Annotated in this window: 219 protein-coding genes, 5 pseudogenes and 4 riboswitches (2 of these 228 cut by a window edge); of the genes and pseudogenes, 49 read left to right on the top strand and 175 right to left on the bottom strand. The window is 37.3% G+C overall.

Going from position 1 to position 230,686, the window contains the following annotated elements; genetic code table 11:
- The 8 genes from JFU24_RS27895 to JFU24_RS27860 all read right to left on the bottom strand — a co-directional run.
- Window positions 1-174: the beginning of a dihydroxy-acid dehydratase domain-containing protein gene (locus JFU24_RS27895; protein ID WP_201224119.1), read on the bottom strand. The gene continues 2,031 nt to the left of window position 1, outside the view; only the first 174 of its 2,205 coding nucleotides appear in the window; its start codon is at window positions 172-174; the stop codon falls past the left edge of the window.
- A 64-nt stretch (window positions 175-238) separates the two neighbouring features.
- Entirely contained in the window at window positions 239-1,489 is a 1,251-nt protein-coding gene (locus tag JFU24_RS27890; RefSeq protein ID WP_201224117.1) for a lactate racemase domain-containing protein, read from the bottom strand.
- A 27-nt stretch (window positions 1,490-1,516) separates the two neighbouring features.
- On the bottom strand, window positions 1,517-2,557 hold the full coding sequence (locus tag JFU24_RS27885) for a TRAP transporter substrate-binding protein (protein ID WP_242485406.1): 1,041 nt from the start codon (window positions 2,555-2,557) through the stop codon (window positions 1,517-1,519).
- 62 nt (window positions 2,558-2,619) lie between these two features.
- Window positions 2,620-3,897 carry a TRAP transporter large permease subunit gene (locus tag JFU24_RS27880; RefSeq protein WP_201224113.1) on the bottom strand — a complete coding sequence of 426 codons (1,278 nt, stop codon included), beginning with the start codon at window positions 3,895-3,897 and terminating at the stop codon, window positions 2,620-2,622.
- Window positions 3,894-4,469: a TRAP transporter small permease gene (locus JFU24_RS27875; RefSeq protein ID WP_201250790.1), complete on the bottom strand. Its 576-nt coding sequence runs from the start codon at window positions 4,467-4,469 to the stop codon at window positions 3,894-3,896. Before JFU24_RS27875 ends, JFU24_RS27880 begins: the two co-directional genes overlap by 4 nt.
- A 31-nt stretch (window positions 4,470-4,500) precedes the next feature.
- Window positions 4,501-5,523: a TRAP transporter substrate-binding protein gene (locus JFU24_RS27870; protein ID WP_201250789.1), complete on the bottom strand. Its 1,023-nt coding sequence runs from the start codon at window positions 5,521-5,523 to the stop codon at window positions 4,501-4,503.
- 1,470 nt (window positions 5,524-6,993) lie between these two features.
- A complete protein-coding gene (locus JFU24_RS27865) occupies window positions 6,994-7,212 on the bottom strand; it encodes a hypothetical protein (RefSeq protein WP_201185275.1) in 219 nt (72 codons plus the stop codon).
- Window positions 7,213-7,383: 171 nt separating this feature from the next.
- Window positions 7,384-9,099, bottom strand: coding sequence for an ABC transporter ATP-binding protein (locus tag JFU24_RS27860; RefSeq protein ID WP_053346454.1), 1,716 nt, complete (start codon window positions 9,097-9,099; stop codon window positions 7,384-7,386).
- Between the two features lie 221 nt (window positions 9,100-9,320).
- On the opposite strand from JFU24_RS27860, the gene JFU24_RS27855 reads away from it, so the two are divergent.
- Window positions 9,321-10,523 (top strand): MFS transporter, encoded by a 1,203-nt coding sequence (locus tag JFU24_RS27855; RefSeq protein ID WP_201250788.1) that lies wholly within the window; start codon window positions 9,321-9,323, stop codon window positions 10,521-10,523.
- 259 nt (window positions 10,524-10,782) lie between these two features.
- Here JFU24_RS27855 and JFU24_RS27850 read toward each other — a convergent pair whose 3' ends face one another.
- The 5 genes from JFU24_RS27850 to JFU24_RS27830 all read right to left on the bottom strand — a co-directional run bounded on the left by JFU24_RS27850 (window position 10,783) and on the right by JFU24_RS27830 (window position 15,960).
- Window positions 10,783-12,045: a glycosyl hydrolase family 18 protein gene (locus JFU24_RS27850; RefSeq protein ID WP_201185278.1), complete on the bottom strand. Its 1,263-nt coding sequence runs from the start codon at window positions 12,043-12,045 to the stop codon at window positions 10,783-10,785.
- 485 nt (window positions 12,046-12,530) lie between these two features.
- On the bottom strand, window positions 12,531-13,280 hold the full coding sequence (locus JFU24_RS27845; RefSeq protein WP_201250787.1) for a (S)-benzoin forming benzil reductase: 750 nt from the start codon (window positions 13,278-13,280) through the stop codon (window positions 12,531-12,533).
- A gap of 82 nt (window positions 13,281-13,362) precedes the next feature.
- On the bottom strand, window positions 13,363-14,820 hold the full coding sequence (gene cls, locus JFU24_RS27840; protein ID WP_056520642.1) for a cardiolipin synthase: 1,458 nt from the start codon (window positions 14,818-14,820) through the stop codon (window positions 13,363-13,365).
- A 248-nt stretch (window positions 14,821-15,068) separates the two neighbouring features.
- Window positions 15,069-15,332 (bottom strand): metal-sensitive transcriptional regulator, encoded by a 264-nt coding sequence (locus JFU24_RS27835; RefSeq protein ID WP_053346459.1) that lies wholly within the window; start codon window positions 15,330-15,332, stop codon window positions 15,069-15,071.
- Between the two features lie 184 nt (window positions 15,333-15,516).
- Window positions 15,517-15,960: a CoxG family protein gene (locus JFU24_RS27830; RefSeq protein ID WP_053346460.1), complete on the bottom strand. Its 444-nt coding sequence runs from the start codon at window positions 15,958-15,960 to the stop codon at window positions 15,517-15,519.
- A 672-nt stretch (window positions 15,961-16,632) separates the two neighbouring features.
- On the opposite strand from JFU24_RS27830, the gene JFU24_RS27825 reads away from it, so the two are divergent.
- Window positions 16,633-17,991: an IS1182 family transposase gene (locus JFU24_RS27825; RefSeq protein ID WP_201180978.1), complete on the top strand. Its 1,359-nt coding sequence runs from the start codon at window positions 16,633-16,635 to the stop codon at window positions 17,989-17,991.
- Window positions 17,992-18,153: 162 nt separating this feature from the next.
- On the opposite strand, the gene JFU24_RS27820 is transcribed toward JFU24_RS27825, so the two are convergent.
- From JFU24_RS27820 to JFU24_RS27805, 4 genes are read right to left on the bottom strand one after another with little or no spacing between them, the layout of a single operon-like run.
- A complete protein-coding gene (locus JFU24_RS27820) occupies window positions 18,154-18,762 on the bottom strand; it encodes a flavin reductase family protein (protein ID WP_053348102.1) in 609 nt (202 codons plus the stop codon).
- A gap of 14 nt (window positions 18,763-18,776) precedes the next feature.
- Window positions 18,777-19,391 carry an alpha/beta hydrolase gene (locus JFU24_RS27815; RefSeq protein ID WP_201225151.1) on the bottom strand — a complete coding sequence of 205 codons (615 nt, stop codon included), beginning with the start codon at window positions 19,389-19,391 and terminating at the stop codon, window positions 18,777-18,779.
- A gap of 5 nt (window positions 19,392-19,396) precedes the next feature.
- A complete protein-coding gene (locus JFU24_RS27810) occupies window positions 19,397-20,344 on the bottom strand; it encodes a ring-cleaving dioxygenase (protein ID WP_201185281.1) in 948 nt (315 codons plus the stop codon).
- Window positions 20,345-20,368: 24 nt separating this feature from the next.
- Window positions 20,369-21,346, bottom strand: coding sequence for a ring-cleaving dioxygenase (locus tag JFU24_RS27805; protein WP_201224106.1), 978 nt, complete (start codon window positions 21,344-21,346; stop codon window positions 20,369-20,371).
- Window positions 21,347-21,799: 453 nt separating this feature from the next.
- Between JFU24_RS27805 and JFU24_RS30890 the strand changes: the two genes are divergently transcribed.
- Complete coding sequence (locus JFU24_RS30890) at window positions 21,800-21,922, top strand: hypothetical protein (RefSeq protein WP_274608152.1); 123 nt, start codon at window positions 21,800-21,802, stop codon at window positions 21,920-21,922.
- A gap of 189 nt (window positions 21,923-22,111) precedes the next feature.
- Here the strand turns inward: JFU24_RS30890 and JFU24_RS27800 are convergent, their stop codons facing one another.
- The 3 genes from JFU24_RS27800 to JFU24_RS27790 are packed head-to-tail and all read right to left on the bottom strand — an operon-like array spanning window position 22,112 to window position 24,473.
- Window positions 22,112-23,167 (bottom strand): alpha/beta fold hydrolase, encoded by a 1,056-nt coding sequence (locus JFU24_RS27800; RefSeq protein ID WP_242485405.1) that lies wholly within the window; start codon window positions 23,165-23,167, stop codon window positions 22,112-22,114.
- Window positions 23,160-23,687 (bottom strand): hypothetical protein, encoded by a 528-nt coding sequence (locus JFU24_RS27795; RefSeq protein WP_201250786.1) that lies wholly within the window; start codon window positions 23,685-23,687, stop codon window positions 23,160-23,162. The genes JFU24_RS27800 and JFU24_RS27795 overlap by 8 nt, the downstream gene beginning before the upstream one ends.
- 24 nt (window positions 23,688-23,711) lie before the next feature.
- Window positions 23,712-24,473: an SDR family oxidoreductase gene (locus tag JFU24_RS27790; RefSeq protein WP_201250982.1), complete on the bottom strand. Its 762-nt coding sequence runs from the start codon at window positions 24,471-24,473 to the stop codon at window positions 23,712-23,714.
- 266 nt (window positions 24,474-24,739) lie between these two features.
- Between JFU24_RS27790 and JFU24_RS27785 the strand changes: the two genes are divergently transcribed.
- Complete coding sequence (locus tag JFU24_RS27785; protein ID WP_201224104.1) at window positions 24,740-25,192, top strand: OsmC family protein; 453 nt, start codon at window positions 24,740-24,742, stop codon at window positions 25,190-25,192.
- 45 nt (window positions 25,193-25,237) lie between these two features.
- On the opposite strand, the gene JFU24_RS27780 is transcribed toward JFU24_RS27785, so the two are convergent.
- Window positions 25,238-25,489, bottom strand: coding sequence for a YkuS family protein (locus JFU24_RS27780; protein WP_056520657.1), 252 nt, complete (start codon window positions 25,487-25,489; stop codon window positions 25,238-25,240).
- A 98-nt stretch (window positions 25,490-25,587) separates the two neighbouring features.
- On the opposite strand from JFU24_RS27780, the gene JFU24_RS27775 reads away from it, so the two are divergent.
- Window positions 25,588-25,722 (top strand): YuzL family protein, encoded by a 135-nt coding sequence (locus tag JFU24_RS27775; protein ID WP_098176396.1) that lies wholly within the window; start codon window positions 25,588-25,590, stop codon window positions 25,720-25,722.
- A gap of 36 nt (window positions 25,723-25,758) precedes the next feature.
- Here the strand turns inward: JFU24_RS27775 and JFU24_RS27770 are convergent, their stop codons facing one another.
- Window positions 25,759-25,920, bottom strand: a complete 162-nt coding sequence (locus JFU24_RS27770) for a hypothetical protein (protein ID WP_162878628.1) — start codon at window positions 25,918-25,920, stop codon at window positions 25,759-25,761.
- 100 nt (window positions 25,921-26,020) lie between these two features.
- On the opposite strand from JFU24_RS27770, the gene JFU24_RS27765 reads away from it, so the two are divergent.
- Window positions 26,021-26,215 carry a hypothetical protein gene (locus JFU24_RS27765; protein WP_201224103.1) on the top strand — a complete coding sequence of 65 codons (195 nt, stop codon included), beginning with the start codon at window positions 26,021-26,023 and terminating at the stop codon, window positions 26,213-26,215.
- A gap of 31 nt (window positions 26,216-26,246) precedes the next feature.
- On the opposite strand, the gene JFU24_RS27760 is transcribed toward JFU24_RS27765, so the two are convergent.
- From JFU24_RS27760 to JFU24_RS27750, 3 genes are all read right to left on the bottom strand, one after another.
- Entirely contained in the window at window positions 26,247-27,185 is a 939-nt protein-coding gene (locus JFU24_RS27760; RefSeq protein WP_201250785.1) for a magnesium transporter CorA family protein, read from the bottom strand.
- A gap of 346 nt (window positions 27,186-27,531) precedes the next feature.
- Window positions 27,532-27,804, bottom strand: a complete 273-nt coding sequence (locus tag JFU24_RS27755; protein ID WP_201185293.1) for a hypothetical protein — start codon at window positions 27,802-27,804, stop codon at window positions 27,532-27,534.
- A gap of 59 nt (window positions 27,805-27,863) precedes the next feature.
- Entirely contained in the window at window positions 27,864-28,943 is a 1,080-nt protein-coding gene (locus tag JFU24_RS27750; RefSeq protein WP_201250784.1) for a nitric oxide synthase oxygenase, read from the bottom strand.
- 273 nt (window positions 28,944-29,216) lie between these two features.
- On the opposite strand from JFU24_RS27750, the gene JFU24_RS27745 reads away from it, so the two are divergent.
- Together JFU24_RS27745 and JFU24_RS27740 are read left to right on the top strand one after the other, a co-directional pair.
- The gene (locus JFU24_RS27745) at window positions 29,217-29,540 is read left to right on the top strand and encodes a winged helix-turn-helix transcriptional regulator (protein WP_053346472.1); all 324 of its coding nucleotides are present in this window, start codon (window positions 29,217-29,219) and stop codon (window positions 29,538-29,540) included.
- Window positions 29,541-29,685: 145 nt separating this feature from the next.
- Window positions 29,686-30,606 carry an NAD(P)/FAD-dependent oxidoreductase gene (locus JFU24_RS27740; RefSeq protein ID WP_201224099.1) on the top strand — a complete coding sequence of 307 codons (921 nt, stop codon included), beginning with the start codon at window positions 29,686-29,688 and terminating at the stop codon, window positions 30,604-30,606.
- A gap of 110 nt (window positions 30,607-30,716) precedes the next feature.
- Here the strand turns inward: JFU24_RS27740 and JFU24_RS27735 are convergent, their stop codons facing one another.
- Window positions 30,717-30,863 carry a lmo0937 family membrane protein gene (locus tag JFU24_RS27735; RefSeq protein WP_116820598.1) on the bottom strand — a complete coding sequence of 49 codons (147 nt, stop codon included), beginning with the start codon at window positions 30,861-30,863 and terminating at the stop codon, window positions 30,717-30,719.
- A 298-nt stretch (window positions 30,864-31,161) separates the two neighbouring features.
- Here JFU24_RS27735 and JFU24_RS27730 point away from each other — a divergent pair, with 298 nt between their 5' ends.
- The gene (locus JFU24_RS27730; RefSeq protein ID WP_201224097.1) at window positions 31,162-31,491 is read left to right on the top strand and encodes a YckD family protein; all 330 of its coding nucleotides are present in this window, start codon (window positions 31,162-31,164) and stop codon (window positions 31,489-31,491) included.
- Between the two features lie 191 nt (window positions 31,492-31,682).
- On the top strand, window positions 31,683-33,659 hold the full coding sequence (locus JFU24_RS27725; protein WP_201250783.1) for a S9 family peptidase: 1,977 nt from the start codon (window positions 31,683-31,685) through the stop codon (window positions 33,657-33,659).
- Window positions 33,660-33,699: 40 nt separating this feature from the next.
- Here JFU24_RS27725 and JFU24_RS27720 read toward each other — a convergent pair whose 3' ends face one another.
- From JFU24_RS27720 to JFU24_RS27695, 7 genes and pseudogenes are all read right to left on the bottom strand, one after another.
- On the bottom strand, window positions 33,700-34,131 hold the full coding sequence (locus tag JFU24_RS27720; protein ID WP_201185302.1) for a CBS domain-containing protein: 432 nt from the start codon (window positions 34,129-34,131) through the stop codon (window positions 33,700-33,702).
- Window positions 34,132-34,457: 326 nt separating this feature from the next.
- Window positions 34,458-35,438: an ABC transporter permease gene (locus JFU24_RS27715; RefSeq protein WP_201185303.1), complete on the bottom strand. Its 981-nt coding sequence runs from the start codon at window positions 35,436-35,438 to the stop codon at window positions 34,458-34,460.
- Window positions 35,431-36,345 carry an ABC transporter ATP-binding protein gene (locus JFU24_RS27710; RefSeq protein WP_201185305.1) on the bottom strand — a complete coding sequence of 305 codons (915 nt, stop codon included), beginning with the start codon at window positions 36,343-36,345 and terminating at the stop codon, window positions 35,431-35,433. Before JFU24_RS27710 ends, JFU24_RS27715 begins: the two co-directional genes overlap by 8 nt.
- On the bottom strand, window positions 36,345-37,133 hold the full coding sequence (locus JFU24_RS27705; protein WP_201224091.1) for a GDSL-type esterase/lipase family protein: 789 nt from the start codon (window positions 37,131-37,133) through the stop codon (window positions 36,345-36,347). The genes JFU24_RS27710 and JFU24_RS27705 overlap by 1 nt, the downstream gene beginning before the upstream one ends.
- A gap of 45 nt (window positions 37,134-37,178) precedes the next feature.
- Window positions 37,179-37,369, bottom strand: a pseudogene (locus JFU24_RS30460) (hypothetical protein); the annotation flags it as partial.
- Window positions 37,370-37,647: 278 nt separating this feature from the next.
- A complete protein-coding gene (locus tag JFU24_RS27700) occupies window positions 37,648-38,835 on the bottom strand; it encodes an MFS transporter (RefSeq protein ID WP_242485404.1) in 1,188 nt (395 codons plus the stop codon).
- Window positions 38,836-38,900: 65 nt separating this feature from the next.
- Window positions 38,901-41,084, bottom strand: coding sequence for a PAS domain S-box protein (locus tag JFU24_RS27695; RefSeq protein WP_201250782.1), 2,184 nt, complete (start codon window positions 41,082-41,084; stop codon window positions 38,901-38,903).
- A gap of 387 nt (window positions 41,085-41,471) precedes the next feature.
- Here JFU24_RS27695 and JFU24_RS27690 point away from each other — a divergent pair, with 387 nt between their 5' ends.
- On the top strand, window positions 41,472-42,380 hold the full coding sequence (locus tag JFU24_RS27690; protein ID WP_053346480.1) for a YitT family protein: 909 nt from the start codon (window positions 41,472-41,474) through the stop codon (window positions 42,378-42,380).
- A gap of 106 nt (window positions 42,381-42,486) precedes the next feature.
- Here the strand turns inward: JFU24_RS27690 and JFU24_RS27685 are convergent, their stop codons facing one another.
- The 4 genes from JFU24_RS27685 to JFU24_RS27670 all read right to left on the bottom strand — a co-directional run bounded on the left by JFU24_RS27685 (window position 42,487) and on the right by JFU24_RS27670 (window position 47,069).
- On the bottom strand, window positions 42,487-42,681 hold the full coding sequence (locus tag JFU24_RS27685; RefSeq protein ID WP_053346481.1) for a cold-shock protein: 195 nt from the start codon (window positions 42,679-42,681) through the stop codon (window positions 42,487-42,489).
- A gap of 887 nt (window positions 42,682-43,568) precedes the next feature.
- Window positions 43,569-43,775 carry a cold-inducible protein YdjO-related protein gene (locus tag JFU24_RS27680; RefSeq protein WP_053346482.1) on the bottom strand — a complete coding sequence of 69 codons (207 nt, stop codon included), beginning with the start codon at window positions 43,773-43,775 and terminating at the stop codon, window positions 43,569-43,571.
- A 134-nt stretch (window positions 43,776-43,909) separates the two neighbouring features.
- Window positions 43,910-46,030 carry a DNA helicase RecQ gene (gene recQ, locus JFU24_RS27675; protein WP_201224087.1) on the bottom strand — a complete coding sequence of 707 codons (2,121 nt, stop codon included), beginning with the start codon at window positions 46,028-46,030 and terminating at the stop codon, window positions 43,910-43,912.
- 145 nt (window positions 46,031-46,175) lie between these two features.
- Window positions 46,176-47,069, bottom strand: a complete 894-nt coding sequence (locus JFU24_RS27670) for a 3D domain-containing protein (protein WP_201250781.1) — start codon at window positions 47,067-47,069, stop codon at window positions 46,176-46,178.
- Between the two features lie 254 nt (window positions 47,070-47,323).
- Between JFU24_RS27670 and JFU24_RS27665 the strand changes: the two genes are divergently transcribed.
- From JFU24_RS27665 to JFU24_RS27655, 3 genes are read left to right on the top strand one after another with little or no spacing between them, the layout of a single operon-like run.
- Window positions 47,324-47,557: a spore coat associated protein CotJA gene (locus JFU24_RS27665; protein WP_053346484.1), complete on the top strand. Its 234-nt coding sequence runs from the start codon at window positions 47,324-47,326 to the stop codon at window positions 47,555-47,557.
- Entirely contained in the window at window positions 47,558-47,824 is a 267-nt protein-coding gene (locus tag JFU24_RS27660; protein WP_053346485.1) for a spore coat protein CotJB, read from the top strand.
- 12 nt (window positions 47,825-47,836) lie between these two features.
- Window positions 47,837-48,406 (top strand): manganese catalase family protein, encoded by a 570-nt coding sequence (locus JFU24_RS27655; protein ID WP_053346486.1) that lies wholly within the window; start codon window positions 47,837-47,839, stop codon window positions 48,404-48,406.
- 47 nt (window positions 48,407-48,453) lie between these two features.
- Here JFU24_RS27655 and JFU24_RS27650 read toward each other — a convergent pair whose 3' ends face one another.
- A complete protein-coding gene (locus tag JFU24_RS27650; RefSeq protein ID WP_201250780.1) occupies window positions 48,454-49,326 on the bottom strand; it encodes a CvfB family protein in 873 nt (290 codons plus the stop codon).
- Between the two features lie 401 nt (window positions 49,327-49,727).
- Here JFU24_RS27650 and JFU24_RS27645 point away from each other — a divergent pair, with 401 nt between their 5' ends.
- A complete protein-coding gene (locus tag JFU24_RS27645; protein ID WP_201224084.1) occupies window positions 49,728-50,921 on the top strand; it encodes an alanyl-tRNA editing protein in 1,194 nt (397 codons plus the stop codon).
- 119 nt (window positions 50,922-51,040) lie between these two features.
- Here JFU24_RS27645 and JFU24_RS27640 read toward each other — a convergent pair whose 3' ends face one another.
- Both JFU24_RS27640 and JFU24_RS27635 read right to left on the bottom strand, forming a co-directional pair.
- A complete protein-coding gene (locus JFU24_RS27640; RefSeq protein WP_201185316.1) occupies window positions 51,041-51,454 on the bottom strand; it encodes a hypothetical protein in 414 nt (137 codons plus the stop codon).
- Window positions 51,455-51,531: 77 nt separating this feature from the next.
- Window positions 51,532-51,723: a hypothetical protein gene (locus JFU24_RS27635; protein WP_056520676.1), complete on the bottom strand. Its 192-nt coding sequence runs from the start codon at window positions 51,721-51,723 to the stop codon at window positions 51,532-51,534.
- A gap of 141 nt (window positions 51,724-51,864) precedes the next feature.
- On the opposite strand from JFU24_RS27635, the gene JFU24_RS27630 reads away from it, so the two are divergent.
- Window positions 51,865-52,386, top strand: coding sequence for a GNAT family N-acetyltransferase (locus JFU24_RS27630; protein WP_201224082.1), 522 nt, complete (start codon window positions 51,865-51,867; stop codon window positions 52,384-52,386).
- A gap of 48 nt (window positions 52,387-52,434) precedes the next feature.
- Here the strand turns inward: JFU24_RS27630 and JFU24_RS27625 are convergent, their stop codons facing one another.
- Entirely contained in the window at window positions 52,435-54,693 is a 2,259-nt protein-coding gene (locus JFU24_RS27625) for a HelD family protein (RefSeq protein WP_201250981.1), read from the bottom strand.
- Between the two features lie 1,573 nt (window positions 54,694-56,266).
- On the opposite strand from JFU24_RS27625, the gene JFU24_RS27620 reads away from it, so the two are divergent.
- Window positions 56,267-57,886 carry an ABC-F family ATP-binding cassette domain-containing protein gene (locus JFU24_RS27620; protein ID WP_056520681.1) on the top strand — a complete coding sequence of 540 codons (1,620 nt, stop codon included), beginning with the start codon at window positions 56,267-56,269 and terminating at the stop codon, window positions 57,884-57,886.
- Between the two features lie 207 nt (window positions 57,887-58,093).
- On the top strand, window positions 58,094-58,366 hold the full coding sequence (locus JFU24_RS27615; RefSeq protein ID WP_201224080.1) for a hypothetical protein: 273 nt from the start codon (window positions 58,094-58,096) through the stop codon (window positions 58,364-58,366).
- An 80-nt stretch (window positions 58,367-58,446) separates the two neighbouring features.
- Here JFU24_RS27615 and JFU24_RS27610 read toward each other — a convergent pair whose 3' ends face one another.
- The 3 genes from JFU24_RS27610 to JFU24_RS27600 all read right to left on the bottom strand — a co-directional run bounded on the left by JFU24_RS27610 (window position 58,447) and on the right by JFU24_RS27600 (window position 61,605).
- Window positions 58,447-58,584 (bottom strand): hypothetical protein, encoded by a 138-nt coding sequence (locus JFU24_RS27610; protein WP_201250779.1) that lies wholly within the window; start codon window positions 58,582-58,584, stop codon window positions 58,447-58,449.
- Between the two features lie 29 nt (window positions 58,585-58,613).
- The gene (locus JFU24_RS27605) at window positions 58,614-59,921 is read right to left on the bottom strand and encodes an MFS transporter (RefSeq protein ID WP_201250778.1); all 1,308 of its coding nucleotides are present in this window, start codon (window positions 59,919-59,921) and stop codon (window positions 58,614-58,616) included.
- A 109-nt stretch (window positions 59,922-60,030) separates the two neighbouring features.
- Entirely contained in the window at window positions 60,031-61,605 is a 1,575-nt protein-coding gene (locus JFU24_RS27600) for an AMP-binding protein (RefSeq protein ID WP_201250777.1), read from the bottom strand.
- A gap of 444 nt (window positions 61,606-62,049) precedes the next feature.
- On the opposite strand from JFU24_RS27600, the gene JFU24_RS27595 reads away from it, so the two are divergent.
- Complete coding sequence (locus JFU24_RS27595; protein ID WP_201250776.1) at window positions 62,050-62,655, top strand: TetR/AcrR family transcriptional regulator; 606 nt, start codon at window positions 62,050-62,052, stop codon at window positions 62,653-62,655.
- Between the two features lie 163 nt (window positions 62,656-62,818).
- Here the strand turns inward: JFU24_RS27595 and JFU24_RS27590 are convergent, their stop codons facing one another.
- On the bottom strand, window positions 62,819-64,360 hold the full coding sequence (locus tag JFU24_RS27590; RefSeq protein ID WP_201250775.1) for a flotillin family protein: 1,542 nt from the start codon (window positions 64,358-64,360) through the stop codon (window positions 62,819-62,821).
- Window positions 64,361-64,381: 21 nt separating this feature from the next.
- The gene (locus JFU24_RS27585; RefSeq protein WP_053346546.1) at window positions 64,382-64,900 is read right to left on the bottom strand and encodes an NfeD family protein; all 519 of its coding nucleotides are present in this window, start codon (window positions 64,898-64,900) and stop codon (window positions 64,382-64,384) included.
- A 360-nt stretch (window positions 64,901-65,260) separates the two neighbouring features.
- Here JFU24_RS27585 and JFU24_RS27580 point away from each other — a divergent pair, with 360 nt between their 5' ends.
- Window positions 65,261-65,827 (top strand): biotin transporter BioY, encoded by a 567-nt coding sequence (locus JFU24_RS27580; protein WP_201250774.1) that lies wholly within the window; start codon window positions 65,261-65,263, stop codon window positions 65,825-65,827.
- Between the two features lie 413 nt (window positions 65,828-66,240).
- Here the strand turns inward: JFU24_RS27580 and JFU24_RS27575 are convergent, their stop codons facing one another.
- From JFU24_RS27575 to JFU24_RS27555, 5 genes are all read right to left on the bottom strand, one after another.
- The gene (locus JFU24_RS27575) at window positions 66,241-66,726 is read right to left on the bottom strand and encodes a YusW family protein (RefSeq protein ID WP_201224025.1); all 486 of its coding nucleotides are present in this window, start codon (window positions 66,724-66,726) and stop codon (window positions 66,241-66,243) included.
- Between the two features lie 114 nt (window positions 66,727-66,840).
- Window positions 66,841-67,485: a PAQR family membrane homeostasis protein TrhA gene (gene trhA / locus JFU24_RS27570; RefSeq protein ID WP_056520697.1), complete on the bottom strand. Its 645-nt coding sequence runs from the start codon at window positions 67,483-67,485 to the stop codon at window positions 66,841-66,843.
- A 234-nt stretch (window positions 67,486-67,719) separates the two neighbouring features.
- The gene (locus JFU24_RS27565; protein WP_201185341.1) at window positions 67,720-68,319 is read right to left on the bottom strand and encodes a cell wall hydrolase; all 600 of its coding nucleotides are present in this window, start codon (window positions 68,317-68,319) and stop codon (window positions 67,720-67,722) included.
- Window positions 68,320-68,452: 133 nt separating this feature from the next.
- Window positions 68,453-69,031, bottom strand: a complete 579-nt coding sequence (locus tag JFU24_RS27560; RefSeq protein ID WP_201185342.1) for a GNAT family N-acetyltransferase — start codon at window positions 69,029-69,031, stop codon at window positions 68,453-68,455.
- A gap of 42 nt (window positions 69,032-69,073) precedes the next feature.
- Window positions 69,074-69,472 carry a secondary thiamine-phosphate synthase enzyme YjbQ gene (locus tag JFU24_RS27555; protein WP_201185343.1) on the bottom strand — a complete coding sequence of 133 codons (399 nt, stop codon included), beginning with the start codon at window positions 69,470-69,472 and terminating at the stop codon, window positions 69,074-69,076.
- A gap of 196 nt (window positions 69,473-69,668) precedes the next feature.
- Between JFU24_RS27555 and JFU24_RS27550 the strand changes: the two genes are divergently transcribed.
- The gene (locus JFU24_RS27550; protein ID WP_201250773.1) at window positions 69,669-70,031 is read left to right on the top strand and encodes a glyoxalase; all 363 of its coding nucleotides are present in this window, start codon (window positions 69,669-69,671) and stop codon (window positions 70,029-70,031) included.
- A 50-nt stretch (window positions 70,032-70,081) separates the two neighbouring features.
- On the opposite strand, the gene JFU24_RS27545 is transcribed toward JFU24_RS27550, so the two are convergent.
- From JFU24_RS27545 to ku, 11 genes are all read right to left on the bottom strand, one after another.
- Window positions 70,082-71,980, bottom strand: a complete 1,899-nt coding sequence (locus JFU24_RS27545) for a PTS fructose transporter subunit IIABC (protein WP_201185345.1) — start codon at window positions 71,978-71,980, stop codon at window positions 70,082-70,084.
- 4 nt (window positions 71,981-71,984) lie between these two features.
- Window positions 71,985-72,905, bottom strand: coding sequence for a 1-phosphofructokinase (gene pfkB / locus JFU24_RS27540; protein ID WP_056520708.1), 921 nt, complete (start codon window positions 72,903-72,905; stop codon window positions 71,985-71,987).
- Window positions 72,905-73,717, bottom strand: coding sequence for a DeoR/GlpR family DNA-binding transcription regulator (locus JFU24_RS27535; protein ID WP_201224022.1), 813 nt, complete (start codon window positions 73,715-73,717; stop codon window positions 72,905-72,907). Before JFU24_RS27535 ends, pfkB begins: the two co-directional genes overlap by 1 nt.
- Window positions 73,718-73,964: 247 nt before the next feature.
- Entirely contained in the window at window positions 73,965-75,236 is a 1,272-nt protein-coding gene (gene odhB / locus JFU24_RS27530; protein WP_201224021.1) for a 2-oxoglutarate dehydrogenase complex dihydrolipoyllysine-residue succinyltransferase, read from the bottom strand.
- Between the two features lies 1 nt (window position 75,237).
- Window positions 75,238-78,090: a 2-oxoglutarate dehydrogenase E1 component gene (locus JFU24_RS27525; protein WP_201250772.1), complete on the bottom strand. Its 2,853-nt coding sequence runs from the start codon at window positions 78,088-78,090 to the stop codon at window positions 75,238-75,240.
- Between the two features lie 362 nt (window positions 78,091-78,452).
- Window positions 78,453-79,223 carry a dioxygenase family protein gene (locus tag JFU24_RS27520; RefSeq protein ID WP_201250771.1) on the bottom strand — a complete coding sequence of 257 codons (771 nt, stop codon included), beginning with the start codon at window positions 79,221-79,223 and terminating at the stop codon, window positions 78,453-78,455.
- 74 nt (window positions 79,224-79,297) lie between these two features.
- Window positions 79,298-80,062, bottom strand: coding sequence for a polysaccharide deacetylase family protein (locus tag JFU24_RS27515; RefSeq protein ID WP_201185349.1), 765 nt, complete (start codon window positions 80,060-80,062; stop codon window positions 79,298-79,300).
- A gap of 99 nt (window positions 80,063-80,161) precedes the next feature.
- Complete coding sequence (gene metH, locus JFU24_RS27510) at window positions 80,162-83,611, bottom strand: methionine synthase (protein ID WP_201250770.1); 3,450 nt, start codon at window positions 83,609-83,611, stop codon at window positions 80,162-80,164.
- Complete coding sequence (locus tag JFU24_RS27505) at window positions 83,604-85,451, bottom strand: bifunctional homocysteine S-methyltransferase/methylenetetrahydrofolate reductase (RefSeq protein WP_201185353.1); 1,848 nt, start codon at window positions 85,449-85,451, stop codon at window positions 83,604-83,606. The genes metH and JFU24_RS27505 overlap by 8 nt, the downstream gene beginning before the upstream one ends.
- 103 nt (window positions 85,452-85,554) lie before the next feature.
- A riboswitch (SAM riboswitch) is annotated at window positions 85,555-85,653 on the bottom strand.
- 125 nt (window positions 85,654-85,778) lie between these two features.
- Window positions 85,779-86,414: an MOSC domain-containing protein gene (locus JFU24_RS27500; RefSeq protein ID WP_082527396.1), complete on the bottom strand. Its 636-nt coding sequence runs from the start codon at window positions 86,412-86,414 to the stop codon at window positions 85,779-85,781.
- 752 nt (window positions 86,415-87,166) lie between these two features.
- A complete protein-coding gene (ku, locus tag JFU24_RS27495) occupies window positions 87,167-88,012 on the bottom strand; it encodes a non-homologous end joining protein Ku (protein WP_201250769.1) in 846 nt (281 codons plus the stop codon).
- A gap of 149 nt (window positions 88,013-88,161) precedes the next feature.
- Between ku and JFU24_RS27490 the strand changes: the two genes are divergently transcribed.
- Window positions 88,162-90,009 carry a DNA ligase D gene (locus JFU24_RS27490; RefSeq protein ID WP_201185359.1) on the top strand — a complete coding sequence of 616 codons (1,848 nt, stop codon included), beginning with the start codon at window positions 88,162-88,164 and terminating at the stop codon, window positions 90,007-90,009.
- A gap of 13 nt (window positions 90,010-90,022) precedes the next feature.
- Here JFU24_RS27490 and dapF read toward each other — a convergent pair whose 3' ends face one another.
- The 5 genes from dapF to JFU24_RS27465 all read right to left on the bottom strand — a co-directional run bounded on the left by dapF (window position 90,023) and on the right by JFU24_RS27465 (window position 94,758).
- Window positions 90,023-91,009: a diaminopimelate epimerase gene (dapF, locus tag JFU24_RS27485; RefSeq protein WP_201250768.1), complete on the bottom strand. Its 987-nt coding sequence runs from the start codon at window positions 91,007-91,009 to the stop codon at window positions 90,023-90,025.
- Window positions 91,010-91,258: 249 nt separating this feature from the next.
- Window positions 91,259-92,560, bottom strand: a complete 1,302-nt coding sequence (locus tag JFU24_RS27480) for an NCS2 family permease (protein ID WP_057219073.1) — start codon at window positions 92,558-92,560, stop codon at window positions 91,259-91,261.
- Between the two features lie 163 nt (window positions 92,561-92,723).
- Window positions 92,724-93,299: a beta-class carbonic anhydrase gene (locus JFU24_RS27475; RefSeq protein ID WP_053346567.1), complete on the bottom strand. Its 576-nt coding sequence runs from the start codon at window positions 93,297-93,299 to the stop codon at window positions 92,724-92,726.
- Between the two features lie 77 nt (window positions 93,300-93,376).
- Window positions 93,377-94,171, bottom strand: a complete 795-nt coding sequence (locus JFU24_RS27470) for a hypothetical protein (protein WP_201224013.1) — start codon at window positions 94,169-94,171, stop codon at window positions 93,377-93,379.
- 266 nt (window positions 94,172-94,437) lie between these two features.
- A complete protein-coding gene (locus JFU24_RS27465) occupies window positions 94,438-94,758 on the bottom strand; it encodes a DUF4870 domain-containing protein (protein WP_056520737.1) in 321 nt (106 codons plus the stop codon).
- A gap of 222 nt (window positions 94,759-94,980) precedes the next feature.
- Here JFU24_RS27465 and JFU24_RS27460 point away from each other — a divergent pair, with 222 nt between their 5' ends.
- The 4 genes from JFU24_RS27460 to JFU24_RS27445 all read left to right on the top strand — a co-directional run bounded on the left by JFU24_RS27460 (window position 94,981) and on the right by JFU24_RS27445 (window position 97,937).
- Window positions 94,981-95,763 carry an undecaprenyl-diphosphate phosphatase gene (locus tag JFU24_RS27460; protein WP_201250767.1) on the top strand — a complete coding sequence of 261 codons (783 nt, stop codon included), beginning with the start codon at window positions 94,981-94,983 and terminating at the stop codon, window positions 95,761-95,763.
- Between the two features lie 352 nt (window positions 95,764-96,115).
- Window positions 96,116-96,670, top strand: a complete 555-nt coding sequence (locus JFU24_RS27455) for a GNAT family N-acetyltransferase (protein ID WP_201224009.1) — start codon at window positions 96,116-96,118, stop codon at window positions 96,668-96,670.
- Window positions 96,671-96,886: 216 nt separating this feature from the next.
- Complete coding sequence (locus tag JFU24_RS27450; RefSeq protein ID WP_053346572.1) at window positions 96,887-97,279, top strand: CidA/LrgA family protein; 393 nt, start codon at window positions 96,887-96,889, stop codon at window positions 97,277-97,279.
- Complete coding sequence (locus tag JFU24_RS27445) at window positions 97,254-97,937, top strand: LrgB family protein (RefSeq protein WP_201250766.1); 684 nt, start codon at window positions 97,254-97,256, stop codon at window positions 97,935-97,937. The genes JFU24_RS27450 and JFU24_RS27445 overlap by 26 nt, the downstream gene beginning before the upstream one ends.
- A gap of 75 nt (window positions 97,938-98,012) precedes the next feature.
- Here JFU24_RS27445 and JFU24_RS27440 read toward each other — a convergent pair whose 3' ends face one another.
- The 5 genes from JFU24_RS27440 to JFU24_RS27420 form a co-directional block, all read right to left on the bottom strand.
- Entirely contained in the window at window positions 98,013-99,182 is a 1,170-nt protein-coding gene (locus JFU24_RS27440) for a Ger(x)C family spore germination protein (RefSeq protein ID WP_201224004.1), read from the bottom strand.
- A 2-nt stretch (window positions 99,183-99,184) separates the two neighbouring features.
- Window positions 99,185-100,657, bottom strand: a complete 1,473-nt coding sequence (locus JFU24_RS27435) for a spore germination protein (RefSeq protein ID WP_201250765.1) — start codon at window positions 100,655-100,657, stop codon at window positions 99,185-99,187.
- On the bottom strand, window positions 100,638-101,741 hold the full coding sequence (locus JFU24_RS27430; protein ID WP_201224000.1) for a GerAB/ArcD/ProY family transporter: 1,104 nt from the start codon (window positions 101,739-101,741) through the stop codon (window positions 100,638-100,640). Before JFU24_RS27430 ends, JFU24_RS27435 begins: the two co-directional genes overlap by 20 nt.
- 304 nt (window positions 101,742-102,045) lie before the next feature.
- Window positions 102,046-102,195, bottom strand: a complete 150-nt coding sequence (locus tag JFU24_RS27425; RefSeq protein ID WP_082527397.1) for a DUF2639 domain-containing protein — start codon at window positions 102,193-102,195, stop codon at window positions 102,046-102,048.
- A 52-nt stretch (window positions 102,196-102,247) separates the two neighbouring features.
- Window positions 102,248-103,336 (bottom strand): undecaprenyldiphospho-muramoylpentapeptide beta-N-acetylglucosaminyltransferase, encoded by a 1,089-nt coding sequence (locus JFU24_RS27420; RefSeq protein WP_446728147.1) that lies wholly within the window; start codon window positions 103,334-103,336, stop codon window positions 102,248-102,250.
- Window positions 103,337-103,528: 192 nt separating this feature from the next.
- Here JFU24_RS27420 and JFU24_RS27415 point away from each other — a divergent pair, with 192 nt between their 5' ends.
- A complete protein-coding gene (locus JFU24_RS27415; protein WP_207196109.1) occupies window positions 103,529-104,638 on the top strand; it encodes a mechanosensitive ion channel family protein in 1,110 nt (369 codons plus the stop codon).
- Between the two features lie 129 nt (window positions 104,639-104,767).
- The gene (locus JFU24_RS27410) at window positions 104,768-106,123 is read left to right on the top strand and encodes an MATE family efflux transporter (RefSeq protein ID WP_201185381.1); all 1,356 of its coding nucleotides are present in this window, start codon (window positions 104,768-104,770) and stop codon (window positions 106,121-106,123) included.
- A 62-nt stretch (window positions 106,124-106,185) separates the two neighbouring features.
- On the opposite strand, the gene JFU24_RS27405 is transcribed toward JFU24_RS27410, so the two are convergent.
- A complete protein-coding gene (locus JFU24_RS27405; RefSeq protein ID WP_053346579.1) occupies window positions 106,186-106,959 on the bottom strand; it encodes an SDR family oxidoreductase in 774 nt (257 codons plus the stop codon).
- 158 nt (window positions 106,960-107,117) lie between these two features.
- On the opposite strand from JFU24_RS27405, the gene JFU24_RS27400 reads away from it, so the two are divergent.
- Window positions 107,118-107,585: an Hsp20/alpha crystallin family protein gene (locus JFU24_RS27400; protein ID WP_201185383.1), complete on the top strand. Its 468-nt coding sequence runs from the start codon at window positions 107,118-107,120 to the stop codon at window positions 107,583-107,585.
- A gap of 243 nt (window positions 107,586-107,828) precedes the next feature.
- On the opposite strand, the gene JFU24_RS27395 is transcribed toward JFU24_RS27400, so the two are convergent.
- The 7 genes from JFU24_RS27395 to JFU24_RS27365 all read right to left on the bottom strand — a co-directional run bounded on the left by JFU24_RS27395 (window position 107,829) and on the right by JFU24_RS27365 (window position 114,738).
- Entirely contained in the window at window positions 107,829-108,557 is a 729-nt protein-coding gene (locus JFU24_RS27395) for a CAP domain-containing protein (protein WP_201223994.1), read from the bottom strand.
- Window positions 108,558-109,136: 579 nt separating this feature from the next.
- Window positions 109,137-110,495 carry an IS1182 family transposase gene (locus JFU24_RS27390; protein ID WP_201185073.1) on the bottom strand — a complete coding sequence of 453 codons (1,359 nt, stop codon included), beginning with the start codon at window positions 110,493-110,495 and terminating at the stop codon, window positions 109,137-109,139.
- 331 nt (window positions 110,496-110,826) lie between these two features.
- A complete protein-coding gene (locus tag JFU24_RS27385; RefSeq protein WP_201185385.1) occupies window positions 110,827-111,267 on the bottom strand; it encodes a FixH family protein in 441 nt (146 codons plus the stop codon).
- 17 nt (window positions 111,268-111,284) lie between these two features.
- The gene (locus tag JFU24_RS27380) at window positions 111,285-112,700 is read right to left on the bottom strand and encodes a sensor histidine kinase (protein WP_201250764.1); all 1,416 of its coding nucleotides are present in this window, start codon (window positions 112,698-112,700) and stop codon (window positions 111,285-111,287) included.
- On the bottom strand, window positions 112,693-113,382 hold the full coding sequence (locus JFU24_RS27375; RefSeq protein ID WP_201185389.1) for a response regulator transcription factor: 690 nt from the start codon (window positions 113,380-113,382) through the stop codon (window positions 112,693-112,695). Before JFU24_RS27375 ends, JFU24_RS27380 begins: the two co-directional genes overlap by 8 nt.
- 5 nt (window positions 113,383-113,387) lie before the next feature.
- Window positions 113,388-114,350, bottom strand: coding sequence for a YncE family protein (locus JFU24_RS27370; protein WP_201250763.1), 963 nt, complete (start codon window positions 114,348-114,350; stop codon window positions 113,388-113,390).
- 109 nt (window positions 114,351-114,459) lie between these two features.
- Window positions 114,460-114,738, bottom strand: a complete 279-nt coding sequence (locus JFU24_RS27365; protein WP_235565980.1) for a hypothetical protein — start codon at window positions 114,736-114,738, stop codon at window positions 114,460-114,462.
- A 112-nt stretch (window positions 114,739-114,850) separates the two neighbouring features.
- Between JFU24_RS27365 and JFU24_RS27360 the strand changes: the two genes are divergently transcribed.
- Window positions 114,851-115,096 carry a hypothetical protein gene (locus JFU24_RS27360; protein WP_056520764.1) on the top strand — a complete coding sequence of 82 codons (246 nt, stop codon included), beginning with the start codon at window positions 114,851-114,853 and terminating at the stop codon, window positions 115,094-115,096.
- A gap of 37 nt (window positions 115,097-115,133) precedes the next feature.
- Here JFU24_RS27360 and JFU24_RS27355 read toward each other — a convergent pair whose 3' ends face one another.
- The 7 genes from JFU24_RS27355 to JFU24_RS27325 all read right to left on the bottom strand — a co-directional run bounded on the left by JFU24_RS27355 (window position 115,134) and on the right by JFU24_RS27325 (window position 121,134).
- A complete protein-coding gene (locus tag JFU24_RS27355; protein ID WP_201188176.1) occupies window positions 115,134-115,301 on the bottom strand; it encodes a hypothetical protein in 168 nt (55 codons plus the stop codon).
- A gap of 63 nt (window positions 115,302-115,364) precedes the next feature.
- The gene (locus tag JFU24_RS27350) at window positions 115,365-116,294 is read right to left on the bottom strand and encodes a CobW family GTP-binding protein (protein WP_201250762.1); all 930 of its coding nucleotides are present in this window, start codon (window positions 116,292-116,294) and stop codon (window positions 115,365-115,367) included.
- A gap of 124 nt (window positions 116,295-116,418) precedes the next feature.
- On the bottom strand, window positions 116,419-116,952 hold the full coding sequence (locus tag JFU24_RS27345) for a cupin domain-containing protein (protein ID WP_201223986.1): 534 nt from the start codon (window positions 116,950-116,952) through the stop codon (window positions 116,419-116,421).
- A 24-nt stretch (window positions 116,953-116,976) separates the two neighbouring features.
- Window positions 116,977-117,606 (bottom strand): methylthioribulose 1-phosphate dehydratase, encoded by a 630-nt coding sequence (locus JFU24_RS27340; RefSeq protein WP_201185395.1) that lies wholly within the window; start codon window positions 117,604-117,606, stop codon window positions 116,977-116,979.
- Complete coding sequence (locus JFU24_RS27335; protein ID WP_201223984.1) at window positions 117,603-118,262, bottom strand: 2-hydroxy-3-keto-5-methylthiopentenyl-1-phosphate phosphatase; 660 nt, start codon at window positions 118,260-118,262, stop codon at window positions 117,603-117,605. The genes JFU24_RS27340 and JFU24_RS27335 overlap by 4 nt, the downstream gene beginning before the upstream one ends.
- A 6-nt stretch (window positions 118,263-118,268) precedes the next feature.
- Complete coding sequence (gene mtnW, locus JFU24_RS27330) at window positions 118,269-119,501, bottom strand: 2,3-diketo-5-methylthiopentyl-1-phosphate enolase (RefSeq protein ID WP_201223982.1); 1,233 nt, start codon at window positions 119,499-119,501, stop codon at window positions 118,269-118,271.
- A 177-nt stretch (window positions 119,502-119,678) separates the two neighbouring features.
- Window positions 119,679-119,831, bottom strand: a riboswitch (SAM riboswitch).
- A gap of 124 nt (window positions 119,832-119,955) precedes the next feature.
- Complete coding sequence (locus tag JFU24_RS27325) at window positions 119,956-121,134, bottom strand: pyridoxal phosphate-dependent aminotransferase (RefSeq protein ID WP_274607024.1); 1,179 nt, start codon at window positions 121,132-121,134, stop codon at window positions 119,956-119,958.
- Between the two features lie 726 nt (window positions 121,135-121,860).
- A riboswitch (SAM riboswitch) is annotated at window positions 121,861-122,015 on the top strand.
- An 80-nt stretch (window positions 122,016-122,095) separates the two neighbouring features.
- Between JFU24_RS27325 and mtnK the strand changes: the two genes are divergently transcribed.
- Both mtnK and mtnA read left to right on the top strand, forming a co-directional pair.
- Window positions 122,096-123,298, top strand: a complete 1,203-nt coding sequence (mtnK, locus tag JFU24_RS27320) for an S-methyl-5-thioribose kinase (RefSeq protein ID WP_201223979.1) — start codon at window positions 122,096-122,098, stop codon at window positions 123,296-123,298.
- 14 nt (window positions 123,299-123,312) lie between these two features.
- Window positions 123,313-124,359: an S-methyl-5-thioribose-1-phosphate isomerase gene (gene mtnA / locus JFU24_RS27315; protein ID WP_201250761.1), complete on the top strand. Its 1,047-nt coding sequence runs from the start codon at window positions 123,313-123,315 to the stop codon at window positions 124,357-124,359.
- A 195-nt stretch (window positions 124,360-124,554) separates the two neighbouring features.
- On the opposite strand, the gene JFU24_RS27310 is transcribed toward mtnA, so the two are convergent.
- From JFU24_RS27310 to qoxA, 11 genes are all read right to left on the bottom strand, one after another.
- Window positions 124,555-125,442: an LCP family protein gene (locus JFU24_RS27310; RefSeq protein ID WP_201185407.1), complete on the bottom strand. Its 888-nt coding sequence runs from the start codon at window positions 125,440-125,442 to the stop codon at window positions 124,555-124,557.
- A 114-nt stretch (window positions 125,443-125,556) separates the two neighbouring features.
- Entirely contained in the window at window positions 125,557-127,041 is a 1,485-nt protein-coding gene (locus tag JFU24_RS27305; RefSeq protein ID WP_201223976.1) for a lmo1851 family serine protease, read from the bottom strand.
- A gap of 280 nt (window positions 127,042-127,321) precedes the next feature.
- Window positions 127,322-128,026 (bottom strand): purine-nucleoside phosphorylase, encoded by a 705-nt coding sequence (gene deoD / locus JFU24_RS27300; protein ID WP_053346597.1) that lies wholly within the window; start codon window positions 128,024-128,026, stop codon window positions 127,322-127,324.
- A 247-nt stretch (window positions 128,027-128,273) separates the two neighbouring features.
- On the bottom strand, window positions 128,274-128,444 hold the full coding sequence (locus JFU24_RS27295) for a YozD family protein (protein WP_064505166.1): 171 nt from the start codon (window positions 128,442-128,444) through the stop codon (window positions 128,274-128,276).
- 201 nt (window positions 128,445-128,645) lie between these two features.
- Complete coding sequence (locus JFU24_RS27290; RefSeq protein WP_053346598.1) at window positions 128,646-129,353, bottom strand: hypothetical protein; 708 nt, start codon at window positions 129,351-129,353, stop codon at window positions 128,646-128,648.
- A gap of 188 nt (window positions 129,354-129,541) precedes the next feature.
- On the bottom strand, window positions 129,542-131,308 hold the full coding sequence (locus JFU24_RS27285) for a sensor histidine kinase (protein WP_201223975.1): 1,767 nt from the start codon (window positions 131,306-131,308) through the stop codon (window positions 129,542-129,544).
- Window positions 131,309-131,336: 28 nt separating this feature from the next.
- Window positions 131,337-131,564, bottom strand: a complete 228-nt coding sequence (locus tag JFU24_RS27280) for a YozE family protein (RefSeq protein WP_053346600.1) — start codon at window positions 131,562-131,564, stop codon at window positions 131,337-131,339.
- A gap of 662 nt (window positions 131,565-132,226) precedes the next feature.
- Complete coding sequence (gene qoxD, locus JFU24_RS27275; RefSeq protein ID WP_056520796.1) at window positions 132,227-132,514, bottom strand: cytochrome aa3 quinol oxidase subunit IV; 288 nt, start codon at window positions 132,512-132,514, stop codon at window positions 132,227-132,229.
- A gap of 2 nt (window positions 132,515-132,516) precedes the next feature.
- Window positions 132,517-133,113 carry a cytochrome aa3 quinol oxidase subunit III gene (qoxC, locus tag JFU24_RS27270; protein ID WP_056520798.1) on the bottom strand — a complete coding sequence of 199 codons (597 nt, stop codon included), beginning with the start codon at window positions 133,111-133,113 and terminating at the stop codon, window positions 132,517-132,519.
- Window positions 133,104-135,059, bottom strand: a complete 1,956-nt coding sequence (gene qoxB / locus JFU24_RS27265) for a cytochrome aa3 quinol oxidase subunit I (RefSeq protein WP_201250760.1) — start codon at window positions 135,057-135,059, stop codon at window positions 133,104-133,106. Before qoxB ends, qoxC begins: the two co-directional genes overlap by 10 nt.
- Window positions 135,060-135,109: 50 nt before the next feature.
- The gene (gene qoxA / locus JFU24_RS27260; protein ID WP_201250759.1) at window positions 135,110-136,051 is read right to left on the bottom strand and encodes a cytochrome aa3 quinol oxidase subunit II; all 942 of its coding nucleotides are present in this window, start codon (window positions 136,049-136,051) and stop codon (window positions 135,110-135,112) included.
- A gap of 104 nt (window positions 136,052-136,155) precedes the next feature.
- On the opposite strand from qoxA, the gene JFU24_RS27255 reads away from it, so the two are divergent.
- On the top strand, window positions 136,156-136,305 hold the full coding sequence (locus JFU24_RS27255) for a hypothetical protein (protein ID WP_201223972.1): 150 nt from the start codon (window positions 136,156-136,158) through the stop codon (window positions 136,303-136,305).
- A 112-nt stretch (window positions 136,306-136,417) separates the two neighbouring features.
- On the opposite strand, the gene JFU24_RS27250 is transcribed toward JFU24_RS27255, so the two are convergent.
- The 11 genes from JFU24_RS27250 to JFU24_RS27200 form a co-directional block, all read right to left on the bottom strand.
- The gene (locus tag JFU24_RS27250) at window positions 136,418-136,699 is read right to left on the bottom strand and encodes a YokU family protein (RefSeq protein ID WP_201223970.1); all 282 of its coding nucleotides are present in this window, start codon (window positions 136,697-136,699) and stop codon (window positions 136,418-136,420) included.
- Between the two features lies 1 nt (window position 136,700).
- The gene (gene kamA / locus JFU24_RS27245; RefSeq protein ID WP_201250758.1) at window positions 136,701-138,104 is read right to left on the bottom strand and encodes a lysine 2,3-aminomutase; all 1,404 of its coding nucleotides are present in this window, start codon (window positions 138,102-138,104) and stop codon (window positions 136,701-136,703) included.
- Between the two features lie 119 nt (window positions 138,105-138,223).
- Window positions 138,224-139,606 (bottom strand): sigma-54 interaction domain-containing protein, encoded by a 1,383-nt coding sequence (locus JFU24_RS27240; protein WP_201250757.1) that lies wholly within the window; start codon window positions 139,604-139,606, stop codon window positions 138,224-138,226.
- Window positions 139,607-139,690: 84 nt separating this feature from the next.
- Complete coding sequence (gene ablB, locus JFU24_RS27235) at window positions 139,691-140,539, bottom strand: putative beta-lysine N-acetyltransferase (RefSeq protein WP_201250756.1); 849 nt, start codon at window positions 140,537-140,539, stop codon at window positions 139,691-139,693.
- An 80-nt stretch (window positions 140,540-140,619) separates the two neighbouring features.
- Window positions 140,620-141,885, bottom strand: a complete 1,266-nt coding sequence (locus JFU24_RS27230) for a peptidase (protein ID WP_057216796.1) — start codon at window positions 141,883-141,885, stop codon at window positions 140,620-140,622.
- 17 nt (window positions 141,886-141,902) lie between these two features.
- Complete coding sequence (locus JFU24_RS27225) at window positions 141,903-142,568, bottom strand: 3-oxoacid CoA-transferase subunit B (protein ID WP_201250755.1); 666 nt, start codon at window positions 142,566-142,568, stop codon at window positions 141,903-141,905.
- On the bottom strand, window positions 142,535-143,248 hold the full coding sequence (locus JFU24_RS27220) for a CoA transferase subunit A (protein WP_201223959.1): 714 nt from the start codon (window positions 143,246-143,248) through the stop codon (window positions 142,535-142,537). Before JFU24_RS27220 ends, JFU24_RS27225 begins: the two co-directional genes overlap by 34 nt.
- A 17-nt stretch (window positions 143,249-143,265) precedes the next feature.
- Window positions 143,266-144,618 (bottom strand): aspartate aminotransferase family protein, encoded by a 1,353-nt coding sequence (locus JFU24_RS27215; protein ID WP_201250754.1) that lies wholly within the window; start codon window positions 144,616-144,618, stop codon window positions 143,266-143,268.
- Between the two features lie 199 nt (window positions 144,619-144,817).
- Window positions 144,818-145,147 (bottom strand): hypothetical protein, encoded by a 330-nt coding sequence (locus JFU24_RS27210; protein WP_057216807.1) that lies wholly within the window; start codon window positions 145,145-145,147, stop codon window positions 144,818-144,820.
- A gap of 261 nt (window positions 145,148-145,408) precedes the next feature.
- A complete protein-coding gene (locus tag JFU24_RS27205; protein ID WP_201185426.1) occupies window positions 145,409-146,383 on the bottom strand; it encodes a S66 family peptidase in 975 nt (324 codons plus the stop codon).
- 329 nt (window positions 146,384-146,712) lie between these two features.
- Window positions 146,713-146,853 (bottom strand): YjcZ family sporulation protein, encoded by a 141-nt coding sequence (locus tag JFU24_RS27200; protein ID WP_082527402.1) that lies wholly within the window; start codon window positions 146,851-146,853, stop codon window positions 146,713-146,715.
- 314 nt (window positions 146,854-147,167) lie between these two features.
- Between JFU24_RS27200 and JFU24_RS27195 the strand changes: the two genes are divergently transcribed.
- A complete protein-coding gene (locus JFU24_RS27195; protein ID WP_201250753.1) occupies window positions 147,168-148,268 on the top strand; it encodes an SGNH/GDSL hydrolase family protein in 1,101 nt (366 codons plus the stop codon).
- A gap of 46 nt (window positions 148,269-148,314) precedes the next feature.
- Here the strand turns inward: JFU24_RS27195 and msrB are convergent, their stop codons facing one another.
- Together msrB and msrA are read right to left on the bottom strand one after the other, a co-directional pair.
- On the bottom strand, window positions 148,315-148,743 hold the full coding sequence (msrB, locus tag JFU24_RS27190; RefSeq protein ID WP_201185431.1) for a peptide-methionine (R)-S-oxide reductase MsrB: 429 nt from the start codon (window positions 148,741-148,743) through the stop codon (window positions 148,315-148,317).
- Window positions 148,733-149,224: a peptide-methionine (S)-S-oxide reductase MsrA gene (gene msrA, locus JFU24_RS27185; RefSeq protein WP_397443435.1), complete on the bottom strand. Its 492-nt coding sequence runs from the start codon at window positions 149,222-149,224 to the stop codon at window positions 148,733-148,735. Before msrA ends, msrB begins: the two co-directional genes overlap by 11 nt.
- A 242-nt stretch (window positions 149,225-149,466) precedes the next feature.
- Here msrA and JFU24_RS27180 point away from each other — a divergent pair, with 242 nt between their 5' ends.
- The gene (locus JFU24_RS27180) at window positions 149,467-150,210 is read left to right on the top strand and encodes a DUF4397 domain-containing protein (RefSeq protein WP_201185434.1); all 744 of its coding nucleotides are present in this window, start codon (window positions 149,467-149,469) and stop codon (window positions 150,208-150,210) included.
- 55 nt (window positions 150,211-150,265) lie between these two features.
- On the opposite strand, the gene JFU24_RS27175 is transcribed toward JFU24_RS27180, so the two are convergent.
- The 11 genes from JFU24_RS27175 to JFU24_RS27125 all read right to left on the bottom strand — a co-directional run bounded on the left by JFU24_RS27175 (window position 150,266) and on the right by JFU24_RS27125 (window position 158,897).
- The gene (locus JFU24_RS27175; RefSeq protein WP_053346618.1) at window positions 150,266-150,850 is read right to left on the bottom strand and encodes a YpmS family protein; all 585 of its coding nucleotides are present in this window, start codon (window positions 150,848-150,850) and stop codon (window positions 150,266-150,268) included.
- On the bottom strand, window positions 150,847-151,689 hold the full coding sequence (locus JFU24_RS27170; protein WP_201185436.1) for an SGNH/GDSL hydrolase family protein: 843 nt from the start codon (window positions 151,687-151,689) through the stop codon (window positions 150,847-150,849). Before JFU24_RS27170 ends, JFU24_RS27175 begins: the two co-directional genes overlap by 4 nt.
- Before the next feature lie 298 nt (window positions 151,690-151,987).
- Complete coding sequence (locus JFU24_RS27165; RefSeq protein WP_116820621.1) at window positions 151,988-152,578, bottom strand: SCO family protein; 591 nt, start codon at window positions 152,576-152,578, stop codon at window positions 151,988-151,990.
- Between the two features lie 165 nt (window positions 152,579-152,743).
- Window positions 152,744-153,586 (bottom strand): DegV family protein, encoded by an 843-nt coding sequence (locus JFU24_RS27160; RefSeq protein ID WP_056520834.1) that lies wholly within the window; start codon window positions 153,584-153,586, stop codon window positions 152,744-152,746.
- Window positions 153,587-153,811: 225 nt separating this feature from the next.
- Window positions 153,812-154,207 carry a DUF2535 family protein gene (locus JFU24_RS30455; protein ID WP_242485403.1) on the bottom strand — a complete coding sequence of 132 codons (396 nt, stop codon included), beginning with the start codon at window positions 154,205-154,207 and terminating at the stop codon, window positions 153,812-153,814.
- Between the two features lie 4 nt (window positions 154,208-154,211).
- Window positions 154,212-154,964 (bottom strand): twin-arginine translocase subunit TatC, encoded by a 753-nt coding sequence (tatC, locus tag JFU24_RS27150; protein WP_201185438.1) that lies wholly within the window; start codon window positions 154,962-154,964, stop codon window positions 154,212-154,214.
- An 85-nt stretch (window positions 154,965-155,049) separates the two neighbouring features.
- Window positions 155,050-155,241, bottom strand: coding sequence for a twin-arginine translocase TatA/TatE family subunit (locus JFU24_RS27145; RefSeq protein ID WP_053346624.1), 192 nt, complete (start codon window positions 155,239-155,241; stop codon window positions 155,050-155,052).
- A gap of 193 nt (window positions 155,242-155,434) precedes the next feature.
- On the bottom strand, window positions 155,435-156,703 hold the full coding sequence (gene ilvA, locus JFU24_RS27140; protein WP_201185439.1) for a threonine ammonia-lyase IlvA: 1,269 nt from the start codon (window positions 156,701-156,703) through the stop codon (window positions 155,435-155,437).
- 149 nt (window positions 156,704-156,852) lie between these two features.
- The gene (locus tag JFU24_RS27135) at window positions 156,853-157,338 is read right to left on the bottom strand and encodes a dihydrofolate reductase (protein ID WP_201185440.1); all 486 of its coding nucleotides are present in this window, start codon (window positions 157,336-157,338) and stop codon (window positions 156,853-156,855) included.
- Window positions 157,335-158,129: a thymidylate synthase gene (locus JFU24_RS27130; RefSeq protein ID WP_201223946.1), complete on the bottom strand. Its 795-nt coding sequence runs from the start codon at window positions 158,127-158,129 to the stop codon at window positions 157,335-157,337. Before JFU24_RS27130 ends, JFU24_RS27135 begins: the two co-directional genes overlap by 4 nt.
- Window positions 158,130-158,186: 57 nt before the next feature.
- On the bottom strand, window positions 158,187-158,897 hold the full coding sequence (locus tag JFU24_RS27125) for an anthrax toxin lethal factor-related metalloendopeptidase (protein ID WP_342214728.1): 711 nt from the start codon (window positions 158,895-158,897) through the stop codon (window positions 158,187-158,189).
- 225 nt (window positions 158,898-159,122) lie between these two features.
- On the opposite strand from JFU24_RS27125, the gene JFU24_RS27120 reads away from it, so the two are divergent.
- Together JFU24_RS27120 and JFU24_RS27115 are read left to right on the top strand one after the other, a co-directional pair.
- Window positions 159,123-159,365 carry a hypothetical protein gene (locus tag JFU24_RS27120; RefSeq protein WP_053346628.1) on the top strand — a complete coding sequence of 81 codons (243 nt, stop codon included), beginning with the start codon at window positions 159,123-159,125 and terminating at the stop codon, window positions 159,363-159,365.
- Window positions 159,366-159,669: 304 nt separating this feature from the next.
- Window positions 159,670-161,032: pseudogene (locus tag JFU24_RS27115) on the top strand (IS1182 family transposase).
- A 149-nt stretch (window positions 161,033-161,181) separates the two neighbouring features.
- On the opposite strand, the gene JFU24_RS27110 reads toward JFU24_RS27115, so the two are convergent.
- Complete coding sequence (locus JFU24_RS27110) at window positions 161,182-161,952, bottom strand: TerC family protein (RefSeq protein WP_201250752.1); 771 nt, start codon at window positions 161,950-161,952, stop codon at window positions 161,182-161,184.
- A 200-nt stretch (window positions 161,953-162,152) separates the two neighbouring features.
- Window positions 162,153-162,770, bottom strand: coding sequence for a YpjP family protein (locus tag JFU24_RS27105; RefSeq protein WP_201223944.1), 618 nt, complete (start codon window positions 162,768-162,770; stop codon window positions 162,153-162,155).
- A 438-nt stretch (window positions 162,771-163,208) separates the two neighbouring features.
- Here JFU24_RS27105 and ggt point away from each other — a divergent pair, with 438 nt between their 5' ends.
- Window positions 163,209-164,897 carry a gamma-glutamyltransferase gene (ggt, locus tag JFU24_RS27100; RefSeq protein WP_242485402.1) on the top strand — a complete coding sequence of 563 codons (1,689 nt, stop codon included), beginning with the start codon at window positions 163,209-163,211 and terminating at the stop codon, window positions 164,895-164,897.
- On the opposite strand, the gene JFU24_RS27095 is transcribed toward ggt, so the two are convergent.
- The 9 genes from JFU24_RS27095 to JFU24_RS27055 all read right to left on the bottom strand — a co-directional run bounded on the left by JFU24_RS27095 (window position 164,898) and on the right by JFU24_RS27055 (window position 174,587).
- Window positions 164,898-165,677, bottom strand: a complete 780-nt coding sequence (locus tag JFU24_RS27095) for a class I SAM-dependent methyltransferase (protein WP_201185445.1) — start codon at window positions 165,675-165,677, stop codon at window positions 164,898-164,900.
- Window positions 165,678-165,748: 71 nt separating this feature from the next.
- Complete coding sequence (locus JFU24_RS27090; protein WP_201250750.1) at window positions 165,749-166,183, bottom strand: BrxA/BrxB family bacilliredoxin; 435 nt, start codon at window positions 166,181-166,183, stop codon at window positions 165,749-165,751.
- Between the two features lie 231 nt (window positions 166,184-166,414).
- Window positions 166,415-168,085 carry a dihydroxy-acid dehydratase gene (gene ilvD / locus JFU24_RS27085; RefSeq protein WP_201250978.1) on the bottom strand — a complete coding sequence of 557 codons (1,671 nt, stop codon included), beginning with the start codon at window positions 168,083-168,085 and terminating at the stop codon, window positions 166,415-166,417.
- Window positions 168,086-168,634: 549 nt separating this feature from the next.
- On the bottom strand, window positions 168,635-169,771 hold the full coding sequence (locus JFU24_RS27080) for a conserved virulence factor C family protein (RefSeq protein WP_201250749.1): 1,137 nt from the start codon (window positions 169,769-169,771) through the stop codon (window positions 168,635-168,637).
- 129 nt (window positions 169,772-169,900) lie between these two features.
- Window positions 169,901-171,778 carry an ABC-F family ATP-binding cassette domain-containing protein gene (locus JFU24_RS27075; RefSeq protein WP_201250748.1) on the bottom strand — a complete coding sequence of 626 codons (1,878 nt, stop codon included), beginning with the start codon at window positions 171,776-171,778 and terminating at the stop codon, window positions 169,901-169,903.
- On the bottom strand, window positions 171,775-172,419 hold the full coding sequence (locus tag JFU24_RS27070) for an HD domain-containing protein (RefSeq protein ID WP_201250747.1): 645 nt from the start codon (window positions 172,417-172,419) through the stop codon (window positions 171,775-171,777). The genes JFU24_RS27075 and JFU24_RS27070 overlap by 4 nt, the downstream gene beginning before the upstream one ends.
- A gap of 50 nt (window positions 172,420-172,469) precedes the next feature.
- Window positions 172,470-173,315, bottom strand: coding sequence for a DegV family protein (locus tag JFU24_RS27065; protein ID WP_057216836.1), 846 nt, complete (start codon window positions 173,313-173,315; stop codon window positions 172,470-172,472).
- A gap of 175 nt (window positions 173,316-173,490) precedes the next feature.
- Window positions 173,491-173,967, bottom strand: coding sequence for a glutathione peroxidase (locus tag JFU24_RS27060; protein ID WP_053346638.1), 477 nt, complete (start codon window positions 173,965-173,967; stop codon window positions 173,491-173,493).
- An 80-nt stretch (window positions 173,968-174,047) separates the two neighbouring features.
- Window positions 174,048-174,587 carry a hypothetical protein gene (locus JFU24_RS27055; RefSeq protein ID WP_201250746.1) on the bottom strand — a complete coding sequence of 180 codons (540 nt, stop codon included), beginning with the start codon at window positions 174,585-174,587 and terminating at the stop codon, window positions 174,048-174,050.
- Between the two features lie 181 nt (window positions 174,588-174,768).
- Between JFU24_RS27055 and metA the strand changes: the two genes are divergently transcribed.
- Window positions 174,769-175,677: a homoserine O-acetyltransferase MetA gene (gene metA / locus JFU24_RS27050; RefSeq protein ID WP_201185454.1), complete on the top strand. Its 909-nt coding sequence runs from the start codon at window positions 174,769-174,771 to the stop codon at window positions 175,675-175,677.
- Between the two features lie 175 nt (window positions 175,678-175,852).
- Here the strand turns inward: metA and JFU24_RS27045 are convergent, their stop codons facing one another.
- The 5 genes from JFU24_RS27045 to JFU24_RS30885 form a co-directional block, all read right to left on the bottom strand.
- Window positions 175,853-176,548: an AIM24 family protein gene (locus JFU24_RS27045; RefSeq protein ID WP_056520866.1), complete on the bottom strand. Its 696-nt coding sequence runs from the start codon at window positions 176,546-176,548 to the stop codon at window positions 175,853-175,855.
- Window positions 176,548-177,243 (bottom strand): class I SAM-dependent methyltransferase, encoded by a 696-nt coding sequence (locus JFU24_RS27040; RefSeq protein WP_201250745.1) that lies wholly within the window; start codon window positions 177,241-177,243, stop codon window positions 176,548-176,550. The genes JFU24_RS27045 and JFU24_RS27040 overlap by 1 nt, the downstream gene beginning before the upstream one ends.
- A 332-nt stretch (window positions 177,244-177,575) precedes the next feature.
- Window positions 177,576-178,004 (bottom strand): transcriptional regulator MntR, encoded by a 429-nt coding sequence (mntR, locus tag JFU24_RS27035; protein WP_053346643.1) that lies wholly within the window; start codon window positions 178,002-178,004, stop codon window positions 177,576-177,578.
- A 102-nt stretch (window positions 178,005-178,106) separates the two neighbouring features.
- Complete coding sequence (locus JFU24_RS27030) at window positions 178,107-180,281, bottom strand: DNA topoisomerase III (protein WP_201250744.1); 2,175 nt, start codon at window positions 180,279-180,281, stop codon at window positions 178,107-178,109.
- 379 nt (window positions 180,282-180,660) lie between these two features.
- Window positions 180,661-180,795, bottom strand: coding sequence for a hypothetical protein (locus tag JFU24_RS30885; protein WP_274608151.1), 135 nt, complete (start codon window positions 180,793-180,795; stop codon window positions 180,661-180,663).
- Window positions 180,796-180,907: 112 nt separating this feature from the next.
- On the opposite strand from JFU24_RS30885, the gene JFU24_RS27025 reads away from it, so the two are divergent.
- Entirely contained in the window at window positions 180,908-181,057 is a 150-nt protein-coding gene (locus JFU24_RS27025; protein WP_201223939.1) for a hypothetical protein, read from the top strand.
- 733 nt (window positions 181,058-181,790) lie between these two features.
- On the opposite strand, the gene JFU24_RS27020 is transcribed toward JFU24_RS27025, so the two are convergent.
- The 6 genes and pseudogenes from JFU24_RS27020 to JFU24_RS26995 all read right to left on the bottom strand — a co-directional run bounded on the left by JFU24_RS27020 (window position 181,791) and on the right by JFU24_RS26995 (window position 188,810).
- Complete coding sequence (locus JFU24_RS27020; RefSeq protein ID WP_201250977.1) at window positions 181,791-182,237, bottom strand: MaoC/PaaZ C-terminal domain-containing protein; 447 nt, start codon at window positions 182,235-182,237, stop codon at window positions 181,791-181,793.
- Between the two features lie 200 nt (window positions 182,238-182,437).
- Window positions 182,438-183,904 carry a GntP family permease gene (locus tag JFU24_RS27015; protein WP_201250743.1) on the bottom strand — a complete coding sequence of 489 codons (1,467 nt, stop codon included), beginning with the start codon at window positions 183,902-183,904 and terminating at the stop codon, window positions 182,438-182,440.
- 147 nt (window positions 183,905-184,051) lie between these two features.
- Window positions 184,052-184,439, bottom strand: a pseudogene (locus tag JFU24_RS27010) (CoA-transferase); the annotation flags it as partial.
- Between the two features lie 61 nt (window positions 184,440-184,500).
- Window positions 184,501-185,295: an enoyl-CoA hydratase/isomerase family protein gene (locus JFU24_RS27005; protein ID WP_201223937.1), complete on the bottom strand. Its 795-nt coding sequence runs from the start codon at window positions 185,293-185,295 to the stop codon at window positions 184,501-184,503.
- 197 nt (window positions 185,296-185,492) lie between these two features.
- Window positions 185,493-187,046: an acyl-CoA synthetase gene (locus JFU24_RS27000; protein ID WP_201250742.1), complete on the bottom strand. Its 1,554-nt coding sequence runs from the start codon at window positions 187,044-187,046 to the stop codon at window positions 185,493-185,495.
- A 396-nt stretch (window positions 187,047-187,442) separates the two neighbouring features.
- Complete coding sequence (locus JFU24_RS26995; protein ID WP_201250741.1) at window positions 187,443-188,810, bottom strand: sigma-54 interaction domain-containing protein; 1,368 nt, start codon at window positions 188,808-188,810, stop codon at window positions 187,443-187,445.
- Between the two features lie 1,528 nt (window positions 188,811-190,338).
- Window positions 190,339-190,486: riboswitch (cyclic di-AMP (ydaO/yuaA leader) on the top strand.
- Window positions 190,487-190,653: 167 nt separating this feature from the next.
- Here JFU24_RS26995 and JFU24_RS26990 point away from each other — a divergent pair.
- Complete coding sequence (locus JFU24_RS26990) at window positions 190,654-191,916, top strand: cation:dicarboxylate symporter family transporter (protein WP_201185466.1); 1,263 nt, start codon at window positions 190,654-190,656, stop codon at window positions 191,914-191,916.
- A gap of 594 nt (window positions 191,917-192,510) precedes the next feature.
- On the opposite strand, the pseudogene JFU24_RS26985 reads toward JFU24_RS26990, so the two are convergent.
- From JFU24_RS26985 to JFU24_RS26945, 9 genes and pseudogenes are all read right to left on the bottom strand, one after another.
- Window positions 192,511-192,864: pseudogene (locus JFU24_RS26985) on the bottom strand (GyrI-like domain-containing protein); the annotation flags it as partial.
- Window positions 192,865-192,959: 95 nt separating this feature from the next.
- Window positions 192,960-193,967, bottom strand: a complete 1,008-nt coding sequence (locus JFU24_RS26980; protein ID WP_201250740.1) for a histidinol phosphate phosphatase domain-containing protein — start codon at window positions 193,965-193,967, stop codon at window positions 192,960-192,962.
- A complete protein-coding gene (locus JFU24_RS26975) occupies window positions 193,961-194,749 on the bottom strand; it encodes a DeoR/GlpR family DNA-binding transcription regulator (protein WP_201185471.1) in 789 nt (262 codons plus the stop codon). Before JFU24_RS26975 ends, JFU24_RS26980 begins: the two co-directional genes overlap by 7 nt.
- On the bottom strand, window positions 194,746-195,750 hold the full coding sequence (locus tag JFU24_RS26970; RefSeq protein WP_201223931.1) for an ABC transporter ATP-binding protein: 1,005 nt from the start codon (window positions 195,748-195,750) through the stop codon (window positions 194,746-194,748). Before JFU24_RS26970 ends, JFU24_RS26975 begins: the two co-directional genes overlap by 4 nt.
- A complete protein-coding gene (locus JFU24_RS26965; RefSeq protein ID WP_201223930.1) occupies window positions 195,747-196,526 on the bottom strand; it encodes an ABC transporter permease in 780 nt (259 codons plus the stop codon). Before JFU24_RS26965 ends, JFU24_RS26970 begins: the two co-directional genes overlap by 4 nt.
- On the bottom strand, window positions 196,523-197,359 hold the full coding sequence (locus tag JFU24_RS26960; protein WP_201250739.1) for an ABC transporter permease: 837 nt from the start codon (window positions 197,357-197,359) through the stop codon (window positions 196,523-196,525). The genes JFU24_RS26965 and JFU24_RS26960 overlap by 4 nt, the downstream gene beginning before the upstream one ends.
- A 29-nt stretch (window positions 197,360-197,388) precedes the next feature.
- Window positions 197,389-198,207: an alkaline phosphatase family protein gene (locus JFU24_RS26955; protein ID WP_201223928.1), complete on the bottom strand. Its 819-nt coding sequence runs from the start codon at window positions 198,205-198,207 to the stop codon at window positions 197,389-197,391.
- Window positions 198,197-199,306, bottom strand: coding sequence for an ABC transporter substrate-binding protein (locus tag JFU24_RS26950; RefSeq protein WP_201185480.1), 1,110 nt, complete (start codon window positions 199,304-199,306; stop codon window positions 198,197-198,199). Before JFU24_RS26950 ends, JFU24_RS26955 begins: the two co-directional genes overlap by 11 nt.
- A gap of 554 nt (window positions 199,307-199,860) precedes the next feature.
- Window positions 199,861-201,267, bottom strand: coding sequence for a catalase (locus tag JFU24_RS26945; RefSeq protein ID WP_201250738.1), 1,407 nt, complete (start codon window positions 201,265-201,267; stop codon window positions 199,861-199,863).
- 603 nt (window positions 201,268-201,870) lie between these two features.
- Here JFU24_RS26945 and JFU24_RS26940 point away from each other — a divergent pair.
- Window positions 201,871-202,041, top strand: coding sequence for a hypothetical protein (locus JFU24_RS26940; RefSeq protein WP_201250737.1), 171 nt, complete (start codon window positions 201,871-201,873; stop codon window positions 202,039-202,041).
- A 427-nt stretch (window positions 202,042-202,468) separates the two neighbouring features.
- Here the strand turns inward: JFU24_RS26940 and JFU24_RS26935 are convergent, their stop codons facing one another.
- A complete protein-coding gene (locus JFU24_RS26935; protein WP_201250736.1) occupies window positions 202,469-202,798 on the bottom strand; it encodes a hypothetical protein in 330 nt (109 codons plus the stop codon).
- 207 nt (window positions 202,799-203,005) lie between these two features.
- On the opposite strand from JFU24_RS26935, the gene JFU24_RS26930 reads away from it, so the two are divergent.
- Window positions 203,006-204,280, top strand: coding sequence for an IS110 family transposase (locus tag JFU24_RS26930; protein ID WP_201250735.1), 1,275 nt, complete (start codon window positions 203,006-203,008; stop codon window positions 204,278-204,280).
- Between the two features lie 477 nt (window positions 204,281-204,757).
- Here the strand turns inward: JFU24_RS26930 and JFU24_RS26925 are convergent, their stop codons facing one another.
- From JFU24_RS26925 to JFU24_RS26895, 7 genes are all read right to left on the bottom strand, one after another.
- Window positions 204,758-205,201 carry a carboxymuconolactone decarboxylase family protein gene (locus JFU24_RS26925; protein WP_201223916.1) on the bottom strand — a complete coding sequence of 148 codons (444 nt, stop codon included), beginning with the start codon at window positions 205,199-205,201 and terminating at the stop codon, window positions 204,758-204,760.
- 396 nt (window positions 205,202-205,597) lie between these two features.
- Entirely contained in the window at window positions 205,598-206,389 is a 792-nt protein-coding gene (locus JFU24_RS26920; RefSeq protein WP_201187922.1) for a DUF817 domain-containing protein, read from the bottom strand.
- Window positions 206,390-206,458: 69 nt separating this feature from the next.
- Window positions 206,459-206,680, bottom strand: coding sequence for a helix-turn-helix domain-containing protein (locus JFU24_RS26915; RefSeq protein ID WP_201185490.1), 222 nt, complete (start codon window positions 206,678-206,680; stop codon window positions 206,459-206,461).
- A 10-nt stretch (window positions 206,681-206,690) separates the two neighbouring features.
- Window positions 206,691-207,173, bottom strand: a complete 483-nt coding sequence (locus JFU24_RS26910; protein WP_201185492.1) for a DUF2975 domain-containing protein — start codon at window positions 207,171-207,173, stop codon at window positions 206,691-206,693.
- 494 nt (window positions 207,174-207,667) lie between these two features.
- Window positions 207,668-207,949 (bottom strand): hypothetical protein, encoded by a 282-nt coding sequence (locus JFU24_RS26905; RefSeq protein WP_201223914.1) that lies wholly within the window; start codon window positions 207,947-207,949, stop codon window positions 207,668-207,670.
- A 10-nt stretch (window positions 207,950-207,959) separates the two neighbouring features.
- Window positions 207,960-208,349 carry an SHOCT-like domain-containing protein gene (locus tag JFU24_RS26900; RefSeq protein WP_201250734.1) on the bottom strand — a complete coding sequence of 130 codons (390 nt, stop codon included), beginning with the start codon at window positions 208,347-208,349 and terminating at the stop codon, window positions 207,960-207,962.
- A 15-nt stretch (window positions 208,350-208,364) separates the two neighbouring features.
- Window positions 208,365-208,730 carry a DUF2089 domain-containing protein gene (locus JFU24_RS26895; protein ID WP_018393054.1) on the bottom strand — a complete coding sequence of 122 codons (366 nt, stop codon included), beginning with the start codon at window positions 208,728-208,730 and terminating at the stop codon, window positions 208,365-208,367.
- Between the two features lie 961 nt (window positions 208,731-209,691).
- Between JFU24_RS26895 and JFU24_RS26890 the strand changes: the two genes are divergently transcribed.
- A complete protein-coding gene (locus JFU24_RS26890; protein ID WP_201250733.1) occupies window positions 209,692-210,909 on the top strand; it encodes an IS110 family transposase in 1,218 nt (405 codons plus the stop codon).
- Between the two features lie 194 nt (window positions 210,910-211,103).
- Here the strand turns inward: JFU24_RS26890 and JFU24_RS26885 are convergent, their stop codons facing one another.
- The 9 genes from JFU24_RS26885 to JFU24_RS26845 form a co-directional block, all read right to left on the bottom strand.
- Window positions 211,104-211,478, bottom strand: coding sequence for an STAS/SEC14 domain-containing protein (locus JFU24_RS26885; RefSeq protein WP_201223872.1), 375 nt, complete (start codon window positions 211,476-211,478; stop codon window positions 211,104-211,106).
- A 320-nt stretch (window positions 211,479-211,798) separates the two neighbouring features.
- On the bottom strand, window positions 211,799-213,214 hold the full coding sequence (locus JFU24_RS26880) for a DUF4179 domain-containing protein (RefSeq protein ID WP_201250732.1): 1,416 nt from the start codon (window positions 213,212-213,214) through the stop codon (window positions 211,799-211,801).
- Entirely contained in the window at window positions 213,207-213,749 is a 543-nt protein-coding gene (locus JFU24_RS26875; protein ID WP_207196119.1) for a sigma-70 family RNA polymerase sigma factor, read from the bottom strand. Before JFU24_RS26875 ends, JFU24_RS26880 begins: the two co-directional genes overlap by 8 nt.
- A gap of 387 nt (window positions 213,750-214,136) precedes the next feature.
- Window positions 214,137-214,523 (bottom strand): DUF192 domain-containing protein, encoded by a 387-nt coding sequence (locus tag JFU24_RS26870; RefSeq protein ID WP_201223868.1) that lies wholly within the window; start codon window positions 214,521-214,523, stop codon window positions 214,137-214,139.
- 383 nt (window positions 214,524-214,906) lie between these two features.
- The gene (locus JFU24_RS26865) at window positions 214,907-215,542 is read right to left on the bottom strand and encodes a CPBP family intramembrane glutamic endopeptidase (protein WP_201250731.1); all 636 of its coding nucleotides are present in this window, start codon (window positions 215,540-215,542) and stop codon (window positions 214,907-214,909) included.
- Between the two features lie 883 nt (window positions 215,543-216,425).
- Window positions 216,426-216,974 carry a signal peptidase I gene (gene lepB / locus JFU24_RS26860; RefSeq protein ID WP_201223864.1) on the bottom strand — a complete coding sequence of 183 codons (549 nt, stop codon included), beginning with the start codon at window positions 216,972-216,974 and terminating at the stop codon, window positions 216,426-216,428.
- A 176-nt stretch (window positions 216,975-217,150) separates the two neighbouring features.
- Window positions 217,151-217,339 carry a hypothetical protein gene (locus tag JFU24_RS26855; protein WP_201223862.1) on the bottom strand — a complete coding sequence of 63 codons (189 nt, stop codon included), beginning with the start codon at window positions 217,337-217,339 and terminating at the stop codon, window positions 217,151-217,153.
- A gap of 616 nt (window positions 217,340-217,955) precedes the next feature.
- Entirely contained in the window at window positions 217,956-218,537 is a 582-nt protein-coding gene (locus tag JFU24_RS26850; RefSeq protein WP_201223861.1) for a TetR/AcrR family transcriptional regulator, read from the bottom strand.
- A 44-nt stretch (window positions 218,538-218,581) separates the two neighbouring features.
- On the bottom strand, window positions 218,582-219,124 hold the full coding sequence (locus JFU24_RS26845) for an ester cyclase (protein ID WP_201223860.1): 543 nt from the start codon (window positions 219,122-219,124) through the stop codon (window positions 218,582-218,584).
- Window positions 219,125-219,339: 215 nt separating this feature from the next.
- Between JFU24_RS26845 and JFU24_RS26840 the strand changes: the two genes are divergently transcribed.
- Together JFU24_RS26840 and JFU24_RS26835 are read left to right on the top strand one after the other, a co-directional pair.
- Window positions 219,340-220,599, top strand: coding sequence for an MFS transporter (locus tag JFU24_RS26840; protein WP_201223859.1), 1,260 nt, complete (start codon window positions 219,340-219,342; stop codon window positions 220,597-220,599).
- 507 nt (window positions 220,600-221,106) lie between these two features.
- Window positions 221,107-222,036 carry a PhzF family phenazine biosynthesis protein gene (locus tag JFU24_RS26835; protein WP_201250730.1) on the top strand — a complete coding sequence of 310 codons (930 nt, stop codon included), beginning with the start codon at window positions 221,107-221,109 and terminating at the stop codon, window positions 222,034-222,036.
- Between the two features lie 311 nt (window positions 222,037-222,347).
- Here the strand turns inward: JFU24_RS26835 and JFU24_RS26830 are convergent, their stop codons facing one another.
- Window positions 222,348-222,788 (bottom strand): hypothetical protein, encoded by a 441-nt coding sequence (locus JFU24_RS26830; RefSeq protein ID WP_201223857.1) that lies wholly within the window; start codon window positions 222,786-222,788, stop codon window positions 222,348-222,350.
- A 103-nt stretch (window positions 222,789-222,891) separates the two neighbouring features.
- A complete protein-coding gene (locus tag JFU24_RS26825) occupies window positions 222,892-223,350 on the bottom strand; it encodes a hypothetical protein (RefSeq protein WP_201250729.1) in 459 nt (152 codons plus the stop codon).
- Window positions 223,351-223,861: 511 nt separating this feature from the next.
- On the opposite strand from JFU24_RS26825, the pseudogene JFU24_RS26820 reads away from it, so the two are divergent.
- Window positions 223,862-224,392, top strand: a pseudogene (locus JFU24_RS26820) (NAD(P)H-dependent oxidoreductase).
- 72 nt (window positions 224,393-224,464) lie between these two features.
- Here JFU24_RS26820 and JFU24_RS26815 read toward each other — a convergent pair.
- Window positions 224,465-224,824: a winged helix-turn-helix transcriptional regulator gene (locus tag JFU24_RS26815; protein ID WP_201185523.1), complete on the bottom strand. Its 360-nt coding sequence runs from the start codon at window positions 224,822-224,824 to the stop codon at window positions 224,465-224,467.
- A gap of 430 nt (window positions 224,825-225,254) precedes the next feature.
- Here JFU24_RS26815 and JFU24_RS31425 point away from each other — a divergent pair, with 430 nt between their 5' ends.
- A complete protein-coding gene (locus JFU24_RS31425; protein WP_201225136.1) occupies window positions 225,255-225,344 on the top strand; it encodes a DUF2599 domain-containing protein in 90 nt (29 codons plus the stop codon).
- A 42-nt stretch (window positions 225,345-225,386) separates the two neighbouring features.
- Here the strand turns inward: JFU24_RS31425 and cdiI are convergent, their stop codons facing one another.
- Window positions 225,387-225,749, bottom strand: a complete 363-nt coding sequence (gene cdiI, locus JFU24_RS26805) for a ribonuclease toxin immunity protein CdiI (protein ID WP_201223853.1) — start codon at window positions 225,747-225,749, stop codon at window positions 225,387-225,389.
- A 22-nt stretch (window positions 225,750-225,771) separates the two neighbouring features.
- On the bottom strand, window positions 225,772-227,754 hold the full coding sequence (locus JFU24_RS26800; protein WP_201250728.1) for a PrsW family glutamic-type intramembrane protease: 1,983 nt from the start codon (window positions 227,752-227,754) through the stop codon (window positions 225,772-225,774).
- A gap of 1,821 nt (window positions 227,755-229,575) precedes the next feature.
- Here JFU24_RS26800 and JFU24_RS26795 point away from each other — a divergent pair.
- Window positions 229,576-230,686, top strand: partial view of a cytochrome P450 gene (locus JFU24_RS26795; RefSeq protein WP_201223849.1) — the 5' portion only. 278 nt of this gene lie beyond the right edge of the window; the window shows 1,111 of its 1,389 coding nt (coding positions 1-1,111); it begins with the start codon at window positions 229,576-229,578; the stop codon falls past the right edge of the window.

The following is a 230,686-nucleotide window of genomic DNA, read 5'->3' as shown; positions in this document are numbered from 1 at the left end:
CATATAAATTTCTTCCAGCGTCCAGTCCGGCTTGCCACCTTCATAGGTAGAACCAAGTGTCAATTTGGAGCGGTCAAGCAGACCCGCGACCGTAATCGGTTCATTTGCTTTTCCCTGTACGTTATCTCGGTAAGGGTTAACTTCGTTATCAATGAGCGGATATAGGTGAGTCATTTAAAGCACTCCTTTTCACTATTTTCAAATGAAATCTATTAAAAGAAATAAAGAAGGGTATCTATTAGTCTAAAACCAAGTCTTCTAATTCTGACAAGATTTCTAACTTGCTATTTCTTTCAGCCTCTTCCATCATGCTTTCAGAAATCCAAATTTCACCGATCTCAAGTGTATTTTTTATTCTTACGACTCTTACTTGATTTAAATCGAAGGCATTGCACGTTTTAATTGCAGCTTTTACAGCCAATTCCTGAGTATCTAAAAACATAGGGAGCTTTACAACATCTGTCACGGTGCTGGTGAGTGCATTGGCATACCCTTTTTCCCATTCAATTTCATTCATGACCGCTTTCGTCGTCATATCAGCCATACCGATGCCGTTTGCATTCCCATGAGTTTTCTCGGTAAGTCCAAGGACAACGGTCCGTTTAACTTCTGGACCGCCAGAAGCATAAGGAGTGGCGAAGTTGCCCGTTATGTTTGGATCCATTCCATCTCCGGAAATGTCTTTTCCTAGTTCATTTACAATAAGTACATCCATCTTATCGAAATGAATCTTTGGCATTAACGATTTCGCTTCTATCAACAGTCCCGGCTCAACCTTTTCTAAATCCTCCGCCGGTACAGCTACGATTTTCGCAGGTTTATCGTAGGCATTCTCAATAGTCGCAATGCCGAATATAATCGGAGCTTTCGATAAGGAAATTTTCGCCATCTCAGGTACATGCTCAGCCATATACTTAAAACTATATGCATGAGCTGCTTCGGCTCCTTTTTGTTTACCTAAACCAATTGTGATCATTTTCATTAGACCACTTTCAACCGGCCCACGAAATGCAGTGTGTGGTTTTATCCGATTAATGACTATAATTTTGTCCGATTCATAGGCAAATTTATCGATATATATAGGGAGCCCATTAGGCAACTCATCCAGTTTCACCACTTCCATTGAAGACCTTATTGGCGCTCCAACCACTTCTTCTGTCACACCCAGCTGATGCAACACGTCAATTTGCCCTTCCGCTGTTGCTCCGCCATGGCTCCCCATTGCAGGTACAATAAATGGATTGCCTCCTGCATTCTTAACTGCAGCTGCTGTTTCTCTTACCAATATAGGGAGATCTGCTAGCCCCCTGCTTCCTACAGCAATAGCCACATTGTCATTTTCAATTATTCTTGATAAGACCCCAGCTTCTTTTATCGCCTTTTGCACCTCACCCGCTACATCAGCGAGTTGAGGTGCATGAAATACCTGCCGCACTTTGACCATTTTCGGTAATTGAATTTCTCGTAAAAGCTCAGAGATAATATTCATTATCATTCCTCCATACTGCAGTGCTGTTTAATTACCGCGCACTTTTTCAACTTCGGTCATCATTTCTTCAACAAGATCCGGGCCGAATTTTTGGGCAAACTTGTCCGTCACTGGTTGAATAACTTCCTTCATTTTTGCCATTTCTTCCGGCTTTACTTCGTTGATTTTCATTCCTTCTTCTTCTAGATATTTAAGTGCTTTCTCATTTTCCTTTCTATTAAGTGACCGTTGGTACTCTCCAGCCTCTTGTGCAGCCTCACTCATGATTTTTTGTTCTTCTTCCGATAAGTCATCCCAGAACTTTTTGCTGACAAGGAATACAAATGGTGTATAAACATGCTTTGTAAGGCTTAAGTAGTCTTGTACTTCATTGTATTTTTGCGTTTGAATTGTCGCGAGAGGATTCTCTTGACCATCAACAGTGCCTGTTTCTAATGCGGTGAATACTTCAGAGAAAGCCATGGGAGATGGATTAGCCCCTAACTTTGAAAATGCATCTAAGTGCACTTCATTTTGCATAGTACGTATCTTAAGGCCCTTGAAATCATCAGCTGTTACAACTGGGTGTTTGCTGTTTGTTAAGTTTCGGAAGCCGTTTTCCCAATATCCCAGACCTACTAAATCATGTTCCGGTAATTTATCCAAAAGCTTTTTACCTATAGCACCATCAAGTACTGAATAGGCTTCTTCTTCATTATTAAAGACAAATGGAAAGTCATAGATTCCAAATTCCTTTATCATCCCCACAAGTGGAGAAGTTGAAGGAACTGTTACTTCCTGTAAGCCTCCTTGAAGAGCTTCTGTCATTTTTTGATCATCTCCAAGGGTGGCATCAAAGAAGTTTTGGACTTTCATTTTCCCTCCACTTTTTTCTTCAAGCAGTTCTTTAAATTTGACCATCCCCTGCCCTTGTGGGTGCATTTTACTATTTCCGATACCTGCTTTGATTGTTCTTTCCTGGATACCGTCTGTTGTAGCGCTTTCATTTTGTGCACTTCCACAAGCACTTAAAAGTAATATTCCCGGCAAAATCACACCAGCTGCCAAACGCTTAAGCCAATTATTCATCATATTTCCTCCTAAAATGTTATAACTCTGAGCATACAAATCCAATTACTGGTTTCATTCCATTAGGATGTAAACCATCCTAGGGGGACTAACACTAAGGATGGGAACAAGATTAACAAAATCAAAACAATTACTTCAACGAGCAAGAAAGGCCATATCCCTTTCATGATGTCTTCCATACTGATTTTACTTATCCCACACATGACATTTAAAACGGTTCCAACCGGTGGTGTAAGCAAACCAATGGCATTATTCAGGATAAACAGGACACCAAAGTATACTGGGTCAATTCCTGCTGCTTCAACTAGCGGCATCAAAACAGGTGTGAGAATTAGGATCGTCGGCGTCATATCCATCGCTGTTCCAACTACAATAACTAGCAAGTTAATCATTATTAATAGAAGGAGTGGATGATCCAAAAATGGTTCCAACAAGCCAATTACCTGACCAGGTAAATCAGCTACAGTAATCAGCCAAGATGACACGAGTGCTGCTGCGACCAGAAACATGACCACACTTGTCATTTTTCCGGCATGAACAAAGACATCGTACAAATCTGTCACTTTCATTTCACGATAGATTACTAGACCGACAAATATTGCGTACACTGCAGCCACGACTGCAGCTTCAGTCGGTGTAAATAATCCGAATTTCAATCCCCCAATGATAATGACGGGTAGGAATAGAGCCCATATCCCTTGACGAAGTGAAATAAGTATTTCTTTAATTGAGGCACGAGGTTTAACGGCTACATTATCTTTGCGTGCTATAATGGCCCAGGTAATAGTAAGTCCGACCGCAAGTAGAATCCCCGGAACGATCCCTGCCATAAATAGCTTTGTAATGGACACACCACTGGCTACACCGAAAATAATAAAACCAATACTCGGTGGGATGATTGGGGCAATAATTCCACCAGATGCTATCAACCCGCTTGAACGGTTCACATTATAGCCAGCTTTTGTCATCATTGGTATTAAGATAGCCCCAAGAGCTGCTGTATCAGCAACGGCTGAACCTGATAAACTTGCAAATAATACACTCGCAATTATTGCAACATAGCCAAGTCCTCCTTTGATATGCCCAACCATAGACATTGCCATCTCAACGATACGCCGTGACAATCCACCCCGATTCATTGCCTCCCCCGCCAACATAAAGAACGGAATCGCCATGAGTGGGAAATTATCAGCACCACTGATTAAGTTTTGCGCGATGATTTGACTGTCAAAAATACCAAGAGCGTACATTAACACTACGCTACTTACGAGTAAGGCAAAAGCAATAGGCATTCCCAAAGACATTGCTCCTAGTAAAGATCCGACAAATACACCTATCATCCTTGTTTCTCCTCCTTCCCTTCTATAATTCCTTCTGTTATAAATTCATCACCATGGAGAGAGATTAGCTCTTCAGACTCACTAATACTGACTAATTCTTCGTCCTTAATCTTATTGAAAAAGATCCTATATAAATTGTTAATGATCAATAAACCCATGGAAACACTAACAAGGATACCTGTCCCATATACAAATGCTAATGGCATACCAGTAGCAGGCGCTGTACTATCAATGTTAATCAAAGTCATTTTCCAGCTACCATCCAGGACAAGGAGAAGGACAAACAATATCATCAAATCACTAATAACGAGCACCACTTTTTTCATCTTATTTGGAAGCCTTTTAATGACCATGTCAACACCCAAGTGTTCTTTGTTTTTATAAGCACCAATGGCACCGAGGAACGTCAGCCAGATAAAAAGGTACCTTGACATTTCTTCTGACCAAGTGATACCTGAATTAAAGAAATATCGAAGAACTACATTGCCAAAGACGAGAACAACCATGATCGCTAATGCAGCAGCCATAACAATGTTCAAAGTATTTTCTAATATTCTGGATATTTTACTCATCTTTACATCTCCCCCTTCCTATGACCTTGCTTTATTCTGCTTTAATTTTTCCAACTAGCTCTTTTGCCCAATCATTTTCTGCAAAGACTTCATCATATACGGGTTGAGACGCCTCTACCATTTCTTGGGTAAATCTTTCGTCAGGCGTAGTAAATTTGATTCCATTATCCTGGAGGAATTTTTTATCATCTTCATAGCTTTGTTCCAGTAATTCAAACTCATATGCTGCTGCTTCTTTTGCTGCTGTTTCAATAATCTTTTGTTGTTCCTTAGTCAAACCGTTAAAGAATTTGCTATTAATAATGTAAATATTAGGGCTAAACATATGCTTTGATTCTAGTACATCACTTTGTACTTCATTCCATCCTGAGGATCTAAGAGTAGCAATAGGGTTTTCTTGAGCATCTACTACCTTTTGTTCAAGAGCAGTAAATACTTCAGAAATAGGCAGTGGACTAACGTTTGTTCCGAGCGATTCACCTAGTTTTATGTAGTTTGGAATGTTGGGCATTCTAAGTCGAAGACCATCAAAGTCATCCATACTTTCTATCGTACGATTGCTCGAAAACATTCTAAATCCATTTGCACTCCATGCTAGTGGTGTTACTCCATGTTTTGGATTTAGGTCAGCTGTCAATTCTTCACCGATCGGGCCATTCAGTACCGATTTTACATGTTCGAAATCTCTAAATAGGAATGGCCATTCAGGAACCCCCATTTTAGGAATGTCAGCCTGCATTATTAGACCTGGGATACCCATTTCGATTGTTCCGTTTCTGACACCATCATAAAATTCTTTTTCCGCTCCTAATGTACTGTTAGCATAAATTTGGACCTCTAATTCTCCATTGCTTTCCTTTTCAACCTGTGTTTTGAATTTTTCTTTTAATGCAATATTTTGAGGATGATCTTCAGCAAAATAATGTGCAACTTTAATGGTTTTCTTTTCAATCCCACCGCTAGTCTTTTCTCCCTCACTTCCACATCCTGAAACAAGTAATACCCCAGCAAGAGTTACGCTTGTGGCAAATCCATAAAACTTTCTTTTTTTCATTTAAAACACCCCCTATAGTTTTTGTAAGCGTTATCATTATAGACTGATATTAAGAACTTCCCCTTACTATTTCTTGTTAGTTTCACAGAATCTTGTTTTATAATATAAAACTCCGTTTTGTTTTAACCGGAGCAAGGAAGATTGTTTATCAATAAATATCTGTTTACCCATTATTTATACAATTTTTAGACCTAAGTTTTTCTTCAGTATTAAAATATAGATTAAATTTGTTCTATAATGTAAAACTCAGTTTTCAAAATTAGAACTTACGTTGATTATAAGCTTCTGTTTTTATCCTTGTCAAACCATTTTTTGAATTTTTTAACAACTTAACAAAATACAATAGATACTCTTCTTTCCAGTCTATATTTAAACATCTCCTCCCGATGTCCTCAAGGAAACAAAAGCATAATTCTGTTGCCCTATCTGTCATTTTCGGTTCGGTGGAGGAAGTTATTTCAACTGAGCCCAAGCACAAAGATTTTTACTCACAAGTGGAATAACAACATTCTGGAAATTTCACTAAATTAATTAAACAATAAATATTTAAACCATTTGAAGAATGAATAGAAGTTTCATTTTTTCTATATTAGGATATTTTTAAGATTTCTTAAGACATTGATTAGTCGACATTAAAGTCGCTCTTTCCTACTCTCTTTAACAGAAACCTTCTTGATGTTATTTTTGTTGTCCATAGCATCAATCAATTCTCTAGCAGAATCACATGTTTCTAAAAAGATAAAGTTTTGGTACCTTCAGAATGTAGGCTGGGGAACATCCAGAACACATGTTTCGACAATCGTTTAAACCTCTTTCGACCTAAACGTCTTGGAGAGGTAATGGGTTACTATAGGGTATGTCTGGTAATTATTCTCGCATTCGGACCTCCCCCCGAGTTAATTTTGGCGGAGATTGACATTATGATAATTTTTCATAATATATAGAGCTATCGGGGATTATCGGCATCCTCCTAGCCTTATCGATTCTATAAAAAAGTATTCCTATACCTGTTAGCAAGTTACGATTTATCAATCCATTCTTTTATTTTTCATTATGGTGACATTCGGAGGTACTTAACTTCACCTTCCTTCGCACTATTCCAATGAATCTGACATGGACGGAGTTTTCTTGAACTTTTTATATTTTACGATAGCTCTCATGCTTAATCGCCGGATTTTTGATGGAGCCATTTTAATAGTTAATCTTGCCTTCTGAATTCAGGGTTCCGGTTACTTAACGCATGATACGTTCCGTTTTTAAGCACTAATATCGAAAAGTCAGTTTCTCTTTCAGGTATGCAATAATGCTCAGCAACTTGATGAAGTTTCCGTCACTTTCGATATGGCCTTAATCTTAGGCCTATAAAGCAAATCAAAAAGCATCAGTAACCCCTTTTATTCAAAGAGATTACTGATGCTTTTTTTACTTGCGGGAGATTCTTCTTTAAATAAATCTTGATACTTGAGCAAGCTATCCTTCCAATTGTTTCTGCACATGATTCTTCCATTTTTCAATTTCGATTTGCTCTTGCATAAAAAGTGAGTCCTTAAGGGTGTATAAAGTTGTTTGGAACCTTTTTGAGATATCCTCCTGAAATTGTACTTTATCAAACTCTTTATCCATTGCCCCCCATTTTCCCTCCATTTCATTCATGAAATCTTCCATTCTTTTAATGATATCCGTAACCAATTAACGCACCCCTACATGTTTATATAGTAAAAATTTATAATTCCCTTGCAAACTTTTTTCCCGCAACTTTGTTATCATTAATTAAAATTACTTCAATAACTGAGGAATAATTCAAATAAATTAAAAAAGCTACATATCCTCAATGAATGGACATGTAGCTTTAGATCACTATTATTTTTGAAATTGTAATTTATGCAGATTAGCAAAGATACCACCTTGCTTAAGTAAGTCTTCATGGCGGCCCTCTTCAGCAATTCCTTCTTCTGTAACAACAATAATTTTGTCGGCGTTTCGAATCGTTGCTAATCGGTGGGCGATAATGAGTGTAGTTCTATTTTCAGCAAGTTCGGTAAGTGCCTGCTGGATGATTCTTTCGGTTTCAGTATCAAGCGCAGATGTTGCCTCATCGAGAATTAATATCGGCGGATTTTTTAAGAACATCCTGGCGATTGCAATTCTTTGTTTCTGTCCTCCCGATAACTTTAAACCTCGCTCACCTATTTGAGTTTCATATCCTTCTGGTAATCCTTCAATGAAAGCCTCTAGATGGGCTTTTCTTGCTGCTTCTTGAATTTGTTCATGCGTTGCATTAAGCAATCCGTATGAGATATTCTCTTTTAATGTTCCTGTAAAAAGAAACACATCTTGCTGGACTATGCCTATTTGTGACCGTAGTGATTTTTTTGTCATCTCTCGAATATCAATTCCATCAATAGAAATTGAACCGGAAATAACATCATAGAATCTAGGGATTAACGAACAGATAGTCGTTTTTCCAGCTCCGGATGGACCTACAAAAGCAATGGTTTCACCAGCTTTGATATTCAAATCAATGCCTTTTAAAACAGTTTTTTTGTCTTCATAATTAAAAGTGACATCATTAAAAGAAATATCACCTAAAAGAGCATTAACGGCAAATGCATTCTTTTTATCCTCGACATCTGGCTCTATATCCAGAAGTTCAGTAAAACGCTTAAATCCAGCCATCCCTTTCGGATATAGTTCCATCAACGCACTGATTTTATCGATTGGCTTAAATAAAACGTTCACATATAAGACAAACGCGACTAGTTCCCCATATGAGAGCTGTCCATGAAAAGTAAGCCAAGCACCCATTACTAACACTGCGAGTGTCATAAACCTTGTCATCATGTAAATGCCTGATAAGCTGAAGGACATTACCTTATATCCAAGTAACTTCGCCTTACGGAATCTGCGATTATTCGTCGAAAATCGTTCCATTTCATATGTTTCATTAGTAAAAGACTGAACGACCCTAACACCTGAGACGCTGTCTTCCACACGTGCATTAACATCTGCAACTTCTTTGTACATTTGCTTCCATGCTTTATTCATCTTTAAATTACTTATAACAATTAGCAAAACAAGGAATGGCAATATACAAACGGATATGAGCGCCAACTTCACATTGATCGTCAACATAATCCAAAAAGCTCCAATAAAGGTCATAATAGCAATGAATAAATCTTCGGGACCATGGTGTGCTAGTTCTCCGATATCAAACAAATCATTCGTGATTCGGCTCATGATATGGCCAGTTTTTGTGTTATCGAAAAATCTAAAAGACTGTTTTTGAACATGTTCAAATAGCTCTTCGCGCATATCAGTTTCGATATTAATCCCCAGTTTATGCCCCCAGTAACCTACGATAAACTGCAAGAATGTACTAATTATATAGAGAAGTAATAAGCCCGCACTCACAGAAACAATTGCCGACCAATCGTCACCCGGCAACAGTGTATCTATAAACCATTGAACAGCTAGCGGAAAAGCAAGTTCAAGCACAGCAACAACCACTGCACTGAAGAAATCAATAATGAATAACCGCTTATGTGGCAGGTAATATGAAGCAAAACGTCGAATCATCAAATTATTCTCCTTTTAAACATATATAAAGGAGTATAATTCCATATTCATTAATATTCAAGTATTTCGGATTACGAAGCTAAAATTATGGTAAAATTATCTATATTAAACAGCCACTAACCCGGCTCATAAACCTATTATTTTTAAGGAGTGAATCCAGTGTAATTTTAAAAATCCATTCTAATACCATATAACATTATTCATTCAAAAGGATGGTAATCATGAAGAACAAATCGTTTCGCCACCTTTGGATTGGTCAGGCGTTTGCTAATCTTGGAGATATATTTTATGTAGTCGGGTTGATTTCACTTATATATGCCTTAACAGGATCGGCTCTTTATTTGAGCTTGCTTCCGTTCACAACAACGATTTTTCGGTTTATCAGCAGTTTACTTGCACCTCTCATTATTGACAGATTTACTTTAAAACGAATCCTTGTACTATCTCAATTGTGGAAAACTATCTTACTCATTATACTAGGAATCTATATAACTAATTTTAATCAAGCTTTTGCTGTGGTAGCTCTAATCTTTATCGCCATGATTTCATTATTAGATGGAGTAGCTGCCCCGGTAAGTGCAGCTTTGACTCCTCAATTAGTTCCAAAAGAAGAATTGATAAGGGCAAATGGTTTTTTGAATGTAATCACCCAGACAATCTTTGTCTCAGGGTGGCCACTTGGTTCTGTTTTATTAATATCCACCAGCAGTAGCTTTATTATTTGGATGACAGTTATACTTTATGCCGTTTCAACAATCTGTACCATAAAAATTGAAATCACTGAACAAACAGCAGAAACCATTCTTTCATCAAGTCGGGATTCGATTAAATCCGGATGGGTGGCGATCCGAAAAAAACCAACTATCCGTACACTCATCTCCCTTGATTTTATAACAACTTTAGCATCTAGCGTCTGGATCGCTGCTATTATATATGTATATGTCGAACAGAACTTAAAACTAGGAGAGCAATGGTGGGGGTATATTAACACAAGCTACTTTATCGGCATGATTGTTAGTGGATTGCTTGTCATCCGTTTTGCAAAGTTACTAGAAAGATATATCTGCTTTTTCATTGTTTTCGGACTATTTCTCAGTGCCCTACTGACACTGCTATTCGGTGCCAACACTAATCCAGCAATTGCTTTGCTGCTAGCATGTCTGTACGGCCTCCCAGAACAAATTCGGGATGTATTTTACACCAAGCTTATCCAAGATCAAGCATCGGAAAAAACATTAGCAAAAATATATGCGGTTTGGGGAGCTGTTATCAATCTTACCTTTGCAAGTTCCGTTCTGCTTCTAGGCTATATAACGGAAACATACGGTGTCAAAACAACTTTCCAATTCTCTTCAATTTTAATATTCATTGCCTTTCTTTATGCGATTTGGAAAAGGAAGGACTTTCAAGGGAAAGAAATATAAAATCCTCACTGCAAGCCTTCTTGTCTGTGTAACTGTACCTCCATTTGTTTCTGTATTTGAAAGGAGCTTTCATTTCGTAGCTCCTTTCCCTTTTTATGACACCCAAGGCTGTGTTGATCATGATTGGCTGTCCTGTCCTCATATTTTTCCTCGGTAGGAACTTGCTTGGACCCGTTAACAGCATGCCTACAGAACGATCCAAAATTGCACGGTTGATCGATATTCTCTTTTTAATGCTCATTACTTACACCAAAACATTCTATTTTATAATTATAATATTCTGTTCCATATACGCCCAATTCTGCGGAAATTCCAAACCAATCTGCCAATAGGTGGCACCTATCAGTTCATAGGAATCAATCACTTCATATTTTGCGCTTATCGAACGGATATCTTCAAACCAAACGACATGATCCAAGTTTTCTTTTCTATAAGAATAGGTAGGTGATGCCGCTGACGTGTCGAAAGAGATTTCCGAGCCAGTCGCAATGGCAAGATTTTGTGCATTTTGCGCTGATAATGCCTTCGTCTCATTGCTTGGTACAATCCAATCGTATCCATACATAGGAAATGCCGACTGCAATTTATACGCAGGGATATTCGTTAAAGCGTAACGAAGAACCTCGACCATCCACCAAAGTGGAGAAATTGGTTCGGGTGGGCCCGTTGGATACCCAAAATCAATTGTCATCACGGCAACAAGGTCGGCTACCTCTCCAATTCCCCGATAATCATGACCGCCTACAATTCGATTGTCAGGATTATCTGAAGTTTTTGCATGTACGTTAACATGAAGAATTAGTTCGTTCAACCCCTCTTTTAATTCTTTTAAAAAAAGCACATAATCAGACCGTCTTGCAGGAGGGATGAATTCGATGTCCATACTGACCCCCCCATAGCCTTTCTCCCTTACGATATTCAGCATACTATTAATCAAATTCCCTCTGTAAATCGAACTAGTGAGAACTTCACCCGCCAAGTCAGCATCAAAATCACCGTCTTGAAAATTCCGGATCATCAATAGTGGCGTCACCCCGGTCTGTTCGCATTTCGCGATAAGAGGGAGATCATCACCATCAACGAATGCATAGCCTTCCTTGGTAAAGGAATAAGCTACAATTGCTAAATAGGATAACTTATCACCATTCTCCTCAAGCGTTTTAAACACTACTCCACCTGAAGTTGGGAAGGCAAACCCAAGCGTGATCAATTGATTTTTATAAGGAGACGGAATCAAAATTTCCGTGTCGACCTTAAGTGAGCTTGCAACAAGCCCTGGATTTGCTTTCATGATGGCCGCTATACTTGTTCCAAAACGTCGGGCAATTTCAGAGAGCGTATCACCATTTTTTATAAGATACGTTCGATTCACCACTTTGTCATCCGGGATATACAACGCCAGACCCGGAACCAGTGCTGTTGATTCCAATCCGTTAACTTCGACTATCCTCGATGGGTCAACCTTATTCATTTTAGCAATTTCCCATAGGCTAGCACCTTTTTTCACAATAACGATCGTCATTCAAAACCCTCCCACTCCCTCGAAAAAGTGTATGTTATTCGGGTATTTATATAGAACGAATTATCAAATTTTCATCGTGTTGCATATTCTGAATATATTGACACTCAGAGTCCGCCATGTTATTAATCTATACTGATTGATCTGTAAATAAAACTTACAATATTCCAGTCTCCCAGCACTTTTATACATGACGCAAAAAAACAGTCATAGGAGGCTAATTTAAAGGAATTATCAAAATGTCAACAAAACCATTTCTATTGATCTGGCTGCAAACTACTTACGCTCTTTATGAAATGTACTTCGAAAAGCATATGAAGCAAAGAAAATTGGTTTACATAGATAGAACCTTGTCAAAATGAGAGAAGTGTACAAAGAGAAAAATATATTATCATCACTGTTTAAAATGAAAAGAGGCTGTCCAAAAGGACAACCTCTTACCTTTAATACTATTTGCTAAGTTTCCATCCCAGCTTTTCTTCTATACCTCAAAGTAAACTTTTAATATCGTAAAACTTTCCATTTTCCAACTCATCCACTTCGAGTAGCTCCAATAGTTTTTCCGCAACGAATTCTGGGCTTCTTAGAGTGCCTTTTTCTTTATAGTTATGAAATTTTTCCCTGTCGGAAAAGTCCTGTTCATTAGCTGAACGAATTGTTTCTTGCATCCCTGTGTCCATTACACCTGGTGAAAAAGATATGAGAGTCATAGGGAAAGGCGCCTTATCCTGTTCCAATCCTGCAACACGGGTGAACATTTCAAGTCCCGCCTTTGTACTACAGTAGGCAGCCCAGCCATGATAGGGATTTTTCGCTGCTCCTGAAGAAATGTTGACCATAACCTTCTTTCGGTCCCAATGCTTTGTTCGTTTAACGAATGCATCTGCTAATACTACTGGTGCCATAAAATTTACTCGCATGCTGGTTTCCAAACTTTCCTGTCCCAGATTTCCTACCGGCTTGATTGGTTCAATTACACCAGCATTATTAACAAAGTAAATCTCGCTTTTTTCATCGACCTCTTCAAGAATCTTATTGACTAACGAAGTAAGCTGCTCAATTTCAATTAAATCAACGGAAATAAAAGTAAGTTTTGTTCCGGATTGAGCAGCTATTTCCACCATTTCAGGATGAGCTGTACGGGATAATAAAATACAATGGTCACTCTTCTTCAAGCATTGCTTAGCAATAGCTGCACCTAATCCTCTCGAAGCTCCTGTGATTATAAAAGTCTTCACCACAATTCCTCCCTTTCATTGATTATTATTTATTGTACCAAAAGAAGCAGCCCGTATAATGTTTGGCTGCTCCGAATAAAAATTATAAAATGGGTGATAACAGCCTTGCTATGGACTCTTTAAAACGAATCCACTTTGAACGTTTTTCAAACTCTTCAATTGTTAGTTGTCTACAAACTTCTACATCATTATAAAAATTTTTCGTCAGCGTTTCGGCCATTCCTTCATCATAAATAAAGGCATTGACTTCAAAATTCAATTTAAAACTCCGGACATCAATGTTAGCAGTACCGACCGAAGAGACCTCTTCGTCCACAACAATCATTTTCGCATGTATAAAACCGTTATCATAGATGTATACCTTAGCCCCCGCTCTTAATAACTGCCCTGCATTAAAGGTTGTTGCCCAATAAACGAAAAGATGATCAGGTTTATTTGGAATCATGATTTTCACATCCAGCCCTGACAAGCTGGCAATCCGGAGTGCATCCAATAAACTAGCATCCGGTATAAAGTAAGGTGTTTGAATCAGAATCGATTTCTTTGCTGAAGAAATTAATTTAATATAGCCATTTTTTATTTGTTCCCATTCAGAATCAGGACCACTTGTCACAATTTGCAAATCAATATTACCCTGAGGCTTCAAATTAGGAAAATAATGTGGCTGATAAATAATATCATGATTTTTTGAAGCCTGATTCCAATCAAGAATAAAACGAGTTTGAATGGCTTTGACCGCCGATCCCTTTATTCTAAGGTGTGTATCACGCCAATAACCGAACTTTGGATTAAGCCCCAAATATTCATCTCCGACATTAAAGCCCCCAACATACCCTACTTTTCCATCTATGATGACGAGCTTTCGATGATTACGGAAATTCAAACGTAAATTAATAAATTTTAACTTGGATGGAAAAAATGCTTCCACTCTGCCGCCTGCCTGCCTAAAGTCCTTGAAAAAACTTTTTGTCATTCCCCTTGACCCTAATTCATCATAAAGCAGGCGGACTTTGACACCTTCATTTGCTTTTTTCGTCAAAGCCTCAATGAACCGTTTTCCGAGACCGTCTCTTTGAATAATATAATATTGTATATGTATATGGTTTTCTGCCTCTTCGATATCTTTAAAAAGCTGTTCAAACTTCTTTCTTCCATCCGAAAAAATATCGACATGATTATCTTCCGTCAGAACTGCATCATTATTTCGAAGGTGCATATAAATCAAATCACGGTAATTGCTCGAAGAGGTATTTCGAAAAGGAAAGTGATCCGTAGAAAGCTCTTCCATCTGTTTATCAAGGATTTCTTCAATCCCAATTTTTTTCTTATCCTCCCATTGGAATAAGTGAGCGTGCCTCAAACTTGTTCCAAAAAGAAGATATAAAATAAAACCGACTACAGGTAAAAAATATAACACCAATAACCAAGCCCAGGTCGTGCTGGCTTCTCTTCTTTCAAAAAATATAACAATCGTTGCAAATAGAATATTAAGAATAATAACGAGGCCTAACAAAACCGATGTAACATGCGTAAATTCCATAGCATACCCTCACTCAATTTTTATCCCTTTAAGGATAACATGCAAATTCTTTATATCAAAGGATTTGCCTATTAGAAAAAAGAAAACAAAAATTCGCAAAAATAGGCCCCTTCCTGTAGGGGCCTATCTCTATTTAAGTATTTTCGAACCAACCCTTAAAACATCCATAACTGCCAGGGTGACTTTTAATCTTCTTATACAAACTTTCATTGCAATATACAGGATACATTGTATTTAACTCATTTATTTTATCGGCTTTTCACTAATAAATTAACTGCCTCTTTAACAAGTTCTTCAGGGTTCTTTTCACCTGTCTCATTAGCTTCCCGGACACATTCTACAAGATTGGAGCTCACAATTACACCAATTGTACGGTCGATTGCAGATCGAGTGGCAGATAACTGTGTTACGACATCTCTACAGTCTTTATTTTCTTCCATCATTTTCAAAATCCCACGAAGCTGTCCTTCAATTCGTTTAACTCTATTTTTCATTTGCTTTTCATATTCCATGTGTGAGGTTGACCTCCTATCCCTTGTAACTTATTATTCTTATCAGGCATATCATCCACGTTTAGTCCCATATGGAATGAATGTAAAAAAATAATCTTATCGCCTTACAATTCATAATACATACCTCTCAGGTATACTTGTCAAGTATTTATCTCAAATAACCCTTATTCGATAGGTAAATACTCTATTTTTGTACAAGGAGATTTTGTGCAATAGCCTCTGAAAATTCAACAGTCATTTGGGGAACGTAGGATTTTAACAACGCATTTACAATCGGCGCTTTAGCTCCTTTAGCCATTATCGCAAGACAACCAGTCATCTTAGTCTGTCCTTTCCCGATCTGTTCAGCAAAAAAGTAACCATATCCATCAAATTTTTCATTTAATCCCCGAAGGTTAAATGTTACCTTATTAGGTTCGTTCCATTCTAATATATCAACTTCAAGTTTAATTTTCTTTTTCATTAATCCCAAATCGCTTTTAAACTCCCATACGAGTGTCTCATCATTTATTATCTCATGACTAATATATCCTGGGACCAGAGGCGCCCATAGATCAATGACACTGACAAACCCCCATACATTTTCAATTGAAACGGGTAAGATGATACTATGTAATCCTTCTGACAACTGAGTTCCCCCTTAATCATTTTACTTACATCTTTTTAATGTATTCATTGCAGCTTTTAGGTTAGACCTGATATTAGAAAAGAGTCCGAAACAAATTTCTCAATATCGCTTGCAATTTTGACCATTTAAAAAGAAGGACTGCAATGACAGATGATACGTCAAAAGATACATGGAACCTAAAATAAAAATGTTGATTTAACAGGGTTACTTGCTATACCAAAAGATAAATGCACTTGCATTCAGCATACTCCTGTCGGCATTAGGCATTAAGGGTCTACTTACCCCACTAAGGGACAAACAAAAAATACATGTAACTACATGAATAAAGTCTTTATCTTAAAAAATAACAGTAAGAACAATGGCGACATCTAAAAAAGATGTCGCCATTTCAGACTGTAGACAAACTCGATGAAAATCGAGTTTGTCTACAGTTTTTTTGAGGGGTGTAAAAATTCGACGTTGATTTCCACTCCAGGCACTCGCTTTCCGCGGGCGGTCAGGGAGCCTCCTCGGCGCCTTTGCGCCTGTGGGGTCTCCCTTGGACACGCATTTCCCGCAGGAGTCTCGCACCTTCCGTTCCAATCAACTTTGTTTTAACAATTAGATATAACCACTTTTGCCTACAGTCCTTTTTGTTTTAATATAGAAGTATTAAAACTTGAGGTGATGACGATGCTTTCGAAACATAATTCTATTCAGCGAGATCAACTTGAAATGATCACTTTGGATCAACTGGTGCCAGCGAACCATTTGGTTCGTAAAATTGAGGGAGCCATTGACTTCACTTTCATTTATGACTTGGTGAAAGATATGTATTCAGAGATAGGGCGCCCAAGTATTGATCCAGTTATTTTAGTTAAATTGACATTCATTCAATATACCTTCGGTATTCGTTCGATGCGTAAAACGATTGAAGAAGTTGAAACGAATATGGCTTACCGTTGGTTTTTAGGTTACGGTTTCCATGATAAAGTACCTCACTTCTCAACGTTCGGGAAAAATTATGAGCGTCGCTTTAAAGATACAGACCTGTTTGAACGGATTTTTTATCGTATCTTAATGACAGCTTCAGAAAGAAAGTTAATAAGTGCAGAGCACGTATTCGTTGATTCAACACATGTGAAAGCCAGTGCGAATAAGCGAAAATTCGAAAAGAAAATCGTTCGTAAGGAAACACGAGCATATCAAGGACGCCTTCAAGAAGAAATAAATCAAGATCGTGAAAACAATGGAAAGAAGCCTTTTCCACCGGATAAATTTGATAAAGAAGAAACCAAAGAAATTAAAGAAAGTACAACTGACCCTGAGAGTGGCTACTATGTAAAAGATGAACGAACAAAACAGTTTGCCTATTCATTTCATGCGGCTGCGGACCGCAACGGTTTTGTGCTGGGGACGATTGTAACACCGGGAAATACGCATGATAGTCATATCTTAGAGCCTCTTGTTGAACAAGTGATTGAGAAAGTTGGAAAACCTGAAGCTGTTGCCGCAGATGCAGCTTACAAAACACCAGCCATTACAAGCTACCTTTTTGGGAAAGAAATCACACCAGCTTTACCCTATACACGTCCACGAACAAAAGAAGGGTTCTTTCGCAAGCATGACTATGTTTACGATGAACATTTTGATTGTTATCTCTGCCCATCGGGCGAGATTTTAAAGTACTCAACAACAAATAAAGAGGGCTATCGCGAGTACAAATCACCCAAACACACTTGTGCGACATGCTCATTTTTATCACAGTGTACAGTAAGCAAAGACCATCAAAAAGTGGTGACACGCCATATCTGGCAAAATTATATGGAAGAAGCAGATCATCTGCGTCATCACAAGGATGTAAAACCTATATATGCGAAACGTAAAGAAACAATAGAGCGTGTATTCGCAGATGCAAAAGAAAAGCATGGTATGCGTTGGACTACTTTAAGGGGACTTAAAAAATTGTCGATGCAGGCGATGCTTACTTTCGCTGCCATGAATTTAAAGAAGATAGCCAATTGGACATGGCAAGGTCCAAGAATGGCTTAATAAAGTGGGCTCGTAGAGGCCCAATCTCTTAATCTTGAGCAAAATTCAAAGGGAATTTCAAAAGGGGTTCGGAATGTTTTAATTCCGGACCCCTTTTGTCTACAAACTGCAATGGCGACATCTAAAAAAGATGTCGCCATTTGTTTTATCCAAATGTGATTTTTAAGGACGTTCAAGATCAAATAACTCGCCTAGTTTAGTATACGTATGACCAGCTAACCGGGCTACCGGTTTGAGTCCATTTTGGTCAATTCGACCATTGTGATAGATGTCTTGCTTGATATGGTAGCACACTACTTTCCCTATCAACAAATCACAACCTGGTTTATCTGATGAACCTGCTAATGGTATAGCCCGTTCAAGTTTGCATTCAAGGCGTACCTTCGCTTCTCGTAACCCAGGAACCGCAACCTTATCACTAGCCGTCGTCGTGAAATTAGTTAGCCTTAATTCACTTTCCTCAGCTGGGAGTTCTGCTGCAGTTTGATTTGCATCTACAACATTGTCTTCATCAGTGATGTGAACAACAAATTCACCGGTTTCAATCGCATTTCGTGCAGTATCTTTTGACACTCCTTTTTTCCTTTGAACGGATACTGAAATCATTGGAGGATTAGAACTGACTATATTAAAAAAACTAAACGGCGCTATATTGAATACTCCAGTTTCAGATTGTGTGGTAACAAGGGCTACGGGTCTTGGAATAATACTTCCAGTCAAAAATTTATAATTTTCCCGTTCACTTAGACCTTCAGGATTTACTGAAATCATCTTCTCTCCCTCTTTCAATCTTTAAATAAATGTTTTTGAAACCATGAACTAGCTGCTTCGACCTCTGATCGTGTTAACTGATGTCCGTGATTTTCCCAGTGAATGTCGACTGTCGCACCTGCTTGCTGTAAGAGTTGCAAAAGTTCACCCGTTTCTTGAGCCGGGCAAATCGGATCGTTTTTCCCAGCGGCAATAAAGATAGGTACATCGGAAAGTGACGGCAAAGTCATCCCTCGTCTAGGAACCATTGGATGGTGAAGAATTGCCCCTTTTAATGCCCCTTCAAAATGAAACATCAAACTTGCAGCGATATTAGCACCATTAGAATAACCTAATGCTACCACATTCTCACGGTCAAAATCGTACTTTTCGGCTGCTATATCCAAGAAGTCATTAAGCTCTTTTGTACGAAAAATCAAATCCTCTTCATCAAAAATACCCTCAGCCAACCTTCGAAAAAAACGTGGCATACCGTTTTCAAGAACATTTCCGCGCACACTCAATACGGATGAACCTGGTGAAACCATTTCTACTAATGGTAAAAGGTCTGTTTCCGTTCCCCCTGTACCATGCAAAAGCAAAAGTAACGGAGCTCCTGGATTACTTCCTTTTTCAAAAATATGTTTCATTAACATTATATATCCTCCTTAAGAACCCTTGGTACAGCCGGAAGTAACGTTTTTTCCATAATTTCTCGCTTTTCTTCCAACCATTGTGGCAGCATTAATTTACTTCCCATTGTTTCCTTCGATTCATCGTGAGCAAATCCGGGTGGATCTGTGGCAACTTCAAAAAGAATGCCGCCTTCTTCACGGAAATAAATGGCATCGAAATATTGACGGTCCGTAAAAGGTGTCACTCCATAGCCAAAGCTTCCGATATGCTCTCTCCAATCCTTATGATCATCAAAATCATTCGCACGCCATGCGAGATGATGTACTGTCCCTACTCCTATTTTCCCAATTGGCATAATAGTTTTTTTGATATCAATCAAATTCCCGATGTCTGAATTGGATTTGAAGCGAATAAAGTCCCCTTCTTCTGCAATTCTCTTCAATCCCATCACTTCTTCTAATAATTTCATCGTTTTGTCCGGTTTTGCCGTCAATAATATCGCGCCACCGAACCCTTTGACCGCCTTATCAGCAGGCACACCGCCAAATGACCACTCGCTATTTTTACCCTCTTTACGAGCGACAAGTTCAAGGTGCAAACCATGAGGATCGTTAAATTCGAGATATTCCTCTCCGAAACGGGTGGCTTTCTCGAATTCAATATTAAATTTGGATAAACGTAGTTCCCAGAATTCAATAGATCCTTCTGGAACGACATATGTCGTAATCCCTACTTGTCCGGAACCAATTCTTCCTTGGTATGCATCAGGCCACGGAAAGAAAGTGATGATGGAGCCAGGTGAACCTGATTCATCTCCGAAATATAAATGATAGGTACCTGGATCATCAAAATTCACAGTTTTTTTCACCATTCGCATTCCCAATACCCCTGCATAGAAATCCACATTCTCTTGCGGATTACCTACTATGGCGGTTATATGATGAATTCCTTTTGTCTGCTTTCGCATGGTGTCAACCACCTTTCAATTCAATTAAAATGTAGATTTTGTATTTAGTGGTTTTAAATTCGCCTCTATATCCGCTCTTTTTGATTCTAAAAAGGGTGGCAAGGCCAAAGACTCTCCTAGGTATTGCTCTTCTTCATCCGTTGCAAAACCAGGTCCGTCTGTTGCTAGTTCAAACAATATACCATTTGGTTCCCTAAAATAGAGGGAACGAAAGTAAAAACGGTCAATAAACCCAGAGTTTATTAAACTTGATTCATTTAATTTTGCTATCCATTTTCTCAGTTCTTCTTCGTTATCGACACGAAAGGCAACATGGTGTACGCCTCCCCTTCCTAGTCGTTCACGCGGCAAGTCATTCCGCTCTTCAATATGAATTTCTGCACCAGTTCCACCTTTGCCTGTCTCATAAACGATAATCTTGCTTTGACCCCTTATAGATGATGAATAAGCGCCTGATTTCCTGAACCCCAACACCTCAGTAAGTACTCTTTCAGTCGGTTCAATATTAGGAACTGTAAGCTTAACTGGTCCTAATCCAAGGATAGAAAATTCCTTCGGTACCGGGCTCTTATCCCATGGCACTCCTCCGTGAACGCCTTTATTATCCTGATCGGAAACCAGTAGTAGTCTCTGCCCTTCTGGATCTTTAAATGCAAGTACCTGTCGTTGAAAACGAGTCGTTACTTCGCCGTGCTCAACATTATATTCTACAAACCGTTTTTTCCAAAAATCCAGCGCTTTATTATCTTTCACTCTTAGAGCAATTTCTGAAATACTATTGTTCCCCTCATGTGTACGGGCAGCTTGAGGTATTTCAAAAAACGTTAGTTCTGTCCCCGGAGAACCTGCCTCGTCTCCGTAAAATAAGTGATACACACGAATATCATCCTGATTCACCGTTTTTTTGATTAATCGAAACCCTAACGTTTTCGTGTAGAAATCAAAATTCCCACCCGCTCTAGCCGTAATCGCCGAAACGTGATGCAATCCTTTTAATTCCATCTACACCACTCCTTTCTATATATATCTCCCCTTTAGAGAGATAAATTAACCTGTGATTAATATCTCGACTTCGAGGTATCAGCATAAAGAACAATACTTTTAATCCAAATATCTTGATTTAAAGATAAACTAGAGTGATATTTTTGTCAACCATTCTTGCCTTTCACTTATAGAAAATACTATGAAAAAAATACGACCATTTATTTCTACTTATTATAAAAAAAATTTCAGACAATCAGTAGAGAAAATGAAAATGGATATGGTAAGTTTTTATTTGTTGATTATCAGGCTTTTATTAAAGGTCTTCAAGAGCCATTTAAATTGTATGCTGAAAACTTCCCGATTTGGTCCAACTAATCGTCAGGTATTTTTCAGTTTGTCGTTTGGACAGCCTTAGAAATTAAAGGGTTCAGAGCAGACCTTCAGCACTATAATCCCTAAATTGGTGTCGAAATGAGCAAGACATTGAACATTCATCAGAATTGGAAGCTGACTGCACCGATGCCATTTGGAAAACCCACTGCCTATCCAGGTGATAAAACCTTCTCCCCACTTGAAGATCGAGTAAAAATATAACTCATAAAGTAGTAGGGCTGGCTCAACTTCCGAGCCAGCCCTACTATTTTCAACCGATATAATCTGGAATTGTTCCAAAAAATCTTGTGAATACTACAGGTGCAAACCCTAAATAACCTATAATTGGCATAATTTTAAAATTTTCATATTCATTTACCACGTACATCATACATCTCCCTTCAAAAACTGTTAATTATTTATTGGAGAGGATCGCTTCGGAAGCCATTCCTTAAGGTAAAGTGGGAGTCCACTCACATACTCCTTGGAAGCATGTCCACTTGGTAGGAGAATGTACGTCTTATCCTTACAAGTCAAATGCTTCATAACCGGATTAATCATTTCCTGCGGTACCAGACGGTCATTTTCATTTGCTGATACTAATACACTAGCGTCAATATTGGATAGCCTAGCTTTTTTTCCTCTGATTCTTAAACTCCCCTTAACCAAACGATTGTTTATCACAAGATCTTGACCTATCTGTTTTGCAGTCGCTCCAGCTAAAGGCACGTGTCCATTTGTCCACGCATTGAATCGACGCCAATGTTGAACATATTCTTCATCATCAGCTTGATTTAATAAAGACAGATAGGGTGATATATAGATAGGTGATGTGATCAAGCGGATTCCATATTTAACCTCACTAGCTGGGATCGTTTTAAAAATGTCAATCGTCTCGTCAAAATCTGCGGTACCATCTTTTATTGCAGCTTGCCATTGATCAAAAGATTGGGAGGCACTAAAATCTATAGGTGTAACGGAGAGAATTAAATTCTTAACAGGCTCGTCTGCAATAGCCGCATACATAGCAGCTATTGTACCTCCAAGACAAAAACCCATCACAGTTATCTCTGACGCTCCGGAGTGTCGCAATGCGCGCTGGACTCCTTTTTGAATGTAATCGACGATATAATCATCAATCGAGATGTCCCCATCTTCATAGCCTGGACTTCCAAAATCAAGCAAATACACTTCAAACCCTTCATTTACAAAAGCTTCTATTAAACTATTACCTGGAGCTAAATCGAGAATTAACGGGGTATTGATGAGTGAATAAATTAGAAAAACCGGCACGTTATATTTTTTTTTTACCGCCGGATAATACCAAAGTGTAGATTTATTTTTTTTCCACACCGAAATTTTTGGTGTTAATCCCATTTCCGGCATAGGCTGATTGGGAATATCCGAAAAATGTTTCCATTTAGAAATCGATTCAGGTTGATTTTTTGGCACTTTTCGTTTAGACATTTCTATTCCCCTGTCCAACAAACTTTAAATCTTGTAATTGGTTTATTAAATCTAAAATCCTTTTTCTATTCTCTTCCTTTTTGTTAGATTCCCCTCTTGAGTTCATTTTTTTACTAACTTCCTTTTTATTAGATTCCTCTCTTGAGTTCATTTTTTTACTACCTAATGAATAAACGACCCCTAAATCACTCAAAGAAGGTTGACTTCTAAGAAACCCATCCCTTTGTGGAATTACAGTGGAAAGTAGCTCTTCTAATTTGTCAATTTTTTCTTCGAGCTGGAGGACTAATTTCGCAATATTGGCTACATCTTTTTTTGTGGGATAATTCATGATAATGGACCTTCTTTCTGAGGCCTCCTGCATCTTTATTATCTCTGGAACCTGCATTTGTGAACTTCTACTAACTGATTCTATTAACTCCCTATTATTTATTAACTCCTGAATTTTACTATTCAACTGTTGCTCTTTTTGTTTGCCAAACACTTTTAGCTCTTTATATAAATCTGATTTTTCTGCCATATATATCGTTCCTCTCTTCTCGGATTATGCTAATGCTGCTATACCTCCGTCAACGATTAAAACATGTCCAACCAAATAATCGGACGCTTTCGAGGCTAAAAAAACGGCGGCTCCTTTTAAATCCTCTTCATTACCAAACCGGCCAGCCGGAGTTTGACCTACGATGTCAAAGTTGGATTCTTCAAGGATTTTTTTTGTGATTTTAGTCGGGAAAAAGCCTGGTGCTATCGCGTTGACTTGAATCCCGTGTCTAGCAAGTTTAACCCCTAGATCCTTAGTCATTGTTATCACAGCGCCCTTACTTGTGTTATAAGCAATGGTATCCAATACTTCAGGTATCGAACCGCCAAGACCCGACACAGATGCAATATTAATGATTTTACCGGCCTTTTGCTGTAACATGACCTTTGCTACAGCTTGCGAAAACAAGAACGTACCCGTAACATTTACCTTCAACACTTTCTCCCATTTATCCTCAGGAACATCCAATAGCGGGCCTGACCAAGATGTACCGCTATTATTGACAAGAATATCAATGGCACCGAATTGAGAAACAGTTTCTTTTACAACATGTTCGATGTCACTCTTATTGGTAATATCACATTCAAAGGCGATCGCTTTAATTCCTAATGATTGTAGGTGATCACAAACCTCTTTACATACAGAAAGATTGCGTGAGGCAATAACAATATTAGCTCCTGCCTCTGCCAGCGCCAAAGCTATCTGTTTGCCTAGCCCTCTACCGCCTCCGGTAATAATAGCCGTTTTATTCGTTAAATCGAACATATTACTTAATGTTGTCAACTTATCAACCCTCCCGTAATGAAATATCTATCTTTTTATAAAGCGATTTATATTATTATAGAAAAGCCTATCCATTATGGTGCTTAAAATAGCCTAATGCCTCTGCCTTTTTGTTTCACTAGCTTTATTAATTTTTGCTTTCCATATGAATTCAATATGTATGAGATTACTTCCTGATTTACGAGCAAAATCGAATACATACCCTGTTTATTCGTTTACACTAAAAGAATATTAAGGAGGTTTTAGATATGACGATGCATCACTTTCATTTAAGCGCGGAATGGCCAGGCGGAAGAAATGATATCGGCACGATTCAATCGGGGAATCTTCAGACCCAAATAAGCGTGCCAACCGAAATGGAAGGACCTGGGATTGGAACTAATCCGGATGAAATGCTGCTCGGAGCAGCTTCGACTTGCTATATCATTACCTTTGCTGCCATGTTAGAGCGAAGTAAAATTGAAAAGGTCAGTTTGACTATGCAATCAGAAGCCTTAGTGGATGTTACGAATGGTGTATTCACTTACAAGAAAATCATTCATCGGCCAACTCTCGTATTAGCATCCATTACATCGGAAAAGGAGGCAGAAAAAGCCCGGAAACTTGCAGTAAAAGCGGAATCAAGTTGTATGATTTCCCGAGCCATCAAAGGCAATGTAGAAGTTGAATTAATCGCTACTATTTCCATAGCTCAGCCCTGAACAGAAGAAGTGCCTAACCCTATAGAGGGTTAGGCACTTTTTGTACTATTGAATAGAGTTAATTTTATTTTCAACCTCGCGGCACACTTCATCAGCCGATAAACCATTTGCCTCTATGATAGAAGCTTTAGATGAAGTATCGATTATTCCCATCACATTAGTTTCCAAACCTGTTACCACACAACAGTCCAAGTTTTTTGCGTCAGCTTCTTGTTTAATCTCTACAACATCAAAACCTTTTTCACGAAGTGCTTCCTGAATATTCGTTAATGATTCTTCAACACCGATTTTTGACATCAACACACACCTCCTCTACTTGCTAAGCTGTCCTTTTTACCTTCAATATATGTATAGGATGCAAAGGAAATAGGAAAAGTAATGTCGAGGTGATAAATATGAATGGAAAAAATAAAAAAGACGCATCGCAAACTCGTTTAGGTTCTTCACAAATAGAGGGACAAGGTACAACAACGAAAGAAACTGGTTCCTTTACCCAATCCTCATCACAAAAAAAGCAGAAACGTTCATAATAACAAAATGGGCCTAAAACTAGGCCCATTTTGTTATTATATATTCTGTTTCATGATTTCCTGTTGAATTTTCACATCATTCAATTGATCTTCATCAATGATCATTGTTTTCGATTTTGCTTTTACAGCTCTTTCTGGTTTTATATCAGTTGCCTTTAAATTATTATCAGGAGCTGCCTGCTCATTCCATGTAGTCATCATAATCTCCTCCTCTTGTTCTTTTATGATTTCCATCAACGAGCATATTCATGAATACATTGCATCATTTTTTCCAAAGATACAAGTGGAGGTGATTTTTTTGGAACCAAACAATCCCGGCAATAAGGAGTTACCAGATTTTAAGGATTTAAATGACCGTATCATTGCGCAATCATCACAAAGCCCCAGACTAGTCATTAAAACAAATTTAGATACAAAGAATGTAACGGATAAGAACCCCTATACCGATAGAATAAGCAGTGAAGGCTTTGAAGAATATTTTGAGGAATCATAACAAAACCGGCTTACTTGTAAGCCGGTTAACCTTAAAAATATTTCTTTTTCCAAAAAATAAATGCTGTTGTACCCGCTAAAGTAATAGCAATTAATAAAGTAAAGATAAATGCAAACGAACTATGTTCAAACGGGAGTTCTACATTCATTCCGTAAAAACTCGCCACCATGGTTGGGAGTGTTAATATAATCGTAACTGATGTTAGGAACTTCATAGCATTATTAACATTATTGGATATAATGGAAGCGAACGCATCCATCATCCCGCTAAGAATCGATAGATACACTTCTGCCATTTCAATAGCTTGTGCATTTTCGATAATTACGTCCTCTAGTAAATCTTTATCTTCCTCATACATTTTCAAATAATTAAAACGGAGAATTTTATCAAGAACAACCCTATTAGATTTCAATGATGTCGTAAAATAAACCAGGCTTTTTTCCAATGCTAAGAATGTATATAGTTCTTTGTTTTTCATTGACTGGTGCAATTCACGTTCCGCTTCATTAGTCATCTTGTTAATTTGTTTTAAATAACGTAAATAATAAGATGAAATTTCAAATAATAATTGCAAGGCAAACCTTGTCTTCTTGTTTGTAAAAAACCCTTTGATTTTATTGTTTTTAAAGTTTGTTAATATAGGAGTCTCTTTTAATGATACTGTAATAAAACAGTCTTTGGTAAAGATCATCCCAATGGGAATCGTTTCATAGATAGGCAGGTTCGCTTCGTCTTGAGTCAAATAAGGAAAATCGACGATAATTAACACATTATCATCTTCTTTTTCGATTCGTGGCCGTTCCTCATCATCTAGCGGATCTTTCATGAAATTAATCGGTAATTGCAAAGTCGTACATATATATTCAATTTCGGCTTCTGTCGGTGTAACAATGTTCACCCAAGAACCTTTTGTCATTTCCCCGGTTTTATTCAGAATACGGTTTTCATTCGTCTTGTAGATTTCAATCATTTAGTTGACCTCCTCTTCTATAGAGAAAGCACTATTTACCTTCTTCGAGCAGATACTCAGGAAGAATAACAGTCTCGACGTCTAGCATCATATTGGCTTCCTCTTGCTTTCTGGGTTCAGGATCATAAGAACTGCTGCTCACTTGTATCCACTTCCTTTCGATTCTTTTATCTTAATCCTTATTCCAATAAAGCACAATAACGAATTTCCCACCTTGAAACTACCTAATATAAATTTAGAATTTTCTGATTATTAACTTTTAAAAGCAAGAAATTTTATAAATATGCCAAAGAATAATATCATAAAAAAATCGCTTGGGGACATCCCCAAGCGATTCTTCACTTAATTATCCATGCTTCGCATTATTATAGTAGTTCACACTGTACATAGCGCCTTCGTCAACCATTTTATTATCTTCATGATCATATGGATCCGGGTGACCTGCCTTTTCAATTAAAGGATCCAAATCTGAATGTTTTTTTTGCCATAAGCTCATAGTCTTATCTTTTGCATTGGACCATATATCCTTCACTTTTCCTCTGTTCGTTTTTGTTGATAAAAACGAGACTCCGGCAACTCCGACTCCTAGCAATACTACGTTTCTTCCTAATGCCATCATTACCTTCCTCCTTACGTTGGATTAATATAAATATACCCAGTGTAAGTTAACGTAAACCTCTAATTATATGGAGGCTTTTGATAAAAGAAATTCGGCTTTATTATTTCATTGTTATACGGTTTATGAAAAACGTGTGTCGTAGCTGGTGATACTGGGGGAATTAACCATGTCCAATCCCCCGTTACTTTTCGGTTACAAGAGGATTCTCTTTCCTCAAATTTCTTGAACTGTTTAGCGGCTGTATGGTGATCCACAATGCTAACGCCATATTTTTTAAAGGAATAAAGGACCGCTTCATTTAATTCAATCAAGGCTCGATCTTTCCATAGATTAGATTCTCGTTTAATATTCAAACCCATCTTCTCGCCTATTTTGGGAAGCATATTGTAGCGATCCTCATCTGCAAGGTTTCTCGCACCAATCTCCGTCCCCATATACCAGCCATTAAATGGTGCAGCAGTATATGTAATACCGCCGATTTCAAGTCTCATGCCTGAAATGATTGGAACTGCATACCATTTAATCTCAAGATCTGTGAACCAGGAAAATTCAGGATGGCTGATTGGAACTTCTTTAACTAGCTCTTTAGGAATTTCATAAAGTTTCGGTTCTTCTCCGTCCAACTGGACTACAAGTGGTAAAACATCGAAAGATCCAAATTTCCCTTCCCACCCTAATGCTTGGCATTGCTTCGTAAATTCTACTGAACTTGGATCTCCAATAACACCATGTTCTGTTTCATACCCTGCGTAGCGGATAAGCTGGTGATTCCAAATATCCACCTTTTTTTCATCATCTTTTTGTTTGAAAATCGTAATCACAGGTCTGATGTTTCCATTATTCGTAGCGTAACCAATATGTTCAAAAAGAGCGGATGAAATAACTTCTTCGCTTTGAAGCATCCTTTTATCAATCACTCTCAACGACTCCCAAAAAAAGCGACCAATGCAGCGATTGCTATTACGCCATGCTAATTTAGCACCATGTTCTAATTCTTCTAATGTATGTTCATATCTACCTGTATCTATAATTTCCTTTTTAATATGTTCAATTCTACTATTCGTTTCTTCTTCTGTTTTTACTAATTCTGAATAGCATTTCCTGATAAAGGATACGGCCTCTTGCAGTAAATCACTCATCTATCCCACGAATCCTTCCATTTACACAAACTTTTAGTTCACTAATAAAGTACCACATTTCTCATTTTATCTCTAAAGGAACTTCTTTTTGAATGATCATTTCTTTTAAAATGTGGCATTTTCGAGGCGAAAATTTTTCTAACATCTTATATTATACCTTAAGTAAGCTAATATATTTTTTATACTAAAACGTCTCTAGTAACTAAATAATATTCGGTAAAGTTGTTACAGAAGCGGTAAATGCATTATAATATATAATAATGGGGTGATATGATGAATAATACGACACTTTGTCCGCGATTTGAAAAAGGCATGCAAATCTTGAGTAAACGTTGGACTGGATTGATTGTCAATCAATTGCTTACTGGCCCTCAACGGTTTTGTAATATTGAATCTGCCTTCCCAATCAGTGGCAGGATTCTTTCTGAACGTTTAAAGGACTTGGAATTTGAAGGTATTGTAAAAAGAGACGTTTATCCAGAGACACCTGTCAGGATTGAATATTCTTTAACAGAAAAAGGCAAAGCTCTTGCGCCCGTAATGACTGAAATTCAACACTGGGCACAAGAATGGCTCGAACCAATACAGAATCAATAGCATATGCAAGAAAAAGAGGAAGGTCGCAAATGGCGATCATCCTCTTTTTATGTCTTCCAATAGTTTACCGATCTATGTCTGGTGGTATATTTTTTACAGAAAGAATAAAACTAGGTTTATTCCTAAAATTATGGGCGGTGAATTTATGAAGCAAGCAGACTGCATTATTATTGGCGGGGGAATCGCCGGTATCCAAGCAGCCATTCAGCTCGGTAGATATAAACATGATATTATCGTAATTGATTCTGCACACGGCCGATCTACAATAGCTAAGGCTTACCATAATATACTTGGATGGCCAGACGGAGTGAGCGGCAGCCGATTAAGACGTCTCGGCAGACAGCACGCAGAAAAATTCGGTGTCGAATTCTTTAATGATTCTGTGACATTACTGGAAAAAAGACAGGACAAGTTTTTCATTCGTACAGCGAATAGCCTGGAATACCAAGCAAAAACAATTTTTCTCGGAACAGGCATTACCGATAACATCCCTCCGATTAAAAACCTCTATCCCACTCTTGGAACATCCACCTATATTTGCCCCGACTGCGATGGTTATGAAATTATGAATAAGCAAACGGTGGTTCTCGGCGGGGGAAATGCGGGTGCAGGTATGGCCCTTACTCTATTATATTGGTCAAAAGATATCGTTTACGTAAATCACTTAAAATCAAAAATTGATGATAAGTATAGAAAAAAGCTGGAGGAAAATAAGATTCCTGTATACGAAGAAGAAGTACAAGAAGCAATTATTGATGCTAAACAACAGTTGACAGCGATTCAATTAGTAAATGGGAAAATAATTGAAACTGAAAAGGCATTCACCGCTTTTAAAGGTAACAAACTGAATAATAATCTTGCCTTGCAATTAGGTGTGAAGGTAAATGATAGTAATCACGTCGTTATCCATCCACGTACAAAAGAAACTAATATTAACGGTGTCTGGGCTGGTGGCGACCTTGTTGCCCATTCCGAACAAGTCACCATTTCCATGGGAGACGGGACTCAGGCAGCAATATGGATACACAAAAGACTGATGGGTGAGCCACCTCCTTATATGGATTAAAGCAAGTTAACTTATAGAAAACTCAAAAATGCGCCCTATATGCGAGGGCGCTCTTTGTATTTGTACACTTATAAATGCTATTGCGTATGACCATCGAATCGCAAGTAAATCTACACTCGTCTTCTCCCTTGAAAAACCTTAACAAGTATAAGAATGACCGCTATGATAAGCAATATATGAATAAAGCCCGCGGCCACTTTAAACACTAAACCAAGTACCCATATTAATATTAATGCCCCTATTATCGTCCAAAACATTATAATCTTCCTTTCTTCTCAGTCATATTCATCATCTGACTCCATAAATTTCACTTCCGTGATGATGAGTTCCTGCAAAAGTTTCAACCTTAAATTTACATTACCCATTTCTGCCACTTACAAACCATCTAGCGAATGAACAGAAAAATATTACATATATCTGTTAATGCTGTAAAAGATAAAAAGGTATAAAGTAATTCTTCCTGCAGCTGAGAAACCTACTAGAAGGCACAATAGTAAGTTTTTTAAATAGGTTCCACAGCTTTAATAAGACAAATAACAAAGGAGACGTTTATTCATGAAAAAGTTTTTAGTCATTTGTTTTGCCGTTTGTTCTCTATTCTTGTTAAGTTTGAATCACCCGGCTTCAGCAATGGATACTCAAAAATCTGATAAACCAGAAAGCGTACAATTCACCGATGCCCAAAAGGCAGAACTCGCAAAAATCCAACAGCAGATTCTGGCGGACAAAAAGAAATTAATTGAAAAATACGTAGAGTTCGGGGCACTTTCCAAGGAAGAAGCCGATAAAATGTTTTCACACTTTGAAAAGCATTATAAAATGATGGAAGAACACAATTTCCAAATTCCGCCTCACCGTCCACATACACAACACAAGTCTAATTAATCAAGGAAACAACCTATTAACAATTTATTTATCCATATATCTTGATCAATCCGTCCATTATAAAAAGGTCGGATTTTTTCAAATCCTTCGTTTCTCAATAAATAATACTTAAGAGTTAAATATTTACTAAAGGGTTTATATTTCTCTTTAGCGAAATACATAACTATGAGAAACATGAAAGGGTGAAAAGCATGAACAAAATAGGAATAGCAGCAAAAGACTTATTCCACTTGAAATCAGCGACCGATCCAAAGTTATCACCTGATGGTAGCATGGCGGTTTATGTTCAAACAAGAATTGATGAAAAAACAGAAAAATACGTTTCCAACTTGTATATGTTCAGCTTGATTACGAATGAAACACAGCAATGGACATTTGGAGAAAACCGAGACACATCTCCATGCTGGTCCCCAGATGGAAAGAATATAGCCTTTATATCAGACCGGTCAGGAAAAAAACAAGTCCATTTAATCTCTACCGTTGGCGGGGAATCTCAACAAATAACCCATTTTATCAACGGAGCAACAAATCCGATTTGGTCCCCGTGCTCTACAAAGCTGTTACTTTCAACCGGGTTAAAGGAGGGTGAAGCCCTTTTTACTGTGGAAGAAGAAAAGGACCTGTCCAAAGAAGTTCAGCGCTATGACCAACTTAAGTATAAATGGGATGGCAGAGGCTATTTTGATCAGCTATATCAACAGCTTGTTATAGTAGATATAGAAAAAGACGAAACCATCTTGCTAACAAAAAATAACATCGATTATCGCCCAAATGCCTGGTCTCCTGACGGGAAGAAGATTGCTTACATATGCGGAGAAGCTGAAAAAAGCGATGACGATCTTTTCAGCGATATTTTTATCATGGATCTTGAAACAAAATCTTCAAAGAAAATAACGGGCAGTTCTGGTTTTTTTAAAGATCCGAAGTGGTCTCCAAATGGTCAGTATCTCTCCTTCATTGGTCATAACAAAGAGTTTGCCGGGGCTACCTTTTCAAAAATTTGGCTATACTCTATGTTTGATCAAACCATACAGTGCCTGACGGAAGGATGGGACGTTCAAATAGGAGATTCTGCAATCGGCGATTTCCAAATTGGGGCAGTAGACCCAGGAATTTTATGGACAAACGATAGCCAAGGCTTTTATTTTTTAATAAGCGATTATGGAAATACCGGAGTTTATTATGGATCGATTGAAGGAGCCATGTATCCATCAATCCTTGACCCACAGCATATATACGGTCTAACCATAGATCCTGAAAGTCACCGTGCCATTGTCGCCATCAGTACACCTGTTCATCCCGGTGACCTTTTTGTTTATAACCTTACGAATGGAGAAAAAGCACAAATCAGTTTTGTAAATGATGAATTTTTACAGCATAAATATTTATCACAACCTGAACCTATTTCTTTTCCATCTGTTGATGGGCTTACCATCCACGGCTGGATTATGAGACCGACCGAATTTAAAGACAACCAAAAGTATCCACTCATTTTAGAAATCCATGGCGGGCCACATATGATGTATGCTAATAGTTACGTTCACGAATTCCAGACATTGGCTAATGAAGGTTATACTGTCTTATTCACCAACCCACGTGGGAGTGTGGGATACGGTCAGGACTTTGTTAATGCATGTCGAGGAGATTATGGAGGAATGGATTATAAGGACTTAATGGCCGCTGTAGACTATACTTTAGCGACCTATGATTTTATAGACCATGAAAAATTAGGAGTATCCGGCGGCAGTTACGGAGGGTTCATGACAAACTGGATTGTCGGTCATACGAATCGTTTCAAGGCAGCTGTGACTCAGCGCTGCATCAGTAATTGGCTAAGCTTTTATGGCGTAAGCGACATTGGCTATTATTTTACGGAGTGGGAAATTGAGGGTGATATTTTTGACTCGGCGGATAAATTGTGGCAACACTCGCCCTTAAAGTATGTCTCTAATGTGAATACCCCTTTGCTTTTACTGCATGGCGAAAAGGATCATCGATGCCCAATTGAACAGAGCGAACAATTTTTTGTTGCTTTAAAACGACAAAAGAAAGAAGCTCAACTCGTTTCATTTCCAGGAGAAACCCATGAAGTATCGCGAAGCGGTTCTCCAAAGATGCGTCTTCAACATGTTGAAGAAATCAAAGGTTGGTTCAATAAATATTTTTAAAAACAAAACTCTGTTAGCAAAAGCTAACAGAGTTTTGTTTTTAGTGTTGAATTTGATCTCTGTCCTCGGAAATTGAACTTAAAGCATTTCCCGCAATTGAATTTGTCTGATGGTGTACAGCAAGATCACCTAATGCTACAACTCCGACCAGCTTGTCATTTTCAACTATAGGGAGCCTTCTGATTTGTTCATTCCCCATTAAATCCTCTGCTTCTTCTACGGACATATCAGGGGTGCCTGTTACAAGATCCGTGGAAATAACATCGGTTATTCTAGTTGAATTCGGCTTTTTCTCGGCAACACAACGGATAACGATATCCCTGTCTGTAATGACACCAATTAAATGGTTATTCTCCAATACAGGAATGACTCCAACATCAGCATCCTTCATTTTGACTGCTGCTTCATATATATTATCTTCCACAGTGCAACAGTCCACGTCTGTTGTCATAATTTCTCTTAGTGTAGTCATAGAAACCCCTCCATTTAGCAATAGTTGCTTGATTATTGTTGACAATTTAAAAGATATTATTCAAAACCCCAATAGCATTCAATTCACATACTTACCATAATCCGGTCTAGCTATTTTCATCTTTTGGGGAGCCTACAAAAATAATATTAACAATTTGAATCGGAGACAATAAATATCATCTTTAACAATTTTAACTTCTCACTGGAAACTGAAGTCATTGGAAGGAATTTTTCATTCAAATGAAGATCATCCATTTTATCTACTTAAAAGGATACCCTGTAAAAAAAAATAAAAGACAGCCTTGATTTTTACAAAGCTGTCCTTACTTAATAAACATCCCTTCTGGTAAATACTGCAAAAGAAACAATCAAAGCAAGCGCCCACCAGACTAAAAGAGTAATGACGGAGGATAATAAGGTCATTCCCTCAATAGGTGGTGCTGTTCCGCTAACATAAGTGGTTAATTTTAAATTTACCATAAAGAAGTACTTCGCCGATTCCCATGACGACACCATATTGTTCAAAATAGCCCCTGATATGAGTGCCGCAAGCATTATGCCCATACCCGCAGGTGTACTTCGAACTAAAACCGATAACATGAAAGAGAGAGTCCCTACAACTACTGCTACCAGCCAGACAAGCCCCATATCCATTAATAGAAATCTCCATTGCTCAACTATTCTAACCTGACTGACATCCACATCGCTGCCATTCAATCCAAAACCGGTTATTACAGGGGCTTCCCATCCATGATACCCAAAAACAAGTCCCGATAAAAAATATGACAATAACGCTGTCATAGCCACGATAATAGAAACGGACAATAATAATGTCACATATTTGCTCATTAGTATTTTCCAGCGATTCACTGGTCTTGTAAGCAGTAGTTTAATCGTGCCCTGACTGTTTTCGAAAGAAACCATATCGCTTGCTACAATCATGACCAGCAGTGGGATGAACAAATCAATAGCATTTTCTAAAAACATACGCGTAAATGTCGTGGCCCCTGGTTCTGAAGGGTTAATGTCATGATCTAGGTAATATTGCTGCTGTTTTAAACTTACCTGGAGCTGTTCACGCCACTCATCTAGCATCCTGTTTGATCCTAACCGATTTTGGGTATCAATGATTTGCTGCTGAAGAGCTGCACGCCAATCATCCGTACCTAACTTCTCCTGTTGCTCTTTCACTTGTTTGTATTGCGCATATGTAAACATCAGCACTAAAACACCCACAATGATACCAATGATGACTAACCGTTTCTTTGCCAGAAGCTTCATCATTTCATTTTGGATCAGGTTATTCAATACCAGCACCTCCGCCACCAGTTATTTGTAAAAATAACTCTTCCAATCCCGGAAGCTTACGATTCATTTCATACACCTTTACACCAGCTTCGTTAAGTGCAGCATTCCACTTAGGCGTTTCATGTTCATTAAAAGCTGTAATGATATTGTCCTGATCTACGGTAATTTCCGTAAAACTGCTAAGAATTTCTTTTCCCTTTTCTAAAGGCCACACCCGCCAAATTAACCGCTCTTGAGTGGTTAATAAACTTTCCACCGTATCGGTTTGAATAATCTCTCCACTTTTAATGATGGCCACCCGGTCACATAGGAGCTGGATTTCACTTAATAAGTGGGAAGAAACCAGAACACTCATCCCTTCTTCTTCCGCAAGCTTTCTAATGAATTGGCGCATTTCACGAATTCCAGCAGGATCTAGGCCGTTAGTTGGTTCATCCAAGACCAATACCTTTGGACGGTTCAGCATTGCCTGAGCTATCCCTAGACGCTGCCTCATACCTAAGGAATAGGTTTTCACTTTATCGTAAATTCTCGATTGTAGACCGACGAGTTCCACTACCTCATTGATCCTTGACTCTTCAACATCAGGTAGCATTCGTGCAAAATGAAGCAAGTTATCCCAGCCGTTCAAAAAAGGATATAGCTCTGGATTTTCAACTATACATCCCAGATGTTGCATCGCTTTCGTGAAGTCCTGGCGCACATCATACCCACATATTTGAATGGATCCTGAAGTTGGCTTTATCAAACCGACCAACATGCGAATCGTCGTCGTTTTTCCAGCTCCATTCGGTCCAAGAAAACCAAAAACCTCTCCTTCATTTAACTCAAAATCTATTCCCTTAATAATTTCCCGTTTACCAATCCTTTTTTTCAGGCCCTTAACAGACAATGTCACATTACTCATTATTTCTCATCCTCCCATTGTATTAAAGGAGCAACCCTATCAGCAATTAAACGATATCCTGCCTTGTTTGGATGAAATTTGTCTGAATACAAATAGTCATTGACCGACAATTGAAACAAATCAAATGTAGGAACAAAAATAGCATTTTTATAAAGAGCCACCACTTCAGCGGTTTCATTATTCCAGTCCCGGACAATTCGGTTTGTATCAAAATCTTCATCCAACTCTATGAATGGATTATATAAGCCAATCAATAAAATGGCTGCCTTATCATTGACATTATTGATTTCTTTAAAAATGGTATTCAAGTTTTCCAGATAATTCTCTTGTAACTCAGAAGTCGCAGTAAGATCATAATCAAACAGGGTTTGGCCTTGTTGAAATAAATCGTTCCCGCCAATAGTAATTAAAATAACATCAGCTGTATGCAATTGGCGTTTCACTTCCGTTTGTTTCACCTGCTGCACCAATTCTTGAGACACTTGTCCATTAATCCCAAGATTATGAATAAGCGGTTTGCTATTATATTTACTTTCCAAATCTTCCACGACAAGGCCGACATAGCCCTTCCCTGTTTCATCACCAGTTCCGCGCGTCAACGAATCCCCTAATGCAACTACTGTAAAGTCTTCGGGGAGGTTCTTTTCAATGGGGTTTGTTTCATTTAAACCTATATCAGAAGCCTTTTTTCCATAATAATCAATTATCGCCCATCCAAGACAAAATAAAAAAAACAGTCCGATAACTACTGATACAACGGTAACAGCGAGCACTTTGGTTTGGCTCAATAACACTCATCCTTCCATACATTCTCTTCCTTCCATTAAAACATATTATTTCCAAAAATAAAAAACTGAATGGGTCTCATTACAAAAACAGAGGAAATCACCACACCGTAATTCTGCTCTTTTTGACAAATACGTTGTAAGCAAGTGTTCGAAAATATTATGCCAGGCACTGAAGTTAGCCCTATAGGAACTGCAGCAAGAGGTGAAAAATGAGCAGTGGCCAACGCAACACCTAACTTCTTTTGTCCCCAGATTTACTTTTTCTTTAAAAATAAAATTAACGATAAGAACTAATTTCTTTATCTTTTTAATACTTTTTTTATTTTTCTTAGCTACATCAGACGCTGAATCAAATACACAATTATACATTAATAATCTCTATGGGATTTTCAGTAAAATACTAAACCTTTTTGCAATAAAATATTTCCACTGAAAATAGACCTATTCGCTATAACGAATAGGTCTATTTAATAAACAAAACAATATATAAAATACACCTTCATGCTGAACAAAATTATTTCCAAAAAATAGTTTTCATTCTTCCAGGTACTTTCTCAAGCCTCATGAGCCACACTGTTAGAAGCATCCCCATAAGTGTGAGCAAACTGTAAAATAAGTACACCATATAAATCCCTGATTTATCCAAGATTATTCCGCCGCTAAAGGTACTGAACCAGTTACCTAACCCATTACCTATTGCAGAATAAAGCGTTACTGCAGTAACTGTTATATGAGGTGGGACGACTTCTCTAATATATTGTAAAGCTGCAGGAATGAATAACCCCAGTGAAAAACCTTGGATCATGGAAGTCACATATACTATTGCCAAACTTGGTTCCGTAAAATAAAACAACCAACGAACCAACGAAGCAATTCCAGCTAATAATGTGATTGGCAGCAGGCCTAATTTATTTATCCAGCTGCCTGCCATTCTCATAAATGGTATTTCCGACAATACAGCTAGCAGGAATGCAATACCAATTCCTGTATATGTCCCGCCCCTTGCCTCAACAAATAGGCCATAATAGACATTATTAGCAAGGTTAGGGCCGAAGATTAGAAATGTTACAGCAAGAAAGATTAGGAAACGTTTCATTGTTAACAGTTCTTTCATCCCACTGAAAAGTTTTGCCTTTACTTGAGGAGGCTCTTCAGGCAAGCGTAAAGCTAGAAGTGCCGCAATTAATAGGCCGATAAAAAAGGCGTAAAATATAACAGAAGGACCAATAAATGATTCCGATAACTTTCCCATTACAAAAACAGCCACACCAAAACCAAGCGAACCGAATAAACGTATTTTTCCATAATTCGATTTGATTCTTGTTGTATATTGAAGGGTAATACTATCTGAAACCGGTATAATGGCACTTTGAAAGATTGCCAATACAACTGCGACTGATACTAAAAGTAAATAGGGTTCGAAGAGCAAGTATCCTAAGCCAAACAAACCAGCGAGCAACGATGTCATTGCAAGAATTTTAGCAGGTTTTCCGCTCCAATCACAGACAATACCCCAAATTGGCTGAAAAACGATCATTACTATCGGCCCGACAGACATAATAGTACCTATTTCAATTCCATTTAACCCTGCCTCATTTGCTAAATAAACACTTAAGAGCGGTGTTAAACTTCCCACAGCAAAAAACGAAAAAAGATAAAAAATCTTCAAACTTAAGATATTAGCTTGTTTTTGTTTTTCCAAATCCAGTATCCCCCATGCGGTCATCTTCTTCAAAATTATCATATACATGCATCAAATACCAGATATTATACAAGCCCCACTTTTTCGATTCCATCATTGGAAAAATCCTTTACTATTTCCATAGGAAGGACAATATTAAAAACTGTACCTTTGTTAACTTCGCTTTCTACAAATACTCGCCCTAGGTGGCTTTCAATGATTTTAAAGCTAATCATAAGTCCTAACCCATTACCGGATTTTTTCGTCGTGAAAAATGGTTCTCCAATCCTCCTGAGCTGATCGGGTGGCATACCAACTCCCGTGTCGATTATGGAGATATGTACTTTCTCTTCTTTAAGTTCTGTAACGACTTTTATTTCTCCCCCGTCAGGCATTGCTTCTATCCCATTTATAACAAAGTTCAATAAGACTTGTTTTAAACGATTCTCATCACATCGAATTAGGATTTCCTCGTGATAACAATCAAAGAAGAGAATAACATTCTTCTTCCGTGCATCAAACTCTGTTAGAGATAAAACATTTTGAATAATTGGTACTATATTCTTCGTTTCCAAAATCAGGGACTGCGGTTTGGATAGTTCTAAGAATTCTTCAACTATCTCATTTACACGGTTAATCTCATCCATAATAATTCCCAAATACTCAAGTCTATTTTCATCTTTTTCATCTAATTGTAAGTATTCAGTATACCCTTTCATCGAGGTAAGTGGATTCCGAATTTCATGTGCGACACCAGCAGCAAGCTGGCCGACTGCAGCTAGTTTATCCTGTCGATGAAGCATCTCTTCTGTTTGTTTACGCTCCGTTATATCATACCTAAGCGCCAAAAACTGAAATGGTTTACCTTCCACAGTGTAAAATGGAACGATTGTTGTATCGACCCAATAATAACTGCCATCTTTCGCTCTGTTTCTAATTTCACCATTCCATACTTTACGATTTTGAATGGTCTTCCACATATCATCGAAGAATTCCTTTGAGTGATATCCGGAATTAACCAATTGGTGAGTATGACCAATTAACTCACTTCTCTTGTACCCGGAAACTTCTGAGAATTTATCGTTTACATCGACAATGATCCCTTTCTCATCGGTAATCGCCACTATGGATGATTGGTTAATAGCATAATACATATCCTCTAATTCCTTAATTGAGACCCTTAGGTCGCTTTCCGCTCTTTTTCGACGGGAAATATCCGAACGAATTGAAATATATTGATATGGTTTTCCCTTTTTCATAAATGGTACGATTGTAGTATCCACCCAATAAATCTCGCCATCTTTTGCCCGATTACAGATTTCCCCATTCCACGTTTTTCCTTGTTTGATTGTGCACCAAAGGTCAGCGAAAAACTCTTGAGGATGATAACCCGAATTAATGATAGAATGACTTTTTCCAATCAGTTCATGTTCTTCATATTGTGAGATTTCTATAAATTTTTCGTTAACATATGTAATGATTCCTTCTGCATCAGTTATAGCTACAATAGAAGATTGATCCAAAGCATAACGGATATCACTCACTGTGCTATCACTCTTTGCCAAACGCCTTCCAACAATCGTGCTAGAACCAATTAAACTGGCAAGGATAAATAACGAAACAAAACTGACTAGATATAAAATAAACGGGCTAAGTTGAACAAATTCATTTTTCTCCTTTTCTCCAGTAACCGGAAACACTCTCAAAAAAAGAAAATACCCTTCGATGATTGCCGCACTCATAATCAGTGTACTGACTGGCTTAAGGGAAGATTGACTTACTTTATTTATATAAAATAAGACTAACAGTGAGATTAAAAATAAGCTAAAAATAATGAGTAGTGTAATAACAAGTAACAAAGGGTTAAATTGCACAGAGTTGTTTAAAACAAACATGCCCATTATATAATTCGACAAAATCGCCATGGTAAACATAAAACTGCAAAAAATCATTTGTAGTAACTGTTGTTTATAAGAAATAGCTAATAATCCTACCCCTGCAAGAACAACCCCTATTGCTAATGAAAGCATTATCGAAGCAAAATTGTACGATGCCATTCCCGTATTCTCAAAAGTAAAAATGACCACAAAATTAAGCGTCCAGATAGCTACTCCCATAGAGCAAATGCTCCCTACATACAAAAGACGTTTGTATTTTACTATTGTAATTAATGTTGTCAGTAAATCTAACGCTGTATAACACGCCATAAATACCAACAGTACGGCAATCATAAAAAGGATAGGATTAAATGATACTATTGATTGTTCCATTGTTTACATTGTCACCTCTGTCATTCTATTCTCCTATATTGTAATGGAAATATGTTGTACCTTAAAGACTTTTATTTCCTAATACCTATCTATTTACATATACTATCTTCCTGCTCATCATTTTTCTAAAGAAAAAGAGAAGTTTTTTTAATAAATGCAGTAAAATGAGAAATACTATTCTTCTGTATAGAGTAAAATAGAAAGGGCTTGTGAATTGACAAGCATTCATATACGGTTTTTTATTGCATGAAACACTTAAATGTACAATTACACTGGTTATTATTTAAAAAGTATATTAATTAAGAATGTTAATTTCTTTATTTAATTATACCTATAGGTTTATAATTAAATAGTACATATATAGAGAGAAGGAGTGGGGGCATGATTATGTCAGACTTGGCAAATACAAATACAACAGAAATTATGCAAAAGAAGACCCAGCATAAAAAATTAACACTAAGGCAAATATTACAAAGAGGTCTTTTAATTACAATCGGTGCTGTTTTAATGGCTGTCGGCCTCGAGATTTTTTTAGTACCAAATAATGTAATAGATGGTGGTATAACAGGTATATCTATTATGCTATCTTATATCACGGGCTGGAAGCTCGGTATCTTTCTTTTTGTTTTGAATCTCCCTTTCTTTTTTATCGGTTATAAACAAATTGGAAAAACCTTCGCATTATCTACTCTATATGGGATTTTAGTCCTTTCCATAACCACTACATTGCTTCACCACGTACCAGCTTTCACTCAAGATATCCTCCTTGCGTCCGCTTTTGGCGGAATGATTCTTGGAATTGGTGTTGGAATGGTTATTCGATATGGCGGTTCTCTAGATGGAACAGAAATTCTAGCTATTCTAGCTAGCAAGAAGCTTCCTTTTTCTGTTGGAGAGATTGTCATGTTCTTTAATTTATTCATCCTTGGCAGTGCTGGCTTTGTTTTTTCATGGGACCGTGCCATGTATTCGATTATAGCGTATTTCGTAGCTTATAAAACGATGGATATTGTTATCGCTGGTTTGGATGAATCTAAATTTGTTTGGATTATCAGCGATGAGTTTGGAGATATCGGTGATGCAATTATGAGTCGGCTTGGTCGAGGTGTGACCTTTTTAGCTGGCGAAGGTGCTTATTCGGGAGACGATAAAAAGGTTATCTTTTGTGTAATAAATCGCCTTGAGGAAGCAAAGCTTAAAGATATAGTCAAAAGCTTTGATCCATCTGCCTTCCTTGCAGTCGGAGATATTGCTGAAGTTCGTGGGGGCCGGTTCAAGAAAAAGGATATTCACTAATCTTCCTTATCTTTAATTTTTCTGGCTTTTTGCTACATCTACTTAAATAAGCAAAAAGATAAAAAAAGCTGAAGGGGAATCCCCCTTCAGCTTTTTTTATAAAGACTTAATAGTTTCTTGGATTGTTGATTGCTTGAAGCATTCTAGTGCCGGGTTTCATTTCGCTGCCACATAGTGGACAAACGTGCTCATCATTACTTGTAAAGTTATCGCGGATCCAGCCTTTACAATCTTCTGATGTACATTCCCACACCTTTGTTTCTTCAGGAATGATTTCTTCCGTATTATTTCTTCTATACATGTATCTCACTCCTTAGAATTGAATTGACTCCGTCCTGCATAACAGATCCCAAGCCATAAAGATAAAAGAAGAATAGATGGCGATTAATCTAAATAATTGTGAGTAAACACTCATTCACTTATCTAAGATTTGTTGTTATTCTATACACTCAAACTCATTGAGTGGAAAGAACTTGAGATCACAACCATGAATTTTTAGTATCCCAGAAACCATTATATCATATATATGCATATTATAATTGAGTAAAACTTCTTATGAAGAAATGAAAGCCATTATTCTTTATATCCTCGTATCCATAGATCAGATAATCATGAAACACAGTCTCTGATTTCCCTAAGGCAATCAAGACTGCTTTATTGAAGAATCAATTTCACATGATTCTTCCTGCTCATTCGAATGAATAGAATGCGAATCAAGCATGAGAGTAATTTTAGTGCCAAAACCTAAAACAATGAAAGCCCTGCCTCTCTCCCATCCATACGGTTCCTAGACCGTGCCTGATAGAATCAGATAAAAGCTTGTAAGTACATGTTTATTAATTAAAACCGTCCGTAATTCCAATTGGGAAACTTAAATTCCAAAAGATAAATGGTACATAGAAGTAAGTTAATGAAGAACAAAAATGGATCGAGGAAAATACTTGGTGATTAGACGTATTTCTTTTTCTAGATGTGTTTAACTTGATTCTACTCCATCATAAAGATGATGAAAAATATTTTATTAATAAAAATGTTACTTTAAATTACCCTCCAGTGTTTACTCTTAATAACACTGAATCTCTATCATACCACATATGATTTTATATGTAAAGGATGCGACTAAAACAGAACACCGCGTGATACTCATACTATAAAATAAAAAATAAAAGAGGCAATAATTCACCTCTTTTATTTAAACGCATTATATTCATTTTCAATTTTTGGCAGTTCCCTTACTTCTTCAACTAATTGACTGCCGCACATTGGACAATCATAGTTTTCAGAGGCAAAATCTTTCCTCATCCATCCATTACAATCTGCTGATCCGCATGCATATACAATTGTATCTTCCATAATGATTTCTGGTTCCTCTGAATTCTTTTTACCAAAATACATGAGCAACCTCCTCTTTTTTATATAAAGATTCTGATTAAAGGCACTGAGTTTTTTACCTTTTTTCATTCCTAGTATACGCATCAAATCAAATTCTTATTTATCCAATGAAAAAATTATCCAAAAACCTTATTCTATTAGTTTTTTAATCCTGCTTTTACCATGATTGCTTTTATCATAAAGTATGAAAAATGGTCAGGAAGGGCCTCTTTCAATGGTTTTAGTTTCTCAGAATCCAATTGTTTGGCTGTTTCCAGTACAAGGTCATACTCCTCATCTAAGAAAAACTCTTCCCACTTGATCTCCAAACGTTCTTCTGCACACTTTAATAGATGATTTTCAATGGAGATCGAAGACAGTCCTCTTAATGTCGCAATTTCTTTGAGGGATTTGCCTTCCTGATAGAAACGGTAGCTTTCTAGATGAGATGGTACCGTGGTTCGCTTTGTTGTTTCTTTTTTAACCATTGTATTCACTTCTATTTCAGGATGTGCTTGTAAATAATGAGAAATCACTTCTAAGAACACTGCTCCAAAGCGGTCGTATTTCTGAGTGCCTACACCCTTAACATCAAGGAATTCCTGTTCTGTTCTCGGCAGTTTTGCTGCCATATCTTTCAAGGATGCATCGGAAAAAATAATGAAAGGCGGTACATTTTCCTTGCTTGCGATTTCTTTTCTTAAATGTCTCAATTCTTCGAACAATCCATGATCGATACTAATGCTGCTTACTTGTTTTATTTCTTTTCGCAGGACTTTTTTCTGTCCTAAAAGCACTTCTCGTCCAGCATTGGTTACTTTAAGAACTGGATATTGCCCGCCTGTCATTTCGATATACTGTTTAGCAGTCAGGAAATCAATGAAGTCAGCAACATCCTTTGCCGATTGATTTTTGATAATTCCATAAGTTGAAATCTTTTGAAAGCCAAACTCTTCAATTTTCTTATTCCGGGAACCAGTGAGTACCTGACTAATCATCGTTTTGCCAAATCTTTCACCCATTCGTAACATACACGAAAGAACCATCTGTGCCTGAGTCGTTACTTCAACTGAGTCACGTTTATCTGTACAGTTTTCACAGTGGCCGCAATCTTCAGGATTCTCTTCTCCAAAGTATTGAAGAATATAGGCTTGTAAACAACCTTCAGTAAAGCAATAATCCTTCATTCTATTCAATTTCTTCAGTTCTTGTGCCTGCCACTCTTGCGAAGGGTTCGATTGATCGATTAGGAAGCGTTGTATCTGTATATCTTGAGGGGAGTATAAAAGAATACATTCGCTATCCAAACCATCTCGACCTGCACGACCTGCTTCTTGATAATAGCTCTCCATATTCTTAGGGGTTTGATAATGAATGACGTAACGAACATTCGACTTATCGATACCCATTCCAAAAGCTGATGTCGCTACTATCAAAGGAACATCATCACGAATAAATTGCTCCTGCTGTTCCGAACGGTCTTGTTCATTCATACCAGCGTGATATCTGCCTGTTTTGAAGCCAGCTTTATTAAGCTTGGCGTACAATGAATCGACTTCTTTCCTTGTTGCTGCATATATGATACCCGACTCATTTTTGTTTTTTTCAATATAGCGCATTAAAAACCGTCCGCGGTTCTCTTCCTTGACGACGGAAAAAAACAAATTATCTCTTGCAAATCCTGTTGATATTGTATGTTGTTCAGATATTCCAAGTGACTGACAAATGTCCTTCGTCACATGTGGTGTGGCTGTCGCCGTTAATGCTAGAACGGTCGGAGCTGAGGGCATTTCTTTCAACAAGTTTTTGATTTTTAAATAGCTTGGTCTGAAATCATGACCCCATTGCGAGATACAGTGAGCTTCATCAATGGCCACCAATGAAATATCAACATTAGCCAGTTCCCTCTGAAAAGCAGGGTTTTCCAATCGTTCAGGTGCCACATAAACAAGCTTGTACCTTCCCTGCTTAATATCGTTCATTCTATTGGAAGCTTCTATCCCTGAAATAGAGCTGTTAAGTAATGTGGCATCTATACCATTTTGTTCGAGGGCATCTACTTGGTCCTTCATCAAGGAAATAAGTGGGGATATGACGAGGGTGACACCAGGCAATAGAAGAGCTGGAATCTGATAGCATATTGATTTGCCTCCGCCAGTCGGCATGATTCCTGCTGTATTTATTCCTCCTAAAACTTGTTCAATTATCTGTTCCTGACCGGTACGGAATGACTCATATCCAAAATACTTTTGTAAATAATCACGTGCTTTTTCTATCAATGTACTACTCCTCCTATTTAACTTGTAAGGATTTATTACTTTCATTGTACCTGCTTTTTCCGTGAACCAAAAGGACAAAAAAAGTAGACACCTGAAAACTCTGTGCCTACTTTTTCTATATATAAACATGTTTTACATGACTAAATTAGTTTAAGATTTGTAATTTAACGTTTTTAACGCCCCAATTAATAGCATCCTGCTCATTTGGAATAAAGATGTCTACTTTATTTCCCTTTATGGCACTGCCTGTATCAGCCGCTGTTGCGTAGCCATAACCCTCCACATAAACTTTTGAACCAAGTGGGATAACTGATGGGTCTACTGATATAACTTTTGTATCCGGATTTGCTTTTAAGTCGATTCCAGTAGCTGTAGTACCGCTACAACCTTGACAATCAGCAGTATATGCAGTTGCTCTTACAGTAATCTCTTTTTCTATGCCTGATTGATTCGTAGATTCACTGTTAGATACTGTTTTTTCTTTTTCTGCTTTTTCAGCTGGTGCTGCTGGCTTTGCTTGCTCAGCTGGTGCTGCTGGCTTTGCTTGCTCAGCTGGTGCTGCTGGTTTCGTTTGCTCAGCTGGTACTGCTGGTTTCGCTTGCTTAGTTGGCGCTGATGGTTTCGCTTGCTCAGCTGGCGCTGATGGCTGTTCAGGCTTAACGCTCGCTGCCTCATCTTTGTACGTCGCAGGTTTAATAACTAGTTCCTGCTTTGGATGGATTGTATCTGAATTTAAACCGTTCCAAGATTTAAGGTCATTTACTGATACATGATATTTGCCTGCAATTTCCCATAACGTGTCCCCGGACTTGACCTTATAATGCTTTTCTTGAGAAATATGTAATGTTTCTCCTGAATAAATCGTATCTGAAGACAAATGGTTCCAATCCTTAATATCTTCTATTGATACTTTATATGTTTGAGATATCCCCCATAATGTGTCTCCATCTTTCACATTGACATCTTCTGCTTGTACCGGAATAGTGAATGCACCGGATATTGCAGCCGCTGCCGCTAACGATAAGATTGATTTTTTCATATGTTGTTACCTCCTTGTGAGCTTTTTCATAAGCTAACGTTTTCAATATTACCATAGTTATTTCCTATACAAAGAACAAACAGATAAAGAATAGATGACAAACATCACAGTAAGATAACGAGCCGATAACAAATAGTCTGAATATTACAATGAATAATGGCTTGTATTTAACTGATCCCCCCCTTTTTGGGTCATATTTTTTTTATCCAAGCATAATTATTTAAGGATGTACCTTTTAAAAAGGAGGTTTCAACTTGACACGAGCAAAGACTTTCACCCTAATCAAGTCTTATAAACCGTTCCATAGCAAATTCGATCCCTGCCCACCGATTGGAAGAAAGTATTTCAGTACACCTCCCCAATTGTATATAAATTTCCAGCCACCAAATCTAGAACAGTTCACACCAGAAGAGGCACTCAAATACGGTACCCTTTGGAAATTCTTTTACGATTTTTATGATAATCCTTATCGCGAAAGGGAGACGTAAATGAATAAGAAACTGGATGATGAATATTATCAGTTGCTTGAGCAAATACAGGCTGCAGATTTCGTACTTGTCGAACTAACCCATTATTTAGATACACATCCCACTGACCAGCAGGCACTGCAGCAATTCAATCAATTCCAACTGTACTCCAAACAATTGAAAGCAGTATTCGAGCCTAAATATGGGCCATTACTTGGATTCGGAAATAGTCCTGGAGGGGAAAATAAATGGGAATGGGGCCAAGGCCCTTGGCCATGGCAAGTATAAGGAGAGATATCTATGTGGGTTTATGAAAAAAAGCTACAATACCCAGTAAGGGTTAGCAACTGTAACCCCAGACTGGCAAAATATTTAATAGAACAATATGGGGGAGCTGATGGTGAGTTGGCTGCCGCACTCCGATATTTAAATCAACGCTATACAATACCTGATAAAGTCATCGGATTACTTACGGATATCGGAACAGAAGAATTCGCTCACTTAGAAATGATTGCCACAATGGTTTATAAGCTTACAAAGGACGCCACACCACAGCAGATGGTTGCAGCTGGTCTTGGCGAACATTATGCGAATCATGATGGTGCCCTTTTCTATCAAAATGCAGCAGGTGATCCATGGACAGCCACATACATCCAAGCTAAAGGCGATCCTATTGCTGATTTATATGAAGATATTGCCGCTGAAGAGAAAGCCCGTGCAACCTATCAATGGTTGATTGACATCTCGGATGACCCGGATATTAATGATTCACTAAGATTTTTAAGGGAAAGAGAGATTGTACATTCCATGAGGTTCAGAGAAGCTGTAGAAATTCTAAAAGAGGACAAAGGGAAAAAAAAGTTTTTTTAATAAAATCCATATAAAAAAGGCAACGGAAATTTCCCGCTGCCTTTTTGTCATTTTCGGTCTGAAGAATAGGTCCATCCATCTTCCTGATAAATCTTTTCTTCTTTCATCAGTTTGCCCAGAGCACGTTTGAATGCTCCCTTACTTAATCCGAAGTGGAACTGGATATCATCAGGTGGAGTCTTATCGCCATAAGGCATCGCGCCACCACGGTTCAATAAATAAGTGAAGATGACATCTGCATCTTCTTCCATTAAATCTTGCTTAAACGGAAATAAAGAAACATTGAGGGTACCATCTTCTTTACTATCAATGACACGCCCTTCAACTAATTCTCCTAGGCGGGGCTCCTGTTTGCGTTCACTTTCGTGAATAAAGCAGCGATACCCTTCTTGTGAAACAAAGAAAGAACCAACCATTAGCAAACGATAGACATTCCCTTTCAAGGTCGTGTTACGGACTCCTTTTAAAGGAGCTTTAACAGCAATCTCTTGAATTACATCTTCTGTTGCAAGTTTACCGAACAACCGTTCATTACGATCGGTTTTCAGGGAAACATATAGTCGATCACCAACTTCAGGCCATAAATGGTCAATGTTTGGCAGATCATCCAGTGATACCAGAATATCTTTGGAAAGGCCGATGTTGACAAAGACCCCTAGTTTCTTTTTCACATTGACTACTTCTGCCCAGCCATACTGATCGATCTGAATTTCAGGAATTTTCATTGTTGCTGTCAACCTGGCTTGTTTATCATGATAGATAAATACCGTTACTTCATCACCAATTTCAAGCTCAGTTTCTTCATTCATTTCATTATGATGAAGTAAGACATCTTCCGAACCATCCGTCAAGAACCAACCGAAATCTGCCTTACGTTCTACTTCTAACTCTACAGCCAAACCGGCCTGAATTTTTTGCATGTATAAAAATCCTCCTGTAACTTACCTTTACCTACAATTGTACCCAATTATTTATTTTTCCAACATATTTGAATTTATCATTTTTTTGTTGTTCTGTATACCTATTACGGTTTTTTATTTTTTGCTCCTTGTCAACTTCCATGGTTGTTTGAGGAACTAAAATTTGAACTCGTTTTCCATTACCACAAAGTTTGCATAATGAATTTTGAAAAGTGACTGGGTTTGTATGGTTTAACTAGTGTTCCGAAATACCTTTTACGTCGTAATAGTCTTGGATTCGTCCAACTCTAACACACCTACTAACCATAAAAACCTTTGCCAATCTACAAACCTTGCTTTTTCATAAAAATGACTTGCGATGTTATAATTTAATGACCAACTGAAAGGGAAAGGAATTATTCATGACTAGAAAATTGTATTACACGTCATCAAAGACATCTCAATGGGATACAAAAATCCAGCAGATTTTCGAAGAAAATGGCTTTTATTACATCACTCTTGAAGAAACTGCTTTTTATCCAGAAGGAGGTGGTCAACCTTCCGATACAGGCAGTATAGAAGGAATCACTGTCCTTGACGTTACAAAAAGCGAGGATGGAAATATCCTTCACAAGCTTGAATGTAGGCCAGGTTCTGAATTTGTTCATTGTGAACTCAATTGGGAACGCCGCTTCGATCATATGCAACAGCATAGCGGTCAGCATCTACTCTCGGCTGTCTGCCGGGAACTGTTTGATGCGAATACTGTCAGTTTTCATCTTGGAACGGAAAATATAACTATTGATATAATCGCGCCCCAATGGACCGAGGAACATACGATAGCTACTGAAAAGCAGGTTAATCAATATATCTATGAGAATCGCAAGCTTCTCACATATTTTGTGACAAAAGAGCAAATACAGGCACTTCCTGTCGTCAAAATGCCAAAGGTGTCAGAGAATATCCGTATTGTTGAAATTAAAGGGATTGAGTATAATCCTTGTGGCGGAACGCATGTAGAACAAACCGGGGAGATTGGCCTAATTAAAATCCTCAAAACGGAGAAACAAAAAGAACATACACGTCTATATTTCAAATGCGGATTAAGGGCATTGAACGATTTTTCTGATAGTCTTAATGTTCTTTCAGCATTATCAACTAAATTTAATACCGGACGAAAAGAAATAATCAACAGGGTGGAAAAACTAGAAGATGACTACAAACAACTAGCAGCAACACATGAAAAACTCAAACTTGAAAATGCAAAGTTCCTTGCTGATTCCCTGCTTGAAAATAATGGGGATGGGTTCATATCTCATATTTTCGAAGACAGCTCATTGAAAGAACTCCAATTTCTTACAGCTACAATGGTTCAAAAAGAAAAAGTGCTCGTGTTATTTGCATCATATAAGGAACAAAAGATCCTGCTCGCGCACAATGGGTCCTCCTCCATTCATTGCGGACAATATTTTAAAGAAACACTCAGCTCGTATAATGGTAAAGGCGGGGGTAATGAAAAGTCTGCTCAAGCGGGGTTTGCTTCACAAAAAGATTTAATGGCTTTTTACGAATTCACAGCTGAACAAATCCGCTCAAAATTTGGTCATGATGAATAAAAAGCTTATGTGGTAAAAAAATCATTATAGTGGTGGAATTCATATTATTTTCACTTCGAAGTTATAGTACCGAAAATAAAGGAGAGAGGACAAATAATGCCCTCTCTCCCTTTCACCCCTTATTCTTCTATCTTTAGATTCTCTAACCCACGTTCTTCAATATGAAGGTGATATTTTTCTTCGAGTTCCATAATTCGTTTAAATGCTTCCTCTTGAGTATACTCTTGAAGGTTCGATTCCTTTGCAAACTCTTTTCTTGCCATATGATAGGCAAGCTTATCCCTGAAAACCCCTTCTTCATATTCATCTATAACTTCATGAAGTTTATTTTCCAAGTCATGACTTAAATCATATATTTCATATTCCTTCACAAAGTGGATTCCTTCCATGCCAAAATCCTTTGCATAGGAATTCAGGTATTGTTCTAAGTCACTAAACTCTTTATTATTTTCAATATCGGAAGCAACCCAATATCCATACTGAACCATTTTGAACAATGTTTCATATTGTTTTTTCGTAAAATTAATTTTCATTGTTTACTCCTTTTCAGGTCATCTCTACAACAAAAAGAATAAACCGTATTGGAACAAAAGTCCAATACGGTTTATAATCAATCCAATATTTCAGTTACAGAAAAATAAGCTGCTTTTTCAGTATCTACGACATAATGGCAATCGCCTTTAACTAAATTATAATAGCGGTGTTTTTGAATATTTGAAATCATTTGAGTTGAGTCATCGCCGTCTACCTCATGCTCTATTTCTTTGCCGCCCGGAAAATAAAAACTAACTTTCAATTTCATCTTTCTCATCCTTCCCTTCATCTGGTTGAATCACTCTCTTATTTCTTATCCTTTTTAGAGTAGTAATAAACATAAATTAAATGCTTATTCACTTTTTACATGATATTCTAGAAAAAATAACGAAATCAGAAGGTGATTTTTATGAAAATAAGGAAGGCTACAGAAAAAGATGTAACCGGAATAGCCTATGTACATATAAACAGTTGGCAATCGACGTATAAAGGAATCCTGCCGAATCAATATCTGGCTTCTTTGAATCTAGAAACCAGAAAAAAAAATTGGCTAAGAAATTTAAAGATGCTGCATAATGCCACTTATGTAGCTGAAAATGGTGAAGGACAAATTATTGGTTTTGTAGCTGGTGGCCCCGAACAAACTAATGATTCCCATATTCAAGGAGAAGTATATGCCATCTATTTATTAAAAGAGTATCAAAGACAAGGAATTGGTCGAAAAATGATTAAAACGGTTGTTGATGAACTCATAGATAAGGAACATAAAAATTTAATTATCTGGGCTTTAAAAGATAATCCTTCATGCGGTTTTTACAAAGCTCTCGGTGGTCATGTAATCGCTGAAAAAACTGTTAAAATGGCCGGAATTGAGTTAATCGAAGTCGGTTATGGATGGGATGACATTCACGAAATTCTTTTGCATTTGTAAGAAAATCATGGCAATAGGAGGTAGATTAAAATTAAAATCCCCCTCCTATCATTTCCTCAGAAGGAAATCCTCTTTTTCACTTCCCAAAAAATAAAGCCGGTGTAATGGTCTTGTCATTGTGACGTAAAGTAGTTTAATATCGAGTTCATTCTTCCGACTATAAATTTCCTCCAGAGATATCGCAAAGACTACATCGAATTCTAGACCTTTTGCTTGATATGAGGGTACAATTAACGTTTTATCTTTCGGAATAATTCCTGCTTCATCTACTAAATGGAAGCCATTATGACATCTACTCAATTTCTCGTTTGCTAGCTTACAATCTTTCATCGTTTTGGCAATAACGGCAAACGTTTTGAAACCTTCTCCTTTTAATTCTTCGATATGTTTAATCAACTCTTCTCCCCAATCATCCTTATCGATAGAAATGAATTCTGGTTCTGTCCCATGGCGGACTACAGGCTCAACTTCTGGGAAATCATATTGTAACAATTGAAGAATTTGATTAGCCTGTTTCATTATTTCAACAGTCGTTCTGTAGCTTTTTTGTAGTTCTGTGTATGTCGCCCTCGGAAAAATACGACGATGGACCTCTTCCCATGTTTGAAGTCCTCGATATGAGTGGATACCTTGAGCAAGATCACCTACTAGAGTGAACATATCAGTATCTACTGCCGTTTTTAGCGCCTGCAATTGCATGAAGCTATAATCCTGAGCTTCATCTATGACGACATTTTTTGCTTTGTTATCTTTATCCACACCAAAAAGTAGCTCCTGTAAATATAATAATGCACCCAAGTCCTCCAATTCATAACTTTTCTCATGAATTAACTTTTGATTATAATTACATAAAGCACATGCATCTTCACGACTAAGTTTACCGCTACTGTACGAAGCCAGTTGCTCGGGATCTTGGTACAATTCCTGATAGTATTGAAGAAGGTTTTTATTTTTAAAATGCTTAAAATAGCCTTTTACAGAGGAACGGATTGCTTTTTTAATCTGTCCGATTCGTTCCTCCTTTTTATCGAGACATTTTGTTACAAATTCCTTGCGTATTACTGGATCAATATTCTTATAGAGGGCCTTTTCTATTTTGACGTCATAAAAATCCGTTACTCGTTCAAGCATTTTTTTCTTTTTCAGCTTCACTTCATTTTGTAAAATGGCCTTTAGCTTGTCGAGCCTGCTGTATAATGGTAAATACCAATAATCCTCTTCCAGTAGCCTAATGAACTTCTTTGCAGAATAGAGGCGATATTTGTCACAATAAAAATCTTCTTCCGGATGAAAACTCCTGAAAATATCCTTCACATATTCGTCCAAAATTAATTTAAATAATGGAGAACCCTTAAATCCAGATATCCAGATCGCTGCTTTTGTTTCTTCATCATCCTTTTCCAACAAACGTGTCAATTTATTATCAGCTACTAGCTTCAGTTGCTTTCCGATTGCTACCTGAACATACTCGGCGAATGTGAATTGTTTTACTTTTTCAACACCTAATTCCGGCAATGCTTCAGAAATGTAATCAATGAATACCCGGCTCGGGGCAAGAATCATCAACTGGCGTGGGTCAAACAAGTCTTTATAATGGTATATAAAATAAGAAATCCTATGTAAGGCTATTGTTGTTTTACCACTGCCCGCAGCTCCCTGAACAATGATTGGTTTATTTAAATCAGCACGAATGATTCTATTTTGTTCTTCCTGTATCGTGGTAATGATATCGGTCAAACGATTGCTCGAACTTTTGGAAAGGGATTCCTGTAATAATTCATCCGTTGTTGTTAAATCAATGTCCCTGACCTCTTCTAACTCACCATCTTCTATCATTAACTGCCTCTTTAAAGTGATGTTCCCGCTAAATGTTTCCCCTTCTGCTTCATATTCAATTTCACCAATCCGACCCTCGTAATAAAGATTAGCTATTGGAGATCTCCAATCGACGATAATCTGTTCCTGGCTTTCCCTCTGATAAAGGGAAGTTTTCCCGAAATAAAGTACTTCGCCTAGATCACCATCATTTCGTTCAAAATCAACTCTTGCAAAATAAGGCTTTTTGCTTGCCTTACGTAAGCTTTCCAGTTCAGATCTAGACATTTCAAAAAAGTTGGCAGTTGTCAACAACTGAGAATATAAGCCCGACTCAGACCAATCCGCATCACCAAAAGCCTCTTGCATATTCCGTTGAAATTGATCTTTGCTGGTTTCTGATGTTTTGATGACTACATCTATATAGCGCTTAGTGAAATCCAACCTCTGACGTTCTTGTTCAAAATCAGGATGTCTTACCAAAAGAACCATTCTCCTTCCTACTTTTGATTGATTAAACGGGAGAAAAAATACCGATACAACGATGAAATGGACATTCATACTATCAGAAAACCAATGGGTTGACAAATCCCTTAACATAGATTTATTTTTCAAAACAAAAATCCCAGAATATTACCCAATATTTGAAGGATAAATGATATATTCCTGATTGAATTTTGTTTTTATATGTTGACTTATGAAAGAGCATCTAAATGCTCTCAGTAGGCAATTAATTGAATACCTTTCAGAAATTCAAGAGATAAATATATAAAAACTACATCCCAGGAAATTCATTACCATGTTGGGAGGCGGAAGTTTATTGTTGTTTCCGTCCATTGTATATCTCTTTATCAGAAATTAGTGAACATCTTGCTTATCAAAAAGATGTTAAGCCAATCAAGCTTGAATTGTAACAGATAAACCCTTCCTTTCTTGCTTCCCTTCAAACTGCTTACACGACTGCACAAAATTCCTTATTATTAGCAAGAAGACGAACTTACATTGTATACTATTTGGGAGCAACCATACCTACTGTATTACTTGCAGGAGATGTAGAAACGACAAAATTTAGCCGTCCAGATATAAAGACATTTTCGGATGCACAGTTAAGTCGTTCTTTAACAAGGTTGAAAAGGATATCTGGATTGACAGGTGCTTTTTTTCTCAAAGAATCGATTATGATTTAATCTATTAAAAAAGCACCCATTTATTCGGATGCCTACATACTAAATTCTCATCTGCAAACTCACCCATACTAGTTTAATAGCTTTTTTGTAAATTATAAGATAAATAGAAACGATTTTTTTATATTTGTGTTAGAATTTCCATTCCCATTTCCATTTAGATTTACATTTGTGCTCACTTTTACATTTGTGTTCGAATTCACAATGTATTTCAGGAAACCAAAACGGATTTTTTTTCATCCTAACAACCTCCTTTATACTGTATATGTATATTTTGATAGAAGGTGTGGACAAGTATCTGTTTTCACTTAACTTCTCTTTTTGCAAAATATTATCTTCATATTTCCTTGCATTAATTTGTGTAGCTTAACGTCTAATTGCTCAGCAATTTCTTTATTTGCAGATTAGTTAACGCGCTAAAGTAATCTATTTGCGTGAAAGGAATAAACATATTAGAAATGATTAATTATTAACCTCATTTTATTTAACTTATTATGCATAATTCGGAAAGCATCCAACCTCATACCGACATCAAATATCTCTTCCACTACTACATAAAAATATAAAAAAGTGGCTACGATTTTCTCATGTCGATTGAATTTTGTGTGAATGACGAAAAATATACATGTATGTCAAAAATATTTGATGAAATTTTTCAAATTATATCTTAAAACAAAAATGCTCGTTAAATTTTTGCCCCTAAGCGTTTGTTTTTGCTAATCTAACTTTAATTTTCCTCTGAAATAAGATACAATCTAACTTACGGCAAAGTTTTAAAAATATACAAGTGTAAATTTCTGCTCATGTTATTCAGTGTCTTAAAAAAATAAAAAGTTGCTAAAAACGTTGATGCAAACATAGTTTTGGAGGAATGTAAATAAATGATTACTGTAAATAATGTTGGTTTACGCTATGGCGATCGTAAACTGTTTGAAGATGTTAATATAAAATTCACGCCTGGTAACTGCTACGGACTAATTGGGGCAAATGGTGCCGGTAAATCCACGTTCTTAAAAATTCTTTCCGGTGAAATTGAAGCACAATCCGGTGATGTTCATATGGGGCCTGGCGAGCGCCTAGCCGTTTTAAAACAAGATCACTTCGCTTTTGAAGAAGAGGAAGTTCTTAAAGTAGTTATAATGGGGCATGAAAGATTATATGAAGTCATGCAAGAAAAAGATGCAATCTATATGAAAGAAAACTTCACTGATGAAGACGGAATGAAAGCAGCCGAACTTGAAGGTGAATTTGCAGAATTAAACGGTTGGGAAGCTGAACCTGAAGCTTCGATCCTTTTGAAAGGCCTTGGTATTACTGAGGACCTTCATACAAAGAAAATGGCTGAATTAAACGGTGGCGACAAAGTTAAAGTATTACTTGCTCAAGCACTATTCGGAAAACCAGACGTTCTTTTACTAGATGAGCCTACCAACCATTTGGATTTAAAAGCGATTAAATGGTTGGAAGAGTTCTTAATCAACTTTGAAAACACAGTTATCGTAGTTTCCCATGATCGTTACTTCCTTAACAAAGTTTGTACGCATATCGCGGATCTTGATTTCGGTAAAATCAAAGTTTATATTGGTAACTATGACTTCTGGTATGAATCAAGCCAGCTTGCTCTTAAATTAACACAAGATGCCAATAAGAAAAAAGAAGAAAAAATCAAAGAACTTCAAAATTTCATCGCTCGATTCAGTGCCAATGCATCTAAATCGAGTCAGGCAACTTCCCGTAAGAAATTATTGGATAAAATCAGCTTAGATGATATTCAACCTTCTTCCCGCCGCTATCCATATGTTGGCTTTACACCGGAGCGTGAAATCGGAAACGACTTGCTTCGTGTAGATGGAATTACAAAAACAATTGATGGTATAAAAATATTGGAAAACGTCAGCTTCACGATGAATAAAGGTGACAAGATTGCTTTTGTCGGTAAAGATGAAATTGCAAAAACCACCATGTTCAAGATCTTAGCAGGTGAAATAGAGCCGGATAGCGGATCTTTCAAATGGGGTGTTACGACTTCTCAGGCATACTTCCCTAAAGATAACGCTGAATTCTTCGATGGTGTTGACTTAACTCTTGTCGATTGGCTGCGTCAATATTCTCCTAATGATCAGAGCGAAAGCTTCCTTCGCGGCTTCCTAGGCAGAATGTTATTCTCTGGTGATGAAGTTACGAAAAAGGCTAGTGTTCTTTCAGGGGGCGAAAAAGTCCGCTGCATGCTTTCTAAAATGATGCTAAGCGGTTCAAACGTTCTAATGCTTGACGAACCGACTAACCATCTTGACTTAGAGTCAATTACGGCATTGAATAATGGATTAATCAGCTTTAAAGGGTCTATGATTTTCTCTTCTCATGATCATCAATTTATTCAAACGGTAGCAAACCGAATTATTGAACTTACACCAAAAGGTACTATCGATAAGCAAATTAGTTACGATGAGTACCTTGAAGATACTCAATTGCAAAAACAAGTTGCTGAAATGTACAAATAATAGATTAATGAAAGCAGCACATCCTTTTATAATGGATGTGCTGTTTTCATTTCCTCAGTTCCCCTACCATACAGTTCTTTTTTTATCCTACGTATAGAAGATAAAAAACAATCTTTAATAATTATTAATCAATAGTAATCTTTTCCTTTTAGCACTGAATAATATTGAGAAGTAAAAGGTATATTGTTAAGAAAGGAGTGAGTTAAATTGGATGAGATTTCAGTAAAAAATGCTTTTGAGGAGACAGGCTATCTTTTTTTATATGATAAATTCAGTTATCAATTTTATGTAACCGGAATATTTGACCTAGTGGATCAACAAGCTATTATTGTTGATTTTTTAAATTCCTATAGCTTTGATGATAAAGGTTCACTCTTTTTTGACGATTTTTCGTTTTTCTTTAATTGTTTTCATTATTCCTATCAAAAACAGAAGTGGTCAACTTTCCTAAAACCCGATTATGATGAACATATTTGCTGAAATCAAAAAACCGGGTTATAGACCCGGCCATATAATTAACATTTTAAAAAAAGATAGGAGATGGGGGAGTAAGGATAGGCTTATCCGTAGCCGCCAATAGCAGGACCAATTAATAGGCCCGCAGGCAAACCTCCTAACAGTGTGCAAACATAAAGACGTCCAAAACCAATGCTGAAGCCCCCTGGTTCGAAAATAATGATTGTTAAAGAAATTGACACTATAGCTTTTACCAGTATTCAGATAATAATTAAATTTGAAGTGAATTATCTTTTTTAAACTTTTCTATACTTTCTTCATATTGTGATACATTTTTAGTGTTGGGAACAAACAGGCTTAATACCAAAGAAAGTGTAAGCCCTCCCATCATGAATCCTCCAAATACCCAATGCGATGGGCCAAATGAATCTACCATTGTTGTCCATAACATAGGACCAAAACCTACTATAGCTGCGGCCATTTGATAGCCGAAAGATAGCCCAGTATAACGAACTTTAGCTGGAAAGAGTTCAGAGAACAATGTTCCTTGTGTAGCGAAAATTGCCGCCCAAATTATACCGAGCATGGCAGCTTGCATATAGTACAACCAAGTCGCTCCTTGTTCAATCATGAAAAAGTAAGGTATTGCAAGAAGAAACATAAGTACCAATCCACAAATATAGATAACTTTCCTACCGATAAAGTCAGAAATATATCCCACCACTGGAATCGTAATAATCATCGTAGCACAGCCAATTGTTAGAGCCGTTAAGGCTATTTCGTATGAATAACCCAAATAGGTAGTAGTATAGACGAGTACAAAAGACATAAGAAATACATTGAAGAACCCATCTCCAATTTTGAGTCCAATCACATGAAAGAGGCTTTTACGATGATTGCGGAATGTTTCTACAATAGGTACTTTCGCAATTTCTCCGCTTTCCTTCTGTTTTTGGAAAGCCGAAGTTTCCTCTATCCCCCCTCTGATCCAAAGAGCCAAAACGATTAGAACAGCACTAAAAAGGAAAGGAATCCGCCAACCCCAGGCTAAAAACTGGGCATCGGTAGTCAAGTAGGCTATAAGAGTAAGACTGAAAGAACCCGCTACCAAACCTAATGGAACCCCTAATTGTGGAACAGAACCGTAAAGTCCCCGACGACCCTTCGGTGCGGATTCGGTCGCCAGGAGGACTGCTCCTCCCCATTCTCCTCCTAAGGAGATTCCCTGAATAAGCCTTAGGACAACCAATAATATAGGTGCTAGCAGGCCAACTTGATTATACGTAGGGAGTAAACCAATAAGAAATGAACTACCTCCCATACCGATAAGAGTCCACATTAGGGTAGCTTTTCGTCCTATTCTATCTCCAAAGTGTCCAAAAATAATACTTCCTATTGGTCTCGCAGCATAACCTATCCCAAAGGTGGCGAATGCAAGAAGAAGGGCAATTGATGGATCTTGACCTGAAAAAAAGAGAGTTGAAAATACTAAGCCCGTAGCGGTACCGTACAAGTAAAAGTCATACCATTCAATAACTGAACCGGAAAGACTTGCCAATAGAACTCGATTCTTATTCATATAGAACATCCCCTTTTGACGACCTCTGTCTTTTTCAAATAACATTGACCCAATTCTATTAATTTATAAAATCTGTTGGTATTTAAGTTTCGTTATAATTAACAAATCTTTAGGAATGAGTTTTAAATCTTTGATTATGCATTTGTCTTAAGATGTGTTTCTGCACTTTTCCCACTGCAGTTCTAGGAAATTCATCAACAAATTCTATTGTATCAGGGACTTTAAATTTGGCTAAGCGTTTGCGACAGTAAAGAATAAGTTCATCTTCTGTAACATTGGAATTTTTATGTAAAATAACATATGCCTTAATAGCTTCGTCGCGCATCTCATCAGGAATGCTGATTACAGCAGCCTCATAAACCCCTTCATAATCTGCCAGAGCACTTTCAACCTCGTTTGCCGCAACATTTTCGCCTGCCCGTTTAATCATATCTTTAATTCGATCAACAAAATAAAAGTAACCATCATCCCCGATTCTGCCATTATCGCCTGTGTACAACCAACCATCTCTTAATGTTTCTTTCGTTGCCTCTAAATTTTTATAATACCCCTTCATTAATGAACGACCCGGAATCCCTTTAACTACGATTTGACCTGATTGTCCATTTTGTACTTCATTTCCTATTTCATCGACTATTTTTACTTCATAACCAATGGTAGGCTTTCCAATACTATTATTATTGCGAATCCCATCTAATGGATTCATTAGTGGTACTCCCACAGTTTCAGTCATCCCATACATCTGTAGTAAAGAGACATTATACTTCCCTTCAAAATCCTTTAATTGTTCTTCCGCAACCGACTGAGCAAACCAGATAACTCTTAAAGAATGATGAATATCAGTTTGGTCGAATTTCTGTGCAAGAATCATTCTTATAGGTGCAGCGAATAAGGAACCTACCGTTGCACCAAAGCTTTTGGCTTGTTTGAAATAACGCGAAGCACTAAATCGTTCGGTTATTGCAATACTGCCCCCTACTACTAGAGCAGACATTGTAGAATAATACTGTGCATTTCCATGAAACAATGGAAGAACGATTAATTGCCTATCATTCGGAGCTAAGCGAATTGATTTTGACATAACTTCCCCTGTGAATAGATAGTTCGCGTGTGTAATCTGAACCCCCTTTGGTTTTGATGTTGTACCTGATGTATAAAGTAATGCAGCCACATCCTCGGAATCTACATAAATATCCGGTAAATCAGATTTAGCTTTTGCTATTAAGTGCTTTAAGTCTTTATCCACATATTTCTCACTTTCACAACGAACTAGCAATATTTCCTGTAAATACGGTAGACTTTCACGTGTGTTTGTAAATTTGTCTAAATATTTCTCTTCCGTAATGAGAAGTATTGACTCCGAATGATTCAGTAGATATTCCATTTCATCTTTAGTAGATAAAATGTTGGTTGGGACCATAATAGCTCCGATATTAGCCAATGCAAACCACGAAGTCATAAACTCTAGACAATTTGGGAGATGCAATGTTACATGTTTACCTTTCGTTACACCTAAATCAATAAATACGTTACTTAAACGATTTACTGTATCAGCAAATTCACCATAAGTTAATTCAAATCTCTTCTGTTCTATATCTTCAAAAAGTAGAAACGTTTTATCTTTGTGCCTAGCTGCTTGCTCGTTTAATAACTCTTTCAATGTTCTATTTCCGACAATATCCATCCATTTTCCCCCTTTAAATCCCAGCATGTTTGACACACCCAAATAAAACGCTTACATTTCTCACCAAAGAATACAAAATAGAGACTATATCCACAAACTACAGTCTTCGATTTAATTATAATTATACATCGCATCACAGTCAATTAATTTTCAGAATATTTATAATTATATTATAATTACGATAATTCGATATTCCCAAGCTCTATTGTATCAAGGTATTTAAGAAATAAATAAAGAACATCTCCTCAAATCCTGTATAATTAACCTTATTAAAAAACTACCAACTGACTCGAGTGAGGCCCTATTCCTTATTATAGCGGCTGATAGATATAAATTAACAAAGTTGTTATTCATTGTAATCGCCAAAATAAAATGAGGTTTATAGTTATGAGAAGTTCTTCGAATGGCAATTTTTAAACCACCTTTTAAAAAGGAGAGATATAAATGGCACGTTCTACCCCAAGACAAATTAAATCCCAACAAACTAAAAAGAAAATTTTAGAAGTTGCTCTGGATCTTTTTAGCAAAAAAGGATTCAATCAGGTTTCAGTTGATGAAATTGTAAGTGTTAGCAATACATCAAAAGGTGCGTTCTACGTGCATTTTAAATCTAAGTATGAAATCTTCATTGAAAAGTTTAAAGAGATTGATGATTTTTATGCCTCTTTCACTAAATCAATACCTAAAGACCTTAGCTGTAGTGAGAAAATTCTTCTCTTAACCAAATCTCAAATGGTTTTTTTGAGAGATGACTTAGGAAAGGATTTGATGAGAACAGTTTACGTTAGTGCATTGATTCCAAATCAACCTAAATCTCTTTCAGACACAGATAGAACCCTATACAGAATCGTTCATTCATTTGTTCAAGAAGGACAAGATGCAGGAGAATTTAGAAAAGAGATTCCATCTGAAGAAATTACTATGCTGATCACACGTTGCATGCGAGGAACACTTTATGATTGGCTTATAATTGGAGGGGATTTTGATCTTGTAGAGGAAATTCAAAAATTTATTCGTACCATTTTAGTTGAAAACATATCGACAAAGTAATAGAAATTTCACGCTTATTGTTAACATGTCATATTTTTACTAGCCTATTAAAAGCTAAATAAAACCACAGAAACCTATAAAACCTTTTAGAAATATAGAAAGTGCGCTTAGACATCCTACAAAAAAAGGTAAGAGCATAATTATGCTCTTACCTTTTTCAACTTCACTTTGCTACTTCTTCTTTCGCTGCCGCCATATTCATATTAGTTTCAACATTCTCTTGATTGATTGTAGTCGGGAACAAATTACGCTTACCTGAGAAATTCTCAAGTAAGTCTTTGACATCAATGCCTGAAGAAGCCTTTAATGACTCCTGCAATGTTGCCATTAAATTTGTTGCATACCCAGTCACTTTATTCGCACCGCCATTTGCACCACTTCCACCCGTATCCACTACGGTAATTTTGTCGATATTACTAAGTGGACCTGCTACTTGTTTAGCATATTCCGGTAGCATTTTCAAAATCATATCCATCACTGCCGCTTGCCCGAACTGTTCAAAGGCTTCAGCTATCTTCTGCTTAGCTTCCGCTTCTGCCACCCCTTTTAACCGGATAATTTCTGCTTCCGACGTACCTTGGGCCCTTTGTGCATCCGCTTTTGCAAGTCCATCCATTCTTACACGTTCTGCTTCTGCTTTCGCCATAGCTTCAATTTTATATTTATCGGCATCCGCTTCTGTAATCTGTTTCATCTTATTAGCAGAGGCTGCTTGCTCTACCGCATAGCGGTCAGCATCCGCCTTTTTCTTCACCTCAGAATCATATTGCTTTTCACGGCGGAGAATTTCTTTTTCTTCAAGCTCGATTTGCTTTTGCCGCTCGATGATTCTGATTTGCATTTCCTGTTCCGTAACTTCCTGTTTTGACCTTGCAGTTTCTAGGTCATAAGCTTGGTCAGCTCGGGCTTTGGCAATATCTTGCTCGCGTCGGAACTCGGCGACCTTTAGCTTGTTGATTTTTTCGGCTTCCGCTATTTCTGTAGCCCGTTCGACTTCAGCACGCTGGGCTTCCTTTGAAGCTTCTGCACGCTTGATTCGCGTTTCTTTCTCTGCCTCCGCTGTTGCAATATCTGCATCTCTCTTTACTTGTGCAATTCTTGGTTTACCAAGGGATTCAAGATATCCATTTTTATCTCGGACATCTTTAATTGTGAACGATACGATGATGAGTCCCATTTTCGCCAAATCTTGTGAAGCCACCCTCTGTACTTCCTGGGAAAACTTTTCGCGATTTTTATAAATCTCCTCGACTGTCATCGAGCCAAGAATGGAACGAAGATGTCCCTCAAGTACCTCACGTGCTTCCTGTTCACGATCATCCTTGGATTTTCCAAGAAATTGCTCTGCCGCAGTGGCAATATCAGTGATTGAACCACCAATTTTTATAATTGATACACCATCAGCCATGACCGGAACACCCTGCTCTGTGTACACTTCGGGAGTAGAGACTTCAAGTTTGCTTGACAGCAAGCTCAATGGCTCTGCTTGTTGGAACACTGGTAAAACGAATGCCCCTCCACCACGGACAATCTTAATTTTATTCCCTGATTCATCGATATGAACATTTTTGCTACCTAAGTAGCTTCCCGTTACGATCAATGCTTCATCAGGACCAGCCGTACGGTATTTCGTAACAAAGACAGCAATAAGTGCAATAAGTAAAAAAGCAACAATAGCAACAACAACCCAAATTAAACTAAACATAAACTACCTCCGAACCTTTTATTAATTTTGATGAGGCATCACATAGACAACCCCATTTTTGACTTCAATGATTAAGACTTTAGTATCTGATGCAATTCCTTCATTTTTAAAACTGGCAGCGGTCTTCGCAATGCTGCCACTAATACTCTCAATTAAGACTTCGCCAAACCCGTCAACTGGGATGGATGTCAGCACCCTTCCAACCCTTCCTCTCAGGTCATTATCATGAAATGCTAAACTTTCCTCTGCTGATGAGATGGGAATCAAAACAAATACATTCAATAAGGTGACAGTGGACAATGATATAAGCAAGGAAATCGCCGCAATCACTCCACTATTAAGACCTGTGACCGATTCAAACAAAAAACCACTTGCAAAAAATACAGTTAAAAAACTAAAAATGAGAGTTGGATTAAATTGGTCCGGTAATTCTAATCCGGAAAATATATCATTAAACAAAATAAATAAAAAAGTTAGTACACCGGAAATAATTAATCCATATAAATAAATTGTTTCTAATGGAACCCCAAATAACTCCATCTCTTTCATCCTTTAAATTGGATTTTTTATGCCCCAATACCTAAACAGCTTGAAGTAAGCTTCTAACTGATTAGTTTATGTTTTGTTCTAACCTATATATGCAAAAAAAGTATTGTTATATTCCCCCTTTAAATACTTTCCCTACCAAATTATACGAATTAAAGCTTTAAAGGTTTCATTTTTTTATCATTCTCTTTTAAATCCGGACACACCCTCTCAGTACATTTTAATACTTGACCTTTTAAAAACAGCTTTATAAAAAGAAAAATTCAAAATATTATTGACAGCGTTTACTTATCATATTAAAATTCTTATATGTTAACTTAACTAACAGATGGGTTTACAATAGGAGGCAACATTATGAAGGAAAGTCATGAAAAATTAAGAATGATGATGGTTACAGCCTTATTTGCGACACTAATAGGAATATTCGCCCAAATTACTATCCCACTGCCTTTGGTTCCGATTACAGGTCAGACTCTGGCCATTGGACTGGCGGCTACTATACTTGGTTCACGTTATGGAACCTCTTCAGTTTTATTGTACTTGTTTATTGGGGCTGCAGGTGTACCGGTATTTGCTGAAATGTCTGGAGGACTTGCAAAAATATTCGGTCCGACTGGCGGTTATTTATTATCCTATATACCAACAGTCTATATTACCGGTCTGATTTTAGAAAAGACCCGTTTTACAGTTGCAATAGCTTTCCTTGCAAATATCATCGGGATGATTATTACCTTAATCATAGGGACGGTATGGCTAAAATATATGGCTTCATTAACATGGACAGCAGCCATAGCTAGTGGATTTGCTCCATTTGTAATTGTCGGTACCCTAAAAGCCTTCCTTGCCTCATGGCTTGGCATTACGATTCGTTCAAGGTTAGCATCTGCTAAAATGCTACCTAAAAAAAATGCAACAATCTAATAATATTTCTATCCAGGTAATCAGAAAACAGGATACCACAAATGTGGTATCCTCTCTTACATTTTAAAAAAGAATTATCAACCCCTGAATTCTTGAAGTTCCTGTCTGTTATATCTCTATAAATACTATTTCAAGTAATTCGCAATTAATCCATCTTGATCAAGTTTTTTTGAAGTTAAAGGAAGGAAAAAAAAAAGACTCTTTCTGAAAAAGAATCTTTTTTTACAAGTAATTATTGCGGTCCTATCCCCATAAGTCCGAATATGAATAGCAAATGTATGTTAACCCCTTTGCTAACCGTAATCATTTTACTATAGTAATAGTGTTTTGACAACTATTGAAGGAACATGAATTCGCTACGATATTGGGCAAAAAAATACTATTTCATATAGGATTATGTAGCTGATATTGAATTATTTATTATACACTTTATATTCTTTTTTCGTACCATCATCGTAATTCACTTCTAAGTCGAATTCTTCATAATCATCTTTCAAATTAAAAGCCTTTGTTACATCTTGAATGACCTCATCATCAGAAGAATCTTTGGTGAATGTCAGCTTTTCTAATATCGGCGTTAGCTCTTCCAACGCTTCTTCACTGTGGACTTCGTGTTTATTTAGTTGGTCATCAATAGAGGCTTCTGTTTGGACTCCCATCGCATCATATTCTGCTTCATATTCGTTGTCATTACCTGCATAGTCAACTTCTAATTGAAAATCCTTAAAAGTAAAAGGCAGCTTTTTATTATTATCCGTTCCTGTTTCAGAATTGGTTTCTGCTTTGTTTTCATTTTCCTCAACCGGTCGATTCTTAACTTCATCGTTATCTTCCCCGCACCCAGCCATAACAAGCATGGCTGCAAATGGGAGTGATAGTACTTTTATTGTTTTTCTCATAAGTCATTTCCTTCCTTAGTCTGTATAGCTTATTTATTTCCTAAAAGAATGCAATTAAAACCTCTTCCAAGTGTCATAAGGTAGAGCAGATTAAAGAATAAAGTCCTTCTAGGATTAAAGGGGAATGATATAAAACAATACAGCAAAGAAGTGCGCGACAGAGCCTGCAAGCACAAATAGATGCCAAACAGCATGATGATAAGGGAAACCGCGCCAAACATAAAAGACAGCCCCAAACGTATAAAGCAATCCCCCTGCAACCAATAGCTGGATACCTGTTGAAGGCATTGCTGCTGATAGTGGACCCCATGCAATAACAATCAACCACCCCATCGCGATATAAAGAATTGTAGAAAGGAAAAGAAACTTCTTCACAAAGAAAGCTTTGAATACAACGCCTATAACTGCCACTCCCCATACAATTCCAAGCAGTGTCCATCCTAGTGTCCCTTGGATTACAAGCAGCATGATAGGCGTGTACGTTCCTGCTATGAAGAGATAAATTGCTGAATGATCAAAGATTTCAAATAGGTCCTTCGTTTTCCCTGCTGGAAAGCTATGAACTAAAGTTGAAGAAACATATAAGAGTAGCATGGAAACCCCATAAATGACTGAAATCACTACATGCCAGGCCGACCCCTTCTGAACTGAGAAAATTATTAAAAACACAAGAGCGGCAATACTTAACAAGACACCTACTCCATGAGTAATTGCATTTACCACTTCTTCTTTTTTTGTATAAACATGTGTATTAGCCACGTTACAGCTCCTTAATCTTAGGAAAAAATTATTGTTTTGAAATTCTTCTCAATTATACATCAGTTCTTCAAAGCAATATAGGAAAGTAATTCAATCTTTGACTTATATATATGTAATTATCAAGAAAAAGATTTTCCACCATGTCGTTCCACCACCAATTATCGTCTAACTGTAGCCGGTATAGAAAAAAGGACCGGCTCCATTAAATGGTGAGCCGGTCCTTGAGAATTTTAGTTAAATGGCAAAATGGTGGCCGCCAATAATTTTGATTACCTCCAATTGTTTCATCCATTCGCTGTCCGATATACTTGGGTTCCAGAAATACAATGCATCATTTGTGTAGCCATGGATCGCTATAGCTTCATTTACAGCTCTCTTAGCATCAGCTCCTGCTGCTTTATTAATACTACCATCACCAACAGGGGAGAATTGATTTTTTTGATAAATCACTTCACGGATCGTATCGGGAAATTCATTGCTATCTAGGCGATTCAAAACAACTCCCGCAACCTCGACCTTTCCTCGGTATGGCTCTCCTTTTGCTTCAGCATGCACCAGCCTAGCTAATAGATCTTTATCATTTTCACTCATTACATGAGGAATAATCAATGTTTTACCTGGATCGGCAACATTATTTTCATTATGATTGACTTCTTTTAACGTACCAATTGGCACTCCGTATTGCTTCGCAATATCCCATATCGATTCACCTTGCTTAATGACATGTTTTTTTGCGCCATTAGAAGCTTTACTTATGGTTCCAAAAGGGAATGCTATTCCAAGTACGATGACGCTTAGAGTTATTATCACTGTTAATAATGCTGATAATTTCATCCTGTAACCTCCTTGTTAAGCATCTACCTAGGATAACAGACCCAATTGGAGAAAACAGTGCTAAATTATTTCCAAGGGAATCCAGGTAAAATATTACACACTTTGAATTTTTATTTAACTCTTTCAAATCCGCTTAATTATTTATTTTTTGAAGGGATTCCCATTCTTCACGTAAAATTCCCATCCTTATGGAATCGTAATAATAACCATCAAAATAACGGCATTTCCTCATTCTTCCTTCAAGCTGCATACCTACTTTTAATGCAACAGCCATCATCCGCTCATTTCCTGACCAGGTCGTCAGTCCAACCCGTTCGATTTCAATGTTTTCAAATAAATAGGTGATAAACAACTTTATGGCTTCCGTGCCATATCCGCCATTCCAATAATTGGTCTCAAAAATAGTAATACCGATTTCAAGCCAACGTGATGGTTCATGTTCCCAATAATATACAATTGATCCGATTATTTGATGATCCTTTTCCATTATTAACTCGGAGTATACTCCCATTTTCTCATCATAATTCCGATGTTTCTCTTCTTTATCGATATACGTATTAAAATCAATGAGTTCGTGAGGATAATATGGTGCATCCCATTTTTTCCACTCTGGATTCTCTTCCCCATACTTTAAGCTCCACAAAAGTTTTAAATCATCTTTTTTTACGTTTCTCAATACTACATTTCTTCCTTTAATCCAAACATCATCCAATCTGATTCCTCCTATTTTACCCTTACCTGACTATTCCTAGCCTTAACTAGTCAATTTGATAAAGTACTGCCTCTCTCTAGGACCATCGAATTCACAAAAATAAAGACCCTGCCATGTACCCAGAATCAAACTTCCTTTATGAATAATCACTTGTTGTGACGAACCTACCGTACTTGATTTCAAATGGGCTGCAGTATTCCCTTCCATATGTAGATCTAGAGTATGATTCCATGGATATTGCTCGTCCAGCCTCCTTAGCATATCCTTTTTGACGTTTGGATCCGCATTTTCATTAATCGTGATTCCAGCAGTAGTATGTGAACAATATACAAGAGCTATGCCCTCTTGAATACCAGTTTCCGTGATAAATGCCTGCACTTCTGTTGTAACATCAATCATATCATCCCTTTTAGTAGTTTTTAATGAATTTTTCTTAAGCATGAACGTTCCACTCCTTTAATACCTTTTTATACACATACCCAAAAACATTTGAAAACATGCTTTTGTTCGTTTAATTATGCAGAATTAAATAGTAAAAATAAGAATAACTTATCGACATTAATAAATAGATTAATCTGTTCTTATTAACAGTATTGCATTAAAATTGGATATATAAGGAATGAGGAGGCGTATTAAGATGAGCTTTAATTTTATATCCATCGATCATTTCCAATTAGCATCTCCTAAAAATACAGAAGAGATAGCAAGGAAGTTTTTCACTAATGTATTAAAGTTTCAGGAAATTGATAAGCCTGAAACTTTAAAGTCCAATGGAGGAGTATGGTTTAAATCTGGATCGATCCAAATTCATATTGGAACCGAAGATCATTTTATTCCAGCACGGAAAGCCCATCCAGCTCTAGAAGTTGAAAATCTAGTAGACCTTAAACAACATCTAATAAGTAATCATATACCTTTTATTGAAGATAAAAAGCTACCAGGAGCAAATCGAATTTATGTATCCCACCCCTTTGGTAATCGAATTGAAATTTTAGAGTAGATATGAAAAAAGCGGGTTCAATGATTATTGAACCCGCCTTTTTTCGTGATTTATTTCTGTTTCTTTTTCCAGATTCCCAATATAAACGCAGTAATAAGAGAACCTATTAATATTGCCAGCATATAGCGAAATGGATGATTGACTAGCGGGATAACAAATATACCTCCATGTGGTGCCGGAAGAGTGACGTTAAAAGCCATCGACAGTGCACCAGCTGTTGCAGCCCCGATTACACTGCTTACGATAACTCGAAATGGGTCAGCTGCCGCAAAAGGAATAGCTCCTTCTGTAATGAATGATGCACCCATAAAGTAATTAGTGAATCCAGATTTTCTTTCCATTTCACTGAATTTACTTTTAAAGAATGTAGTCGCAAAGGCAATTCCGAGAGGAGGTACCATTCCACCTGCCATTACGGCAGCATGAGGCCCGAAACTTTGTGCTTCAATAGCTGCAAGTCCGAAAGTGAAAGCGGCTTTATTCAGGGGTCCACCCATATCTACAGCCATCATACCTCCTAGAATCAATCCAAGCAAAATAGCATTCGTACCTGATAAACCTTGCAGCCAGTTGGTTAAGCCTATGTTTACTGCAGTTACTGGCTCATTTATTACAAATATCATGATTAAACCTGTAATTAACATGCCGAATACAGGATAAAGTAAAACTGGCTTAATCCCTTCGAAGTTCTGTGGCAACTTGGAAAACAATTTTTTCAATAATAAAACGACATATCCGGCAAGAAAACCAGCAATTAGACCACCTAGAAAACCAGCATTAGCTTGTGCTGCCAATAACCCTCCAACCATACCAGGAGCAAAACCTGGACGATCAGCGATACTTGAGGCAATGAAACCGGCTAGTACCGGGACAAGCAAGAAGAAGGCACCGCTAGCCCCTCCGCCAATATCACTTAATGCTTTGGCAATGGGATTAAATTCAGGCTTTGTTGGATCTGCTGCTTCAATTCCGAAAAAGAAAGAAAGCGCAACCAAGATTCCGCCTCCTACAACAAATGGAAGCATATTACTTACACCGTTCATTAAATGCTTGTAAATCCCAAGCCCTCCTTTTGATGAATCACCATCCTCACTTCTTTCATTCCCGGTTCCTTTATAAACTGGTGTATCCTGATTTATGGCCCGATTTAGCAGTTCTTCAGGCTTCCTAATACCATGGGCAACTGGGACGATAATGACATGTTTTCCATTAAAACGATCCATCTCGACCTGCTTATCCGCAGCAACAATAATCGCATCAGCATCTGCAATATCTCTAGCTGTTAACCCATTTTTGATTCCCGTTGAACCATTTGTCTCTACTTTGAAATCGATTCCCATTTCTTTTGCCTTCGCCTTCAAGGCATCGGCCGCCATATAAGTATGGGCAATCCCGGTTGGACAAGCTGTAACGGCAAGAACTTTTCCTTTGGTACTTATAGCAGTGGCACTTGTTCGTTGTTCCTCTTGTTCTTCTCTTTCTTCTTCATCCGCTTCCTGTTCTTTTTGATTGATTATGCCTAGCACTTCCTCTTTGGAAGTAGCAGAAATTAGACGGGACCTGAAGTTTGTATCCATTAGTAATGAAGAAAGCCGGGAGAGTGTCTCTAAGTGGTCTGTATTGGCCCCTTCGCTAGCTGCAATCATAAAAAATAGATGTGCTGGCTGACCGTCAAGCGACTCATAATCAATACCTGATACCGATTTACCGAAACAGATAGCCGGTGTTTTCACAGCACTTGTTTTTGCGTGTGGAATAGCTATTCCCTCACCAATCCCTGTGGTGCTTTGTTCTTCACGTTTTAAAATGGCTGCTTTGAAAGTATTTTCATCATTTAATTTGTCGGCTTTGGCTAACTTCCCAGACAATTCATCAATAACAGCTTGCTTTGTATCACTTTGTAAATCGATAATAATTGTATCTAATTTCAACAAGTCTGTAATTTTCATAGAGTCAGCCCCCAGTTATCTTATTTATTTCAATTTGTGGTAATAATTCTTCGATTTTATCCAATGTACAGAGATCGGATGAAAAGGCTGTAGCACTTCCTGATGCAAGACTGAAACAAAAAGAAGAGAAAATATCCTCTGTTTTTTCATATGTTCCAATAAACCCAGCCACCATGGAATCACCGGCACCCACCGAGTTTATAACTTTTCCTTTTGGAACATTAGCGGTATATGAATCGCCATCTGTGCAAAGTACAGCACCGCTTCCTGCCATTGAAACTATTACGTGCTGAGCACCGGATTCAACCAATTTAGATCCGTATTTGCTTGCATCCTCAACATTTTTAATTTTAGTAGAGAAAAGTTCACCAAGTTCATGATGATTAGGCTTAATAAGAAAGGGTCGATGTTGAAGTACGCTCAACAACTCTTTTCCGCTCGTATCCACTACTAATTTAATGCCATTATCTGAACACGTTTTAGCCATAGATTCGTATACATCAGAAGGAACGCTTGATGGAATGCTCCCTGATAAAACAAGAATATCGTTGTTTTTCAGCTGTTCGATTTGACTAAATAACTGTTGATAATTCGCCTTTGAAATAACTGGTCCTTGGCTATTAATTTCCGTCTCCATTCCAGTTTTCAACTTAATGTTGATTCTCGTATCTCCTGCTATCTCTGTAAAGTCCGTAAAAATCTCTTCTTGTCTTAAATACCTTTTTACAAACTCTCCAGTTTGTCCGCCAATGAAACCAAAAGCTGTTGTATCATTTCCAAGTCTTTTCAGCACCCGGGAAACATTAATTCCTTTCCCACCAGGAAATTTAACTTCATAGCTTGTTCGATTCACCTTGCCCATTTGAAAATTTTCCACCTCAACCAGATAATCGATGGATGGGTTGAGTGTTACTGTATAAATCATTAAATAGTCACGACCTTTATCTTGGGATTTTTTTTGAATTGAGCAATAGCATCTTCATTATTCCTATCAGTTAGGATTATGGCATCGCTTACATCCGCAACCTTAGCGAAAGTAGCTTCATTCAATTTAGAACTGTCAGCAAGCACGTAACTTTCGTTAGAGAGTCGCAATGCTATTTTCTTCAACAAAGCTTCCTCAGGGTCTGGAGTGGTGAAACCCATTTCTTGATGGATACCATTCATACCTAAGAAACATTTATCGAAGCGATATTCGTTTAGAAACTGTACAGCGGTGCTGCCTATAACTGCATTAGTGGAGAATTTAATCGTTCCACCTACTAAAACAGTTTTGATTTCTAACTCGATCAATTTTGGAATATGCATAAGGCCATTTGTTAAGACCGTTACATTTTTATCTTTTAAATAGGGAATCATTTCTGATATGGTCGTACCTGCATCAAGGTAAATACAATCATTCTTCTCAACAAATGATGAGCCTAACTTGGCTATACTTTGTTTTTCAACTATTGCTTTATTTTGCTTTTCCATTGTTGAAGGCTCCAGGCCTTTTCTTTGAAGCAATGCCGCTCCGCCATGCACACGTTTTAATGCCTTCATTTCTTCGAGCTGCACTAAATCTCTTCGAATGGTTGATTCTGATGCATGTAACAGATCTACAAGCTCCTGCAACTTAATCGTTCCTTGTTTCTTAAGAAGCGATATGATGAACTGGTGCCTTTCTGTTGTCAACAATTCGCCCACCTCCAGTTTAATACCATCATCATATATGAAAAAGATAGAATAATCAATCATAAACGTTTAAATTTATTCAAATTCATTCACTTTTCTCCATCTAATTCATTCAAAAACATTCATTTAAAGATTAAAATCAAAATCATTATTTATTTAAGCATTTATTAATTTTTTCATTTACCCTTTCAAGAATTTCATTTCCTATTACCTTGATTAGACGGTTCTTCCCTATGAAAATATGTATTTATCTTCCTGCATCAAAAAAACCCTCTGTCATGATGACAGAGGGTTTTAATAATTTTACTAATTAACCTTGAAGTAAAAGTTGTTCTGGATCTTCAAGCATATCCTTGATTGCTACTAAGAAACCAACTGCTTCTTTTCCATCAACGATACGGTGATCATATGATAATGCAAGATACATCATTGGTCTGTTTTCGATTTGATCTCCAACAGCGATTGGACGTGTCTTAATTGTATGCATCCCTAGGATACCAACTTGTGGAGCATTCAAAATTGGTGTAGATAAAAGGGAACCGAAAGTTCCACCGTTTGTGATAGTAAAAGTACCACCAGATAAATCTGAAAGTCCTAATTTGTTGTTACGCGCTTTAACAGCTAAATCCGAAATGTTTTGTTCGATTTCAGCAAAGCTTTTACGGTCAGCGTCTCTTACTACAGGAACAACTAATCCTTCATCAGTGGATACTGCTACACCGATATCATAGAAGTTCTTTTTCAGAATATGGTCGCCTTTGATTTCAGCATTCAATAATGGATACTTTTTCAAAGCTCCAATAACAGCTTTAGTAAAGAATGACATAAAACCAAGTTTAACATCATTAGCTTTAACGAAAGAATCTTTATGACGGCTACGTAATTCCATAACAGCAGAAAGGTCGACTTCGTTGAAAGTTGTAAGCATGGCAGCTTCAGATTGAACTTGAACTAGACGTTTAGCGATAGTTTGACGACGGCGAGTCATTTTCACTACTTCAATACGGTCATCGTTCACTTCAACAGGAGCTGCTGCTTGTTTAGCTGCAGGAGCTGCTTGCTTAGGTGCTGCTACAGGTGCAGGGGCATTACTTGCTGCTTCTACGTCTTGTACACGTACACGACCTAGTGGATCAACAACAGGCACTTGAGTTAAGTCAATTCCTTTTTCACGAGCCAATTTTCTTGCCGCTGGTGAAGCAATAACTTGCTGAGTTGAAGATGCTTCTTTCGTTTCTGCTTTAGGAGCTTCTTGTGCAGGTGCCGCTTGTTCCGCTTTAACTGGTTCTGCTTTCACTTCTTCAGTCTTAGGAGCTTCCGCCTTTGGCGCTGCTGCTGCTGCTGTTCCATTTTCATCAACGATAGCGATAGATTGTCCAACTTGGACTGTATCGCCTTCTTCTGCTAAAAGTTCTGTAAGCGTACCAGTATAATCTGAAATGATTTCTACGTTTACTTTATCAGTTTCCAGTTCAAGGACATATTCACCTTTTTCAACACGGTCACCGGGTTGTTTTAACCATTGCGCAATAGATCCTTCAGAAATTGATTCTGCTAATTCAGGTACTTTTACTTCAGCCATTTTATTTCTCCCCCTCATTATTGCGTGTTATTGCTTGAGTCATAATCCGTTGTTGTTCGTTTTTATGGACTAGTGGATCTCCCTCAGCCGGACTGGATCTGCGTTTTCTGCCGATATATGTTACAGAAAGGTTACCTGGTGCCGCTGCATTTAAGCGAGGTTCAACAAATGTCCAAGCTCCCATGTTTTTCGGTTCTTCTTGTGCCCAGAAGATTTCTTTTAGGTTGGTATATTTTTTCAATGCTTCTTGAACGCCAGTGAACGGGAATGGATAAATCTCTTCGATACTGATGATTTGCAACCAATCCGTATTTTTTTCAGCTGCTGCTTTTTCACGAAGTTCAACAACCAATTTACCTGTTGCAAAAACAATGCGCTCTACTGCTTTTGGTTTTTTGCCCAATGCTTTTGTTTCAACGAATGATTCAAAACTACCTACACTGAATTCTTCAGCTGTAGAAGCCATCACCTGATTACGAAGCATACTCTTCGGTGTCATGATGACAAGTGGACGTACTTGCTCTTGTTCCAGTATCTTAGCTTGTCTTCTAAGGATATGGAAGTATTGAGCTGCCGAACTTAAGTTAGCAACTGTCCAGTTGTTTTCAGCTGCTAATTGAAGGAAACGTTCCAAGCGGGCACTTGAATGCTCTGGTCCTTGTCCTTCATATCCGTGTGGAAGCAGCATAACAAGACCTGATCTTTGACCCCATTTTGCACGGCCTGCCGCGATAAATTGGTCAAAGATTACTTGTGCTGTATTTGCAAAGTCACCGAATTGACCTTCCCAAAGAACAAGTGTTTCAGGTGCGAATACATTATAACCATATTCATACGCTAGAACTGCTGTTTCAGTAAGCGGGCTGTTATGAACAGCGAAAGAAGCTTTAGCAGTTTCAAGTGTGTGAAGTGGTGAATATGTTTTTCCATTAACACTGTCATGCAACATAATGTTACGCTGTGCGAATGTTCCACGCTCTGAATCTTGTCCAGTTAGACGAATTGGAGTACCGTCATTCAAAATGGATGCAAATGCAAGTGTTTCAGCATGCGCCCAGTCAATTTTACCGTCATCTCCAAATGAATCTAAGCGACGTGATAGGATTTTTCCTAATTTTTTATTAGGTGTAAATCCTTCTGGCCATTTAACAAGTTCTTCATTAATTGAAACAAGTTCTCCTTTTGATACAGCTGTTTCAATAGTAGGAAGTCCTTTTTCAATAATGCCCGGCGGGTTACATTCTTTAGTAGCTTCTGGTTTATTTCCAGAAATTCTCGCATAAGCATCTGCCAGTTTTGTATCTACTTGCTCTGCCACTGTTTTAACTTCATCTTCTGTGAACTCGCCAGATTGAATTAGTTTTTTAGCATAAAGTTCTTTAACTGTTGGATGCTTATGAATCAATGCATACATTTCAGGTTGAGTAACCAATGGCTCATCCATTTCATTATGACCGAAACGTCTGTAACCGATTAAATCGATCAAGAAATCTTTATTATATTTTTCGCGATATTGGTTAGCAAGGTTTACTGCAGCCATACATGCTTCTGGATCGTCAGCATTCACATGCACGATAGGCACTTCAAAGCCTTTAGCCAAATCACTAGCATATTTAGTTGAGCGTGAATCTTCACTTTCCGTTGTAAAACCAATCATGTTATTAGCGATGATATGAATAGCTCCGCCAACTTGGTAACCGCGCAGACGGCTTAAGTTAAACGTTTCCGGTACAATTCCTTCACCAGGGAATGCTGCATCACCATGAATCAGGATTGCAAGTGATTTTGAAATATCTTGAACCGGGAAGCCTTTTTCTGTACGGTCTTCTTGGGCCGCACGAGAATACCCTTCCACGATTGGACCAACTACTTCCAAGTGACTTGGGTTATTGGCAAGAGTAATTCTTGCTTTTTGTATATTTGCTTTAGTAATTTGTTTATCCAGACCTAAATGGTATTTAACATCTCCTGTCCATCCGTAATTAATGCCGGTTGAACCTTCGGAAGGAACTAAATCTTTATTAGGTGAATGTTGGAATTCTGAAAAAATAACCTCATATGGTTTTCCTAGAACATGTGCAAGTACATTTAAACGTCCTCGGTGAGCCATCGCAATATTTACATTTCCAGTTCCATTTTGAACAGTCTGTGAAATCATTTCATCTAAAATCGGTACTAAAGTATCTAGTCCTTCAATAGAGAAACGTTTTTGCCCTACATATGTGCGATGAAGGAATTTTTCGAAACCTTCAACTTCATTCAAGCGTTTAAGTAATAATGCTTTTTTCTCTTTAGCCACTTCCGGGAACATGTTTCCGGATTCGACCATATCAGTAAGCCATTGCTTTTCGTCCAGGTCATTAACATGGTGAAATTCAAAGGCTATCGTTTTTGTATAAAGTTGTTTTAGGTATTGTACGGCTTCGTATCCGTCTTTCACATCATTAGGTGATTCGGGACAAATAAACTCAGCCGGGATTTTTCTTAAATCATCTGCAGTCAACCCATATTTTTCGAAGTGAATTTGTTCCGTGTCTAATGCTTCTTCTTTTAAAGGATAAATATTTGCAGCTAGATGTCCATATGCACGGATATTTTCCGCTAATTTTACTGCAGACATTATTTTCTTCATAGGAAGAACTTCTCCAGTTTGTACAGTTGGTGCATTTCCGATAGTTACTTCAGCCGATACATCTAATGAAGGAGGACCTGATACTTCAAAAAAGTTTCTCAGTTCCGGATCTACTTCTTCCGGATTGGCTTGAAATAGATCGTATTGCTCCATGACATACCCAAGGTTTGGACCTGAAAAAGTTTTCCATGGGTCGTATGCCTTAGCGTCCTTGATGGTCATTTTGTAAACCCCCAAATTTTTCTCATAATTTTTTTCATTTCGTTTTATCCATCCCCAAATTCTTACTTCTAAATTTTCCCCAAATATATAATAAATAATAAACAAATTTGGTTATTGAATAATAAAATTTTAAAGGATAAAACGTTTTCAGATGTTATATTAACATGTTTTTGTCGAAATATCCAAAGGTTAAAACACTTTATTCACCCTTTTTGAAACTATTTTTCTGCTTAATTCGTCATATTACGCCTTTAACAGACTTTATTGCTCATTTAAGTCCTTTTTCGCTAAAAAAAGATTTTTGTATTTTTGCATTTTGATTATTACCAGGTATATTTTACCATACCAAAAACCCTTTAAAATCAGTCAAACTGCCAAGCTGTTAAACTCAGATTCCCATATTGGAAAGTCCGGTGTAACAGCTTTGGCTTTTTGTTGTCATCCCCTGATCCCATGGCGATGACTAATGGAATAAAATGCTCTTTTGTAGGTACAGCATCTTTACTATAAGGAGCCATTTGCTCATAGTTAACCAAAGTCTCCATATCCCAATTCATGATCCTTTCTTCTACCCATTCCTCAAAACTGATTGCCCATCCCTCTGCCACATGCATATCTTCCTGAATATGGTTAAAGTTATGGACAATTCCACCGCTCCCGATAATAAGGACATTACTTTTCTTAAGATCCCCCAATACTTTGCCGATCTCATATTGCTTCGCAAATGGAAGATAGGGACTAATAGACAATGATACGATAGGGATATCGGCTTCAGGGTACATAATATGCAAAAGTCCCCATGCCCCGTGATCGAGCGGACGCCTATCATCTAGTTCCCCTAATACCCCTATTTTTGACAATAGGGTTAATATTTTATCGGATAACTCTAGACATCCCGAAGCGGGATATGTCACCTGATATATTTCTTCAGGAAAACCGGCAAAATCATAAATAACTTCATGTTTACTGACTGCTGAAATCAACTGCTCCTTACTTTCCCAATGTGCTGACAGGATAACGATTGCAGTTGGTTTATTCATAACTTTCATATATTCCTTTAAAAAAGAAGTGTAGCTGTTCTTTTCCAATGCTAATAGAGGTGTTCCATGTGATAAAAACAATGATGGCATCATAGAAACGATATATCCTTTCCCATGTAATCTCTTATCCCTATACCTTAATTTACTATATATAAACACTGAGTTCATCATTTAAATTGTATTTTAGGAGTTGTCTCATCAATCGTATCAAAGGTATACCCTTCTCTTTTTAGGTTTTCTATAATATCCGGCAATGCTTTTACCGTATTTTTCATACTATTGATATCATGTAATAAGATATTAACATGCTTTTGATCTTTCAATCCTCTTTTCACAGAGGTAATGATTTGTTGCTCACTTATCGACGGACTGATGCCATCTGTTGAATCGATGTTCCAATCAAAGTAAATATAACCTTTTTCTGATAATTGTTGAAGGATTCCATTAATGATTGGTCTAGTTGTAACCTGATGTCTAAGATGATTATTTGAACCACCCGGTATACGTACAATACGGCTCTTTACCCCATACTCTTTTTCAAGCATGGTTTCAAGCCTATTCAGATCTTGAAAAAAACTTTCCGTTGACCGATAAACAATAGAATAATCATGTGTATAGGAATGGAGGGCGATTTCATGACCCCGGGAAATCATTTCTTTATAGCATTGTTTTGCGTAAGGTTCTTCATTACCTTTTACAAAAAAGGTAGCTTTAACATGATATCGATCTAATATATCTAAAATATCCATCGTATTCGTAGACGGTCCATCATCGAATGTCAAATATGCAATTTTCTGATCTTCTTTACTTTTTACAAGCGGTGTTATTTCTTCCGGAATTGTTGCGTGTACTAGAACTGGCGGTTCACCTGTCATAACCAAGATAATGAAAGCACCCATTATGAAAAGATATAGTCGAAATAGACTCCTCATATAGTTGTATCCCCTTCCTTTTGACCATTAAGGTGTACTAATTCAGGGGTTTCATGCGCAATAAGACAGCGGTAAAAAATACCGCTGTCTCCTCACTGCTTATCGATCGACATTAAAGTAACGCGCTTCAGGATGAGCAAATACAATAGCTGAAACAGAAGCCTCTGGTTCCATCATGAATCCTTCAGTCAATTCTACTCCAATATCCTGCGGTTGTAACAAACGGAATAGCTTTTCTTGGTCTTCCAGATTTGGACAAGCTGGATAACCAAATGAAAACCTTTGACCGGTATACTTGGCTGCGAACCGCTCTTTCATTGACATTTCTATAGGATCGCTTATACCCAGGTCATCTCTCATCAATTGGTGGATTCTTTCTGCAAATCCTTCTGCAGTTTCAAGAGCCAGTGATTGAAGAGCATGGTTTTTCAAGAAATCACCTTCAAGTTTTAGTTGTTCTGCCCATTTTCTGATACCTCTACCAGCTGTAACGAGGAAGAAACCAACATAATCCATTTCCCCGGAAGAAACCGGCTTCGCAAAATCCGCCAAACAAAGGTGTGGACTTGTATCTTGTCTAGGAAAATCAAAAGTTTCCAATACTTCCTGATGATTATCCGGATTATAAATGAATAACTGGTCTCCATCACTTTGAGCAGGGAAAAATTGATAAATAGCATTTAACCCGTAGTCTGGTTCTGCCTTTAAGAATTCAATCAGCTCATCAACCAAATCATTCAGTTGAATTGCTTTTTCATTCCCTTGCTTCACCAGCTCAGCAACTTTACCTTTTAATCCTAAATGATGACCAATTAACATTTGCCTATTAATATATGGTTGGATGACATCTAATGGATAATTTTTCAAAACATGTCTTTTGATGTCATGCGGTTTTTGAACCGGGACATTGCTTAACGGAGCTGCTGGTGTTTGCTTGCGAACTGGTTTTTCCATGGTTGCTGCAATTGCCGCATTGGCTTTCGATTTTTCCCGTTTTGCAACTAACTCCTCTAAGTAGACAACCTTTTTGTTGGAATCATGTAAAATATTCGTGACAGCTAATCCATCCATAGCATCTTTGGAATATAAAACAGGACCGCCATATTCTGGTGAAATTTTGAAATCAGTGAATTTACGGGATAATGCTGCTCCCCCCACTAATATTGGAGTATCAATCCCTGCCTGTTTTAAATCCTGGGCAGTTAAAACCATTTGCTGTGCTGATTTTACAAGTAATCCAGACAGGCCTATGATAGTAGGCTCATGTTTTCGGACCTCTTCAATAATTTGTTGTGGTGCGACTTTAATTCCAAGGTCAATGACTTCATAGCCATTATTGGAAAGAATGATATCCACTAGGTTTTTACCAATATCATGTACGTCACCCTTGACAGTCGCTAAAAGGATCTTACCTTTCTTAGCACTATCTTCAGCATTTTCCATGAGTGGTTCAAGATGTGAGACAGCAGCCTTCATCGCCTCGGCACTTTGAAGTACTTCCGCGACAATGAGCTGATTATCATTAAATAACCTACCCACTTCACTCATCCCATCCATCAATGGTCCATTGATGATTTCTAATGGAGCGTCCCCACGCTCGATTGCTTTATTTAAATCTTCAATTAAGCCTTCTTTCGTTCCCTCAATAATATAGTTACCTAAACGTTCGTTTAACGGAAGGATAACACCATTATCTTTCTTCTCCGCTTTTTTTCCACGATAAAATTCAGTGAAGATAGCTAATGTTTCTGTGGAGGTATTAAACAGGAGTGCTTCGGCCAGTTTCACTTCCTCTTCCGGTATCAAAGCAAAACGTTCAAGTTTTTCCGTATTCACAATTGCGTAGTCAAGACCAGCCTTTGTACAGTGATATAAGAAAACGGCATTTAGAATTTCCCTTCCGCGTGATGGGAGGCCGAATGACACATTTGAAATTCCAAGAATCGTTAAGCATTCTGGAAATTTCTCTTTGATTGCCTTAATTCCTTTAACCGTTTCTAAAGCAGAGCCTATATATTGCTCATCTCCCGTACCTACAGGGAAAACAAGCGGATCAAAAATGAGGTCGCTTTCGTTTAGGCCATATTTATTTACTAGCAAGTCCACAGAGCGGGTAGCCACTTCAATTTTCCGTTCAGCATCAACGGCCATTCCAATCTCGTCAATTGTTCCTACCACAACGGCAGCACCGTATTGATGAACGAGTGGAACAATTTTTTCAAAGCGCTCTTCACCATCTTCAAGGTTGATAGAATTAATAATTGACTTTCCTTGAGAATGCTTTAAAGCCTGTTCAAGAACGGCTTCATCTGTAGTATCAATGACTAATGGTACTTTCACTTTTTTGACAACTTCTTCGACGAATTCCTTCATATCACCTAACTCATCACCATCAGGATCAGCAAGACAAATATCAATGACATGGGCGCCTTTCTTCACCTGAGCACGAGCAATTTCGGCAGCTGGCTCATAATGCTTCCCACGAATTAACTCCTTGAATTTACGAGATCCGATGACGTTCGTTCTCTCACCGACGAACAAGGGACGCATTGAATCATCATAAATAAGTGGCTCAATTCCTGATACGGCATGACCATGTGCTGATTCCTTCATTTCACGGGGCTGTACGCCTTCTAGAACCTTAGAAAGCTCTTTAATATGTTCTGGTGTTGTTCCACAGCAGCCCCCAATGATATTGACCCAGCCTTTTTCTGCAAATTGCTTCATTTTCTCTGCAAGGGAAGTCGGGGATTCATGATAATGACCTTCTTCATCAGGTAGGCCTGCATTCGGATAACAGCTAATGGCGCTGTTTGATATATCTGCAAGCGTCCGAATATGGTCTATCATGAACTCTGGTCCTGTCGCACAGTTCAAACCAACAGCCACAGGCTTCATATGTTCAACTGATAAATAGAACGCTTCAATGGACTGACCGGCTAGGGTCGTACCCATCGGTTCGATTGTCCCCGAAATGATGACAGGCACTTCTTTCCCTGTTTTAGCAAAGGCCGCTTTTATTCCAGAAAAGGCAGCCTTAACATTAAGCATATCCTGACAGGTTTCCACTAACAACAGGTCCACACCACCGTCTAATAGACCGAGTGCCTGTTCTTCATAAGAATCGGTTAAAATATCAAATGTGGTTCCTCCTGTAACAGAAAGTGTTTTTGTTGTTGGTCCCATTGAACCAGCAACATATCTTGGCCATTTATCATTTGAATATTTTTCACAAGCTTTCACGGCAAGTTCAGCTGAAATTTTATTAAGCTTATAAGCAATCGTACTTATTTGGTATTCCTCAAGAACGATGCTCGTGGCTCCGAAGGTATTTGTCTCAATAATATCGGCACCTGCTGCTAAGTATTTTTCATGGATGGTTTGGATGATTTCAGGTTGCGTCAGTGATAAATATTCATTACATCCCTCGAATTGTTCTCCCCCAAAGTCCTTTGCTGTTAAATTCTCAGCTTGTAGCATGGTTCCCATTGCACCATCAAGAAGGAGAATCTTAGACTTTAACTGTTCTTGAATCGCTTTTTTATTCATGTACTGCCACCTCTGATGTATGTTTACTATCGACTTCTCTAATATATTTTGTAAGTTCCGCAGTCATTTCATAGCGAAGGAATGGTGTAATTAAATAAATCCCCTTGAATTTTTCTCTTGCGGCGTCCACCAGTTCTCTGGCGATATTCACACCTTCCATTCTTGACTTTATCGGGTCATCCCCAGCTAAAGCCATAGCCCGCCTTACATTATCAGGTAATTTAATACCCGGTATTTCGTTATGGATAAATTCCGCATTTCGTGTGCTCGTTAACGGCATAATTCCGACGAAAATCGGAGTATCTATATGTTTTGTCGCTTCATAAACCTCTTCAATCTGATCAACTGAATAAATTGGTTGGGTCAAAAAGGACTGAGCACCGCAAGCAATCTTCTTTTCCATCCGCTGAACGGCCTTATTCAAATATTTCACATTTGGGTTAAAGGCAGCCGCAATTTTAAAATTTGCCCGTTGACCAAGACTTTGACCGGAATAGGAAAGACCTTCATTAAATTGTTTTACCATACTAATTAAGTCAAATGACGATAAATCATAGACTGAAGTTGCACCTGGGAAGTCCCCTATTTTTGAAGGATCACCAGTGATAATCAGAATCTCGTTCAACCCCACCGTTTGAAGCCCCATTAAATGTGATTGAAGGCCAATTAAGTTCCTATCACGGCACGTAATATGCACCATTGGATTTACATCTAATTGGTTTTTCAACAAATTGGCCAGCGCCTCATTAGATATCCTCGGCGAAGCAAGTGAATTATCAGCTAATGTAATCGAATCAACACCCGCATTTTTCAATGCCTCCGCACCAGCCATAAAACCTTCAATTCCTAATTTTTTCGGCGGATCAAGTTCAACAAGAATCGTTCTTTCAGTTTTGGCCTGCTCATGCAGGGGTAGTTCCAGTTCTCTATGATTCACTTCAATTATTTCGATTTCACGTGCTTTCGTCATTTTTTCTTCTACTGGAACTAAACTCCCAATCGCATTTTTCACAGATTGAATATGAAGTGGTGTTGTTCCACAACACCCACCGATTATCGTGGCACCCTGCTCACGAAGCTCAAGGGCACTTGAGCCAAAATATTCAGGCACTGCTTTATAAACTAGTCTTCCATCCACGTAATCCGGTAGGCTAGCATTTGGATAGATAGCGATAGCCGCATGCTTTGGCAAAGTCACTTCTTCCAAGGCGCGAATCATATGATGTGGACCTAGACGGCAATTCACACCAACAACATCAGCACCCAATTGCTCGAGTTTTTGAAATGCTTCATTTAAATGGATCCCATTTTGAAGATTACCTAATTCATGCATCGATACATTTGCAATAATTGGCAATTCCGTTTCTTTTTTAGCAATTTGCAACACGGTTTCAAGTTCTTCCAGATCATAAAATGTTTCAAGGAGAATCCCATCAGGATTTTCTATAAGCAGACTATATAGCTGCTCACGAAAACCTCGCTTAATTTCTTCCATGCTTAAATCCGATTTACGGATACTTCGCTGAGCCCCTATAGTACCAAATACAAATGCATTGCCTTTTGCAGCTTTTTTAGCAAGGATAACTCCCTGTCGGTTAATTCGGCTTACTTCATCTTCAAGACCATGCCTTTTCAATTTATTAAAGTTGGCTCCGTAAGTATTCGATTGTAGAATATCAGCACCTGCTTCTAAATAGGCACGATGAATGGATTCAATTTGATCAGGATTAGTGCAGTTTAATTCCTCATAACATTGATCGATTCCATATGAGTATAATAATGTTCCCATTGCTCCTTCTCCAACCAGCATTCTTTCTTTCAATTCTTTACGAAAATCCATATGTACACCCTCTCTCAAAAACAATTCTGTTTTTGTCGTTTTCTATGAGTATGAGAGAAAAGAAAAAAAACCTTCTCAAAGAAGAAGGTTTTTTGAAACATTCTCCTCATCTATCAAGCTCTGCTTGCTGGATTTAGCACCTTTGCCTAAGCTGGTTGCTGAGGTTTCCTCGGGCCAGTCCCTCCACCTCTCTCGATAAGATCCATTATAAAGTTTTCTTAACATTTCAAAATTTGTTTATATTTAATTTACATTAATAATCTGTCAATTTCAATAGTTTGATAGTCATTTTTTTCTTTTCTACTAAGATCATACATCCTTCAAAGTTTAAACTCTCTTTAATATCCTTTGTTTCCAGTCCTCCGCTAACGAATCTACAGAAAGTAGAGCATGAGCTCCATCCTGTCCGTCTCGATTATGCAGGATCACTTCAGTTGCATAATATACAGAGATGTTTTCTTGAAGTCGATCTAATAAAACAATTTCATCTTGTTTTTTAATAACTCCTTCTTGAATGACCTTTGCAAAATAACCAGTAAAACTTGTTTTCATCACTGATGTCAAAAACTTAGGTTCTTGGTTAAAATGAGAAATAGTCGAGCAAGGAATTCGTCCTTGGGTGATCTGAACAATTGTCCCACCTATTTGATAGATATCACCGATATACGTTTGAGTTTCCATCATCCCAGCTACTGTTAAATTCTCACCAAAAGCAGGGATATCAAGCTGTTTAGAGAATTTTTCATTCCAAAATGAGTAATGCTCAAAAGGATAAATGCACAATGCACGGTCAGGGCCTCCATGGAACTTTAGATTCCCTACTCCGTCTCCAACTATTCCTGATTTTGTTACGGTCACATTATCCAAAGTTTTTTTATCCATAGCTGATAAAATCTTAACATTCGAAAACATTTCCTGTTTAGGCTTTCCGGCTTGAAGGGACACGATTTTTCCATTTTCCAATTAACATCTTCCAATCCTATTTACTTTATATCATCCTTATATGAATACATTATACTAAAAATTCATTTTATTCTGCATCTATTTTAATTACTTTACTATTTCAGAGAAGATAAAAACGTCTACTTCCGGGAGAAATGGTGGAAAATTACTGATTTTCAGAAAAATCGTACTATAGTTTCGGTAATTTGGTTGCTATTTCAGAATTAAATATGGTAGAATATGAACACAATATATAGTCGAAAAACAAAATTGGTCGCCTATATGTTGATTTCACGATTAATTTCCTCTTTGTCGCTCTTCAGGGAGCGAATTTTTTTGCCTTCTTCAAATCCACTACTCAATCCCTACAATAAAGATCAGCCATATATCGCCTTACTGAATGACACTATCATCTTCAGAATAATATTTTGCTCTGCTCAGAATCACTCCATTAAAACACATCAGCCTAAAACACTACCTTTTCTTTTTAAATTCTCAGCTTCTTCTCTGTCAAAAAGAACCATTTCGTTTTTCTTACTAAAAAAACCAAGGGTTTTAATTCACATTCTTCCTCTACCGCATAGATTAGTCCTACAAATATCTCCACGGGCAACCCAATTATCTATACAAAACACAAACTTTATTAATATGTATTCCGTTTAAACTCTTCAGCTATGTGTACCTCTTTAACCACTGTATTCACTTTGTTCCCCTTCTGAAAAAACAAAAAGAAGCTGAGAGACATTGGTTCGTCTTCCACTCAGCTTCTTTTTTTACGCTTGTTTCTTTTTTTTCGGTGCCGCTTTTTTCCGGGTCGTCGTTTTTTCCCCTTCCAGTTTATCAGGTTTCGTTCGATCAATGGATGCTTGTAAAGCTTCCATTAAATCGGTAACATTGTTGGACACTGTTACTTTTGTTTTGGCTGTAATCGTCTTCTGTCCTGTCTTCTTTGATTCAATCAGCTCAAGTAACGCCGTTCGATAATCATCATTGTATTTTGTCGGATCGAAAGTCGTCGTTAATTGATCTATTAATAAAATTGCCGTATCAATTTCTTTTTTTACAATTGTATCATTTGCAGGGATATTCGGAACATCTGCTGCGGAGCGTACTTCATCTGGATAATGAATCGTTTCCATCAACAAGGTGTTATCTACAACCCTTATAACCGCCATTTGTTCCTTTGAACGGATGATGATTTTTGCTAACCCAACTTTATTCGATTCCTTGAGTGCTTGCCGCAATAGGGAATAGGCTTTTATGCCACCATCATTTGGAGACATAAAATAACTACGGTTAAAATATATCGGATCTATTTCTTCAATTTTAACAAAATCCATGATTTCCACTGATTTTTCTTCATTTTGTTTTTTAAGTTCTTCTAGCTCATTGTCTTCTAATACAACAAACTTTCCTTTTGTATATTCAAAAGCACGAACAATGTCTTCCTTGCCTACTTCCTTCTGGCAGACCGGACAAACTTTTTCGTATTTAATTGGTGAGTGGCATTCCTTATGCAACGTTCGCAAGGATATGTCCTTATCTTCCGTTGCGGCATGAAGTTTTATCGGAATGTTCACCAAACCGAAAGAAATGCTTCCCTTCCAAATGGTATGCATATTCATCACCTCATAACTTTTTATAAATAGAAGTACAGGCTTATTATTCCCTCTTGTCTAAAATAATTCGAAAAAACATTTGCCAACTCTAACACCTCATTATTTTGGCAAAAATAATGTCAATCACTTATTGCGGAGGTACAAATAAAATGAAACCGATGCTGCCAACATATTACCCCGAAGCCCCGAAATCCACGGATTGGCGTTATGAAGTCAAATATGACGGTTTTCGTGCCATTTTAACAATAGATGCCCATACGGTAAAAATTACGAGTCGAAACGGGAAGGAATTATCTTCCCTTTTCCCAGAAATCAGTACATTTATTAATGACCTAGATCTTAAAAGTTTTCTACCACTGCAGTTAGATGGTGAATTAGTCTGGCTCACAAATGAAGCAAAAGCAGACTTTTTTGAGGTACAATGGCGTGGCCGCCTACGGAAACAATCCCTGATTTCTGAAAAAGCTAATTTTACCCCATGCCGGTTTATCGTGTTTGACCTGCTTAGGATCAACGGAAATGACCTTACCACTAATTCAATGTCAGAACGAAGGAAAATGATTAAAAACCTTGGAGAAATACTTGAATTGCCTATGCCTCCTAATCCAAATGATAAGGCTTTAATTCAATTGATTGAGAGTTATGTCGATTTAGATAAGGCAATAAATAAAGTCATCCTCTTAGATGGAGAAGGGATAGTCGCCAAGGAAATTCAAAGTACTTGGCAAGAAGGAAAACGTTCCACTTCCTGGATCAAAGTGAAAAATTGGAGGGCTGTTTCCTGCTTCATCACAGCTTTGAATAAAGAAAACGGATATGTTTCCCTCGCAGTATATAAAGGGAATGAAATCACGAAAATTGGTAGTGTCAAAAATGGGCTTAGCGCTCATGATAAAAGTATCTTACACGAACTGATAAAACAAAATGCTTCAGAAGAAGACGAACAATTCTTTTATATACATCCGTCCATTTGTATTGAAGTTCAATTTTTACATGTATACGAGGAAAATGAATTACGTGAACCTCAGTTTTCACAATGGCTTTTACAGACATCCCCCAATGAATGTACTTGGGAAAAATTCGTAATCAGCCAATTTACATTTCCAGATTCAATACAAATATCTTCCCGGGATAAACCACTTTGGATAATCGATGACAAACAGGTGATAAAAGTTGAATACCTTCAATATTTACGAGAGGTTTCTGCATTTTTCTTACCCTTTTTAAAGGATAAACTGCTAACAACGATTCGTTATCCCCATGGATCTATGGACAATGAAAAATTTTTCCAAAAAAACAAACCAGATTATGCGCCTGCATCTATTAAAACGTTCTGGGATGAGGATATTGAGTATATGTTGTGTAATGATATTGAAACATTGCTGTGGTTTGGCAACCAACTTGCACTAGAGTTTCATACTCCATTTCAGAAAGCGGGAAAAGTAAAACCTGATGAAATCGTCCTGGATTTAGATCCACCCTCGATTGAATTTTTTTCTTTAGCAATTAAAGCTGCACTTGAAATAAAGAAGGTAATGGATTCTTTAAATATCAAAGCATTTGTAAAAACTTCCGGAAACAAAGGACTGCAAATTCATATTCCACTACCGGAAGACATCTTTTCCTATCAAGAAACACGTATGTTCACCGATTTTCTCGGTCATTACTTAATAAGCTCTTACCCAGATGATTTTACAATGGAACGATTGAAGAAAAATCGGCAAAATCGACTCTACCTTGACTTTGTACAGCATAGTGAAGGGAAAACCATTATTGTCCCTTATTCCCCGCGCGGTAATCCGTTTGCTGGTGTTGCTACACCATTATATTGGGAAGAAGTGGGCGAAAGACTTCAGCTCAAAGACTTTACGATTGAAACCGTACCAAATAGAATTAAAAGATTGGGGTGTGCCTTTAAGGATTACAGACATGTCAATAATGGCCCTGCTTTTCTTGAGGTTTTGTCCTTTCTCAAACAAAAAAAGACCAACTCATAGTTGGTCTCGTACTTTATAGCGTAGTTTTTAAATAGCTTTGTACTTCTGCCTGCAACTTAGCATACAGACTTGTTTCCGCGTCATAGTCATGTTTTTCAAGTAGTTCAAACTTTTCCGGCTGATTTAAGTCAATTTCAATCAACGCCTTATATTCATAGGTTGCGTTCCCGATTAAATCAATCGAATATTTTTTGCTTTCTTTATCATAATGCACAACACATTTAACTTTCCCGCCATTATTATAAACGGAAATTTCACTTTCTAATGAGTTTAGTCCAACAGAACATGTAATCAGACTAGAAGCCGACATCGCTGTTCCGCAGGCATTTGTGAATCCTACGCCTCGTTCAAATGTCCGGACATAAATACTACCTGGCTCCAGCTCTTTCACAAAACTGACATTGACACCATCAGGGAACAGCTCGTTCGACTGATTGACCTTTATTGAAAGTTCTGCCTGCAATTCACTTTGCAGCACATCACTATCGACCAAAGTAATTAAATGCGGATTAGGAACTGCCAATGCCGAAAATAAAAGGGAATCATGTAGCTCCGGCAATGGTTCATTTTGCAATTGTTCCTTTTCAACGATAAGCGGAAGGTCCTTTACCTTAAAACTAACTGGGGAAATTTCCACCTTGAAAGTTGGAATCCCTTTATAGATATCTTCCGTTTTTTCAACGAGTAAATTTGCTTTCATCGTCTCCACAATCATTTTATCAAGCCCTAGAACGTCATATGCATAACGAGCCACACAACGAAGTCCATTACCACACATTGATGCTTCCGACCCATCCGCATTAAAGACACGCATTCTTGCATCTGCATGTTCACTTTTCATTACAAATAAAATACCATCCGCTCCGAGCTTTTCCCTATTACAAAGAGTCTGGGCTAAATTTTTGCGTTCTTCTTCAGTAAACGTCAAGGTTGTTGTTAATTCATCAATGATTAAAAAATCATTGCCTGATCCATGGCTTTTTAAACCTTCAATAATCATCCTGTCACTTCCTCAATTTGCTACTTTTATATATCATTATTTTAATATCTTTTATCATAGCATTTTCAGAACAGATGTGTCATTGCGAAATTTACAATAAATCGAAATTTCCTTCAGGAGTTTTTTTCATCTCACCTATTAAAGGCACAGAGTGTAAGCAACATTATAGTCCACTCCATTTTAGTTACTATATGCAATAAAGAGCGGCTAGAATAAGAAGTTTCTTATTCCAACCGCTCTTCCAAAATGTCAACCAATCATTCCGATAATAAAATAGACGATAAACAATCCCGCACTCACATACATCGGAGTTGAGACCTCTTTTGCTTTTCCAGTTACCAGTTTCAAGAACGGGTAAAGGATAAAACCAAAAGCCATTCCATCTGCAATACTGTAAGTAAATGGAATGATTGTGATAATTAAGATTGCCGGTATGCTTTCGGTAAAGTCGCTAAAATCTAGCTTTTTAATATTTTCTAGCATCAGAATGCCAATAATAATTAATATTGGAGCAATGGCACTGTCTGGGATCACTTTAATTACCGGTATAAATAATAGGGAAAGAATGAATAACAGGCCTGTCACTACTGATGTCAAACCAGTTCTGCCTCCTGATGCGATTCCAGCTGCTGTTTCGACAGTTGCAACCGTAGGACTAGAACCGAAGATACCTGAAAGAAGAACGGAAACACTTGTAGCTTGCAGTGACTTTTTATAAGCTTCAGGACGGTTGATACTTTGTACATGTCCGTGTACAAGACCAATATTTTCAAAGACAAGAACCATTGTCATAGCAAAGACGCTTATCCAGAATTCAATTCTGCCTGCCTCAATGAACGATAATGAAAAGAAGAGATCACTATAGGAGGCTGTGTCTAAACCTGAAAATTGGATATCCGAGAGTTGAACTGTACCAAACCAGTAAGCAATAAGACTACCTGCTATGATGGTAATCATAAAATTACCTGGAACATTCTTGATAAATAACGTGATGGCCAGTAAAAATGTCAGCACCGTCGAAAGCACAGCTGGATCACCTAAATCTCCAAGGGCAACAATTGACGACGAACCGCCTGTTATAATCCCGCCCTTTTCGAGACCGATTAGCATCAAAAATAAACCTAGACCCACAGAGATGGCATCTTTTATCGAACTTGGGATTGAATCACTAATTAATTTCGAGTATTTTGTAAAAGCGATGACTACAAAAATAAACCCCGAGATAAAAACAGCACCAAGTGCCGATTGCCAAGACAGACCCATTCCTTGAACCATTGTATATGCAAAAAGGGCATTGACACCCATGCCTGGAACGATAAGGATTGGAACATTTGCCCAAAGCCCTATCATGATACAGCTTAAAGCTGATAGAAGAATTGTGGCAATTACTGCACCATTAATCGGTATGCCCGCCTCTGATAAAATCAGAGAATTCACGACGAGAATATACACTATCGTAAAATAGCCGACAACTCCGGCGAGGATTTCACGTTTTCCATTCGTTTCATATTTGGAAAAATGAAAAAACGCTTCCAAGTTTTTTTTATTCATGTTGTATCCTTACTAAATTTATCCCTCACCCACCCGTTTGTATCTGTGACAAACTACACTTGGTGATTTTAACAAAAAAACTGATAAAAATAAATAGCATTTCTCAAACTTAAAAAAACTGTCGGAAATAATTCCGACAGTTTTTTCAACGAACCAATTGTTTTTATTGGTTTTCTTCTACCGCATAACCATCAACAACCAATTCTAATTTACCTGTATCCGGCGAAATAATCAGTCCATGTACAGGAATATTCTTTGGAATTAAAGGATGGCCTTTGATTACTTCCACGCTTTTTTTAACACTTTCATATACATCATCAAATCCGCGAAGCCAACTACGGATATCTATTCCCGCAGCTCCAAGTGTATCAATGGTACTTTTCGGAATATCACGATCAATCATCTTTTCAACTACAGAATCAGCATCAACTGATGCCATTCCACAGTCATGATGAGGTATAACAAAAACTTCATCTGCTTTTAGCTCATAAATAGCTACAAGAATACTCCGCATGACGCTTCCAAATGGATGGGAGACGATTGCGCCAGCAGTTTTCAATATTTTCACATCGCCATTTTTGACATTCATAGATTTTGGCAATAACTCGACAAGCCGAGTATCCATACAACTGATAATAACCATACGTTTCTCAGGGTACTTATCAGTTGTGTACTTAACATATTCACCTTCTTCTACAAACTGTTCATTAAATTCAAGAATTTCATTAAGTAAACTCATAATTACCACCCTTTTTTCTATGTATTTCACTTTTATTATATCAAATATTTCGAAGATTGGTTAAAAAGATATTTTAGTCAATTAGAGCGATGGTTTAGAGTAGCTGCACAAAACCCAAATATGATGATCTTTGGACTTTCTTCAACGTTAGATGAAAAGGTAAGAATAGGTGTATTTGTCTTAAATCTTTTCCCCCACTCTAAGGGCATCCACCCTTCTTGGTACGAAACAACCTTTTCTCCTTCTTTTGTCTTAATCTCAAAAGAAGTTAAACTTCCCGATGTTTGAACAGGCATCCATTCTGTCCCGTCAAACTTATAAATCATTCCATTAATTTTCACGAGTGACTTATTTTCTTGATAAAACCCAATAACCCCACCTTGATGATCCAAAATCGTAACCTTATTAAAAAGGCCTCTTTTAATATAGTACTTAGCAAGTAAATGCCCCTCATGGTCGACCAATTCATATCGCTTAGGCAATAGCATCGATAAGAAATTCGGAACCATCCACATGAACCACTTCATATTTAAATCTCGAATTTCGCCCAAAAGAGACCCATTAGGCGCAAATAGGAGTAGCCGTAAAGTTGGAGCAGGCATAAAAGTCAGTAGTACATGTTTAGTTTGTAATAAACCTGTATTCGTTTCAATTAGTTCGATAGGCAATTCCTTTATTCTATTTTCATAAATCCGATGACTTACAAATTGGGCAATACTTAAAAAAATAAATGGAGCCGTTATCAATAAAATGTTACCAGGAATTATTGTAAAAGCATGACAAATAAAAAAAACAATGGCCAATACAAGAGAGATCCAAGATGCATGAAAATTTGAATTGCTCGTTTTTTGATAATATTCGCGAATATTCATATCCTGCTCCTTACTCCTTATATAGAAGAATCACCGTCTGAATTGACAATTATCGGCAAGGTGTCAAGCAGCCTGTCACTCATTTCTCTTAAAGGTTATTGAAGGAAATATTATAATACTTTATTCGCTTTAATGTGACCTATTCCCTTTTTTAATAATAAGGCAATTATCGAACTAAACACAGCGTCGTAATTATTTTTCCTAACAAAGTAAATATTCCCAGATGATAAAAAGGGACTCGTGTATAACGAACCCCTTTTTACATTCTATAAAATTCTAAAAATTAGTGGAAAGCGATAGTCTGTTCCTTCATAAGCCCTGACTGCAGCAATGATAGTAAATACGATTAAAGCTATTCCGATAACCGGCAATAGTAAGAATCCAATCAGTACCAGTGACAGAATCCCTGCAACAATCGAATATACGGTGTAGGAAATAAAAAAGTTCAGATATTCCCTTCCGTGATAATCTACAAATTGTGACGAGTCCTTCTTAAGTAGCCAAATGACCAAAGGACCGACAAAAGCTGTAAAAAAGCTGATGACATATATAAGGGCAGCAAACACTCTTTCATCTTTAGTAGGCATAGTGTCTTCTCCTCCTCTCTCATATGAATAATTACGAATCAAATAACAAATAGTTTCATTTTCCTTTCATTATATTCGAAAAAAGTTGAAGAGGACTATCTTTTCCTTCACAAATCTTGTTGGGAATTTAATTTCCAAAAAATCTGAACATTTCCATCCTTCTTGTGCATACAGATAAAATAAAGGATTGTCCTAAAACACCTAGACTGGGGTGATGTTTTTTTGCTAAATCAATTTCAAGCCTTTATCCTTGGAATCATTCAAGGCTTGACTGAGTTTTTACCTATTTCAAGTACAGGACATTTATATTTAGGGCGGCATTTATTCCATCTTGACGAGGCAGGCATTTTTCTAGATACCATGCTTCATATCGGAACCTTGCTTGCCTTATTAGTTGTCTACAAGGATGACATTATTTTCTTACTGAAAAACCCTTTCTCCAAAATGACGCTGCTCTTGATTGCAGGAACATTCCCTGCTGTGGTTGCCGGTCTTTTACTAGGCGATTGGTTTGACGGCCTATCAAAAACAGGAGTGACAATCGGCTGGGAATTTTTAGTCACCGGACTGATTTTATGGTTAGCAGACGGGGTAAGAAAAGGGAGCAAATCGCTGAATGAAATTTCCATAAAAGATGCCCTTATTATCGGGACATTTCAAGCCGCTGCCATCATGCCTGCCCTATCACGTTCTGGATTGACCATCGCCGCTGGACTTTTCTGCAAGCTTGACAGAGCCACTGCCGCCTATTTTTCCTTTTTGTTATCGATTCCTGCAATTACAGGGGGCATCGTATTTCAGATGAAACCCATTTTTACAGGAGATGTTGAACGGCTTCCAATCACAGCCCTTTTTGTCGGTACCCTGGCCGCAGCAATCTTTGGCTATATCGCCGTTGTGTGGATGATTGATTTTTTAAAGAAGCGTTCACTGAAAATATTTTCTATTTATGTTTGGGCACTCGGTACGATCATTTTATTCATGCAAATTACAGGGAAATTTTAATAAAAACAAAAAGCATTTCTCAAAAAAATAGGGAATAAAATCAATTTTTCTAAAGAAAAAAGCACGCGTTTGCCTTCCAATTTTAACCTTCATAAAAAAGTTGAAATTTGACGAAAAAAAAAGGCAAAAAACCTATTCCCAAACCGTTTTTTTTTAGTATTATACCTTCGTAAGGTTCTTTAGATTTATATATTTTCAGACAATAAAAATAGGGAAGGCAAATGGTGCGCCACCGGTTTCCGGTTCTAGTGGGTTCGATTCCCACCCCGAAATTTTTTGACGAACGACTTAAAAAATTTCGAGGGTGGGCAGCGACTACGCATAAGAACTGCCCTCAAACGGAGGGACGGAAATGTTAAAAAAGAGAGATTTTACAGATTGTTTTTCTCTTTATGAACAAATGACGCATCCAGATGTCTTCCCTTTCGTGCGCCATAAAGTAGATTCATATGAAGAATATGTATTCGTTACTAAGCAAACGATCGAGGCCGAAGAAACTGGTGAACTCATTTCACGAACAATTTTAGATGAATGGGAAAACCCCATCGGTTGTATTTCTTTATACGATATTGAAAATGGTGCAGGTTTCCTTGGCACGTGGCTTGGCAAACCCTATCATGGTAAAGGATATAATGCCATCGCAAAAGATGCTTTCTTTAAAGAGCTTTTTTTCGAGCTCGGTATGGAAACAGTCTTCATGCGTATTCGCAAAAAAAATATCCGCTCTTTGAAAGCCGCTGAAAAGCTCCCCTATGCCGTCAATGCTAACGGAACAAGAAAGTCCCTTTATGATCAAATTAATCATGGTGAAGATATCTTTGATTTGTATGAAATTCCTAAAGATTTATACACCTTTCACATCCTTAGACAGAACGATGATGACGAACAGCAGTTACTTGAAGCATAAAAGAAATAACGCAAGTTAATATCCTTGGATAAGATAGGTTACTTATTATTCATATAAGATAGGAGCTTCCTAAATTGGAACGCTCCTTTTTCAATTTTTACAGGAAGATATAAAAGAATGTTGCAATACCCTATTATTTTTAGGATTATTTTTTTATAATGAATACACTTGACTTATTCACAAATATATTCAAACCGTTTTTGAAAGGAACTAATCATGAAAAAATCATTTACTTTTATCATGCAACTTTTAATGTTGCTTATCCTTTGCAAGCTTGGCTATTATTTATCTGATCACCTTCAATTGCCTATTCCAGGTAATGTAATCGGCATGATTCTTTTATTCATTTTGTTACAGACAAGAATTCTAAAAGTCGAGTGGATTGAACTTACTTCAGGATTTCTGGTGAAGCACCTTGCCTTTTTCTTTATCCCTATTTCTATTAGCTTAATGACCATGGGGTGGCTTTTCATAAAATTTGGTCTGCCGTTAGCACTCACATTGGGCGTCAGTTTAATTTTTGGATTTATCGTTTCAGCCTGGACGGTTCAGAAGTTATCCCATAGAGGAGAGGTTAAACAGCATGACAACGCTCATTACCATTTATAGCATATTAATAACAATCCTTGCCTATTTTATTGGAAGGAAAATATATGCTAAACATCCATCACCCTTTACGACTCCCGTATTTTTTAGTACGGTAACAATTATTCTTGTGCTTCTGTTCAGCGGTTTAGATTTCAATGATTATTCAACAGGTAAAGACATCATTACCTATTTCCTGGGCCCAGCTACCGTTGCCTTGGCCGTACCACTTTATAAAAATAGGACCATAATTGTTAAATATGGAATTCCTGCTATTAGCGGCATGCTTTTAGGGCTTACGGTAACATTAATTCTTGCCTTCGTCATCGCCAATGCCTTTTCTCTTCCACAGTTCATTCTTCAAGGATTAGCGGTTAAGTCAATTACAGTACCAATCGCTGTAGAAATCACCGAACTTTATGGAGGTAACCCTAATGTTTCAGCCGCCTTCGTTATTTTGACCGGAGTATTAGGTACGATGATTGCCCCTAGAATGATGGATAAACTTAACATTACTATGCCATTCGCTCGCGGCATTGCTTATGGTACTATTGCTCATGGTCTCGGTACTGCGCAAGCTACACAGGAAAGTGAATTTACTGGTGCTGTCGCAGGAGCGACCATGGCTATCGCCGGTATCCTTATTTCCTGCTTCTTTCCTCTAATAGATAATTTTTTATAAAATAAAAGAACCGCAACGTCAAGAGACGTTGCGGTTCTTTTGAAACTGCCAGTCCCTGTTTTTTTAATGCTGAACTTAGTTATTAGGCAGTTTTTCATTTTTAAACGGATTGTATTCGAGAGTACCAGCATTGGCAAGGTTAACATTTATGTTAATTTGTTCGAAAGAATTTGCATGCAAATAATCCTTCGGTTCATTAATATTGTTGTTCTTCCAAAATCGCAAGTCTTTTCGGTACAATTTTTGGCCAAGACCAAGTGGATCCCCATTGCGTTTTAAGCCAATTTCAAATGTTTGTTCAATGTCTTTTTTTATATAATCCTGAACAAATTTTTCAAGGTTTTTCAAGCTATCGTTTGTTGATAATTCTAAAATACTCCCCTTAATGTCAACATCTAAGGTGAATTTAGCTTCATTATTTTTCACAATCGGTTTAATTTTTACATGAGGGTGAGTTAACGAAATATAAGTTGTCCCATTCGCTTTTGTGAATTCGATTGGTGTTCTATTCGTTTTCTTTGTAATCCAACGCGATCCTTTCAAGTCTTCAACTGAATACCAATTCATGGATTTTTTATAATAAATCACATAAGCCCCGTCAATTGTAAAGGTCTTCCGCTTTTTTTTATCTTCAGTCCAATCATTGCCACTCCATGAAATAGTTGGGAGTGTTGTTGTGATAGATACATCCCTGTAGGTGGAAATAAAGGTTCTCAATGTAATCGGTTCAATATAGGAAAGGTTTTCATAGATAGGTTTTGGAAAATGCAACTCTGAGTATAAAGGGGTTAAATTAAAAAAACCTTTTATAGAAAACAATTCATCCAAAGGTTTTTTTGTCGCAAAAATATTACTTGAATACCTGATTAAATTAAACCTGAAGGCGGCATCCACTATATCATTAATATTATGCTCTATTGCTTTATCTGTGAGCACAAATGTTGAAACTTGTCCAAGATATAATCGCTGTTGAGCTGTTTGATATAAGTGATTAATGGCTTCTGATATGGATTTCCCACTATGTTTGCCTATATAAACTTTTGTTGGTTCCGAACTTTTAGCTTCAGTTTTGGCAACAGCAGACAAATCAACAAGTTGCACATACACAACATACTTACCGTCTTCATAATCTACTCCTAAAGCAGTTACATAATGGATATCCTGAATGTCTTTATAATCCCAGCAACCTGTTAAAATGAACAAGACCGAAAAGATAAGGAAAAGCTTCGACAAACGTCGTGTCATTGTTACTCCCCCTTTTGCGTGCGATCAAGAGCACCTTCATTTTTTTTCTTTGAATACCACGGTCTTTTGAAAATAGCATCTGTGAGTTTTTGGAAATTAGGCGGTGAAAATTCATTCATATATGGAACTCCAAATGACTCAAGACAAGAGACCCAACAAGTAACAATTAAGAAACCAACAAGAAGACCATAGATGCCTAGAACAGAACCTAATATTAAGATAAATAAACGAAGCACAGATACAGTCCCCGTTAAAGATTGATTAACTAATGTATAGGATGCGACTGATGTGACCGAAGCGATAACAAGCATCGTTGGGGACGTCAAACCGGCACGGATAGCTGCATCACCGACAATTAAACCACCTACAACCGCCACAGTTTGACCAACTGCTTGTGGCAGCCTTACTCCAGATTCTCGAAATAGCTCAAATAAACCGAGCATAAGGAACATTTCAATGGCAACAGAAACAGGAAGGCCCAACCTTGAGATGCTGACTGTTGCAAGTAAAGGAAAAGGCATCTGGTCAATGTTATATGCTGATAAAGCTACCCAAAACCCTGGAAGTAAAATAGAAAAAATCAAACCAAATACTCGAAGAAACCGTTCAAAAGAAACGAATAGAAAAGGAAGACTCGAATCTTCAGCTGCTTTAATCTGAAGCAATAAAGTGGTCGGGGCTATGATAACAGTAGGTGCACCGTTCATAAGTACTATAAACCTGCCTTGGGTTAATGATCCGACACAAAAATCGGGTCTGCTTGTATAATGAGTCAAAGGAAATAATTTGAATTTCCCTTTAGAGATGAGTTCCTCAAGCTGATGGCTACTAATTAACACATCAACATCTAGAGTATTCAGTCTTTCACGGACGAGCCTAACAAGTTCAGGATTGATGATGTCATCTATATACATCAGTGCTACTGTAGTTTGACTGCGATTCCCAATAATAAACTCTTCGTAAGAGAGGGAACCTGTTCTCAGCCGTTTACGAATGAGAGCAACGTTTGTCGAAAGGTCTTCAACAAATCCATCACGTGGTCCACGAAGGGATACTTCAAATGAAGATTCCTCTGGCTTCCGGTTGGGAACATCAGGCAAAGGTAATGAAAATAGCTGTTGTGATTGTTGAAAGAAAATTAACACTTCGCCGCTAAAAATCCGTCTATTTACATCGTCGTTGTCAACTGGACTGCAAGAAATTTCTGTCAATGCTAATGAAGGATGAAATGCCGTTATCATATTTCTAATATTATCTTTCTTATCTAACATTGATTTGAGGTTTCGTAATACATTGCCATTCAACTCAAGAGTATCTACCATTCCAGGATAAAAAAATAAAGTGATTTTAGCTGTTTCGTCATTTTCACCTAATATCACCTTAAATGATACGTCCGGACTATTGCTGAAAAGCTGCCTGAAGAACTCTTCGTTATAAAATGACTGTTCAATTTGTTTATTTTTGAATAGTTTCATCAGAAACCTCCTTCCGTTTAGGTTGTATAACTGCGGTAACTGTAAACAAAAGAATTAGGGTTACAAGGAAAAAGAAAGTTCCTTGAAAATAATAGTTCTTTAAAAAATCATAAAAAATGATATTACTAAGAGGAATAATAGTGATGATAACCATCATAATGGCAAGACTCATGAGTATCCCCTTTTTAATGAGCAGTGATTTGACTCTTAATAAATCAGGAATTAAAAACATGGCTATAGAAATTCGAATAAATGCGCCTGAAAGCCATTGATATATGGAAAAGAAGTCAGTATGGGCAATATATTTTCCAATTGTCAACAGTCGCCATTGTTCATAAGCCGGATAGCGCATTTCATTAGACAGGACGGGTCCAAACTCAACAATGGCACCAGTAAGCGGCCCGAGAATTAATATAGTTACAATAACCATCATTCCAATAACTGTTTTCAGCTTAATGGAATCCCCATTAGATAGGTGATGCTGGAACAATATAATGATAATCAACTCCAAATATCCATTTGCTATGTAGTACATTGACTTAATGCCATGAAAATAGCCTTGTTCGAATAGAGGAAATAGAAAATCATAATTTTTTTCGGGAATATTACCAGTGGCTACAAAGATACCAAGGATAATGACAAAAGGTAATAAAATAGCTGAATTAATAGCAATTGATCTAAGATTCGAGTAAGAAAGTGCAGCACATATCAACGCAAAAGGAATAATAATGGCAAATGGTGGTGTTTGATTTAAAGAAGTTGTATTGATCCAGTCAACCATATCTTTAGCTGTCGTCAAGATGATCGTAATCAAATAAATTACGAGGAAAAAGAATATCAGCTTGGTAAATCGTTTACCAATCCGATTTTCCAGCCAGGGAAAGAGGTGTTCTTTTTTTTTCTTTTTTAATATCCAATATAAAAGGAACCCCCAAGCTATTGATAAAAGTCCTGTAAGAGCGGCAAATAACCAAGCATCTCTTCCCGCTACCTCTAGTACGAGAGGAATAATCATAACGTGATTCAGCAATCCTACTGAAAGGACAACAATATTTAGTGAGGATTTGGAATTAATCTTTGTCATGTTTTAAACTCCGAACTTAAAGTATTTTATATAGGAACCAGCAACTGTTTACTGTTTATTATTGAGGTTTATCTTTTGCTGAATATTGGGTTTATATCCAAGGATTATTTTTCATACAAAAAAGAAGCCGATCCTCTAGTTAGAAATTCCCAAAAAGAGTCGGCTTCTTTATTATTTATTCTAGTTTCGTACTATTCTACTATTATAGACTTTTCACAAATTTTTTTAGGTTTACTAATCTCCTCACAAAAAGTTAACGACGTTTAGAAAAAAGAACCGCAACGTACTAGCAGTTACGGTTCTTTTATGGTTTCTCTTTTTGCAGGTCTTCGTATAAACGTCTCAAAATATGGGTTTTATAAAGCTCCAGCTTTCTTCGCTCAATTGGATGGTATCTTATTTCTGCATCTTTTAATTGTTGAACGAACCAACCTTTGGAATATTTATAAGCCATACTACCCCCTCCTCTGTTCGAAAAAGATATGCTTTGAAGAGGGAATTGATACTTATTTTTTTGCTGTCATTACATCAATTAATAAATCATACATTTCAGCCGCCGTTTTGAATGGGCGCTTTTGACGCATTTTCGCTTGATACTCATCTGATTTATTCACTAAATCAGCTAATGTGCTATTAAAGATTTGATCATTTAAATCTTCTTCTTGAATGACTTTACAAAAACCTTGTTTTTCAAAGCTTGAAGCATTTAAAATTTGATCCCCACGAGATGCATTGGCACTTAGCGGAATGAGCAACATTGGCTTTTGCAGACCAAGGAATTCAAAGATTGAATTTGAACCAGCCCTTGAAACAACTACATCAGCCGCTGCTAAAAGGTCAAATAATTCTTCGTGGACATATTCAAAAGGAGCATACCCTCTTTGTTTCAATTCCGTTTGGACATTCCCTTTTCCACAAATATGAATAATCTGGTAGTCCTTTAATAATGCTTCAAGGTTTTCAGTAATCAATTTATTGATTTTTACAGCTCCAAGGCTGCCACCCATAACGAGTAACACTGGCTTGTTGTTCGTAAAACCACAAAATGCTTTTCCACTCGAAGCGTTTCCAGAAAAAATCCCATCCCGTAATACTGCTCCAAGATACATGGCCTTCTCTTTTGGCAAGTCCTTTTCTGTCTCCTGGAACGTGGTGAAAATTTTCGATGCAAGCGGCATTGCAATTTTATTAGCTAGGCCAGGTGTATAGTCCGATTCATGTATGGCAATCGGGATTCTCAGCATCCTTCCCGCCAATACGACTGGTACGGATACGAACCCGCCTTTTGAAAATATGAAATCAGGCTTTGTCTTTTTTAAAATTTTTCGTGCATCAAAAATCCCTTTAATGACTCGGAACGGATCTTTTAGGTTCTCCGCTGATAGGTATCGTCTGAATTTCCCAACTGAAATCGTTTCATAACGGATTTCAGGAAATTCCTTTTCGATAATATTTTTTTCTATACCTTTTTTTGAACCAATATAAGTAATATCCCAATCATGCTCTAAAAATTCCGGGATAATGGTCGCATTAACAGACACGTGGCCGGCTGAGCCGCCTCCGGTAAACACTATTTTCTTAGTCAATATTTCCACCTTCCAAACTTAAAAAATCACTTTGCATCCATATTACCATATATCCCTAACATTAATAACTTGAAAAAGTATTCAGTGAACCGTAATGTAACGTAATAAATGTAATCATCGATTAATTTTCCTTTTTCATTATGATTATATTATAATCTTAGTATTCTACAATACTACAAGATACATTGGAGGAGTAATACATTGCAAGAAGTTTCTCAATCTCTCCATCAATTTGATGGAATAGAGGCATGGACCAAACTAGGAATTTCAATAGGTATTTTTCTAATCGTCCTTTTGCTTCGGAAAGTATTTACCACCTATATATTCAAGTTCTTTCTACGAGTTGCAAAAAAACGCAAAGTTGAATTTGCAGCCAACTTAATGCTTGCCTTAGAACAGCCGATGAGATGGCTTATCGTTTTGCTCGGTGTGATTCTATCGTTGTATTATTTTCCGATTGACATACCTTCGGATGAATTAAAATCGAAGATATACCGTTCATTTTTTGCTTTCTTATTCTTTTGGACGATGATCAATATCAGTTCGATCTTAACCATCCTTTTTCCGAAATTGGTCAGTAAATTCGGTCTTGAGGTAGATCTAATTGTCATGCCATTCTTTACAAAAATCATTAAAATAATCATCATGGCTTTGGGCTTCTCTATCATTGCGGAAGAGTGGGGATTTAACGTCAATGGATTTGTTGCCGGACTTGGCTTAGGAGGATTAGCCTTTGCACTTGCCGCTAAGGATACCGTCAGCAATTTCTTTGGAGGAATTGTCATCGTTACAGAAAAACCCTTTACCATTGGTGATTGGATCAAAACACCAAGCGTGGAAGGAACCATTGAAGATATCACATTTCGAAGTACCAAAGTACGGACTTTTGCCCAAGCTTTAGTTACTGTCCCGAATGCTACCCTTTCGAATGAACCTATCATCAACTGGTCAAAAATGGGTAAAAGACAGATTGCTTTTCATCTAGGTATAAATTTCACAACACCAAAAGATAAGTTGGAAAACGTCATTAAGAGAATAGAAAATATGCTCATTGAACACCCAGAAATACATCCAGAAACGATTCTTGTGAAATTTGACGAGTTTAGTCATTCTGGTTTCAATCTCTACCTATATTTCTTCTCAAATGCAACAGACTTTGGGGGATATCTATCACTCAAAGAAGATGTTAACTTTAATATAATGGAGATACTTGAAAATGAAGACGTTCAAATCGCCATCCCTTCACAAGCATTCATCCTTCAAAAAGACTCAACCGCGGACATGAATGAATTTGAATCCATGCGCGACTGACAAAAAGACTTGCCGTTTTTACGGTAAGTCTTTTTTGGTATCAAATAAAAACTTAAACCATCACAAGCTTATGTGATATAATTCTTTCATTGTGTGGAAAATTTCAAATATTGATATTGAGGTACATCGATGAATCAGACTTATACAAAATCACAAAAGATCCGCCTATTATTTTATATATTAATCCCCATTCTGATCACTCAAATTGGCCTTTATGCCATGACATTTTTTGATGTGATGATGTCGGGACAGTACAGTACGCAGGACGTTGCTGGCGTTTCAATCGGTAGTTCACTTTGGACACCTGTTTATACGGGGTTGAGCGGGATTTTGATTGCCTTAACGCCGGTAGTCTCACAGCTCGTCGGTTCCAAGCAGTCGAAATCCGTTTCCTATTCAGTAATGCAGGCAGTTTATTTAGCCGTCACTTTAGCTTTAGTCATTTTAATCATTGGGGCGTTTGCATTAAACCCCATATTAAATGCCATGAATCTTGAAGATACTGTCCACCGGGTAGCCCATGACTATTTGATCGCCCTTTCAATCGGGATTATTCCCCTATTCGTTTATAATGCGTTGAGAGCCTTCATTGATGCGCTTGGCCAAACTAGAATTTCTATGATAATAACCTTATGTGCACTGCCAATTAACGTCGTATTTAATTACCTGTTAATATACGGAAAGTTTGGATTCCCTGAACTTGGCGGCGTTGGTTCAGGGTATGCAACAGCAATTACTTATTGGTTAATTGCCCTGGTTGCCATCCTTGTTGTGGTGAAAATCAGCCCATTTTCAACCTATAAAGTTTTCCGTGAGTTTTTCCGGATTTCCTGGAAAGAGTGGCGTGCACTATTAATAATTGGGGTGCCTATCGGGCTGGCTATCTTTTTTGAAACAAGTATTTTCTCAGCGGTTACCCTTTTGATGAGTAAATATGATACCGTGACAATTGCTTCGCACCAGATTGCAATGAATTTTGCATCATTGCTTTATATGATGCCGCTAAGTATATCAATGGCATTGACAATTGTAATTGGATTTGAAATCGGGGCAGCTCGATACAAAGATGCCAAAGAATACAGCTGGATTGGGATTACCATGGCATTAACGATGTCGCTTGTTTTGTCGGCCATTCTATTTCTCTTCCGTGAACCCGTCGCGTCGGCATACACAAAAGACTATAATGTAATGATGCTGACATCACATTTTTTAATATATGCAATCTTCTTTCAGATTTCTGATGCACTCCAGGCACCTATACAAGGAATACTACGAGGATATAAAGATGTAAATGTTACCTTCGCTATGTCTCTAGTATCCTATTGGATTCTAGGGCTACCCATCGGTTTTATATTTGCAAAATATACAGGTATGGGAGCCTTCGGATATTGGATTGGCTTAATTTCCGGTTTGGCTCTTGGAGCTATAGGTTTGGCAGCACGTTTAAGGTATATACAGCAAGTAAAATATAAAAAAATGGTTTAAAAAAAGGTGAGGCCGAATTAACGGACTCACCTTTTTCCATTTTAATAACCAAATTAAACAAACTAAGCTTTGTGAATTTTCCCCAAAACATCTTTTCCACCTGTAACCGGAATGATGCTTCCGGTAATAAAATCGGATTGTTCATCACATAAGAACGTGATGACTCGAGCTAAATCTTCTCCCGTCCCCGGTCTGCCAATTGGAACAGTTACATCCTTTTGTCCTTTTGCAACTATTATCTCTTCTTCCTTCCATTCACCAATAATATCGCCGGGACAGACCATATTCACGGTGATTCCATTTGTTGCTTCTTCAACCGCTAAAGTTCTAGTTAAGGAAGTCAATCCGCTTTTGGCTGCGGCAAAAGCGGAACGATAAATCCAACCTGGTGCCGTCTCACAGCGGTCAAACCCTAAAGTAATGATCCTACCCCAACTTCTTCTGCGCATATGAGGAATAATTTCCTTAGCAAAATAGAAAAAACCATTTAAATTACCGTTCATAATGTAATTCCACTCATCACTGCTATATTCAGTCATAGGCCTACGTTCATGCATATATGGCCCAGCATTATGAATGAACATGTCAACATGTCCGAAGGCTTCTATGACCAATTCTGTTACCTGTTTACAATCTTTCTCACTTGAAGCATCACCTTCAAGAGCGAGCGCCTTAATATGGTACCTTTCCTGCAATTCAGTCACCAATGCTAAAGCTGCTTTTTTACTTTTTCGATACGTAATGATAATAGACACTCCATTATTTGCGAGTGAATAGGCGATTCTCTTGCCGATTCCCGTTGCTCCTCCAGTTATAAAAGCTACTTTATCATCCACAGGCTTTCCCTCTTTATCTAATGGATTTTACTTAATTATACATAAGTTTGATTCATTTTCTATAATTTAGCAAATATACAAATGAACATCTAGGCTTCAGCCTGCATAAAATAACAGAAATAACCCTGTCAGTTGATTGCAGGAGAGAGGAATTCAACATGTTTCCTTGGAATTCACTTTTTTCTTTAAAAAATAATTCAAACCAAAAGGATTTCATGAAAAATATGCAGCAAAGTGATGTACAGTCGTTCATTGAAAAGATATTTTCGCAGATGATCCCTGAAAATATGCAAGGAATGATGCAACAAAACGATACTAGCTCACAAAAAGAAAATACTAGAACTGAACACCCTTTACATGCCGAGGTATTTGAAACCCATTTATTTGTCTTTGTAAGAATTCCCATAGAAGATGAAGCCTGGCTAAAAAAAATGAAACTTTACCATACATCTAATCAATCCATCGTTGAGGGAATCCCAGAAGCGACGGACCGGCATGTAATTACATTGCCTGCTCTTGTAAAGAAGAAAGGAGCATCCGCACAATTTAAAGAATCAACATTGGAAATCCGTCTGCAGAAAAGTTTCAATGCCCAGTATTCGGAAATTGATGTATCTGATATTTAATTTGGCGCTACTGGAGCCTCACTAATGAATAAGTGCGGTTCCTGCTTTTGTGTTGATGCGAGTATTTGTAAAATCGATGCTATTTATAGCAGTATCGACTAAATTTTATTCGGATTTGATGGAATTCATTCTATTTAGAATCAATTCCCTTATCTATCCTATATATTTCAACGACTTAATAAAAAAAAAGAGTGCACCCATATGATTCCCAGGGTACACTCTACTATTAATCTATCATTCTTATTATTTTCCGATGAACTGTTGAGTCCAGTAGTTACCAGATTCTACGTAGCCTACTCCGATATGAGTAAAGCTTGAGTTCATGATGTTTTCACGATGTCCTTGGCTGTTCATCCAAGCTTCAACTACTTCTTCAGGTGTTTTTTGACCTTGTGCGATATTTTCCCCAGCTGATGTGTAGCTGATTCCAAATTTTTTCATCATATCAAATGGAGAGCCATAAGTTGGGCTATTATGATCAAAGTAATTTTTGTCTTTCATATCTTGAGATTTCAAACGAGCAACCTTGCTCAATTCTGTATCTATTTTAAGAGCTGCCAATCCTTGTTTTGCACGCTCTGCATTAGTTAATTTAACCACTTGTTGTTCAAAAGCGCTTAATTCAGAGCTTGTCTCTGTTTTTTCATCAGTATTTTTTTCAGGTTGTGAATTCGTAGTTCCAGCTGGTTTTTGAACTGGTTTTTGAACTGGTTTTTGAGCTTGTTCTTGAGCTGGTTTTTGAACTGGTTGTTGAACTGGTTGTTGAACTTGTAAGGATTGTGAAGCAGGTAATGTTATGTTGTATTTAGTTAAATATTGGTTAAGGACTTTTTGCATATCTTCTTGATTAATAGATTTATATGTTACTTGTTTAACAGTATCACAGTTTGCTGCTTCTGCTTGGTTAGCTCCCACTCCAGTGAAAATTATAGCTGCTGCTGCTGCTGCTGACATAAACATTTTCTTTTTCATTTGTAATTCCTCCTGTAAAGTTCATTGGTGTTTTGTTTCTGGATTCATCATAACATGCGTTTTTTGTAATATAGGAACCATCTATTTCCATATGTTTTACAGGTAACGAATGTGAAAAAATTTTGATCCAAGTTTCAGAAAAAGTAATCAAAAAAGCTTTCTCTATCGATGTTTTGGGATCTAGTACATATACTCATATTTTTCCAGACAATCCTTGTCAATGGTAGTTACATAGAACCATTTCCATGGAATACTAATAACTTTTAGTTGACATCTCGTTGCCAAACCCTTTAGTATGACTTTCTTTACTTTTATGTTACAAATTTATCGATTTAAAGTTGATTTTCGTCATTTTTATGTGTACTTTTTTCTTAAGTAATGAGAATTCAAAATTCATATACTCTAAAACTATATTAAAACTCTTAATTTTTACAAAAATAAAAAACAATCCGGGTAAACCCCGAATTGTTCAGTTTGTAGACAAAAGGGGTCCAGAATGTTTTAATTCTGGACCCCTTTTGAAATTCCCTTTGAATTTTGATCAAGATTAAGAGATTGGGCCTCTACGAGCCCACTTTATTAAGCCATTATTGGACCTTGCCATGTCCAATTGGCAATCTTCTTTAAATTCATGGCAGCGAATGTAAGCATCGCCTGCATCGACAATTTTTTAAGTCCCCTTAAAGTAGTCCAACGCATACCATGCTTTTCTTTTGCATCTGCGAATACACGCTCTATTGTTTCTTTGCGTTTCGCATATATAGGTTTTACATCCTTGTGGTGACGCAGATGATCTGCTTCTTCCATATAATTTTGCCAGATATGGCGTGTCACCACTTTTTGATGGTCTTTGCTTACTGTACACTGTGATAAAAATGAGCATGTCGCACAAGTGTGTTTGGGTGATTTGTACTCGCGATAGCCCTCTTTATTTGTTGTTGAGTACTTTAAAATCTCGCCCGATGGGCAGAGATAACAATTAAAATGTTCATCGTAAACATAGTCATGCTTGCGAAAGAACCCTTCTTTTGTTCGTGGACGTGTATAGGGTAAAGCTGGTGTGATTTCTTTCCCAAAAAGGTAGCTTGTAATGGCTGGTGTTTTGTAAGCTGCATCTGCGGCAACAGCTTCAGGTTTTCCAACTTTCTCAATCACTTGTTCAACAAGAGGCTCTAAGATATGACTATCATGCGTATTTCCTGGTGTTACAATCGTCCCCAGCACAAAACCGTTGCGGTCTGCAGCCGCATGAAATGAATAGGCAAACTGTTTTGTTCGTTCATCTTTTACATAGTAGCCACTCTCAGGGTCAGTTGAACTTTCTTTAATTTCTTTGGTTTCTTCTTTATCAAATTTATCCGGTGGAAAAGGCTTCTTTCCATTGTTTTCACGATCTTGATTTATTTCTTCTTGAAGGCGTCCTTGATATGCTCGTGTTTCCTTACGAACGATTTTCTTTTCGAATTTCCGCTTATTCGCACTGGCTTTCACATGTGTTGAATCAACGAATACGTGCTCTGCACTAATTAACTTTCTTTCTGAGGCTGTCATTAAGATACGATAAAAAATCTGTTCAAACAGGTCTGTATCTTTAAAGCGACGCTCATAATTTTTCCCGAACGTTGAGAAGTGAGGTACTTTATCATGGAAACCGTAACCTAAAAACCAACGGTAAGCCATATTCGTTTCAACTTCTTCAATCGTTTTACGCATCGAACGAATACCGAAGGTATATTGAATGAATGTCAATTTAACTAAAATAACTGGATCAATACTTGGGCGGCCTATCTCTGAATACATCTCTTTCACCAAGTCATAAATGAAAGTGAAGTCAATGGCCCCCTCAATTTTACGAACCAAATGGTTCGCTGGCACCAGTTGATCCAAAGTAATCATTTCAAGTTGATCTCGCTGAATAGAATTATGTTTCGAAAGCATCGTCATCACCTCAAGTTTTAATACTCCTATATTAAACAAAAAAGACTGTAGGAAAAAGTGTTTATTTCTAATTGTTAAAACAAAGTTGATTGGAACGGAAGGTGCGAGACTCCTGCGGGAAAAGCGTGTCCAAGGGAGACCCCACAGGCGCAAAGGCGCCGAGGAGGCTCCCTGACCGCCCGCGGAAAGCGAGTGCCCTACGTTCCAATCAACGTTCGAATTTTTACACCCCTCAAAAAAACTGTAGACAAACTCGATTTTCATCGAGTTTGTCTACAGTCTGAACAATCCGGGTAAACCCCGAATTGTTTTAGTTTTATCAGTAAAATTATTATTTCTTTTCTTCATCATTCATCTCGTCCATTTCCTTTTTACCTCCGTTTTCTTCAGGCTGACTTGGTTTGCCTATGACGAATTCCTCTTTAGGCATGTTGTGCATATTCCTTGCCGTTACATGAGCATAAACATAATAGGTTCCTTCTTTATCAAAGGTTTTTTCCAATTCATAGATACCTTTTCCTTTATGTTTTACAGCCGTTTTGTCGTGGTCATCACTATTTGCAAGCCATATTTCAAAACTGACATCATCCGCATCCGTCACTTCTTCATCCCCATAAGTCACTTTTGCCTGAAACTTTACCGGCTCATTTATTTCTCCTTGAACAGGATCGACAGTTAACTCGACATTTAGCATTTTCGGAATTTCCTCTTCCTTGCCACATCCTGCCAACAAGATTAAAGCTGTACATAATAACATTATCTTTTTTATCATTGAACGTTTCCCCTTTTTTATGAAGTCCAATCTTCTTTTATGGTCGGAAGCACAATGCTGACTTTTGTACCTGTATGTTCACTGCTTTCTATTTCAATTTTACCATTTTGTAGCTCCACCAATTTTTTCACGATGGAAAGACCCAGCCCCGATCCGCCATCAAATCGGCTTCGTGCTTTGTTTACTCTATAAAAGCGATTCATTACATAAGGTAAATCAGCTGCAGGAATCCCGTTGCCCGTGTCAGTGACTATGAGCTCGCAATCTTCTTTATGCTGTCTTAAAGTAATTTTGATGAATCCATCTGGATTCGTATACTTAACGGCGTTATCAAAGACATTATGAAGGATTTGCTCTATCCTTCCTTCATCTCCTAGTATAATTGGATCCGGATCTAGTTCGAGCTCTAAACCAAGCTGCTTTTCTTTTAATATCGGTTCATATTTGGCAAGTACATCTTCAATGAATTGTGCATAGGCAATCGGAGTTTTATTTAAAGTGAATTGATCACTGTCCAATTTAGATAAGTCCATCAAATCACCTACAAGCCGCTGTAGCCTAAGTGCTTCCCTTGAAATAAGTTGAAGATATTTTTGCTCTTCTTCCTCATTTTTCACAACACCATCCAATATAGCCTGCGTGTAACCTTTCACGTAACTTAGCGGCGTCCGGAGTTCATGGGCAACATTTTCGAGAAACTCTTTTTTTCTTTCTTCCTCTAAATGAATGGATTTGGCCATTTCATTAAAAGCATGTGCTAGATTCCCTATTTCATCATGGCTCTTTACCTGAATCTGTATGTCATAATCTCCCTCTGAGACACGATGGACAGCTGTCTCGATTTCCTTAATCGGACTGACTAGCTTTTTCAACCATTTTGTTGTCAATAAAATGGAAACAATTAAGAATAAGAGAACGGCTGCCATCCATTTTGCAGCAAATTCCTTAAGTAAATCTGTAATCGAGTCTACAGGAATATATGTATAGATGATACCTTCGAGGCGGTCTTCATCAATCAAGGGAATGATAGCCGCTACGATGTTCTTTTCAAACCTTTTCTCATACCCCTCTTTTTCAACAACCTTTCCATCTAAGAGCATTTGCCGTTCTTCTGCAGAAATGAGGGTGTCATAATTGATTTCAAAGGGAAGGCAGGCACTTAATTCCCTTGGATTATTGACGACAAAGACCTCGCTGTCACTTTTACTGTTAAACCATTCAACTTGTTGTTTGAAGTCATCACTGATCTCACCTCCGAAATAGTCCGCTCCAAGCAAGGAAGCTTCATTGACTAGATCGGTTTTCAACTTTTCCACATACAAATTTTTATAATAATATTGAGAAAGAGAATAAGCGAACAACACTGAAAGAATGATTGCTGTAATAATAGTTAGCCATAGTTTAAAAGAGAGTGATGACCACTTATTACTCATTTTTTTCCTCAATCTTATAACCAATTCCCCAGACAGTTTGAATATAATCGGCCGCCCTCAATTTCATCCTAAGCGTTTTGATATGGGTATCGACCGTACGTAAAGATCCTCCATATTCTCCGCTCCAAACATTTTCAAGTAGTTGTTCACGGCTTAGTGCCTGATTTTTATGACGCATAAGAAATAGAAGCAATTCAAACTCTTTCAAGGTCAAATTGATTGGCTTCCCATCTAGCAGAACCGTTCTTGATTGGAGGTTTAAATTGATTTTACCGAATCGGACGGAAGTTTGATTTTCTTCATTCAATGAGATTTTCCCTGTTCTTCTTAATACCGCTTCCACCCTTGCTACGAGTTCACCCGGATTAAATGGCTTTACAATGTAATCGTCCCCACCGAGCTTCAACCCTTTTACCTTATCCCATTCTTCACCTTTCGCACTAACAAAAATTACAGGAACATCCGAACTTGAACGGATTTTTTCACAGACGCAAAAACCGTCCATTTCTGGCATCATGATATCCAAAAGGATTAAATCGACTTCATATGTTTCAACCAGACTTATAGCCTCTTTACCATTTGCAGCTTGAAGGCATCGATACCCTGAGTTAAGCAAATACATTTCAACTAAATTACGCATATCTTCTTCATCATCAACGACTAAAATGGTGTAACCGTGCATGTTATCTACTCCCTCAACATCAATTGAAATGGACCTTGACCGACTTTGATGGTTTTTTTAACCTCGACTGTTTCAGCATCCACTACATACACTTCATCACTATCATATCCCGCCACAATCACGTCTTGTTTAAAGTTCGCCATTTCAAAAGGATTGACGCCGACCACTCTGCTTTTCACTTCTTCATACTGATCATTCAATTTATATAAGGAGCTAGTGCCGTGACTGAGGATAAAAATCCCTTCAGCATTCTCAATGAACTTTATCGGCATAGTTGGGGCCTTCAACTTTTGCTTCAACTCTCCCGTTTTTGCCGAATAAATATAGAGATTTTCTTCTACTTTGTCTCCAACACCATGGCCGCCTATCCAAACTTCATCCTTTTCTTCCCTTAATAAGGTGCCTGTTGAAGAACTATGTATCGGAAATTCCATATCCACCTTTTTCGTCTCCAGATTGATTACCGAACATTTGGTATCGCCAAAGTTAATGACATACAAGCGATTCGCTTTCTCTCCTTGAAGAACGGTCAATGGGCTTTTCCCAACCTTGACTATATCCTGCTCCTCACCTTTATCATTTAAAAAATAGATGGAATGATTCGACTGATTGACTGCCACGATGCTTTTTCCGTCATGAAGCAACAGCATATTGACAATCCCTTTCCCTATTTCCCAGCTGTCTATCAGTTTTCCGGCTGATAATGAAAACACCTGGATTTTCTCCATCTCTTTTCCATAAAGAAGTATAGTATCTTTATCTGCTAGGAGCAATGCTCCGGTAAATGGTTCTGAAATATCCCAATTGGCAAAAGGTTGATAGTTTTTATCTATGAATGTAAGGGACGTATCCTTAATATTGACTGTCGCCAAAAAAGATTTATCTTTGTTTATTTTTGTATATGTATCACTTCTATTACACCCACTAAGTAGTATGACGGCAAACAAAAGCGCAACACCCCACTTCATATTTTAGGCTCCTTATTCATAAAATATCTATTTTTTTTAAATTTTAACAATGAGTTGTGAAAAAAGTATGAAACAAAAAAGAATATTAACTAACATTCACTTGTGATATTTACTTCGAGGATGAGAGCCTTTCGAGTTCCGTAACATAGGCCATAACGATTGCGTTCTTTTTCTCATCAGAAAGCGAAGATTCCATCACCCGTTTAATGCTGAGGTAAAACTTTTCAAGTATTGGTTTTCGGGCACGAGGATGGGTGTTTTCATCTAAAAGTTCACGTCGGATAAGTTCTGATAACACTTTTCCCCCTTCCCCATTTGTTATCTTCCGATTATTCCAGATACTTATATATGCTTCCAATAATGCTTCATTCATGACCGTTTCTTTCATAAAATTATCCCTTCCATCCATTACTAATTTATACATATTAAGAATCATTTTCGTAAAGACTACCTTTATAATACGATTACACTTTTAAAAATTCAAAAAAGGAGTGAGTATAATGTCTCAAGTATACCGCTGTCCGAATTGCCGGACAAATAAATCTCGCTTCAATCTCATTCAGCAAATACCAACACCTGTTAAAAAGGATCCGCAATCCGGTGAGATTGTTGAACAATACTCGAACGATTCTCTTCAGCCATTCCATCTAGCTTATAATGGTCCTGAAGTTCGTGTGCAATGTGCAGCATGCGGGTTAATTGAAGATGAGAAAACATTTGCAGCCTTTGGTGGGTTGCAGCAATAAAAATGGTCAGACCCGTTTAATGGGGTCTGACCATTTTTCAATCTTTTTTGACAGCCATTTTGGCCCGGTCAATGGCAATTGGAATAGCTTTTCCATCCTTATAGCCTTCATTAAGTAAGGCATTCGCAATCTCAATTGCTTTTTCTCGGACATCTTTATCAAGATTATTCATTGAATCAGGGTAATCGTTTTTATTCCAGGGCACAAATACCGCCTCCTTGAAAAGAAAGTTAACTTTCTTTTCCCCTCTTTCATCGGCAGTAATCGTTTAATGTGGTGCTTTTGCTTCCAAAGCTTTTAACTGACTAATCATCATTTCTTTATCCAATTTCTCACCGATAATAACGATATTTAGTGGCATTTTTATCATTTCATTCATATACATTGGCATTCCGTATGAGTATTGAAATAAATGAGGGTATTGTGAATGTGTGAAGGAAATGTATCCTTTCATTCGATAGACCGTTTCTGGAAGTGCCCTAAGCCAATCTTCAAAGTCGGTTTGTACCACTGCCCCTTCAAATGTATGAACAACGGCCGTTAAATGCAAATGGCTCTGGACATCCAGTTTTTGATGGACTTTATGCTGCTGTTTCCTTTGCATCTGTTGCAAAGATATCAAGGAGACAGCTGCATACTCTGTCAATAAACATACAGCTTCAGGATTCAGACCTTGAATGGAATAAATAAGTTGGGCTGCCTCCATTTCGCTTACTAGATCCGCTTTATTTAATAAAATGAAATCCGCATGATGGATTTGCTCAGCAAGCAACTGGCGTAGCTGTGGAGAAAGCTCATCTCGGTCGCGCCACCTCAACAAGTCAACAACTGTTATAATCCCTTTATATTCCAGTTTTTTCGCGAATAGCGGTGACATAATACCATCCAGCACTTCAACTGGATGCGCAGCACCTGTTGTTTCAATATAAACGGCGTCTAAATCATTTTCCGTCAACAATTCATGCAGCTGAACTTCGAGCTTATCCTGAATTGTACAACAGATACAACCGTCAAACAGCTCCTTCAGAGGTACATCATCACCAATCAAACCGCTGTCCACTGAAACACTGCCGAGCTCATTTAATAGCACGGCCACTTTTCTACCCACTACACTTTCCTGCTTTAATATATTTCGAAGAAGCGTTGTTTTCCCGCTACCGAGAAAACCACCTAATATGTACACTTCGGTTGTTTTCATTCGTATCTGCTCCTATAATCCAGCTAAATTTAATTCCGTTAAATTTTATCATACTTGCCCTTCTAAAGCACCCGCGAAGGCCATATAAAAAAACCAGCCCGATAGCTGGTTTTTCTCAATTGATTTATGCTTGAACTTCGTCTTTTTCGTAAATTGGAACCCAACCTGCTGCTGTTACGAAGATACGGACAGCTACAGTTTTTCTATCTTCTGCTAACGTGAAGTAATGACGCGTCGATTCTGGTACGCTGATTAAATCTCCAGGATTCAGTCGTACATCAAACCATTTTTGTTCACTGCCTTCAATAGCAAAGATACTGGTTCCACCTGCTATAAAACGTACTTCATCATCTTCATGATGATGTTCCTGCTTAAAGTTTTCAAGCATTTGATCCAAGTTTGGGTTTGCATCGGATAGTGTGATGATATCATGTGCTTTATATCCGCGTCTTTCAGAAATCTCTGCAATCTCTGATTTGAACGTTACAAGGATTTCATCTTTATCGTCATCCGTTAGATCATATTTTTCTACCAGATGGGACGGTAATTTCGATATATCCCATTGTTCGTATATAACACCTTGTGTTTCTAAAAAATCTTTTACCTGTTCACTGTTTTCAATAACCTCATTTGTTTCATGGAATCTAATTGTAGCCATTACCTATTCCTCCTCTATGAGTTTTTATCTTATCGAACCTGCAAATGCCTGTTGCTGATTGAGCAACAGTTGGTATTGAAACAAAAATTCACATGCTTCTAGAATTCTTTTTGCTTCGAGTCCACTTTTCCCCCAAACCGTGATTCCGTGATTGCGAATAAGCACCGCTCCTGAGTCTTCTTCAACATGTGGCTTGAACTTTTCAGTTAACAAAGGAATGTCAGCGTGATTGTATATTATTGGAATTCTAAACTCTGCATCTTCATTCCATCGCCCTGTCGCTTTAATAATTTCATGATTACGGAAAGTCACTTCCCCTTCATCTCCATATAATTCAGAAATCACATTATTTTCTACAGTATGGACATGGAGTACACAGTTCGCATTAGTTTTCTCGTAAATCACTGTATGAAGCAGAGTTTCAGCAGATGGCCTCAGCTCTGTTTTCTCAACTGGGATTCCTTTTAAATCCACTAGTAAAAAGTCCGCATCCGTTTGCTTCCGTTTATCCTTACCGCTTGCCGTAATATAAAAGGAACTGCTTCTAGACTCGCGAATGGATAAATTCCCACTCGTCCCCATAAACCAATCCCGTTCGGCAAGTTCAGCCTTAATTTCCGCTAATTCCTGCCACTTTTTAGTATGGTTCTTCATGCTTTTACCTCCATCTGCTGTTTTAAAATGTGCATCACATCATAAAACGTTTCAAATCCTTGATGGGGAATCTCTTCTGTTCTGCACCTCTCAAGCAGTATGTCACGGGCGATTACAAAATCAGCCTGCTTTGCCGCTTCAAAATCAGTCACCGAATCTCCAATAACAATTTTATAATCATCTGCTTCTGTAATTTCCCTCATTATAGATGGCTTACAGCAACCACAATCATTGTTACATTGTTTATCACAAGTATGCGGCCACTCAATTAAGATCTTTTCCTGATTGAAATAAGCTCTGTTGCAATAAACACAATCTGAAGGCAATATATCATTTAAAAGCGGTTCAATAAAAAAGTCCATACCGCCACTTACAATATACAAAGGTATGTTCGCTTGTTTTGTAAAATCCACAAATTCGTTGAACCCTGGGCGAATGCCGGCTGTATCCTTCACATATTGAATAATGTCTTCCTTTAGGCTACTGTCAAGCAGGGAAAACATTTTCCCAACTCCTGTAGATATACTGATTTTTTGCTGAAGAACACCGTCTTTTAGCTCTTCCCATCCCGGAGGTGCAAATTTTTTCATGATAGCGATGATATTATCTGAGTTAGTAATTGTTCCGTCAAAATCACAAAAAATAATCGGTTTCATTATTCCTTACAAGCCTCCCCATAACTCAAGTGCTTTGCTTAGTGCTTCATCTTCATAAGCCGCATCAGATAATGCCTTGCCTGTAAGAACAGCTTCTACAGCAGAACGGAAAGCCTTTGCCCCGCCCTTTGCTCCGTCGGGATGTCCGTGGATTCCACCGCCTGCATTAATTACGCTGTCCTTCCCAAAATCCTTAATTAGATTAGGAACCATTCCCGGATGAATACCTGCTGAAGGAACCGGGAAGGCTTTTTTCCATGACGGCTCATCTTTCGTCAAAGCTTCAGCAATCGCTAATGTTTCCTCTTTCTCAAGTGCCACATTTCCATATGGAGAAGGGAATAGAGATAAATCCGCACCTGATAGTCTTACTAATTTTCCAAGCAATAACGCGTAGCTGACACCATAAAATGACGATGAAGCTACTGCTCCGCTATATGCAGGGTGAGCCATGATCGGTAGATTAATACGATCGTTTTCACGCAAAGCTTGAAGTACATCCAATCCATATGTATGAACGTTAAATAATAAGGCATCGGCACCTGCTTCTGCTGCACGCTCTGCCTTTTCTAATAATTCAAAAGTTTTACCTGATAGATTGACAGCATATAAAGTTCGATGGCCCGTTGTTTCATAGACTTCTTTCAAAATTTGTCTGCCCGTTCTTATTCTATCAATGAATGGGGTCTGCTCCTGATCGAAGAGAATCTCATCATCTTTTACCAGGTCGACTCCTCCTAATGCTTGTTGTTTCAGCTGCTCATTATGGAATAAGAGATCCCGTCCTAATACCCCTTTAAAAATACTCATCACCAGAGGCCGGTCCAATACGTTAATCTTTTCTCTTATACCTGTAATCCCAAATTGAGGTCCTGGAAAAGCCTTGTGTATATCGCCAACAAAATCCAAGTCAATCAGTTTGATTTCCCCATCCAATGACAATTTACCGAATACTGTCGTGAGAATAGCCGGTAAATCATTAGAAAAATTTCCCGACGGGTAGGCAATTTTTATCATCGAACGGTACACCTTACGATTGAAAAAACGGTTTGCTCTTTCTGCTTCAGGTAGAGGGGTGACGGAAACAACACGTCCTTTATGTTTCTCCAACTGCTTCTGGACCAAATGAGGCAGGTCCGTCCATGTTCCTACTGTCAAACCTAAGGCAATACTCTCGGCTTTTTTCTCATGTTCGCCATTGAAATCATGAATTAAATAAGTAGCGATTATCTCGCTCATCTGATCACTCCTATTAAACGTTAGTAAAGTCTTGAAGTCAGTATTCTAATATCTGGCTAATACGGTTTCCATAATTTTCCTATTACCTCGATATATGGAGAATGGAATCTTCGACTGTTAATCCATGTTAAAACAATAAAAGCCCCTTCATAAAGAAGAGGCTTTAAAAAAGCCATCTTCTTATCTCCCAGCTTATAGCTGCAAGAATTAGCACCGTGCCTTGTGGATTCCAAAAAAATCCGGCGAAGAATTCCGCCCCATTTCGCAATGGAATTACGGTCGGTTGCTGGGCTTCATAGGGCTAGTCCCTCCACCTGCTCAAAATAAGAAAACGCTGATATATTTAAACTTCAAGTATCAAAAGATTAAGAATTTATTTTGTATTCTGACAGGTAATCCATACTTTGTCAATAAGTTTTCAACAATTTAACGGTAGCTAACTTGGAATCTTCCACTATTCTCCAAATAAATTCAATGCGCGAATCCGTTCAACTGCTTCTTGAAGCCGTTCTTCAGAAGTAAGTAACCCCACCCTAACATATCCTTCTCCAAATTCACCGAATCCATTTCCAGCAGCAACAGCTACGTGAGCATGCGTTAATAAATAATCAGCAAAACTCTCGGACGTGAAACCTTCAGGAATCTTGAGCCATGCAAAGAAAGATGCTTTAGGAGCTTGGACATCCCAGCCGATGGAACGTAATCCATCAATAAAAACATTTCTGCGCCCTTCATATTTGTTCACTAATTCTTCTACGCAACTTTGTGAATCTAGTAACGCACTTGCCGCTGCTTCTTGAATTGCAGGGAAAAGACTTACATAAAGATGATCTTGCAACAGTTCAAGAGCTTCGATGACACTTTTATTTCCAACAGCGAAGCCCACTCTCCACCCTGCCATATTATATGTTTTAGATAAAGTATATATTTCGATACCTACATCTTTTGCCCCCTCTGCTTGAAGGAAACTAATCGGTTTTTTTCCATCAAATCCAATCGCTCCATAAGCAAAGTCGTGAACCACACAAATTGAATGTTCTTTCGCAAACGAGACGGTTTCCTCAAAAAAACCCTCAGTTGCTGATGCTCCAGTTGGATTATTCGGATAGTTCAAGAACATCATTTTGGCTCTTTCAAGGGTTTCTGTATGTATTTCTCCATAATGCGGAAGATAATCATTTTCTTCTGTCAAAGGCATGAATTCTGTTTTTGCTTGGGCTAAAACTACACCAGATAGATAATCAGGATAGCCTGGATCAGGTACCAGAATCGTATCCCCGGGATTCAATAAACATTGTGGAAGTTCGACAAGTCCTGCCTTTCCACCAAATAGAATAGCCACTTCACTATTAGGATCTAACTTGACACCATATTCACGTTCATAAAAGACAGTCGCAGCTTCTTTTAAGTATTGATGTCCTCGGAAAGGAGAATATTTATGATTTATTGTATTTTCTGCAGCAGTCTGCAAACTTTTCACAATATGCTCTGGCGTCGGCTGGTCAGGATTTCCCTGCCCTAAATTAATGACATCATGACCTTGCTCTGTAATTGCCTTAACTTTTGCAACTAGAGAAGCAAAAAACTGCTTGGGTAGTTCCTGAAGCTGTCTGGATTTTTCGAATTGCATCATTAAACACCTTCTCTGAAATTTCTTGAAATTCTAGTCACAAATGATATATGTTTATCATAGTCTTGTAAAGTGTTTTTTTACATATAGAGGTTTTAAAAAATGAAATGGAAAATCTCCTTCCACCAAATGGATATGCCTTTGGATAACCCTATATTAACTTTCATTTCGCAGTACAAATGGATAGAAAACGCCGTCTAATCTAATCCGGATATAGTTATTTTACCTGAACTTTGAACAGTTGGATACGACTTAACTAGGTTGAATGAGATTGCGGATGAAGAAGCAGAAAAAACGATTACATTCATTTGTTATAACATACGTATACAAGGATGTCAGTGAGTCCATGCCGTTCAAGGTGCGGAAGTTCTATTCGTATCCGCCGAGTGGCCCAAACCGAGCCTCGATCATTAGGGACCGATATAGGGTCAGCCGTGCCATGGAGAACCAACCCTACATTTTAGCATTAAATCGTTCAGGGTCGATTTTATTAAACTATTTGCCGAACAATCCCTGATTATAGATCCATGGGGGAATATCGTAAGTGAAGCCGGCGAAGAAAGAACTCCTAACAGGTACCCTGGACCTCTCAAAAGTAACGGAAGCATGTAACAAAACTGAATTCGAAGAACGTCGTGCGGATTATTATTAAATTACCCATTGACAAACTATTTAAAAAGTTGATATTATTTTCCCGAAGATTAAAATTTCAGAAAACATTTACATTTACTCTTATCAAGAGCAGGCTGAGGGATAAAGGCCCTATGAAGCCCAGCAACCGACTGTAATACCATTGTGAAATGGGGCGGAGTTTCCGCCGGATTATAAATCCACAGGGCACGGTGCTAATTCCACCAGAAAGCAATATTTCTGGAAGATAAGAGGTCCGAAGCTAAAACTTCTGCCTCTTTCTATATGAAAGAGGCTTTTTCATTATTATTTTAAATATTTGGAGGGGAAAATAATGACTTTAAACCATTCGAACTTTGAATTACTGTCAAATGAAACTGCAATAACCCTTGCAAAAAAACTAGGGTTGGTCAAAACAGATGCCACTTTAAAATGTAGAGAGATAGGCGATGGAAACTTAAATTATGTCTTTCATATTACAGACACAGCCACAAAAAAAGGAATTATAATCAAACAAGCGGTTCCTTATGCAAAGGTACTTGGTGAAAGTTGGCCGCTGACCTTAAAAAGGGCTGCAATTGAAGCAAATGCACTTATCCATTTCAAGAGCTATTGTCCCGAATTTGTACCGCAAGTCTATTATTCAGATGAACAGCTTGCTATCACAATCATGGAAGACCTCTCACACTTAAAAATAGCGAGAACAGGCTTAATCGATGGCGATCAATTTCCATTACTATCGAAACATATTGGTGAGTATGTTGCCAAAACGGCATTTTACACATCTGATTTGCATTTAGAACCGTCTGCGAAAAAAGAAGTGGCCCGAAACTTCACGAATCCTGAACTCTGCAAAATTACTGAAGTTTTTGTTTTCACAGATCCTTTTTTTGAAGAACTACCGGGTGAGTATGAAGTAGAATTGACGGATGCTGCCAAAAGCATTTGGAATGATCAAGAAGTAATACTTGAAGTCGCTAAGCTGAAACAAAGCTTTGAAACCGAACAGGAAGCCTTACTTCATGGAGATTTACATACGGGAAGTATATTTGCAAGTGATACCGAAACGAAGATTATTGATCCTGAATTCGCTTTTTATGGACCAGTTGGGTTTGATCTTGGCCAATACACAGCAAACATTCTATTCCAGGCAGTTACACGTAATCCCGCTGGAAAAGAGGAAATTTTCACACACCTCCAAGAATTTTGGGATACTTTTGAAGAGACATATACTAGTCTTTGGAATACCCAAAACAAAAGTCCGTTTCGTCAAGTAAATGGTTATCTATCATATGTGCTCACTAAATTCAGAAAAGATGCATATGGTTTTGCTGGCTGCGAGCTGATTCGGAGAACAATAGGCTTATCTCATGTTGCAGATTTAAATGTTATTGAAGATAAAGAAACAAGAATCGCTGCCAAAACGGCTACATTGAAAATTGGTGCTTTTTTAATTAAAAAAAGGGAAGAATTGGATGTTCCAGCTGTGATTGAAGCATTGAAGCAACATACACTGCCTACCTATTCAACCCTTTAAAAGGAGAACTACATATGACGACGACAACAGCCTTACCTTATTCCGTTCAATGGGATGATACTCATATAACTTTATTAAATCAACAGGCCTTACCTACAATTACAGAATTCATTAAACTTTATTCCGTTGAGGATGTATTTGACAGCATTTTGACATTAAAGGTCCGCGGTGCCCCAGCAATTGGTCTAACTGCAGCATTCGGTGTCGCACTTGGAGCGAATCAGGATGGTTCAACTGATTTAGGGGAATTCAAACAAAATGTAACTACACATATTAAAAAACTAGCTTCTTCACGCCCTACTGCAGTCAACCTTTTTTGGGCGTTAAAAAGGATGGATAACATTTTGCAAGCAGCCAAGAGTATTCCAACTGCCAAAGAGGCACTTATACTGGAAGCAAAAGCAATCTTTACAGAAGATGAAGAAATGTGCCGAAAAATCGGGGAACATGGTTTATCCTTATTTGCTGAAGGAGATTCCATATTAACGCATTGCAACGCTGGGGGAATTGCCACTGCTCGCTATGGTACAGCCTTGGCTCCCTTCCATCTAGCGAAAGAAAGAGCCTTTCCGATAAAGGTATATGCATGTGAAACAAGACCTGTCCTGCAAGGGGCACGTTTGACTGCTTGGGAACTAATGCAATCTGGAGTGGACGTCACTTTAATCTCTGACAATATGGCTGCTCATACCATTCATCATAAACAAATCAATGGTATTATAGTTGGTGCTGATAGGATTGCGGCAAACGGAGATACTGCTAATAAAATCGGGACCTTGGGATTGGCAATATTAGCTAATCATTACGGTATCCCATTCTATGTGGCCGCTCCTTCAAGCACTTTCGACCTTTCCCTTGAATCTGGCACATCCATCCCGATTGAGGAGCGGAATGGGGACGAGATTACCTTCATTCAGGGAGTAAAGATAGCCCCAGATAATGTAAAGACATTCAATCCAGCCTTTGACGTCACACCGAATCATCTAATCACGAGCATCATAACAGAAAACGGTATTATTTCACCAGACTATGTGAAAAACATTCCGCTTTTTGTCAATTGAGCCAGGTTTCATCTTTTAGATGAAACTAATCATAACGAGGCGGAATCGCATATGTGATTTCGCCTCGTTCATTTTACTATGATATTTATATTTATTCTTGCGAGGTTCTTTATAAAAGATTATATATTATTAAATCAAGCTTAATTTTTCAAAAAATTGATTAAATATTAACAAATAGTGATCGATCAGCACTTCTTACCTTGAAAAAAATTCTTGAAGTGCCTCCTTATTTTTAGTGTAGTCCATTTTCAAAACTGCTCCAGATTGGGGATATATTTCATCTTTATAGCTTCCTTCAACTGGAATCCTTAAGGTTTCTACAGAATCTGGGGATTGGAAGACAACTTGAGAGCCCATTTCCATAATCGTTTTCATCCCAATATCCGTATCTAGGTAGGACATCCCTTTTTCAATAATACTAGGTAGGGCGACCATCCCTTCAAAGGATGAGATTTGATTAATAAATCCCGTTTTTAATTGAACTAATACTTCCTGTTGACGCGCGACCCGTCCAAAATCACTTTCATCATCATGTCGGAAACGGACATATTTCAATATTTCCTCACCATGTAATACATTTTTACCGCTGCTGGCTTCAATGCTCATATCATCAATAATTTCCTGATTCACATTTACCATCACACCATCTGGGGCAAGTAGGTCAACCATCTTTACGAATCCCTTAAAATCAATTACTGCAACATGATCGACTTTAACATCTAAGTTTTCTTGTATTGTTTTCTTAAGTAGTTCACTGCCACCATAATAATAAGCAGCATTTATTTTGTTATATCCGTATTTATAACCCGGTATTTTCACATAACTATCACGCATAATAGAAGCAAGTTTTAGCTTCTGCTGCTCAGGAAAGTAGCGTGCTAGTATCACAGCATCTGCCCGAGAATCCTCCTCTCCACGAGAATCGACACCAATCAATAGAAAAGTTTTCATACTTTCTTGGCTCTCTTCTTTAGAAAGGTTTTTTTCCGTATTTTTATTCTTATTTAATTGGGGAACAGGCGAATATGAACAACCAGCCAGCATTAAGACAATTAAACATATGAACAGTACCTTCTCTTTCATATCCTCACCTCATCGGTAAAAGTAACCATATTTTTCCCCTTTTATTGAAGTATTATGCAATTAACGATAAACAGCCTGTCAACGGTAATCGCTGACAGGCTGTTTATACTCAAATTATTTGATTTCCTTCTTTAAAACTTCCACTGCTTTTTTCACTTGTGTATCATTTTCAAGGATTTTCTCCCGGATGACCTGCATTAATTTTACGGTTGTATCGTCTTTGATAATACCTGTTTCTTTAACCTTTTGTTCTTTTTGGAATTCTTTAACTGCATTTGTTGTTTCTTCATCAAAGAATCCATCTATCTTACCTGGATTATAGCCTGCTGCTTTCAGCATTTTTTCAGCTGCCTTTACTTCACTGGAAGAATCAGATGCTTTCAATTCCTTATCCGGCGAAATATATGGAAGGCTGGCATAATCAGGAAGATTCACTTTAATATCCGGCTTGATCCCTTTTTTATGAATCCAATTACCTTCAGGAGTCAGCCATTTTGCTGCCGTGTATTTAAAGTTAGATCCATCATCGAAGTCTTGGGCTGTTTGTACAGTTCCTTTCCCAAATGATTTAACACCTATTAAAGGAATATCCGCTGATTCACTGACAGCCGCTGCGACAATTTCAGATGCACTTGCACTGCCATCATCAATCAATACGACTACTGGAATCTTCAACTCTCCATTATTCTTCGATTTATAGACATCTTTTTTCCCGCTACGTTCCTCAACTTGAAGAACTACTTCCCCATTTGGAATAAACAAGCTTGCCATATCTATAGCCTGGTCAAGCAATCCACCTGGGTTACCACGCAAGTCCAAGATAAGGCCTTTCATATCTTTCTTGGACATATCATTAAGTGCCGTTTCCAACTCTTTAACAGTATGCTCAGAAAAACTTGTTACTTGGATTTTGGCAACTCCATCATCTAGCATTTCGGCATATACTGTTTCAATTGGAATGGTATCCCGCTTAATCGTAAGAGCAATCGGTTCCGGCTCACCTGCTCTAGTGATGGATAAATCCACTTTCGTCCCTTTTTCGCCTCTGATTTTCAGGACAGCCTCAGAAGAGCTTAATCCTTCAATGCTTTTACCGTCCACACTTAAAATGATATCATTCGGTTTTACCCCTGCTTTTTCTGCTGGAGACCCTTTTATCGGTGAAACGACCATAATTTTTCCATTCTGCTCTTGTATCTCAGCACCGATTCCTTCAAAAGATGAAGAGATGCTCTCATGGAAACTCGATGCTTCCTTTTTATCCATATAAGTAGAATATGGGTCATCCAATGATTTGATCATTCCATTAATTGCCCCGTCAACCAGCTTGTCTTGATCAATCTCTTCATAGTAGTTATCTTTTATCGTATCGTATGTAGAATACAGCTTTTCAAATTCCGAATGTTTATCCGGTGCTAAAGACTCTACTTTTTCATCTCCAAAGGTCAAGGCTATTGTAGTAATCCCTGCGGTTAGAAATATGAGTAAGAAAATCCCCATAATGAACGTAAACTTCTTTATTTTTATGAATTTCCCTGCCTCTTTAGGCTGTTTTTGATTTTCTTCTTCCACTGAAGCCTCACCACTTTCATTCTTCATGACGATATAAACTTTTTCTCTATTTTATCAGCTTTCAGGCTAATCGGAAAATATTAGTTATCAAAAAAACAACTTTTGATCATATATATATCTTTTTTCACCATTTCGCGTAGGTAAAATCAGAAATAAAATTCTTAACCAAACCCATAATATTTCCCTGCCAATAATCTGTTAAATTACAAAAATGCGGATACCATGGAATAAATGAGTCTGTATCCTAACTATCATCGTACAGCTTCATTTATTCCTGGTAACCCGCAAGTAAATTTTCTTCTTAATATCAGTCCTGTATTGCTGCTTCTAATGCTACCTCAATCATTTCGTTAAATGTTGACTGGCGCTCAGCAGACGTCGTTTCCTCACCAGTTAATATGTGATCGGAAATGGTTAAAACAGAAAGAGCTTGACGTCCAAATTTAGCAGCAAGCGTGTATAGAGCTGCTGATTCCATTTCTATAGCTAGAATCTGATATTTCGCCCATTTTTCTAATTCACTATTATCGTTATAAAAGTGATCGGCCGTAAACACGTTACCGACCTTTAATTGCAAACCTTTGGCAATACCTGCCTCATAAGCTTTTCTTAGCAAATCGAAATTTGCTGTTGGAGCAAAATCGACTCCCCCGAATGTCAGGCGGTTCATTTGTGAATCCGTAGAAGCGCTCATTGCCAGGATTACATCTCTAACTTTTACATCTTTCTGAATGGCACCAGCAGTCCCAACACGAATCAGCTTCTGCACATTATAGCTATTCATTAATTCATTTATGTAGATGGAAATGGATGGAACACCCATCCCTGTACCTTGGACAGAAATGCGTTTCCCTTTATATGTCCCCGTATATCCAAACATGTTACGTACTTCATTGTATAGTTTAGCATCTTCTAAAAATGTTTCTGCTATGTATTTTGCTCGTAACGGGTCCCCAGGAAGTAAGACCGTTTCCGCAATTTCATGTTCTTTAGCACCAATATGTACGCTCATACAACTATGTCCTCCTTAACTTTTGGTTGAAAAGATGTTCAAAAACTACTATACCATATCAACCTCAAGATAGGAAAACAGAACCTTAATTTCAAGAGCTTGTAAGGGATTGAAATCTGGAATCTATTAAGAGGTCTAGAATAAGGCTCTTACATATAAAAATACAAACAAAACGGCGGTGGTCCGCCGTCTTTTAAAATATTTTTAGAATTAAGGGAAAGGAAGCTGCTAACCGTCTAATGACAGGTTACTCATCGACTTCTTCATCAATTATGCATTTTTCAAGAAGATATTCGAATGTGATGTCAGCAAGATCTTCAACTTCAGCTTCTGTTGGAAGATAGCCCCGTCTTATCAATTCTTGAAAGAAGAATTCCGCTATCTCTTCTGTATCAATAAAAACCTCAATTTCTCGCAAATCATCGCCCCCTTAATTAAAGGTGTATGAATGTATAGAGACAAATATTCCAGTAAGGCATTTCATTAAATAAAAACATATGAAGTGTTCACTTTTTCATGAAAATTGCCTCCACTTATAATTATCTACTCCTGCCATTATTGAACAGAAGCTTTTGTATAGTAATTAGTTAATTGGCTTATTAGAAGGGTGGAATACCTTTCACTTTGTTTGCTTTTTTTTATGATCCGGATAAATTTCCTCTGCCGCTTTTTCAATTTTAGCAAGGGCGATTTTCATGATATGGTGATATTCATCATCGCCAAAATGTTCATAGAGCTTACAGTAATCATTATATAAATCTAACAGTCCATCGATCATTTCCTTTTTTTCATTTTTTGTCATAGTCATTTCTCGCTCACCTTTACCAGGGTTGTTTTGTTTAGCAATGATAGCAAGCTCATTATTCTTTTTAGAAAGGAGCAGCCCTAATTTTCGAATAATTGCATCTGCACGTTTGGCATCGGCTATTAAGGTCAATTCTTCTTCATGCGCTTCAAGCCATTCCCCGTCGGAGATTCGTGATAACTCATAGATCACATCCTCCCAGGCATTTTCCTTATAGCGCCATATTTCTGTTCGATAGCCGATAATCTTGAAATAATCCTGTTCATATCCATCTACCTGGACTAAGTCACCTAATAAATATTTGTACTCAATATCGATCTGTTCTCTTTGATAAAGGATTTCTCCTTCGTATTCATTTATGGATTGCAATGTTTTTTCAATATAAAGACCTTCACTATAATTCACTTCATACACATAAGCACCATCGAGAAATTTTACATCGGTTATTTTCCCGACTGTCCCATACATTATTATTACGACTGTATCGCCTATTTTAAATTTCGGCTGTTTTTTCTTGCCCATAAGAGACATCCCCCAATATGGTCCTTATCGTTTGATTAGTAAATTATATGCACAAACAAACATGGAGGTTAATAGAAAGAGGGGGGCATTTTGCTCATTTAGATACAAAAGTACTCTCATTTAATAAAGGGTCATTTCAATGCTAAAGTTATGTGGGTTACTATTCATTCTTTACGTAAAAAACCGTCTCATCGAATGAGACGGTTCGTTGTAGGAATAGTCAGGATTACGTCTGTTCCTTGGCCATATGTACTTTCAATTTGAAATTTCCCTTTTAGTTCCTCCATAATCTGGATGCATGTCGCAACTCCCAGACCATTCCCTTCCAATTTTGTTGTATAAAAGGGCATACCGATATTTTTTAAATTCTCGGGGCTAATTCCTATTCCATCATCACGAATGATTAATTTTATATATTGAGGAATGAATGTAAGATTCAATTCAATCTTCCCCTTAGAATCGAATGCTTCACAAGAATTATTCAAGACATTCAAGAGAACTTGCCTCAATCGGTTTCGATCAGTATAAATATATATAGATTGTGTCACTGAGTTAATTAATGTTACATGAGAACTAGGATTTGAAGAAGAATAGACATCTATAATTTCATCGAGGAAATCTTTTAGATCAAGTTTCTCCCATTCAAGCTGATGAGGCTTTGCTAAATCAAGAAGTTGAGTTACAAATACATTAACCCGATTGACTTCCTCAAGCATGACATCACTATACTTTACTATTAAAGTTTTATCATAATCCTGGCTCTTCAATAGTTGGAAGAACCCCTTTATTGTAGTCAATGGGTTCCTAATTTCATGGGCAACCCCTGCAGCTAGCTGACCTACATATTTCAACTTTTCAGTACGAACGATTTCCTTTTCACGATCCTCTATCGTTTCCATCATTCTCTGAAAAGCAAGGTTCAGTTTTACCATTTCTTCAAAGCTTCTTTTATTAGAAACGACGAATTCTTTTCCTTCAATAAATTCCTCTGTTGCTTCAACAAGATCTTGAACAGGTCGTACAAGAGTCTTTGTAAATAAATAGACCACTATAATGATTGATACAAATAAAATCGTGTAAATGGTTAGATAACGTGACAAAAGATCATTCAAAGGCTGAAACACTTGTTTCTTATCAGCTCCCACAACCACAAACCATTTATTTTCCGTTTGTGCCATCGTATGAACAGCCTGAATAGAATATATTTTCTCTCCATTCTCTGCACTGTACAAGTTATCCGTTTCAGAAGCTTCTATCAGTTTTGCTTTTGTTAATCCCATTTCCTCTAAGGTAGAATTCTGTTGGACGCCATGGGGATCTTTTTTGGAAACCATGATACCTTCTTGATTAATCATGAAAATGTTCACAGGATACTTATCACTAATATCAATAGCTTTTCTCTCGATCATCTCCCAAAGGTTTTCTAAGCGGAAGGCCGAGGAGACAACACCAACCATTTGCCCTGTACTACCATATACCGGTGCACTTAAAGTTATTATGGGTTCAGAATAAGCTCGTGTTTTATACACGTCAGAAAGAAATTCATTACCTTCTAGTGCTTCTTCAAACCAAATTCTCTCAGCTAAGTTAGCTCCAATCATTTTATTAGATGTATCTGCAATAACTTTACCTTCCAAATCCAAATACAAAGCTCCGTAATATTCCCGTTTTGCTCCAATAAACTTTTTTAGTTCATCAGACTTCTCTTCTTTTGATGAGCCAGGATTTATGATTACCGAATTTGCACTTAATAACTTCACATCACTATTCCGTTCGTTCAAATAATTATATGTTTCATTGACGATATTAAGTGAACCTGCATTCAGGGCATTTTTTGCTTCTTTTTCAAGCAAAGAGCGTTGTGATCCATAGGAAATTATTCCTAATATCAGAACAGGTAGACTTGCTATAAGTAAAGAATAAAGCAAAATTCGGGTTTGAAGGCTTTTAAGCATCCTTCGATCCCCCCTATTCCTGATCTCCCTACTGGAGTCCTTCTTCTATTTGGACATATTGTTCCCACGCACGATCAAATACAGTCATACTTTCGAGATAGTCGCCATTCAATTCTAAATAACTACTTAATTCATTATAATCATCCGATTGCTTTGGGAAACTGTGATCGTTATAAGCGTGATTAGCAAATTTAGTGATGGCATCAATTTCTTTAGGTTGTCGGAATTTCATTAAATATAAATAAAACGGTCTCATGTGACGAGCCCTCCTAAAAAGTAACTAAGATTTCAGCTTTAATATATCGGAAACTTTCCCTTCCGTCTACATTTTTAAAAACCAACATGGGTTTTTCTTCCTACAATTATAGGATAACTAACGATATTTCACCAGAAACAGAACGCAATTTATGATGAACTGTGATTGAAGAAAGAGTACAATGTCAATTTTCTTCGAAATTAATTTATATTAACCTTTCACAAAAGTGTCCAAGTCTTGCCTGTCAGGTCAGCTCTTATCCAATAAAAATAAAAGCCGATGTTTCCTTAGCGTAGGAAACATCGGCTTTCTTGTCGAAATTCTCTTTTTTCGGGCACGAACCTAACAGTACAGACGAGTTTTAATCTTTCTAAATAGTTGAATAATTAATACCAAACTAATCTATTCTTTTTACTGAGTACAAGCTAACGTTTAATGGAGCTTAAATAGGTTTGTTTACAATTATTCAACAATCATATAACTCAATGACTTACTCTTTTCTGTCTACACTAAGGGAATCATATCCTTTAAATAGAGAAATATATGTTTTTATAGAAACTGTACAATCTCTTCCTACCTAAAAATCAAAGTAATTCAGCTTCAATAATCTCTTCATCTTCTATTACTCATCATACGCCTTCTGTTTCCCAAGCTGTTTCATATCAATAACTCCAACCCCAGATCATACATAGTATTGTACCGAAGACAGTAATTAGAGCTAGGAATATAGCGCAATATAGAGTCATAAAAATTGATTTGCTATCATCAGTTTCACGAGCATGCATAAACACAACTAGTTGAACAGCTGCTTGTATGAATGCTGTCAATATAAAAATCGTCATGCCTGTTGCTTTTGACATATTGAAGAAGTAAACCAAAAGAGCTACAAACGTCAAAATCAATGAAAATACAAAACCCCATACTTGTTTAGCCGGGAATAATTCCTTCATGTTTATGTCATTCCTTTCATGTAGATAAAGGTGAAGATGAAGATCCAAACGATATCTAAGAAATGCCAGTAAAGAGAGAAAATGAAGGATTTATTGGCTGTTTCAGGTGTCAACCCGCGTTTTTTCACTTGAAGGATAATAAATAACCCCCAGAAAAGTCCTAATGTAACATGTGCTCCATGTGTCCCTAATGTTGTAAAGAGCATCGAAGTAAATGCACTAGTTTGCAGTGTAGCTCCTTCGTGATAATAGGTAATGAACTCAGTAATTTCAAATCCTAAGAATCCTAATCCTAGAAGGAGAGTGATTACGAAGAATGTCAACATGGCTTTCTTGTTGCCAAGTCGCATGGCATGAATTCCAAGCCCGATGACAAAACTGCTTGTTAAGAGCAAGAATGTTTCAGCAAGTACTGGAGTGATTTCAAAAATTTCTGCTCCAGTAGGACCGTTACCCGTACGATCAACTAATGTAAAATATGATGCAAAGAGTGTTGCAAAAAGCATAATTTCTGCTCCAAGGAAAATCCAGAAGCCTAAAATATTTAGACGATTTTGTTCCGTACTATATTCAAGAGGTTGCGAGTGATCTATTTCCATTTATTAACACCCCCGAATTTTGCTTCTGTCTCTTTAATTTCTTCTACAGGAATGTAATGCCCATAATCTATTTCGAATGAACGATGAGCCATGCAAACAAAGATACCGATTAACCCAATAATCGCAAGAAACCAGATGCTGAATACTAACGCAAATCCAAAGACAAAGAAGATACAGGACATGATAAACGGTACGCCGCTGTTATTGGGCATATGAATTTTTTCATAGTCACCCTTGAATAATTCATGACCTTTATATTTAGCATCCCAAAACGTTTCCCTTGAGTTCACTTGTGGAATAATAGCAAAGTTATATTCTGGTACTGGATTATGAGTAGCCCATTCAAGGGAACGTGCATCCCACGGATCATCACTAACATCTCTTGGAGCATGGCGAATGCTATAGTAAATCGTATATACGATTAATACAAAGCTAATTGCCATTAGAGTTGCCCCGATAAACGAAATCATATTCAATGGTCCAAATCCAGTCGATTCAGAGTATGTGTATATACGACGTGCTTGACCATCTAAACCAGTGATATACATAGGGAAGAATGCTAAGCAAAAACCAATGGTTAGAAACCAGAACGCCCATTTCCCAATCCTTTCATTCAACATGAAACCAAACATTTTCGGCCAGTAGTAAGTTCCGGCACCAAGCACAGCAAATACTACACCCGGAATGATGACATTGTGGAAGTGAGCTACTAAAAACATTGTATTATGGTATTGATAATCCGCCGCTGACATCGCAAGCATAACCCCGGTAACTCCACCGATTGTGAAAAGAGGTATGAAACCTATTGAATAAAGCATAGGTACGGTAAATCTGATTCTACCTTTCCACATCGTGAACAACCAGTTAAAGATCTTGATTCCAGTCGGAATAGCAATTACCATCGTTGTAATCGAGAAAATACTATTAACATATGCTGCTTGCCCCATTGTAAAGAAATGGTGCGTCCAAACGAAGAATGAATATATAGAGATAAATACCATTGAAGCAACCATTGATCGATAGCCATATAGGTTACGTCGTGAAAAGGTTGGGATAATCTCACTAAAAAGACCAAATGCAGGCAAGATTAAGATATATACTTCAGGATGTCCCCAAACCCAGAACAGGTTAGCCCAAAGCATATCCATACCGCCCTCAGTCATTGTGAAAAACTTGGTTGCGAATAGTCGATCCATTGTTCCCATGATCAGCGCCACTGTTAATACAGGGAATGCGAAAATGATAATAATGCTTGTGACTAAAGCAGACCATGTAAACATTGGCATTTTCATTAATGTCATACCGGGTGCTCTCATTTTAAGAATAGTCGTCAAAAAGTTAATCCCCGTCATTAATGTACCTATTCCGGCTATCTGAATACCAATCATATAATAATTCGTTCCAACATGTGGGCTAAATTCATTACCTGCAAGCGGGAAATAAGATGACCACCCTGCATCAGGCGAACCACCAATTACAAAAGAGATGTTGAATAGCATCGCACCCATAAAAAATAACCAGAAACTTATGGCATTTAGACGTGGGAATGCTACATCTCGGGCTCCAATTTGTAATGGCACGACGAAATTCATTAAGGCCATAATGTACGGCATCGCCATAAAGATAATCATCACAACCCCGTGTGTTGAAAAAATTTCATTATAGTGCTGTGAATCTAATAATTTGTTATCCGGTACGGCAAGTTGCGCACGCATCATCACAGCATCTACCCCACCACGAAATAGCATCAACAAAGCAGATATTAGATACATAATACCTATTCTTTTATGATCGACTGTTGTTAACCAGCCACTCCATAAATAAAACCATTTTTTAAAGTGGGTTAAACCAACAATGATCAAGAGAACAGTAACACCAATGGCCACCATTGATGAGTAAATGACGGGACTAGGATTAGGTATAAGAAATCTAGAGAAAAAACCCATACTTTTGTGTTTCCTTTCTGAAAATATTTTTCTTGAGATAGACTAAGAAATTATTCATGATTGTGTGCTGATTTTTCTTTACTATTACTTGACTTATGATCATGCTCCATATGTTCACCTTTTGAATTCGTGTTAGAGTCACTTGAGCCATGATGATGTCCAGCATTTTCACCTTCTGGAGCTGATGAGAAGTCTAAATGAGTTCCAGTAAACGTTAACTGTCCCTCATGACCCGGCTTTAATAATTCCTTGAATCTTACTTCAGTAATAGGTTTCGCAGTTTCTTTAACTTCCTTTACCCATTCATCAAACTTATCTTGAGACATCGCTTCGACGTGAAACGTATTTTCAGCGAATCCTTTCCCACTAAAGTTTGCATTTCGTCCCATCATTTCCCCTGATTCGTCCGCTGCTAAGTGTAATGTGGTCACCATGTTAGACATGGCATATTTTTGACCGCCAAGTTGTGGAATCCAGAAACTCGTGATAGGCCCGAATGAATAAAGTTTAAATTCAAGTGGTCGATTTGTTGGAATATACAAGTAGTTTACTGTCTCGATATCGTTTTCTGGATAACTAAAATGCCACTTCCAGTCAGATGACGAAGCGTAAATAACTAATGGATCTTGACCTTTGTACCCTTCCGGAGTGGCTTCCACTTTATTGTTGGAAATTACAGAAACAACGGAGAAGAAAATGACGATTAAAATTGGCACCCCAACAATAATCGTTTCAACAACATGATTCCCTTCAATGTAGGGTGGTTCATATTCTTTAGGTAGTTTAGAGTCACGGTATTTCGTTAACACAAAGACTAAAATAGCACAAACAACAATAACAATAACCGCCATGATCGCAATTGATAGCCAAATCACATTGGCTTGCGTTTGGGCTTGAGGTCCTTTAGGATCTAAGACCGCTAATGATTCACATCCAGAAAGCACATTGACTATGGTAGAAAGAATGGCTAATAGAACCCATTTTGTTTTCATATATGTATCCTTTCTTTTAAGATTTCATTTCTAAGTTATCCCAAAAAATGTTTATTAAGAATGGTAATTTCTCACAATCACATTTATAGGCGGGATGAATATGAATGAATTCATTTGGGGAATGTTCAGAGAAACAGGTAATCCAAATACCTATTTGCTATGAAAAGGAATTTGAATATGTGAGGAGATACTGCATGGATTTTTTTATTCCTATTGGTCAAAGTAAGGGTAGTGAAGATGAAAATTTAAAATGAGGCCGCTACTAATGCCTTCACCGTTCGAGATGTACACCCTATAGACCACACCGCCGGGCGCACAGAAAAACCTCACCCAAAAAAGTAGATGAGGCAACTTCTAATCATTTTGTTATTTCCCAAAATCAAAGTAATTCCGCTTCAATAATCTCTTCATCTTCAATAACTCATCATACTTGGTCTGTTTTGCAAGCTGTTTCGAATCAATTAAAAATAGCTGATCTTCAATTCCTTTTACAATTTCATCACTCTGAAAAAGAGCTTTACAATTCTCACAATGGGAAGAAGGAGTTTCAGTAATTTCAACGGCTCGCGTTCCATCTGGTAATTCCCAATAGACCGTACCAGTTACCGGTGTAAGTTTTCCTATCTCACACCATGGACAAGTTTCCATGCTATTCTTCCCCCTTTGGAGTGCTCTTTTTTTGCTGTGCCTGGAATTTCTTTTCTTTTAACTGATCTCGCTTTTCACGTTGATTTTTTAATGAAGCATGCTCCGGGTTGGTAACGTAATTTTCACGGCGATTCATTCGTTTCAGCCCTTCAGGCACTAAATTAAATTGCTTGTCATTCATCAAACCAGCTATTCCTATATCTGACCGTTTTTCTTCCATATCAGGATATATGCCTTTGAAATAATCATCTGCAAGTCCTGGTGTGTAATGCTCAGGTTCGGGATAAGTGGTAATTACTCCTTCAAAATTACGTAGCACTGTTTTTGTCGGTGATTGTGAAAGGATATAGTTCGGTTGTAATGTAATTTTCCCTCCACCCCCTGGTGCATCTACAACGAAAGTCGGGACAGCATATCCAGACGTATGACCGCGTAAGCCTTCAATAATTTCAATCCCCTTAGATATCGGGGCTCGGAAATGACCAATTCCTTCGGATAGGTCGCACTGATAAATGTAGTAAGGACGGACACGAATCTTAACGAGGTCGTGCATCAGCTTTTTCATGATCTCAACACTATCATTTATACCGGCTAGAATAACAGCCTGGTTGCCTACCGGTACACCTGCATCTGCTAGCATCTCACACGCTTTCTTTGATTCTTCGGTAATTTCTATAGATGTATTGAAGTGCGTATTTAACCAAATTGGATGATACTTTTTTAAAATTGCACACAAATTTTCTGTGATTCGTTGAGGGAATACAACTGGAGCTCTCGTACCTATCCTGATTATTTCAACGTGGGGGATTTCCCTTAAGTTTTTTAAAATATATTCCAGGATGGTGTCATTAATCAATAATCCGTCACCGCCGGAAATAAGAACATCTCGGACTGCTGGTGTATCACGAATATAGCCGATTGCAGCGTCTAATTGTTTTTTTGGTACTCCCATACCTATTTGTCCTGAAAAGCGTCTTCTCGTACAATAGCGGCAGTACATGGAGCACTGATTCGTGACCAAAAAAAGGACGCGATCAGGATATCTGTGAGTCAATCCCGGTACTGGTGAATCTTCATCTTCATGAAGCGGGTCCTCCATGTCATATTTGGTTTTATGCATTTCTTCTGAGATTGGGACAGATTGCATTCTGATTGGACACCTTGGGTCATCCTTATTCATCAACGAAGCATAATAGGGGGTAATATTTAATGGGATGGTTTTCGTAGAGATCCTGACACCTTCCTCTTCATCAGGAGTCAAGTCTATAACTTTTTTCAAATCCTCCACAGTTCGGATAGTATTCGTAAGCTGCCACAGCCAGTTGTTCCATTGTTCATCGGTTACATCTTTCCATAGCTCTATATCTTTCCAATTACGCTCGGGCTTATATAAGTCAAATAACATGGTAATACCTCCTGAGTCTTGATAGTAGTATTTAATGCAAGAAGGATGCCAAAATTAACCAAAAATACATATGCCCATAAAAAAATCCGGATTACATGGTCCATCCGAATTTTAAACATTCAAGTATGTTTTTTCATTTTATATTGCAGGGTCTGCCGTGGAATCTTCAATAGCTTCGAGGCCTGAAAGACATTGCCTCCTGTTTGAAGAAGAGCCTCGGTGATCAATTTCGTCTCCATTTCCATCATTGCCTGACGCAGTGGAAGTATTTTTTCTTTTGAAGTGGGACGTTTTTTTAAAAACTGCGGCAAATCTTCAAGTGTTAATATATCTTTTTCTGTATGATTCATCATGAATTCAATCGTATGCTTAAGCTCTCTAACATTCCCTGGCCAATGATAATTCTGTAAGAAAACCTTTGTCTTCTCATCAATTCCCTCTATGGAAAGTCCTAATTTCTTGTTATAGAATAAAATAAAATGATTAGTAAGGAATAATATATCTTCAGGGCGCTCTCTTAGCGGAGGCAGCTCATAGCTTAATACATGTAATCGGTAAAATAAATCTGCTCGTAACTTGTTTTCCGTAACGGCTTTTTTCGGATCTATATTCATCGCTGCCATAATTCTTACATCCACTTGGACATTCTTTGCGGCACCTATCCTCCTAATAAACCCATCTTCAAGCACCCGCAGCAACTTTGCCTGCAGGTCAATCGGCATCGATTGTAATTCATCCAAAAACAAGGTGCCACCATTGGCCAATTCAAATAAGCCCTGGCGATCCACTGCACCTGTGTAACTGCCTTTAGCGGTACCGAATAAAAGAGATTCTAATAAATTTTCTGGTAAGGCCGCACAATTTTGTGCGATGAACGGTTCTTTTCGGCGGTTAGAATCCTTATGGATACTTTGAACAAAAAGTTCTTTTCCTACACCGCTTTCTCCATAAACTAATACAGAGGAAGAGGAACGGGCAGCCTTTTTCCCTAGTGAAATTATGTTTCTGAATTCAGTATCACTGGTTAAAATATCGTTAAACGTATATAAATTACCATTCACTTCCGCTTTTTTTTCAGGACCTTTCATTGTCTTGAGCGAGCTTTCCAGGTCAGCTAACCGTTCAGATAACTGCTTCAAACTCGAATAATCCTTCGCTATTTCTATGGCACCAACTATAAACCCATCTACATAAATGGGGAGCGTTGTATTTAACGTTTCAATGATCCTACCATGTGCATTTACATACGATTGACTGTAATTATAAATGGGCTTTTCAGACTTAATAACTCTCAGTAATGTAGAAGATTTGTGATTTAACGAAGGGAAGGCTTCAAGTAATGGTTTCCCGAGTACTTCCCCTACTTTCATTCCATCATGATTGGCTGCCACTCCATTATAAAAGATGGTTTGTCCCTTTGGATCAATCACATGAATGCCCTCATCAATGGTTTCAAGTATCGCTTCTAATACTTCACTTGTATTAAAAAATTCACTAGGCAAGGTCCACCTCCTCTAATACGTCCTTACTTAATATATATGAGGAAATGCCAAAAACTTGTCATAAACCTGCCTGAAAATGAGCACTCATGTATAATTTTTCACCCACAGATTCATGTCCTCAAGTTTATCGAAGATGTAACAGTTATTGGCTAATCGCCCGCGGTATGCGTAATCATGCTGGTGCAGGGCCGCATTCATACCGAATGACAGTGATCGGGCAATGGAATAGATACAATAAATTTCATGTGAGACAAGGTGGTCTTCAAGTTTAGCGATCAAATGCTTCATTAAGCCGTACTGCCGGTGTTCGGGCAGTGTCGCACAATCAGTGATTTCAGCGTTATGGTAGAAGGCATCGATTTCTGCTGAGGCAGCACTAACGATTTTATCATTATGGGCGTAAATATAAAAAACTGTTCCGCTTTTCATGCACTTTTTCACATATTCCGGATCATTCATCGGAGTGGGGTATATTTCAAACACCTTTCCATACAATTGTGCCAGCTGAATAGCATCGGATTCATCTGTTTTACGACATTGGTAGTCTGCTGGCGGAGCATCTAAAGCGGCTTTTAACGGGAGAGTCTGTACACCGGCAAGGATTTGATCCTCCTTTTCCCAGTTTTCACTGTTTCTACGTTCATTCTTGTTATATTTAACAAGGAAGAAGCAATCGCTTCCTAAAAAGTACTTATCTATACTTCCTTCATATAAAAAGCCTTGAACTAGTAATTCTTGAACGTTTTCCTTTCGTGTCTTAAAAATGATTTTCTCTGCTGATATGTTCTCAGCCACCTTCAAAGATTCTTCTACGCAATCTTGAAAGTGACCGAGATAATCTTCCACCCGGACCCGCTTATTAAACCGGTCGATTGTAATATGTAATGTACAACGCGGTTTTTGAATTCTTTTTTCAATAATTCCTGTCTCCATCTAACTTGCTCCTTTCCTATCAATCTAATTATTGTAACAAAAGGCCTGACCCTATGAGAATCAGACCCGAGAGAAACTTATTATTGCTCTTCCACTCCACACCATTCGATTATAGTTAAAGCGATGATTTTTGCCACGTCCATCATTTTATCCACTTCTATATATTCATTAGAATCATGAGCCAACTTCGTTTCCCCCGGTCCGAAAACAACTACAGGAGTCGATCCCACTGATGAAAGATACCCTCCATCCGTCGCCCAGGGGGAGGCTTCAACAAGCGGCTGTTCACCCATCACCTTTTCATAGTACGCACCTAGTGTTTTCATCAATGGATGCTCAAGTTCGAGACTGCCAGGCAACCATCTAGCCCCAAACCATTCTAATTCAATGGGCTTCTCTTTGAACCATGCATCAGTCTGGTTTAAAGCCTCAATACACTGCATCAGCGAGCGTTGTGCCGCTTCCATTGTTTCCGTGGGGGCAATCCCAAACCGGCCTTCTAGTACGGCTGTATCCGGAACAGAAGAAGGCCAATTCCCACTTTGAATACTCCCAATATTAATCGGAATTGGAATTGTTACATTTTTATAGAGAGAATGACGAAGTGACTCGTTTCGTTCTTGTTCAAGCTTCTTGATTTCTAGCATTACACTAATTGCTTTATCTATTGCACTTACCCCTTCATATCTTGTACCTCCATGTGCCGACTTACCTTTGACTATAAGCCGAAACCACATCGATCCTTGTTGAAGTGGAAATAGTTTCATATTAGTTGGCTCAGGAATGATTGCCCCATCAGCCCGGTATCCTCGCAAGACTGCCGCAAGTGTACCTGCACCTCCGCTTTCTTCTTCAATCACACTTTGGAAAATAACATCCCCCTTCAATTGTATACCAGATTCAATAATTGCCTCGAGTGCTAATAATAAAGAAACATTGCCACCTTTCATATCAGTCGTTCCACGCCCAAACACTTTTCCGTCTTTTGCCATGCCGCTATATGGGTCATCGTGCCAAGCAGTATGATCTCCCTCGGGAACCACATCAATATGACCATTTAAAATAAGAGATTTGCCGTTGCCGATTCCTCTTTTAATCGCAACAAGGTTGGGGTTTCCTTTAAAATCTTTACGATCACAGTAAAAATGGGGATGATTTCTTAATTTTTCATCCCCAATCTCCCATAAATCTATTTCGAGACCAAGCTGTCTGCACTTTTCAACTACAATTGCTTGCGCACTCCCCTCTTGGCCTCGCTTGCTCGGTTCCTGTACCAGTTTTTGTAACAGCCTAATTCCATTCGTTCGATGTTCATTCAACCAAGTGCTGATTTTCTCTTCATACATATCACCATTCTCCTCTCTCATTCTTTTAAAATATGGATATTTTTAGAGACTGTAAACGAGGCTTCGGTTTGATTCCTGATTTCCTCGATACTAGAATTTTCAAATAAATCAGTTAATAAGAGGCCTTCGGGCGTCACAGAAAATACGCCAAGCTCCGTGATAATCATATGTACGCATTCTTTAGCCGTTAATGGTAACGTACATTCTTTTACTAATTTAGACATGCCTATTTTATCAGTATGCTCCATTAATACGATGACCTTTTTGGCCTTTGCCGCAAGTTCCATCGCCCCACCCATCCCTGGTACTCTTTTTCCTGGCACATTCCAATTAGCCAAGTCGCCTAATTCGCTTACTTGAAGTGCTCCAAGAATCGTGATATCCACCCTGCCCCGGCGTATCATTCCAAATGCGATCGTACTGTCACAGTATGAAGCTCCTTCTCTAATGGTAATGGGAAGACCTCCAGCATTACAGAGATGCGGATCTTCCTTCCCCTTTTTTGGAGAACTTCCCATTCCAACAAGCCCATTTTCAGCATGAAACATAACTCGATGATCATTCAAAAGATGATTCGGCACAAGGGATGGTATGCCAATTCCCAAATTGACCAGCATGCCATTGCTTATTTCTGCTGCGGCTCGTTTCGCTAATCGATTTCTGACTTTGGTTCCCAAACCCATTTCCAATCGACTCCTTTTGATGGAATGATATAATCCACAAATGCACCCGGAACAATAATGTCTTCCGGATTCAAAGCGCCAAGTGGGACGATTTGCACTGCCTCGACTATGGTGATTTGTCCGGCAGTTGCTACGAGCGGATTCGTATTCCGAGCACTTTTATCAAATATTAGATTTCCATAAGGATCTGCCTTTTCTGCATAAACAATTGCGATATCTGCAGTCAACGCAGGTTCCACTAGATAATTTTTCTCACCCAGCCTTATGGTTTGTTTTCCGTCACGGACTATATCGACGTCCAGGCCAATGTCGGTCAATATCCCACCAAGACCCATCCCACCTGCCCGGATGCGTTCGACAAGCGTCCCTTGCGGTGAGAACTCTACTTCCAGCTCACCATTGTTCATAAATAGGCCCGCATTTGGGTTAGAACCAATATGAGAAACGATGATTTTTTTCGCACGCCGCTGTGTGACCAGTTTCCCGACCCCTATTTCTGGAAAACCAGTGTCATTTCCGATTAAGGTTAAATTTTTAATACCTGATTCCAAAATTAAATTGATCAATCCCGGCGGGGTACCGATGCCACCGAACCCTCCAAAAAGAATAGACTGATTATCTTTAAAGAGATGTAGAACATCCTCAAAACGGCAAATTTTCTGAAATGAATTTTCTAACATACTAACTCACTTCCTTGTTAGGATGACAGATGACCCGGTAGGATCTGCTCATTAAATTGTCGGAGTGTTATATCGAGCCTCATTAACAATTCTGCACACTCATCATCCGAAATCGTTAAAGGAGGAGATATGATAATTGCAGCCCCGGTTACACCATCTAGACCCGCTGCTGCAGGGTACAATAGGATTCCATTTTTCATTCCCAATTTAATGATTTCATTAGTCACGTCGACAACCTTTGGAAGCGGAGACTTTGTCGATTTATCCTGGACAAATTCCATACCAATCAATAAACCCCTTCCACGGATGTCTCCGATAAAGGAATACTTCTCTCCTAACCTCTTCAGTCCTCTAATTAAGTTTTTCCCTCTGTCGGCTGATTTTTCAACGAGATTGTTTTTTTCTACATATTCTAACACCGCTAACGATACCGCACATGATAATGGATTGGCGCTAAGTGTATGCCCTCCGATAATCGACTGAGAGCCACTCATGATTGGCTCCATCACTTTTCTCGTCATTACAGCGGCAGCTATAGGAGTATACCCCCCACTCATTCCCTTTCCGAATGTTACGATATCAGGTTCTACATCCCAATATTCGGAAGCAAGCATCTTACCGGTCCGACCGAATCCAGTCATAACTTCATCGGCAATGAATAAAATGTCATGTTCTTCACAAATTTTCTTGAGTTTTTTAAAATAACCATCCGGTGGAACAATAGCTCCCCCGGCTGCGCCAATGACAGGCTCAGCAATAAAAGCGGCAATATTGTCACCACCAATGCGTCTAATTGTTGCTTCCAATTCCTTAGCACAGGCCATTCCGCACGTATGGGGATCAAGTTGAAGTGGGCAGCGGTAGCAATATGGAGGAGAAACGGAAGGATATGATTCAAGCATAGCGGTAAACCGTTCACGGCGAATAGGGTGGCCCGACATCGACAGAGCCCCCATCGTGATGCCGTGGTAGCTCATCCATCTGGATATAATTTTATGTTTCTTAGGTTTCCCTTTTTCCTGCCAGTGCTGAATGGCAATTTTCAAGGCAGTTTCGGTCGCTTCGGATCCGCTATTTACAAAAAAGCTATAATTCAGTTCCCCTTTTGTTAGTTCAGCAATTTTTTTGGCGAGTTTCTCCGCTGGTTCACTCGTAAACTGTGAACGATACACAAATGAAACCTGATTAGCCTGTTTTTTCATCGCATCAATAATTTCCTGAACACCATGACCGATGTTAGCAGTAACAGCACCGGATGAAGCATCCAGGTAGTTCTTTCCTTCTTTATCGTATAAAAATACTCCCTCACCATGACTGATAGTCGGGTAGGCTCCTCCTAGGACCGGCTTGATCAATGAAGACTGCTCCATATGCCCACACTCTCCTTCTCTGGAAACAAACTAGCATTATAGTAAAGTGTATGTCCTGATTCAGGGAATCTTGCTAAGGAAATTGACCTAAGCTTGTAAACATCAAAAAATTCTTTTAGATTTTTGAGATGGGTCATTATAAGGAGTGACTTAATAGGGTACAAAAAAAAAGTGTATCCACAAGAGATACACTTTTTTCTTACAATGCGCTATTTAGCTTTTCTTGACGAATTGACTCTAAAAAATTTTCATCCTTTAAAACAGCCAGCACATTTTTATAAAAAGCAGTTTTATCAATAACTGAGGTATGTACATATTCATACTCTTTTAAAGATGGATGACGCAAAACATGTTTCATGCATGAATGACAAACTTTTTTAGTACCTAACTTATAGTAGTTCAAGTTACTTGCATCCCCATTTGAAGTGTCTTCGTTACAAACGAAACAAGTATGGCTTACACGGCCTTTTTTATTATATTCGGCCAAAGCCCCTTCTAAACGGATGGATGCGGGAATTGTTAATAACACATAATCACCTTTTCTATTTTAAATCTCTTAGTATTATATCAGAAAAACATAGAATTTGAACAATTAGCCTCATATTCCCTAATAATGCTTGTAAAATAATAAGATATTCAGCGCTGACAAGAGGTATTACTCCTAAAATCAACCAGAAAACATAGCTTCAGGCAAGTAGAAATATATTCATAATATAGGGAATTACCAGACCACATCCAAAATAACTTAAAACACCGTCCACTTTTGAACGGCGTCTTATCTCTAGTTTTTTTATGAAAGGACATTAACAGTTACTTTTCCGTTTTTCACATTCATCACTGCTTTTGCACCTACCGGGACCGTTACAAATGGATGAACATGTCCAAAGTTAGCATTCGCGATGACAGGTATACCATTTATTTCTTTCTTTGTTGAAATAATTTCCTGCAACGCATAATCAGTCATCCCGGATTCCTTTTGGAAACGGCCTATGACAATTCCTTTTATTCCGCTTGCATCTGGCAATTGAAGCAATGACTGTAAATCTCGGTCAAAACTGAATGGATGGCTTTCTTCATCATCTTCTATAAACAGGATACTATCCTTTAAAGAAGGCATATACTCTGTACCCTGTAAAAGATTGATTGTACAAAGGTTGCCTCCAATGATTGTCCCTGTCGCTTCCCCTTCCTGAATGACCATATATCCTGAATTTGTATGGAAAGTGCGATCATCCTGTTCTAAATGCCATGAATCATCACTCCACGTTTCACTTGGTTCAAGATAAAAGTCATCAACCTGGAGAACTGCTTTTTTAAAGTATTCCATTGTATATTCCAGCCCAGCCTTCATGCCGAACGTCGAGAAATGAGGACCAGGGTATGTAGTTAAGCCTGTTTTTTTATAAATTGCCAATAAGATAGCCGTTATATCACTATATCCCATCAACACTTTTGGATTTTCTTTAATCAAATCGTAGTCAATATATCGTAGTAATTGGTTGGCATTATAACCGCCAATAGCCGTAAAGATTCCCTTTACATTTGGGTCCCGAAACGCATCATGTAAATCCTCAATTCGATCTTCAATTGAATTCGAGAAAAAGTCGTCATGGACCAAAGCCGTATTGCCATATGTCACTTTAAATCCAAGCTCCATTAATCTTTCTTCTGCCAGCCTGCGTTGTTCCCCTTTGACAATCGCCAGACTTCTCGAAGGTGCAATAATCCGGATTTCATCGCCAGCTTTTAAACGAGAAGGTTTCATATCTTTTTTTCCCCCTAAAATAATTATATCTTTCGTTATTTTAGCAGATATGCTGAATAAAGAAAAACTAGGACACTTAAGAACATGCATTCGTATTATTTCATAGTTTATTCCAAAGAAAAATAACTAGGATTCCTGGTTATTTTCTTTCACCAGCTAAAAACCGGTTCTTCGATATTTTTCAGTTGGTTTTTTTCGATAATTTTACGGGCAATCCAGCCCCCCAGACACTGGTCTGAGAAAGTAAGTATTTAAATAGGATTTATTCCTTTAAATTACTAACATAAAGAAAAGACCAGCATTTACTGGTCTTTTAGTTTTTTCTTTTGTTAGCAACAGAATGAAGCACCGATGATAATCAGCAGAATGAACAATACAACGATTAACGCGAAACCTGAACCAAAACCGCAACCGCCACCGCAGCCACCACCATAACCATATCCTCCGCCATATCCACCATATCCGTACATTAAGTTTCACTCCTTCTTGATTTCTGATTTCTCTTTACACCTTACCATATGTCATTAAGCCCGCCTTGGTCTGTGCATTAGCCTATTTTTCTAGATTTAAGAAAAAACTTTCCAATTATTGCTTTCATCTTTATAAATCATATTAGGTGAACAGCTAAGGGCAACCGCGAAAAATGTCAAAAAATCGCCTAGTACTTATTGTGTAAGTTTCAAATTGGGATATAATAAGGAAAAAACCATTCTTAGCCTCTTTAAGTCTTTAAGCTATCTCTTACCTATTTAGATAAATAAAATGTTAATTCGGGGGAACTACATTGAAAAAGAACGCAAAACCCTTCATCCCTTTCGCTGCAATTGCCACGATTCTTCTTATCAGCTATATCCTTCAAAAAGTTCCTAAAACCTATGGATCAGATGATTCATTAAATGTTTATCAAAAATTTCAATCCGGCCAGCCGATTCAATACCTTGTTGTTGGTGACAGTATTGGAAGAGGCTCTGGAGCCGAAAATCCTAATTTAACATGGTTCAAACAGCTAGAAAACAAGATGAATGACGTCAACGATATTCCTTTTCACGGGGATTATGTGGTCCAAAGCGGCTCCACTGCTTTTGAAGGCCTCTTTAAGCTCTCCCAAAGAAAGAAACATGACCATAAAGATTTAATTTTTATCGTATTCGGCGAGAATGACCGCAAATACATGAAGGTAGACGATTTCATCATGACGTATGAGGCGTTAATCAGGAAGGCGAAGCGTCTCCATCCTAATGCAGAAATGTTTACAATAACGGAAAGCAGCTTGAAATATGAGGAATTTGCATCAGCTATCGAACTATTATCTAAACATTATGGGGCTACTAATGTAGATATGCGGCCAATTTTTCAGACTTCAGGCTATACTGAAAAACAGCTGACTAAAGACTTAATACATCCAAATGGACTAGGCTATCAATTTTATGCTAATGCAATTTATGAACAATTTCTTGATAATTTAAAACAGGAGAAGCCAATAGCAAGCCTTCCCTCCAAGCTTCACGCCGGTTCTGAATTAGATTTATCAGAAGTTGACAACTATGAAAAGATGATCGGTTTCCGTCCAAGAGGAGACTACTTTACAAGTAATGCAAAAGGGAGCCTGATTGAATACAATTTCAAAGGGAGTATTCTTGGTGTGAAACTACTTAGAAGCCCTGATGGCGGGGAAGTGGCTGTAATTATCGATGGAAATAATATCACATCTTTAAATACATGGTGGCCCTTTGCACGAGAAAGATATTTGTTTATCACCAATGGACTTTCTCCCGGTTCACACACGGTCCGTTTTGAAGTAACCGGAAGAACAATGGCAAGCGATCCGACCGCATTACCATATGTACGTATATCATCGATCATCACCGATGATATAAACCACTAGTAAAGCAGATAAAAAAACCCTATCATCCAGTGATAGGGTTTTCTAATTAATCAAACAACTTCTTATATTCCCCGTATCCTTCTTTTTCAAGATCTTGGACCGGAATGAACTTTAACGAGGCAGAATTGATGCAATAACGTAATCCAGATGGTCCGGGTCCATCATTGAAAACATGACCAAGATGAGAATCGGCAGTTTTTGAGCGCACTTCAATCCTTCTCATACCGTAGCTAGTATCTAGATTTTCTACCACTTCTTCTTCCACTAGCGGTTTAGTGAAGCTTGGCCATCCACAGCTAGAATCAAACTTTTCCTTTGAAGTAAATAGAGGGTTGCCGGAAACGACGTCTACATATAGTCCCGCTTCCTTCAAGTTCCAATATTCATTATGAAAAGCTGGTTCTGTCCCATTATTTTGAGTGACTTCATATTGAATTGGTGAAAGTTTCTGCTTTAATTCTTCTTTACTGTTCATCTTTTTCCCCCCAATGATGTTGTAAAAATGATTTACGTCCTGACCCAATCGAATACCTTTCGTAATGCTCAGGTTGCTTTCTATAATAATGCTGGTGATACGTCTCAGCCTGATAAAACGTTTGGGCAGGAATAATCGGAGTAACAATTGATTTGGAAAATTTGCCGCTCTCCTGCAGTTTTACTTTGGAAGCTTCAGCAATTTCGCGTTGATTTTCGTCATGATAAAAAATCGCCGTTTGATAGGAACTGCCACGGTCATAAAATTGTCCTCCTGGATCAGTTGGGTCAATTTGCTGCCAAAACAATTCGATTAATTTTTCATAAGGATATACACTCGGATCAAAAGTAATCTGAACAGCCTCATAATGTCCCGTGGTTTCAGAACAAACCTCTTTGTAAGTAGGATTTTCCTTTGTACCCCCTGTATAGCCTGAGATAACTGATTCGATACCAGGCTGCTCATCGAATGGCTTTACCATACACCAGAAACAGCCGCCTGCGAATGTTGCTTTCTCTAATTGCTTAGTCAAATGAAATATCCTCCTTTTATGCAAACGTTCCATTGAATGCATTTTAACGCTTTTATCTTGCCCTGTAAAATATTTTGCTGTTCAAAATGATTAATATATGCTGTCTCACCACTTCAAGTTAGGTTTGACACATGCCCAAGCATACTTCCATATGATGGGTTCATAATGAATAAAATGAGAGGTGAAGGAATTTGAGCGATAAACAATCATTTTTACAAAAAGCCGTAGCTTATGATTTACTATCCTCTTACTATAAATACAGCAATCCACATCTGCATGATTATTATTATCATAAGCACTTAAAAAGTCTCGAAAAAGCAACACAACCCATGAGATATGAACAAAGAAATACAGTAGCACCCTCATATGTAAGAATTCTACACGCTGCCCCAAAGTCTCCAGCTATCGATGTATATGTAAATGAAATGCGCATTCTCAAGAACTTTGTATATAAAGGTAACAGTGGTTATTTATCATTACCCCCTGGAATGTATCAAATCGATATATACCCTACTGGGCAAACCACTTCAACCATATTGAGCCGGAAGGTCGGGCTCGAAAGTGGAAAATCATTTACAGTCGCTGCCGCTGGGGCAAATGAATCGTTGAAAATGTTAACTTTAGAAGATAATCCATTTGTTCCTCAAAATGAAGCCAAGGTACGATTTATCCATCTATCATATGATACACCTTCAGTCGATATTGCCGTAAAAGATGGAGATGTCGTGTTTGCAAACCTTCCGTTTCGTAAAGTAAGCGAATATTTAAATCTATACCCTATGAAAGTTGATTTTGAAGTGAGAACCGCTGGTACAAAAGATGTTGCACTCTCATTACCCAACACAGATTTTCAAGCAGATACCTCCTCAACTATTTATATAATCGGATTGAATCAAGATCAACCTGCATTAGAAACACTTACATTAACTCCATAAATGGGTAAAAAACCAGGATACCTTGATCCTGGTTTTTTACCCATTTATTCTTTATTCACTGCAGCGAAGACGGGATGGTCAATAAAAATGAAATATCATCATTTTTCAAATCAAATTCTTTTGCCTTTACCCTAATGTCGCTTTTAAGTTCCATATCCTGCAGTGATACATAAATACTTTCGTCGTTGGGGCGAATACTGACCCACTCCGGCATATTATACCGATCGTTAATTAAACTCATGACATATGAAACCGGAAGATTCATCTGTCCAACAGCAACAGACTTTTGCTTTAAGATCAAATCACCATTCTTTTGAGCAATTGGTTCAAACGTTAATTTCATTTCAACTTCACGATTAAAAAATGGCATTGTTCCATACAGCTCGACTTCATCCGTTAAAAAAACTTCATAATGAATAGATCCTGTCAATCCTTCTTTATCAAGATACTGGTTGATTAATCGAGTCAGGTCTTCCCGATTCGTATGAATCTGAAATTGTATATCCTCTTCGTAACTTACTTTTGGTATCAGCTCTTTATCTTTAGCCGGAAGATTAACTAAAATCAGGACGAACAGGATGACCAGGATGTTTAGGGCTAATAAAGAAATAAACAAAGCCTTCCATTTGACTTTTGTCATTCTTGGTCATCATCTCCTTTGGCACTAGCTTCTAACGTGTCCTTTCCAATAGTGGTAATTTCCATGTTATTATAGATTCTTGTTGCAATTAGCTCATACCCGCGATCATTCGGATGAAAATAATCCTCAGCATACAGCAAGTCTTCTTCAGAGTTTTTAAAAATATCATCTATCTCGATAAAATATGCTGAATCATATTCCTTGATAATCTCTTTCCCGCTTTCATTCCAATCATTCATGATCATATCAAGTTCATAAAAATCGGCAAACCATTTTGAAAATGGATTATATACACCCACAAGGTAAATCTGGGCGTGATCATTTTCAGAGCGCACCTTATCAAGTATCTGTCTTAATCTTTTTTCATATCCTATTTTTGCTGAATCAAACTGATTCAGTTCCAAGTTGGAAAAATTCTGTTTAAATACCTTCATGATATCATTTCCACCGATTGTGACAACTATGGAGTCGGCTTGTTCAATGTCGTCTTGAATTTCTGCCTTATCCAATCTTTTTAAAAGTTGATCGGTCCGATTTCCCCGAATGCCATGATTAATCATCTCTACAGAAATAATGGATGGTTCTTTTTCCAGCTTATTTTGTAAATAAGGCAGATAGCCGCCATTATCTTTGCTATCCCCGACACCTTGGGTCAAGGAATCACCGATGGAAACAATTTGAACAGGATCCGGAAAAAAGCTGGCTGGAATGGTTTCCTTTTCACTCAGTTCAATGACGCTCTTTTGCTGAACTGATGACTGATTTGAAACAGTTTCACTTTGACTGCAACCTGAAATCCAAACTAGGCATATGAAAAGACAGGTGATTTTGTACCACATGATCCTCACCTTCCTACCCATATATTATATCATGTAGAAAACGAAAGATTGCAAACAATATACCCTCTTTCTATTCTACTCTTTGCTAAAGCAATAGTTACTATATACTATGAAAAAAAGCAGGGATTAAAAGCTAGTCCTATAAATTTTAGCATGTACTTAGCATGTAAAATCATTCTTCACTTCTGCTGTTTCGTTCATAAACGATTTACAACTATTTGACTATAGGATAATGGACTTTTCCCTTTATTTTCATTTTAAAACTATAAAAACAGAAAGAACAGGTAATTTAACCTGTTCAATAATTCTGTAAAATTTTAATATGTTTGATGATTTCATCAAATGGAATATCCTGCAAACCTGTGTATTCTTGAATAATCTTCCCATCCTGATCCACTAGAAAAAAGCTAGTCTGATGGATAACCTGGTCCTCATTTTCAGGTTTCTTAACAAGTGTTTTAAAGTTCTCCAATGCAAACTGCTCGATTTCTTCTTGACCATAGCCAGTTAGGAAGTGCCAGTTTCCGTAGTCTACATTAAATTGATCTCCAAACTTTTTTAATACATCGGGTTTGTCAATCTCTGGATCCACTGAAAAGGAAACAAACTCTACATCTGAGATGCCTTCGTCCTTCAACATTTGTTGAAGTTTAGACATATTTGAAGTCATTGGCAAACATACATCCTCACAACTTGTAAAGATAAAGTCCGTGACCCAAACCTTTCCTTTAAGGTCACTTTTTGAAAAGGGTTCCCCTTCCTGATCTATGTAACTGAAATTTTCAAGGTCCCAGTTTTTCGCATCAGGTACTCCGCTTGAACCGCATGCTGTTAACAGCAATAATACCGTTGTGCCTATAGCTGCCTTAAGCAAATGCAGCATTCTCATCCCTACCCCGTCCTTTATGTATAAAATATTCTGTTACTTCATTTATTCTACCAGACCAAGTGGTGTGAGAAAAGTAACTCTTTCTACAATCTAAAGACAATTTATTGAACAATGAAATAGCTCAAATCATACACATAACTTCGGTAACTGCTTTTCTATAAGAAATCAGTCCCAATAATACATAATAGCCATGGCGCCTTCACCTGTATGGGTACTGACTACAGCAGTAGTTGCCTCTATCTTTATATCGTGAAAACCTGATAATTCTGATATGGATTTACGAACTTTATCCGCAATTTCAAAACCGTTTGCATGAACAAACCCAATGCTTTTAATTGTTTTTCCGTGTGTATCTTCCTTGAATTTCTTGACAATATATTTCACAACCTGTGACTGGCTTCTAGCTTTGGACACAGGATTCAGTACACCATCGTCAAGAAGAGCAATCGGCTTGATGTGCAATAGGGAACCAATAAACGCAGAAACTTTACCAATTCTTCCACCCTTCACAAGGTTATCAAGAGTTTCAATGACAATGATTAAACTTGACTGCTTTTTAATGTTTTCTAGGCGTTCAATTATCTCTTCAGAAGATTTCCCTTCTTTCGCCATTTTTGCTGCCTCAATAACCTGAAATGACATGGCCTTTGAAATGAATTTAGAGTCTAAAACGGTAACTTTTGCATCAGACATACTAGCCGCGCTCTCCGCTGAGCGGACTGTGCCACTCATACCACCAGTCATATGAATAGAAATAATCTCACTACCGTCTTTCCCAAGTTCATCATATACCTCCACAAAGGTTCCTACTGCTGGTTGAGAGCTTTTTGGAAGTTCTTTAGACAGATTCATTCTTATCAAGAATTCTTCCTGTTCTATTTCAACCTTATCCAAAAAAGTCTCTCCATCAATATAGATTGATAGAGGAACCATTGTTATATCATAATATTCTAGTTCTTCTGGTGTCATATCTACTGTTGAGTCTGTTACTATCTTTACTTTATTCATAATTACACATCCCTAAATTAACATATCTATTGTATTATACCTACTCAAAGAACGCATTCAAACTAAACTATTCATTTTCTATGTTAAAGAATACATTTAATTCTAAATGATTACACAAAAAAAAGACCATCCCATAAGCCAACTAACCACACGCCGCTTATTCGATATTACATGGAATTAGAGGCATCTCTTTTATAGGAGAAGTTAGCTATGGAACAGTCCACATTAAGCATTATTAAGTAAATTCTCATGAAAAATCTTGTGATAAACAGGCCGTTTAAGTACTGATGCTAAATAATGCTTAAATGAGTAATTTTCTTTATGATCTTTATTATCAAAAACTCGTTTTACAAACACTTCCAAACGCACGGTCAACATAAAAAAATTCGGATCACTAGGCAATAAAACAGGAATTTCTGAAATTGTGACCTTATGTCCAAAACAATCTTTGAATTCCAAGCATTTGAACATCAAATTATCAATCCTCATTTTTAACCGATTGCTTATATTATACACAATAAACCCAAAAGTATAAATATTCATATGTATAAAAAACTGACAAGCCCCAGCATTTTTTAAATTAAAAATGACCCACAAGGGCATAATGCCTTCATGGGTCATTTTTTTATAAATCTTCCTCGTTATTAAAGGTTTCTTCAAGTAAACTTTCTCGCTTCACCTTACGTTTATACACTATTTTAGATAGTGAAATACTGATTTCATATAATAACAATAGAGGAACCATAACCAAAAAGTCTGACATAAAATCAGGTGGCGTAATACAAACCGCTATAACCACAAGTACAAAATAAGCATACTTCCTTAATTTTTGAAGCACGTATGGGTTAATTACACCAATTGAGGTCAAAAACATGGTAACTACAGGGAGCTCAAATAAAACAGCAAAAGGAAGTGTCATATTCAAGACGAATGAAAAATACTTATCCGCTGTAAAGTTGGTTATGAACATATCATCGCCCAATTCAATCAAAAATTGAAGAACGGTTGGGAAGATGACAAAATAACCAAAAGCAAGTCCTCCGATAAAAAGTATGAAGAGAGCAGGTATATAGGCAAGCGTGGCTCTTACTTCATTTGGCATCAAAGCCGGTTTAACAAATAACCAGATTTGCAGAGCAATTATCGGAATCGTTGTGGCAATGGCTACAACTCCTGAAAGCATAAAGTAAATCCAGATAATATCACTCGGTCCTAATACCATTAAGTCGAAATCAAGATCCTTCACAAACCAATTATAGATATCTTTAACATAAATAAAACTGACGATAAAAAAGATGAAAAAAGCAACAGCCGTAATGATAAGCCGTTTTCTCAATTCATCGAGATGATCGATGATATTTAATTCTTTATCTTCCAAAGTTGATCACGCCTTCATCTGAAAATCCGTATCTTTGTTTCAGCATAAAGGCGCAAGACGGTACCATCTTACGCCCAGCATTTAATTATTCATGATTTTTTTGTTGTGTTTTCTTTTCTTCTTCATAATCACCTTTTGTTAATTCACTCGTAGATTTTTTAAATTCACGCAGTGTTTGTCCAAAAGCACGACCTATCTCGGGAAGTTTCTTCGGACCGAAAATAATTAATGCTAATATTAAGATGAGAATTAGACCAGGTACTCCAATGTTCGACATTGATACATCCCCTTTGGTGTTGTAATTCGACCTACTCTGATTATAATACCATTTCCAACCAATTGAAAGTAAACTGGCATTTCTTCATAAAATGGTAACAATTATCGACAGATTATTTATAACAAATGTGCAGGTAGAATAAAATGTAAAAACATATTTATTATTCTATCCTACTTTACCATTTTGTCTATAATTAAATTAATAAGTGAAATAAATTACTGTCTTTATTGACTTCAACAAAGGAGAATCCTTTTTTATTCATTCTTTGAATCAGTCCATTATAATCATTTTTGTCTTTTAACTCCACACCAACAAGGGCCGGCCCGCTTTCTTTATTGTTTTTCTTCGTATATTCAAAACGGCTAATATCATCATTCGGTCCTAACACCTCATCAAGGAATTCCCTTAGTGCTCCTGCCCGTTGTGGGAAATTTACGATAAAGTAATAAAGCAGACCTTCAAATAATAAAGACTTTTCCTTAATTTCCTGCATACGGCCAATATCGTTGTTACCCCCACTGACAAGACAAACAACTGTTTTTCCTTTGATTTGTTCTTTATATAAATCCAGTGCAGCTACTGATAACGCCCCAGCCGGTTCAGCCACAATCGCATGCTGATTATATAAATCCAGTATCGTGGTACAGATTTTCCCTTCAGGAACGACAACGATATCTTCCAAGTTTTCCTTACAAATCTGATATGTCATCTCTCCTACATGCTTAACAGCCGCACCATCAACAAAGGTATCTATGTTTTCAAGTTCAGTCGCTTTTCCTTCTTTGAACGAATATTCCATTGAAGCAGCACCAAGTGGCTCTACTCCAATACATTTCGTTTTCGGCGAGACCGATTTGAAATAACTTGAAACACCGGCCATTAGTCCCCCACCACCGATTGCTGCGAATATATAGTCAATTTCATCTTCACAATCATTTAGGATTTCAACAGCTGTTGTACCTTGCCCGGCGATTACCTTTTCATCATTGAAAGGATGGATAAAGGAACGGTCTTCTTTTTCACAGCATTCCATCGCCATGGCAAATGCATCATCAAATGTATCACCAATTAAGACTATTTCAACATTTTCCCTGCCAAATAACTGAACTTGATCGACTTTTTGCCTTGGTGTTGTAGCAGGCATGTAAATTTTCCCATGAATTCCTAATTGACTACAGGAAAAGGCCACTCCTTGTGCATGATTTCCTGCACTGGCGCATACGACTCCGTTCTTCGTCTCTTCCTGGGTCAAGCTTTTCATTTTATAGTAAGCTCCTCTTAATTTAAAGGAACGTACATGTTGAAGGTCCTCTCGTTTTAAATAAACATTACATTCATATTTTTCAGAGAGCCTCTGATTTTTTTGTAAAGGAGTATGTAAAACAATCTCTTTCAGTTCTCTATAGGCAATTAGAATATCTTCCAATTGAATCCCCCTATTCATAGATACAGTCTGGTTCATAACAATCCCTCATTTCCTTCCTAATCAATTCAATTATTATAGCACTTTACTGTTATTAATGTAATTGATTTTTCTAAAAATTCTATCTTTTGTTTGTTTTAAACCAAAAAATCCGATTATGGCTAATGTTCCATAATCGGATTTCACTCTTATTTTTTTTGCAGGATAATATATTCATGCGGATAGAGATTTTTTTCATCCATGATACCCGGGAGAGATGAGATCTTTTCCCATTCTTCATCATTAATTTCCGGAAAATAAGTGTCACCTTCAAAGTTCTCATGAATTTCCGTAATATATAAGCGGTCTGTAAAAGGAAGAATTTCTTTGAAGATTTCCGCTCCACCAATCACGAAGACTTCCTTGTCACTTTTATCCGCAAACGTCTTAATTTCTGAAATATCATGTAATACAGTGCAGCCCTCTGCTGTAAATTCAAGATTTCGGGTAACGATGACATTTTCCCTACCAGGCAGCACCCTCCCGATTGATTCAAATGTTTTACGGCCCATCACAATTGGATGACCTAACGTCACTTTTTTAAAATACTGGAGATCTGCTGGTAAATACCACGGTAGTTGATTGTTTTTCCCTATCACTCGATTTTGACCCATGGCCACTATCAACGATATCATATGCTAACCTCACCTTTTATATGGGGATGGGCTTCGTAGTTTTCCAGAACAAAGTCCTCGAAATTAAAATCAAAGATATTTTTCACTTCCGGATTTATTTTCATGATTGGCAGTGGTTTGGGATCTCTTGTCAACTGCAGTTCCACTTGGTCAAGGTGATTCGAATAGATATGAACGTCCCCAAATGTATGTACAAATTCACCAACTTCTAAATCACATACTTGGGCAATCATCATCGTTAATAGCGCATATGAAGCTATATTAAACGGAACACCTAAAAATACATCGGCAGAACGCTGATAAAGCTGACACGAAAGCTTGCCATCAGCCACATAGAATTGAAAGAAAGCATGGCAAGGCGGCAATGCCATTTCGTCCAGTTCTCCCACATTCCAAGCACTTACTATCAATCTTCTTGAATTTGGATTGGTTTTAATTTGTTCAATCACTTCACTGATTTGGTCGATTTGTCTTCCATCCGCTGCTCCCCAAGAACGCCATTGATGACCATAAATCGGGCCTAATTCTCCCTTTTCATCAGCCCATTCATTCCAAATGCGCACGCTATTTTCCTGAAGGTAGCTGACATTTGTGTCACCCTTTAAAAACCATAATAATTCATGAATAATCGCTTTTAAACTAACTTTTTTCGTTGTAAGGACAGGGAACCCATCCTTTAAATTGAATCTCATTTGATATCCAAAGGTACTTATCGTTCCTGTTCCCGTACGATCACCTTTTTGAGTGCCATTTTCAAGTACATGCTTACATAAATCTAAATATTGCTTCATGGTAAACCACCTTTTCTACATTCATCCTTCTTATTTTAACGTATTTCAGCTCAATGTTTAATCTAATTGTTTAATAAAATTATAAGTCTCAGGTGCTTTTTGTCTAAGTAGTTGATTTTGTTCAAAGTTTACATAAAACATGGCAAATGTTTCTGCAAAGTATTCTTCAGGATAATTTAAAAAATAAGACTGTCCTGGAAACAGTACATCTACTTCCTTTACCCAAATTCTCAAATAATCTATGTCCTCACGGATGCCATCATAAACAATATTATCAATGGAATGCGCAAGCTCATGTAGCTCCAAATTTACAGAACCATGTCCTTTTCCCTTATCGCTTGCACCGATTTTAACTAATACGGTATATGAACCACCCATGCCTGGAACGGAATCCCATGTTGTATCTTTATTCAAATAACCACGTGGAGCTTTCCCTTTTAAATAGGCCGCTGATTGATTTTCTGTCAAATTTCCGTTGAATAGCTTCATTCTCACTCCATGGTCTACAGTTTTCAACAGTAGGGAATGAGGAAGTGCATCAATAGTTTCTACAATCCTTAAGGCTTCCTGTTCATCGAAATCCTCTTCAGGAAATAAAAATAAACTTTGCAGTTCTTTATTATCCTGCAATATTTCCGCCTGCCTTAAAGGATTATCTTTCGTCAAATTCCGCCATTTCACTCCTTCCGCTTTAGCTAAGGATAGGGAAAGCATTGAAAGGAAACAAGCAAATAATACAAGTATTGCTATCCAATTTTTATATTTCACCTTCAACCCTTCCTTTCCTTAAATCCAATGTATATTGCGAAAATATATGTATATTAAACTATAAAAAAATCCCTATACTATTATATTAGTATAGCATATTAAGACAATATATTAACTTTATGTTTTTCTGGTAAATTTGGCTGAAGATTTCTCCCACTAAGCACCAATTCTCCGGATTTTTCATATATCAACAGTATCTAATCGTAAAAGGTTTAAGGTGATTACATGAAATCGATTAATAAAAAGGTCATCCTGCATGAGCACCGTGAACTTGCCGAAGAAGTTCTTGATATCTACAGTTTAAAAGTGTTTATCATTCTCGACCTTTTGCTGTTCTCTATTTTCTTCGGTATATTGCTACATCCTTTACTCACTTCACTCTGGCTTAACTTTTTTTTACCTTTTCTTTTTTTCACAACATTTACTGTCATTCTTCAACTATTTGATATTTTCCAAAGAAAAAGCTGACATCATTTTGATGTCAGCTCAGACTGTAGACAAACTCGATGAAAATCGAGTTTGTCTACAGTTTTTTTGAGGGGTTGTAAAAATTCGAACGTTGATTGGAACGTAGGGCACTCGCTTTCCGCGGGCGGTCAGGGAGCCTCCTCGGCGCCTTTGCGCCTGTGGGGTCTCCCTTGGACACGCTTTTCCCGCAGGAGTCTCGCACCTTCCGTTCCAATCAACTTTGTTTTAACAATTAGAAATAAACACTTTTTCCTACAGTCTTTTTTGTTTTAATATAGGAGTATTAAAACTTGAGGTGATGACGATGCTTTCGAAACATAATTCTATTCAGCGAGATCAACTTGAAATGATTACTTTGGATCAACTGGTGCCAGCGAACCATTTGGTTCGTAAAATTGAGGGGGCCATTGACTTCACTTTCATTTATGACTTGGTGAAAGAGATGTATTCAGAGATAGGCCGCCCAAGTATTGATCCAGTTATTTTATTAAATTGACATTCATTCAATATACCTTCGGTATTCGTTCGATGCGTAAAACGATTGAAGAAGTTGAAACGAATATGGCTTACCGTTGGTTTTTAGGTTACGGTTCCATGATAAAATACCTCACTTCTCAACGTTCGGGAAAAATTATGAGCGTCGCTTTAAAGATACAGACCTGTTTGAACAGATTTTTTATCGTATCTTAATGACAGCCTCAGAAAGAAAGTTAATTAGTGCAGAGCACGTATTCGTTGATTCAACACATGTGAAAGCCAGTGCGAATAAGCGTAAGCGGAAATTCGAAAAGAAAATCGTTCGTAAGGAAACACGAGCATATCAAGGACGCCTTCAAGAAGAAATAAATCAAGATCGTGAAAACAATGGAAAGAAGCCTTTTCCACCGGATAAATTTGATAAAGAAGAAACCAAAGAAATTAAAGAAAGTTCAACTGACCCTGAGAGTGGCTACTATGTAAAAGATGAACGAACAAAACAGTTTGCCTATTCATTTCATGCGGCTGCAGACCGCAACGGTTTTGTGCTGGGGACGATTGTAACACCAGGAAATACGCATGATAGTCATACCTTAGAGCCTCTTGTTGAACAAGTGATTGAGAAAGTTGGAAAACCTGAAGCTGTTGCCGCAGATGCAGCTTACAAAACACCAGCCATTACAAGCTACCTTTTTGGGAAAGAAATCACACCAGCTTTACCCTATACACGTCAACGGACAAAAGAAGGGTTCTTTCGCAAGCATGACTATGTTTACGATGAACATTTTAATTGTTATCTCTGCCCATCGGGCGAGATTTTAAAGTACTCAACAACAAATAAAGAGGGCTATCGCGAGTACAAATCACCCAAACACACTTGTGCGACATGCTCATTTTTATCACAGTGTACAGTAAGCAAAGACCATCAAAAAGTGGTGACACGCCATATCTGGCAAAATTATATGGAAGAAGCAGATCATCTGCGTCACCACAAGGATGTAAAACCTATATATGCGAAACGCAAAGAAACAATAGAGCGTGTATTCGCAGATGCAAAAGAAAAGCATGGTATGCGTTGGACTACTTTAAGGGGACTTAAAAAATTGTCGATGCAGGCGATGCTTACATTCGCTGCCATGAATTTAAAGAAGATTGCCAATTGGACATGGCAAGGTCCAAGAATGGCTTAATAAAGTGGGCTCGTAGAGGCCCAATCTCTTAATCTTGATCAAAATTCAAAGGGAATTTCAAAAGGGGTCCAGAATTAAAACATTCTGGACCCCTTTTGTCTACAAACTGAGCTGACATCATTTTGATGTCAGCTTTTATTATTGAGTGTTTAACCGTGTTCTTTAACCCTTTTTTCTTTCTTAAAATGAAATACGATCGTAGTGCCGAAAATAATGAAAATAAAGGCAAAGAAGATAGCATGAGGAATTTCAATCCCTGCAACAGCAATAAGCATTTTTATAGCAATGAACCCTATTAAAACATATGCTGCAGTTTCTAATTCTGGAATCTTATCAATCAGCTTTAAAAATAACCCAGCCACGCCCCTCATCATCAAGACACCAATCATCCCACCGGTTAAGAGGACCCAGACTTTTTCACTTACACCAAAGGCGGCCAATACGCTATCGACGGAAAATGCAATATCCATCAATTCTACAGCAGCAACCGTTCCCCATAAGGTACCAAACATGCGGATCAGTAAGCTGTTTTTACTCATTCCCTGAATATCTTCATCGTTTCCAGCTTGTTTTTTTCTTTTATCTCTAAAGTATTTGAACGAGAGCCAACCAAGGTAGGCGGCTCCAATGACCTTCACCCACCAAAGTTTAATGAGGAAAACACCTATTCCAATTGCTACAAACCGGAAAGCATAAGCACCTAACAAACCATAAAAAAGAGCTTTTTTCCGTTGTCTTTCCGGCAGGTGCCTGACCATTACCGCCAAAACCAAAGCGTTATCCGCTGACAGTAGACCTTCCATTAATACGAGCGTACCAATCAATCCCCAGCTAACCGGGTCGGTTAAAACCTCACCCCACATATTCCAGTCAAAAAATTGAGCATATGTATTAATGACGTTATTTAACAACTCTGACATGATGAAGACTCCTCTGCTACTGTAACTATAAAAGTAGAAACCCAATTGAAAAAGATCATCTTACTTAACTAGCTTTAAAATATCTAATCTTGTACTTTGTTTAACACAAAATAAATACGTTGCATAACAACGTATCATTTAATACTTATATAACAATTATCATACTCTTACATGTGCTTAAAATCAATGGAACCAAGCTACTAAGAGAGTCTTTGTTTACTTGTCCACTCTGGGGGTGTATTTTTATCCCAATATATTTTTCCTAAATCATAATGGGTCGCATATGAATCATGATAGGTATGATAATGAAAATCAAACCAATATCCCTCTAATGGCGGATTCTCCTGCCTGACATGGAACCGCATGATATCCTTGCCGCTTATCGAATCAAATATATGAAAAATTTTCTCCGCTCTACCCGCACTTGGCTGCTCTGTAATCGTTAATTGCTGTAATTTTTCATCAGGAAATTGGGCCGTTATTTCTGTAATAGCATCTTCCATTTTTGGTAATATGGCTATTTTGAATTCATCACCAATTTTAGGATTGATTTTCTCGCCAAATTTCATAAATGCGTTTTCCTCAGCTTTATTCAGAATGCCTGATAAGAACTCTTCCCGATTAAATTCCTCTTCTATATCAGTAGGTTTTTGAGAAGAAAGATAGGATAAATGTTCTTCTTCTACTAACCCTTTTTTAGTATCCTTTAACGAATCGGCTTCAGCCAGCCACGATAGATCTGAAGGAGTGACAAGCCCAAATGTCAAAACGGATACTAAAATGACGAGACTTTTCCTGAACCAAACCGTCGCTTTCAAATTCCACACTCCCCCTTCTTCTTATTATTTTCTTTATATTTAGTATACTTTTATTTTTTAGTAATTACGAATAAATAGTTACCCAGGTTTCAAAAATCTTTAAAATGGATAAATACCTATATAAAGTTCATGAACCCAATCTTTTTTACTAAATATCCACTATTCAATTTGTAAATGAAGGATTTTGACGATATTTGGAGAACTTAATAAGATTCAAGTCTTTTTAAGGAGGGGTCTTATATGGCTTTGACTACGACTGCCATGGTGGCTTTATGTCTTGTAACGTTAGCATTTTTCGTATATTTATCATTTGCTGATTAAGAATAAATAAATACCTACGAAAAATCTCCTTGTCATTCATCAGTAATGACAAGGTTTTCTTTTAAAAAAGGCGTTACGACTTGGCAGATAAAAGGACTGAATACTGGAGGAATTACTTTGGAAAACAACAATGGAAACACTAAAGATGATTACAAGAGGGAAACAGCCACAGGGAAGGCCGGAATGGTCGTTACCGCTCATCCCGTAGCTACTTCCATTGGGGAAAAAATATTACGTGAAGGTGGAAATGCGGTTGATGCGGCGGTTGCCATCCAATTTGCTCTGAATATTGTAGAACCTATGATGACTGGTATCGGTGGCAGTGGTTTTCTTATGGTATATAACGAAAAGAATAATGAAACTAAAATATTCGATGGCCATGTAAGAGCACCTAAAGCCGCGCATCCAAACATGTTTCTTGATGAAAAAGGGGAAGTCATCCCATTTAAAAAACGTTCGATTAAAGCTACAGCAGTTGGTATTCCAGGAATTCTTAAGGCTATGGATGAAGCTCTCTCCGAATACGGTAGTAAGACATTAGCAGAACTTATTGAGCCCTCTATTGAATTCGCTGAAAAAGGAGTTCCTGTCAATTGGGTATTTTGTGATGCCCTTGAAAATTTTGAGTATCGGTTAGGTGAAGAAGCCCGTAAATTCTTCATTCCAAACGGTAAACCATACAAAGCTGGTGACCTCCTAATAAAAGAAAAATTGGCTAATACCTATCGAATATTACAGCGTGATGGAATTTCCGCTTTTTATGAAGGTAAAATCGGAGAAGGAATCATTTCCTGTATTCAGGAACTTGGAGGTTTTATGGAACTTTCTGATTTACAGGACTATAAAGCAACCATTGATGAACCAATGTTTGGTACTTATAAGGATTACCAAATTGCTTCATCGATGGCCCCAAGTGCAGGAGGATTCACTGTCATTCAAATTCTAAAAATATTGGAGAGCTTCCACTTAGAACAATATGATGTGCATTCATGGGAAAAATATTACTTAATTGCCGAAGCAATGCGTCTAGCATTTACTGACAAAAAGGCTTTTCTAGCTGATCCCGAATTTGCCGAATTACCATTAAAGGGTCTTTTGCATGATGAATATATAGCTAAACGACGCTCATTCATTAATTTTAAGGCAAGAAATAATGCAATTGACTTTGGAAATCCTTGGATATATGATTCTGTGAAACAAAGGGATGTCATCCCACAACCAAATGACGAAGAACGTAGTGAAACGACTCATTTTACTGTCCGTGACAGATGGGGAAATATTGCTGCATGTACATCAACTGTCGAACATCCATTCGGTTCCGGTATCATGGTTTCCGACTATGGCTTCATGCTGAATAACGAACTGACGGATTTCGATTCCATTCCAGGCGGTATGAATGAAGTACAGCCAAATAAACGTCCTGTCAGCTGTAAAAGCCCAACCATCATCTTTAAAGACGGTGAGCCTATATTGACGCTAGGTTCTCCAGGAGGACCGACCATCATCAGTTCAGTCGTACAAACGATCATAAATGTACTTGATTTAAAAATGGACTTAAAAGCAGCCATTGAAGAACCTAGAATTTTCACTCCTATGGGCCCTCATATTGAATGGGAATCAGGTATTGATATGATTAGCAAAGGCCACTTAGAAGCAATGGGCTTTGCATTTAATGAAGTGCCCCATTCTATAGGGAATGTTCAGGCAATACAAATCAACCCGGCTGACGGGTCAAGCTATGGTGCTGCAGATTCAAGCCGTGAGGGCTGTGCGGTAGGTCTAAATGAGTTAGATTACAAAGCTTAATCACAGTACAGAAATGTAGCCATAATGAAATTTGGATGTTTTTCTCTTTAATACTTCAAATCCAAATTCCTCAAAGCGGGAGCTGCGAAAATGGTCCTTCAACACGACTCTCTTTCGCGCAACCCGCTTGGCTTCTTTCATTATTTCCATTGTTAAGTCGTGACCTTCCGCAAAATGAGCCAATCCCCTAATCCCATTTGATTCTTGAATCGTTTCCTCAAACATTGGATCGAAATATACCACATCGAAATGATTATCCGGTAATGTTTTCAATAACTCGTAATGATCAGTATGAATGACCTTAATTCTTCTCATCGCTTGAATCATCTTTTCATCTGCATTCTCCCATGTTTTCAAACCATGGTCAACGAGCAAGGCCAAGTATTGATTTTCTTCCAAAGCACTAATCTGTCCATTTTCTCCAGCAGCAAAACTTGAGACAATCGCATCTGAGCCCAAGCCCATTGTACAATCAAGCACAGTACTTCCTTCCTTTATATCTCCAGCAACGAGAAAAGGATCACTTTCTCCTTGTTTTATTCTTTTTATTCGGATCATAGCAAGGTTTGGATGAAAAAAGAATGGCTCTTTTTCTTCAAACCGATATAGCTCCATTCTCATTTTTCCAAAAACAAGGCAATCATCTTCACCATTTTCTGATTGAATCGCCCTAACCGAGCGTTTTCTTCGGGCAATAAAAGGAATATGTAATTTTCCTGCTAACTTTTTGGCCATCATTATTGTCTCATTATCGGCTCTTCCTGCTGTTGTGATAAACATCGTCCTACCCCTTTAAACTGTTAAAAATTTGAAAAAGAATGCCCTGTTTCCAGGACATTCTACTTTATCACTTATTTCACTTGACTAAATGCTGCTAACAAGTTATCCATAATAGCTTCCATCGGCTGGCCTTCAATTTCATGACGTGGAATGAAATGTAAGACTTCTTTGCCTTTTAAAAGTGCCATGGATGGCGAAGAAGGTTCAATTCCGTCAAAATACTCACGCATTTTGGCTGTTGCTTCTTTATCTTGACCAGCAAATACGGTTACAAGATGCTTTGGTTTATCCTCTGCTTGGAGAACAGCTTGAGTAGCAGCTGGACGAGCTAACCCGGCAGCACAGCCACAAACTGAATTCACTACAACCAATGTTGTACCCTCGACAGCTTCCATAAATTTTTCAACAGCTTCAGCGGTTTCTAACTCCTCAAAACCTGCTTGAACTAATTCAGCACGCATAGGCTTCACCATTTGTTTCATATATTCATCATATGCCATAGACATAAAAAAACCTCCTTGGTTACAATTCTTCAATTAGTATAATCATACTATATTCTTAAGTCCATATGCAAAAATGACGCTTACAACTTTTGTTAAAGTATTTATGAAACCGTGTTAGCACACAAACTGGTCAAATATCAAATATTAAACACTATAAAAATAGTCTTCTCAAAGAAACACGGTAAAAGAATTGATTTAATTCTTCTACCGTGTTTTTATTTCACATGATCTAAATTAAACTTTCATTACGCCGCCTGAACTAGCATTAGTTACAAGTTTAGAGTAACGGGCTAAATAGCCTGTTTTAACTTTTGACTCGAAACCTTTCCAGTTAGCTTTGCGTTTTTCAAATTCTTCATCGGAAATTTCTAATTCGATTTTACGATTATTCAAATCTAACTCGATGATATCTCCATCTTCTACAAATGCGATTGGACCACCTTCAGTTGCTTCTGGGGAGATATGACCGATACTGATGCCTCGAGATGCACCTGAAAAACGTCCATCAGTAATTAATCCCACTTTAGCACCAAGACCTCGGCCAACGATTTGGGAAGTAGGCGCCAGCATTTCCGGCATGCCCGGCCCGCCTTTTGGACCTTCGTACCGGATGACAACAACATTACCTTCTTTTACTTTGCCAGTAATAATTCCAGATAATGCATCTTCTTGTGAATCGAAGCAGATCGCTGGCCCTCTGTGGTATCCACCAACAGATTCGTCAACAGCACCCACTTTAATAATTGAGCCTTGAGGAGCAAGGTTACCAAACAATACAGCAAGACCACCACGTTCAGAATGCGGGTTATCCAACGGATGAATAACATCCTTGTCCAATATTTCACAACCCTCAACATTTTCGCGTAGCGTTTTACCTGAAACAGAAAGACAATCACCGTTAAAGGCACCTGGTTTTTTAAGTAACTCATGTATAATTGCGCTCACACCACCAGCATTGTGTACATCTTCAATATGATAATCAGATGCTGGGGCAATCTTCGCAAGATGTGGTACGCGGTTTGCTATTTCATTGATGCGTTCCATAGGATATTCAAAACCTGCTTCATGTGCCAATGCAAGTGTATGAAGCACTGTGTTAGTCGAACCACCCATCGCCATATCCAAAGCAAATGCGTTATCAATTGCATCAATCGTTACGATATCACGAGGTTTAATATCTTGTTTGATTATTTCCATCAATTGTTTGGCAGATTTTTTAACAAAATCCTTACGTTCTTCGGCTACAGCCAAAATTGTACCATTACCTGGAAGTGCAAGACCTAAACCTTCGGCCAAACAGTTCATGGAATTTGCTGTAAACATCCCTGAACAAGAACCGCACGTAGGACATGCAACTTGCTCAAGTTCTTGCAAATCTTCTTCATTTATATTACCCGCTTGGTATGCTCCTACACCTTCAAAAACAGACGTTAAAGAAAGAGATTTACCGTTTTTGTCTTTCCCTGCCTTCATAGGCCCGCCACTTACAAATATTGTAGGAATATTAACACGAAGAGCTGCCATCATCATCCCCGGTGTAATCTTGTCACAGTTTGGAATACAAACCATACCGTCAAACCAATGTGCAGATACAACCGTTTCTACAGAATCTGCAATAATCTCACGGCTTGGTAAAGAATAGCGCATACCAATATGGCCCATGGCAATTCCATCGTCTACCCCAATTGTATTAAATTCAAAAGGAACACCGCCAGCTTCACGAATGGCTTCCTTCACTATTTTACCGAATTCCTGAAGGTGAACATGACCTGGAACGATATCAATGTATGAATTACAAACCGCGATAAATGGTTTTCCGAAATCTTCTTCTTTAACACCTGCTGCACGCAAAAGGCTTCTGTGTGGAGCACGGTCGATTCCTTTTGTAATCATATCACTTCTCATATTTGATGTAGACATTTGTTGTAACCCCCAATTTTCACTTCTCTAATAATTTAATATAATCTAATTTTTAGTATACTCTAAAAATTCTAACATATTTACATACAAATGCAACCATTCAACTCTTAAATATCCATAAAAAAGTTTTACTAAAATAATAGAAAAGATATTTTTCTCCTATAAGAAATGGTTTCATGTAGAAAACATACTATTTCGCATGTTTTTGACTGTTAATAAATCAAAAACACATGATTGGTCAGTAAAAACTGTACTCGTTCAATCGACAAGCATAATTTTCACTAAAATTACCCAAGTCAAAAGTTGTTATGGTATCAATACACCAAGGCATATAAAAAAATCATTTCTGCAGAGGATGCTCTCTGTGAATCTGACTAACTGAAAATCTGGTTACAAAATATGCCCTAAAGCGGGACATTTTTAGAGCATAAAAATAACAAAAAGGCATCCGGAATTAAGTCCATCCGAATACCTTTTGCCTACAAAATAGAAACATGCAATTTGTATGATTTGTTGATAAAACGATTTTTAAAGTCACTTGTCATTTGTTTGCCTTGATTCTGTCATTTGCTTCCAAACTGAACCCTTTGCTTCTTCTCCGTTTTCTATTCGGTCAATAGCCATTTTAACCTGTAGAGCCACTTCGAACTCTGGGTCCTGTTCAGCTTGTTTTAAATAGGGTAGGACTGTTTCATTTCCCACTTCATATAAGAACATCGCAGCCCTCCACCTTACTAGTTTATTTTTATCTGATAAGGATTGCGACATTTCTCCCATTGCTTCTTCAAAACCTAGATCAGATAAACAGTCACCCGCTGTTCGTCTTACTGCCACACTTGAATCTTTCAATGCTTTGTACAAGCTCGGAAGTACTTTTGTATCCTCGATCATCCCTAAGTAAACAACAGCAAGTCGACGAATAGAGACTTTACTATCAGACAAGGCTATATCCAATACTGGAATCTCTTCAACCGTTGGATCTTCCATTTGTTCTAACGCTTGATAACGTTTTTCCCAATTTTCATCATTCAACATTTCTGCGGTTAGTTTTATTTTGGGACGCTTCACGAATGCCTCTTTTTTATCAACGGTTTCTTGAGCAGCAGCTACTAGCTGGTTAATTCGTTCTTCCGGAAAAGCGGCAACCAACTCATCCGCTACTTCTTTCACGATATTATCCATATCCCCGTAACGGATACCATAATCCTTCCATTTTCGGAGCAAGACTACATTATCGTCTTCTTTTTGAGCAGCAGCAATACCTTTAATAAAATATTCTGGTAAAGCAAAGCGTTTTTCATGTTGGCTATCACTTGCTTTAATTTGCATCGGAATTCCTTTGAATTGTTGAATAGCAACTGTTACTTCACCATAATGTTCATTTATTACCGTTTGTTGATTTTGTTCTTCAGTTTTCTCACCAAACACTTGACGAATTTGGACCAAGATATCTTTCCAATCATATTTCGCATTACGCTCAACTGCTAAAAAGTCGGCAACATGATATACGCCTTTCACCCCTTCAATCGTAAATAAATCTTTAATAAGCTGAGGTGCTTGATCGGCTTGATTTTTTTTATAATTATTACTTTTACCTGCTAAGAGCTCTTCTGTTAGATTAATTTTCATTGTATTTGGACTTGGTGTAGGTTCTATTGATTTTATTTTCAATACTTTTCTCTCCTTTTACAAGACGTACTCATGTACTAGATTTTATCACAATGGCCACAGATTCTCATGCAATTGAGATAGACAAAAAAAGACTGGACCAAGCATACTTCCCCTGGACCAGTCTCTCACTTATTCCTCTTCTAATTTTTCCGCTAAATACGTCCATCTTTCCATCATATACTCTAATTTATCTGTTAGTTCTTTTTCCTCTTCAAGAAGCAGACGAACTTTTTCAAAGTCGCTCCCCGCTGCTGACATTTCTGTTGTGATGTCTGTCAGACGCTGCTCGACATGTTCCATGTTACCTTCGATTTCTTCCCATTCCTTACTTTCCGCATAGGTTAGTTTTTTCTTTTTCTTTTCTGTGCGGTTTATCTGAGGCTCTGGCTTTTTTTCAAGAACGGTCTCTTCTGTTTTTTCCTCTAAGAACTCTGAATAGTTGCCATAATAAAAATCAATTTCACCTTTATTTTTGAAGACAAGGAGCTGATGACAGGTTTTATCAAGAAAATAACGATCATGTGATACGGTAATAACTACACCTGAAAACGTTTCTAAATAATCCTCGAGAACTGTCAAAGTTTGCGTGTCCAAGTCATTCGTCGGTTCATCCAAAAGCAGGACATTAGGTGCTCCCATTAAGATGTTAAGCAGATACAAACGTCTTTTTTCTCCTCCGGACAGCTTGCGTATTGGGGTACCATGAGAACCCATTGGGAATAAAAATCTCTCAAGCATCTGTGCAGCAGTAATAAAACTGCCATCCTTAAGAGCGATTGAATCAGCTGTTTCCCGGATATATTCTATCATGCGAAGATTCTCATCCATATCAACGCTTTCTTGCGTATAATAACCAATTTTCACTGTTTGTCCTATTTCAAGATTTCCTTCATCTATCGATTCTCGCCCAGCCAAAATGTTCAATAACGTAGACTTTCCGCTGCCATTATTACCTACGATTCCAATGCGGTCACCTGGCTTGAATAGGAAGGAAAAATGTTTGATGATAGACTGATCACCAAAAGATTTAGAAATATCTTGCATCTCCAGAACTTTTTTCCCAAGGCGGGCACCACTTAATTCCATTTCAAGACTTTCAGTTTTTTGCTTATCTTTCACACCCGTTTCTAATGTTTCAAAACGTTGAATCCGTGCCTTTTGTTTAGTGGTACGTGCCTTTGCACCTTTACGAATCCACGCTAATTCTTTTTTAAATAGACTTTCCTTTTTCGTTCGTTCGGTCGATTCGTTTTCTTCCCGAATAGCTCTTGATTCTAAATAGTCAGCATAGTTTCCTTTATATTCGAAAAGCTGTGACTGAGCGATTTCCCAAATTTTATTGGAAACCCGATCAAGAAAATAACGATCATGGGTCACAAATAAAACGGACTTCTGATATTTAGCCAAATATTCTTCGAGCCAGGTAATGCTTTCAAAATCAAGATGATTCGTAGGTTCATCCAAAATAAGCAGATCAGGAGTTTCAATCAAAGTCTTTGCCAGAGCGGCACGTTTTTTTTGGCCACCTGACAGTTCACCCAATTTCCTTGAATGATCTGGAAGACCAAGCTTTGTCAATATAGTTCGTGCGTTCGCACTTGTATCCCAGGCACTAAGGGCATCCATTTCCTGTTGTTGCTTTAACAACCGGTCTTGAGTTGTGCTATTCTGTGGATCTAATTGCAGCTGAACGAGTGTTTTTTCATATTCCTTAATTAAGGAAAATACTGGAGTTGAACTTTCATACATATACTCCATAATCGTTAATTTTTCATCAAAATAAGGATCTTGAGATAAATAGGAAATCGTGTAATCATTTGGATGATCCTTCGTTCCCAAATCACTATCTTCTAAACCTGCAATAATATTCAAAATTGTGGATTTTCCAGTTCCGTTTATACCAACGATCCCAATCTTTTCGCCTTCGGTAATAGAAAAAGAAACATCTTTAAATAATAGCTTTTCCCCTTGTGTTTTCATTACATGTTCCATGCTAAAAACTTTCATAATCGTACATCCCATTCCTTGTAAAATTCCTCTAAAAAGCTAACCATATACTCATGCCTTTCACTTGCAATCTTCTTAGCTGTACAGGTGTTAAGCATGTCTTGTAACCGTAATAATTTTTCATAGAAGTGATGAACGGAAGAGCTTTTACCCATCCGATATTCCTGTTTTGTCATCTTCTCACGTACAATAAGTGACGGATCATACATTGGTTGCCCCTTTTTTCCGCCATATGCAAATGTCCTGGCAATCCCAATGGCACCAATCGCATCCAAACGGTCCGCATCCTGAACTATTTCCGCCTCAATAGAAGGAAGTTGTACGTGTCCAGAACTATAAGAAATTGTGGTGATAATCTGTTTAATATCCTTAACAGTATCTACATCCAAGTTAATTTCCCTAAACCAGTCAACCAGCTTTCTCCAACCTGCATCGACATCCTGATTTAATTTATCATCCGGAATATCATGAAGGAGAGCCGCCAATTCAATGATAAATTCATTTCCTTTTTTTTCTTCTCTTGCAATATGTAAAGCCAGCTTTCGAACGCGATCGATATGGAACCAATCATGACCACTGGCATCAGAATTCAATTGGTTATATACATACTTTTCCGTAAGTTCAATTATAGTTTGTTTCATTTCACCACTCCAAGTCCATTCTATTTTACCATGGTTCTTATTAATGTGCCTTAATCTTCATTGAACCAACTGATTCCAATCGTTTGTTCACCGGTATGCACCCCTATCGCACTGCCGAGTGGAGATACATGCGTCTTTACATTAGGAAATTCTTCAGAAATCATTGCTTTCCACTTCTGGGTCTGCTCCGACAGCGCCCCATATAATATAGTGCATTCTTTCACTTTTCCTGTTGCAAATGATTTGCGAAAATCGCTAAAAATTTGTTTTTCCGCTTTTTTTAGGTTTCGAGGTTTCGATTTAGTATGAAGCAACCCATCTTCAATTGAAATGATGGGTTTAAAACTTAATAGACTTCCGAGAAAATATTGAGCATTTGTTAACCTACCACTGCGGTACAGCTGATCTAAAGAACCTATTAACACATAGGTTTCATGGCTATCTGCATATTTTCTTGTTTTAACGAAAGCTTCATCAATGGAGTGACCATTTTCAACATAATGCATGAGCCGTTTCAGTATTAATAGCATCGGAAAAGAAATTAGTAAAGAATCAAAAACATCTACAGGTATCGTAACCATCTGTGCGGCCTGCTGACTAGCGGAAACTGTACCGCTTAACTTACTGGAAAGATGAACTGATATGATTCTATCATAGCGTTTTTCAAGCATCTTATATAACTCATAAAATCTACCCACAGACGGCTGGGAAGTAGTCGGGTTTATCTTTTCTTCATTCATCCTGCGATATAATTCCTCAGATAATAGGTCAACACCATCTTCATATTCCTTGCCATCAATGATGACAATCATCGGAACTACATATACATGTTCATTTAGTGATAATTCTTCGTCTAATAATCCTGTACTGTCCGTTACCCATGCAATTCGTTCCATAGTTTACCTCCTGAGTAAAATAGTTGTTCTTTATTATATTCAACTTTTTCCTCATCTTTCCCCTCTTGAAATCGAATGTATTTGGTATATTTCGAACAAAAGAAAAAACCATATTAACGTTACAGAAAAAGAGCTCACCAGGAAAACTTCTTCTGATGAACTCATTTTTCATTTTTTATAATAATTCTTTTAAATCGTCTTCTATTTCCAATGGTTTTGTTCGAGGCGCATATCGACTGACAATATTTCCTTCGCGGTCAATCAGGAATTTGGTGAAATTCCATTTTATCGATTTTGAACCCATCACTCCAGGCGCATTTTCGGTAATATAACTGAATAATGGATGTGCATCCTTCCCATTAACATTCACTTTTGCAAACATCGGGAAAGTTACGCCATGATTCAATTTACAGTAAGAATCGATTTCCAGGTCATCACCAGGCTCCTGGTTAAGAAATTGATTACATGGAAAACCAAGGATGACTAAACCATCTTCTTTATATTGTACATATAAGCTTTGCAAATCATCATACTGTGGCGAAAAACCGCATTTACTTGCGGTATTTACAATAATCATTACTTTCCCTTTGTATTCCTCAAGCGAAACGGTCTCGCCATTGATTTTTTTCACTTCAAATTCATAAATGGACATGTATGATCTCTCCCTAAAGTATGATGCTGTCATTTTACCGTATTTAAAGATCACTTTTCCAACTTTAATATTCTTTCTTTTTAATTTTTCTCTATCCCCTTGGCTACTTTTAGAGATTGGATCAAATACTCTACCATATCTTCCAAATCTTCCATTTGCTCTTCTTTTACAAGCCTACCAAATGAAACTTTAAACGTAGAAGAATTTACTGGCCGATCTATTTTACTGATCGTTTCGGTGGTCGTCACAGTAATGATTCTTTGCTTCCCCCAAATTTTCTCCAGCCCGATTAAGATATCTTCAACTTCTCCTGCCCCAAGTTTTTCATGAAATGAAATGAATATATCAACCGTACATCCTGCATATGTTTCATTATTATTGAATTCGAGCAACTCCGAACTTAAGTTCTCGAGTGAAGCATGTAACTCAATTCCACCAACAACAGAACTAGGTACGAGAGGTTCCTTCAATTCCATCTCAATCTTATATGTTCTTGACATTGTTGAGAGATTAACGATCTCATCACGGGCTATGACCAATATATCTCCAACAAAGTCACGATCATAAACTGCCCCTTCTAACACTACTTTCATATTCTCAAATGCTGTGGGATCAAACAATCTCCATACACCTCTCCAACCTCTTAAGTTTTTCAAAAAGAACTATGTATATATCTCCTCCCCATTTTACCATTCTCGAGAATTCGTTAGAGGATTTACAAGAAATTATTAAAATAGCTTTTCTATTTGGAAATTTTCTATATAATTAAAATATTATGATTTTTGAAGAAGGAGGCTAATTATGCCAATCAGAATACCTGAAAAACTGCCAGCTAAGGAAATTTTAGAACAGGAAAATATCTTTGTAATGGATGAGGAAAGGGCAACCAGGCAAGAAATTCGCCCATTAAATATATTGATTTTAAACCTTATGCCTGAGAAAGTAAAAACAGAGGCCCAACTGCTACGCTTTCTTGGCAATACTCCTATTCAGGTAAACATATCATTTCTACGCTTAAGCACACATGAATCGAAAAACACAAGTAAATTTCATTTAGATCAATTTTATAAATCATTTGATGAAATCCGTTCTAAAAAATATGATGGCTTGATTATCACAGGAGCTCCAGTTGAAAAATTGGAATTCGCAGATGTTAATTATTGGAAAGAACTTCAAGATATTATGAACTGGTCAGCCGAAAACGTCACATCTACACTACATATCTGTTGGGGAGCTCAAGCCGCGCTTTACCATCATTATGGAATAGGCAAATACGAACTACCTGAGAAATGCTTTGGCATTTATAAGCATGAGGTACTCGAACCAAATGAAAATCTAGTCCGTGGCTTCGATGACAATTTTATGGCACCTCATTCGCGCCATACTGACATTGACTATCAAAAATTAGTTAATCATCCAGAATTGAAGATTTTAGCTCAGTCCGATCAGGCCGGAGTATTGATTGCCGCCTCTGTTGATGGAAGAAGAATAATGGTTACAGGTCATTTCGAGTATGATGCCGAAACACTTGGTGAAGAGTATAAACGTGATAGGGAACGTGGAATTGATACACAACTTCCTGAAAACTACTATCCTGACAACGACCCAACTAAAGTACCGCTTCACCGATGGAAAAGTCACTGTAGCCTCATGTTCTCCAACTGGCTGAATTATTATGTCTACCAATTGACCCCTTATGAGTGGGATTGAAAGGGAAAGAAAAAAAGAAACTCTCTCATTAAGTGAAGTACTTTTTTTCGGGGAAACCTGCTGAATCTAGTATGGATGAAAAAACCTGAGTCCTTGACTCAGGTTTTTCATTTTGAAGTTTTTCTGGAATTCTAGTTTAAAAAATTTCTTGTATTTGCTTTATGGTGTTTTTTTATCAAGACTCTTTATTACCAAAATACACCTCTTCAAAAGGTTGGACTACTACAAATCCCTGTCCTTCAAATTTCATCTGAACCGATTCCCCACTTCCTCTTCCAAAAAAAGACTTTAATGACACATCGGTTACAAACTCAGGTTGTAGGTCTCCAGACCAAGCGACGGTTGCATTTGGATCCGTATAGACTGGGTTCCCCCTTTCTACCATTAATGTGAGAGGTTCATAATGAGAAGTGAATGCCACCATCCCTTTCCCTTCAAGTCTAACATTGAACAATCCCCCCGCTAGCAAACCGGCAATACGCCGCATCATTTTAATATCCCATTGTATGCTCGGCTCAAAGGCAAGTAAATCGTTACCGTTTACACTAATTGATTCCCCATTCAAATGTAAGATGGAAATCTTCTTCCCTTGATCTGCCACATACAACTTTCCACTTCCAGTCGCTTTCATCAAAGATGCACCCTCACCTGTAAAGGCCTTTTTAAAGAGTTTGCCAAATCCGTGTTCTAATATTCCTTCTCGTTCGAATTTAATATTGCCCCGATAAGAAATCATTGTTCCCATTTTCGCCCAGATTTGTTGTTCAAGATTAATTTCCAAAATTCTTTCCGTTTCAAGTTCAAACAAACCTTGCCCCTTATCCTGCTGTTTCGTTTTTTCTACGAATTGATTGATTTGATATTTTTCCATCACTGATTACCCTCTTTTTGAAGGAGAAACAACCACATAAAAGATACGGCTTGCTTTAAATCCTTTGAAAAGTGATCTAGTTTTGTAAAGTCTACCCCTCTCTTGGCGACGCCGGTATCAGCGACTGCTTTCCATCCGCTTTCCACTGCTATTTTCTCAAACTCCCACGGCTGCATCGTGTTCATGATCACTTTGTCGCCTAATAAACGTTGGAAACTAAACTTTTTACGTGGTTCCGCAGTCGGACCAAGTATTCCAAAACAGGCATAGCCGCCAGGCTTTATTATACGGTGAATTTCCTTCACCACAGTTAATGGTTCACCTGTGTATTCAAGGGAATTAATTACCAATGCCGCATCCATTTCTTCGTCCTTAAATGGAAGACTATAAAAATCACCTTGAATAAATGAAAGTTTAGGCTGATGTACGGTCTTTTCCATTGCAAATTCAATCATGACGTTAGAAAGATCAATTCCAGTTACTTCATAACCCGCTTCAGCAAGTTTAAGAGAACCAACTCCATCTCCACAGCCTATATCAGCTACCTTACTTCCCGTAGGCACATATTGAGAAAAAAACGGGATTATATTTTTTCGACTTCCTGTTTCCCACATTTCTTGCGAATTCTCCACCCACTTAGAAGCAAAGTCATCCCATTTCTTTTCCGATTCTTTATGCCAAGTATGTAAATCCATCCGGCATTCCCCCATTCCATTTAAATCTTTGTTTCATATGAACACATAGAATTGTTAAAGAAATAACAAGGATATACTAACCTCGTTTCTTAACTTTTTTATTACATTACCTAGTATTTAAAAACCCATATCTAACCGTGACTGCTGAGGCTTATTTATAGCTATTCTGCTCTGACTCTAAAAATCCCTTTTTTACCTTTTCCTATTATCCACTTATTGAACATCATTTGTTTAATTAATAGTTAGATTGTTTATTCCGTACAATAATAGCTGACTGTTTTATAAGTAATTTAATTTATAAAAGTCAACAAAAAAAAACTGCCAGTGGCAGCTTATTTTGAGTTCTCTTCGTTTCTTTTTTGTATATTTCTTAAATCCTCGACACGACTAGGAGATTCCTCAAAGAATTCGACAAGATCTCCAATTCGATCGATAGCATTCCAACTAAGGTGATGTTCAATACCTTCAACATCCTGATAGATATTTTCTTCTTTGACCCCAATCAATCTTAGCATCTGTTCTAATAGTTCATGTCGGTATACGAGCCTTTTACCCACTTTTTTCCCATTTGCAGTCAAAACGAGACCACGGTACTTTTCATATATTAAATATTTTTCATGATCTAGTTTTTGAACCATTTTTGTAACTGAAGAGGGATGGACAGAAAGATTTTCTGCAATATCGGAAACCCTGGCATATCCTTTTTCTTCAATAAGTAAATAAATTTGTTCTATGTAATCCTCCATGCTCGGTGTAGGCATTCGGAATCCTCCCATTCAAACGCATATCTAAAAATTTTACTATATAAACGACCCCGAAACAAGAAGATATCGTCTCAGGACGTCTTTTAAAGAAGTTTATTATTAAGTTTGCTTGACGGCTTGTTCTGTTGGAAATGTAAAACTAATCTTCTTTTCAGAATCGGACCAAGATAAAATTGCGTCAAAGGTCTTCTCTCCTTTTTTAAAGCCACTTATTAAATCCGTTTCGCCGCTTGCCAACAACTTTTTTATATTTGCTTGACTGATCTTTTTATTCAGGATTTTTTTGGAGATAGTGAAGTTACACTTCGTTTTCTGATAACTCACACATCCATAAAATTCACCTTTATCGACAATCTTCGAACCGCATAACTTGCAGCTGCCTACAGATGCAGTATTTCTTTTTTTAGACCCGCTCCGTTGAATTGATTCAGTATCCAGTCCTTGGAAATCCCAGTTTTCCGATGATTCAACTGCATCACTGATAATTTTAGCCGACATCTTCTTAACAGCTTCCATAAATTCACCAGCGGAAGCCTTTCCTTCCCCGATTTCCCTTAAGCGCTGTTCCCATTTAGCCGTCATTTCAGGTGAAGCCAGAATTTTTTCTCCGATGGCAGTAATCAGTACTTTCCCTTTATCTGTCGCAAATACCTGATTTTTTTTAACATCAATATATTTACGGTCTTTCAGCATAGTTATAATGCCTGCACGAGTAGCTTCAGTTCCAAGTCCTTCTGCTTTCATCAAAACCTTTTCTAGCTCTTCATTATCCAGATGTTTTCCGGCAGTTTTCATCAATGTAATCAACTGACCCTCTGTATAGCGCTTAGGAGGCTGGGTTTTTCCTTCTTTCACTTTTACACTGGCTACCTGTCCAGAATCCCCTTTTTTGACGGGGGGCAAAATGATATCGTCATCATCCTTATCATTTTGGAAAATCACCTTGCGCCATCCCTCTTGGATTTGCTGCTTGCCTTTCGAAATGAACTCGGCCCGCTTATCGACAAGCGTTTTAATTGTTGTATAATCGAAAATCGCCTTCTCATAATGAGCCGCAATCAGGCGGCGTACCACCAAGTCATAGATATTGCGTTCTTCAGCGGAAAGGCGCTTTGGATCTGTGACCTGCTCAGTTGGGATAATTGCATAGTGATCAGTCACTTTTTTTTCATTTACAAACCGTTTATTATTTATGATGCTTGATTGAGGCAACGGAAACAGGGATTCATACTCTGAAAACCTGCTTATTTTTTGCAAAATATCGGGAAATGTCTCGGCTTCCCCCTCTGTAACATAATTGGAGTCAGAACGCGGGTAAGAAACAATCCCTTTTTGATATAGACTTTGAACAATATCCAGCGTCATTTTCGGTGAATATTTATAAATCTTATTCACGGTTGCCTGTAAAGAAGATAGATTAAATAATAAAGGTGGCTGAAATTCTTTTCTTTCTGTATCCATTTCTGCAATTTCAGCTTCTTTACCCTTGCAAAAGGCGGCAATTTTTTCAGCAAGTTCTTTTGTTTTAATCCTCGGATCGTTTTTCTGCTGCCACTTTCCTTGATATTTATTTCCATCCATCTTGAAGTCAGCAAATACTTCCCAAAACGGTTCAGATTTGAACTGTTCAATTTCCATTTCCCTTTTTACTATCAAAGCGAGGGTAGGCGTCTGAACCCTGCCAGCTGAAAATACATCCGACACCCCTCTTTGTTTCAATAAAATGCTATAAGCTCTAGAAGCATTCATACCAACAACCCAGTCTGCACAAGCTCTCGTATATGCTTCATAATAAAGTGGCCTTGTTTTTTCTTCGCTAATCAGATTTTGGAAACCTTCATAAATGGCTTTCGGAGTCAAAGAGGAAATCCATAAACGTTTCATCGGTTTTTTGACGCTGCATAGATTGACGATATTGCGTACAATCAATTCTCCTTCACGACCGGCATCGCCAGCATGAATAATTTCATCCACATCCGACTTCCTAAGCAAAGTTTTCACAACATTGAATTGCTTTGCCTTTTGTCGAGTCACTTCATATTGGAATTTCTCAGGAATCATCGGCAATGTATCAATCGACCATTTTTTCCATTTTGAATGATACGTTTCCGGTGAAACTAGTTGACATAAATGCCCGACTGCCCATGTTACATAAGCACCATCCGGAAAAAGTTCATTCGGCAAAATTTCTATATAGCCTTGCTGTTTCTTCGTTTTAAATTGACCTGCTAACGTTGAACCTTGATCTGGTTTCTCCGCAATGATTAGCTTCATATTTTCGTCACCTAATCCGTTAAAAAATATCTTTCTTTATTATTATACCTTAAATATATATATCGGCTAGATTTGAGTTAGTTTTTACAGAACTGCTCCTGCAACGGGATAGAATAATTACTTAACGCCGGTGGAGAATGGGATTTTCATGCATATAATAAGGCCCGTCCAAATATAAGCAGATTAATATGCAAAAAAAGCTACACTAAATGATTAGTTTTTCTTTTGACAATTCAGCTAAACTAGAATTTCTTGTCCATATTTTTTTAAAATTATGGATGTTTTGTAGTGTGATATGCTTTTCTTTATTTCTCTTTCCAATAAGAGTCCCCTTCTTGTAGAATGGGTTATCCGGATTTAATATAAGTTGAGTCGCAATTCAAAAAGAGCAGCCGTCAACGGTTCTGCTCTTTTTGCACCATTCGCAAACCGATAGAAATGGTTTCTTAGCTTCTGTTTTCATTTTGCCTTTATTCAGATCCCCTATTTCTAATCCATACCATCCTTTTTCCATAAAACCGCCTCATACTATGTAAAATATGGCATAATTCCCTTATGTAACTAACCGGGTGGGAGGTTGCCTTACCCCTATCTCTTTTATCTAAGAGAGAAGGGAGGTGACCGCAATGGATCTTCTAATAGACGTACTAGTGGAAGTTGCCAATTCGACAGTTGTATATTTATTTAGCTTCCTTCCTGCTAAAAAAGTCAAAAAGAAAACCACCCGTTCTACATCCAAACAGCACGGGAGGCCTTCTAAGAAGCGTAATATTTAGGAGCAACCGACCACTTTGGATTGGTTACTAGGCGAGATGTTAGCGCATCTCGTCTTTTTTATATATGCCACATTATAACATAAATATACTAAAAAGATAAAAAAGAAACTACTTTCCCTTCGATAGTTCTTGCTTTATTTTACTCCGGTTATATGATCCTTTGCCTTTCTTATTCAAAATCACACGAGTTGAGGCATCGAATCCCCAACTTAATCTACTATTGGTCATTTCACCGATTGTTTTCTTTTTCATATACATACCTGCTTTCTTTGAAACTTTCTTAGACAGCTACATTATTTCACAAGGAGAAGTGTTTTGGTTTTGGCCTATTTACACAGCTGTAACAAAGAGAATAGATAAAGAGCGATTGCTAATTAAATGCAGTCGCTCTTATTTTGATTATTATGTTATTCTCGTTTCTTCTGTCTACCGCCACGTTTAATTTCTGTGCTAAGTTTGGGGATAATACTTTTACTTCGAATTTCCTCTTATAACCATAAGCTAATTCGATAGATTTAATCAATGATAGTGATTGTATTCCAAAGCACGTTTTAAGTATTAATTACAGCTACTTCAACGGCTCCCTAATTTGAGCAAGAATTATTTCAATGTCTCTTAAATCTATAAACTATGTCATCTAGACATACTTTTTAGAACAAACGCCATCTGAATTCAAGTTTGATTTGCACCTGCTCAAATATTTAATTTTGTCGCATTATAAATTAAGTGATTACTATATTTTCACATGGGTATTAGAATTGACCATAATTTTCATATTGGCTATGGCTACAGTTTCTCCGTTTTGTTTTTTTATTTCTTGGATGACTGTTACAACACCTTGATAGCCTTTTTCAAAAAGGTCAATCACCTTTAATTCTACATGTATCGTGTCCCCAATAAAGGTAGGGTTTGTAAATCGAACCTTCTCCAATCCATAAAATGCAACGACGATTCCTGGTTCAAATTGAAATAAGCCAGTTGCAGCCGAAAGTATAAGCATTCCGTGTGCTATCCGCTGCTTATACTGTGTATTTGCTGCATACTCCTTATCAGTATGGAGGGGAAACCAGTCACCGCTAAATGCAGAAAACATTACTAGATCTGCCTCGGTTATAGTACGTCCTTTCGACACCCATGTTTCTCCGATTTCATATTGATGGAAATATTTATTAAACATTATTTCATTCTCCTTTTATTTAGGCTTGAAAAAAGTAGGCAGAAATTTCAGATATTTAATACTATAGACTAAATAATTTAGTGATAGTTCTTAAAATCAACACCTATAAAAAATGTTTTTCATATAGAAGACGTACTATTCCATGTAAATAGCGTTTAAAGCTAGAAATCGAAATGTATTTTCCTATGCTCACCGGCAAATATTTAAACGATAGCAAACAAGCTGAATATACCAATTACAAAGAATACAGCAAGTGTCTTTATAATGGTAATAACAAAAATGTCTTTATATGCCTGGCGATGAGTGAGTCCCGTAACTGCTAGAAGAGTTATTATAGCTCCGTTATGTGGCAAAGTATCAAATCCACCTGCAGACATAGCAATGACACGATGTAAAACTTCCAACGGAATGTCAAAATGAGCAGCTGTTTGTATATACGTATCCGCCATTAAGCTCAACGTAATGCTCATCCCACCAGATCCTGAACCAGTAATGCCGCACAAAACATTTGTCATGATCGCCCCATTAATTAAAGGGTTCGAAAACATTCCAGTAAGATAATCTTGTATCACAGTAAAGCCGGGTAAAGCTGCAATCACACCCCCAAAACCATATTCGGTTGCCGTATTCATGGTTGCAAGCAATGCCCCACTAATCCCTATATTAATACTTGATTGGAAATTTAATTTGACAGCTTTAAAGTTTAATAAGACGGTTGCTATTATCCCGAGAATAAGAGCCATCTCTACAGACCAAACACCAATAACTTTAGACATATCAACATTTCCATAATCTTCCAACCCAATAGTAGCAAAATCGAATCCTTTGGCATACCAAAGAGGAAAAGACTCAGTAAAAAACTTATTCATCACTCCAACTAACACCAACGGAATAAAAGCAAGCCAGTCTTTTCTACTTATGGCTTTTTCAGAATCCATTCCCAACTTATTAGTCGTTTCCACCGATATAGCAGAACTAGCTGCCATTTCTGCTTCAGCAGCTTCCCTATCAATAGCTTTATCACCAATTCCAAAATACCCTTCACCATTTCTAGCTGCCTTATGTCGACAATGATTTAAGTATAAAAGGCTCAAGGAAATGATAAATATTGCCCCAATAATTCCTAGTGTCGGTGCAGCATAGATGTCAGTTTTAAAGAATCCCGTTGGAATGACATTCTGAATTTGTGGAGACCCTGGAAGTGAATCCATGGAAAAGGTAAAAGCACTAACTGCAATTGTCGCAGGAATTAAACGCTTTGGAATATTAGCTTCGCGAAATAGCTGAGCAGCAAATGGATAAATGGCAAACACTGCAACAAACAAACTAACTCCGCTATAAGTCAGGATTGCGCCCATTATCACAATGGCTAGAATGGCTTGTTTAGCCCCGATAAAACGGACAATAATTTTAGCTATGCTCTTTGCAACACCGCTTATTTCAACCAATTTCCCAAAAATAGCACCTAGTAGAAAAACCGGGAAATATAATTTAACAAATTCAACCAACTTAACCATAAATATATTAGAGAAGAAAGGTAAAACATGTCCAGGATCCGTTAAAAATACAGCAAACAAAGCACACAATGGTGCAAAAAGTATAACAGAAAATCCTCGATATGCTAGAAACATAAGTAATCCTAGTGAAATAATAATAATCATTACATCCATATTGATTCCCCCTTTTTCTCAAAGTATAATATGTTATCATTTGTTGCTGGTTTGAATCCATTTCCCCCAAGACTTCTTCGGCATTAAAGTTCACTTTTCTTGTCTACAGAACTCTAATTATTTTCCCGAATAAATCCATTGTTTCTTTTAAACGTCATTTCTTTGAGTTTTGTGTGTACATCTAAAGATTTGTTCGACTGTGAATCCTTTTGCGACTTCTATTAGTTTCAAGCCCTTTTCTGTAACGTCCTTTACCGCAAGATCCGTGATGATATGTTCAACCACGCTTTTTCCTGTGAGCGTAGGGTGCACTCTTTCAGAATTTTGGATTCGCCATGTTTATTAACGTGTTCCATAATCACAATTGTTTTGCGTGCACCATGGACAAGGTCCTTCGCTCCGCCCATTCCTTTCACCATTCTCCCTGGAATCACCCAGTTAGCCAAATCACCATTATGGGGCACTTCCATTCCTCCTAAAATGCAACATCAATATGCCCTCCGCGAATCATGGCGAAAGATTCCGCACTATAGAACTAGACGGACCCCGAGGAACTTTTTCAAAAATTGACTTGACTCTGGTTTTGTCATGAGGGATTACTGATCAACGAAATTTGGCTCTCTTTTATTAATAAAGGCTTCAACACCTTCCTTAACGTCCTTAGTCTGAAAAACATGACCAAAATTTTCAGCTTCAATCACGAGTCCATCTTCAAGTGTTTGTTCATAACCATAATCAATAGAATGCTTTGCAAAAGTTAAAGATTGTAAAGAATAATTGCAAATACATTTTGCAATTTCCATTGCTTTTTCTAAAGATTCCCCCTTTGGCACAACATGATTAACAAGCCCTATTTGTTTTGCCTCTTCTGCATTCAGTGGCTCTCCAGTAAAGATCATTTCTTTTGCTTTGGCTTTACCTATCAGTCTAGGAAGTCTTTGAGTTCCCCCTGCCCCTGGAAACAAACCCAATTTAATTTCAGGAAGCCCAATCCTAATTTGTTCCTCTGCAATTCGAATATCACAACTTAAGGCAAGTTCACATCCTCCACCTAATGCTAATCCGTTGATTGCAGCAATAGTTGGTCGAGATAAACGTTCAATTTTATTAAGTGGTTCCTGAAGCCAAAGTGATTTCCCCTTTCCTTCTTCCACTCCTTTTCCAATCCATGCTGGAAATTCTTTAATATCCCCTCCAGCAACAAAAGCTCTTTCGCCTTCACCAGTAAGGATAATGACCTTAACGTTGTAATCGCTTTCAATTTCATCTACCACAAGATTCAATTGTTCTATAACATCTGCGCTTAATACATTAACAGGTGGATTATCAATAATAATCGTTGCAATATTACTCTGTTTTGACCATGAAACAACTTGATCCTTATTCTTCATCGGCTTTCCTCCTCAACCTAAAGTGTACTTGTGGGTTCCAGATGCTCTGGCATTGTTGAAAAACGTGCATCAGTGAGTAAACCCAGATATTTATGTTAGAATCCTTGATGGTTATGTGCATGTTTAAAACAAAGTGAAATAATGTATTCACAAAACCTTTTTATAGTACCTTTTTTAACCTTCGAGAAATTCCTTATTTATTCCATACCACTAAACTGTTTTCGAAGAATAAACTTTTGAACCTTACCGGATGGGGTACGTGGTATTTCATCAACAAATGTGACCTTTCTAGGTTTTTTGTAGCTAGCAAGATGTTCCTTACAGTAATTAACAACATCTTCCTCCGTAAGTTTGGCTCCTTCTTTTTTAACAATAACAGCACATACAGCCTCAATGTATTTCGGATCAGGAATACCAATTATAGAAACTTCCTTCACTTCATCATGGCGGTATAAGACATCTTCAATTTCCGCAGAGTAAATGTTTTCACCACCGCTCCGAATCATATCTTTTTTTCTGCCTGCAATTGATAGATACCCATCATGATCGAATTTTCCCATGTCTCCTGTTTTACACCACCCATTCACAAATGTTTCCATTGTGGCATCAGGTTTTCTCCAATAACCCTCAGAAACCGCTGGACTTTTAATAGCGATTTCACCAATTTCACCAACAGGCAAAGGCGTTCCATCCTCATCGATAATATTAATTTCTGTAAGTGGCATTGGCTTTCCAACGGTATGGCCTTTTGTAAAAGCATCCTGTGGTTCAAGCGAAGCCGCAATTGGTTGTCCTTCAGTTAACCCGTAAACTTGAACAACTCCAATTTGAGGAAACCTCTTTTTTAATTGTTCTAGTGCCCATGGCATTAGCGGGTCACCACCTGTATAAATAGTTTTTAAAGATTTTAGCTGATACTCTTCAATTTCAGGCAGATTTAGCATTTCATAAATCATAAAAGGGAATAAAAAAGAATCGGTCACATTTTCCTGTTCAATAACGGAAAGAATTCTTCCAATCTCGAATTCTTGGCTTTTTGTAATTATTACGCTTCCACCCATCATAAGAGTAGGAAGTGCGATATCTTCCATCGCTCCAACATGGTATAGTGGTCCTGTCGTCATGGCAACTTCTCGCCCTGTAAATTTCCATTTCAGCGCTTGTATCGTGGAAAACCAGAAAGTTGTATCATGAGTCCAAATTGCACCTTTAGGTCTTCCCGTTGTGCCTGATGTGTACATCAGCATGACCGGATCGTTTAATTTAATGTTATCGACTTTGACCTCATCTACCGAACCACTTTCTAAAACACTCCATGACTCAGACCAACCTGGGATTGAGCCATTTCTATGAGGTAGACAAAAATAACGCTCAACAGAAACATGATTACAAACTGATTCCAGATGATTGGCTAAGTTCGAATGGAAGCACAATATTCTTGTCTGTGAATCATTTAATGCATACTCAAGCTCAGCACTTGAAAGCCTAAAATTAAGTCGAACTGCAATTGCACCGATTTTCGCAATGGCAAAATATAGACTAAAATATTCGAGGCAGTTGTAAAGTAAAATACCGACACGATCCCCTTTTCGAACGCCAAATTCGTAAAGCTTGTTTGCATACGCATTTGATAAATGGTGGAGATCGATGTACGTCAATGACCTTCCTACTTCTTCTTTTATTGCTATTTTTCTAGGATTTATATTATTTAAATCATTTGCCATTTTTCTTGTGATAAAACCAACATCCAATGAAATTCCTCCTTTTCAAGGTAAGCAGATTCAAAATTCAATACTGTTCAAAATAATTCTCAATCTTTCTAAACAAGGCCCAATTTCTTTCCTCCTTTCTTCTAATTTTGGTTGCAAGATTCATTCCAAAACGGAAAAACCCTATACTGACTTACTTTTCTTATTTATCGAGGAATATCCAAATGTTTATTTTCCGATTTTTCAGAAAATAAATAAAAAAAATCAACTTAAGTTAGATCAGTTGATTTTTTATTCTTCAGTTTTCATAATTTATATAATAATTAATCTGTTCTATAGCCTTTTTTCTCCTTTAATGTGAACTATATCTACACTAATACGGAAATTATAATATAAATCCGGGATTTCGGAATGCATTCTGAAATCCCGGATTTATATTTATTGGTCAGAAATTTGATATTTTTTAATTTTATCGTAAAGGGTAGAATTTCCTATTCCAAGAGCTTCCGCAACCCGTTTTTTATCAAACTTAAACCTCCTTAACGCTCTTTCTATTGTCTTCTTTTCTGTTTCCTCTACACTATCCTTTAAACTTACTTCTTTCCTATTCACCTTATGACGTTTTAGATAATCAGGTAAAGCATCTTTTCCCATTACCTCGTCATTTGATAGGTGAACACCTGCATCAATCACATTCTCTAGTTCTCTGACATTCCCTGGCCAGTTATATTGCTCTATTAATGAAAGCACCTCAGGGTGTATAGAGGTTACTCGTTTTCCTATTCGGGCTGTGACTTTTTTTAAAAAATAATCTACAAGTAAAGAGATATCTTCGATTCTATCACTTAAAGGAGGAACAAATAATTGGACAGCATTAATTCTATAAAATAGGTCTTCACGAAATAGCTTTTCTTCAACCAATTTTTCTAAAGGGCGATTTGTTGCAGCAATCACTCGAACATTAAGTTTTTTTGGGTAAAGCGAACCTACAGGCTCAAATTCTTTCTCCTGAAGGACCCTTAATAACTTGACTTGCATTTGCTGAGGCATATCACCAATTTCGTCAAGGAAAACAGTTCCACCATCAGCAAATTGAAACTTTCCAAGTTTACCTCCCTTTTTTGCCCCTGTAAAGGCACCATCTTCATACCCGAAAAGTTCAGATTCTAACAAGTGTTCCGGAATTGAACTACAATTTATTTTCACTAGTGGTTTGTCGCTTCTCCCACTTAACTGATGAATGCTATGTGCTATTATTTCCTTGCCTGTACCGCTTTCTCCTCTAATTAGTACAGAGATATCACCTCTAGCCACCCTTTTCACACGTTCTTTTAACTGTTGTATTTTTTGTGAATTGCCAATTAAATTGTGTAAGGAATACTTTACTCCATTTGTAACATCACTTTCATTTCTGTAAAAATTATGTTTTGTCAGTATCTCCTTAATGTGGCTATTCATTTTATTCCAGTCATCAAGATCACGAAACATTATTGTCCCAATCGCACCAATTATTTCCTCATTTTCGATGATAGGAATGCGATTAGCGATAACAAAATCACCACGAAGAAAATGTATATCAGCGATTTCCGATTTACCTATTTGCACTACTAGGTGTAGCCTTGTATTTTCAATTATATTCGTCACATGTTCACCAATCACTGAGTCGCGTTCAACATTTAAAAATTCACAATATTTATTGCTAATATATTGAATTTTCCCATTACTATCGACAATTACAATTCCATAATATGTACTTTCAAATACCATATCTAATAGTTTATTATTGGAGAATTGTCCAGTCTTCATCATAAGTCTCCTTTACCTAGAATCCTTTACCATATAATACCACGCATTATATTCAATACATATTTACGAAGTGAAAATGTTTCAAAAAAGACTGCGAAATAAAGTGTTCATTAAAAAGAAATCGATGGAGATATTTTATACCCTCACTAGCGTAATCAATCGGATTATAACGATCTGAGTATGCCATTTCCGAAAAATAAATAAGTATACTAAAAGACTTTAATCCTTCCAGTTTATATTTTAGGGAAGCCATACTCTAATATGTTTGTCAAATAGGTTTGGAAAATGAGATCACATACGTAAATAATCAAAAGACCTATTTAGTATTTGAAACAGAGTAATAAGCCAAAAAAAGGATAATGGTAAAAAACTATTCTTTTTTTCGTGGTTATCCTCTGCTTTCTCTCATAAATGAAAGTTTACGCTGCTGTCCCGATACTTGAATAGAAAAAAGCTCTGTAAAGGTTCCTCTTAACAGAGCTTACCGACATATTAAAGTATTTTTACCAAGTCTTTTCTAGCACTCAAGCAAATACTCTCACCTAGATAATCCATTTGCTCCTCATCAGATAGGTTAACAACAATCTCCTGAGAGCCTGATACACACTATACCACTCTTTTTGAACCAACAAAATGGACCTTTTTTAATTTAGCCTCAAACGTAATTCTATTAGGCTGAAAGCGACTTTGGGTAATGTTTAAGTGTCGAAGATGATACTCAGTTACTCCCTTGTTTTGAAAAAACTTTAGAGCATACTCATGTAAATTCCTCCCTAAATCAGCTCGACGTTTTTCAGGAATTAGATAATAGATTTAGATAATAGATTTACATAACCAATCTCATTGCCTCTGACTGTCGTATTGTAAGCTTCAATTGACCAATTGGTATGCCATTTTCTACCACTATCACAAAATCATCGGGTATTTTCCAAGGAATAAACTTTAACACACTGTAAGTCTAAATTACACGATAGAAGAAAAAAATGAAAAAAGGGAACTGTTATGGCTGAAAATCAATCAAGTTTACCTTGAAAAATGTAGGAACTATCCGATATATAAAAATAATTAAGTGTTTATATTGAGAACAATAATGGTGGTGTGTGCTCAGTATGGAAATTATCGAAAAATGTCGAAAAAAGTCTTATATTCCCGAATTTTCTTTAAATAATTATTGTAAGCGCTTCATTTTAATGTTACATTATTGATTCATCCCTTAAAAATAAGGAAGAAAGGAAGTATTTTATAATCACTGAATAGAACTACATAGATTAAAAAAGGAGGATGAAATTGGTAAAAGAGGAAGCGTAAATGGGGATTTACACCACACACATATCTCAAAGATTACCAAACTTTATATCAAACTTGCGATTTTAAAAAGATTTTAAATGTCTCATGTATTAATATCATTTGAATCATCGTATTTTCAATGAGCCCACTCTAAAAAAGAGGATGAATTTTTATAATCGTAGAGAAAGATGGCGTGCCCCTAAATCCTATAATAAATATTTACAGATTAATATTTTTATTATAAGTTGGTTCTCTTAATCTTATTAATAGAACGGGGAAACCATTTTGCTGATATTTTCCGCTAGGGGTGAATTCAGAGATGATAGGGTATTTGTGTTTCCAATTCCTAACCCGACAGCTAACCTCGTCAGAGTCTAAAGGGAACATGTATGAATAGTCACGCCAATAGGAATCGACAAATGAAGTGTCTTTTCTTTCGGTATAAAGACAGAATTTTCAAAAAATAAAATTCACTTTCTTTCTATTTAATAACTTGTATCCCTTACGAGACAAAATGTTTTTACATCAAAGAACTTATGGAATGTGAGGAAAGTAAATGAAGAAAATTAAATTAAGTTTAGCTAGCCAAATATTCATTGGATTAATTCTAGGGATTATTGTTGGTGCCATTTTTTATGGTAATGAGACTGCCCAAGGCTATTTACAACCATTGGGAGATATGTTCTTACGCATGATTAAAATGATTGTTGTACCAATCATTGTTTCAAGTCTGATTGTTGCCGTTGCAGGGGTAGGCGATTTGAAATCAGTAGGTAAAATTGGTGCCAAATCACTTTTATACTTTGTGGTAGTAACGCAAATAGCAATTCTTGTTGGTCTGGTTTCCGCTAATTTACTTCAGCCGGGCGCTGGTATAAACATGAACCAGCTTGAACAAACAGATATATCCAGTTATGTAGATACAGCAGAAACTAAGCAGCATGAATCTTTTGTAGATACAATTGTTCACATCGTACCATCGAATCCGATTAAAGCGATGGTAGAAGGCGATATGCTAGCCATTATTTTCTTCTCTGTATTATTTGGCGTTAGTATTGCCGCAATTGGAGAAAAAGGTAAACCGGTATTTCGATTCTTCCAAGGTACGGCAGAAGGGATGTTCTACTTAACCAACTTGATTATGAAATTCGCTCCAGTCGGTGTATTTGCACTAATAGGGGTAACAATCTCTAAATTCGGTTTGGCGTCATTAATTCCTTTAGGTAAGTTAGCGCTTTCAGTATATGGAACAATGCTTTTCTTTGTACTTGTCGTTCTTGGAATTATTGCTAAAGTAGTAGGGTTTGGTATTTTTAAATTGATTAAGCTTCTAAAAGAAGAGTTAATTTTAGCATTTTCAACAGCTAGTTCGGAATCCGTCCTCCCAAAAATCATGGAAAAAATGGAGAAGGCCGGATGTCCAAAACATATTGCATCATTCGTAATTCCGACAGGCTACTCTTTCAACCTTGATGGTTCTACGTTATATCAAGCATTAGCAGCCATTTTCATTGCTCAAATGTATGGAATTGATTTGAGCATCATGCAGCAAATTACCTTAATGCTAGTGTTGATGATTACATCTAAAGGAATTGCAGGTGTACCAGGTGTCTCCTTCGTCGTCCTTTTGGCAACACTAGGCACCGTCGGTATTCCAATTGAAGGCTTAGCATTTATTGCTGGTATTGACCGTATTCTTGATATGGGTCGTACGGCAGTGAATGTTGTAGGTAATGCACTTGCAGCAATCGTTATTTCTAAATGGGAAGGTCAATTCCACCCTCCTGCCAATAATAAAAATCTAGAACAAGTATCTTAATATTAAAATCCAGAGTAGTGTGTCACTCTGGATTTTTTTGGTGTAGTTTTCTGTTTACCTTCACGTCAGATCATTCCTTCCTGCTTCCAAATTTAGTGACTTTCATTTTGTCTCAGTCAGAAGTCTTAAACATGAAAATGCCAGATTGCCAGATGTTCAATTACCATTTACTTTCTTTTAAGGCTTTACTTCCTTCGTTAATCTCGTATGAAAAAATTCAATAAAGGTATTATCGTAAAGGAAACCTTTTCTTTAAATGGATGAGATGAGAGTGATATTGTTTCTTCCTCACAGGACTAATACTTGCCTTGCTCATTAAGTATTAGGTGATTTTGTTTGTCTTGCATTTTAAACTTCATATTAGGGCTTCCTCCTTAAGGTTTTGAGTTAGAATGGTATCTACACTCATATCTTACTGAGGAGCTCTATTTTTTTCAAAATCAAAAAATAGCTATCTACAGGAATGCTAACCTGCCCCGATAGTTCCATAATAAAAAAGATTACCTTAGCCATTATTGAAGTAAAGTAACTGGTAGTTGAGTAAAAAAATAAGAGCTGTCGAAACAGCTCTTCGCATAAATCTTTCGCCTATGCTTACTTTTTCAAAACAGGAATCCATATTTCACTTCTAAATGTTGGTGAGGTTACATCTTTTTTTTCGTTCCAAAGGATTTCTGGACCTTCTATTTGTTCATAGTTAGAGGATTGAAACCATTCGGAATAAATACGTCCCCATACATTTTGCAGTGTTTCAGGAAAAGGTCCGACTGCTTCGAATACCGCCCATATATATGCATCAACTTCAAGCAGTGTTAAGTTATCTGGGCACTCCCTCGTTGAGGCTACGCCTATATAATGATCAAGCTCCCCTTTTTCCTCCAACCTGCCTTCGGAAAAGTTCGCAGATACACTAAGCAGTCCTAATGGGCTGACATTCGATAGTTTTTGTTGCAATTTGTAGCTGAAGTCGCTGGATCTTCACCCATTCGGCGTGTGCAAAATTCGTGCATCTCGCTCCAGGGGGCGGCAAAAAAAGACCCATTTTACCGGATCTGCACTAAGTTTCTTTCTCTTTGATGGAAGGTTGCTAGATGTGAGGCACCTAATTGCTGCAACATTTTCTTGTTCTCTGCAACATATTTTCCAAGATCATCTGGATAGTGTGAATCTGAAGAAAGGGTAATCGGAATACCTTCGTTAACAATTGTCGTTAGAAAATCAATGGATGGGCACATATCTTTGGCCGGATAGCGATAGTATAAACCCGCATTCACCTCTGTAGCGGTATTCGTTTCCTTTAGTGCGACAGCAATGCGTTCATACCATCTTTGATTAAAAGATTCATTGTTTACTTTGAAATTAAATACTTTTAAATTATCTAAATGTGCAACAAAATCAAACATGTTTGAACGGATCATTTTTTCAACTGTTTCATAAAAACGAGTGTACAGCTCTTCTAAATCATATTCTTCAAAGTGAGATGCGGTTTGTGGGTTATCAAATCCCCAGCCATCCATATAATGAATAGAACCAATCACATAGTCCCACGGTTTTCCTTCTAAGAGTGCTTCTAGTTCCTCTTCTTGCCCGACAAAATAATCCGCTTCAATTCCTAACTTTAATGAGACACCTTCTTTTTCCCAGCGTTTTTTTGCTGCTACAATCGCTTCAACGAACTCATCCATTTTTTCTGTCATGACATTTTTTATCCAATACGATTGTAATACACCAATTGAATCGCTCGGATCAAGATTTAACGCCTTTTCAAAATAATTTTTTGTTTCTTTAAAACGATACAAATGATCGACAATACCTACTTCTTTCATTCCGATTTGTTTCGCTTTTTTTAAATATAAATCAAGCCACTCTTCGCCGTAACAACCACCATTCAGTCGCTTTTGCAACTGATTCACTTGATACTCAATTTTTTCTTTCGAGCCGTATTCTTGCACTTCGTTTGGCTGAAAATGTCCAAGGGCTTTTGCCGTACGTTCAAGCCAATTAAACGAATACGGGCCTTCTTCTAGATGTACATGATAATCGATTAACATTCTGATCCACTCCTTTTTGCGATAATCCAACGTTTATACCATTCTTTCCATTCCTTCGGACAAGGCTGATTACTAATGACTTCATCAAAATGGCTCGCATCACCAAATGAAAAGAAAGACGGAATACCTATTTTTGATGAATCTACAAGTAAAATATTCTTCTTGCTTCTTGCCATCATTTTAGCTGAAACGAGTGACTCATCTAAATCATAATCATAGATTGTATCTCCAACAATTCCACCGCAGGATATAAACGCTTTATCCATATGCATATGACTTAACCATTCTAGCGTCATTGCACCCGAGACAGAGGATTGCGCAGGGTTCGTAAATCCACCTAACAAAATAACCTTGCCCGTCACACGCTTCTCTTCAATCGCTTGGTTAAAGCGATCTGCTGCTGCAATTGAATTTGTCACAACAGTTAAATTTTGAACATTTTGAATTAAATCGGCAATATGAAATGTTGTCGTTCCAACATCGATGCCAATCGTATCACCATCTTCAATACGTGATATCGCTTCGAATGCAATTTGTTCTTTTTCTGCACGATTGATATCAAGCTTCCGTAAGTAAGCTTGTTCTTTTTCTAATGTTGTATATAGAACTGCTCCTCCATGCACTCGAGTTATCTGCTCCAGTTCTTCTAACTCGGTCAAGTCTCGACGAATCGTTTCTGGTGTAACAGAAAACTTCTTTGCCATTTTTGCAACTGATACGCGTTTCTCCTCATTCACCCATTGAATAATTAAACGATGGCGTTCTTCCTTTAATTGATTCATGATAAGGCGATTACATCCTCTGGTTCTACGAATAATTGATATTCCATACCTTTTTCAAATGCAGAGGCACGATGATGCAATTGTTCAGTCGTAAATTGCTTATTGTCCGCATGAAAAGTTGTACGGATCACATTTCCATTCATAATAGAATCGCCAGCAATTGCGCTTAATTTGTAAGAGGAGACCTGAGCTTGTAAATGAATAGATTCTGGACGTATCGCATATTTATCTGCGGATAACGCTACATTTTTTCCAATTAATTTTCCTATCTGCTCTTTTGAAAAAACATTGTATCGTCCTATAAAATTGGCAACAAATTCGGTTTTAGGATGCGTGTAGATTTCAGATGGTGTTCCTTCTTGTGCAATCTTTCCATTATTCATGACGAAAATACGATCGGAAACAGACATCGCTTCTTCTTGGTCATGTGTAACAAGAATCATCGTCATATCCAGTTCACGTTGAATCGCTCGAAGTTCGACTTGTAGATGTTTACGAATTTGTGCATCAAGCGCACTTAACGGTTCATCAAGTAACAATACTTTCGGACGAACAACGAGAGAACGAGCAAGCGCGACACGTTGCTGCTGACCACCGGAAAGTTCATGCGGATACGCCTCTTTCTTCTCTTGTAAACCAACGAGGTTTAACATTTTCCCTACTAGCTCTCCCACTTCATTTTCTGGTTTTTTGAGCATCTTTATTCCAAACGCAACATTTTCATATACGGTCATATTCGGAAATAATGCGTATGATTGAAATACCATACCTACTCTGCGGTTTTTCGGCGAAATTTTCTTCATATCTTTCCCATCAATCATCACTTGACCGCCAGTCGCATCTGTTAGTCCAGATAATATACGCAAGATTGTACTTTTCCCACAACCACTTGGTCCAAGTAACGTGACAAATTCGCCATCTCTAATGTTCATATCAATTCCAGAAAGAACTTTTGTATCTTGATATTGTTTATAAACGTCTTTTAACACTACGTAACTCATGCGCGTGTCATTCCTTTCGCTCTTTTCGTTAATGTCGCCATTACTAGCGTCAAAATACCCATCAACACGATGTATACGAACACAATCGCACTCGCAACATGACCACTTGTACTTAATTTTGACATTAAATAAATTTGAACCGTTTCAAAACGAGAACCTACAACGAGGTTTATCAAAACAAATTCGCCAAATAAAACAGAGAATGATAATAGCGCTGAAACAAATAATCCTGGATAAACTGATGGAAGCAACACTTTCCGGAAAGCTTCCATTTTTGAAGCGCCTAGTAATTCCGCTGCATCCATTAATTGACGGCCTTGAACATTCCGTAAGCTATTTCGTGTTCCTTGGTACATATATGGAAGCACGCTAATGACATATACCCCGAGCACAGCGAGGATCATCGGTAAACTAGTTCCTGAATAAAACCGAATTAAACCAACTGCTAAAATAACACCAGGGAAAGCATATACCATCACAACACTTGCCTGGAACCACTTTTCTAACGATGGAAAGTATAATACGATCACGAAAATCGCCGGCACAATAAATAATATAGAAATGAAAACTGCACTACCTGAAAGAAGAACAGATCGTCCGAACGCTTCTATAAATCTTGCATCTTGAAATAAAGTCTTAATCCATTCCAACGTTAATCCTTCCGGTAAAATGGTTTTATTCCATTCCGTTGAAAATGCATACAAAGCGGTCGCTAGAATTGGTAGGGCTAAATATACACCGATCAGAATGAGGATGACGATTGTAAATTTTTTCATCGTTCTGACAAATCCTTTCTCGTTTTCTTGGTGAGCCATTCACTAAGTAACATCCCGATAATCATGATCACACCAAGTAAAACAGCAATGGCACTCGCCAATTCTGGTTGAGCAAAAATATCCCCCGTAATGAGTGCCCCGATACGAATTGCCGCTAAGTTAAAATTACTCCCTGTTAAGGCGTAAGCAGATGCATATGCACCTATCGCATTAGCGAACAATATAGTGAACGTGCCCGCAATACCAGGAAATAAAATAGGCAGTCCGATTTTTTTCCAAAATGTAAATTTAGAAGCTCCTAATAACGCAGCGGCATCTTTCCATTGTTGCTGAATACCGTAATAAATCGGATATAAAAGCATGATTGAAAGCGGGAGTTGAAAGTAAATATAAATGAGCAACAGCCCTGACCAACTATAAAGAGAAAAAGATAAATCCCAGCCGAACGAATCAAGCGCTAATGTAAAGAGACCGCTATTTCCAAGTAAGACGATAAATGCAAAAGCGAGTGGTACACCCGCGAAGTTGGAAGTCAAGTTGGACAAAATCAATAACCGTTCACGGACCGGTTCAGGAAAATACGTCATCGCATACACACCTAACAAGGAAACGACTAACGCGACGAATGCTGAAACGACTGACAAAGCTAAACTGTTTTTAAACCCTTGTAAAATATAAGAACTTGTTAACACTTCTTGATAATGTTCTAACGTAAACCCTTCACTATTTGAAAAACTACTCATCAACATGTAAAAGAGTGGTACGAGAAAAAAAAACGTCATCAACAAAGCGAACGGGACTAGTATGAAAAGTACTCTTTTTTTTCCATTCATAATCATGATGTCTCCCTTTATTTAATTGACTAGACCCCAGGTATGATGAGAGGGACCATCGCTTCTGATGGATCGATTCCGAGTAAATGGCAAGCAAGTGGCGCCACTTGTAGCTGAGAGATAATTTGATCCTGAACAACCGGCTTCACTTTATTCGAAGCAATAAATAACGGAACATGGCGATCATTAGTTGTATTCCCACCGTGATTTCCATCGCTTGTCATTCCGTGATCGGCTGTCACGATAATGTTGTATCCAAGTTCCATCCATTCTGGCAACGAAAGTGCCAATAAGGCATCTGTAGCTAAAACGCGATTTCGATATTGAACAGAATCTGCTGTAAATTTATGTCCATCATCATCTACATTCATCGGGTGAATATAGATGAAATCTGGTTTCTTTTCTGAAACGAGCCACCTAGCTTCTGCGAATAAATGGTTATCTGGATAATGATCTTCAAAGTAGAACAGACCATTTTCAATAGGGGCATCTTTATCTAATTGAATTCGATCCATTCCAGGACGAAATGGCGCATGATTATATAGCTCACTTACCCAATGATAAGCAGCTGCAGCGGTTTTCTTCCCGCTGCGTCTTGCTAAATGAAACAGACTTTCTTGTGTTGATAAGCGGACGACTCCATTGCCAACAATTCCATGGACTAAAGGTGGCGTTCCAGTCAAAATCGTTTCATATAGTGGCCGAGATAAAGAAGGGACTTCCGATTTCACTTCATAACGCGCGACCTTTCCTTGTTCAACGAGATGTTGCATAAAACCCATATGAGAACACGCTGTATCAAAACGCAACGCATCCACAACGATCATAATTAAACGATTATTTGACATGGATTAACACCTTCTCTTGCCACATTTGAGGAATTTGTTTCGTTGTTTCTTCCCAAGCCTTTTGATCGCCAACTGGTTGGGCATTTTTATACATGTTATCCGGTAATAGAAGAGATTGAACTTCTTCTGATAATTCAACATTTTCACGAATTGGACGTGCATACCCTTTTGCTAAATTTTCTTGACCCTCATCTGAAAGAATGTATTCACGAGTCAACATAGCAGCATGCGGTTTTTTTGAATATTTATTAATGATTGTGGCATAACCAGATGTAACAGATGCCTCTTCTGGAATCGTTACGTCAAATCGTGCTTCATCAACTTGTTTACGATAACCCAGTGCATTAAAGTCCCAAAGTAAAGCAACATCAATTTCACCTTTTTCTAGATTAGCAACACTAGGATCACCAGCAGATAAACGACCTTGTTTCGCTAATTCTGCAAAGAAGTCAATACCCGGTTGAATATTCTTTTCGTCTCCACCGAAAGCATAAGCAGCTGCTAATATAGCAAATTGTGCTTGGTTTGCTGTTAACGCATCACCAATACTAACTGTGTAATTACCATTTTTTATATCTTCCCAAGAAGTCGGGACCGTTTTTACGTTATTCTTATCTGTAATAATTGCCATCGTTCCTGTATAGCCAACTACCCAGTCTCCGTTATCATCTTTCGCCCAATCTGGAATGTCATCCCAATAGGACGTTTTATAGGGAATCGTTAAGTCTTGTTCCTCTGCAATAGGTCCAAAGGCAATTCCAACATCACCAATATCAGCTGTTGCATCATTTTTTTCAGCTGCAAATTTTGCTAACTCTTCTGCACTCGACATATCTGTATCAGTATGTTGCACATTATATTTTTCGCCCAACTCATCCCAAGTTTCCACCCAGTTTGCCCAAGTATCCGGCATCCCAACTGAATTAACTTTGCCTTCTTCTTTTGCCTTGTCTTCTATTTGTGTCAATGTCAATTTGTTATAATCTGCTTCTTCTCCTGCGCTTGATTCTTTAATATTATTATTTGATGAACATGCTGCTAACATTGAAATAGTCATTGCACCGATTATTCCTGTTTTCCACTTACGGTTCCAAGACATTGTCGTTTTCCCCCTAAATATGTTTGTTTTTATTTTGTTTCACACTATGAATATACAAAACAAATATTAAGCAAACATAATTCCAACACTAAGCTTTTGTAAATCTCAATTTACAGAAGCTTTACATCCAACATTCTATTTAAGATGACTAAAGTAATAAGTACCAGAGCCGCCCGTCACCACGCTAAGGTAAGAAATTAGAAAAACTTAAAATCGGTGCCTGTCACTCCCGATATTTACTAGATTTTGTCGACAGAATACTAGAGAGGGAGAGTTCGTGATGATTGATGAATTCTGTTTTCTTTCAAAAACACCACAAAAACTCAGTCCTAAGACTGAGCCTAATTTAGCAGTATTCATAAGTGTGGCGCCTTGAAAGGCATCCTGGTTTTGTAGATCATTGTCGAAGTGCAGGGCACCCCAATCTATAGGGCAGGTTAATTAACGGCAAAGCTTCTTTTTTCTTTCTATTTAAAAATTAATATTATTTTTTAAAACCTTATATACAAATTTTACTGTTCATTAATAATAACCAAATTTTAATTTTTATATCTTTATTGTTTTTTTTGTTGTATCTCAATTCTTTTTGCCAAGTCAGATGATACCTTATTTAAATACTCCATAACTTTCTTTCTAATATCATCGGATATGACTATCAAGTCGCTAGCCAAATTTTCTACAAGATGTTCTTTTTCTATAGGAGTTAACTTCATATAGAATTCACCAGCCTGCATAAAATCATCATGCTTTGTTATAGAAGTTCTTTCTAGTTTTCCTTCAACATATCTTCCATCACCACTTGTAATTTGGTTAGCCGTTGTCCAGTCTTGCTGTTGATTGACTGGTACTTTTCGAAATTCAGGCCCAATTCTTCTTCTTTGAGAATCATTATAAATATTGGCTCGGCCCTGCAGTATTTTATCATCAGATAATTCTGCACCGTCAAGTAAATTTGAAGGGGAGAAGGCGACTTTTTCTACTTGTTCCATATAATTATCAGGATTTTTACTTAATACCATTTTCCCTACTGGTATAAGAGGGTATTCTTTCTCATCCCATACTTTTGTATCGTCTAAAGGATCATAAGAAAGATGGGCTTCATCTGCAGGATCCATGAGCTGAACGTATAAGCCATATTCCACTGATTTACCACCCGCAATAGCATCGAATAGATCTTTACCAGCATAATCAGGGTTTTCAGCGGCTAGTCTATTTGCTTCCTTGCGACCAATGTATTGTACACCTTCAAATGGATACCAATGGTATTTAACATACTTTCTAATACCTTGAGCATTTCTCCAAACATATGTATTCACACTATGTCCTGGTATGTGACGAAGACTTTTTACTGTACCTGCGTCAGAGTAGAGACGTACAATAAAATGAATAGATTCGGGTGCTCTTGCTACAAAGCTCCAAAATCTATCAGGGTCAATTAAGTTATTTTTGGGTGAAGGTAAGAATGCTTTAATAAATTCTGGGAAACGTATCGAATCACGAACAGAAAAGACGGGGATATGATTACATAAAAGGTCAAAAACACCTTCTTCTGTATAAAATTTTGTAGCGAAACCACGTACATTTCTGGAAGTATCAGGTGTTCCTTTCGTACTGACAGCTAATGAAAAGCGAACCATAACAGGTACCTTATGATCAGGATTTTGTAAAAAGTTCAGTTTTGTGTATTCGGACATCGAATATATCGTTTGAAAATAACCAAATGCACCAAATCCTTTCACATGAACCGGTCTTTCTAATATTTTTTCATGAATAAACTCTTGTAAGGACTCGTGGAGTACATTATCTTGTTCCAGTACAGGTCCTCTAGAGCCGACTGTCTGTGAATGAAGTTTAGCTGACTCATCATTAGTCCGTTTGGAGAGGTCTCTATATAACTTTTTTCTTTCATTAGAGTCTTCTTCTGATAAAGCTTGCGTCTGTTTAGAATCTTTTTCATTCATTATCATGGCCTCCAAAATTCATTTTCCTTCAATCGTTACTAAATATGATTATTAAGCCTCGAATATGTATCTTCTACTTTTATTTTCAACATTTATTAGAAATATAGTTTTTTAAAGTTATCAACTTTTTTCAGGACAATACAAAAAAGTCAAATTAAATCAGTGTTTGAACATACCGCTAGGTAAAGAAAACTCATATGCCGTGGGCCTGTTGGAATAGGTGGAATTATGAAAAAATGAAAATGACGAAGGGAAATTACATGTGCAATAAAAAAGTATTACTTTTCTTAGTTTGAAAAAACATAAGTAAGCTATATAAACCAATAACAGCAGTAATAAATAATAGTGTCATTAACATCTGTACTGTATTTACAGTGTTTGATAAATGACGTTTCCATATTTTCGTAATATTTCCTTTTAAAACTAAAATGTCCCTTTAGCTCAATAAGAAAAGCTAACCTTATTAAATAATCGCTCTGTAGAAGAACTCAATATAATAAATGATCGTGTATTCATAAGACTAATAAAATAAAATGCATTTTTTTAAAATGTATATATATGTTAAAATCATAATAACAAATATTGGATAAGGCGGATGCATATATGAGTAAAAATGAAGAGGAAAAACATAAAATAAAAAAAACTGCATTGGATAGAGCAGGTCTAAGAACTTTTATGGGAAACCCTGAGGACTTTGAACTTTCTTTTTACGGAGTATTTATGGCTTGCGTCCCAATCTTCATATTAGGAGTTGTAGTTTGGTACAATTGGTAATTAACCAACATTTATTTATTAAAAAATGAAGATAATTAAGTTAACCACATAATAACCCAGTATTGCTAATATCAGTCGCCCTCACTTTTAACCACATTTTTGTATCTCCTATTGTTGTTTTAATTCCACTCAGTTGGTCAGTAGTTATAGCTGTCTTTCTAAGGACATAGTTTAAAGGTAGAACTGAGGTCTAAATACCTTCTGTGTGGGTTCGACTCCTACGGTTCCGGAGGTGTCTTTTACTGTGGTTTCATTCTTCCCACTCATAATCGGGATTAAATTCTTGCGGATCTATTTCTGCTTCTTTATATGTAACGGGTTTTCCATTTGGCAACGTGACAGTTATTTCGGTTTTTTCTTTATTTAATTCTAGCGTTAGAAAAGAAGTCTTGTTTGATTCTTTGCTAGATATTATACCGGTTAGTTTTTATCCAGTAGATTCTGATAACTGGAAATGCTTTATGATTGTATCTTTTCCCGTTTTAGTGAATTTTTCTAATGTGAACTTGGATCTACCCTCACCACCGTCACCATCACTTTTGATTAGTATATAAGATCCACCATTCATCCAGCCACCATATATATGATACTTGGGTGCTTCGTAAGAGGGTACATCCTCTTGTTGTGTAGAATCTTTCACCTCATTTTTTTGCTCTACATCTACCTTTTCATTTTTTATGACTTGTTCTTGTTCGTTGTCACAAGCAGCAAGACTCCATATAACCAGGAGTCCTACGAAGATTTTTTTAAAAGTCAAAGGCCTGTCCTCCTAAAAGATGAATGTAAATTTCGAACCATTAAATTATCCACCCTAACATTGAGAGCAACCTCACTTATTGAAGTAAAGCACCCGTTAGCATTCCTGTAGATCGTTAAATATCAGGTTTGAAAAAAATAGAGCCCCTCAGTAAGATACGAGTATAGTGTCCAATCTAACTCAAAGTCTTAAGGAGGAAGCCCTACTATGAATTTTAAAATGCAAAACAAACAAAATCAACTGATTGAAAGAATTACGGATCAACATCTAGTTGTTGGTGTGGATATCGCCCAACACGTACACGTGGCCCGTGCTGTAAACTATCGAGGCATTGTGATCGGGAAACCTTTGTCTTTTGAAAATAGCGAAGAGGGTTTTACTAGATTACTAAATTGGATCAAGGAACTAAAACACATGAAAAACCTAGACACCACGATAGTCGGAATGGAACCTACCGGTCATTATTGGATAAACCTTTCAAAGTGGCTAGTCAAACAAAACATTGATGTCGTTACGGTCAATCCTCACCATGTCAAAAGAAACAAAGAAAATCGTGATAATACGCAATCCAAAAGTGATAAAAAAGATGCCCTTGTCATCGCTGATATGGTGAAGAATGGCTATTATGCCTTCGTTCGTTCCACTTCAGAATCATTTGAAAAACTTCGTGTCCTTATCGCCAACCGAGATGTGATCGTTAAGCGCCTTGTTAGCTCCATCAACCAGATTAATCGCTGGGTGGATGTTGTCTTTCCCGAGCTCCGGCAAGTGTTTAAAGACGTATCATGTAAAGGGGCAATCGCAACCCTACGCCTCTTTCCTACCCCAGCTGAAATATGTTCCTTACAGCCTCAAGATATCGTAAACGGGTGGAAATCATGTATGAAGCGACATTCCGGGCATAAAAAAGCCCGTTCCCTGATTACATTGGCCAAGCGTTCAATTGGTACGAAACAAGCCCTTGATGCGTATAAACTTCACTTGGAACAGTTATTAGAGGAATATGATCTCGCTTCATCCCAACTCGAAAGAGTGACGCAAGAAGTCACAAACGTCTTGGAACAGATTCCATTCGTTAAGCAAATACTTGCCATTAAAGGAATCAGCGAAATTTCACTGGCGGGCATCTTAGGAGAAGCTGGAGATCTGAGTGGGTTCGCTCACGGGAATGCGCTCCTTCGTCATGCAGGATTGCATCTCGCTGAGGCAAGCTCTGGGAAGTGGAAAGGCCAAATTGTTCTTTCCAAACGTGGAAGATCACGCCTGCGGCGTTACCTCTTCCTTGCGACCATGAGTCTGGTGATGAATAACCCTGAGTTTAAAGCCCTACACTCGAACAATGTTAAGGTGAAGAAGATTAAGAAAATGAAATCCATCATGAAACTATGTGGAAAACTCGCCCGTGTCCTAGTAGGAATTGCTCGTAATGGCTCTGCCTATAAACCGGAAATGGTCTTCCCTCTTGAACAACTAGCAGCGTAAATTAAAATTCACATTGTTTTTTACGAAAGTTAGCTTATTCGTAGAATTTCAAAGAAAGCACGAAGTACTGGATTTATAGAACAAAAGGGCATTGATCCGTTCCGTTAGCAAAACCAGCCTCCACCCCTTGGATAGGCATGACGAAGGAATGAAAGGGCATAGGATTATGACCCGTTGAGACATGGGAGGGAAAGCCTCCAGGGGCAGCGTGGAAAATGCGTGCAGCATATGTAATAATATAGGATTCTCAATGGATCCCCTATTTCAACCTGCCCTCATCTTATCAAAACGATCCTATCTCTTTCGTTCATCTAAAGCAACCTATACCATGTGGTTTGAAATCCTGCGAATAAGCGAGTATTCGTGAGCATTATCTATTAAACTGAGGGAGTTCTATAAGACCAATTGTAGAGTTGACACAAAATATGCAACAAAATAAATGAAAAAACGAACACCATAGGATGTTCGTTAAGAAAATTAACTCTTAGTTGCTGTATTGCCCATTGCAATAGAGATTCTATTCCAACTGTTTATTTGATTAATAATAAGAACTAGATCAACATATTGTTTCTCATCATAATGTTCTCGGACACGCTTGTATAAGTCATCAGGAACTCGTTTTGTTGGTATCAAGGTAATATGCTCAGTAAGTTCCAAAGCAACTTTTTCTTCAGGTGAATAAAAATCGCATTCTTCCCAGGCATTTAAACAATAAATTCTTTGTTCAGTTTCCCCCATCTTACGAGCATCGGATGTATGCATATTGATGCAGAAGGCACAACCGTTAATTTGAGAAGCTCTAATTTTGATCAACTCTCTAGTAGTTCGATTAATAGAAGAGTTTTTAGTGTACTTCTCCATATCCATCATAATTTTCATACCATCGGGTGCAACATCATTGTAGGAGATTCGTTGACTCATAAGGCACAACCCCTTTGCTTTAAGATAATTTTATTATACCTGCCGACGACCATTTATACCATTTTTTTACTTTAGTTATATTTATAATCAAGAGAAATTTTAGCTGGAATAGAACATTTAGTTGCTTCGCAGTACGTTTAAACAGAGAGACTGTACAGCACATATCCATACAGTCATACTGTGAAAACAAACGTCATTAACTGTGCGTTTACATTAAGCTTCTTCAACTAAACTACCTCTCTAGTTCCATAAGAAGAAAAAAGCAACAATTCGAAAGTTGCTTTTTCCAATTTATCTTATTCAGAATTTTGTACGCTAGGAGAACTTCAACCTAAAAAAAGTCGAATTCTTTACTATGCTAAGGATCCAACTTTTTTAAAAGAGGGTTCTTAACAGTTATAAAAATTGACTAGCATCGGTTCTAGTGGAATTTTTCCCCTTAACCTGCTTTAACATCGCTACTATAAGGAAACTAACAATGACTAATAAGAGCCATGAACTTACCTTTCCTAGATGAACGAGACTCCATGCATCGGTTTGGTTTGGATATTCCCAAGCTCCAAAGAACGTTGCGATATTTTCGGCTATCCATATAAAAAATCCGATGAGCACAAAAGAAAGTGCGATTGGCATACGATAACGAGTTCCAGCAACCTCGTATATGACCCATGATCGCCAAAAGACGATAATGACAAGTCCAGACAACCACCAACGAATATCAATCCAATAATGGTGGGTGAAAAAATTTAAATAAATCGCAGCTGCAAGAGGTACAACTACCAAAAACGGTGGCCACTTAACCAATTCAACCTTTAACCTTCTCCACGCCTGGCAAAGATAACTCGCTACACTTGCGTACATGAATCCGCTATACAAAGGCACTCCAAAAATTTTGAAATATCCTTCCTCTGGATAAGACCATGAGCCCATATGTACCTTGAAAAGTTCAAGAGCAAGACCAATAAGGTGGAACAATGTGATAACTTTTAGTTCGTCCCGTGTTTCAAGCCCAGAACGCACCATCCACCACTGCATCAGAAGGCAGATGATGAGCAGCCAGTCATACCGTGGCAGAAAGGGAAGCGGCATAAGTTTTGTAAAAGCCAACGAGGCAAAAATAACGGCAGGAAACAAACATGATAGGGCCTGCTCCCAACCAAAACGAACGAGTTGTTTTAGTGCTCTCATGATTAGTGCCTCCATTTTTTTAATGGTTAAATTCATGAGTAACTCCCCTTTTCTTTTTGTTCCTCTTTTTTAATCTTGGGTGTCGTCATCATTTCGATATTCTAAAATATCTCCAGGCTGACATTCTAAAGCCTTACAAATCGCCTCTAAAGTTGATAATCGAATCGCTTTTGCCTTGCCGTTTTTCAATATAGAAAGGTTAGCCATCGTTATTCCAACCCTCTCAGAAAGTTCTGTAACACTCATTTTCCTTTTAGCCAGCATCACATCAATATTGATTATAATTGCCATGTTATTCACCTCAGACTATTAAGTCATTCTCTGATTTTATATCGATGGCTTCTTGTAAAAGCCTTTGAAGAACAGCAGCAAAGACTGCAATCACCATTGAAGAAAAAATAATGACCAATCCGATTAATATGATACCTGGGGCGTCGTCCAGCTCCGCTATGAGATAAAAGAGCGGCATACCTACCACATACAAGATACTGATTGTGATTGCACAGTATTTTATTTTTGTTAGAGCACTTACAGATAATTCCGAGAAAGCTTTGTTCTTGTCAATATAGCTTAAAAGTTTAAAAGCTTGATATAGAGCAAAGTAAAATGGTATCGCCGATGCATACAAATCGATTAATACGAGATATTTGATATAAGTCATATCCGGATACAATTCTGCTGCAAACTTCGCTATCTCAGGCACCAAAAATATGCACAAAGCAAGAACTGGAATTCCAATAAGAATAACAGCTATCTTTAAAAAGAGTGTTGTTCCTCGTTTCATAAAAAGCACCTCACTTATTTATTGTCAATTTAATTTAACACGTTTTTTATCGTTTTACAATAAAACATTGTTGTTTTTTATTATATAATTATTGTTACCTAAATATCCTTTCATTTTAAAAAAATATAAAAAAGCATTCCTCATTACGAAGAAATGCTCTATAACTTTAAACTATTCAATTTATAACTTGTTCAACTAACCTGCCCCGTTAGTGCCATAAGAAAAAGTACGCCGCAAACAACCCTTGTTATTGAAGTAATACAATTTATCACAATGTGAGTCGGTATAATTCATTTATAAGTGAATTATACTTTCAGTTCTGATTATAAAGTCTATTTCGTTAAGTAGAAGTGACACTTCACAAATTTAGTGAAGAATAGTTCATTTAAAATTAAATAACTTTATTGTTTTTTTATAATTTTCTCGGTATTGTAGCGAGAAATTAGGCTTTTTCTTCAAAATGCCAGTCAGTGGTCGGTGTATTCTATAATAAATTATAGTCTAACCTTAACCTCAGTACCGTCCTTAGCTTTGACATCTACTAGCACGATCCCCTTATAATTTTTCAGTTCCTTGACGATAGGCTTTAGCGTTTTTTTGTCTATTAGTGGAAAGGTAAAGTCCAGTTTTTTTCTTTCGAAGTGGTCTTTTGTCCATTTGTTTGCATTTTGCTGAAAAAATTTTGAAGACAAAATTGAAATAACAATGTTTAAAATAGCATATGGAATTGGGATGGTAAACCGAACGTCTTTTGCTTTCACTTTTACATGCATCATAAGCAAATCACTAATCAATGATGACCGAAACGGTATCCCCGTTTGCCGATTTAATATCAACAATTTGGCCATCTAATTCGTTTTCGATTGCTTCAATAATAAGGCTTATGTCTATATCTTTAATGTATTTTTCCGATTGAGGAATACTCGCTGCGATGCTGTGTCCAGCCATTAATACTACCTTGACAAGTTTTATAGGCAAATTGACCGTGACGTTATCATTTTCGGCTGATACAACACGAATTTTTAATTTTTTATCTAAAAATTTAGTCGGTTTTTCAAAAAGCTTATTACCTGTTTCTTCTTTCTCTTTTAATACCTGGATCAGTTCTGATCCCTTATCTGCATCAATCTTCCCTTCTTGAACCATTGTTAACACTCTTGTAATTTCCTCTTTCATATGATAAATACCTCCCTATTCCTCTTTTAAGAGCTTAATGGCTTCTTCTGGTGTGATTTCGCCATTTTCCAACATGGTGACAACTTTTTTCTCGTCTACTTCATTTTTCTTCTTCTGCACATATCCAAGGGATGAAATGATGTCTGTTAGCTTGCCTCGAACCGTTGGATACGAAATCCCCAGTTCCTTTTCAACTTCTTTGATATTCCCTCTGCATGTTAAAAATACTTCCACAAAATGAAGCTGATCCTTTGATAAGGATGCCAGCTTAGATAATTCAAACTCATTTTCAATCGTAGTGTGACAATGAGAGCACTGCAACTTTGTAATTTTCAATGTTTTACTGCAGACAGGACAATTTGTGATTACTTTATAAGCCATAATGAAATTCCTTCCTTTTAGTTGATTCGATTATATAACAAGTAATTAAAAATATAAATAATAAAATTTAAATTTTTTAATCCAAAAAATCAATAATATTAATTTATTATTTAATATTATTAATTATCCATGTTCATTATTTACCATAATGGTTGAAATTGTAGACATTCATCTTGGTGAAAATACCCAGTTACATAATGAGCACGATTACTTAGTCTTTGAGATGCTGATAATAATCCATGGATATTTGATATTAATATTCCAACTGATGATGATTCAGCAGTCGTTAGCATTGATGTATTATTTAATGATTTAAACTTGAAAATTATTAAGCTTACGGGTTGATTAATCTCAGATTATGCAGTGGTTTGAGGACTTAGTCTACATTTTAGTTATTCCAGAATATGGTGCTAATGTTGAATAAAACTTAGATTTTTAAACGACTTTATTGTTATATTTTTAAGTACAGTGAAGTATCTTATATCGAAAATTAAACAACTATATTTTAACCCCGTCCTAAATTTAGAACGGGGTTATGCTTGTTTTAGATTTTTTAAATTAAATAACTTTATTGTCTTTTTACACTAAGAAGAACTTTATATTGTTATACATTGCAATTTTTTCTTATTCAACTATCCTGCCCCTTTAGTTGCATAACAAAAAGGTTGCTTCAGCAACCTCCCTTATTGAACTAAAGCACCCGTTAGCCAACCATGCAGCGCACAACCAGCGCTGCACCACAGAGAATGAAAATGGTGGAAAACCGTCCATACTGATTCTATGGCTGGGTGAGGAAGGTCGATGAACTATGGTGCCATTAGAGCCCATCCGTTAGTCTGACTCCAACGACCTCGGTGCATCACAGACTGTCGCTCCCTTACGGGAAGCACTCATGGTAGATTAATCCTATTCTGGTTTTTGCACCAGCCTCTAATTTTTTGCCATAGAAAGGATGGTTTCAATGGAAGTAATCATTGAACGAGTATGCGGAATGGATGTACATAAAGATAACATTACCGCCTGCATTATGACCCCCGAAGGAAAGGAGATTCAAACATTTTCTACAAAAACGGTGTTTTTAATTCAACTGATGGATTGGATTAAATCACATGGTTGCACTCATGTCGCTATGGAGAGCACAGGTGTGTTTTGGAAGCCTATCGTGAACTTAATTGAGGCTGAAGAAATGGAGTTTTTAGTTGTTAACGCACAACATATGAAAGCAGTCCCTGGTCGAAAAACAGATGTCAAGGATGCTGAGTGGATCGCTCAACTTCTTCGTCATGGTTTATTGAAGGCAAGCTTTATCCCTGATCGAAATCAACGAGAATTGCGTGAGCTTGTTCGGTATCGTAGAAGTATTATTGAAGAACGAGCCAGACAGCATAATCGAATTCAAAAGGTGCTTGAAGGTGCAAATATCAAATTAGGCTCTGTCGTATCGGATATTATGGGTGTTTCATCAAAGGACATGCTTCATGCGATCGCATTTGGTGAGGATGATCCTGAGAAACTAGCAAACCTTGCACGACGTTCGATGAAGAAGAAAAAAGATGATTTAATCCTTGCCCTGAATGGGTATGTGAATCCTCATCAACGCATGATGCTTAAAACGATTCTAACTCATATTGATTTTCTGACTGAACAGATTAAAAACCTCGATCAAGAGGTTGCCCAAAGAGTTAGTGTGTATCAAGAAAACATAGAACGACTGGATTCAATACCTGGGATTGCCACTCGAATGGCAGAACAAATTCTAGCTGAAATCGGAACGGACGTTGAAAAACAGTTCGATAGTGCAGCCAGATTATGTTCATGGGCCGCCCTCGTACCAGGACACAATGAAAGTGCAGGAAAAAGGAAATCAACCAGAGGCAAAAAGGGAAATAAATATTTAAAATCTGCTTTAACTGAGGCTGCTCACTCAGTTGGAGCCTCCAAAAACTATCTTGGCGCTCTATACAGACGGACAGCTGCGCGAAAAGGAAGAAAACGAGCTGGAATTGTCGTTGCCCACGCCATGTTAAGAATTTCTTATTATCTTTTAACAAGGAAAGAAATGTATGTAGACTTAGGCGAAGATTATTTTGATAAGCAAAAGCAAGCTTCCATTGTACGAAATTCGGTCCGAAGGTTAGAAAACTTAGGATATACCGTAAATATATCAGAGGCATCCTAACCACCGATTTATTAGGAGATCTAATAAGGCGCTGCTCTTTTTCAAAAAAATTGAAGCTTGCGTTTTATTTAATATGGTCTTTTTTCTTATTATTAGTGTTTAATTTTCATGGTAGTTCTATAACATATTGTTGAGTTGACACAAACTGTGAAATAAAAAAAGTTACCTTTCAGCAACTTAGGAGTAGAAATCCATTATTTATATTTAGTAAGCCAGTCAATTAATTGGTCATAGTTACTTGAGAACATTGCGTTGTCTTTAGTATTAGACTGTTCAAGGTGAATTAGAATATCCCCTTCTTCTAATAAAAAAGCGACTGCAATAGTGTTCTCTAATATATTATTAGAGAACAATTTGTCTTTCCACAATTTTTGTACAGAAAAATGTTCTGGAGTATAACCTTTACGATTAACTAACAACTTATACTTTTTTCCTTGTCTAATAAATGAATAGCACGTTTTCTCAAATGAATTAAACCATGTGTTTACATCAGCAAGGGTTATGTAACCTGTCAAATTAGTAATAATAATATCTTCAGAAATGGATGTACTTATATTTTTAACATTCAATAAAAAAACAACTCCTTACTATTATTATAAACTAAATAATGGAAGGGAGAATAAATTTTAATGTTGCACAGTTCGAAGACACTACGCTTGTTGAACTAAACTGCCCGATAGTTGCATAAAGAAAAAGTCGCCTTAAAGACAACTCCGATCTTCAGCTAACGCACCCTATAGTTTAAGTACAATATTTCACAAACTTCTAACTAATAAAAAAAAGACGGTGACTTACATAAGTCATCGCCCCGATATTACTAATTATTCAAAGCACTAGTAGAATTCCACTCGTCAACTATATGGTCCCTAAAATGAGCTACTTTAATTGTTTATTCATTCCCCACTGGAAGTACAACAGTAAATGGTTTTAATTCCTTAGCTGGGACAAAGCTTGAAAAATCAAATAGCAACATTGCATTTTCCAGCTTAAAATTCTCAATCCTTTCTTCTCCGTTTAAGTCAAAAGTAGATTGGAAGTGCGCTGTTGCCTTATCAATCATTTTTACTTTATTAAAGGGAATACCGTGGTTTTTAGGAGGCCATGGATTTTCCGGGTCGATCTTAGTTAAATATTCCTTATCAACCAACCAGAAAAGGTATTTCAAATTATGGTTAATTATTTCAAGTTTACCTTTACTCAAATTCTTCGGAAGCCCTGTAAGTTGATAATCTATTACCAATTTCTCACCTTTTTGAGTAACATCATTTACCTGCAGGCCTAAATTGAACCGTGTGCTTTTTAAGGTGAAAGATTTAATATTCAAAAGCTGTTGTACTTTTGGATCTGCGACATTTATCTGCGGATAAAAAGTAAGGGAAGTAATAGTAGAATTCAGCTTGGTCATCTCTGTCCGAACGGTACTATGATATCCATCTTCTTGTTCAGAATCCTCGAGAACTGTTTGGTTTCCAAACCTATACACATTTCCTTTATCATCAACAGCTTTTAATATAATAATGTCATCACCCTTGTATTTCTCCACGGTCTCATAAACAAGCGAAGATGACGCTTTTGCGGTAAGAATCTCTTTAATACGGATTTTGACCTCATCGTCCGGGTATCCTTGCTCTTGATTAATAGCAAATGTACGATTTTTTTCTTGTTGAATTGGAATATCAAAATTCCATTCACCTTTTATCCCGTTGATATTATGAATCGTTATGGGAAGAGTAGAATTCTCCTTAAATGATTTATAAGGATATACCATTTTCCATTGAAAGTTATATCCATTTTCCACTTTCTTAATGTCATTTGACTTTCCATTTAGCCAAGGGTCATGATCCCCTTTATTGTGTTCAAAGTTTACATCAAAGCTTACTTCTCCTTTTTCGTTATGCCCCTTTTCAACATCTTCATCTACAAATCCTGTAATTGATACTACATTGCCATCAAAGTAAGCGCTGGTCAGTTTTACAGTTACCCCATTTTTTGTAATTGATTGGTTTAATTCTGTAACTGCATCCTGGTTAGCTAATTCCACGCCTGTTGAATCATTAAATTCTTGAAAAATCCCGCCTATTAAAGGGGTATTAGCTAATACTCTATTCATTGTAGGATTAACAAATCCTGAGGCAACGGTGATTCCAAGAAGAGCAGCAGCAGTCGCCACACCTGCAAGAACCTTTTTTTTCTTTGCCCTTCCCCTATTGCCTTCCTTGTTTATCCCTTTGGAAATGGCACTAAATACTTTTTCTTTCGGTACAGCTATTTGTTCTATTGCTTCTTTGAGTTCCTTGTTATCCATGGCATTTGTCCTCCTCCTCATTTTTATAGGACTTTTTTAACTCCGCTTTCCCTCTGCTTAAATAAGTTTTTACGGTATTCTCTGGAATTCCCATGACACTGCTAATCGTTTTTATCGAGTAATCGTAATAGTAAAATAGAATAATAACAGTACGGTAATTCTCTCTCAGCTGCTGAATTGCATTAAGCAGCAGTATTGATTCTTCAATGTTTGGATTTACCTGACCCGGCAGGTTTGACAATATCTCATCACTCAAAGGAACAACATTGCTTTTTCTCTTTAGGACATGTCCCGAACATCGTATGACAATCCTGGTGAGCCAGGTCATAAAATACTCCGGATTTTTTAACGAATGGATAGATGTAAAGGCCTGATAGGTTGCTTCTTGGACAACATCCAACGCATCTTCTTCGTTATGTACATAAAGATAGGCAGTACGGTAGATTCTTTCATAATGTTGTTGAACTAACTTTTCAAAGGCGCTTTTATTACCTTTGATTGCTTTTTTAACTAGCCGGTGGCTTTCTATTTCCATCTTATTTGACCCCCTTTACTAATTAGTGGAATCTATAAACAAGAAAGTTTCAAAAAGTTTAAGTATTTTCCAAGAAAAGCATATCATGCAATTAAAATCCTAAGTTCAAAATAAATAAACGGAAACCATTTTTGGTTTCCGCTTTCTATTTTTCTTGAAATCTTTACAATTCTTTTAGTGTGTGCTACGACATCATATAAAAGCACTTCTTATTGAACTAACCTGCCCCGTTAGTACCATAAGAAAAAGGTCAGCCTCAGCAACCTTCCTTATTGAAGTAAAGCACCCGTTAGTTTAAGTACATTTCTTCACAATCTTTTCAGTAATATTAACATAAATATCCATTAAACAATCATCTCACCTCTAAGAACTAGAGGTGAGATGAATTCAATCAAACTTTACATAATCCCCTTCTTTGATTTGATTCTTTTCAAACCATCCAAGATTCACTTCAATTGCATAATGATAAGAAAGTTCTGGATCATAGGTAGGACATTTATCCTCTTTACAAGGCTCCATATCAAGTATTTTTAGAATTTCCCCATCTGAATCAAGAAAAGCAATAGATAAAGGAATTAATGTGTTTTTCATCCAAAATCCACCATATATTTTTTCTGAAAACACAAATAACATCCCCTCATTTTCGGGTAATTCTCCAACAAACATTAGGCCCTTTTCTCTTTTTCTTTGAGTATCTGCAACTTGAACAGTTAATCTAGTTTCCCTGTTTCCACTGAGTATTTTTATCATTTTTACTTTTATTCTATTTTTCATGTTCACTCACCTTCGAGTATAATTATAAGCAGGAAAGAAATTTGATGTCTTTTTAAAAGAAGTTCATGAGATTGAAATTTCCTTTTTTCGAAAAAACGTCTTTTCCCCTAATAATAAAAAGGAAGAAAGTTGGAGATAAAACGAAAACAAGAATAAAAAAATAACTAGGCAAGCTCCTTTTCACTTCTAATACTTATTCTATGGTTTTAAATTTAATACTTTGTTTTCAATAATCACAGCAACAATATATAAAAAGATTTGTTCAACTAAACTGCCCCGTTAGTGCCATAAGAAAAAGTACGCCGCGAAGCAACCCCTGTTATTGAACTAAAGCTCCCATTAGTTTAAGTGTATTTTTTCACAAACTCATAACTAAACGATAATTAAATTGATTTTATATTTTGAGGTTTATTCATATTTTTTATGATTCCTACTAATAACAAAATCCAAATTAAACTGTTTCCAATAGAATGAACTGCAAAAGAAGCCCATGTTGAGTTAGTAAATTGAGCAATCCATGGGGCAATAAGCATACTGGGAAGCATATTAATAAAATGCCACTTCAGACAAGCATGGACGACCCATGCCCAAAGAAACCCGTTTATTACCCAAGCCCAATCACCGAAAATTTCTTGCTGGATAGGAAGAAAAAAACCTCTCCACATTAGTTCCTCACTAAACATAGCAAAAAGATGCAAAGGAATAAATAAAATAATCATTTTCCAATTTCCATAAAGCGAAACACCAAAAAATTCTGATGGAGGTAATTCCATTCTTTTTAACGGATTAAATGGAGCTGGAAGATAACTTGGTGGGGCTAGTATTGGAAACTTTGCAAAAAACTTACCTAAAGGTTCAAGAAATTGGTCGAAGATTATTGTAAAAAAAATTGCACCCACAACCCAATACCAATCGTTTTCTGTTAAAGGATTAAAACAAAACCTTTCCAATATATTTTTCCATGTCCAAACATTTCCCTCTAAATGATACAATATCAATGATAATGGAAATAAACTCATTACAGGAAACCATAGAAAAAACCAAAAAGCATAAATTAATGGGACTCCTTTTTTAATTAACAGAGGTGTTCCATAGTAAACACCACAGTATACTAAACAACCTGTTATTCCGAAAACGAGTAGTCTGCAATAAAATTAACATTAGGAAACCCTCACTAACAAAAGGGAATATTTACTAATGTTATCTAAACATAGACAGCTATCAATTTCAATATATTTTTCATTGGCGAGTCCTCTAAATTTAAATTCATGGATATTTCTATACAATATTTTTTTATTGAACTTAACTGCCCCGTTAGTGCCATAAGACAAAGATGTGCCAAAGCAACTCCCTTATTGCACCTGTTAGGTTAAGAACTACGCTTTTTTATTTTTAATCTCTTCCAACAGAAAGATAACCCTTTCATTCTGTTTAATTATTGTTTGATTTTGATTTCTCATTTTTGTGAAGTCAAATAAAAATATTAATAAGATTGCTAATATAAGGAAAGCCATAATTCACCTCTACACTCTACTTTTCTCTAAATTATACCAGTTCTTATGCAACTAACCTGCCCCGTTAGTTGCATAAAGAAAAAGCTTCCCTAAGGCAGACTCCGATTTTCAGCTAATGCACCCGTTAGTTCATTAAGAAAAGATTACCTTGGCAATCCTCCTTAATTGAAGAAAGCTGTAGCATTGGAATAAAGTTTGATCAAAAATACCTCGCAAAACCAAATTTAACGATAAATAAAAAGAATCCATTTTGAAAAAAAGATTGAACAAAATAGATTCATTACTTACAAATTGCTATAGCGATTTTTAAAAAATTTGATGATTTTGATGATGCTTTTTGTGCTAAATCACCACTTTATTGGAATTATCATTTCTTCTACTTGTACTATTATTTAGGTATGCCGATTTCTTGTAATGGATAAAATCGAAATTTCACTTCTCCAACAATCGAGTCGTAGGAAATAAATCCGAAAATCCTGCTATCCTTACTATTTAAACGATTATCCCCCATCACAAATAACATGTTTTTAGGTACTTTGGATTCTCCAGTTTTTTCTTGCAATGAAAAGTCCTCTGTCAGTTTATTAAATGGATTATCTTCTTTATTTGCAATTAAATACGGTTCTTCTACGGCTTTTCCATTAATATAGAGCACATCATCTTTCATATCAATACTATCTCCTGGAAGACCTATTACCCTCTTAATATAGTCTTTATCATCAATATCTGGTGCATCGAATACAATCACATCAGATCGTTGAATTTCAGTCGTTTTACTTACTACTACTCTATCTTGGTCTTGAAAGGTAGGTGACATTGATGCTCCCAATACAGTTGTAGGTGTAAAAAGAAATTGTCTACAAATAAAAGCGATGATGAAAGCAAAGGCAATTGATTTTACCCAAGAATAAATTTCTTTTTTTGTACTTTCTTTCATGGTTTCCCTCCTAATATTATCTTGTTTTAATATATTAATTCTATCCTACATCAAGGAATATTAACAAAATTTGGTTCACCGTTCTTATACAACTAACCTGCCCCGTTAGTCCATAGTAAAAGAGCAACCACCTGTTATTGAAGTAAAACACTGTTAGATTAATAAGGTACAATAAATTACAGTACAAATGCCATAAGAGCCACAATTAAAAATGGGGAAAAAACAAGTAAAAATACTATTACTCCTGTCTTCCAATTGTTTTTTATTTGAAGTAATTCTTTTTTAGCCTTTTCCTTATTTTTTAGTGACCAAATAATTATTCCAACCCAATAAATTGCTAAGAATATAAGACTTGAAGTACTCATGAATACACCTCTTACAACTGCTATTTAGTAGTCAAGCGTCTCTATTTAGGGGATTGTAACAAATAATCACCATCCAGTCTTTGCTGATTATTGGGGTTATCTTATTGAACTATCCTGCCCCTATAGTTGCATAAGAAAAAGCAATCCTTCTTAATGGGGTACCGCCAGCAAACCGCGGATTTATAACGTTAAAGATATTCCAGTATTAAAAAATCCCAATCTCTCAGTGATATAAATGAGAAATTGGGAATTATTCACCAATTGCGCCCTTTAATTGAAGAATACTTTACTAATATTAGTTAGTATTGCCGCTAACTAATTGCAAAAATATCAGGTGAAAACTCAATGGCATTGTTGCTTTAAATAAAGTTTGATCAAATTGATACTAATAACCTTGATAAACGAACAAAAAGAAAAAGCGTGTTTTGAAAAAAGATTGATCAAAATACGCTTTTAATATAATCAATGAATCATTCTTTTATTAAAAAAACTTGCCGTAACTTGATTAATAAAAATTAGAATTACAGTCGCAATTGATTTTATAGATTGGGCTTTATACAAACCCCCTTTATTCACGGAGACTGACATGATTGATAAAACTGGAATATTGATAAATTTATTTTAATAATGATAATATCATCGCTACAGAATTATCTACAAATGAACGCTCTGGACGAGATTTCATTAACACAGTAAGTCCGATTAATGAAACGACTAGTGTCTGTGCTAAAACTTTAGCATTAAGGCTGCTTTCGAGCTCACCTGAGCGAATACCTCGGACAATCGTTTCTTGAAATATGATCGAAAGATACATCTGATGCTCCCTTGTAAGGATTTCAAATTTTTCATCGTGAGGGGCAAGTTCCACCATTGTATTAATGCAAAAACATCCCTTGTTCGTACTTTCTTTATATTCCTCTTCCACCAAATCTTCAAAAAATGTGTGAAATGCTTCCTTTACAGATAGATTGTTTTGAAGTTTTGTTCGAACATGGGAAGCATGTAGCTTTGTATATTTGCGTAATGCAGCTTCAAACAATTCCTCTTTGTCTCCAAAAGCTGAGTATAAGCTTGGTCGTTGTATCCCCATTTTGGCAGTCAAATCGCTTAGCGAAGTAGCCTTGTACCCCTTTTCCCAAAAAAGCCACATAGCATCATCCAACGCTTTTTCCTCATCAAATTCACGTTGTCGAACCATAATAAATCCCTCATTTCAAAAAACAAAATTTCTTCACTAGATAATTAATCTTGTTCTTGATTCTTTTTTATTTGCTCAATGATTCCGAATCTGTCCACTTGAATCCAGTATTCCACTATTTTTCGATCCTCTAATCGGTATACGGCACTACCTATTTCAATAACCTCTTTATTTGTAGGCAGATAATCCTCATACTCTCCAATATGCATTCCTGTCTGCTTCCATCTGACATGAACTTTTTGATTTTGAGAAATTAATTCTTGAATTTCTATTTTAAATTTCCCCCATGAATCTATCATTTCTCTTATATGATCGGCATAATTCTCAGGTGACCTTATAATTGTCACCATGCTTTCTGAATTCACTTGATGTGCTCTTACCTCTTTAGCCATAAAAACCTTAGCTTGTTCGGGAGTGCAACCTGATCTGACAACTTCAAAGAAGCTTTTTATAATCTGTTCGTTTGTTTGTAGGAATTTTGGAGATGGTGAATCGCCCCCAGATATTTCAGTTATTCCGTTATTCCCCGGTAATTGATTCAATTCATCTAATGTCCTTTCCTTATCAAGTTGCCGAATTCGATTCATGGAAAATTAATCCTCCTTTTAATTACCAATCGGTATATTATGATTTTATTTAATTAAAGTACTATTGTCAAATTGTGATGATTCTTTCAAGAAGAGTATTCAAATAACTGCATAACTTACTTGACATCAAAACGTTTTGTTGGTTATCCTTATTAGGAATTATTTTATACCGAACGATATATTATACTGTTAAGTACAAAAAGGGGATGTAAGTAATGGTAAAGGTTAAAGAAAAAACAACAATTATAGTTGAAGATCATGATACGACAACGGATCAGTTACAAATAGTATCCGGATCAACCATGACTCGCTATACGGCACTATTGTTTGCAACAGCCTGTGGGATGGCTGTCGCCAACATATACTATGCACAACCGTTGCTAGACTCACTGGCGACCGAGTTCGGTATCGCCCATTCATCCATCGGCATTGTCATTACCATTACTCAGCTTTGTTACGCGCTAGGACTGCTACTGCTGGTACCGCTCGGTGATCTACTGAATCGACGTCGGCTAATCGTCGGTCAGATGCTTTTATCCGTGTTGTCCCTGATTGTGGTTGGCATCGCCCCCATCATCACAGTGCTGTTCACGGGGTTAGCTGCGGTCGGACTGCTTGCCGTGGTGACTCAGGTGCTCGTAGCGTTCGCATCGACTTTGGCTACCCCAGCCGATCGTGGACGTATAGTCGGCTTGGTGCAAAGCGGAGTCGTGATCGGCATTCTGCTCGCACGAACATTCGCTGGTGTACTAACCGATCTCGCCGGTTGGCGTTCGGTCTATCTAGTTTCTGCCGCGATGATGCTCATCATGACTGGCGTGTTGTTCCGAGTACTCCCGCGTGATGAAAGCGAAAGAGAGTCACTATCCTATCCGCAGCTGCTTCGTTCGGTGCTCACATTGTTCATGCAAGAACGAATCCTACGCATCCGCGGAGTACTGGCTCTGCTGATTTTTACCGCGTTTAGTACATTGTGGACTTCGCTGGTGCTACCTCTCAGTGCTCCACCATACTCTCTTTCACATACCGCTATTGGAGCGTTTGGTCTCGCTGGAGTTGCCGGAGCATTAGCTGCTGCTCGTGCTGGGGGTCTGGCTGATCGAGGTTTAGGGCAGCGAACAACCTGCATAGCCCTAGTTTTATTGCTAGCATCATGGTTCCTAATCAGCTTTACCGAACACTCACTGATCGCATTAGTTATTGGCGTTATCTTTCTTGACCTGGCTGTGCAAGCAGTACATGTCACCAATCAGAGTATGATTTTCACAGTGCGTCCTGAGGCGAGAAGCCGACTTACTGCTGCTTACATGATTTTTTATTCCATCGGCAGTGCCATGGGTTCAATTGTTTCAACCAATATATACGCAAACTATGGATGGATCGGAGTATGTCTATTTGGTGCCTCTGTCAGCGCTTTGGCCCTTTTGTATTGGGTAATAACCTACCGTCTAACGGAGCAGATTAGAGAGAAATAATACCGATTTTTATGTTGGTTTGAAGTTTTTCAAGACCTAAAATCATACAAAGTTACAAAAAAGGGTGATACATTTTAGTCATGTATAATATGTATCACCCTTTTACTTCTTGTTCAACAAATGCACGTTTATATACAGAGTTTTTTCAAAGCAGTGCAGCTTTATTTCAATATACACTTATTCATTTAAATGGCCCTTTAATGGAATAACATAACTAACGTTTTTAAACAACATTAATAAATGCAGCAACTTTATTTACTGGTTTAAACATCTTTATTTCCATTTAACAACAGTAATATAAGGTATTTTTCATGTTGTGGCTACTGTTATAAATTCGCGAGGTTTATAAAAAATTTCGGCCGTTTTCTCGCTGTAGGTTCAATAAAATATGAGATCCGATACTAGAAATAGTGTCTTTTTTGTTATTTATGTTACAGTTAAAATAAGAATATTGAATATTTAGATATTTATTATTCGGACAGTAGTATTAGACAAGGAGAAAGGCTTATGAAAAAATACGAGTATACATTGGTCGATGTATTTACGACTGAATCATTCGGAGGCAATCAACTTGCCGTTTTTGAAGATGCAGAAGGTCTTACTACAGAAATGATGCAAGTACTTGCAAATGAATTGAATTTATCTGAGACTGCCTTTGTATTTTCAGCAAGTGAACCGCACAAGACGAAAAAGGTGCGCATTTTCACACCGAAGTTAGAACTTCCAATGGCAGGGCATCCGACAATAGGAACAGCCACCGTATTAGCAGCAAAGGGAATCGTTGCTACAGAAGAAGGTCGCAATGAATGGATTTTTGAAGAAGGAGTAGGCGATATTCCACTAACTGTACATAAAGAGAAGGATGTTATTAAAAAAATTGAAATGGAACAGCCCCTTGCGGAGTTTGGCGAAAAGTTTTTGGATGCAGAAGTGGTCGCACAGCTATTATCACTCCATACTGATGATATTGATACAACACTACCTATACAAACGGTTTCGACGGGTGTCCCATTTTTACTTATCCCAATTTGTTCTTTAGAGGCAATGAAAAAAATTCGCTTCCGCACGGATATTTGGAAAGAGCATTTTAGCGCAAATCTAGAACGCCAGCATATTTTTACTTTTACGACAGAAACAGTTGAGAAAACCTCGCATGTACATAGCCGTATGTTTGCACCTGCCATGGGAATTGCAGAAGATCCAGCAACAGGTGGAGCAAGTGGACCATTAGGTGCTTATTTAATAGAATATGGTGTTATACCTAGTACAGAAGAAGGAGTATACCATATTCGCGGTGAGCAAGGATTTGAAATGGGACGCCGAAGCTATATCGACATGACCATTCAAAAAACTCAAAATACAATTCAACAAATTAAGGTTGGCGGGCCAGCAATAATCATCGGTTCGGGTCAAATTTATTTACATGACGAAGTATAAGCAAATTTAAACATGATATAACTGGCGTAGATAAGGTATAGGTTAGATGATATCTACGCTTTTTTTATTTTCCTTTGAGGCGAAAATGGAAGATTCGTCTACCGAAATGATTAAACTTTTTTACAAACAGAAATGTTAATATCCGAAAATCATAAAAGGTTTTTCTCGAATTTTTCCAAACCGGTTCGTTTTTATTTGTTTCTAAGTAAGGCTTTTCACGATACTTTTAATCAAACTTTATTCCAAACCTACAAAAGCCACCAAATTGGTGGCTTTCTTATACTACTAACGCACCCGTTAGTTTAAGTATGTTACTTCACAATTTTACTATCTTTCCTCGCTAGCCCAATATTAAAAATGGTTGAGGAAAAGAATAACTGGATACGCTTAAAAAATTCTAGCAGCGATAAAATGAACTCTAGTGCATTATTAAGCTGATTAATAAGATATTTTCTAATATCTATTGCAGTGATACCTTCCCACCTTGAACGTGGCATACCTACATCAATTGTAATATATCGATATTTTTTGCTAAGTCTTAATTTTTCACAGCCCTCAAACTCCCAGTACCCTAAAACTCCGTCTACTCGCAGAATTGGAGCAAATTCATCTACTTCTTTACAGTAAATTTTATTACAAAACTTATCCAGTAATCTCCTTAATTTTCTGAGATGCGGTGCAACTGCTTTATCTGTATTTACATCTCCCATTTCAGCACCAAAAGATATATAAGAGTTATCGTCCTTTTCCATTAATCGACCTACTTTTTTTTAAAACTTTGTAATAATTCGACGTTATAAACTACTGTTCCTTGTTCAACTAAACTGCTCCTTTAGTGAAATAAGAAACTGGATTCTATTTAAATTCAAGTAACTCTATTAAAATTTCTTCAATATAAGTTTCTAGGTCATCTTTTGAGATATCATATAAAGTTCCTGAAGCTTTACAACAACCGTAACTCCATAACGGAAGTGCATCCGCATAAAAATCCTCGTCATTTTTTGGACCTTCATAGTCTATTGCTATTTGAGAACGATACTCCAATTCTAGACAACTATCAGAAGTTAATTCGTTTATTTCATCTCCATCAATATCCCTACATACCCATATTTTAAGATTTGATTTTCCTTGTCTTTCAAATTCATTTGAATACTCTACTTGAAGAACCTTACTTAATTCGTTTCCTAACCTTTCTAGCTTGATTATATTTCTTTTTAACCCTTCGTTTATTTCATCTTTTGGAATGAAAAGATATTTATCATCAATTTCTTCTTTTTTATCTTTCTTATAGTACCTTTTAAATTTATCAAACATTCTTTTCCCTCCCATCCAAAAGCGTTTATATAGATTTCGACATTCTTATTGCACTAACCTGTCCCTTTAATTCATTAAGCAAAAAGACCACCAAATGGCAGCCCCGGATCTCAACTAACAGACCTGGCCTATGATCCTTTTATATCTTTTCAACAAATGTATCCTTGTCTTGGAGAAATAAAGAAGAGAGTGTCCGGTTGCTCTATGAAATCATCTATACAATTTAATTCATATACGTGACGGTCCTATTAGGATAAGGAAAATGGTGTTTTTATATTGGAACAACCCCCAGCTCAGTTGACCGATTCGGTTCTTTACACCATCATTGATGAGTGCTGGTACGTATTATATCGTGGCGTATAGTATCACGCATAATTTAATATAGACAAGATATTTTTTGCCTGATTTAACACTCTCCTTTAGGTAAGTACCTATACTAAAAGTGCATACTTACATATTTGCAGTGTGCACTTTATACTTAAGATAAATTATACTTAAGGAGGACAAATCTTTGAAAACTCTTGTTATCGTAACACACCCAAGTCTAGAAACATCCGTCTTAAATAAGCGATGGGTAGAAGAACTCAAGAAATAACCGGAAAAGTATACTGTACACGAATTGAATAAGGTTTACCCTGACGGAAACATTGATGTGGAAAAAGAACAGTTATTAATTGAATCGCATAGTAATCTTGTTTTACAGTTCCCTGTTTATTGGTTTAATTGTCCGCCTCTCCTAAAAAAATGGCTTGACGATGTTTTTGCTTATGGTTGGGCTTATGGTTCAAATGGAGGTGATAAATTAAAGAATCGCAAAGCTGCTTTAGCTGTATCTGCCGGAATTAAAAAAGAAGATTATAGTAAAGAGGGAAGATATCGCTATACACTTGAACATTTATTATCTCCCTTTGAAACTACCTTCCTATACTGCAATGCAGATTATCGTTCATTCTTTGCGTTTTATGGTACAGAAAATAAGTCGTCTGCAAGCGAATTGGAAAAAAGCGCACAAGATTATTTGAATTTTGTTGACAACCTGTAATAGATGGCTTTATTAAAGAAGTATTTCCTTGTTTAGGAGATACTTCTTTTGATTTAAACAAAATAGCTACGCCTACGGCTGTACAGCCTCCTGAGCCGGCAAACTGTTTTTCTCTCCCCAATCGCACATCATATTTAACAATGGAATGAGAGAAAGACCTCGTTCAGTTAATGAATATTCTACTTTTGGAGGTATTTGGGGAAATTCCTTGCGTATAATAAGGCCGTCTGCCTCCAGCTCTTTTAACATAATGCTTAGCGTTTTAAAGGAAATGGTACCGATACTTCGCTTCAGCTGATTATGCCGCATAACCTTATTTTCAGACAGCCAATACATAATGATCATTTTATATTTACCGCCTATTAAGGACAACGTATATCCAAAGCCAGTGTCATTTAGTTTCACGCCAGTCGGAACACAGGTTTCGCGCATAAGTTACACTCTCCTTTAGATAAGTATATGAAATAAATGTTCATACTTTACAATAGATCATTATCAATCTTATTGAAAGGATGTAAAATAAGATCTCTATAAAACTTTGCTATATGGGGTCAGTTCACGTTAGGAATTGACTTTTTTTATCTTCTCTTATCGTGCTAAAGCATCTGTTGTAGCTTTGAAATAAAGAGGGATCAAAAGGTCCTCCTGTCCCCCATATTAGCGTAAATAAAAAGACTCCATTTTGAAAAAAGATTGTTCTAAATGGAGTCTTTTCTTGTAAATTATTATACATTTTTTATAAAAAAGTTTGATTATTTTTAGTGATCCTTAATGAACTAACGCACCTGTTAGTTCAACAAGCGACATAATACCATTGGATTTTTTTAGTTAGAATGTACGATAAAAACTTTTACCATCAGATATAAAGAAAAACCCTTGGAATTTAGAACCTGCTAGAAATAATGTAAGTTATGCGACAACACTTGGTTGCGCATGTAATCCTCCATTTTAAATCTTGACCTAACTTTCTTTTTTAGTAGTAGGATAAAGCTAATCAAGGTTCTTGTATATTAAATCTTTCTTTAATCCTTTCTAATTGTTCTTCTACTTCTGATTTATCTTGGGGATAGTCTCCAAGATAACTAACGCAATCTTCTCTTAGATATCTATAGAATGTCAGATAATCTAAAATAATTTCTTCGTCTTCCTCTACTGCAGGACGATCAATGTAATAGGCTATTCCTTCTTTACCAAAATAATCTTCTTCCCACTCTTCATAATAGTCGGCAAACACAAACCTTGCATATTCGGTTCCATATCCTTCACCATCCGCATAACTTCTTAAGATTCTTAAAAATTTACCGTCTCCCATATGGTGATAGAAGTACCTTATCAATTTTCTCTTTTTATCTTCCACGATGCTTCCAACTCCTTAATAATTAATCTAGTGTAGGGAAGAAATTTGATATTTCTCCGGATTCATTAATAAATCCTCTAAATTGTAGTCCGTTAGGGGAAACACCTGTTATCTCTCTCCCAACGATCTTCCCATTTTTCATAGCTTCTTCTCCCCATTTTAGTATCTGTTTGTCTGATATTATGTTAGGATCGTAAACTGTTTTTGGATGGGAAACTTTCTTAAGCTCTCCAGGTATTAACTTCCCCTCCATGTCTAGTTTAGGTAAGCCATATTCTATTTCATATACTCCCTCTATAGATGGGTGCTTTCTTTTTGATATGATACATTCCTCTAAATCCCACCCCTTCTCTTTAAATGCCTTTTCGAAATTATTGAGATTATGTCCTCCAACTACACCCTTGCCTTTTTTCCTAACAATATCTACTACTTGCGCTAAATGTTTTTCATATCCTGGTTTAAACGTAATATTTTTATTCAGTTCCTTAGTTTCTTTAGAATCGTCTTTACTATTATCGTTCTTATTCTGAGGATCTTCTTCCTGGTGAGCTTTTTTCCCAGAGGAATTCTGGTCATGGTGTTGTTTGTTACTATTACTTTTCTTTCCAGTGAACGATTCCAAGATCCTTTTTAGATAGGGTTTTATTCTCGGTGAAACGGAGTCACCTAGTTTTACAAGGGCTTTCCCAAACGGAATTCGACTTACCAGTGCACTAATTCCCAGTGCAAGAGCCGTTTCTGGCGTAAGTAATTTTTTAGGATTGCGGATGATGTCTGCAGTCTGCCGACCACCTGCAGCAATTCCGATTCCAGTCGATACAGCACCTATTGCCGACCAGAATCCTAATAACGGGAACGTTAAGGCAAATGCTCCAAGTACAATCACCCCTTTTTCCCAAGCAGATAAACCATCCCACCAGTTTTGCAGATTATCAAATAAACAGGCAATACAAGCCTCGGGGCCATTGGCTGTAACTCCCCAGTTAGATAGAAACATAGATGTGAATAATGCTACAAACACAACGATTAAAGCTTTGTAGTACTTCTGAATATTGGCTTCTAAGCCTGATAAAAGTACCTTGGCTTCTGTTTTACCGTGTAACAGTGTAAATCCTAGTTCTCTCCGTTCTCGATAAAATAGTAGCAAGTATCCAAAACGCTGTCTTTCCTCAAAAACACTTCTGAATAGATTCCACAATTCAGAAACAGGATTGATAATGGTTTCCCCATCCAGCAGAAGAATCTTCTCTCTTACTCGGTTCAATTCCCAATAATCGATGATTACCGCAGCACCGAGCATCATTAAAAACACCGGTTTTGCGGCATAGCCGCTTCCTAATAAATCATGAATTCCGGTTAACCAATCCGGAGCTCGATAACTAGCATTCCATATTGAGTGATCAAAAATGGCCCAAACTAAAAGGATAACAGGAAAAATATAAGAAGATCTCTTTAATTTACTTTTAAACCTCACTGCTAACCCGATTCCTAACGTTACCATAGCGGTTAGCAACGAATGCCCAGCAGACATTTTGTCAGGTAAAAAGCCCTCCTCAAAGTAGCCAGGAAATAGTGTGAATAAATCCCAATGGAGCACTTTCCCCCCAAATAGTGTCACACCATAATCGAAAATACCTCCAGAAACCAATCGACGTGTGGTTTCCTCCAAAAATTGAAAACCAGCTCCCGTTGCCGCACCAATAAGGGCATAATCGCTTAAACTTAAACTGGATGCACGTCGTGACAAAAATAGATAAACTCCAATGGGGATCAGTTTTAAAACTTCTTCAGCAATCGGGGTTATAAATGCTTGACTCCATACATCTTGTTCCATCCCACCGAAAATAGCTGTAATGAAACTAACGATAAAAGAATTCAACGGTACGATTATCCATGCCCCCACCAAAAAGAAATAGGTGTACTTCTTCCATGTTAAAGTTTTACTACGACATAAAAACCAAAATTGCAAAATGACGTAAAATGACCACAAAAACTGGACGAACATTTTTCGGGAGTCTTCCATAAAAATTAAGCTTAATACCAAGGCACATAGCGATATCCAAGAAAAAATCGTAAAGATTCTTAAAATGTATGGATGGTTCTGAGTCCATACATTCCAAAGGTGAAAGATAGACTCGAGCTTCTCCCTTAAAGTAACTCTAAACTTTTCAACCTGACTCGTCATATTGCACCACTCCGATGCAGTTATTTTCATTCCTACATGATTTAAATAAAATTTATGATGATAACCGCTTCTTACGATTTCATACTATACTCTAATTTACTAAAAATTGGAATAGGTCGAATTTTACAAATATTTTTAATTCATTATTCCTATGTTAATATCTAGAAAAGGACATATACATAATTGGATGGTAAGAATAGGAACTCAAAAAACCTAAAGGCAACAACATCAGGGTTTTAGCGGATAAAAACCTGAGCTATGAATAAATTATTTGTTGATAGATACCTTGGTTGTGACAAGAATGGATACCATAGCCCTTTTTACAAGTACCTAGTTCGTAAACAGTATTAACCAGTTTCTTCACCCCTTATTTATACACCTAAGAATCCAACTATCATCATACATCCAATAACACCAGCCCAAATAACAGTCTTATAACTTTTGGATTTTTATAGATATTTCCACTTTGATTACTCTAAATAGAACCATTTCTCAATTGGTACATCGTTTTTAACTTATAATGAAAATTCTAAACTATGGAATATAGATGAGGTAAAAGTTTACTATGCACTGAATAAAGAATTTATAGAAGGAAATGGCGTTGTGAAAAGTGAATTTAAATAATAACTAAAAAGCCTACGATCCTTGCTGTTCAAGGATGTAGTTTTTTTAGAAAGAGGCTTTAATGCAATTACAGGCTATAAAACATTTAGAAAGATGTAATATTTCAAAAAAGCTGATTGGTGTTAGTTGCCAATCAGCTTTTTATATATGAATAATTCTTAGTATTTCAGCTTCTTTCCCCTTGAAAAGGCGGCTATTTTATCAGCAGTTTCTTTTGTCTTGATTCTAGAAATCGCTGTTCAACTTCCACTTTCCTTGATATTTCTTTCCATCCATCTTGAAGTCAGCAAACACTTCCTAAAACAGTTCAGACTTGAGCTCAAAGCGAGGGTATGCGTCTGAATCCTGCCAGCTGTAAATACATCCGACACGCGCCTTTGTTTCTATAAAATACTATACGCTCTTGATGCATTCATACCACAACCCAGTCTGCACAAGCTCTCGCATAGAAGTAAATTCTTTAACCCATATATTAATAGGAACTTCTGATATACCCTATTCGTCGCTTAGTTCTCGTACCGAATTACCCGAGTGATCAAGATTTACTATGATTTTCTTGAATTTATTATTATATTTTTCACCTGTATTCTTTCGTTCCATGACGATCAACTTAACTAAAATGTGCCCATGAAACTATACTAACTCCAATTATCATTCTACAAAATTGATTAACTCTCTTATCTTTTCTAAAAATTGTTATTTTCTATGTTTAACTTATCGAAAAAACTTTATTGAAGTTAGCTGAATAAGAAAGGAGATTAAGCAATTTACCCAATACCACTCGTTTATTAAAATAAATTTATCTTCCATTGTGTTTTACTTTACAATTTCTTAAACATTTTAGCCTCGGTTTTAAACTGTATTCCATTATCCACATTTGTAATTTCATTCAATTTGTTTAAACTTTTTTAAAAAAAATATTTGTTAGTCTTCTTTTTAACAACCTGTCCAAACCAATTAATACTTTCCTCATAGAATGATTAAAAGTACTTATATCGAAATGGAGGAAACAAACCATTGAGTGACACAGATTTATTACATGATTCTCCCAAGGGCCCAAAAGGAAGACTAATTACTGGCCATTCAAAGGAGTTTATTTCAGATACACTTGGCTTTCTTACCCACTTAGCAAAAGAATATGGAGATGTTGCTAAAATTCGTTTTGGACCTTTCCAAAATGTTTACTTCATTTCAAATCCAGATTTAATTAAGCAGGTACTTGTAACAAAACAAAAATCCTTCTTGAAATCTAAGGACTTCCATGCTTTAAAACCATTACTTGGAGAAGGCCTTCTTACAAGTGAAAAAGAAATTCACATGCGCCAAAGAAGGCTTATTCAACCTGCTTTCAAAAAGTCTCATATTAGCAATTATGCACAGGATATGATTGATATAACAATGAACTATATTTCCACTTGGAAAAACAGGGAAGAACGGATTATGACGGAGGATATGATGAGCCTTGCTCTCGGTATTATCAGCAAGACCATGTTCAGTATGAACCTCAAGGAAGGATATGACGAGCTCGGGGAACCTATAGAATCATCTATGAGAATTGCTGTTAAAAGGATGAGAACACTTCTTCAATTGCCACTATGGGTTCCAACTAAAAATAACCGTGAATTTAAAAATTCGATACACAGACTTGATACAGTGATTTATAACTTTATTGAAAAACGTAGGGCAGATGCAGAGAGACATGAGGATATGCTTGGGATTCTAATGGATGCTCGAGATGATGAGGATGGTTTAGCTATGACAAACCAGCAGGTACGTGATGAGCTAATGACCATTTTCCTTGCCGGTCACGAAACAACTGCAAACGTACTTTCCTGGACCTTATACTTGCTTTCACAACATCCTGATGTGGAAACTAAACTTTTCAATGAAATAGATAGCGTAATCGGTAATCGTAACCCTACACCTGGCGATTATATGAAATTAACGTACACACAAAATATTATCATGGAATCAATGCGTATATACCCGCCTGGCTATATCGTATCACGGAAAGCGGAGGAGGATGTAGTAATAGGAGGATATCATTTTAAAAAAGGCGATATGATCTTGATAAGTCAGTATGTTATGCACCACAAGCCTGAGTATTTTGATAATCCAGATTCTTTTA

It is taken from the genome of Peribacillus sp. TH27 (assembly GCF_016650915.1).
In the GTDB taxonomy this organism is placed as follows: Bacteria; Bacillota; Bacilli; order Bacillales; family DSM-1321; genus Peribacillus; species Peribacillus butanolivorans.
The sequence above is the reverse complement of the archived record's forward strand: the minus strand, read 5'-3'. Positions and strand labels throughout refer to the sequence as shown.

What these genes read in the sequence shown, in the direction of transcription:
- JFU24_RS26920 (WP_201187922.1), bottom strand. Translation starts at nt 206,389, where the DNA reads ATGAGAGCACTAAAACAACTCGTTCGTTTTGGTTGGGAGCAGGCCCTA.
- JFU24_RS27045 (WP_056520866.1), bottom strand. Translation starts at nt 176,548, where the DNA reads ATGGAAAAATATCAAATCAATCAATTCGTAGAAAAAACGAAACAGCAG.
- JFU24_RS27730 (WP_201224097.1), top strand. Translation starts at nt 31,162, where the DNA reads ATGAAAAAGTTTTTAGTCATTTGTTTTGCCGTTTGTTCTCTATTCTTG.
- JFU24_RS27095 (WP_201185445.1), bottom strand. Translation starts at nt 165,677, where the DNA reads ATGTTTATCACAACAGCAGGAAGAGCCGATAATGAGACAATAATGATG.
- JFU24_RS27060 (WP_053346638.1), bottom strand. Translation starts at nt 173,967, where the DNA reads ATGTCCATTTATGAATTTGAAGTGAAAAAAATCAATGGCGAGACCGTT.
- kamA (WP_201250758.1), bottom strand. Translation starts at nt 138,104, where the DNA reads ATGTTATTTGACTTATATAAGCCCGAGCGTAATTGGAAAGATATAGAG.
- JFU24_RS27380 (WP_201250764.1), bottom strand. Translation starts at nt 112,700, where the DNA reads ATGAGTAATAAGTGGTCATCACTCTCTTTTAAACTATGGCTAACTATT.
- JFU24_RS27470 (WP_201224013.1), bottom strand. Translation starts at nt 94,171, where the DNA reads ATGAATATTCGCGAATATTATCAAAAAACGAGCAATTCAAATTTTCAT.
- JFU24_RS27160 (WP_056520834.1), bottom strand. Translation starts at nt 153,586, where the DNA reads ATGAATAAAGTAAAGATAGTAACAGACTCAACAGTAGATATGACACCA.
- ablB (WP_201250756.1), bottom strand. Translation starts at nt 140,539, where the DNA reads ATGGAGACAGGAATTATTGAAAAAAGAATTCAAAAACCGCGTTGTACA.
- JFU24_RS27220 (WP_201223959.1), bottom strand. Translation starts at nt 143,248, where the DNA reads ATGTTAGAAAATTCATTTCAGAAAATTTGCCGTTTTGAGGATGTTCTA.
- metH (WP_201250770.1), bottom strand. Translation starts at nt 83,611, where the DNA reads ATGAATAAAAAAGCGATTCAAGAACAGTTAAAGTCTAAGATTCTCCTT.
- JFU24_RS27255 (WP_201223972.1), top strand. Translation starts at nt 136,156, where the DNA reads ATGAATTCATTTGGGGAATGTTCAGAGAAACAGGTAATCCAAATACCT.
- JFU24_RS27735 (WP_116820598.1), bottom strand. Translation starts at nt 30,863, where the DNA reads ATGTTTTGGACGATAATAGGGGCATTAATATTAATATGGGTACTTGGT.
- JFU24_RS27490 (WP_201185359.1), top strand. Translation starts at nt 88,162, where the DNA reads ATGAAACCGATGCTGCCAACATATTACCCCGAAGCCCCGAAATCCACG.
- JFU24_RS27395 (WP_201223994.1), bottom strand. Translation starts at nt 108,557, where the DNA reads ATGAAAAAGAAAATGTTTATGTCAGCAGCAGCAGCAGCAGCTATAATT.
- JFU24_RS27635 (WP_056520676.1), bottom strand. Translation starts at nt 51,723, where the DNA reads ATGAAATTGAAAGTTAGTTTTTATTTTCCGGGCGGCAAAGAAATAGAG.
- msrB (WP_201185431.1), bottom strand. Translation starts at nt 148,743, where the DNA reads ATGAACAGTAAAGAAGAATTAAAGCAGAAACTTTCACCAATTCAATAT.
- msrA (WP_397443435.1), bottom strand. Translation starts at nt 149,224, where the DNA reads ATGGTAAAGCCATTCGATGAGCAGCCTGGTATCGAATCAGTTATCTCA.
- JFU24_RS27445 (WP_201250766.1), top strand. Translation starts at nt 97,254, where the DNA reads ATGACAACGCTCATTACCATTTATAGCATATTAATAACAATCCTTGCC.
- JFU24_RS27075 (WP_201250748.1), bottom strand. Translation starts at nt 171,778, where the DNA reads ATGAAAGTTTTTAGCATGGAACATGTAATGAAAACACAAGGGGAAAAG.
- JFU24_RS26910 (WP_201185492.1), bottom strand. Translation starts at nt 207,173, where the DNA reads ATGAAACGAGGAACAACACTCTTTTTAAAGATAGCTGTTATTCTTATT.
- JFU24_RS27480 (WP_057219073.1), bottom strand. Translation starts at nt 92,560, where the DNA reads ATGAATAAAAAAAACTTGGAAGCGTTTTTTCATTTTTCCAAATATGAA.
- JFU24_RS26895 (WP_018393054.1), bottom strand. Translation starts at nt 208,730, where the DNA reads ATGGCTTATAAAGTAATCACAAATTGTCCTGTCTGCAGTAAAACATTG.
- JFU24_RS27525 (WP_201250772.1), bottom strand. Translation starts at nt 78,090, where the DNA reads ATGACCATCAAGGACGCTAAGGCATACGACCCATGGAAAACTTTTTCA.
- JFU24_RS26800 (WP_201250728.1), bottom strand. Translation starts at nt 227,754, where the DNA reads ATGTTCGTCCAGTTTTTGTGGTCATTTTACGTCATTTTGCAATTTTGG.
- JFU24_RS27555 (WP_201185343.1), bottom strand. Translation starts at nt 69,472, where the DNA reads ATGCTTAAGAAAAATTCATTAAAAACTACTAAAAGGGATGATATGATT.
- JFU24_RS27595 (WP_201250776.1), top strand. Translation starts at nt 62,050, where the DNA reads ATGGCACGTTCTACCCCAAGACAAATTAAATCCCAACAAACTAAAAAG.
- JFU24_RS27365 (WP_235565980.1), bottom strand. Translation starts at nt 114,738, where the DNA reads ATGAAAGAAACGGTCATGAATGAAGCATTATTGGAAGCATATATAAGT.
- JFU24_RS27175 (WP_053346618.1), bottom strand. Translation starts at nt 150,850, where the DNA reads ATGACAAAAGTCAAATGGAAGGCTTTGTTTATTTCTTTATTAGCCCTA.
- JFU24_RS27565 (WP_201185341.1), bottom strand. Translation starts at nt 68,319, where the DNA reads ATGAAATTATCAGCATTATTAACAGTGATAATAACTCTAAGCGTCATC.
- JFU24_RS27710 (WP_201185305.1), bottom strand. Translation starts at nt 36,345, where the DNA reads ATGAGTAATGTGACATTGTCTGTTAAGGGCCTGAAAAAAAGGATTGGT.
- JFU24_RS27165 (WP_116820621.1), bottom strand. Translation starts at nt 152,578, where the DNA reads ATGAGAATGCTGCATTTGCTTAAGGCAGCTATAGGCACAACGGTATTA.
- JFU24_RS27600 (WP_201250777.1), bottom strand. Translation starts at nt 61,605, where the DNA reads ATGGATATTGTCGGAAATAGAACATTGAAAGAGTTATTAAACGAGCAA.
- JFU24_RS27775 (WP_098176396.1), top strand. Translation starts at nt 25,588, where the DNA reads ATGAATGGAAAAAATAAAAAAGACGCATCGCAAACTCGTTTAGGTTCT.
- JFU24_RS27860 (WP_053346454.1), bottom strand. Translation starts at nt 9,099, where the DNA reads ATGATTCGACGTTTTGCTTCATATTACCTGCCACATAAGCGGTTATTC.
- JFU24_RS27655 (WP_053346486.1), top strand. Translation starts at nt 47,837, where the DNA reads ATGTGGGTTTATGAAAAAAAGCTACAATACCCAGTAAGGGTTAGCAAC.
- JFU24_RS26940 (WP_201250737.1), top strand. Translation starts at nt 201,871, where the DNA reads ATGAGTAAAAATGAAGAGGAAAAACATAAAATAAAAAAAACTGCATTG.
- JFU24_RS27805 (WP_201224106.1), bottom strand. Translation starts at nt 21,346, where the DNA reads ATGGAATTAAAAGGATTGCATCACGTTTCGGCGATTACGGCTAGAGCG.
- JFU24_RS26880 (WP_201250732.1), bottom strand. Translation starts at nt 213,214, where the DNA reads ATGGATAACAAGGAACTCAAAGAAGCAATAGAACAAATAGCTGTACCG.
- JFU24_RS27740 (WP_201224099.1), top strand. Translation starts at nt 29,686, where the DNA reads ATGAAGCAAGCAGACTGCATTATTATTGGCGGGGGAATCGCCGGTATC.
- JFU24_RS26830 (WP_201223857.1), bottom strand. Translation starts at nt 222,788, where the DNA reads ATGGAAAAGGACGATAACTCTTATATATCTTTTGGTGCTGAAATGGGA.
- JFU24_RS27785 (WP_201224104.1), top strand. Translation starts at nt 24,740, where the DNA reads ATGACGATGCATCACTTTCATTTAAGCGCGGAATGGCCAGGCGGAAGA.
- JFU24_RS27850 (WP_201185278.1), bottom strand. Translation starts at nt 12,045, where the DNA reads ATGACGATCGTTATTGTGAAAAAAGGTGCTAGCCTATGGGAAATTGCT.
- dapF (WP_201250768.1), bottom strand. Translation starts at nt 91,009, where the DNA reads ATGATTATTGAAGGTTTAAAAAGCCATGGATCAGGCAATGATTTTTTA.
- ilvD (WP_201250978.1), bottom strand. Translation starts at nt 168,085, where the DNA reads ATGAGAAGTGATATGATTACAAAAGGAATCGACCGTGCTCCACACAGA.
- JFU24_RS30885 (WP_274608151.1), bottom strand. Translation starts at nt 180,795, where the DNA reads ATGGAAAAAGGATGGTATGGATTAGAAATAGGGGATCTGAATAAAGGC.
- JFU24_RS27580 (WP_201250774.1), top strand. Translation starts at nt 65,261, where the DNA reads ATGAAGGAAAGTCATGAAAAATTAAGAATGATGATGGTTACAGCCTTA.
- JFU24_RS27670 (WP_201250781.1), bottom strand. Translation starts at nt 47,069, where the DNA reads ATGAAAAAATCAATCTTATCGTTAGCGGCAGCGGCTGCAATATCCGGT.
- JFU24_RS26875 (WP_207196119.1), bottom strand. Translation starts at nt 213,749, where the DNA reads ATGGAAATAGAAAGCCACCGGCTAGTTAAAAAAGCAATCAAAGGTAAT.
- JFU24_RS27650 (WP_201250780.1), bottom strand. Translation starts at nt 49,326, where the DNA reads ATGCAAAAAATTCAGGCCGGTTTGGCTGTAGAGTTAGAAGTAGAACGT.
- JFU24_RS26850 (WP_201223861.1), bottom strand. Translation starts at nt 218,537, where the DNA reads ATGGTTCGACAACGTGAATTTGATGAGGAAAAAGCGTTGGATGATGCT.
- JFU24_RS27760 (WP_201250785.1), bottom strand. Translation starts at nt 27,185, where the DNA reads ATGATTGAAATCTACAAGACGAATGAAAACCGTATTCTGAATAAAACC.
- JFU24_RS26960 (WP_201250739.1), bottom strand. Translation starts at nt 197,359, where the DNA reads ATGAATGGAAAAAAAAGAGTACTTTTCATACTAGTCCCGTTCGCTTTG.
- mntR (WP_053346643.1), bottom strand. Translation starts at nt 178,004, where the DNA reads ATGCCTACACCGAGCATGGAGGATTACATAGAACAAATTTATTTACTT.
- JFU24_RS26815 (WP_201185523.1), bottom strand. Translation starts at nt 224,824, where the DNA reads ATGCGCGAAACCTGTGTTCCGACTGGCGTGAAACTAAATGACACTGGC.
- JFU24_RS27310 (WP_201185407.1), bottom strand. Translation starts at nt 125,442, where the DNA reads ATGAAAGAGAAGGTACTGTTCATATGTTTAATTGTCTTAATGCTGGCT.
- JFU24_RS27790 (WP_201250982.1), bottom strand. Translation starts at nt 24,473, where the DNA reads ATGTTCGATTTAACGAATAAAACGGCTATTATTACCGGAGGCGGTAGA.
- JFU24_RS27200 (WP_082527402.1), bottom strand. Translation starts at nt 146,853, where the DNA reads ATGTACGGATATGGTGGATATGGCGGAGGATATGGTTATGGTGGTGGC.
- JFU24_RS27435 (WP_201250765.1), bottom strand. Translation starts at nt 100,657, where the DNA reads ATGAAACTATTCAAAAATAAACAAATTGAACAGTCATTTTATAACGAA.
- JFU24_RS26840 (WP_201223859.1), top strand. Translation starts at nt 219,340, where the DNA reads ATGGTAAAGGTTAAAGAAAAAACAACAATTATAGTTGAAGATCATGAT.
- mtnW (WP_201223982.1), bottom strand. Translation starts at nt 119,501, where the DNA reads ATGAGCGAGATAATCGCTACTTATTTAATTCATGATTTCAATGGCGAA.
- JFU24_RS27005 (WP_201223937.1), bottom strand. Translation starts at nt 185,295, where the DNA reads ATGAAGAATAAGGATCAAGTTGTTTCATGGTCAAAACAGAGTAATATT.
- JFU24_RS27800 (WP_242485405.1), bottom strand. Translation starts at nt 23,167, where the DNA reads ATGTCTAAACGAAAAGTGCCAAAAAATCAACCTGAATCGATTTCTAAA.
- JFU24_RS26945 (WP_201250738.1), bottom strand. Translation starts at nt 201,267, where the DNA reads ATGAATGAAAAAGATTCTAAACAGACGCAAGCTTTATCAGAAGAAGAC.
- JFU24_RS26835 (WP_201250730.1), top strand. Translation starts at nt 221,107, where the DNA reads ATGAAAAAATACGAGTATACATTGGTCGATGTATTTACGACTGAATCA.
- qoxD (WP_056520796.1), bottom strand. Translation starts at nt 132,514, where the DNA reads ATGAAGGAATTATTCCCGGCTAAACAAGTATGGGGTTTTGTATTTTCA.
- JFU24_RS27575 (WP_201224025.1), bottom strand. Translation starts at nt 66,726, where the DNA reads ATGAGAAAAACAATAAAAGTACTATCACTCCCATTTGCAGCCATGCTT.
- JFU24_RS27885 (WP_242485406.1), bottom strand. Translation starts at nt 2,557, where the DNA reads ATGAATAATTGGCTTAAGCGTTTGGCAGCTGGTGTGATTTTGCCGGGA.
- JFU24_RS27590 (WP_201250775.1), bottom strand. Translation starts at nt 64,360, where the DNA reads ATGTTTAGTTTAATTTGGGTTGTTGTTGCTATTGTTGCTTTTTTACTT.
- JFU24_RS27360 (WP_056520764.1), top strand. Translation starts at nt 114,851, where the DNA reads ATGTCTCAAGTATACCGCTGTCCGAATTGCCGGACAAATAAATCTCGC.
- JFU24_RS26980 (WP_201250740.1), bottom strand. Translation starts at nt 193,967, where the DNA reads ATGTTAATCGATTATCATGTACATCTAGAAGAAGGCCCGTATTCGTTT.
- JFU24_RS27145 (WP_053346624.1), bottom strand. Translation starts at nt 155,241, where the DNA reads ATGTCGAACATTGGAGTACCTGGTCTAATTCTCATCTTAATATTAGCA.
- JFU24_RS27425 (WP_082527397.1), bottom strand. Translation starts at nt 102,195, where the DNA reads ATGGCTTATAAATATTCCAAAGGTTGGTTCGTTCAACAATTAAAAGAT.
- qoxA (WP_201250759.1), bottom strand. Translation starts at nt 136,051, where the DNA reads ATGAAAACAAAATGGGTTCTATTAGCCATTCTTTCTACCATAGTCAAT.
- JFU24_RS27630 (WP_201224082.1), top strand. Translation starts at nt 51,865, where the DNA reads ATGAAAATAAGGAAGGCTACAGAAAAAGATGTAACCGGAATAGCCTAT.
- cls (WP_056520642.1), bottom strand. Translation starts at nt 14,820, where the DNA reads ATGGAATTTACGCATGTTACATCGGTTTTGTTAGGCCTCGTTATTATT.
- JFU24_RS26950 (WP_201185480.1), bottom strand. Translation starts at nt 199,306, where the DNA reads ATGTCTTGGAACCGTAAGTGGAAAACAGGAATAATCGGTGCAATGACT.
- JFU24_RS27040 (WP_201250745.1), bottom strand. Translation starts at nt 177,243, where the DNA reads ATGGATTTACATACTTGGCATAAAGAATCGGAAAAGAAATGGGATGAC.
- JFU24_RS27350 (WP_201250762.1), bottom strand. Translation starts at nt 116,294, where the DNA reads ATGAAAACAACCGAAGTGTACATATTAGGTGGTTTTCTCGGTAGCGGG.
- JFU24_RS26825 (WP_201250729.1), bottom strand. Translation starts at nt 223,350, where the DNA reads ATGTTTGATAAATTTAAAAGGTACTATAAGAAAGATAAAAAAGAAGAA.
- JFU24_RS27815 (WP_201225151.1), bottom strand. Translation starts at nt 19,391, where the DNA reads ATGAAACATATTTTTGAAAAAGGAAGTAATCCAGGAGCTCCGTTACTT.
- JFU24_RS27410 (WP_201185381.1), top strand. Translation starts at nt 104,768, where the DNA reads ATGAATCAGACTTATACAAAATCACAAAAGATCCGCCTATTATTTTAT.
- JFU24_RS27550 (WP_201250773.1), top strand. Translation starts at nt 69,669, where the DNA reads ATGAGCTTTAATTTTATATCCATCGATCATTTCCAATTAGCATCTCCT.
- JFU24_RS26990 (WP_201185466.1), top strand. Translation starts at nt 190,654, where the DNA reads ATGAAGAAAATTAAATTAAGTTTAGCTAGCCAAATATTCATTGGATTA.
- JFU24_RS27440 (WP_201224004.1), bottom strand. Translation starts at nt 99,182, where the DNA reads ATGACACGACGTTTGTCGAAGCTTTTCCTTATCTTTTCGGTCTTGTTC.
- JFU24_RS27385 (WP_201185385.1), bottom strand. Translation starts at nt 111,267, where the DNA reads ATGATAAAAAAGATAATGTTATTATGTACAGCTTTAATCTTGTTGGCA.
- JFU24_RS26925 (WP_201223916.1), bottom strand. Translation starts at nt 205,201, where the DNA reads ATGAGTCAACGAATCTCCTACAATGATGTTGCACCCGATGGTATGAAA.
- JFU24_RS27720 (WP_201185302.1), bottom strand. Translation starts at nt 34,131, where the DNA reads ATGACTACACTAAGAGAAATTATGACAACAGACGTGGACTGTTGCACT.
- JFU24_RS27345 (WP_201223986.1), bottom strand. Translation starts at nt 116,952, where the DNA reads ATGGCTACAATTAGATTCCATGAAACAAATGAGGTTATTGAAAACAGT.
- JFU24_RS27620 (WP_056520681.1), top strand. Translation starts at nt 56,267, where the DNA reads ATGATTACTGTAAATAATGTTGGTTTACGCTATGGCGATCGTAAACTG.
- JFU24_RS27625 (WP_201250981.1), bottom strand. Translation starts at nt 54,693, where the DNA reads ATGGTTCTTTTGGTAAGACATCCTGATTTTGAACAAGAACGTCAGAGG.
- JFU24_RS27390 (WP_201185073.1), bottom strand. Translation starts at nt 110,495, where the DNA reads ATGCTTTCGAAACATAATTCTATTCAGCGAGATCAACTTGAAATGATT.
- JFU24_RS27795 (WP_201250786.1), bottom strand. Translation starts at nt 23,687, where the DNA reads ATGGCAGAAAAATCAGATTTATATAAAGAGCTAAAAGTGTTTGGCAAA.
- JFU24_RS30455 (WP_242485403.1), bottom strand. Translation starts at nt 154,207, where the DNA reads ATGACCCATGAAGGCATTATGCCCTTGTGGGTCATTTTTAATTTAAAA.
- JFU24_RS27515 (WP_201185349.1), bottom strand. Translation starts at nt 80,062, where the DNA reads ATGAGGAGTCTATTTCGACTATATCTTTTCATAATGGGTGCTTTCATT.
- JFU24_RS27465 (WP_056520737.1), bottom strand. Translation starts at nt 94,758, where the DNA reads ATGCCTACTAAAGATGAAAGAGTGTTTGCTGCCCTTATATATGTCATC.
- JFU24_RS26900 (WP_201250734.1), bottom strand. Translation starts at nt 208,349, where the DNA reads ATGAAAGAGGAAATTACAAGAGTGTTAACAATGGTTCAAGAAGGGAAG.
- JFU24_RS27325 (WP_274607024.1), bottom strand. Translation starts at nt 121,134, where the DNA reads ATGATGCAATTCGAAAAATCCAGACAGCTTCAGGAACTACCCAAGCAG.
- JFU24_RS27695 (WP_201250782.1), bottom strand. Translation starts at nt 41,084, where the DNA reads ATGGAACAATCAATAGTATCATTTAATCCTATCCTTTTTATGATTGCC.
- JFU24_RS27030 (WP_201250744.1), bottom strand. Translation starts at nt 180,281, where the DNA reads ATGAAGCTAATCATTGCGGAGAAACCAGATCAAGGTTCAACGTTAGCA.
- JFU24_RS27290 (WP_053346598.1), bottom strand. Translation starts at nt 129,353, where the DNA reads ATGGGCAAGAAAAAACAGCCGAAATTTAAAATAGGCGATACAGTCGTA.
- JFU24_RS26995 (WP_201250741.1), bottom strand. Translation starts at nt 188,810, where the DNA reads ATGAAGACTGGACAATTCTCCAATAATAAACTATTAGATATGGTATTT.
- JFU24_RS27250 (WP_201223970.1), bottom strand. Translation starts at nt 136,699, where the DNA reads ATGGAAACTTGTCCATGGTGTGAGATAGGAAAACTTACACCGGTAACT.
- JFU24_RS27130 (WP_201223946.1), bottom strand. Translation starts at nt 158,129, where the DNA reads ATGAAGCAATATTTAGATTTATGTAAGCATGTACTTGAAAATGGCACT.
- JFU24_RS27230 (WP_057216796.1), bottom strand. Translation starts at nt 141,885, where the DNA reads ATGTATGAAGAGAAAATCAGCACTTGGTTGAATGAACATCGAACGAAT.
- mtnK (WP_201223979.1), top strand. Translation starts at nt 122,096, where the DNA reads ATGACTTTAAACCATTCGAACTTTGAATTACTGTCAAATGAAACTGCA.
- JFU24_RS27750 (WP_201250784.1), bottom strand. Translation starts at nt 28,943, where the DNA reads ATGAGTGATTTACTGCAAGAGGCCGTATCCTTTATCAGGAAATGCTAT.
- JFU24_RS26845 (WP_201223860.1), bottom strand. Translation starts at nt 219,124, where the DNA reads ATGAATCGAATTCGGCAACTTGATAAGGAAAGGACATTAGATGAATTG.
- JFU24_RS26905 (WP_201223914.1), bottom strand. Translation starts at nt 207,949, where the DNA reads ATGATGCATGTAAAAGTGAAAGCAAAAGACGTTCGGTTTACCATCCCA.
- JFU24_RS27065 (WP_057216836.1), bottom strand. Translation starts at nt 173,315, where the DNA reads ATGGAACGAATTGCATGGGTAACGGACAGTACAGGATTATTAGACGAA.
- JFU24_RS27770 (WP_162878628.1), bottom strand. Translation starts at nt 25,920, where the DNA reads ATGACTACATGGAATGAGCAGGCAGCTCCTGATAATAATTTAAAGGCA.
- JFU24_RS26965 (WP_201223930.1), bottom strand. Translation starts at nt 196,526, where the DNA reads ATGAAAAAATTTACAATCGTCATCCTCATTCTGATCGGTGTATATTTA.
- JFU24_RS27890 (WP_201224117.1), bottom strand. Translation starts at nt 1,489, where the DNA reads ATGAATATTATCTCTGAGCTTTTACGAGAAATTCAATTACCGAAAATG.
- JFU24_RS27520 (WP_201250771.1), bottom strand. Translation starts at nt 79,223, where the DNA reads ATGATGCCATCATTGTTTTTATCACATGGAACACCTCTATTAGCATTG.
- JFU24_RS26915 (WP_201185490.1), bottom strand. Translation starts at nt 206,680, where the DNA reads ATGGCAATTATAATCAATATTGATGTGATGCTGGCTAAAAGGAAAATG.
- JFU24_RS27170 (WP_201185436.1), bottom strand. Translation starts at nt 151,689, where the DNA reads ATGTGGTACAAAATCACCTGTCTTTTCATATGCCTAGTTTGGATTTCA.
- JFU24_RS26930 (WP_201250735.1), top strand. Translation starts at nt 203,006, where the DNA reads ATGAATTTTAAAATGCAAAACAAACAAAATCAACTGATTGAAAGAATT.
- JFU24_RS27340 (WP_201185395.1), bottom strand. Translation starts at nt 117,606, where the DNA reads ATGAAGAACCATACTAAAAAGTGGCAGGAATTAGCGGAAATTAAGGCT.
- ku (WP_201250769.1), bottom strand. Translation starts at nt 88,012, where the DNA reads ATGCATACCATTTGGAAGGGAAGCATTTCTTTCGGTTTGGTGAACATT.
- odhB (WP_201224021.1), bottom strand. Translation starts at nt 75,236, where the DNA reads ATGGCTGAAGTAAAAGTACCTGAATTAGCAGAATCAATTTCTGAAGGA.
- JFU24_RS27135 (WP_201185440.1), bottom strand. Translation starts at nt 157,338, where the DNA reads ATGATATCGTTGATAGTGGCCATGGGTCAAAATCGAGTGATAGGGAAA.
- JFU24_RS27870 (WP_201250789.1), bottom strand. Translation starts at nt 5,523, where the DNA reads ATGAAAAAAAGAAAGTTTTATGGATTTGCCACAAGCGTAACTCTTGCT.
- JFU24_RS27880 (WP_201224113.1), bottom strand. Translation starts at nt 3,897, where the DNA reads ATGATAGGTGTATTTGTCGGATCTTTACTAGGAGCAATGTCTTTGGGA.
- JFU24_RS27725 (WP_201250783.1), top strand. Translation starts at nt 31,683, where the DNA reads ATGAACAAAATAGGAATAGCAGCAAAAGACTTATTCCACTTGAAATCA.
- JFU24_RS26890 (WP_201250733.1), top strand. Translation starts at nt 209,692, where the DNA reads ATGGAAGTAATCATTGAACGAGTATGCGGAATGGATGTACATAAAGAT.
- JFU24_RS27335 (WP_201223984.1), bottom strand. Translation starts at nt 118,262, where the DNA reads ATGAAACCGATTATTTTTTGTGATTTTGACGGAACAATTACTAACTCA.
- JFU24_RS27205 (WP_201185426.1), bottom strand. Translation starts at nt 146,383, where the DNA reads ATGAAACCTTCTCGTTTAAAAGCTGGCGATGAAATCCGGATTATTGCA.
- JFU24_RS27375 (WP_201185389.1), bottom strand. Translation starts at nt 113,382, where the DNA reads ATGCACGGTTACACCATTTTAGTCGTTGATGATGAAGAAGATATGCGT.
- JFU24_RS27450 (WP_053346572.1), top strand. Translation starts at nt 96,887, where the DNA reads ATGAAAAAATCATTTACTTTTATCATGCAACTTTTAATGTTGCTTATC.
- JFU24_RS27090 (WP_201250750.1), bottom strand. Translation starts at nt 166,183, where the DNA reads ATGTCTATGGCATATGATGAATATATGAAACAAATGGTGAAGCCTATG.
- JFU24_RS27455 (WP_201224009.1), top strand. Translation starts at nt 96,116, where the DNA reads ATGTTAAAAAAGAGAGATTTTACAGATTGTTTTTCTCTTTATGAACAA.
- pfkB (WP_056520708.1), bottom strand. Translation starts at nt 72,905, where the DNA reads ATGATTTATACAGTAACACTCAACCCATCCATCGATTATCTGGTTGAG.
- JFU24_RS26955 (WP_201223928.1), bottom strand. Translation starts at nt 198,207, where the DNA reads ATGTCAAATAATCGTTTAATTATGATCGTTGTGGATGCGTTGCGTTTT.
- JFU24_RS27505 (WP_201185353.1), bottom strand. Translation starts at nt 85,451, where the DNA reads ATGGATTTTCGTAAAGAATTGAAAGAAAGAATGCTGGTTGGAGAAGGA.
- JFU24_RS27645 (WP_201224084.1), top strand. Translation starts at nt 49,728, where the DNA reads ATGACTAGAAAATTGTATTACACGTCATCAAAGACATCTCAATGGGAT.
- JFU24_RS27285 (WP_201223975.1), bottom strand. Translation starts at nt 131,308, where the DNA reads ATGCTTAAAAGCCTTCAAACCCGAATTTTGCTTTATTCTTTACTTATA.
- qoxB (WP_201250760.1), bottom strand. Translation starts at nt 135,059, where the DNA reads ATGGGTTTTTTCTCTAGATTTCTTATACCTAATCCTAGTCCCGTCATT.
- JFU24_RS27660 (WP_053346485.1), top strand. Translation starts at nt 47,558, where the DNA reads ATGAATAAGAAACTGGATGATGAATATTATCAGTTGCTTGAGCAAATA.
- JFU24_RS27875 (WP_201250790.1), bottom strand. Translation starts at nt 4,469, where the DNA reads ATGAGTAAAATATCCAGAATATTAGAAAATACTTTGAACATTGTTATG.
- JFU24_RS27545 (WP_201185345.1), bottom strand. Translation starts at nt 71,980, where the DNA reads ATGAAAATTACAGACTTGTTGAAATTAGATACAATTATTATCGATTTA.
- JFU24_RS27855 (WP_201250788.1), top strand. Translation starts at nt 9,321, where the DNA reads ATGAAGAACAAATCGTTTCGCCACCTTTGGATTGGTCAGGCGTTTGCT.
- lepB (WP_201223864.1), bottom strand. Translation starts at nt 216,974, where the DNA reads ATGAAAGAAAGTACAAAAAAAGAAATTTATTCTTGGGTAAAATCAATT.
- JFU24_RS27215 (WP_201250754.1), bottom strand. Translation starts at nt 144,618, where the DNA reads ATGGAGCAGTCTTCATTGATCAAGCCGGTCCTAGGAGGAGCCTACCCG.
- JFU24_RS27400 (WP_201185383.1), top strand. Translation starts at nt 107,118, where the DNA reads ATGTTTCCTTGGAATTCACTTTTTTCTTTAAAAAATAATTCAAACCAA.
- JFU24_RS27810 (WP_201185281.1), bottom strand. Translation starts at nt 20,344, where the DNA reads ATGCGAAAGCAGACAAAAGGAATTCATCATATAACCGCCATAGTAGGT.
- JFU24_RS27640 (WP_201185316.1), bottom strand. Translation starts at nt 51,454, where the DNA reads ATGAAAATTAATTTTACGAAAAAACAATATGAAACATTGTTCAAAATG.
- JFU24_RS26975 (WP_201185471.1), bottom strand. Translation starts at nt 194,749, where the DNA reads ATGAATCAATTAAAGGAAGAACGCCATCGTTTAATTATTCAATGGGTG.
- mtnA (WP_201250761.1), top strand. Translation starts at nt 123,313, where the DNA reads ATGACGACGACAACAGCCTTACCTTATTCCGTTCAATGGGATGATACT.
- JFU24_RS27780 (WP_056520657.1), bottom strand. Translation starts at nt 25,489, where the DNA reads ATGTCAAAAATCGGTGTTGAAGAATCATTAACGAATATTCAGGAAGCA.
- metA (WP_201185454.1), top strand. Translation starts at nt 174,769, where the DNA reads ATGCCAATCAGAATACCTGAAAAACTGCCAGCTAAGGAAATTTTAGAA.
- JFU24_RS27585 (WP_053346546.1), bottom strand. Translation starts at nt 64,900, where the DNA reads ATGGAGTTATTTGGGGTTCCATTAGAAACAATTTATTTATATGGATTA.
- JFU24_RS27605 (WP_201250778.1), bottom strand. Translation starts at nt 59,921, where the DNA reads ATGAATAAGAATCGAGTTCTATTGGCAAGTCTTTCCGGTTCAGTTATT.
- JFU24_RS26870 (WP_201223868.1), bottom strand. Translation starts at nt 214,523, where the DNA reads ATGAAAAATAGAATAAAAGTAAAAATGATAAAAATACTCAGTGGAAAC.
- JFU24_RS27225 (WP_201250755.1), bottom strand. Translation starts at nt 142,568, where the DNA reads ATGGGTTTGGGAACCAAAGTCAGAAATCGATTAGCGAAACGAGCCGCA.
- JFU24_RS27535 (WP_201224022.1), bottom strand. Translation starts at nt 73,717, where the DNA reads ATGATTGATTATTCTATCTTTTTCATATATGATGATGGTATTAAACTG.
- JFU24_RS27305 (WP_201223976.1), bottom strand. Translation starts at nt 127,041, where the DNA reads ATGAAGAATGAAAGTGGTGAGGCTTCAGTGGAAGAAGAAAATCAAAAA.
- JFU24_RS27110 (WP_201250752.1), bottom strand. Translation starts at nt 161,952, where the DNA reads ATGTCAGAGTTGTTAAATAACGTCATTAATACATATGCTCAATTTTTT.
- JFU24_RS26970 (WP_201223931.1), bottom strand. Translation starts at nt 195,750, where the DNA reads ATGAGTTACGTAGTGTTAAAAGACGTTTATAAACAATATCAAGATACA.
- JFU24_RS27755 (WP_201185293.1), bottom strand. Translation starts at nt 27,804, where the DNA reads ATGATGGCATTAGGAAGAAACGTAGTATTGCTAGGAGTCGGAGTTGCC.
- JFU24_RS27745 (WP_053346472.1), top strand. Translation starts at nt 29,217, where the DNA reads ATGAATAATACGACACTTTGTCCGCGATTTGAAAAAGGCATGCAAATC.
- ilvA (WP_201185439.1), bottom strand. Translation starts at nt 156,703, where the DNA reads ATGAACCAGACTGTATCTATGAATAGGGGGATTCAATTGGAAGATATT.
- JFU24_RS27430 (WP_201224000.1), bottom strand. Translation starts at nt 101,741, where the DNA reads ATGACAAAGATTAATTCCAAATCCTCACTAAATATTGTTGTCCTTTCA.
- JFU24_RS27015 (WP_201250743.1), bottom strand. Translation starts at nt 183,904, where the DNA reads ATGGATGTAATGATTATTATTATTTCACTAGGATTACTTATGTTTCTA.
- JFU24_RS27370 (WP_201250763.1), bottom strand. Translation starts at nt 114,350, where the DNA reads ATGAAGTGGGGTGTTGCGCTTTTGTTTGCCGTCATACTACTTAGTGGG.
- JFU24_RS27825 (WP_201180978.1), top strand. Translation starts at nt 16,633, where the DNA reads ATGCTTTCGAAACATAATTCTATTCAGCGAGATCAACTTGAAATGATC.
- JFU24_RS27070 (WP_201250747.1), bottom strand. Translation starts at nt 172,419, where the DNA reads ATGAAACAAACTATAATTGAACTTACGGAAAAGTATGTATATAACCAA.
- deoD (WP_053346597.1), bottom strand. Translation starts at nt 128,026, where the DNA reads ATGAGCGTACATATTGGTGCTAAAGAACATGAAATTGCGGAAACGGTC.
- JFU24_RS27475 (WP_053346567.1), bottom strand. Translation starts at nt 93,299, where the DNA reads ATGAGTTTACTTAATGAAATTCTTGAATTTAATGAACAGTTTGTAGAA.
- JFU24_RS30890 (WP_274608152.1), top strand. Translation starts at nt 21,800, where the DNA reads ATGAGCAAGACATTGAACATTCATCAGAATTGGAAGCTGACTGCACCG.
- JFU24_RS27835 (WP_053346459.1), bottom strand. Translation starts at nt 15,332, where the DNA reads ATGGAATATGAAAAGCAAATGAAAAATAGAGTTAAACGAATTGAAGGA.
- JFU24_RS27025 (WP_201223939.1), top strand. Translation starts at nt 180,908, where the DNA reads ATGGATCTTCTAATAGACGTACTAGTGGAAGTTGCCAATTCGACAGTT.
- JFU24_RS27680 (WP_053346482.1), bottom strand. Translation starts at nt 43,775, where the DNA reads ATGTATTTTGGTAAAAAGAATTCAGAGGAACCAGAAATCATTATGGAA.
- JFU24_RS27120 (WP_053346628.1), top strand. Translation starts at nt 159,123, where the DNA reads ATGAAATCGATTAATAAAAAGGTCATCCTGCATGAGCACCGTGAACTT.
- JFU24_RS27820 (WP_053348102.1), bottom strand. Translation starts at nt 18,762, where the DNA reads ATGATTTCAGTAAATCCTGAAGGTCTAAGTGAACGGGAAAATTATAAA.
- qoxC (WP_056520798.1), bottom strand. Translation starts at nt 133,113, where the DNA reads ATGGAAATAGATCACTCGCAACCTCTTGAATATAGTACGGAACAAAAT.
- JFU24_RS27690 (WP_053346480.1), top strand. Translation starts at nt 41,472, where the DNA reads ATGTCAGACTTGGCAAATACAAATACAACAGAAATTATGCAAAAGAAG.
- JFU24_RS27685 (WP_053346481.1), bottom strand. Translation starts at nt 42,681, where the DNA reads ATGTATAGAAGAAATAATACGGAAGAAATCATTCCTGAAGAAACAAAG.
- JFU24_RS26865 (WP_201250731.1), bottom strand. Translation starts at nt 215,542, where the DNA reads ATGAGTTTATTTCCATTATCATTGATATTGTATCATTTAGAGGGAAAT.
- JFU24_RS27280 (WP_053346600.1), bottom strand. Translation starts at nt 131,564, where the DNA reads ATGAGACCGTTTTATTTATATTTAATGAAATTCCGACAACCTAAAGAA.
- JFU24_RS26855 (WP_201223862.1), bottom strand. Translation starts at nt 217,339, where the DNA reads ATGAGTACTTCAAGTCTTATATTCTTAGCAATTTATTGGGTTGGAATA.